Raw genomic sequence first — 228,264 nt, forward strand, 5'->3', positions numbered from 1 at the left:
ACCCGACCAAGATCCACAACACAAGATCACATCACACCACCCACCACTCCCTGACAAAGCCCTATCTGATTCCCTCAGGGGCCCCCTCACGGACTTGAAGAAACGGGCATACTGGCGTTAATAGGGCATTTTGCTGGCGCGGGTGTCCATTATGGACGGTCAGCAAGCTGAGGCCGCCCGGCTTAGGTCCCTGGCATTGCCAGTCAGTACCCGTTGGCCCGGCCTTCGCGGCGAGGACCGGTGCACGCGCTGAGCGTCCCGTCCTTCTCCCGCCACGCCGTCTGGTAGGTGCCCATGTGATAGTCGTACTCCGGCAACGGGTTCGTCAGGACGCCGAGCTTCGCCAGCCCCTCGCTCACCCCGGGCGCGAGCCGCGCTTCCACCGAGATCGTGTGGTCCGGCTGGTACGGCAGGCAGCGGGGCGCGTCGTCGGCCGAGTACGGGTCCATGCCGAAGTCGAGGATGTTCGACAGCACCTGCGGCACCGTGCAGTGCACGTTGCCCGGCGAACCCAGCGACAGCCACGGTTTCCCGTCGCGCAGCACCATCGTGTTCGACAGCGTGGACCGCATGCGGCCGCCGCCGGTGACCCAGCCTTCGAACGGCGAGTCGAGGCCGTTCATCCAGTGGCTGCCGACCATCGGGATGCCGCCGACGACCTCGCCCGGGATTCCGCCGCTCTGCAGGGTGTTCATCATCTGCACCCAGTTGCCCCGCTCGTCCACGATGGCCAGCTCGCAGCTGCCCGCGGGCTGCTTCGCCGCGCCCGACGCGGCCATCGCGGGCACGCCCCGGGTGAGCTTCACGTGTTCGGTCAGGTCGATCTTTGCCTTGGCGTTGCGGAGGATCGCCGCGAAACCCTTGATGAGTTCCTTCGCGGTGAGCGCTTCGGTCGGGTCCTCGAACACCAGCGGATCGTTGAGCAGCCCGGTTTCGTGGGCGGCGCGGCGGAGTGCGTGCGCGAGGTAGTACAGGGACTCCGCGTTGTCCGACCAGTGGCCGATCGACGGGACGTCGAGTTCCTCCAGGATGCCGAGCACGATCTGGCAGTAGATGCCCTGCCGTTCCGGCGCGGACTGCTGGACGACGGTGTTTCCCTTGTGCTCCCAGCGATGCCCGGACGACCAGCGCGGCGCGATCGCGGTCAGGTGCTCGAGTTTCACCGGCCAGCCGAGTTCGTTCCCGCGTGCCACGAAGTCCTGGGCCCATTTGCCGGCGAGGAAATAGTCCGGTCCCTCGGCGGCGAGGTTGCGCATGGTCTCGGCGAGTTCGGCGGACGCCCAGCGGTCGCCTGCCTGCGGAAGGTGCCCGCCCGGCGTGAAATGCTTCCGGCCGGACTCGGTGAACAGGAAGAAGTCGACCGTCTGCGCGATCACCAGGTGCTCGAACGACGTGACGATGTGGCCCTCCTCGGCCCACCGGACGGCGGGCGCGCACAGCTTTTCCCACGGCTGCGTGGCGAACCGTTCGTAGAGCGCCTTCATCCCGGGCATGAACCCGGGGACGACCGCCCGTGGCGAGCCGGGCACCTGCGCGTAGAAGCCTTTGCCCGCGGGGACCGGGGCGAACGGCGCGAGCCCGGGGATGATCGTGCCCATGCTGTTGAGTTCGGCGACCTGGCCGGACTCGGCGTCGTACACGAGCGCGGTCACGGTGCCGGTGTGGTTGGTCATGTCCTGCTGGACGACCGCTTGCACGAGGCAGCCGGCGATCGCCGCGTCGACCGCGTTGCCGCCGGCGCGCATCGTGTCGAGCATCGTCTCGGTGACGACGGTGTGCTGGCTCGACGCGACCGCGCGGTTGCCGGTGACCGGCGTTTTCGGGCCGACCCGGCCCAGTTCGTTCACGGTCATGATCCTCCTTGATCGGTGCGGTTCAGCAGGTGCTCGGTGAAGTAGTCCCACATGACGGTGCGGGCGTAGCGGTTCGTCCCGTTGTAGTGGTCGCCGCCGGGCCAGACTTTCAGGTCGAACGGGCGGTCCGCCTCGATCAGCGCGCGGATGAGCGCGAAGGTGTGGTCCATGGTGGCGTTGGCATCGTGGTCGGCGGTGAGCAGCAGCAGCTTGCCCCGGAGCCGGTCGGCGAGGTGCAGGTTGCCGAGGTCGCGCAGCGCGGCGGGGTCGTGCGGGCCGCTGCCGAGGAACCAGTCCCAGCTGCCCTTCGGCATTTTGAGCGCGTCGTGCACGCCGCAGGAGCTGACCGCGACCTTGAAGAAATCGGGGAAGTACAGCATCGACCGCACGGAGTTGTAGCCGCCGTAGGAATGCCCGGTGACGCCGACGCGGTCCAGGTCCAGCGGGTACTGCTCGGCGAGCTTGCGCAGCACGGTCACGTGGTCGTCGAGGCCGCGCGGTTCGGCGGGCGCGTTGTGCGTCCATTGCCGGAAGCCGCGGTCGCGGCCGGGAGTGCCGCGGCCGTCCATGACGATCGTGGCGAAGCCGAGCGCCGCGTACGCCGCGCCCACCTGCGACCAAGCGGCGTTGCCGCCTCCGCTCAGCCAGCCCGGCGGCTGCAGGACCACCTGGAAGCCCGCGTACATCAGGTCGATCACCGGGACCCGCTCGCCCGGCTGTATGTCGTCCGGAAGGGTGATGAGGCCCCAGAGGTCGGTGTCGCCGGCGGTGACCCGGAACTGGCGCGGGACGGGGTATCCGGCGTCGAGCAGGTCGCGGACGTCGGTGCGTTCCAGGGTTTCGGCCACCGCGCCGGTGCGGGCGTCGCGCAGCAGGATCTCCGGCGGGGTGTCCACAGTGGACATCCGGTCGACGAACCAGCGTCCGCTGGGGCTGATCGAGCTGGTCGCGGCGCCGCCGAAGATCGCCGCGAAGAACTGCGGGGCGGGCGCGATCAGCTCGTGGTCGGCTGGCTCGGGGGTCAGCAGGGTCTGGCCGCCGCCGTCGAGGCCGGCCCGGTAGACCTTGCGCCAGTAGGGGTTTTCGCCGTCGTCTCCGCAGCCGGCGACGAACACGATCTCGCGGCGCTGCGGGTCGACGCGCAGGATGTCCCGGATGGCGAGGTTGCCGGTCGTGATCGCGTTCAGCCGCGCGCCGGTGGCGAGGTCGTGCCGGTAGAGGTGTCCCCAGCCATCGGATTGGGAGAACCAGACGACCTCGTCCGACTCGGGCAGGACCCGGATCAGCGGCAGGCTGTAGAGGTGGGTGTTGGGTTCGTAGATCGGCTCGGCGGTTTCGGACAGCACCGCGGTTCGTTCGCCGGTCTGGACGTCGACGCGGACCAGCGACGCGGTGCGTGCCCCGGTGGTGTGCGAGAACAGGTACACCGCAGTCTCGCCGGGGGCCCAGGCGACGGTGCTGGGGCCGTTGCTGGCGAAGCTCGCGAGCAGGCCGTCGTCGGCGGCGACCACGGTGCGCGCACCGGTTTCCCGGTCGATGAACGCCAATTCCGGGCTGCCCGAAGGGGTTTCGTCCTCGTGGTGGTAGCGGAACGGCCGCAGCCGGGGCCGCGCCTGGTCAGGCGGGAGCTGGTCGACGAACGGGTGCTCCGGCATGGCGCGTTCGTCCAGCCGGACCGCCAGCACGAACCGGCCGGACGGGGAGAAGCAGGCCAGCGCGGGCGGCAGCGGCCGGTCGGCGATCGCGAGCGGCAGCATCGCGCGGGTGTAGTCAGGCATCGCGCCCCAGGCGAAGAACGGCTCGCCGTCGGTGGTGAGCGGGTGTTCCATGCCGGTGGCTATCTCGCGGGACCAGAGATTGTGGTCGCGCAGGAACAACGCCGCCTTGCCGTCCGGTCCCGGCAGCGCGGCGGGGTCCGGGCCGGGGACGGCGGTGTCGCCGGACGGGCTGAGCACCGCGGTGCGGCCGTCGATGAGTCCTATTCGGACGGTGTCTCCCTCGCGCTCATGTCTCCCTACGGGAGTGGCATCGAGATCGACTGGGCCGGGGAGGACCGCGGCCAGCCGGGCGGTGATCTCGGCCGGGTCGAAGAGCGGCTCGCGGCGCTGGCCGTCCGGGTCGACGAGGACGTACTCGTGACCGCCGCCGTCCGCGTCCCGGCGGTACCAGAACTGGTCGCCTTCGCCGGTCCACTGCGGCACGACCGCGTGGTTGCGCATCAGCCCGGGCAGCCGCTCGGGGACGAGGGCGTGCGCCTTCTGATACCGCTCGGACTGGGACGGCTGGGACGACATCGTCACCTCCGGTAGAAGGGCCTGGATCCTTTACTGTGCTGCGCCCGGGAGACGAAGACCACCGGCAATCGTCGACGGCGGGACGGCGGACGACGCGACATTCGTCGATAGGGACGAGCCGGGGCGGTCGGTGACACTCGATGGCCTGGCCGGAGTCCAAGGAGGCGTCATGAACCATCCCGCACCGGCAGTGCCAGCCGGGCGGACGAAGCACCGTTCGTCCGCCCGGTCCGTCCTGTTCGCTTCGTCCGTCGGCAATTTCGTCGAATGGTTCGACTTCACCCTCTACGGCTACGCCGCCTCGGCGATCGCCGCCACGTTCTTCCCGTCCGGCAACCAGGTCGCCGCCCTGCTGGGCGCGTTCGCCGTGTACGGCGTCGCGTTCGTGGCCCGTCCGCTCGGCGCGGTGGTGTTCGGCCGGATCGGGGACCGGCGCGGGCGGCGCACGGCGCTCGGGCTGTCGATCCTCGTGATGGGCGGCGCGACCGCGGCGATCGGGCTGCTGCCCGGCTGGTCGTCGGTCGGCGTCCTCGCGCCGGTCCTGCTGCTGGCCTGCCGTCTGGTGCAAGGGTTTTCCGCCGGCGGCGAGTACACCGGCGCGATGACGTTCAGCGTCGAGCACGCGCCGGACCACCGCCGCGCCTGGTACCTGGCGCTGGTCGGGTCGTCGACCTGGCTCGGCGCGATCGGGGCGACCGGCGTCGTGCTGCTGTTCCGTTCCCTGACCGGCGACGGGTTCCAGACCGGCGGCTGGCGCTGGCCGTTCCTGATCGGCGGCGTGATCGCGGTGGCCGGGCTGCTCCTGCGGCTGCGCGTGGACGAAACGCCGGTGTTCCAGGCGATGGCGCGGACGCAGCAGCCGGCCCGGCCGTTCCGGGAGCTGCTGCGCGGGCACTGGCGCACGCTCGGGATCCTGTTCGCCTACTTCGCCGTGCTCGGCCTCTTCACCCACACTTTCCTCGGGTACTTGCCTACTTACCTCGTCGAAGCGACCGGCTTCTCGCCGTCGACGGTGCTCTGGCTGACGACCGCGCTGAACATCCTCACCATCCCGGCCGGGCTGTGGCTGGCGATTCTCGCCGACCGGCACGGCCGCCGGGTCCAGATCCGGATCGGCGCGCTGGCCGCGGTGCTGCTCGTCGTTCCGGCGTATCTGCTGATCGGCACCGGGAATGTGGTCGCGGTGCTGGGCGCGCTGCTCGTGTTCTTGTTCGCGGTGTCGTTGCTGAGCATGGGTGCGCTGTCGGTGCTGGAGATGTACCCGACGCAGGTCCGGTTCAGCGGCATGGCGTTGCCTTACAACCTGGCGTACGCGGTTTTCGGCGGCACCGCGCCATTGGTGAGCCAATTGCTGGTGGAGGGGACCGGAAGCCTGCTCGCTCCGGCGTTTTACGCCAGCGTGGTGGCGTTGCTTGCGCTGCCGCTGTTGTTGCGGATCCCGGAGACACGGGGCGCCGATCTGCGCTCCTGATGGCGACAGATGTCGTTGCCAGCGCGGGGAAATGGTGACGGCTGCCTGCTGCCGGAGGGCGCGGGCAGCCGGAAAACTTGGGGAAACACGGGAGGAAGGCACTACATGGGCACGGAGATCGTGGTGGTCGGCGCCGGGGTGATCGGGTCGTCGATCGCGCTGGAACTGGCTAGGGGCGGGCACCGGGTGACCGTGCTGGACCGCGCCGCCGGACCTGGGCAGGGCTCGACCTCGGCGTCGAGCGCGGTGGTCCGGTACAACTTCTCGACCGCGGCCGGGGTCGCGGCGGCGTGGGAGGCGCACTACGGCTGGCTGGACTGGGCCGGGCACCTCGGACGCGACGTCGGCGAGCTGGCGCGGTTCGAGAAGAGCGGGCTGGTGATGCTGGACGTCGAAGCGGCCCCGCGCGCGTCGTGGCTGCCGCTGTTCGACGAAGCCGGGGTGCCGTACGAAGAATGGGACAGCGCGACCCTCGCGGCTCGTGTCCCGGGCATCGATACCGGCCGCTACTGGCCGCCGAAGCCGATCGCGGACAGCCGCTTCTGGGACGACGCCGAAACCACGCTCGGCGCGGTGTACACGCCGGACGCCGGCTACGTCACCGACCCCGCGCTGGCCGCAGTGAACCTCGCGACCGCCGCGGCCGCGTACGGCGCGGAGTTCCGCTTCCGCAGCCAGGTCACGTCGGTGTCGGCGAAGGGCGGACGCGTCGCCTCGGTGGGGCTGGCCGACGGCACCCGGATTGCGTGCGACGTGGTCGTGAACGCGGCCGGCCCGTGGTCCAGCGCGCTGAACCGGCTGGCGGGCGTGGGCGCGGACTTCGCGGTGAACGTGCGGCCGATGCGCCAGGAGGTCGCGCACGTGGCCGCCCCGGCGGGTTACGCGGGACCGGCGGTCGCCGACATGGACCTCGGCACCTACTTCCGCGGCGAGGTCGGCGGCGGCCTGCTGATCGGCGGCACGGAACCGGAATGCGACCCGTTCCAGTGGCTCGACGACCCGGACGACGCCGCCCCGCATCCGACGATGGCGGTGTTCGAAGCCCAGGTGACCCGCGCGGCGCGGCGGCTGCCCGACCTGGCCGTGCCGAACCGCGCCCGCGGCGTGGCCGGGGTGTACGACGTCGCCGACGACTGGACCCCGATCTACGACCGCACCGACCTGGCGGGTTTTTACGTGGCGATCGGCACGAGCGGCAACCAGTTCAAGAACGCGCCGGTGGTGGGGCGTCTGCTGACTGCGCTGATCGAGCAGGTGGAGAACGGCGCCGACCATGATGCGGATCCGGTGCGGTTTCTCGCTCCGCATACGGGGGCGAAGATCGATCTCGGGGCGTTTTCCCGGCGGCGGAGCCCGAATGTGGGCAGTTCTGGCACGGTGATGGGCTGAGGTGCGGTCCGTGAGGGCCACCCTGAGGGAATCAGAGTCCCTCAGGGCGGCCCTCACAGACTTGCCCACTCGGCCACGGCGGCGTCAATCGGGCATTTCGACAGCATTAACGTCCTTTGTGGACGGTCGGCAGGCGTTGACCCTGACTGCCGCAGGGCTCCCTTCACGGACCGGAAGGAGGCGGCCCGTCCAGGTGCTCCCGCAACCCGGCCGACAACGCGCGGAGCTTGAGGCCCAGGTGCAGGGTCAGCCGGTCGTCGCCGTTGTCCAGGGTGCGGCCGGTGACCTGCTCGATCCGCTTCAGCCGCTGGTACAGCGTGGCCCGGTGGATCTTCAGGAGCTCGGCCGTGCGGCGGATGTTGCCGCCGTGGTCGAAGAACGTTTCCAGGGTTTCCGCGAGCACGTGGTGGCTGTCCTCCCGCTCCAGCGCGGCGAGCGCGGGCACCTGGGCCGCGCCGTCGAGGTCGTCGGCGGACAGCTTCAGCAGCAGGCCGTACGGTCCCAGTTCGTTCCAGTGCGCGACCTCGCCGACACTCGGCACGAGCAGCGCCGCGCGGGCGGCCAGCGACGCGTGCCGGTAGGAGTCGGTGACCTGGTCCAGCCGCTCGACGGTCGTGCCGATGCCGAGCACCGGGGCCGGCCCAGCGGGTGCGAGGCGGGCGAACCGGGCGCGGATCCGGTCGGCGACGGCGGCGAGGGCCTGCCGCGTGGGCGGTTGGTGTTGTGCGAGAAGGATCCATGCCCGGGCGCGGCTCGCGGCCATCAGCGCGACGTCCGGCGACACCGCGCGCAGGCCTTCCTCCGCCGCCGCTTCGAGCGCGACTTCCTGCGGCGGGGGAGTGGCCCCGCCGGTGCGGCAGTGCACCGCCACCACGGTGAACCGCACGGCTGCCTCGGGAAACAGCTCCTCGGCGCGGAGGTCTTCGACGGCTTGCGCCCGGATCAACGGGTCCGGCGACACCAGTTCCCGCAGGATCGCCTCGTGCCGGGCCTGCGACCGCTGGTGCAGCAGCAACCGCCGGTACAGGATCGTGCCCGCCCGCCGCGCAGCCTCCGCCGCCGCGGCGAACTCCTCCTCGCGGAACCCGCCTTCCTTGTCGATCAGCCACAGATAGCCGAGCAGCAGCCCCTCGCAGCGCACCGGCGCGCACAGCCGCGGCAGCGCGCCCGCGGTCCCGGCGAGGTCGACGACGCCCGGCTCGGTCCAGCTCGCGATGCCCTGTGCGAAAATCGGATCGGAGATCTCCGCCGGGATCGAGCGGTTGAGCACCGAACTCACCCGCACCGGGTCCTCGTCGCCGAAGTGCCTGCTGGCGGCCAGCAGCCGGATCGCCGGATCGTCGATCGCTACCGACTGTTCCAGCCGTTCGGCGAGTTCGTCCACTATGGACTGCAGATCGTCGTCGGCCACTGCCGCTCCCTTCCGCCCGGCCTTGCCCGGGAGGTCTCCCGCCACGAAACCATCCGGACGGCGGCAAAGCCAGTCGCGGCGGGCTTTGTGAAAGACTCGTTCGCGACCCGAGGGGAGCTGACGGATGGCACGTCTTCACGTCGGCTGCGCGATGTGGACCCACAAAGCGTGGCCCGGGCGGTTCCTGCCGCAATCGCTGCCGGCGAAGGAACGCCTGCGCGCCTACGCGGGCTGGTGCAACGCGGTCGAAGGCAACACCACCTTCTACGCGACTCCCTCCCGGGCCACCGTCGAGACATGGGCGGAGCAGACCGGCCCCGGGTTCCGGTTCGTGGTCAAGGTGCCCAAGGCCGTCACGCACGAGCGCCGGTTCGTCGGCGTCGAGACCGAGATGCGCGCGTTCCTGGACGCGATCGAACCCCTCGGCGAGCGCGCGGTCCTGTGGACGCAGCTGCCCGGCTCGTTCGGGCCGTCCGACGTCGAGGTGCTCGGCCGCTTCCTGCGCCGCCTCCCGGCCGACCGGCAGCGCGCGGTCGAGGTGCGGCACCCCGAGTTCTTCACTGACGCGCGCGCGACGTCTCTGCTGGAGGGAACGCTCGCCGCCGCGGACGCGGAGTGGGTGCCCTTCGACACCACCGTCTTCTTCCAAAGCCCGCCGACCAGCGAGGCCGAGCAGGACGCCTGGGCCAAGAAACCCCGGCTGCCCCGGCGGACGCGGGCGCTGACCGGACGGCCGATCGTCCGGTACCTCGGCCGGGATTCGGTCGAGGAGACCGTGGCGGGGTGGCAGCCGTGGGTCGCGGTGGCCGCGGAGTGGGTGCGCGAGGGCCGGACGCCGACGGTCTTCCTGCACACTCCGGACAACGACGAGGCTCCCGCGCTCGCCCGGCGCTTCCACGACGAGGTGCGGGCGCTGGCGTCCGGGCTGGAACCGCTGCCCGAGCCGGAGCCGGTGGAGCCCGCGACCCTGTTCTGAGCAGGTCCGTGAGGGGAACCCTGAGGGAATCAGAGTCCGTCAGGGTTCCCCTCACGGACGACCCCACGAGCCTCGACGGCACCCGCAGCGCCGCCTTAGAACCAGATTCCCGCAAGGAGTCCTTCACGGACCGTGCACCAGGGACACGACCCGTTCTACGGCGGGGTCCCGGTGCCCGGCGCGGGTGGCCGCGACGACGGTCAGCGTCAGGTTGTCCGCGCCGTCGGCGGGGCGCCGCGGGGTTTCGAGCACCCGGAACTCCACCCCGGGCAGCGCCCCGGAAGGCACCTGTTCGGGCACCAGGCACACGCACGTCCCCGCCGCGACGTGGCTGATCAGGCCGGGCAGGCTGTCCGCGCGGGCGCCGTCGCGCGGGGCGAAACCGGCGGCGCGGCAGGCGGCGGCGACCTGTTCGGCGAGCCCGGCCAGCGCGCTCAGCGAGGGCAGCGCGAAGTTCTCGGCGGCGAGGTCGGCCAGCCGCAGGGAAGGACGCTCCGCGAGCGGATGCCCGGCGGGCAGGGCGACGGCGAGCCGTTCGTCCGCGACCGTGCGCAGGTCGAGGCCGTCCGGGTCGGCGAGCGGGCCGCGGACGAAGGCGAGGTCGAGCCTGCCGGAGCGGACCATCGAGGCCAGCTCCGCCGACGTGCTCTGGTGCAGGTGCAGGCGCAGCCCGGGAAACCGGTCGCGGGCCAGCCGGAGCACGCGCGGCAGGAACGTGTAGGAGATCCCGCTGATGAAGCCGAGGTGCAGCTCGCCCTCGGTGCCGTCGGCGATGCGCCGCGCGCGGCCCACGGCGGCCTGCTGCGCTTCGAGCAGGTGCCGGGCGTCGAGGGCGAACGCGGAGCCGGCCGCGGTCAGCCGCACGGCGCGGGTGCTGCGCTCCAGCAGCCGCACGCCGAGGGCGCGCTCGAGGCGCTGGATCGCCTGGCTCAGCGGCGGCTGGCTCATCGAGAGACGTTCGGCGGCCCGTCCGAAGTGCTCCTCCTCGGCGAGCACGACGAACTGCTCCAGCAGGCGAGTCGTCAGATCCATATGGAACAGCATATGGATACCCGGCCAAGAAGTATTGGCGGTAGATGAATGACCTCGATTTGACTGAGGGGCAGCCGAGGACAAACAGGAGGTGCGAGGTGGACGGGACACCCACTGGCCCGCTGACCGGAGTGCGGGTCGTCGAGCTGGCGACCGTGATCATGGGCCCGTACGCGGGCGCGCAGCTGGCCGACCTCGGCGCGGACGTGGTCAAGGTCGAGGCGCCGGGCGGCGACCCGACCCGGCACTTCGAACCGCGCCGGCACCCCGGGATGGCGGGCGCGGCGCTGAACTTCAACCGCAACAAGCGCAGCGTGTGCCTCGACCTCAAGGCCGCGGCCGGACGGGACGCACTGCTCGCGCTGCTGGCCACCGCCGACGCGTTCATCACCAACATCCGGCCCGGCGCGCTGCGCAGGCTCGGGCTGGGCTACGAGGACCTGGCGCCCGCCTACCCCCGGCTCGTCTACGCGAACGCGCAGGGCTTCCGCAGCGACTCCGCACTCGGCGACAACGCCGCCTACGACGACATCCTCCAGGCCGCCTCCGGGCTGGTCTGGCTGAACGAGCAGGTCACCGGCGAGGCCTACTACGTGCCGACCGTGCTGGCGGACAAGGTGTGCGGCCTGTTCATCGTCCAGTCCGTGCTGGCCGCGCTGCGCCATCGCGACCGGACCGGCGAGGGCCAGCACGTCGAGGTGCCGATGGCCGACACCATGATCGCGTTCAACCTCGTCGAGCACCTCGCCGGCGCCTCGCTGGAACCGGCGGAGGAGCCCGGCTACGGCTACCCGCGTGTCCTGAGCAAGCAGCGTCGCGCGTGTCGCACCGCCGACGGGTGGATGTGCATCCTGCCCTACAACGACCGCAACTGGCGCGATTTCTTCGCCCGTGCGGGCCGTCCCGAACTCGCCGCCGACCCGCGTTTCGCGACGATGCCCGCTCGCGTCGCGCACGCCGACGAGCTGTACGGCCAGGTCCGCGAACTCACCCCGCAGTTCACTTCCGCGCAGTGGCAGGAGTTCTGCGACCGCATCAGCATCCCCGCGCATCCGGTGTACAGCCTGCAGGAAGCGGCCGAGAGCGAGTACGCGCGGCAAGGCGGTCTCGTCCGGACGGTCCAGCATCCGACCGAGGGCGCGTGCCGGCTCGTGGCCCCGCCGGTGCGCTATTCCCGCACCCCGCCCGGGATCTACCGGCAGTTCCCGCCGGTCGGCGCGGACACCGCGGAGGTGCTGGCCGAGGCGGGCTTCGACCCGGCCCGGCTCGGCTGACCAGGCCTGCCCCAGCGACAACGTCGTCGTCCCGAGGAGAACCCATGTCCGACCATCCCGTCCCGCCGCGCCCGAGCGCCGGGCGCGCGTGGACCGTCACCGCGCTCGTGCTGCTGTTCCTGCTGATCAACTACGCGGACAAGACCGTCGTCGGGCTCGCCGCCGAGCCGATCATGAAAGACCTCGGCCTCGGCGAGGAGCAGTACGCCTTCGTCCAGTCCTGTTTCTATTTCCTGTTCAGCGTTTCCGGCATCGTCGTCGGGTTCGCCGCCGCGAAGCGCCGCACGACGCGGGTCATGGTCGTGCTCGCCCTCGTGTGGGGATTGACCGCGTTGCCCATGGCGGCCGGGCTCGGTTTCGGCGCGCTGGTCGCGTCGCGGATCGCGCTCGGCGCGGCGGAGGGACCCGCGGTGCCCGCCGCGACGCACACCGTCTACGGCTGGTTCCTCGCCCGCGACCGGGCCCTCCCGAACGCATTGGTCCACATTGGACCGACACTCGGCGTCGTGGCGAGCGCACCGCTGCTCAGCTGGATCATCGCGGATTTCGGCTACCGGACCGCATTCGGCGTCCTGTTCGCGCTTTCGGTGGTGTGGGCGGCGGCGTGGCTGCTGTTCGCGAACGACGGCCCGTACGCGAAGTCCACCGTGCCGTCTGCCCGCCGTGAGCCGGTGCCGTATCGGGCGTTTTTCCGCTCGGGAACGGTGCTTGGTGCGGTCCTCGCCGGTTTCGTCGCCTTCTGGGCGACCACCACCGCGTTGGGTTTCCTGCCCCGTTACCTGGCGTCCGGGCTCGGGATCGGGCATCAGCAGGCGGGCACTCTCTCCGCGCTGCCGTCGTTGCTCGCGACCGTCGTGATCGTGGTGATGGGTGCGGTGTCGACAAGGTGGCGGCGCAGGGGAGTGGGCAGCCGGCGCGCCTACTGCCTGCCCGGGATGGTGCTGCTCGCCGTGTCCGGCACCGCGATGATTCTCTTTCCGCACACGGGAAAGGGCGCGGCCCTTGTGCTGATCACGCTCGCGTTCGGCCTGCCGAGCGCGTTCTATCCGATGGTGTGGCTGCTCATCGGCGAGCTGGTTCCGCCGGAACGCCGCCTCGCCGTGACCGCCGCGACGACCGCCGTCGCCACCTCGGCCGGCGTGTTCGCGCCGCTGGTGATGGGCAGGTTCCTCACCGCGGAAAACGGTTATGCGGCGGGGTTCGCGGTGTGCGGCGCGCTGTTGCTGGCCGGGGCGGTCGTGGGCACCGCGCTGATCAATCCGGAACGAGACCGGCGGCGGCTGCCCGCGTTCGCCCCGGTCGCGGAGAGCGTCGCATGACCCCCGGAATCGCCGCCTTCACCCTTGATTCGCCACACAACCGCAACGCGTTGTCGGTCGGGCTGGTCAACGAACTCACCGCGCACCTGAACCGCGCTGCCGAGGATCCGGCGGTCCGGGCGGTGCTGCTCACGCACACCGGCGACACGTTCTGTTCCGGCCTCGACCTGGCCGAGGCCCGCGCGGGCACCGGCCTCACCGCCGAGCAGCTGGTCAGCCTGCTGCGCACCGTCGTCGAAACGCCGAAACCGGTGGTCGCCCGCGTGACCGGCCATGCCCGGGCGGGCGGGCTCGGGCTGCTCGGCGCGTGCGACATCGTCGTCGCGAGCCCGGCCGCGAGCTTCGCGTTCACCGAGGTGCGCATCGGACTCGCCCCGGCCGTTTTGTCGACTTCCGTGCTCCCTCGCCTCGATTCGCGGGCCGCCTCCCGCTACTACCTCACCGGGGAACGGTTCGACAGCGCCGAGGCCGCCCGCATCGGCCTGATCACCCTCGCCGCCGACGACGTCGACCAGGCCCTCGAACCGATCCTCGCCGGCCTGCGCTCCGCCGCTCCCGGTGCGCTCGCCGCCGCCAAGCACCTGACCACCACGGCCGCGCGACAGTTCTTCGGCACCCACGCGAGCGAGCTGGCCGCGCTCGCCGCGAGGCTCGGCGACAGCGCCGAAGCCAAGGAAGGGATCGCGTCCTTTCTGGACCGCCGTTTCACTAGAGAAAAGGAGTCGTGATGACCTCCGTACCCGGCCTCGACATCCGCGTCGAGGACCACATCGGCTGGCTCGTCCTGGACCGGCCAAGGCAGAAGAACGCTTTCACCGGCGAAATGCTGCGCGTCTGGGCCGAGGCGTACCGCGCTTTCCAGGACGACGACCAGGTCCGCGCCGTCGTCGTCACCGGCACCGGCGACGCCTTCTGTGCGGGCGCCGATCTGGGCGATCTCGGCGAGAAGCGGACGCCGCTGGGCAGCAGGCGGCTGATGACCGACCACGTGCACCCAGTGGCCAGAGCCGCCGAGGACCTCGCCAAGCCGCTGATCGCCGCGGTCAACGGCGCGGCGGTCGGCGCGGGCATGGACATGGCCCTGATGTGCGACTACCGGATCGCCTCCGAACGCGCGCGGTTTTCCGAAGGATACGTGCGGGTCGGCCTCGTTCCCGGCGACGGCGGCTGCCATTACCTGCCGCGGATCGTGGGCCGGTCACGCGCGCTGCGGCTGTTGTGGACGGGCGAGTTCGTGGCCGCGGACCAGGCGCTGGCCTGGGGGCTGGCGGACGAAATCTGCCCGCCGGACCAGCTCCTGGCGCGGGCCCGCGAATTCGCCGGGACCCTGGCTTCGCAGCCGCCGGTCGCGGTCGGGCTGATCAAGCGCGCGGTGCAGGCGGGCGAGTACACGGACCTGCGGACGTCGCTGGACTTGATCGCCTCGCACCAAGCCGTCGTTCAGGCGACCGCCGATTCCGCCGAAGCGCTCGCGGCGTTTGTCGGCAAGCGTCCGCCGCACTACACCGGGGAGTGAGCCAGATGACCGAAGACCTTCGCCGCCGGGTGCGGGATTTCCTCGCCGCCCACCCGTTCACCCCGCGCTGCGATTCCTGGGCGGGCTCGTACGACCTGAGCTTCAGCCGTGCACTCGCGGCGGCCGGACTGCTGGCGGTTTCCTGGCCGAAGCACCTCGGCGGCGGTGGCGGGACGGCTGTCGACCGGCTCGTCGTCACCGAGGAACTGCTGCGCGCCGGGGCGCCGCTGGCCGCGCACTGGGTGGGCGAACGGCAGATCGGCCCGACCCTGCTCCGGCACGGAACCCCTGCGCTGCAAGAGGAATTCTGCCCGCCGCTGGCCCGCGCGGAGTACACCTTCGCGCTGGGGATGAGCGAACCGGACGCCGGTTCGGACCTGGCTTCGCTGCGCACGTCGGCCGTCCGGGACGGCGACGGCTGGCGCATCACCGGCCGCAAGATCTGGACCAGCGGGGCGCACCGGGCCAGCCACCTGTACGTCCTGGCGCGCACCTCGCGCGAAGCCGACCGCCACGACGGGCTGACGGAGTTCGTCGTCGCGATGGACTCGCCGGGAATCACCGTCACGCCGATCGTGGACCTGCGCGGCGAACACCACTTCAACGAGGTTGTCCTGGACGAGGTGCCGGTCCCGGGCCGATGGGCGATCGGGCAGGTCGGCGAGGGCTGGCGGCAGGTCGTCGGCCAGCTCGCGTTCGAGCGCGGCGGCCCGGAGCGGTTCCTCTCGACCTATCCGCTGCTGTCCGCCGTGCTCGACGCGGGACTCGCGGACGGCACCGCGCGGCGCGAGCTGCGTGCGCTGGCCGCGCGGCTGCAGATCCTGCGCGCCTGGGTGCGGGAGACCGCGCAGGTGCTCGACGACGGCGGTTCCCCGGTCGTGCCCGCCGCGACGAGCAAGTACCTCGGCCACCAGTTCGAGCAGAGCGTCATCGAGTGGGCGCGGCCGCTCATGCCGCGAGCCGCTCCGGCGGTCCGCGCGCTCTACGACCAGGCGCTCGCCGCCTCGCCCGCCTCGGGCATCCGGGGCGGAGCCGCCCAAGTCATGCTGTCGATGATCGCTAGGGACAACTGATGACGAACACTCTGGAAACCGACCTGGACGCCTCGGTCAGCGAGGTGATCGGGGGCTGGGACCGGCCCGGCGACCCGCGCGAGCACTGGCGGACCGCCGCCCGGCTCGGCTGGACCACCATCCTGGACGACCTCCGTGCCGACTCGCCGGAACGGGACCTCGTGGACGCCGCCTGCGGGGCGGTCACCGCTCTCGGCCGCGGCGGGTTCGCGCTCCCGCTCCGCCAGACGCTGGTCGCCCGGGTCGCGGCCGGTCCTTTGTCCACAGTGGACGCCATAGGCGTACACGCTGCCGCGCAAGGGATCTGGGCGCCGATCGCGGACGTTCTCGTCTCCGTCGACGCGTCGGAGCAGGCTGGACGGGATTTCGCGGACCGGCCGTATTGCCTGGCACCGCCGACGGAGATCCCGCTGCGGCTCGCCGCGCTGTCCGAAGTGCTCCGGTTCCAGGAGATGCTCGGCGCGGCGCAGGGCGCGGTCGCGGAAGCCCGCCGTTATGTCGCCGAACGCGTCCAGTTCGGCAAGCCGCTGACCGCTATCCCGGCGGTGCGGACCATGCTGGGAGAGCTGAAAGTCGATGTCCGGCAGCTGGAAACGATCACCCGCGAGGCGAGGCTCCGCCTTTTCGGCGACCCCGTCCCGCTCGCCTTCGCACTGGCCACCGCCAGGGAGGTCGCCGCGGCGGTGGTCCCGCGGATCGCCCAGACCGCACACCAGCTGCACGGCGCGATGGGCGTGACGTACGAGGCTGCGCTGCACTGGCGGACCCGACTGCTGTGGGCGGACTGCGACGAGGGCGCACGGTGGGGCGACGACGGCCTGGACGCGGTCCCCGTGGACGAGGCCGCGCTCTGGTCGCTGACCGCTCCGGGGACGTGTTAATCTCGCGGCATGCTCATCGAGGTGGACCGAAGCTAGCCGCCGGGTCTTCGGCGGCGTACCGGCCGACGAATGCCCTGGCTTTCGCTTTTCTCCCACCGTATTCCCCTTTGGCGTGTCCGAAGGGGACGATGACTTCCAGGAGCATTCATGACGCAGGAACTGCCGCGTCCGCCGTTCGACCCGGAACTCGCCGAGGTGCTGCCCGCACTCAACGGCCGGGTGCCGCTCGGCATGACCGCCGACCGGCTGGAGCGGTACCGGAAGCTGCCTTTCCCGAGTATCGAAGAACAAATCGGCGACCGCCCGGTCGTCTGCACGCATCACATGATCACCGGCTACCGGGACGCGGCGATCGAGGTCTCCGTCCTTTCGCGCCGGGACCACGAGGCTCCCGGCCCCGGGATCTACCACCTCCACGGCGGCGGAATGGTCATGGGAAACCGGTTCGCCGCCGCGGGCCCGCTGATCGACTGGGTCCTGAAACACGACGCGGTCGCCGTCACCGCGGAATTCCGGCTGGCCCCGGAACACCCCGATCCCGTACCGGTCGAGGACTGCTACGCGGGCCTGCGATGGACTTCCCGCAACGCGGACCTGCTGGGATTCGACCCCGCCCGCCTGGTGCTGTTCGGCGGCAGCGGCGGGGGAGGACTGGCCGCCGGAACCGCCCTGCTGGCCCGCGACCGCGGCGGCCCGGCGCTGCTCGGGCTGCTGCTGCAATGCCCGATGATCGACGACCGCGATGAGACGGTGTCGTCCCGCCAGTACGACGGCGTCGGAGTCTGGGACCGGACCAGCAACCGCACCGCCTGGGCGGCCGTCCTCGGCGACCGCCGGGGAACAGCCGACGTCTCTCCTTATGCGGCAGCGGCCCGGGCGACGGACCTGAGCGGGCTGCCGCCGACGTTCATCGACGTCGGCGCGGCGGAGGTGTTCCGGGACGAGGACGTCGCGTTCGCCAGCCGGATCTGGGCGGCGGGCGGGGAGGCCGAACTGCATGTTTGGGGCGGGGCGTTCCATGGGTTTTACGATTTGGCCCCGGGATCGGCACTGGCCGAGGCTTGCGTGGCGGCCCGGGACGGTTGGCTTCAGCGGTTGCTGGACCGTGCGGTGAGGTAACAGCCGGGAGGGGCAAGCTGCCGCGAGCGGGGACCGTTCGGCGGATGGGCTTGCCCCTTCGGGAACGCACCACCTCCGGCCCGGCCATTAGCGGACCTGATCGCGGACAACGAAACCCCCAGCGAACCGCGACCGTTTCCGTCCGCCACTCGGCCCAAATCCCCGCCGAACCCCTTTCCTCATTCGGCATTCATGGTGAACTCGACGCCGTCGGTTTTCGCGGGAAAAGGGGATAAGCCGTGCTGATGGTCGTGCTGAGTTCGACTGTGCTCACCGCCGGGATGCTGCCGATATCCGGGGCCGCCGCGGCCCCAGTCCGATGCGACGAGGCGAGCCTCACCACCGCCGTCTCGGCTGCCAACGCGCATCCGGGCACCACGATCGACCTCGCCGAAAGCTGCACCTACCAGCTCACCACGGCGCTCCCCGCGATCACCGCCCCCACCACCGTCAACGGTCACCACGCCACACTCGCCCGCACGCAAACCACCGCGCCATTCCGAATTCTGCGTACCGAAGCCGCCGGAGTTTCGATTTCCGATCTTTCCGTCCTCGGCGGCCATTCCGCGCCAGGCGAAGACGGTGGCGGCATTCTCAATACCGGCACCCTGACCCTGACCCGCGTGACGGTCACCGGCAATTCCACCGGCGACGGTCCGCCCGGTACCGACGGCGGCTCCGGGGGCGGCGTGTTCAGCGAAGGCGGCGCACTGTCGATCACCGACAGCACCGTCAGCAGCAACGCCACCGGTAGCGGCGGTCCCTGGGCGCGGGTCGGCACGGACGGCTTCCCCGGTTCCGGCGGCAACGGCGGGGGAATCGCCGTCCGCCAAGGCACTTTGACGGTCAAGCACAGCGCGGTCACCGGGAACCGGACCGGTCGCGGCGGAGACAGCACGACCGCCCCGGGCACCGAGGGCGACAACTGGGCGCACGGCGGCCACGGCGGCGGGATCTGGAGCACCCGCAGCACCACCGTCCTCGACAGTTCCGTGTGCCGCAACAGCGCGGGCGACGGCGGCATCGGCGGGCCGGCCGGGAGTGCTCCCAGCGGAGCCGCCGGGCATGGCGGTCCGGGCGGAAACGGCGGCGGCGCGTACGTCGCGGGCGACACCACGTTTGCCGCCAGCACGGTGTGCCACAACAGTTCCGGCGGCGCGGGGGCGGGCGGCTCCGGGGCCACTCGCGGTGACGACGGAAACGCCGGCAACGGGGGCGGGATCTGGACCGGCGCGGGCGCGGCGGCCCTCGACAGCACCGAGATCGCCGACAACCGCACCGGGTCGCCGGGGGCCGTCCGGCCGGGAATCCCGGGCTCCGGCGGCGGGGTTTACGACCACACCGGGGAGCTGACCGTCACCGGCGGCCTGATCACCCGCAATGTGAGCGGGCAGGACGGCGGCGGCGTCGGGCTGCACAGCATGCGCAAGCGCCCGTCCGCGCACTTCCGGATCACCGGAGCCCGGATCGCCGGCAACCGCGCGGGCGGCAGCGGCGGCGGCCTCGCGGTGTCCAGCGTCCAGGACGTCGTGGCGCACACCCTGGCCGACAGCGCCATCACCGGGAACACCGCGGCCAGGGGCGGCGGGATGCACCTCGGCACCGGCAACACGGTGCAGCTGGATCACGACACCATCGCGGGCAACCATCCGGACGACTGCGTTCCGGCTGGCTGTCAAGGCTGAAAAACCCGGCTCCGCTCGCGCAGCGGATGGAGCAGACTGTTCCGGTGAGCGACATCGCGTTGTATCACCCGTACACCCACTTCCGCGACGAGACGTGGCTGAAGGCCGCGGCCCTGCACTGGCCGAACGTCGCGCGGCTGCTCCCGGCTTCCTCCCCGTATTTCCTCCAGCCCTCGGACACCGAACGGGCGCTTCGGGACAGCACGGACTTCATCGTCGACGTCGATCCGGGGCTGAACCCCAACGGGTCCGACCGCATCGACGACCTGATGTACCGGTTCCTCGACGCGCACCTCGACGAACTGCTGCCCCGCTACGGCCTGCGCGCGACGGGGGTCGAACTCCCGCCGGACCGGCAGGTGAGCGCCGAGCCGATCGACGCCGGCGACCTGCATCCGAAGCTGATGCGGATCGCGCCGACCAAGATGTCCGTGGAACTCACCCGCCGGCTGCGCGACGCGGGGCTGCTCGTCGCGCACGAGTACGTCTTACGCCCGCCGGGCGGCGAGGAGCGGGTCACCGTCGCGATGGGCATGCATCGCACCCTGTGGGCGGTGTACCTGGCCGTGCTCGCCGGAGACATCGCCGAGCGGAACCGGATGGCCACCGTGACCGACCGGCCGGCCGCGCAGGTGGCGGTCACCGGATGGACGATCGACGCGCTCGCGGAGGTGCTGCTGGACAACGATCCCCGGCTCCCTCGGGACGATCCCGACGTCGAACAGGCCTTCACCATCCTGGCCCTGGAGACCGTGCTCCCGGGCGGGCTGGAGCACGTGCCCGTGTCCCGCGTGATCGAGGCGCGCGAACGGCTCCTCCCGTCCCTGATCGAGTACCGGGCATTCCTCGATTCGCTGGCCGGCACGTTCGCCGAGGTGGCCGCCACGCCGGATCCGGCGGTCCGGGAGGCCCGGCTGGGCTCGCTGGTCCAGGCCGAGGTGAAGCGCCGGACCGAGACCGCCGAACGCGAGATCCGCCGGCTGGGCCTGCAGCCGGTGCGCGCGGTGCTCAGCGCGCAGACGCTCACCCCGCCCGCGCTGCTCGCGTCCCTGATGACCGCGGCGGGGCTGCCCGGCTCGATCACCGTCGCCGGCGCCGCGGCCGGATGTCTCGCCGGAGCGGCGGCCAGCGCGTTCTCCCAGCGGGCGAAGGTCGCCGATGGCCATCCGACGGGCTACCTTCTCGCGCTCAAGAAGGAGCTGACCCCGGGGGAGGCCGTGGCCGGAGCCCGCCGGGCGTTTCGCCGGGTGGCCGACCGGATCCGCTGACGGGGAGTGCTATCCGGCCGGGACGAACGCGATCAGCCGCTGGTGGGGATCGTCGACGACCTGCAGCACGACCTGGTCCACCGTCTCCTCGGTCCCGTCCGGCAGCCGGAGCCGGACGGGGAGGCGGGTGTGCGGCCGCACGACGTCGTTGCGTTCCCACAGGGCCTGGAAGTCGCGGTCGGTGCGGAGCAGTTCGTCGAGCCAGTCCCCGCCGGGCGCGCCCGGAGTGCTCGCGCGCACGATGCCGATCACGGTGCGCCGCATGGCTTCCAGGTCCAGAAAGCGGCTCTGCAGCACGGGATCGGCGAACAGCAGCTGCACGTACCGGCGCCGCTCCGGCGGGACGGTGCCGAAGTCGGTCAGCAGCCGCGCGGCGGCGGGGTTCCAAGCCAGGATCAAGGTGGCCGGCCCGACGAGGAGCGCGGGGACGTCGCCCATCCGGTCGACGAGGCGGCGCAGCGGATCGCTCGGTTCGGGGTGCTCCGGAGGGGTGCCGGGGTCGGCGAGGAGATCGAGCGCGTAGCGGGTCTGGTCGGCGCTGAGCCCGAGCACGGCGGCGACGCGGCGGATCACTTCGGCGCTCGGCGTGACCCGGCCCTGCTCGATCCTCGTGTAGTACTCGTCGCTGATGAAGGCGCGGGCGGCGACCTCGGCACGGCGGAGGCCGGGCACTTGACGGCGGCCCGGGTCCGCGTCGGCGGGCGGCGGGGCTTCGTCGCGGCGGGCGTGCAGGAACGCCCCGAGCTGTGTGCGCCGCGGGTCGCGCGCCATCAGCGCGGGCTCCGGGGGAGGGGGATCGGATCCTTCCCCTCCCGCGCCCAGCACCGGCGCGGGACGGTGGGGGCATGACCGAGCACGAACGCATCGACGTCCACACCCACCTGGTCCCTCCGTTCTGGGGCGAGGCTCTCGCACAGCACGGCGGCGACCCGTCGGGCTGGACCCTGCCGCCGTGGACGCCGGACGACCACCTGAAATTCATGGACGCCAACGGCATCGCCACGAGCGTACTGTCGCTGACCGCGCCGGGCGTGACGGGCTGGTCCGGCGCGGCGCGCCGGGAGACGGCCCGCCGGGTCAACGAATACACCGCCGACCTGGTGCGGGAACGGCCGGACCGGTTCGGGTTGTTCGCCACCGTCCCGCTGCCCGACGTCGAGGGCGCGGTGGCGGAGGTCGACCACGCGTTCGGCGCGCTGCGGGCCGACGGCGTGGTGCTGCTGTCGAACTACGACGGCGTCTACCTGGGCGACGACCGGTACGCCCCGCTGTGGCAGACGCTGGACCGCCATCGCGCGGTGGTGTTCGTCCACCCCGCGCACCCGCTCGTCCCGCTACTGCCCGACCTTCCGGGGCCGCTGGTCGACTATCCGTTCGACACCACCCGGAACGCGGTGCACATGGTGGTCCACGGGATCACCGAACGGTACCCGAACGTGCGAATCATCCTGTCGCACGCGGGCGGCTTCGTGCCCTACGCAGCCTTGCGGTTCTGCCTGGTACAGACCGCGCTGAACCCCGCTGGGCCTACCGAGGAAGAACTCCTGGCCCGGTTCCGGAGCTTCTACTGGGACACGGCGTTGTCGTCGGGGGAGTACGCCTTCGGTGCGCTCGCCCGGTTCGCGGACCCGGCGCGGATCCTGTACGGCAGCGATTTCCCTTACGCGCCAGCACAGGTGGGCGCCCGGTTCACCGAGATCCTGGACACCGAAAGCGGACTCACTCCCGAGCAAAGCCGCGCGATCGACTCCGGCAATGCCAGGGCGCTTTTCCCGCGGCTGCCCTGAATACCCTGACTATTCAGGGCAGCGGTGAGTACTCCGCGGCGTCGCCCGCCCGCGCGGTACTGCGCACTCCGTCCACGCTGACCGGCACGTCACCCGCGACGGTCACCCGGTGCAGGCGGCGCGGAAGGTCGTCGTAATCGGCGACGCCGTAATGCTGGGTGGCGCGGTTGTCCCAGATCGCGAGGTCGCCGGGAGCCCATTGCCAGCGCACGGTGTTCTCCAACCGGGTGACGCGGGACTGGAGCAGTTCGAAAACCGCCGCCGATTCGGTGGCCGACAAACCGACCAGGCGTTTGACGAAATGCCCGAGCAGCAGCACCCGTTCGCCGGTTTCCGGGTGGACCCGGACCACCGGATGTTCGGTTTCGTACACCTGCGAACGGAATTCGTCGCGATAAGCCTGTTCTTTCACGTCGACCCCGCCGACGCGGTATTCGTCGGCGCGGCCGGCGTAGTCGTGGGCGTTGGTGTGCACCGCCCAGAGCCGGTCCGCCAGCGCCTGGAGCGACGGGGGCAGCTTGGCGTACGCGGCCGCGGTGTTCGCCCACGTCGTGCTGCCGCCGTAGGCGGGGATGGTGACGGCGCGCAGCAGGCTGATCGCCGGGATCCGGTCGACGAACGTGACATCGGAATGCCAGCTGTTGGCCTTTCCGTGCTGGGCGTCGATCGGCAGGATGTTCCCCAGCCCGGTGCTGCGGACGGTCGGGTGCGGCTGGGTGAGCCCGCCGAGCAGCCGGGCGAACGCCTGCTGCCCTTCGTCGTCGAGATGATGCTGTTCGCGGAAGAAGATCACCTTGTGCGCCAGCAGGGCTTCGCGGATCTGCGCGACGGTCTCGGCGGGCAGATCCCCGTCGAGCCGGACTCCGTCGATCCGGGCGCCGATGTGGGCGCCGGTCTGGTGCACGGCGATTCGCGTGGGATGGGCGGTGAGGGTCATCGGATGCTCCCGTTCGGTGTGCTCGGCCGGTTTCCAGACTGGGCGCCCGGGAACCCGGAGGGCAAGATTGCGTTCAGGGTGAAACAAATTCGTCCCAGATTCCGGGCAGCGGGCCGGAGTCCGGGATGTGGGACGTCGTTGCCCGGCGGAATTCCCGCTGACAGCCTGATCCGCATGTCCCCGGACCCGGCCCTGACCGCCCGCCTGCACGTCGATCTCCGGCGTCAGGCCAGCGCGGTCTGTTCCGGTTCCCGCTGATCTTCCCCGGCGGGCGAATCGCGTCCGCCGTCCTCGGCATGCGCGAGACTGCCGATTTAGAAGCTCCCCTTTTCCCCGTTTCGAAAAAGGACGTGCCAGCGTGACCACGAGCCGAAGGCAATTTCTGGGATTCACCCTCGCGGGAGTCGCGGCGGCCGCGGCCGCCGCGGCACGGCGAGCGGCGGCACCACGAAAACCCTGCGCTACCAGGGCTGGGCCGGGCAGGTCACGCCGCCCGAACTCGCCGCCGACCTCGGCTATCTCAACGACGTCACGCTGCAGTGGGTGGGCGACACGATCAGCGGGCCGCAGGACATCCAGTCCGCGGCGACCGGGCAGGTGGACTTCGGCGGCGCGTTCAACGGGGCGGTCGTCAAACTCGCCGCGGCCGGGGCGCCGATCACCTCGGTGCTCGGCTACTACGGCGTGGACAAACTGGAGTTCAACGGCTTCTACGTGCTGGAGAACAGCCCGATCCGCGGCCCGCGCGACCTGGCGGGCAAGAAGATCGGCATGAACACCCTCGGCGCGCACTCCGAGGCGATGCTCGACATCTACCTCCAGCGCAGCGGTCTGTCCAAAGAGGACATCGCCAAGGCGGAACCGGTCGCGCTGCCGCCGGTCAACACCGAACAGTCGCTGCGCCAGGGGAACATCGACGTAGCCGTGCTGAGCGGCATCCTGCGCGACAAGGCGCTCGCGCGCGGCGGCATCCGCCCGCTGTTCACCGACTACCAGCTGCTCGGCGCGTTCACCGCCGGAACCTACGTGCTGCGAAAGGACTTCATCGAACGCAATCCGGACACCGTGCGCACGTTCGTCAGCGGCGTGGCCAAAGCTGTCGAGTGGACCAAGACCACGCCGCGCGAGCAGGTGGTGGAGCGGTTCACGAAGATCGTCAAGGGCCGCAACCGCAACGAGGACACCGATCCGCTGAAGTACTGGAAGTCCTGGGGCGTCGCCGACCAGGGCGGGGTGATCACCGACAAGGAACTGCAGCTCTGGATCGACTGGCTGGGCGGGCGCGGGGACATCCGCCCTGGCTCGGTCAAGGCGGGCGACCTGTATGCCAACAAGTTCAACTCGTACGCGAAAGGCCAGTGATGAGCGGGGCGCACAGCGGGATCCGGTTCGCCGGAGTCGGCAAGACCTTCCCGGTCCGGGGTTCCGGCGGCGGGCTGACCGCGCTCGCGGGGATCGACCTCGACCTCCGGGCGGGCGAGTTCGCGGTGGTCGTCGGCCCGAGCGGATGCGGGAAGTCCACCCTGCTCGACCTCCTCGGCGGGCTCGCCGAACCGGACGCGGGCCGGATCGAACTCGACGGCGTCCCGGTGCGCGGCCCCGGCCGGGACCGCGGGATCGTGTTCCAGCAGTACGCGCTGCTGCCGTGGCGCACCGCGCAGGGCAACGTCGAGTTCGGCCTGGAGGCGACCGGCGTGCGCCGGGCCGACCGCGCGCGGCGGGCCCGCGAGTACCTCGATCTCGTCGGCCTGCTGGAGTTCGCCGACCGGCATCCGCACGAACTGTCCGGCGGCATGAAACAGCGCGTCGCGATCGCCCGCAGCCTCGCCTACGACCCGGACGTGCTGCTGATGGACGAGCCGTTCGCCGCGCTGGACGCCCAGACCCGGGAATCGCTCCAGGACGAGCTGCTGCGGATTTGGCGGCGCACCGGGAAAACCGTCCTGTTCATCACCCACAGCATCGACGAGGCGGTCTATCTGGGCGAGCGCGTCGTGGTGCTGACGTCCCGGCCGGGCCGGGTGAAAAGCGTGGTGGACATCGGCCTGCCGCGGCGCGACGACGGCGCGGACGTGCGGTCGACCGGCGAGTTCGCCCGGTACCGGCACGCGATCTGGGAACTGCTGCACGACGAGGTGGCCCGGGCGCACGAACTGGAGAAGGAGGCGGTCGGAGCATGAGCGTCACCACTGCCCCGGACACCGCGAGGACCGAGCGGGCGGAACCCGTCGCGGCCCGGCCCCGCGCCGGGCGCTCCCGGGTCCGAGCGGTCTTCGTGAAGAGCATCGCGCTGATTCTTTTGCTCGCGCTGTGGGAGATCGCCCCGCTCGCGGGCCTGGTGGACCCGGTGTTCCTGCCGCCGTTCCACACCGTCCTCGGCGCGCTCGCGGACCTGGCGGGCAATGGGCAGCTCGCCGCCAACGCCGGGGCCAGCCTGACCCGTTCGCTGGCCGGGTTCGCCCTCGCGGTCGCCGCCGCGGTGCCGCTCGGCGTGCTGATCGGCTGGTACAAACCGGTTTCGGACGTGCTGACCCCGCTGGTGCAGGTTTTCCTCAACACCGCGGCGCTGGCGCTGCTGCCGGTGTTCGTGCTGATCCTCGGCATCGGCGAGACCTCGAAGATCGCCATCGTCTTCTACGCCTGCACCTGGCCGATCCTGCTCAACACCATCAGCGCGGTGCGGTCGGTCGACCCGACCCTGCTGAAGCTGGCCCGGTCGCTGGACCTGCCGCCGCTGCGGCTGTTCGCGAAGGTGGTGCTGCCCGCGTCCGTGCCCACGATCTTCACCGGGATCCGGCTGGCCGGGGCGGCGGCGATCGTCGTCGTGATCGCGGCGGAGATGGTCGGCGCGAAGGCCGGGCTCGGCTACCTGATCAACTTCTCGCAGTACAACTTCGCCATTCCGCAGATGTACGCGGGAATCGTCGCGATCTCCGTTCTGGGCGTCGCGTTCAACCAGCTGCTCGTGACCGTCGAACGGCGCTTCACGTCCTGGCGCACGGAAGGGACCGCTTGATGGAAACGCTCGATCTGACGGCCGACGTGTTCGTGGCGGGCGGCGGTCCGGCCGCGACGTGGGCGGCGCTGCACGCGGCCCGGGACGGCGCGGACGTCGTCCTCGCGGACAAGGGCTACTGCGGCACCAGCGGCGCGACGGCCGCGGCGGGCACCGGCGTCTGGTACGTGCCGCCGGACCCGGCCGCGCGGGAGGCGGCGATGGACTCCCGCGAGGAACTCGGCGGCAGGCTCGCCGACCGGCGATGGGCGGCCAGGGTGCTCGACGAGACCTACGAGCGGGTCAACGAACTCGCGGTCGCCGCCCGCTTCCCGTTCCCGGCCGGCCCGGACGGGCGCCAGCTCCGTAACGGGCTGCACGGCCCGGAGTACCTGCGCCGGATGCGGATCCTCGTCCGCCGCGCCGGCGTGCGGGTGCTCGACCACAGCCCGGTGACCGAACTGCTCGCCGATCCGTCCGGCGCGGTGGCGGGCGCGGCGGGCTACCAGCGGCAGGGCAGGCAGCCCTACCGGGTGCGCGCCGGCGCGGTCGTGCTGGCCACCGGCGGGTGCGCGTTCCTGTCGAAGGCGCTGGGCTGCGACGTCAACACCGGGGACGGCGCGCTGTTCGCCGCCGAAGCCGGTGCCGAGCTGTCCGGCATGGAGTTCTCCAACGCCTATGGCATCGCGCCCGAAGGCACCTCGGTCACCAAGACGGCGTTCTACCACTTCGCCACCTTCTTCCGGGCCGACGGCAGCGTGCTGGAGGGCGCCAGCGGGGTCCGGCGTTCGCCGATCGCGCGGGAACTGCTGCGCGGCAGGGTGTTCTGCCGCCTGGACCGGGCCGACGAACAGGCGCGCGCGGCGATGCGGCTGGCCCAGCCGAACTTCTTCCTCGCCTTCGACCGGATGGGGATCGACCCCTTCGCCGAGAAGTTCCCGATCACCCTGATCGCCGAAGGCACGGTCCGCGGGACCGGCGGCATCCGGATCGTCTCGGACGACTGCGCGACCACCGTCCCCGGCCTGTACGCGGCGGGCGACGCGGCCACCCGCGAACTGATCTGCGGCGGTTTCACCGGCGGGGGCAGCCACAACGCCGCCTGGGCGATTTCCTCGGGCACCTGGGCCGGGCGGGGCGCCGCCCGCTACGCCCGGTCGCTGGGCTCCCGCGCGGGAAGCCGCCGGACGCTCGCGCTCGGCGAGGCCGGGCTCCGGCCGGGCGGCCCCGGCGGCGGCGACCACCGCGAGGTGATCGCCGCGGTCCAGCGCGAAGTGCTGCCCTACGACAAGAACTACCTGCGGCACGGAAAGGTGCTGACCCCGGCGCTGGCCTCGCTCGACGACGTCTGGACGACGCTGCGCGCGTCGCTGGGCGGCACCGGCGAACTGTCCGTCCGCACCCGCCAGGCGGCGGCGATGGCCGCGCACGCACGGTGGATGTACCGTTCGGCGCTCGCCCGCACCGAGACCCGGGGGATGGCGAAACGGCTCGATTTCCCTTCTCCGGACCCGGCTCAGCGGCATCGGCTGCACACCGGCGGGCTGGACACAGTGTGGGTCCGTCCGGAAAGGACAGTCACCGAAGCGGAGGCGGCGTCTTGATCGAACTGGTGTCCGCGCAGCGCTGCATCGCTTGCGACAAGTGCATCGCGGTCTGCCCGACCAACGTGTTCGAACGCGGTGCCGACGGCATCCCGGTGATCAGCAGGCACGACGACTGCCAGACGTGCTTCCAGTGCGAGGCGAACTGCCCGGCCGACGCGCTGTTCGTCTCGCCCCGCACCACGCCGGAACCGGACGGGGCGGCGGCGAAGGACGCGGATCTGCTGGCGGTCGGCGGGTTGCTGGGCAGTTATCGGGAGCGGATCGGGTGGGGGAAAGGCCGGGTACCGGCGTCCAGCCGCGCGATCGGGCCGCCGCTGCGCCCCGGCGCGGACCCGATCACCAGCTGACCCGTGGCTGAATGCGGTCCGTGAGGGCCACCTTCACGGACTCTGAGTCCCTCAGGGTTCCCCTCACAGACTTCCGGATCTGGCCAGGGACCGCGCAGCTCAAGTCCCCGGCACGGACCTGAACAGGCGGGAGCGGAGCGATGACGACGAGTGTTCTCACGGCGAGCCGCACCGCCGCGGCGGCTGTCCTCCGCGCCGTCCTCGCGCACGGTCCCCTGGCCCGCGACGCGATCGCCGAACTCACCGGAATCAGCCCGGCCGGGGTGAGCCGCCAGTGCGCGAGCCTCGCCGATCTCGGCCTGCTCTCCGCCCGTCCGGCGGAAAGGCCGCTGGACCGCCGCACGGCCGGGCGGCCCCGGACCGAACTCGACATCGCCGCCGCCCGGCACGCGGTGTTCGGCGTGCACATCGCCCACGAGTTCGCGACGGTGGCCGTGCTGGACCTGCGCGGCCGTGTCCTGGCGTCGGAACGGGTGCCGCATCCGGGCGGCGGGCCGGAGCAGGTCCTGTCCGGGGCGGCGGCGCGGCTGCGGGAGTTCCGGCAGCGGCACCGGGGCCGGATCCCGGTCGGGCTCGGCGTCGCCTGCGGCGGCTGGGTCGACCCGGACACCGGCGTGATCGTCGAGCATTCCTCGCTCGGCTGGTACGACGTGCCCGCCGGGCCGGTGCTGGCGGAGCTGTCCGGGCTGCCCACCCGGGTCGATGGCCACGCCCGCGCGCTGGCCTCGGCGGAGGCGATGTTCGGCGCCGCGCGCGGGTGCGGGTCGCTGGCGCAGCTGTTCGTCGGCAACGTGGTCGATGCGGCGATAGTGTCCGGCGGCCGGTTGTACCGGGGTCCGGGGTCGGCCGCGGGCACCGTCGCGCATCTTCCGCTCGGCGCGCCGGGCACGCGGTGTGCCTGCGGCCGGTCCGGGTGCTTCGAAGCCGACGCCGCCGAGTGGGCGGTCACCGCTCGCGCCGGGCGGCAGTCCATTGTGGACGTCGTCGGCGCGGCCGGGGCCGGGGACCCGGTCGCGCTCGACGTCCTGCTCGGCCGCGCCCGCACGATCGGCCGCGCGGCGGCGTTGCTGTTCGACGTGGTCAACCCCGAGGTGCTGGTGGTCGCGGAGCCGGGGATCGCCGAGCTGCCCGCCTGCCTGGCCGCCGTGCGCGCGGAGGTCGCGGCCCGGTCGCGCGGGCGAGTCGAGGCGGCGAAGCGGGTGCTCCCGGCGAGTTTCCCCGGCCGGGACCTGCTCGGCGTCGCGGCCGGGGCGGTGCAGCTGGACGCGCTCTACGCCGACCCGCACGCGCTGGCCGGCCGGCTCGCCGGTTAGCGGACTTCGTTGAGCTTCCCGGTGGCGACGTCGAAAACGAAACCGCGGACCGAATCCCGGTGCGGAATGAACGGGCTGGTGCGGATCCGGGCGAGGGACTGGCGGACGTCGTCCTCGACGTCCGGGAACGCTTCGGAGGACCAGGCGGGCTTGACCCCGGTGTCCCGCCGGATCGAGGTCCGGAATTCGTCGTCGGTGAAGGTGAGCATGCCGCAGTCGGTGTGGTGGATCAGGATGATTTCCGTGGTGCCGAGCAGTCGCTGGCTGATGGCGAGGGAACGGATCTCGTCCTCGGTGACTACACCGCCCGCGTTGCGGATGACGTGGGCGTCGCCTTCTTCGAGGCCGAGGACGCCGTAGACGTTCAGGCGCGCGTCCATGCAGGCGAGCACGGCGACGTGCTTCGCGGGCGGCAGGGGAAGCGGGCCGGTGAAACTCGCGGCGTACTCGGCGTTGTTGGCCAGCAGCTCGTCGGTGACGGACATGGCGATCCTTCCGCGAGAGGAGTGGACCGGCCGAGTGCACCGCTCCCCGTCCCGGGAGGCAAGGGCGTCCACCACCTGGGCGCGGCAAGGCAAACGCTCCAGACCGCCGGGCGGGCGGCCTGGAGCGTTCGGCCAGGCTCAGGTGCGGGTTTCCCAGCTGGGGTTCAGTTCCGCACCGCTACGGGGTTCGCGACGGCCAGCTTCCACACCGCGTACCCGATCGCGTCGGAGTTCTTCTCCAGCGGGGTGTCGGGGATGTTCGCGGTCGTGTCGCAGGCGCGGTGGTAGCAGTTGTCGAACGCCGCGCCCGCGGTGCCGCCCCACTTCTGGGCCTGCTGGTAGCTCTTGATGTCGCCGGCCCCGGTCGCGAGGCCGCCGACCGGGATGCCCACGCGCTTGAACGACGCGTGGTCGGACCGGCCGTCGCCCTCGCTGTCGCCCTCGGTCTGGATGCCGATCGAGGCGAAGTACTCGTCGAAGACCGCCTTGACCGAAGCGACGTCGTCGTAGACGAAGTAGCCCCAGTTCTTCGAGCCGATCATGTCGAAGTTGAGGTAGGTCTTGATCTTCGCCCGCTCGGTGCTCGACAGGGTGCTCACGTAGTGGCGCGAGCCGACCAGGCCGGATTCCTCGTCGGCCCACCAGGCGAACCGGACGCGCTTGGCCATCGCCGGGTTGGTGCGGGCCAGCGTCAGCGCGACCTCCAGGATCGACCCGCTGCCGGACCCGTTGTCGTTGATGCCGGGGCCCGCGCTCACCGAGTCGAGGTGCGCGCCGAGCATGAGGACCTGGTTCGCGTCGCCCTGCGGCCATTCGGCGATCAGGTTCTGCGAACGGCCGAGGCAGCTCGTGCACGTCTGCCGCGTCGTGGTGTAGCCCGCCGCCTTGAGCAGACCCTCCACATAGGACACCGACGCCGCGTAACCGCCGCCGCGCGGCGACCGGGTGCCGCCGTTGTTGCGGGCGATGGTCTGGAACTGGTTGAGGTGGGTCTTGATGTTGGCCAGCGAGATGTCCGGCGCGGCGAGCGCCGGCGAGGGCGCGGCGGTGGCCGCGGGCCCGTTGACGGCGCTCAGGACGGCGACGAGGGCGGTGACCCCGGCGCCGAGTCTGGTCTTCCATTTCATAGCGGTGGATTCCTCTTGTTCGGGGGCGGGGAGAGGGGTGCGGCCGGGCCCCGTCGCCGGGACCCGGCCGCGCCGGTCAGCGCGTGGTGCAGGTCGGCTCACCGGAGACGGCGGGCACGGAGACCGCGTTCCACGCGGCCTTGGCGGCGTTGAATTCGGTGCAGCTGCCCGGGAAGAGCGAGATCGCCGCCTCGAGCGTCGCCTTGCGGGCCGCCCTGTGGTTCCACGACGAGGTCTTCTTCAGCAGGCCGTTGTAGAAGATCTTGGCGGCCTTCTGGATGCCGAGCCCGGTGACGCTGCTGTTGTTGCAGGTCGGGCTGGCCGGCTGGCCGTTGGTCGGGTTCGAGCCCTCGGCGAGCAGGTAGAACCAGTGGTTCTGCGGGCCGGCCGCGGCGTGCACCTCGGTGCTGGGGATCGACGACGAGTAGCAGTTCGGGTCGCCGACCTTCGACGGGTTGTACATGTAGCGGATCGGGCCCCGGCCGACGAGGTTGACGCCCTCGCCGACCTCGTAGTCCGGCTTGTCCTTCGCGTTGTTCGCGTAGAACTCGGTCATCGCGCCGAAGATGTCGCCGGTCGACTCGTTCAAGCCGCCGTTCTCGTTGCCCGAACCCGCGCCGCCCGGGGTGGTCTGGAAGATGCCGTGGCCGTATTCGTGGCCCACGACGTCCATCGAGGTGGCCTGGCGGCGGTTGTCCTGCGAATGGCCGAAGTGCGTCGAAGAGCCGTTCCAGTAGGCGTTGACGGCGTTCAGGCCGACCGACGCCGGGAAGCCGCGGCCGCTGCCGTTGATGCCGTTGCGGCCCAGCCAGTCCTTCAGCATGTTCCACTCGGTCTGCACGCTGTAGAGGGTGTCGACGCAGCCGGTTTCGAGGTCCGTGCCGCTGCCGTTGCCCCAGCTGTTGTCCGGTCCGCTGTAGACAGACCCGTTCTCGCGGCCGCAGCTGAGGCCCGGGCGGCCGGGGTCGCGCATGCTGTAGGTGGAGCCGGACTGCGTCGTGTCGATGGAGACGGTGCCGACGTAGTAGCTGTTGCCGGTGCCCGCCGCGTTCACCGCGGCCGGCTGGGCCTCGGTCTTCGCCCCGGAGCCGAACGTCTTGACGTCGTCCCGCTTGTCGAGCACCGCGCCGGTGGCGGCGTCGACGAACACGTGCAGGTTGCTCGGTGCCGTGGCGGTGCGCCCGGCGACGACGACCTCGTAGGCCAGCTTCGGATTCGCCCCGGCCAGCACCACCTTCTCCGGCGTGCTCACGCTGTCCACAGTGGACAGCTGGGCGCGCGCGGTTTCGGCGGCTTTCGCGGCGTCGAGGACGGCTTGCGTCCCGACGGCGATCGGCGAGGTCTCCGCGGCGCTCGTGCCGCGGACGTTCCCGGCTCCGTCCGCGACGACGACCGCGTCCCCGCCGACGACGCGCAGGCCCTGGTAGGTGCGTTCGTAGGCGCCGTAGTAGAGCCCGCCGCCGCCCGCGGTGAAGCCGACGCGCCGGAAGGCTTCGGCGGGGCCGCGGCCGAACGCGGCGAGCCCGGAGGCGACCGCCTGGTCGGCGGCCTTGGCGGCGGCGACGTCCGGGGAGACGGGCGGCGCGGCGGGGGTCGCTCCGGCCGGGGCCGCCGGGAGCGTGAGCGTCATGGCGAGACCGGCGGCGGCCGCCAGGCCCGTCGTGAATCCGCGAGGGGGCATCGAGGTCTTCCTTCCATGAAGGCAGAACGATGGGGAGCGGGGAGGAGAACGTGTCCGGTCGCTCACGGTGGGTAGGCGGCCGGACCCGTCCGAGTAAAGGATCAGCACTTCGGGGCGTCAATGCGCCGAACGGACTAACGGCACGTTCCGGATTCGCCGGGCAATTCGTGTAAGTCCTGCCAGCGCTGGGAATCTGTGCTGGTTCGGCGCCGGAGCGACTTTCGTAGGGAATGTCCCGGGTGCAGTCCGAATGTCGGATGGCCCGGGCGCCGGCCGCGGCCTCGGACCGTCAGCTCCCGGTGACCGCCGCGCACACCTCGGCGGGCGCGGTCCACAGTCCTAAGTGGCCGGTCCGGACCGTCCGGCGCGCCCGGGCGCGGACGGCCATCGGGGCGAAGGGGGAGCGGTCGCCGAAGAGCACGCAGCGGCTCGGCGGCCGCTCGCCGTTCCTGGCCGGGGGCAAGGGTTCCTCGTGGGTGGCCATGCAGATCGGCCGCAGCCGGGAAACCGCTTCGGGGTCGGTGAATCCGAGCGCGGCGAGCCCGAACGGCGGCACGGTCCTGCCCGCCGGATCGCGGGACGCCGCCTCGGCGAACGGCCGCCGCAGCACCGGCATCAGGTCGAACGCGGATTCGCCGGGGAAGGGCAGGAAAGCGTCGAGGTAGACCGTTTCGCGGACCTGCCCCGGGCACGCGTCCGCGACCCCGGCGACGACCATGCCCCCGTAGCTGTGGCCGGCCAGGATCGTCCCGGTTTCGATCAGCTGGCCGACTTCGTCGATGTGCTGCCTGAGGCCAGCGCCGGTGAGGGTGGGCGCGACGACCGTGTGCCCCTGCTCGGACAACCGCGCCGAGACCCGGTCCCACACCCAGCCGCCGCACCACGAACCGTGCACCAGGACGTAATGGCTCACCGCGCAGGGACTTTCGCGACGACGTCGACCTCCACCAGCACCCGCGGATCGAACAGCGCGGCGACCCCGACCAAGGTGCTCGCCGGCGGCGCGGGCACCCCTTCGCGCAGGGCGGCGAAGAGTTCGGAGATCAGCTCGGGACGGTAATCCACGACGTACACGGTTTCCTTGACGATGTCCTCGCGTCCGCATCCGGCGGCCGCGAGCGCGAGGTCGAGGTTTCGCGCGATCTGCCGTGTCTGGGTCGCGTGGTCGGTGCCGCGCAGGTTCCCGTGTTCGTCCCAAGCCACTTGCCCGGAAAGGAAAACGAGGCCGGTTTCGGGGAGGCGCACGACGGGGGTGAAGGCTCCGGGGAGGTGATGGAGACCGGCCGGGGTCAGGTAGTCGGTCATCGCCGTGCCGCCGCTCCGGCCCAGGCGGTGATCGCGGCTTCCCGGGCGGCGGCGTCCGGCGGGTCGCTTTCGCGGCGGACCCACGCGAGGTGGCCGTCCGGCCGGACGAGCGCTTCGGCGACGTCATCTGTCCAGGTGTGCTTGCTTCCGGTGGCCGCGATGATGCGGTTCGGCCAGCCTTCGGTGACCTGTGCCGTGCTGTCGCCGGTGAAGTCGACGTAGCCGAATGTGCCGCGGTGCACCAATTCCGAGACTCTCGCCGAGCCGAGCGGCAGGTCGGGCATGCGGGTGCCGAGGAGCGGGTCGCCCGGCGCCGGATAGGACGTCGACAGCGCGGACACGAGACCGGCGAGCCGGGCGTTGGCCTCGGGGATGTCCAGGAGCGAATCGAGCAGTTCGCGCAGTGCGTGCACCGGGCGCTGGTAGTCGGGCACGAGGGTGAGTTCGAGCAGCAGGGTTTGGGCCTGGGTGTTGTCGGTGACGAGTTGTCCCACCGGATGACGCTCCGCGTGGTAGGTGTCGAGCAGGCCCGGCGGCGCCCAGCCGTTGATCTCGGCGGCGAGCTTCCAGCCGAGGTTCATCGCGTCCTGCAGGCCGGTGTTGAGGCCTTGTCCCGCAGCGGGAAAGTGGATGTGTGCCGCGTCGCCCGCGAGGAAGACCCGGCCCTTCCGGTAAGACTCCGCCAGCCGGGTCGCGTTGCCGAAGCGCGACAGCCAGCGCGGTTCCGCGATTCCGAAGGACGTGCCCGCCGATTCCGTCAGCGCTTCGCGGAACTCGGCGAAGGTCACCGGTTCCGTCGCCGGGACGCGCATGCGCTTCGGATCGGTGAGCACGAACCGGGTCAGGCCGCTGGTCAGCGGGACGATCAGCGCCGAGCCCCGCTCGGCCGCGGCGAGCTCGTCCTGGTCGACGACGGCGAAGTCGCCGAGCATCGCGCTCATCGTGCCGTCCGATCCCGGGAACCCGATGCCCGCCGACTCCCGGACCTCGCTCCGGCCGCCGTCGCAGCCGGCGAGATACGCGGCGCGGAGCCGGAAATCCCCGTCGGGACCGGTGCCCTCGACGTCGACCCCGTCGCTGTCTTGGGCCAGCGCAACGACTTCGTGGCCGTAGGAGATTTCGACGCCGAGTTCCCGCGCGCGTTCTTCCAGCAGCCGCTCGGTGCGAGCCTGCTCCAGGAAAAGCGTGTAGCCGTGGCGGCTCTCCAGCGCGGAGAAGTCCAGCTGCCGGGACAGGCCGGCGAAATGCCAGCCCGGGACGGTGCGGCCGAGCGAGAGGAACCGGTCGGCGATGCCGCGCAGCTCGAGGATCTCGATGCTGCGGGGATGCAAGGTCAGCGCGCGGGACTGCTCGTGCCGCGTCTTCTGCCGTTCGAGGATCCGCACGCGCACTCCGGCGAGCGCGAGTTCGGCGCCGAGCAGCAAGCCGGTCGGGCCCGCTCCGCTGATCACCACATCGGTGTCCACAGTGTCTCCTTTATTTCCGAACAACGTTCATTTAATCCTTGAGGCCAGTGTCCGGATGAAGCGCGAAGCTGTCAAACACGCTGATAGGCTCGCCGGGACATGACCGAGCACCAGCCCCGCGCCCGAGGACGGCCGCCCGCCGCCGACCGGGCCGACGTCACCGCCGCCGCGCTCCGGCTGCTCGGCGAAACCGGCCTCGACGCGCTCACCATGCGGAAGCTGGCCACCGCGGTCGGCGTCCAGGTGGGGACGCTCTACGGCTACTTCCCGACCAAACGGGCTTTGCTGACCGCCATGGCCGAGGAGATGCTGAAAGGTTGCCGGGACGCGGCCGAAGGCGTTGCGCAGCCGCTGGAACGGGTGTGGGCGCTGGCTCGGAGTCTGCGCACCGCGCTGCTGTCCTATCGGGACGGAGCGCGGGTGTACGCGGGCACGCACTCGATCGGGCCGAACACCCTCGGATTCGCCGAGGCCCTCAACGGCGCTTTGCGGGATGCGGGGCTCGACGCCACGGCGGCGACCCGGACTGCGTTGCTGATCCTGCACTTCGCGACCGGCCATGTCCTTGAGGAACAGGCGGCGCTTCAGTCCGGCCCGGACCTGCCCGCCGACATCGAAACTCTCCGCAAGGCGATCCGCGACGGCGAGTACCCGCGGCTCGCCGAGGCCCAGGAGCAGTTGACCGGAACGGACCTCGCTGAGCTGTTCGAGCAGGGGCTGCGGCTGCTCACGGCGGAGCTTTCCTGACGGTCAGTGCGTCGGCACCGGCTCGGGTGCGTTGTGTGCGCGGCGGTAGGCGAGCGGTGACATGCCGAGGTGGGCGTGGAAGTGCTTCCGCAGCGCGACTGGGTCCCCGAAACCGCAGGCCGCGGCGATCCGCGCGACTGGCAGGCCGGTGGATTCCAGCAGCAGCCGGGCGTGCGAGAGCCGTTGCTGTGCCAGCCATTTCAGCGGACTGCTGCCCACCTCGCCGCGGAACCGCCGGGTGAACGTGCGCGCGCTCATGTGCGCGTGCCGGGCCAGGTCGTCGAGGGTGATCGGCTCGGCCAGCCGGTCCAGCGCCCACTGCCGGGTCGTCGACGTGGAACGGTCGGTGTCCCGCGGAACCGGGTGCTCGATGAACTGCGCCTGCCCGCCTTCCCGCCACGGCGCGACCACACAACGCCGCGCGGCCGCCGACGCCACCGCCGCTCCGTGGTCGAGCCGGACCAGGTGCAGGCACAGGTCCATCCCCGCCGCGCCGCCGGCGGAGGTCAGGATGCGGCCGTTGTCGACGAACAGCACGTCCGGATCGACTTCGACGCCGGGGAAGCGCCGGGCCAGCGCGTCGCACAGCGCCCAGTGCGTGGTGGCCCGCAGGCCGTCCAGCAAGCCGGCCGCCGCGAGCAGGAAGGCCGAGGTGCACAGGCTGACGATGCGGGCCTCCGGCCGGATCCGGTCCAGCGCGGCGGCGACTTCCCGGGGGAGAACACCGGTCTCCAGCAGGGTTTCGGTGGGCTCCTGGGTGGCGAGCACGACGGTGTCCGCGGTCTCCAGCGCCGACTCGTCGTGCTCGACGACGATCCGGTAGTCCTCGTGCGTGCGCACCGGGCGGCCGCCGAGCGAGCAGGTGCGGACGGAGTAGAACCGGGTGCCGTCCGGGGCGCACGCCTCGTTGAACACCCGGGCCGGGATGCCGAGGTCCAGCGGCAGGACCCCGTCGAGGGCGAGCACGACAACGCGATGCGGCATGGCTGGAATAGTACGTTAGATGTCCTTCCGGCCACTCACTCCGCCTCGCGCGCCTCCGTCACGCTGGTCTTCACGGCTGGAGAACCTGATTGAGGAGAGCATGAGCGAGCACACGATGCGGGCAGTCACCGTGCGGGAATTCGGCGGGCCGGAGGTGCTGGCCGCCGAGGAGGCCGCGCGCCCCGAGCCGCTGCCGACCGAGGTGCTGGTGCGGGTCCGCGCCGCCGGGGTCAACCCGGTGGACTGGAAAACCCGCGAGGGCCGCGGAATGGCCGGGCTGCAGACGTTCCCGCTGATCCTGGGCTGGGACGTCTCCGGGGTCGTCGAGGAGGTCGGCTTCGGCGTCACCACGCTCGCGCCCGGCGACGAGGTGTACTCGATGCCGCGGTTCCCGCATGCGGCCGGCGGTTACGCCGAGTACGTCACGGCCCCGGCCCGGCAGTGGGCCCGCAAGCCCGCCACCCTCGACCACATGCACGCGGCCGCCGTGCCGCTGGCGGCGCTGACCGCTTGGCAAGCCCTGGTCGACACCGCCCGCGTGCGGCCCGGGCAACGTGTCCTGATCACGGCGGCGGCCGGCGGGGTGGGCCACTTCGCGGTCCAGTTCGCCCGGCATCTCGGCGCCCACGTAATCGCCACCGCCAGCGCGGCGCGGCACCAGTGGCTCAAGGACCTCGGTGCCGACGAGACGATCGACTACACCGCCACCCGGTTCGAGGAGGCCGCCGCGGAGGTCGACGTCGTGCTCGACCTGGTGGGCGACGAGCACGACCAGACCAGTACCCGGTCGCTGAAAGTCCTGCGCCCCGGCGGGTTGCTGGTCGCCGTCCCGTCCGGGGTCTCCCCGGAACTGGCGCGGGCGGCCGAGGCGGCCGGCGTGCGGGCGACCGCGTTCCTGGTCGAACCGGACGGCCCCGCGCTGGCCACGATCGCGGGCTTGATCGACGGCGGGCAGGTCGCCGTCGAGGTGGCGGAAACCTTCCCGCTCGAGCACGCGGCTGCGGCCCATGCCCGGGGAGCGGCGGGGCGTACGCGCGGCAAGCTCGTCCTCACCCTGACGGACTGAGCCTGCCGTGTACTACGAGATCAGGCATTACCAGGCCCGGCCTGGGCGCCGTGCGGAGTGGGTGCGGTACATGGAGGACGTGGTCATCCCGTTCCAGGCTTCGCTGGGCATGGACGTGACCGCTTCCTTCGTCGACGCCGAACACGAGGACGGCTACGTGTGGATCCGCCGGTTCGAGGACGAGGCGCAGAGCGAGGCTCTCTACGCGGCCGTCTATCGGCATGATCGCTGGGAGAACGAGATCGGGCCGGCGGTCCGGGGCTTGCTGATCCCGGAGAAGACGGTCGTCACTCGCGTGGTGCCTACTCCGGCTTCTCCGTTGCAGTAAAGGAGAACGGCGGCCGCACCCTGGTCCAATCGGCGACCGCCAGATCGGCGGCCGAGCTGTCCGCGCCGATCGCGACGCAGAACGTCCCCGCGGCTTTCGCGGCTTCGATCCCGGCGGGGGCGTCCTCGAACACGACGGTCCGGGCAGGCTCGGCGCCCAGCCGGGTGCAGCCGAGGAGATAACCCTCCGGGTCAGGCTTGCCGCGGGAGACATCTTCGGCGGTGATGACCGTTTCGAACAAGGGCCGCACGCCGAGCGCGGTCAGTTCGGCGTTGGCGTAATCGCGGGTGCCCGAGGTGACGACTCCGATCGGCCAGCCGAGTTCGTGCAGCGCCTGCACCAGCTCGACGGCTCCGGGCATCGGTTCGGCCGCGCTGGTCGCGTACGACATCGCCTCGGCGAACAGGTCGTCCACCGTGGCGTCGCCGGGGAACAGGTGGAGGTTTTCGGCCAGGACGGTCTTGCCCGGGCGTCCGGCGAACGACGCGAGCAGCGGTCCGGCCAAGGCCACGCCGTGCTGGCTGAACAACCGGCGCCATGCGGCCTGGCTCCGGGGTTCGGTGTCGACCAGCGTTCCGTCGAGGTCGAACAAGGCTGCGGCGAACATGCTATTTCCTTTCCGTGCCGAGCGAGACGGCGGCGGCGATCAGTGCGAGCACAGTAAAACCTCCCAGCAACGCCGGGAACGATCCGGTCCCGAGGTAGGCGGTGCTCGCGCCCGCGACGCCGAGCGCCGCGCACAACTGGGCGTTGGTGTTGATGACCCCGGAGAGATCCGCGGCGCGGTCCGGACGGGCGGTCGAGGTGAGGCGGCCGATCAGCGAGTTCGCGCTGATCCCGAGACCGAACCCGCCAAGCCCGAGCAGCGGAACCAACGGCGGCCCGGGACGACCGGCGGCGAGCAGATGGACGCACAGCGCGCCGTAGGCGGCGGCCAGGAGGAGACAGCCAGCCGTCGGCGCGAATTTCCGCCAGCGGGCCGGAAAACGGGGGAGCAGCAGCCCGGCCACCCCGAAGGCAGCGACCCAGGAAACCATGGCCAGCCCGGCCTCGGCGGCGCCCGCGCCGAGGCCCTGTTGGAGGTATAGTGCGAGTACGAAGAGCAGACCGACGTACGTCGCGGTCGTGAGCCCGTGGGCGAGTAATCCCTTGCGCACCACCGGTTCTGCGAAGACATCCGGTGCGAGCAGCGGGCGCTTGCCTTGCGCGGCAGTGGCTTTTCCGAGCCGCACGAACCAGACGAACACGGCGGCGCTCGCGGCGAGGCACAGCCACATCCACGCTGGCCAGCCGTGTTCGCGTCCGAGCACCAGCGGCACGATCGCCAGCAGCACCGCGGTCGACAGCACGGCCGCGCCCCGCAAATCCAGCCCGCCCCGCTCGGCCCGGCTGTCGGCAGGCAACGCCCTGCGCGCGGCCAGCAGAAGCGCGATGCCGACCGGGACGTTGATCAGGAACACCGACCGCCAGCCGGTGCCGAACACGTCAGCCGAGATGAGGAGGCCGCCGAGCACCTGCCCAGCGACCGCGCCGCCGGACAGCGCGACCGCGTAATACCCGAGCGCGCGGCCCCGGCCGGTGCCGGTGAAGTGCGCCTGGATGCCGCTGAGGACCTGCGGCACCATCAGTGCCCCGGCCGCACCCTGCGCGAACCGCGCGACGATCAGCCAGCCGATCCCCGGAGCGACCCCGCAAGCCAGCGACGCGGCGGTGAACCCGGCCAGCCCGGCGAGGAAGATCCGGCGGTGGCCGTGCGTCGCGCCGAGGCGTGCGCCGGGGACGAGCAGCACGGCGTAGGCGATGAGATAACCCGAGACGACGAGGGTCACCGGACCTTCGCCGGTGCCGAACCCGGTCCGGATCGACGGCGCGGCGAGGTTGGCGACCGCACCGTCCACATTGGCCATGAACTGGCCGGAGAGCAGGACGGCGAGCAGCATCTCCCGCCGCGGAAGGTGTTTGTGCGGGGAGAGTTCGACAGCCACGAGCCGAGCCTGCCCGGGGCCGGGCGGCTGCGCTGGCGGATTCCGGACACGGCTGTCGATCTTTGCGGGTGGCCGGGGTTGAGGGGATCGCGGTGGCGGGCCGGGCGCGATGCCAGGGATTCAAGGCTGCGTCGCGAATTGCTCGTTTGACCACCGCCGAAGGTCCGTGAAGGGCACCCTGAGGGAATCAGAGTCTGTGAAGGTTCCCCTCACGGACGACCGCACCCCCGCACCTGCCCCCGGAGCCGCGCCGGTCTCTTCGGCCTGGGCAGACGAGCCTCAACCGCACCCGCAGCGTCGCCCCGGCTCCCTGGCATTGCGGGCCGGGCGTGTTCGGGGTGCCGGGTGCCGCTGCAGATCTCTGGGCGGGCCCTCCCACGCTCGGCGGCCGGTCAGGTCCGCTCGCGGTTCCGGGCCCGGTGGTTGGCGACGCTGACCCGGTTGCCGCACAGTTCCGGCATGCAGTAACGCCGCCGTCCCGCGCGGCTGGTGTCGACGAACACCCCGTCGCAATCCGGTGCGGCGCAAGGGCGGAACCGGTCGTGCCCGAGCGTCTGCAGCGCACCGAGCAGGCCAGTCCCGAGCACTACAGCCAGTTCGTCGGCGAGCGACGCGCCCGCCGCGGTCTCGACGTGCCAATGCCAGCGGCCGTCGCCGTCGCGGTGCAGCCGGGGCCCGGTGCCCGCCCGGGCGACCAGTTCCCCGGCGCGGCGGGCGGCTTCGTCCTCGTCCGACTCCAGGATCACCCGGATCTCGTCGCGGAGAGCGTGTACCTGAGCCAGATCATGAGCGCTTCGGGCCGCCTCGGGAAGGAGGCCGCGCTCGGTGAGAAACCGTTCCAGTGCTGCGGAATCCGGGAGCGCGTCACCGCCGCTGCGCACCCGGGGAGACGTGTTGACCAGGTCGGTCGCCGCGCCAGCCCCGGCCACGTAACCCTTAAAAGGTATCTTCACGCCTTACTCCCCTGTTAGGGTAACCCTTGCAAGGTCACTTTACCCCTTACTGAGGAGGGTTATGCGCACGCACGAGACCTGGCTGCTGACCGACCGGACCCGGGTGTCCGGCGGAGAGGTCGCGACCGGGGTCTTCGGCGAAGGCCCGCCGGTCGTCTTGACGCACGGGACCCCGGCGTCGTCCTATCTGTGGCGCGAGGTGGTCCCGATGCTGGCTCGCCGGCACACCGTGTACGTCTGGGACCTGCTCGGTTTCGGCGATTCCCGGCCCGGTCCGGGCGTCGCGCCGTCGATCGCCCGGCAGGCCGCGACGCTCGCGGAACTGGTGGCGCACTGGGGGCTGGAGGACCCGGCGCTGGTCGGCCACGACATCGGGGGCGGGATCGTGCTGCGGGCGCATCTGCTCGAGCAGGTGCCCGCCCGCCGGCTGGCGCTGGTCGACGCGGCTGTCCTCGGGCCGTGGAACACGCCGTTCACCGAGCACATGCAGCAGCACGCGGACGCCTATCGCACGATGCCGCAGCACGTTTTCGCCGACATCATCGCGCCGCGCATGCACACCGCGACTCACCGCGCCATGTCCGACGAGGCGGCCGCCGCCTACCTCGCGCCGTGGGCCGGACCCGAGGGGCAGCGGCGCTGGGTCGACCAGGTCGCCGCCGTCCATTTCGGCGACCTGCGCGAGGTGACGGACCGGCTCGGCCGGATCGTCGCGCCGACGCTGGTGCTCTGGGGCGAACGCGACGAGTGGCTCGATCTGGCCACCGGCGACCGGCTCGCGGCGGCTATTCCCGGTGCGCGGCGGGAGAATATCGCTGGTGCGGGGCATTTCGCGCCCGAGGACAATCCCGGCGACACCGCGGAGGCGCTGCTGCGGTTCTTCGGATGAGCGGTGGCGTTCCCGGCCGGTGGAGGCGTTAGTCCACTTTGGACTTGGCTCAGTCGCCGACGCCGGACGCTTCGAGGGCTTCGGCCGCGGTGCGCAGGGCGGCCTTGCTGGCCTCCGGGTCCGGGTGCGTCGGCGAGAGCGCGAGCGTGGTGACCCCGGCTTCGGCGAGGGCGCGCATCCGGTCGGCGATGCGTTCCTTCGGGCCGAGCAGCGACGTCGAGTCCAGGAATTCGGTCGGGATCGCGGACATCGCGCCCTCGTAGTCCATGGTCAGGTACCGCTCGCGGATCTCGTCGGCGGCGCTCTCGTAGCCCATCCGGGCGACGAGGTCGCGGTAGAAGTTCTTGTCCCGGCTGCCCGCCCCGCCGACGAAACCCGCGACGTACGGGCGGGCGTGGTCGGCCGCGGTCCGCCAGTCGTCGCCGACGGCGAGCGGGACGGTGGTGACCACGTCGAACCCGTCGAGGGTGGCGCCGATTTTCGCGCGGCCGGCGCGGATCCGGTCGAGCGACGCGCCGCCGTGTTCGGGGGAGAAGAACAGGCCGAGCCAGCCGTCGGCGATTTCGCCGGTGAGTTCGAGGTTTTTCGGGCCCAGCGAGGCGAGGTAAAGCGGAATGTGCTCGCGGACCGGCGGCACGGCCAGCGGCAGGGCCTTTCCGGGGCCGCCGGGCAACGGGAGCTGGAAATGCGTGCCCCGGTGACGGACTCGTTCGTAACGGAGAGCTTTGCTGACGATATCGACGTATTCCCGGGTGCGTTCCACCGGTTTCCGGAACCGGACGCCGTACCAGCCCTCGGACACCTGCGGGCCGGAAACGCCCAGCCCGAGCCGGAATCTGCCGTCGGAGAGGTTGTCCAGGGTCGCCGCGGTCATCGCGGTCATGGTGGGGCGGCGCGCCGGGATCTGGAGGATGGCGCTGCCGAGGTCGACGCGTTCGGTCCGCGCGGCGAGCCAGGCCAGAACCGTCGCGGCGTCCGATCCGTAGGCCTCGGCCACCCACACGACGGAATACCCGAGCCGGTCGGCCTCCTTGGCCAGTTCGAGGTTGGTCGAATCGTTTCCGGCGCCCCAATATCCGATGTTTAGTCCTATTTTCATGCCGCTGACGTTACTGTTGGTAATTGACCGGACACCAGTGGCCCGCGCGGCGTTGAGGGGTGCGGATAGGGGTTGCGACAGTCCACAGTGGACTGATGCCTGCCGGGCAGGATCTTGGTCCCATCGGGCGATGCCTCGCGGGGGCGGACGCAGTAGGTTCGGGAGAGGGGGTGTCCAGGGGGTGGGTGCGGTGGGGCAGGACGGGGCTGAGCCGGTGCCGTCGTTGGCGCCGTTGCCGGAGCCGGTTCATCGGGCGGCGGAAGTGTTCCGCGAATGCCTGATCGAGGTCGCGCGGCTGGCCGATGCCGTTCCGCCGGACGGTTCGGCGGACGGGGTGCTCCGGCGCGGGATCCGGCAGGCGCTCGACGGGCGGAGCCAGTTGCCGGAGGAATTGTTCGACGCGCTGCTCCGGGCGGCGGTGCACGACCCGGATCCGAGTTTCAACCGCCAGTTCGTCGAGCCCGCCGTGACCGCGTTCGGGCGGCGGCGGGTGCAGGAAGCGCTCCTGGGCTGTCTGGCCACGGGAACCGATCCGGAGCGGGCCGGGGCCGCCCGGGCCTGGTACTGGGCGGAGCCGCGCCTGGTCTGCCGCGGCGAGGCGCTGGTCGCGACGCCGGAAAGCCAGGCGGAGTACGACGCGCACGCGGATCTGGGCGCGCGATGGAATGCCGCCGCGCTCCGGGAATTCGTTGCCAACGAGGACCTCGACGTGCGCTGTTGCGTTCTTCCCGTGCTGCCGTTGCACCCGTCGGCTCATCCGGGCAGCGCACGCGGCTTGATCGCTGAGGCCGTGCGCGTCGCCCGCACTCATCCCGACGGCTATCTGCGGAGCCGGGTCGAGATCCAGGTGCGATCCGGTGCGGAATAGGCGACACAGGATGTCGTGATTCGCTGGGAGGCTGAGGGGAGCGAACTCTCAGCACTCAAGGAGCATCAGATGGGATCCCAGCTCAACCCGTGTCTCGCCTTCGCCGGGAACGCGCGGCAGGCGATGGAGTTTTACCGGGAAGTCCTCGGCGGCGAGCTGGATCTGGGCACGTACCGCGACTTCGGCTCGACCGAGGCTCCGGATGGGGACGCGGACCAGATCATGCACTCCGTTCTGTCCACGCCGGACGGCTACACGATCATGGCGTGGGACGTCCCGGAAAGGGTTCCGTTCACTCCGGGCACTAACGTCGCGCTTTTTCTCGGCGGTGACGATGCCGTGCTTCGGGACTATTTCGAGAAACTGTCCGTCGGCGGCACCGTGACCTTGCCTCTCGCGAAACAGTCGTGGGGAGACGAGGCCGGCTCCCTTGTGGACAAATTCGGGATCACCTGGATGGTGAACCTCTCCGGGCGGCGATGAGGCGGTCCGGCAGGAGCTGGGCCGCGAGCGCGCGTGCGGTGGCGGTGAGCGTGGTCTGGTCCAGTCCGGTCCGGCTCATGAACACGAGTCCCTGTTGCGCGGCAAGGAGAGCCCGCGCCACCGCGATCGGATCCGCCTCGGCGGGCAGGTCGCCCTCGCGCTGGGCGCGCGCGACGCACTCGCCGATCAGCGCGGTCGACTTCTCGTAGGCGCGATGGGCGTGCTCGAGGACCTCCGGATCGGCGTTGCCGAGTTCGCTGGTGCTGTTGGCCAGCAGGCAGCCGCGCCGCGGGTCGGCGGAGTCGATCGGGGCTTCGAGGAGCATGCGCAGCGCGTCCAGGGCTCGCGGCGGCTCGGTGAGGGCTTGCTGGAGGGCGGCATGGCTGTCGTCGGTGTAGCTGTGCAGCGCGCGGAGGAAAAGCTGATGCTTGTCGCCGAACGCCGCGTACAGGCTGCCTTTGCCGAGGCCGCTGACGCGCATCAGGTCTTCCAGCGAGGTCGCGGCGTAGCCGGCGTCCCAGAACTGGTCGCGGACGGCGTGCAGCACCTGCTTCTCGTCGAACGTACGCGGACGTGCCATGCGGACAGGATACGAGTTCTTGACCGTTCGGTCCAGCATGCTTATGGTGGACCGAGCGGTCAAGAACTCCGCAGTGCATCGAGGGAAGCGGGAAACACATGGGAAAGCTGGACGGCAAAGTGGCGATCGTGACCGGCGGGTCGCGGGGGATCGGGGCGGCGTCGGCGCTGGCGCTGGCCGACGAAGGGGCGGACGTCGCGATCAGCTACTCGTCCTCGGCGGACCAGGCCAAGGCCGTGGTCGCCGAGATCGAGGCGAAGGGGGTGCGGGCGGCGGCTTTCCGGGCGGACCAGTCGGACGCGGCGCAGGCGGCGGGCCTGATCCACCGCGTGGCCGAGGAGTTCGGGAGGCTGGACATCCTGGTCAACAACGCGGGCGTCACGGTCGGCGGGCCGATCGACAGCGAAGCGGCTGATGAGGCTGCTCTCGATCGTCAGCTCGCCGTCAATTACGCGAGTGTGGTGGCTGCGATCCGGGCGGCGGTCCCGTTGCTGCCTGACGGCGGGCGGATCATCAGCGTCAGCTCGGGGGTGGGGACGCGGGTGGGCTTTCCCGGGATGGCGGACTACGCGGGCACTAAGTCGGCGCTGGAGGGCTACAGCCGGGGCGCGGCGCGGGATCTGGCTCATCGGGGCATTACGGTCAATATCGTCCAGTCGGGGTTTGTGGACACCGAGATGAATCCTGCCGACAGCCCGGCCGCGGCGATGTTTCTGCCGACGACCGCGATGGGGCGGTATGGCAGGCCGGAGGAAATCGCTGCGGGGGTGGCGTTTCTGGCCAGTCCGCAGGCTTCCTATGTGACCGGTGCGGTGTTGCGGATTGACGGCGGGTACGGCGCGTAGTCTGTCCGGCGTATTCCTCTCCGAATTTTCTCCTATTTTTCTCCGATAGCCCCCAGCGGCACAATATCGCGCCATACTCGAAAGCGAATCCGGGGAATCAATCGAGTGCGACGCGAGTCGAGGGGGCTGTCATGTCTGAATGGATTCTGGCGTTCGACGCGGGATGCGGAACCTGTGCCGGAATTGCCGATCGGATCAGTGCCGAGGCCGGTGACCGGCTGACGGTCGCGGGGCTGGGCGAGGACCGGATCGGGGCGCTCCGGCAGCAGGCGCTGGGTGATCATCCGCCGTTCGCGCCGACGTTGCTGCTGGTCGACGGGGACCGGGTGCGCGGCTGGACCGGACCGGCCCTGTCGCTCCGGCTGGCGCGCGTGCTCGGACCGGCCCGGTCCATCGCGGTGGTGCGGGCGCTGAACCAGGCCGACCTGACCGTGCACGGCGATCGCCGCCGGTTCCTGAAGCTGGTGCCGGCCGCGGCGCTCGGGGCGTTCGTGCTCACCGGCGGCGCGGCCGGGACGGCGATGGCCGGGCCCGGCCGCCGGATGACCCAGGCGGAGGCCCGGGAACTGGTGGCCCGGCTCGATCCGGTGCCCACCGGTTACCGGGAGTTCGCCGCGCTGCCGATGGCGATGCGCCGGGTCCTCAGCTGCGACCTGCCTTCGAACGTCACGGCCGGCCTGTGGCGGGCGCATTTCCAGCAGTACCGGCGCGCCAACCCCGGCCTTTCGACGGCGCAAAACGCGGTCCTGGACCGGGCGGTGGCGGCCTTGCCGGTGCTGTTCACGACCGGCCAGCTCGCCGCCGCTGACGTCAGTGCGGTGACGGACCCGCTTTGGGACGAAGCCGTCGCGGCGTTCGGCCGTGCCGAGACGGTCGCCGTGTTCAGCACTCTCGGGCCGCCCGAACCGGCCGCCGGGGCCTACACCATGTGGTGCGACTGCCATAAGGGGCACAGCGGCTGCACCAGCTGCGGTGACGCCGTCGATTGCACCAAGAACTACTGCAACGGCTGCGGCATCCTGTGGAAGGAACTGTGCGACGGGGTCTGCGGAGGCTGACCCCGGACACCAGCGATCAGGGCCGTCCACCTTCAAGGTGGACGGTCTCACCGGTCAGGAATTCCGCCTGCAGCAGCCACAAAACCGCGTCCGTTATGTCGGCGACAGTGCCGGTGCGGCCGACCAGGGTCCGCTCTGCCGCGGTCGCGAGGAAGCCCGGTTTGGCTTCGCCCTTGGCATCCCAGACGCCGGAGTCGATGATGCCCGGCGAAAGGGCGTTGACCCGGACCGGCGCGAGTTCGGCGGCGAGGTGGCGGGCCGCGAACGCCGCCGCGCCGTTGGTCACGCCTGTCACGACGTTCCCGCGCGCCGGACGCCAGCCGACCTGGCCGGAGAACAGCAGCAGCGACCGCCGGATCGTGAAGTGCTTCGCGAGCAGCAACGGGCCGATCACCTTGGCGGTGAAGGCATCGACGGTCTGGTCCCGGTCCAGCTCCCGGATCGGTGCCGCGTGGGGCATGGCGGCGGTGTTGACGACGTGGTCGACTGGTCCGAGTTCGGCGGCCGCGGCGGCGATGGTCGACTCGTCGCGCAGGTCGATGCGGAGTCCGCCGGGCCGGTGGGACGCGACGTGCACGTGGGCGCCCTCGGCGGTCGCGGCTGCTGCGATCGCCGTGCCCAGGTGCCGTCCGCCCAGCACCAGCACTGTCTGCCCGGTCAGCCGGTCGTTCATGGTCCTTCTCCGTTCCGTAGGGTGCGGAAGCAGGCTATGGAAAAGTAACCAGGTACTTCAACGTAACTGGAACCGGAGGAATCGCCGTGGGCTACAACGTCATGTCCGCCACCTGCCCGTCCCGGGTGGTGCTGCACCGGATCGGGGCGCGGTGGACGGTCTTCGTCGTCAACGCGCTGGAGGACGGTCCGCTGCGGTTCACCGTCCTGGCGGAGAAAATCCAGGGCGTCACCCCGAAGGTCCTCACCGAGACGTTGCGCGCGATGGAGGAGGACGGCCTGCTCGCGCGCGTCGAGTACGCGGAACAGCCGCCGCGCGTCGAGTACGGGCTCACCGGCCTCGGCCGGTCGTTGCTGGTGCCGTTGCGGGCGGTGCGGGAGTGGGCGGAGACGCATGTCCCGGAGATTCTCGAAGCCCGGGAGCGGGCGCGGCGCGGCTGACCGGCGAAGACCACGCGGCTGGCCGATGAATTCGGACCGGGCGGGCGGTCAAGCTGGGGGCCGGACCGATGACCGCGACCGTTGGAGACTCTGTGAGCCGTCTGCGTTTCGGCGCCTTCCTGGCGCCCTTCCACAAGCCCGGCCAGAACCCGACGCTGGCCCTGCAGCGCGACCTCGAACTGGTGGAGCACCTCGACCGCCTGGGCTACGACGAGGCGTGGATCGGCGAGCACCATTCGGCCGGTTCGGAGATCATCGCGTCGCCGGAGATCTTCATCGCGTCGGCGGCGGAGCGGACCCGGCGGATCAGGCTGGGCACCGGCGTCACGTCGATTTCGTACCACAATCCGCTGTGGGTGGCCGACCGGATGGTGCTGCTGGACCACCTGACCCGCGGCCGCGTGATGCTCGGCTGCGGGCCGGGGTCGCTGCCCACCGATTCGGCGATGATCGGGCTGAACCCCACCGACACGCGCGAGCTGCTCGAAGAGAACCTCGACATCATCATGCGGCTGCTGCGCGGCGAGTCGGTCACGCAGCGGACCCGGACGCACAACCTGGTCGACGCCCAGTTGCAGCTGCGGCCCTACACCGATCCGCATCCCGAGGTGGCCGTCGCGGCGGTCGCGTCGCCGACCGGGCCGCGGATGGCGGGGCAGCACGGGGCCGGGCTGCTGTCCATCGGCGCGACCCTGACCAAGGACGGCTTCGACGCGCTCGCCCACCACTGGAACGTCGTCGAGGAGCGGGCCCGGCACTACGGGCGGCCGGCGCCGGACCGTGCTTCCTGGCGGCTGGTCGGGCTGATGCACGTCGCCGAGACCCGGGAACAGGCGTACCGGGACGTCGAGTACGGCATGCAGCACTGGTTCGAGTATTTCCAGAAGGTCGCGGCGTTCCCGCAGATGGCGGTCGGGGACAGCGCGGACGTGCGGGGGATGATCGACTTCGTCAACGAGGCAGGCATCGGCGCGATCGGGACGGTCGAGGATGCGCGGGCCCAGGTGCAGCGGCTGGTCGAGCAGTCCGGCGGGTTCGGCGCGTTCCTGCTGCTGGGGCACGAGTGGGCTAATCCCGAGGCGACCAAGCGGTCGTACGAACTGCTCGCGCAGCACGTGTTTCCCGAGTTCCAGGGGCAGGCCGAGAGCACGGTGGCGGCCAAGGACCGGGCGGCGCGGTCGCGGCCGGCGCACGCACAGAGTCAGCTGGACGCGGTCGACACTATGACGAAGCGTTACGAGCAGGAGCGGGACAGCTCCAGCTGAGCCGCCCTCGTCGGCATGGGCGGTGTCGTCCGTGAGGGCCACCCTGAGGGAATCAGATTCCGTCAGGGTTCCCCTCACGGACGAGCGGACCCAGACGCATAGGCATAGGGCGGTCATTTCGCCAAGGTTGGCGTCCTTTATGGACAGACGGCAGGCTTGGGCCTGCGGGGCCCTCGCGGGCCTGGAGAGGCTGAGGCGACGCGGCTTGAGCTTCTGGCCTGGGGAATCAGCGCCCCTCACGGACGGCCGGGGGAGATCCGGTACCCGGTCCCGCGCACGGTGTGGATCATCGGCGGCTGCCGGAGTTTGCGGCGCAGCTGGGCGATCTGCACCTCCAGCACGTTGGACGCCGGGTTGACCAGCTCGTCCCAGACCTGCCGGAGCAGTTCGGCGCGCTCGGCGGCGGCCGGGTGGCGTTCCATCAGCAGCCGCAGCACGGCGAACTCGCGGCGGGTCAGGGTGAGCAGCGCGCCTGCCCGGCGGGCCTCGCGGCGGCCCGGGTCCAGCTCCAGGTCGCCGCAGCGCAGCACGGCCGGCACGGCGGGGGCCGGGGTCCGGCGGCACAGGCTCAGCACCCGGCCGACCAGTTCGGCCATGTCGAACGGTTTGACCAGGTAGTCGTCGGCGATGCCGAGCCCGGCGACGACGTCCGCGGGCGTGTCGCGGGCGGTCAGGAACAGCACCGGCACCGGCCAGCCCGCGTGGCGGCGCTCGCGCACGTAGCCCAGTGCGTCACCGGTGGGCAGCATCCGGTCGAAAACCGCGCAGTCGTAGGAATTGACGGCGAGCGCCAGGTCCGCGGCGGGCAGGTCGGCGGCGGTGTCCACGGCGAGGCCCGCGCCGCGCAGCGAAGTGCTTACCGCGAGCAGGAGATCGGTGTCGTCCTCGGTGAGAAGTACCCGCACGGGCGACGAGCGTACCGGCTATCTGGTCGCGGTACGGATGTCTTCCGCGGTGAGCGTGCGCAGTTCGCTCGTTTCGGGCATCCGGCCGAGGCCGCGCAGGCGTTGCGATTGTGCCTTGCGGGCACCCTCGAACGACCGCCGGGCGTCTCGGGCGTTGCCGAAACCCGGGTCGGCGGCGATCCGGGCGAAATGGCTCAGCAGCACCGGTTCGGTGTCCGGGGCGAGCGCGTAGTCGCCGTCCTCGGCCATTCGCCGGACGATCTGCAGCAATTCCGCCGGCGTGTAGTCCTCGAATTCGACGGTTTTCGCGAATCGCGACGCCAGTCCGGGGTTCGCGGCGAGGAATCCGGCCATTTCCCCGGTGTAGCCCGCGACGATCACCGCGACCTCGTCCCGGTGGTCCTCCATCAGCTTGACCAGGGTGTCGATCGCCTCCTGGCCGAAGTCGCCGCCGCCGGCCTGGCGCGAAAGCGTGTACGCCTCGTCGATGAACAGCACCCCGCCTAGGCATTCCTCGAACACCACGGACGTTTTTTCCGCGGTGTGCCCGATGTATTGCCCGACCAGGTCCCGCCGCGACACCTCGCGGAATTGCCCGCCGGAAAGCACGCCGAGTTCCCGCAGCAGCTTGCCGTACGTCCGCGCGACCGTCGTTTTGCCGGTGCCGGGAGCGCCGGTGAAAATCAGATGATGGCTGACCGCGCCGACCGCCAGCCCGGCATTCCGCCGCCATTCGTCGACCTGGATTTCGTCGACCACCGCGCGCACTTCGGCCTTGACCCCGCGCAGGCCGACCATGCCGTCGAGTTGCGCGAGCAGCCCGTCTAGCCCCTCGGCGTCGGCGGTCGCCGGAGCGGGTTCGACCACCGTCGGGACCGCTCCTTCGGCGAGGCCGAGCGCTGGCTCCGCGGTGTTTTCCAACCGGCATGCCTCGACCAGACCGGCGCAGTCGGCGCCGAAGGAGATCCCGGCTCCGGTCACGTCGTGCACGGTGGTCCGCCGGATGGTCGGCACGCTCCGGTGCGCCACCGCGATGCCCGGCCCGGTGGCGCGGGAGATGTCGCAGCCTTCGATCACCGGGCGGGCGTACTGGTAGAGGTACACGCCGAGGTATCCGCAGCCGGCGACGGTGCAGCCGGTCACGGTCGGGTCGGCGCCGAGTCCGATCACCAGCCCGTCCCCGGTGATGTCGCGGATTTCGCAGTTTTCGATCCGTCCGGACGAGCTTTCCACCACCACGCCCTGTTCCGCGCCGCTGATCGTGCAGCGGCTGAGGTGGAACCGGCGGGCGCCGCGCACGCTGACCGCCGGGCCGCCGCTCGCGGTGATCGTGCAGCGTTCCAGGACGAGTTCGGCGGCCTCGGCCTGGACCGCGCTGCCCGCTCCGGCCACCTCGATCCCGTGCAGGGCAAGGAAACCCGTGCGCACGCGCAGTGCCGTCCAGTCCGCGCCGGCCCCGTCGAGCTTGACCGTCGCGCCGGCCGCCGCCCGGAGAGTCAGCTTCCGGCCGACGAGTTCGAACGTCTCCGCGTAGGTGCCGTCGGCGACGGAAATCGTGGCGCCGTCGGGGGCGGCGCGCACCGCGTCGCCGATCGTCGGGCAGGCCCCTTGCTGCCCGGGCGCCACCAGCAGCGTCCGGGGCGCGGCGGCGGCCATCAGCCCGCCCGCTCGCTCAGCCAGCCGCGGTCGGCGGCTTTGGCCCCGGCCTGGAACCGGCTGCGCGCGCCGAGCCGGTTCATGACGTCGGCGACCGTCCGCCGGACCGTGCGCACCGAAATGCCGAGGTTTTCCGCGGCCGCCGCGTCGGTGTAGCCCGCGGACAGCAGTTTCAGCAGTTCTCGTTCCCGCTCAGTGCTTTCTTCGCGGTCGGCGGCGGTCTGGAGCGGAACGGCGGTCGGCCACACGCGCTCGAACAGCTCCACCACCGAGGTGACGACCCCGGGCAGGTGGAACGCCGCCGCGCCGGAGCCCTCGGCGGGCAGGACGACCGCGGTGCCGTCGATGACCAGGGCGTCGAGCGGCACGTGCGGGACGGTCCGCGTCGACGCCCCGGCCAGGCTCAGCGCGGCCAGCCGGGTCGACAGCCGCGGGGCCGTCCGCGCGGCGTCCGGGGCGAGCATGCGGTAGCGCACGCCGCGCCGCAGGTTTTCCTGGTCGCCCGGGCGGACGAGGCCGATCGGGTCCGGGCCGAGGGTGGACTGCGTGCTCATCACGAGGACCTCGAACGAGGCGTGCGCGAGGAGCCGGGCGACAGCGTTGGCCGGGGTGCCCGGGAGCGGGCGGGGCCGTTCGAATGCGAGGGTCATCGCGGGAAGCCTCCGATCGGGTGCGATGCGGTCAGGACGGGAAATGGCTCGTTTTCGGGCGTCATTGCGGGAAACTTCCGATCGGCAGGGACGTGGCCAGTGCCGGGAAATGGCCGCCGTCCAGACGGGAAAGGCGGACTCCGCCCGACGCGAGGCCGCGGGCGAACCGGGCTGCGGTCGCGTCGACGGCCGCCTCGGTCAGTGCGGCGAGGCGCAGCACGGCGGACTGTCCGCCGCCGGTCCGGGCGCTGACGGTGAGCGACACCGCGACCCCGGCGACCGGGGCCAGCAGCCGGGCGATGAGCGTGGCGGCCGTCGGTCCGTCCAGCGCGGCCCAGCCCTCCAGGACGAAACACGCCTGGGAAACCGGGCCGGTGCGCCAAAACCGCCAGTCCTCGCGTAATTCGTCGCGGCCACCGTCCACATGGGCGAGTGCGGTGAGCGCGGCTTCGACGGCGTCCTCGGCGGGCGGGTCAGCCGGGATGCCCGCGCGGCCCAGTGCGCGCCGGATCCGCCGGAGTGCGTTGCGCAGCGCGAGTTCCAGTTCGGCGTCGCCGGGGCGGTCCGCGGAACGGAGTGCGCTCGCGGCGAGCCAGATCCAGGGCCGGGCTCCGGCGTGGAAAGCCACCTGTACGGCGAACTCGGGGTCCTCGCTGGACTGCGGCGGCAGCAGCGTGGCGGGGGCCGGGAACGTCCGTGGGTGCGCCGGGGCGAGCAACGCGGTCAGGCCGTGGGCGTGGCTGATCGCCGAGGTGGTGCCCTGCGCGGTTTCGAAGGGACGCACGGCCGAACCGGGCAGCAGCAAGCCCAGCAGCGCGGTCGCTTTCGCGGCTGAGGCCGGCAGATCGTGCCGCCGCTGCCGGAGAAGGAAGCGGCAGCCGAGCCCGGCCAGTTCGCCGAGCCACTTGCCGTGCACGCGGATCCCGGTCAGCGCCAGCAGGATCGCGGCTCCGGTCGCGGCCGCGGCGAGCACTGGCCACGGCCGGTCCAGCGTCGCCAGCACCGCCACCACGGACAGCTGCCAGCAGACGACCTGCGGCAGCTCGATCCGCACGGCTCGCGGGACCGGGTGGCTCCGCGCGGTCGGGGCCGGAGCGGGCGGCGGCATCGGCGGTGCCGGGCGCGGGGGAGGAGCAGGGGCCGGAGGCGGCGCTGGCACGGCGAAAGTGGGTGGCGGCGCCGGGGTCCGGGCATAGGCGGGCGCGGCGGTGGCGGCTGCGGAGACGACCAGCGTCGGGGCGCCCGTCGCGCGCGGTGCCGGGGCGGGGCGGGAGACCCGCGCCGCCGCCTGGTCACGACTGTCCACAGTGCACTCCCGGGTCGAGGATGGCCGGTTGCTGCCAGCTCGCCGCGAACGGGTGTTTCGCGGGAGCTGCCGCGCTAGGGTGACGGCGTTCCGCCGGGACCGGTCCGGAGAAAGTCACTCGGGCGCCTCCTCGTCGCCGGCGGGCGGGTCCGCCGTGACCCGAATACGACCACCCCGAACATGAGGTTTCGATGACATGACGCGGCAGCGAGTGCTTCTCGTCGAGGACGACGAGAACCTGCGGGCGGCGGTGCGGGCGGAGCTGGCCGCGGCCGGGTTCGAGGTGGCCGAAGCCGCCGACCTGGCCGGTGCCGACGCCCAGCTGGCCGCGGGCGGCTTCGGCTGCGTGGTGTTCGACCGGATGCTCCCGGACGGCGACGCGCTCGACTACGTCCGGCGCCGCCGCCTCGCGGGCTGGGACGGCCGGGTGCTGTTCCTGACCGCCCGCGACCGGGCCGCCGACCGGGTGGCCGGCTTCGCCCACGGCGGGGACGACTACGTGGTCAAGCCGTTCGCGATGGCGGAGCTGACCGCGCGGGTGCGGTCGCTGCACCGGCCGGGCGGGATCCGGCCGCCGGTGCTGCGCGTGGCGGACCTGGAAATCGACTGCGCCCGCCGCGAAACCCGGCGCGGCGGGGTGCTGCTCACGCTGTCCGGAAGGGAGTTCTCGGTGCTCGAATACCTGGCCGTGCACGCGGGGCGGGCGGTGTCGCGCACCGACCTGATCGAACACTGCTGGGACGAAAGCGCCGACCCGATGTCCAACGTGGTCGACGCGGTCGTCACCCGGCTGCGGCGCAAGCTGCGGGAGCCGAACCTGGTCCACGCGGTGCGCGGGCACGGCTACCGGCTCGGCCCGGCGTCGTGAAGCGCACCGCGGCCGGACGGCTGCGCGGCCTGCGCCGGCTGCTCACCCTCGTCTTCACCGGGATCAACGCGGCGGGCCTGATCGTGTTCGCCTGGCTGCTGGTCCACGACGACGAAGAGCGCGGCGACCGGCAGCTGGACGCGGACCTGCAGCGGACGACCGCGGTCGTCGCGCGGCTGCTGCAGTACGACTCGGCCAGCAGCACCCTGGTCACCGGGTTCGTGTCGAAGGACGAGCTGAACGACCAGTGCCCGCAGTTCTACGTGCTGCCCGGCGCGTCCGGGCAGTTCCGGCCGTATTCCAGTGCGCGCCAATGCGTTTCGGCCGACCTGGCGACGCTCGGCGGGTTCGCGGCCGACGCGGCCAGGGACGGGAAGATCGAGTACGGCCAGTTCCGCGGGACCGACGACCGGCGGCTGCGGCTGCGGGCCGAACCCGTGCGCGGCAGGTCCGGGCAGTACATCGGCGCGGTGGTCGCGGTGAACGACGCCCAGCCCGCCTACGAGGCCCATCTCCGCTACACGCTGGCGGTGTTCGGCGGCTGCCTGGTGCTGACCGGCGGGCTGGGCCTGGCCGGGCACTTCATCGCCGGCCGCGCGATCCGGCCCGCGGCGGCGGCGCTGGAACAGCAGGAGATCCTGCTCGCCGAGACCGCGCACGACCTCCGCACCCCGGTGGCCGCGTTGCGCGCGCTGGCCGAAACGTCGCTGCGGCATCCCGAGCAGACCACCGAACTGCTGCCGCGCACTGTCCAGCTGGCCTCGCGGATGGGCGGGATCATCGACAGCCTGCTCGTGCGGGCGCGGCTCGCGGCCGGGGTGGACGAGCTGGCGGTCCAGCCGGTGTGGCTGGACCAGCTGGTGACCGGGCTGGTCGAGGACACCCCGTCGGACGGCGCCAGCGTCACGGTGACCGCCGCGCCGTCGCGGGTGCTGGTCGATCCCGGGCTGGTGCAGCGGGCGATCGGGAACCTGCTGGACAACGCCCTGCGCTACGGCAGGCAGCCGGGGCAGCCGGCGATCGTGCACATCACCGTGGCGGGCGGCCGGGTAGTAGTGGCCGACCACGGGCCCGGGGTCGAGGCTTCGGTCGCGGAGGGATCGCTGGACCGGTTCGCCAGCGGCAGCGGGTCGACCGGGCTCGGGTTGTCGATCGTGCGCTGGGTGGCGCAGGCGCACGGCGGGACGCTGGCGGTGTACAACGCGGAGGAAGGCGGGGCGATTTTCGACCTGTCGCTGCCGGTGGACGGCTCTGGCGGGTGACCGGGGGCGCGGCTGGCCAGGTCGTCCGTGAAGGACTCCTTGCGGGAATCGGATTCCCATGCCAGGGGCTTAAGGCGGCGCTGTGGGTGCGGTTGCGGCTCTGGGCGGGTGCGGGGTTGGGTTGTCCGTGAAGGTGGCCCTCACGGACTCTGATTCCCTATGCCAGGGACTGAAGGCGTCGTTATGGGTGCGGCCGAGGCGTGTCCGCCCAGGCCGACACGGCTGGCGGACCGTCGGCTTGCGCCGGGGCCGACGCGGGCGGCGGGAACTGGCGTGTCGTCTGTGGGGGCCTCCCTGGGGGAATCTGATTCCCTCAGGGTTCCCCTCACGGACTCGACGAAACGGACATGATGGCGTCAGCTGGGCATTTCGACCGTTCTGGCGTCCTTTGTGGACGGTCGGCAGGCGTGGGGCCGCGCGGCTGAAGTCCCCGGCATGGGACGCGGATTCCCGCACGGAGTCCTTCACGGACGATCACCGATGGCCCGTTGCGGCCAACCCCGGGACCCCTCCCTGACCGCTCGGCTACTTTCCGGCGCTGTGAACGAAAGCAGTCGGCGCAACGGAAGATGGCGCCGCCGGGCACCAGCGGCGGTGCTCGCGGCCGTCGTGGTCGGGGCGGTGCTCGTGGCGGTCACCGGCGCGGCGCGGTCGCTGCCCGGGATGCGGGTGCTGCCCGGCGGGCACTGGGTCTACAACTCGGTGCTGCAGGCGGCTTTCCACCTCGACGGGGGCACCGCGGCGATCGACGCGCAGGCCCCGGTCCCCGGCGACCAGGGCAGCCAGGTCGTGCAGGGCGACACCAGCGGCTACGTGGTCGGCGACCAGCGCATCACCCGGTTCGGCAAGTCCGACCTGAGCGCCGGGCCGTCGGTGCGGCCGCCGTCCGGCGAGGTCCCGGCGGCGGTCGAGACCGCGGGCGGGCCGTATCTGGTGTACCGCCAGGCCGGGCAGATCGTGCGGCTCGGCGAACCGCCCGCGACGATCTCCGCGGGCGGCCCGGTCGGCACTCCGGTCGCGACGGCGGACGGCACCGTGTGGCTGTTCCGCACCGGTTCCGGGCTGCTCTGCCGGCTCGACAAGGGCGCGGACCAGGTGTCGTCCTGCCCGGTGGTGCTGCCGTCCGGGCACGGCGGCGGGCTCACCCTGGTCGGCGACCAGCCGCATTTCGTCGACGCCACGGACGGCACCGTGCACAGCGTCGCGGGCGGCCAGCTCGGCGACGCGGTGGCGATGGGCCTGCCGCCGTCGAAGGAACTGCGCGCGGCGGCGAACGACGTTTCCGGGCGCGTGCCGCTGCTCGATCCGCAGGCGAACCGGCTGTACCTGGTCGATCCGGCGCCGAAGCCGGCCAAACCGGTCACGGTGCCGTTGCCCGCCGGGCAGTACGACGGCCCGGTGGCGGGCGGTTCCGTGGTCGCGCTGGTCGATCGCGCCGCCGGGACCCTGTACACCTTCGACGCCACCGGCAAGCAGTCCGACGCCAAACCGCTCCCGCCCGGTCCGGCCCGGCTGGCCCGCGGCGAGGACGCGCGCATCTACGTCGACGGCGGCCAGGGCACACACGTGCTGGCGGTCGGCAAGGACGGCAAGGTCGCCGACGTCCCGGTGGTCCCGCCGCCGGCCGGGAAACCGGACCAGCCGGCGCCGAACCAGCCCGCCCCGAACCAATCCGTCCCGAACCAGCCGGTGCCGCCGCAGCCGAACGCCCCGCCGCAGCCGAACGCGCCGCCGGCGGAACAGCGCGGCGTGGCCGACGGACGGTCCGGGCCGCCGGATCGCAACGCGGGCAACGGTCCCCGCCACGAACCGCAGAGCCAGAAGCCGCCGCCGAAGGAGAAACCGCAGCCGCCCGCGGTTCCGGCGAGTCCGCCGGGCGCGCCGCCGAACGTGTCCGCGTCCGGCGGTGCGGGCTCGGCGACCGTTTCCTGGGGCGCCGCGGCGAGCAACCGGGCCGCCGTGTCGTCGTACGAGATCAAGTGGGCGGGCGGCTCGAAGACCGTCGGCGGCGGCACCCGGCAGGCCACGATTTCCGGTCTGCGCAACGGAACCCGCTACACCTTCACCGTCACCGCGTCGAACAAGGCGGGCACCGGACCGGGTGCGTCGGCCTCGGCGACCCCGGCTGCCGCGGCGTCCGCACCGGGGCTGACCGTGACGCGCAGCGGCGGCGACGGCGCCTCGCTGTCCTGGACGCAGCCGGACCTCGGCGGCGGATCGCTGGTGCACTACGAGGTTTCCGGCACCGGGCTGGGCTCGAAGACCGTCGGCGGCACCAGCACCGAATACGGCGGGCTGGCCGCCGGCCGGTCGTACACCTTCACGGTGCGCGCGGTGACCAGGACGCCGGACGGCGAAACCCGCACCGGAGCCGCGTCGTCGAAGACGCTGAGAATCCCGGCGCGGAGCGTCAAAATCAGCCAGGGCGGGCCCACCACCAGCGACAACTGCCACGAGAACTGCGCGAAGGTGAACGTGACGGTCTCCGGGTTCCCGCCGGGCAGCGAGGTGTCGCTCCGGCTCAGCTCGGACAGCAACCCCAATGTCCGGACCGAATCCACCCGGGCCAACGGCAACGGTTCGGTGTTCTACGACGAGCTCAACTACGACCGGCCCGGCCAGAAAATCTGGGTCACCGTGACCGCCGCGGACGGCACCAGTGTCCAGTCCAATACGATCACCTGGGAATAGGCAGATGACGCAAGCACTTTCGCCCGGCACCGTCTACCAGCGCGTCGCCGCGAGTGTCCACAGTGTACTGCGGGGCAAACCGCACGCGGTGCGGCTCGCGGTGGCCGCGCTGTTCGCCGAGGGGCACCTGCTCGTCGAGGACGTGCCGGGCGTCGGCAAGACGACGCTGGCCCGCTGTCTCGCGCGCAGCGTCGGCGGGTCGTGGAACCGCATCCAGTTCACCCCCGACCTGCTGCCCGGCGACATCACCGGGGTGCCGGTGTACCGCCAGCGCACCGAGCGGTTCGAGTTCCGCCCCGGCGGGGTGTTCGCGAACGTCGTGGTGGCCGACGAAATCAACCGCGGCACGCCGAAAACGCAGTCCGCGCTGCTGGAGGTGATGGCGGAGCGGACGGTGACGGTGGACGCGGTGCGGCACGAGGTGCCCCGGCCGTTCCTGGTCGTCGCGACGCAGAACCCGATCGAGATGGCCGGCACCTACCGGCTGCCCGAGGCGCAGCTGGACCGGTTCCTGATGCGGCTGGAGATCGGCTACCCGGATCTCGCGAGCGAGGTCATGGCGATCATGGGGGAGTGCGCCGGGGTCAGCCCGGACGAGCTGTCGCCGGTGGTCGACCTGCCCGCGCTGCAGAACACCATCGCCAAGGTCCGCTCGGCGCACGTCGACCGCGCGATCTGCGAGTACGCCGCCCGGCTCGCCGCCGCGACGCGCGGGCACAGCGCGCTGCGCTACGGGGCGAGCCCGCGCGGCAGCATCGCGCTGATCCGTGCCGCACAAGGGCTTTCGGCCACCTACGACCGCGCGTTCGTGACCCCGGACGACATCAAGGAGGTGGCGCATCCGGTTCTCGCGCACCGGCTGATCCTCACCACCGACGCGGAACTGCACGGCCGGAGCCCGGCGAGCGTCGTCGACGAGGTGCTCGAGGCGACGCCCGCGCCCGCCGCGAGCGGGGCGGGCGCCTGATGGGCAGGCTGACCGGGCGGGGCATCGGGGTCCTGGCGGCCGCGGCGGTCCTGTTCGGATTCGGCCAGTTCGCCGGCTACCCGGTGTTCCTCGCGATCGCCGGCGCCGCCGCGGGTGCGGTGGGTTCGGCGGTCGTGGTGACCGGGCGGCGGCCGCGGGTCGCGGTGGCGCGCGAGCTGTATCCGGACCGGGTGGAACGCGGCTGTCCGGCGTTCGCGCGGCTGCGCGTGCACAATCCGACCGGACGTCGGCAGGCCGCCTTTAGCGCGGTCGACCGGATCGGCTCGGCCACGCAGGTGGTGAGCGTGCGCGCGCTCGCGCCGAACGCCGAGGCGGTGCAGCACTACGAACTGCCCACCACAGTCCGCGGCAAGCACCGGGTCGGCCCGCTCACGCTCGACCGCGGCGACCCGCTCGGGCTCGGCCGTCGCACGCTCGCCACCGGGGAAACCGCGACGCTGCGGGTGTATCCGCGGGTGCACGCGATGCGGGCGCCGAAGGGCGGCCGTCCCCGGCACCACCACGAGGGCGCGGCGGTCGACGAGCGGCTGCGCGGTTCGTTCGACCTGCGCGAGGTCCGCGAGTACGTGCCCGGCGACGAGGTCCGGCACCTGCACTGGAAGGCCACCGCGCGGACCGGGCAGCTGATGGTCCGCGACTACGTCGATCCCGACCAGCCGCGCTTCACTGCGGTGCTGGACACGCGGCTGCGCGGCCCGGTTCTGGAGGAGGCGGTGGACCTCGCCGCGTCGCTGGCCGCGTCGGCGGCGGGCGACGACCAGCCGGTGCGGCTGGTGACCCCGGGCGGGCTCGACCTCGACACCGGCGGCGGCACGACCGCGTTGCGGCGGCTGCTCGACGCGCTGTGCGAGGTCGGTCCGTCCGGCGCGGACGCGCCGCTGGTGCCGGACGAGCTGATCCGGTCCGGGGTCGGCGGGCTGGCGGTGGTCACCGGTGGTGCTTCGCCGGAGGACCGGGCCGCGCTGGCCGCGTTGCGTGCCCGGTACGCGCCGGTCTTCGTGTTTGTGCTGGGTGCGTCTTGCGCTGGGATTCCCGGCGCGACAGTGCTTTCCGCGCCGGACGCGGCGGAGGCAAGCCGTCGGTGGAATGCCATGCGGGTTGGGGTCTCGTGAGTGCCTATGCCGGTTCTAACCGGCATCGCCACTCACGACTGCCCACCACGCTCCTGCTCCTCGCCACCGGCTTGGCCGGGATGGGCTGGGTGCCGGTGTTCGGTGCCGGGCCGCTGGCGCTGCCGATCGGCGTGACGCTGGTGGTGTGCTTCGCGGTCGCCGAACTGTGCGCGGCGGTGTCCGCGCTGGCGCCGTGGCGGCCGGTGCTCGCGCTCGCGGCCGGGCTGCTGGCGCTGGGAGAGCTGGAGTTCGGCCCGGACCTGCCCGGGCCGCGGATGCTGGGCGGACTGCTCGACGGCGTCGTCCAGTCCTGGCAGCTGACCCTGCAGTCGACCTGGCCCGCACGGCCGGATCCGGAGCTGCTGCTGTTCGTCCCGCTGGCGGTGCTGTTCGCGTCGGTGCTGGGCGTGGAGCTGCTGCGCCGTCCGGCGGTCGCGCTGCTGCCCGGGCTGGCGGTCCTGGGATTGAGCCAGGCGTACGTCGCGTTGTCCGGTCCGGTGGCCACGGTGTCCGGGCTGGCTTACGTCGTCGTGGCGGGCGCGCTGCTCGCGGCGACCCGGCGGCAGGGCAGCCGCGCGGTGCTGCTGGTGCCGACGGCAGTGTTGGCAGTGGCTGTTTCGGTCGGGATCACCGCGTTCGATCAAGGCGCGCAACCGCCATTGGCGCTGCAGCACGAAGCGGTTCCGCTGCCGCCGATGCGCGTCGAAGACCCGCTCGGCCAGATCGCCGAGCGGCTCACGCATCCGGCGGCACCGGTGTTCAGCTACTCAGGGGCGTCCCAAGTCGACCGCTGGCGGATCGCGGTGCTCGAAGACTTCGACGGGGTCACTTGGCGGGCCGGCGACGGCTACCGGCGGCTGGGAGCTTCGCTCGGCGAGGCCCGGCACCACGCGCGGATCACCGTGCCCGCCTCGACGGACGGCCCGTGGCTGCCGAGCCAGGCCGAACCCGCCGCGGTGACCGGGATCGCGCCGCTCGTCGACCCGGGCACCGGCGTGCTCCTGCTGCCCGGCCGCACCGGCCCGGTCAGCTACGACCTCGGCTGGCGGGAACCGGCTCCGGCCGCGCTGCTGGACGCCGGGATCGACCCGGCGGCGGTGACCGGCGGCCTCGGCCAGGTCCCGCCCGGGGTCGCCGAGCTGGCCCGGACCGCGACCGGCGGGCTGCGGCCGTCGTTCCGCTCGGCGCTGCAGCTGGAGCGGTACTTCAGCGAGCACTACCGGCTCGCGACCGGCCCGCGCCTGCCCACCGGGAGCGGCTGGGCACAGCTGCGCACGTTCCTCTTCGGCGCCAAAGCGGGCACCAGCGAACAGTTCGCCGCGGCGTACGTCGCGCTCGCCAGGGTCACCGGCATCCCGGCCCGGATCGCGGTCGGATTCCACGCCCCGGCAAGCGGTTCCGGGCCGGTGACCGTCCACAATGGAGACGTGCTGGCCTGGCCGGAGGTCGCGGTGGCCGGCGTCGGCTGGGTACCGCTCGACCCGGCGGGCGCGGCGACCAGCGGTGCCGGGCAGCAGCCCGCCGGGGCGCTGGCGCAGGTGACCGCGCGGGCGCGGGCCGAGCTGCCGCCCCCGCCGCAGCTGCACGATCCGGACACGCCGAAGGACGATCCGGCCGCCGGCGAGGCGGCCGCCGAGGGCCCCGCGTTCCCGTTCCCGCCGCAGTGGCTGCTGGCCGGGGCCGTCGGACTGTCGATGCTGCTGGTCGCCGCGATCCCGCTGTTGCGGACGCTCCGCACGGCCCGGCGGCGTCGCCGCACGGGCGCGGACGGTGTCGTCGCGGCGTGGCGGGAGGCGCGAGATTTGCTGCGGGCACGGGGGATCGCGGTCCCGCCCGGTGCGACCGTGCGCGAGATGACCGGGCTCCTTCCGTCCACAGCGGACAGATCGGCGGCGGAAGGGCTGGAATGGCTGGCGCGGCAGGTCGATACGGCGCTGTGGTCCGGGGCGGATACGGACGACCGCGCGGTCGAACAAGCCTGGACCGCGGTGCGGGCGCTGCGGAAGGGGCTAGCGGGGGAGCCGTGGCGGGTTCGGCTGCGGGCTTCGTTCGAGGTGCGCAGCCTGCTCCCGGTTCCGGCGTGACCGGTTGGTGCCAGCGGCCTCCGGTCGCCGGTCAGCCTGCGGAGACTGGACGGCATGACTGCCGAACCTGACTCCATCCGCGCGGCCTATCGGGCCTTCGCCGAAATCCAGGGCTCCGCTGAGTCGGAGGACCGTTTTGTCGCTGCGATCGTGGGCTATGACCATGATCTCCGGGAATTGTGGCTTGACCCGCGTGCGCTTCGTGATCGGGATGCGGCGTCTTTGGCCGCGCGTGTCCTGCGCACGGTGCAGGCGGCGACGGAGGACGCTGACCGTCGCGCGTTCGGGGTGGCTCAGCCGTTTTTGCCGCCGGGTACCGGGTTCGCGGATGTGGATCTGGCGTTCGATCCGGTGCTGGCGGAGGTGGAGCGGCGCGCGCGGCAGTGACATCTGTCCGGAAGGCACCGGGTCGAAGACGCGTCCTCGACCCGGTGCCCGCTATCGCACCACGTGATAGATGCTCGCCGCGGTATTAAGCGAGGAGCTGACGTTCTTCTCCTCCTCGGACGGCTTCCCGCCGAACTGCTCGGCGATCGCCGGAGCCTGCGGCAGCGCGCTGGCCGCCTGGTGCCCCGCCGTCGCGACGCCTTGGCCGAACTCCGCGCTCTTGCCGAGCTTGTCCGCCACCTGCTGCCCGGTGTACTGCCAGGCCTGGGCCGGCATCGAGCCTTCGCGGGTGGCCGCGTTCACCCCGGACTGGAACACGTCCGCCGCGCCCGGCCCGCCGAGCACGTTTGGCGCGGCCGCCGCCTCGAAGGCTCCCCTGGCACCGGCGCCGAGCACCTTGAGCGCGCCGTAGCCGCCGGCCGCGTCTCCGGCGAGCGCGACCCAGTCCCAGGCCGTCACGGACTGGTTCGGGTCCTGGCTCTTGTCGAGCATTGCCTTGCCGTGCGCGAGGAACGCCACCAGGCTCGCCGCGACCGTGATCGGCACGGCGACCGGTGCGGCCGGGGTGAGCGACAGGGCGCCGCCGATGCCGGCCAGGATCGAGGCGTAGTCGCCGACCTTCTGGTAGTCCAGGCCCTTCTCCGGCGCGGCGGCGGGCGGAGGAGGTGCGGCCTGCTGGCCGCTCGCGACCCCCGAGATCCGGGAAACGGCTTGGTCCAGCAGCTTTTTCACCTCGGCGGCGACTTGCTTGACGAGGTTCTCCGCCGCGGCCTGCCCGGCACCGCGCGGGAGATGCAGGTACGACGAGTAGACGCTGATGTTCGGCGTCACCGCGTTGGCGATGTTCGTCTTGGTCGTCTTGACCTCGTCGGCGAAGCCGGTGACCGCGGCCGCCATCTTCCGCATCGACTGCCCGGCCTCGGCCGCCGCCTTGCCGGTCTGCGCGGTCTTGCCGGCGAACGCGGTGCCCGCCGGATCGCCCCACGCCTGGCTGATGCCGCTGGTGTCCTTGCTGCCCGCCGCGGTGAATCCTTCGGCGGCTTTCGTCCAGCCGTCGGCCAGCTTCGCGACCGCGTCCTCGTCGGTCTGCGGCCACCCGGACAATGCCTTGACGCGCGGCCAGAAGCCGAATTCGGCGGAGGGTTCGGCGATCGGCATCGTGGCTCCTTACCGTCGCACGGCGGACATCGCGCCCGCCGCGTCCGCGTCCCGCCGGGCGTAGTCCGCCGCACAGCTCGCGCCGACCTCGGCGAGCTGCCGGTAGAGCGCGGGGATCCGCTCGGCGGCGGTCCGGACGGCTTGGCTGGCCGCGGTGTAAGGCCGGCGGAAGGCGTCGGCGAGGGGGCCGGTGCCGATGGCAGCTTCGCCGCTGGCGATGGTTTGCGCGCTGTTTTGACAGGCGGCCGCGACTTGCTGCCCGGTTTGGCTGAGCTGGCGGAGGTGCTGTTGCAGGGCATCGGTGTCGAGGTGCACGCCCGCCGCGGTCATGACGGGTCTCCGGGCAGCAGCCGCGTGGTCAGCTCCCCGACCCGTCCCGCCGCCGCGACCCCGGCGGCCCGGACGGCCTCGGTGATCGTGTGCGCGACCGCGTGCGAGTCGCCGAGCCGGTAGATCCTCGGGTCCAGGTCGAGGGCGAGCAGTTCGCCGCGGCCGCCGACGGTGGCGTGGACCAGCCCGTCCGGCGAACCGGCCTCCCCGCGGATGTCGGGCAGGCCGTCGCGCAGCGCGCGCAGGCCGTCGGCGATTCCTTGCCAGTACGCGTGATCGTCCATGATGTCCTCCCTTTTCCGCCCAGAGTCGCCGAGTCCGCGCCGGAACGGATCGCGGTGACCGCTTCCGGCCACCCGCCTCCGCCGGGCCCGCCGCGCGGGGACCATGGCCGCACCATGAACCGATTCCTCGCCCTGCTCGTGCCAGTCCTGCTGGTCTCGGCGGCGCCGCTCGCGGAGGCGGCGCCGCCCGCCGGGGTGTGCGCGCACGCTGATCCCGCGCATTCGCCGGTCGTCCAGGAACCGTGGGCGCAGCAGCTGCTCGGCCCGAAGCGGGTGTGGCCGTCGACCACCGGCGCGGGCGTGCTCGTCGCGGTCGTCGACTCCGGGGTCGACGCCGATCATCCGCAGCTGAGCGCACCGGGCAAAGTGCTGCCCGGCCGGGACTTCTTCTTCGCGGGCGAGCTGCCCGGCGACTTCGACTGCGCGTCGCACGGCACCGCGGTCGCCTCGATCATCGCCGCCGATCCCGCGTCCGGCATCGGGTTCTCGGGGATCGCGCCCGGCGCGCGGATCCTGCCGGTGCGGGTCACCGACCGTTCGCTCAACGACAGCGGCGAACCGCAGCCGATCGCCCCGGAGGCGGTCGGCGCGGGCCTCCGCTACGCCGCCGACCAGGGCGCGAAGGTGATCAACCTGTCGCTGTCGGGCTACGGCGACCTGCCGCCGATCCGGGACGCGGTCGCCTACGCCCAGTCGAAGGACGCGCTGATCGTCGCGGCGGCGGGGAACCGGCAGGAATCCGCGGCCGGTTCCGCCTCGTTCCCGGCGAGCTATCCCGGGGTGCTGGGCGTCGGCTCGATCGACATCGCCGGGGCGCGGGACGACAGTTCCCAGATCGGCCCCTACGTCGACCTCATGGCCCCGGGCAAAGGCGTCGTCGGCGCGACCCGTGTCGGCGGCCACGATTACTGGGAGGGCACCAGTTTCGCCGCGCCGTTCGTCGCGGGGACCGCCGCGCTGGTGCGGGCGGCCTGGCCGTCGCTGACCGCGCAGCAGGTGGCGCAACGGCTGATCGCCACCGCCGACGTCGCGCGCGGCGGTGCGGGCAGCCCGGCCTACGGCGCGGGGGTCGTCGATCCGTACCGGGCGGTCACCGAAGGGCTTTCCGGTACGCCCCAAGCGCTTCCGGCGGTGCCGCCGCAAGCCGTCGACGTCGCCGCGCAGCAGGAGCACGCGTGGTGGGCGCGGACCGGTGCGTCGGCGAAACTCGTTGCCGGAGCGCTGGTTCTGGCGATTCTGCTGGCGGTGCTCGGCGCGGCCGTCGCCGTGCGCGGACGCCGGCGGCGGTGGCGGGCCGGGCGATCGGCCGCGAAACCCCGTGCTCTCGTGCGCGAGGAGCCGCCCGAGGAGATGTTCCTGTTCCCGCCGCCCGCGGTCGAGCGGGCCGAGCCGTCGTGGAGGAAACCATGAAACGTCCGATCGCCGGAGCGGCGCTGGTGCTGGCGCTCGGCGGCTGTTCGGCGGAACCGCCGGACCAGCGGCCGGTCACGCTGCCCGCACCGACCTCGACCCCGGCTTCGACCTCGGCCGCTCCGACCACGTCGAGCAGCCCGGCCACGCCAGCCGGACCAGCGCTGGACTCGCAGCCGATGACCGCGGCGGACGGCAAGAACGTCTCCGCGTGCCGCCGCCGTTCGTGCGAGGTGCTCGTGCATGCGGGCAGCGAGCTGAGTTTCGCCACGAGCAACGGTCCCGGGGCGGCGGTGGTGGCCAGCGTCGGCCCGGAGGGGATCGTGCTGGGGGTGTCCGCGGGGATCAGCGGGCAGATCTCGTCCGGGCCCACCGCGGGCGAGTTCGCCTCGATCAACGACGTGAAGTTCGTGCTGGCGGCGGCGCGTCCGGGAAGCGGCGTGCTCCGGCTGGTCCGCGGGTAGGGGGTCGTGAGCGGCTATGCCGGTCAGAACCGGCATAGCCGGGAACCTAAGCCGCGTCGCCTCGGCGCGCTTTCGTCCACAATGGACGACAACCGCACCGAAACGCCCGATTGATTCCTGTCTGACCGTATCTTCACGTCCGTGAGGGGAACCCTGAGGGAATCTGATTCCCTCAGGGTTCCCCTCACGGACCGCAAACCCGCTCCGGCACCGTCAGCGCCGGCTTAAGCTACGCGGCATTGGGTTGGAACCGGCATAGCCGCTCATGACGTCCTAGATGGTGACGCTGCCGACCCGGGCCTTGGCCGAGGCGAGCGCCTGCTGCAGCTCGCCGTTCGCCTTGACCACGCCGCCGCGCAGTGCCTGCAGCATGTCCTGCTGTGCGGTGGAAACCTGCTGCCAGGCCTGGTTCACCTCGCTGAACTGGCCGCCTGCCTGGTCCAGCCAGTCGTTCGCGGTGGCCCCGGACGCGGTGCGCCAGGTGTCCATCTCCTGCTGCACCTTGCCGACCGTCGCCATGATCTGCGACGAAAGGTGGTCCAGCTGCCCGAAGTTGCCCTTGATCAGCATGTCATCCTCCTGCCGTGTTCAGCGCGCCGCCGAAGGGCGACATCCCGCCCGCCGCGTGCAGGCCGGACGCGCTGGCCTGGTCGGCCATGTCGTAGGTGTGCGAGGAGTACTTGGTGTTCTCGCCGAGGTGGTTGAGCGCCGCGACGAGCCGGGTGATGCCCTGTTCCCAGTTCGCGTGCGCGGCGTCGAACGCGGGCCGCGCGGTGCCCTCCCACTGGCCCTTCAGCGCCTCCACGGTCGGCCGCAACTGAGCCTGGTGGGACTGGATGTTCGTGGACACGGTGCCCGCCATCTGCGCACCGCGCTGCAGGCTCTCGGTCACGCCGTGCAGCTGATCGCCGTTCGGCATGGGCTCGCTCCTTTCCTCGTTTCCGTTGGTGGATGCCCGGGCGCGTCGCGCCCGCGAACCGACGCTAGATCCGCGCCCGCCGCCGCCGGGCCGGCGAGGCCTCTTCCTGCCACGGACGCCCTGGCGCGCCGCCGGGGCGTGATGATCGCGGCAGGAGAGAGAGAGGAGACCGTCGTGGCGACAGTCGTGGTGCGCAGGCCGATCCGCCGCCCGGCGCCGGAGATGCCGTCGGGCGAGCTGGTGCTGGACGCGCCGCCGGAGCTGCCCGCCGCGCCCGGCCGCGGCTGGGCGCAGGTGCTGATGGTGCTGCCGATGGTGGCGATGATGGCCGCGATGGTGCTGATGTTCAGCGGCACCGGGTCCAGCGGCACGATCCGGTACGTGGTGCTCGGGCTGTTCGGCGTCGCGATCGTCGGCATGCTGGTGCTGTCGTTCCTGAACGGCGGCGGCGCGTCGAAACGCGAGATGGGGCACGCGCGCCGGCTGTACCTGCGGGGGCTCGCGCAGCATCGGATGCGCGTCGCGCGCACGGCCCGCCGGCAGCGAGAAGCATTGTGGTACTTGCATCCTGAACCGGACGCGCTGTGGTCGGTGGCGGCGAGCCACCGGCTGTGGGAACGCCGCCGGACCGACCCCGACTTCGGCGCGGTCCGGATCGGCCTCGGCGAGCAGAGCCTGGCGACCGCGCTGATCGCGCCGGACACGAAGCCGCTGGAACAGCTGGAACCGTTGTCCGCGCTGGCGTTGCGCCGGTTCATCACGACGTACTCGGCGATCGGCGGGCTGCCGCTCGCGCTCGCTGTCGACGGGTTCGCCCGGATCCACTTCGACGGCGACCAGCGGCGGGCGGCCGCGCTGGTGCGGGCGATGCTCGCCCAGCTCGCCGCGCTGCAGTCACCGGACGACCTGCGCGTCGCGATCTGCGCCGGACCGGACGAGGCTCCCGGCTGGGAATGGGTGAAGTGGCTGCCGCACGCGCTGCACCCGGAGCGCACCGACGCGCTCGGCCCGCTCCGGCTGGTCGCGAACTCGATCACCACGCTCGAAGCGATGCTGGACGACGTGCTCGCCGACCGGCCCCGGTTCGACCCGCAGTCCTCGGCCCGGGTGTCCGGGCCGCATCTGGTGGTCGTGCTGGACGGCGGTTCGTTCGCCGGCTCGGACCACCTGATGACCGCAGGCGGCGTCGAGGGCGTCACCCTGCTCGACTTGACCACCGAGCCGCCGAACACGCCGGAGCCGACCGTGCTGGTGCTCGACGTCGCGGCGGACGGCACGCTGACGAACGACACCGGGGAAGCGGAAACCGTGCTGGGACAGGCGGATCAGCTGCCGGTCCCGGCGGCGGAGGCGCTGGCGCGGCAGCTGGCCCCGCTGCGGCTCACCGCGGCCGCGCGCGGCGAACAGCCGCTGAGCGCCGAACTGGGCCTGGAAAGCCTGCTGGAACTGGGCGATCCGTTCGCGTTCGACCCCGCCGACACGTGGCTGCCGAGGCCGAGCCGCGACCGGCTGCGCGTGCGGTTCGGCATCCGGCCGGACGGCACGCCGATCGAACTGGACCTCAAGGAGTCCGCGCAGGACGGGATGGGCCCGCACGGGCTGCTGATCGGGGCGACCGGGTCGGGCAAGAGCGAACTGCTGCGCACGCTGGTGCTCGCGCTGGCGATCACGCATCCGCCGAACACGCTGAACTTCGCGCTGATCGACTTCAAGGGCGGCGCGACCTTCACCCGGCTGGACAAGCTGCCGCACACCAGCGCGGTGATCACGAACCTCGCCGAGGAGCTGCCGCTGGTCGACCGGATGACCGAGGCGATCAACGGCGAGCTGATCCGGCGCCAGGAACTGCTGCGCGCGGCCGGGAACTTCTCGTCGCTGCGGGACTACGAGAAGGCCCGCACCTCCGGCGCGCCGCTGCCCGAGGTGCCGACGCTGCTGGTGGTCTGCGACGAGTTCAGCGAATTGCTGTCCGCCCGCCCGGATTTCATCGACATGTTCGTCCAAATCGGACGGGTCGGCCGCTCGCTCGGCGTGCACCTGCTGCTCGCCTCGCAGCGGCTGGAGGAGGGCAGGCTGCGCGGGCTCGACACCCATCTGTCGTACCGGATCGGGCTGCGGACGTTCTCCGAGATCGACAGCCGGGTCGTGCTGGGCGTGACCGACGCGTTCACGCTGCCCCGCGCGCCCGGGCACGGGTTCCTGAAGTTCGGCGACGAACCGATGGTCCGGTTCCGCTCGGCCTACGTGTCCGGCGTCCACGCCGCCGGGGCAGCCCCGGTCGGTTCCGGACCGGTGCAACTGCCCGGGATGCAGGTCTACTCGACAGCGTACGTCGCTCCGCCCGCCGAGGAGGCCGAAGCCGAACAACCGGGCGAGGACCCGGACGAGGCGATCGGCGAGAGCCTGATGGACATCCTGGTCGACCGGTTCGCCGGCCGCGGCTCGCCCGCCCACCAGATCTGGCTGCCGCCGCTGGCCGAACCGCCCACAATGGACAGTCTGCTCGGACCGGCCACAGTGGACGGAAAACGCGGCCTGCAGGCGGGCGACCCCGGTCTCCGCGGTTCGCTCAAGGCCGTCGCCGGGGTTGTCGACCGGCCGCTGGACCAGCGCCGGGACCCGCTGGTGCTCGACTTGTCCGCGGCCGCCGGGCACGTGGTCGTCACCGGCGCGCCACGGTCGGGCAAGAGCACCGCGCTGCGGTCGATCATCGCGTCGCTCGCTCTCACGCACACGCCCCGCGAGGTGCAGTTCTACTGCCTGGACTTCGGCGGCGGTTCGCTGGCTTCGCTGCGCGGGCTGCCGCACGTCGGCGGGGTCGCGGGACGGCAGAACGCGGGCGCGGTCCGGCGCACGGTCGCCGAAGTGTCCACTGTGCTCTCCGAGCGGGAACGCCGGTTCGCCGAGGACGAGATCGACGGGATGGCGGTCTATCGGGAACGCCGTCCGGAAGACGACCGCTACGGCGACGTCTTCCTGGTGGTGGACGGCTGGCCCACGCTGCGCAAGGATTTCGAGGACCTGGAGGACCTGATCGCCGCGATCGCCGCGCGCGGCCTCGCCTACGGGGTGCACCTGGTGGTGTCGTGCTCGCGGTCGTTCGATCTGCGGCCGAACGTGCGGGACCTGTTCGGCAGCCGGATCGAGCTGCGGCTCGGCGATCCGGTCGACACGACGGTGGACCGGATGAGCGCGCTGAACGTGCCGGAGAACTCGCCCGGCCGCGGCATCGCGAGCACCGGGCACCAGCTGCTGATGGCACTGCCCCGGCTCGACGGCCGGGACACCGCCGACGATCTCGCGGCCGGAGTGTCCGATTTGGTCAGTGCGGCCGCCGGGGCGTGGCAAGGGGAACCGGCGCCGAACGTCCGGCTGCTGCCGGCGAAACTGGCCTACGAAGCGCTGCCGCCCCGCGACGATCCGGCCAAGCACCAGCTCGCCGTCGGCATCGCGGAACAAGACCTGGCCCCGGTCCGGCTCGATTTCGCCGCCGATGCGCACCTGCTGCTGCTCGGCGACGCGGATTCCGGCAAGACCGCTTTCCTGCGCACGCTCGCACGGCGGATCACCACGTCGTACTCGCCGGACCAGGCCCGGATCCTGCTGGTGGACCATCGGCGCGGCCTGCTCGGCGAGGTCGAGGGGGACTACCTCCTCGGCTACGGCACCGACCTGGCCACCACCGCCCGGCTGATGAACGACGCGGCGCGCGCGATGGCCGAACGGCTGCCCGGCCAGGACGTGACGCCGGAGCAGTTGCGCGCCCGGAGCTGGTGGCAGGGCCCCGAACTGTTCGTGCTCGTGGACGACTACGACCTCGTCGCGTCGGTGATGGAGAACCCGTTCCTGCCGTTGATGGACTACCTCGCGCAGGGCCGCGACATCGGGCTGCACGTGGTGCTGACCCGTCGCACCGGCGGCGCCGGGCGCGCGCTGTTCGAACAGTTCCTCGCGCGGGTGCGCGACGTCGGCTCGCCCGGGCTGATGCTGTCCGGCGACCGCGAGGAGGGCCCGCTGCTCGGCGGGCTGAAACCCGAGTCCCTGCCGCCGGGGCGCGGCAGGCTGATCACCCGTCGCGAGGGCGCCCGGCTGCTCCAGCTGGCTTGGCTGCCGCCGCGCGAGTGAGGCGAAAGTGACCGGATCGGCGCAAGGAGGCGAAAAATGGCAGCAGAACTGAGCGGGGTCCCCGACGCGATGATGAAGTTCCGCCCGCAGCCCCCGGCAGGGGGCCTCGGCGGCGGGGGCGCGGCCGCGACGAGCGGCGGGATGCCCGAGGGCACGGCGTTCGCACAGGCGGAGCGGCAGTCCGCGGAGCAACTGCAGAAGTTTCTGGAGCAGGTGAAGACAGGGTTCGGGCACTACGCTTCGACCGCTCGCGTAGCGGCGGAGGAGTACCTGAAGGCGGACCAAGCGGGAAAGGAGGCACTCTCGAACAACCTGTCCCCGTTGAAGCCGGGGGTGCCGATCGGGCCGGGAGTGCTCGGGCCCTTCCTGCCGGGAGCACCGGGGGTGACCCGATGAGCGGGTATCGCGGGATGCAGATCGCGGCGCAGATCCAGATCATGAACGGCACCAAGCCGCTCCAGGCGGTCGCCGACCAGGCGGCCGAGATGTGGCGGCAAGCGAAGAACCAGCTGACCGGGGCGTCGAGGTCGCTGCAGCAGCAGCTCAAGGCGTTGGAGCCGGACTGGACCGACGCGGCGGGCACCGGGCTGCAGCGGCGCGGCGGGAAGAGCGTCGCGGACATCGATTCCTGGACCGCTGGCATCGATCAGGCGGTCTCTGAGCTGGGAACCCTGTCCGCGAAGATCGCCGAGGCAGGCAAGTGGTTCGACGACGTGACCAACCGGCTGCTGGGACTGCTGGTCTCGCCGGAGGAGATGCAGCGGCTGGCCGAGCAAGGAGCGGCGAAGCTGGAAGACCTCGCCGGGACGTTCGACCGCGCCGCCAAGGCCGTCACCGCCACCAAGGGCAACGACTGGAGCGGCCCGCTCGGCTCCGGCGGGGGCGGTTCCGGCGGTGCTGGCAGTCCTGGCGGCGGTGCGGGTTCGCCCGGCGGTGCGGGTGCGGGCGCGGGCGGACAGCAAGGGGCGAGCGGTTCGTCCGCCGGCGCCGGGCAGGGCGGCGGGGCGCAGCCGGGCGGTGCGGAAGGCGGTGACCAGCCCGGTCAGTCCGGTGACCAATCCGGCGGCCTGCCCGGTGATCAGCCGCAGCAGCCCGGCTCACCCCAGATCCCGTCCCCGGGACAGGACCCGTCGCTGTCCGGACTCGGCGGTGCTTCCGCGCCGGTCGCGCCGCCGGCCCTCCCGCCGCTGCCGCCGTTGTCGGCTCCGCCGCCGTCCTTGCCCGGCGGACTGCCGCTGCCGATGGGCGGCTTGGGCGGACTCGGCGGCCTCGGCGGTGGCTTCGGCGGTGCCGTACCCGGGGTGAAACTGGGCGGTGGCGGCCCGAAGCCGCCGCAGCCCGCGTTCCCGCTGACGCAGCAGGCCGCGACGCTCCCCAGCGGCCAGGCACCGAAGCTCCCGGAAGCCGGACCTGCGCAGCCGTCCGGCGGCAGCGGTGGCGGCGGCATGCCGATGGCCCCGATGTCCGGCCTCGGCGGCCTGTCCGGCGGTGGCGGCGGGACACCGGGTTCCGGTGCGGCGCAACGCCCGCCGTCCGGCCGCGGCCCGCGCCGGACGAACCCGCCCGGGCTGCCCGCGTCCCTGCGCGGCAAATCCGGCCGGACCGACCCGTCGGCGTTCGCCCCGCTGGCCCGCGCGTCCCGCCGGGAACGGGCGGACGACCGCATGACTGTCGAGGTCCTGGACGACGACCTGTGGCAGGTGACCGAACCGAGCGCGGCGGGCCAGACCGCGCCGGGGCGATCGGCCCGCTGACCGGGAGTGAGGCGGCACCGCCGATGCGGCGGTGCCGCCTTTTCGGGCGCGGGGCCGATCGTGGGCGGGCTGGGGTCGTGAGTGTTAATCCCGGTTCTAACCGGGATTAACACTCACGACCCCCTCGGAAGGCCGTTCTGCTCCGGCGTGGTGCGGGACCGTTTCGCACTGCCGGGCGTGTTGGCTCGCTGACGGGGCCTGGGTGGGCCGCCGAACGGCGGTGGTGCTGCGGGACAGCGGTGGTGTGGCCGAACACCGGCCGTGCCGCCCGGACAGCGGCGGTGCCTCCGGACGGCGGCGTTGCCGCCCGGACAGTGGCGGTGCTGCTGGGCGGCGGCGGTGCCTCCGGACGGCGGCGGTGTTGCCGGACAGCGGCAGCGCCGTTTTTCGGCGCAGGGCGGGCCGCCGGTGTGCATCGCTCGTACACGGCGGGCGACTGTGCGGCTGTCGGGCTGGGGGTCGTGAGTGGCTATGCCGGTTAGAACCGGCATAGCCACTCACGACCCCTCAAGCCCCGCCGCACTCACCACTGCTTCAAAGCCGCGTCCCGGTCCAGCCCCGGCCCCTGCGGCACCCTCGCCACCAGCGCAGCCGGGACGCGCACCGGGCGGATTCCGGCGTAGCCGAGGGTTTCCAGCACATCCGGCCGCCCCAGTGGGTACGCCCGCCCCAGGTCGGTCACCACCGCGTAGGTTCCGGCGGGGGCGCGGTCGCTTGCCATCGCCTCCACGACCGCCGCCGTGCCGGGGGGAACTACGACCTGGTCGGCGAGCGCGACGCCGCCCTCGGTGCGGGCCGCGGTGGTGGTCGCGGGCGGGGGCAGGACGTTGTCCACGCTGACCGAGGGCACGAACGAAGCGGGGGCGAACGACAGGCAGACCCGGCCGGAAGCGGCGGGGGCGAAGTCGGGACGGGCGTGCGGCAGGTCGCGGGCGGTCGGGGCGGGGCGGTCGGCGACTTTCGCGCCGCTCAGTTCGATCGGGCTCAGCCGCACCGGGAACGGTTCGGCTCCGCCGTACGCGGCGGTCGTCGGGCGGTAGGCGCGCTGGATTTCGTACTCCAGCGGGGTGATGGGCCGCAGCTGGCCGGGTTCGGCGAGGTAGTGCTGGTTGTCCATGGCCAGCAGTTGCCCGGCTAGCAGGTCCGCGCGTCCGGGCACCGCTTGCGAGGGTTTGCCCTTGTCCGGCAAGGGGATCGGGGCGACGGCGGTGCCTTCGGGCAGGACGTCGACGACAGCCGCGCCGACGCGGGTGACCGGGGCCGAGCCCAGGGCCAGGCCGACGGCGACGGCGTCTTCGGCGGCGATCCGGTGCCGGTAGCCGCCGGAGAGGAGGTATTCGTCGCCGCTTTCCGGGGTTCGCACCAGCAGTCCGCGAGGGCCGAGCGGGGTGCCGGGCGGTTCGTGGCCGACGAACAGGGCCGAGCGGTACGCGGTCGCGCCGGAGAGGTCGGTGCCGGGCTGGGAGCAGAGGGTCCAGCCTTGGCCTAGCACCCGGTCCGCGGTGGGCAGTGCGTCGGGGGCGTCCTGGATGCCGATCCGCGGTCCGCGCGGGACGCCGGCCAGCGATTTCGCGGACACCGACGTGGTCTGCGCGGGCGAGCCGAGGGCCAGCAGCGCTGAAGAGTAGTTCGCGACGGGATCGAGTTTGCCGTTGAGGTAGACGTACCGGGTGCCGGTTTCCTTTTCCACGATTACGGATTTCCCGTCCTGCCAGCTGCGGTCGCCGCCGGGGGAGAGCAGCCCGTACACCCCGGTCGCGCCGAGGGCGAGCACTGCCAGCACGATTCCGGCGATCGCCGACGCCGACGGCAGCCGGAACGGCGGCTGTTCCGGATCGGTCTCCCGGGTCACCAGCGCCGAAACCGTGCGCTGCAGCAGGAATTGGTGGGCTTGCAGCCGATCGCGTGCGGTGGCCATCTCAGCCGCCCAGCCCGCGCAGGTAGCCGTAGAGGCCGAGCACCGCGCACACTGTCGGGACGACCGCCAGCACCACGACGGCTTCAAGCAGTTCGGCGTAGCGGCCCCAGCGTGGGCTGGAGTCCTTGGTGCTCCGGCGAAGTCCGATGAGGACTGTCGCGGCGCAGAGTCCTAAAAGGACGGGTGCGGCGGCGCGCAATGGGCCGGCGGCTAGCAGCGGGCCTAAGGCGAGCGAACCGGCGCCGAAACCGGCGGCCAGCAGGAGCGCGAGTCGCTGGGCCAGGACCGGGTGGAGCCGGGCGCGCAAGGTGAAACCGGCGGTGAGCAGGCCGGTGACTATTAAGGCCGAGGTCTGTCCGTCGCGTACCAGGACGAAGATCGCTGGGACGACGGCGAGGACGACTCCGCAGACCATGCCGGTGAGCAGGCCGTCGGCGCGCACGACGGTCGCGTACACGGCGGGGCGCGGCGGCTGCGGTTCGTCGCGCAGGAGGTCGGCGGTTCCGCGCGGGAGGACTGGGATCGGCATCCGCGCGGCGCGGATCGACAGCGGGGCGAGCAACGGGGAGAACGCGAGCCCGGCGCCCGCGACGATCGCCGCGGCTCCGGTGGTGCCGATCGTTCCGGTCGTCGCCAGCCAGCCGCTGAGCATTCCGAGGAGACCGGCCGTCGCGCCGGCGACGAACAGCGCCGGTCGCTCGACGACGCCGAGCAGGCCGAGAACCGCGGCGAGCAGCAGGGCCGCGCCGGCCGCGATCAGGTGCGGCGCGCCGAGACCGGTCAGCGGACGGTCGCCGGCGAACAGCAGTCCGCCGCCAGCGAAGGCGAATGGCAAGGCGGCCGCGCCGAGCACTGCGCCTGCCCCGGCGTCACCGGCCGCGCGCGCCAGTGCTACCCCTGCCACGAGTAGCAATGCCGCGCCGCCGAGTGCCCAGGCCGCTGGGCCGGGCCACGGCGGTCCGGCGGTGAGGAGCGCGACCAGCGCGAGCAGTGCGGCGATCGCGCCCGCAGTGAGCCCGGCCCGCCGGGTGTGCGCGGGTTCCCAGGCGCTGCTGGCGCGTTCGGCACCGGCGGCGATCGCGGCGACCAGGTCGTCATATTCCAGTTCCGGCCATTCGGTGCGGGCGGGCACGAGGTTGAGCACCTCGCCGTCGAGGACGCGGTGCGAGGACAGCGTGCCGGAGCCGTCGAGGGCGGTGCCGTCCGAACGGCGCAGCACCCATCCGCCGTCCGGCACGCCTTGGTCGGCCAGGTGCTCGCCGGCGTGCTGCAGCAGGCCGGGCATCAGCTCGGCGATCGGGGACCGCTCCGGCAGGGTCAGGTCGACGCGGCGGGCCGGGGCCGCCACGGTCACCCGGACGAGGCCGATGGTGGGCATCGCGGATCTTCCTCTCGGAGCGGGCGGCAGCAACCTGCCGGAGCGGCCGCGCACGGCTGGGATTTCTCCTACCATGAAGACCCGGCCGCGACGGCGGAACCGGGTCGGCAGCTAGCGGACACGGAGGTCGGCGGTGCGAGGCGAGACGGCGGGCGGCGGCTGGACTCCGCTGGGCAGCGGGCCGGCCGCCGCCGTGTACTCCGGGTCCGCCGGCGGGGTTCCGGTGGCGCTGAAGGTCTTCCCGGCCCGGTTCGACCGCGCCACACTGTCCACAGTGGAGAAAGAACGCGGCAGGCTGCGCGAGGTCGCCTCGGCGCTGCCGGTGCACGCGGTCGACCAGCTGCCCGACGGACGGCACGCGCTGCGGATGGAGCTGTGCCCGCAGTCGCTGGCCGCGCTGCTGTCCAGGGTGGGCAGGCTCGGCCCGGCCGACGCGGCGGTGCTGGGCCACGCGGTCGCCGCGGCGCTGGCGGGCGCGCACGCGGCGGGCGTGGTGCACGGCGGGGTGAAGCCGTCGAACGTGCTGTTCCGCGCGTCCGGCGAACCGGTGCTCGCGGACTTCGGCGTCGCGCTGCGCCAGGCGTTCCCGCGCGATCCGATGGAGTCGCTGGAATTCCTGGCCCCGGAGACGCTGCGCACGGAAACCTTGGACGAACGCACCGATCTCTACGGATTGGGCGCCCTGCTGCACCTCGCGCTGACCGGCCGCCCTCCGCTGCCGGGCCGGCTGGGCGAACCGGCGGGGGAACGCGTCCTGCGGGTGCTGCGCACCCCGGTGCCCGCCATCCACGAACCGGGCGTGCCGGTCGAACTGTCCACAGTGGTCGGCAGGCTGCTCGCGCCGGACCCGGCGAACCGCCCGGCCGACGCGGGCTGGGTCGCGGACCGGCTGGGGGAGATGATCGCCCGGCTCGCCCCGCCGGCGCCGGTGGTTGAGCCGCCGGGTGCCGCGCCGTCCGATGCCGGGCCGTCGAGCGCCGGGCCGCCCAATGTCGCGCCGTCGAGTGCCGCGCCGCCCGATGCCGTGCCGCCCAGTGCCGCGCCGTGGAGCGCCGAACCCGCGCCGGAACCGGCTTTCGACGACTTCGGCGGGGCTCCGCCGGTGCGGCTGCCGCCGTCGGTGGTCGCCGCGCTGCCGGAAGCCCCGCCGGACCCGGACGACTTCCCGGAACCGCCGCCCACCGGCGAGCCTCCGGGGGAAACCCAGCGCGAAGCCCCGGGCGAAACCCCGCGCGGGACCGGACGGCGGATCCGGCTGGACTTCGTCGCCGGGGGACTGGTCGCGGCGGCAGTGGCGGGCGTCGGGCTGGTCATGGTGCTCACCAGCGGATCCGACGACCTCACCACGGTCGCGCGCACCCCGCCGCCCGCTCCCGCTCCGGCCGCCGCCGCGCCCGCCGTCGACGTCCGGCTGGACCAGCCCGCGGACCGCGGCACGCAGGTCACGCTCACCTGGAGCAGCAGCTCCGGCGCGGTGGACTACGCGGTGATCGTCGCGCCGGAGGGCGAGCCCAACAAGGCGGTGCTGGCACAACGCCAACACACCCTGACCGTTCAGGTCGATCCCTTGCGCCGCTACTGTTTCGAGGTGCAGGCGACCGACAGCCAGGCCGTCTACCGCAGCGAACCGCAGGCCATCCGGGGCGCGGTCTGCCACCGGTGAGCACGCTCCACGACCCGGTGAACCCGGCTGGCGCGAACGGGTTTCGCGGCGAATAGTCGAGGCTGGGCACCCGGCAGGGGAAGGAGCGGACATGGACGGCCTGGAGCTGACCCACGGCGAATGCGTCCGGCTGCTCCGGTCCCCCGAACGAGGCCGCGAGGCGATCGTCGCGTTCGACGGCCGGACGCCGGTCCCGCGCGCCTGCCTCCTCCTCGACGCGGGCGACGTGCTGATCCCGACCGGACCGGACAGCGGCCTCGTCCGGGTGGCGGCGCTGCGCCCGGTGTCGCTGGAATTCACCGACCGGGACAAGGACGGACGGCTGCGGTGGACCGTCCGCGGAATCGGCCTCGCCCGGCCGATGACCGGGCTCGACGTGCCGCATCCGCTGCCGCGCAGCACGGTGCTCGCGGCGGTGCCCGACGCGTTCCGCAACGGAGTCCGCGTCGTGGTGGCCCGCTATCGCGGCAATCGGCCGGTGATTCCCGCCCCGCGTGCTGAGGAATGAGGAAAAACGCACGAAAGGATTCGGCGGCCGCGGATTCTGCCGTGCGACTCGCGATTTTTGTGGCCGTTTTCGAGCTGTGAGGGGAACCCTGACGGAATCAGGGTCGGTGAGGGTTCCCCTCACGGACGGTCGAGGGCCAATGCCGGAGACTTAACGCGGCTTGCGGGTGCGGTCGAGGCGTATCTGCCCGGCCGATGGGGCTCGGCCCGTGGCGGTTCAAGCGCCGTTTTCGGGGCTGTGAGGGGAACCCTGAGGGAATCAGGGTCGGTGAAGGTTCCCCTCACGGACCGCAGGCGGCGCCGCGGTCACCCCGCCGCGAAAGTAGGCCGTCCGTCGTGTTCGCGGTGTTCCGGCAGGAGGTCGCTGAGCGTGGGGGACGGGGCGAGGCCGAGTTCGTCGTGCAGGACCCGGCGGCATTGCTCGTACTGCCACAGCGCCGCGCCGCGGTTTCCGGCTGCCAGGTGGGCTTTCACGAGCACCCGGTGGGCGCTTTCCCGCAGTGGTTCCGCGCGCACCGCGGCGAGTCCGGCGGCGACCGCCTCTCCGTGCCGTTCCGCCGCGGTCAGCCGTTCGGCCATCGCCTCCAGCGCGTGCAGGCGGAGCTGGTGGTACTGCTCCTGTTCGATCAGCACCCACTCGCTCTCCGACCACTCCGGCAGCAGATCCGCGGAAAGCTCGGCGCGCGTTTGCGTCGTGAGGATGTCGTCGCACGGGTGCGAGCAGTCGAGGAGCCGGTGCGCGCGCAGCACCGCACCGTGGATGTCGACGTGGATGTGCTTGGCGATCGCCACTTCCTGCGCGGACGCGTCGATCACCTGGTGCCCGGTGCGCGTCGCCCGCCACAGCGACGAGCGGAGATTGGCGTTCGCGCGCGAGACCGTCGTGTCCGGCCACAGCATTCCGGCCACGTAAGCGCGGCTGCGCGGCATGTCCTGCAGCGCGAGGAACGCGACGAGCCGTTGCGCGCTGGACGAAATCGAGATGCGGCTCGGGCCCGCGGACAACGCGAAGCCTTTGAGCAGCCGCAATGTGATGCCATGCGTGATGTCATGGGCCGTTTCCGCGATCATCGCACCCACCCCGGACGATGTTTTGGGCCTTGGCGACCGTTTTCTCCTGCTGAGGATCCCCAAGTCCATATTACGGAGCAATCCATGATCGTGTGGTCGCCGCCGGACTGCCGGGAGATCCTATGAGCGCCGGCGTCACCGGTCCGTCTCAGCGGCGTCACCTGTCCGGTTCGAGCAGCGTGTCCAGCCACGCCTGCACGGCGGCGTGCACCTCGTCGGCGGTGCTCGCGGCGAGCGGCGGGGCCGGTCGCGCGCCGGTCGTGCGGAGGATGCGCGCCCGGAACGCGCCCGGCGCGCCTTCCGCCCACACGCGGAGGATCAGCGTGCCGGAGTGCTCGAAGGGTGCCTCCACAGCGAGAAGGATGCCGTGCTCCTGTCACTCCGGCGTTGCCGTCCCGTGTCCGCCGCCGTCGTCGCGGGAGCCGGGAACGCTCCGGTGACGCCCGCGTGACAGCCGGATCGCGGCACGGCTACGCGGGCGGCGGCATCCTCTCGGAAGCGGGCCGGCAGCACGGAACCGGGGGAGGATTCGGATGGGCGACTTCGGCGTCATCGCCGACGTTTCGACCACCATCGTGGGGTCGCTGACGCGGGCGCTGCTTCCCCTCGGCGGCGAGCAGCCGCCGATCGCGGTGCTGCACGACCTGTCCGATCCGGTGAGCACGTCGCCGCCGAAGCTCACGGTTTTCCTGTACGAGATCGCGGAAGACCCGGCCTCGCGCAACCGGCCGCCGGTGCGGTCGCTGCCGCCGGATCCGCCGACCACCCGCAAACCGCCGATGGCGCTGCTGCTGCGCTACCTGATCACGCCGTGGGGCGGCGACCAGGCGACCCAGCAGCGGATGATCGGCCGCGCGCTGCAGGTGCTCTACGACGACGCGATCCTGGACGGGGCCGAGCTGTCCGGAAGCCTGGCGGGGACGGCGGATTCGCTGCACGTCACGCTGACTTCGCTGACGCTGGACCAGAAATCCTGGGTCTGGTACGCGATCCAGAAGCCGTACCGGCTGTCGCTGAACTACGAAATCCGGGTGGTGAACCTGGACGTCGCCACGGAACTGGCGGTCCGGCCGGTGCTCACCCGGGTCATCGACGGGGTGCCGGCGACATGAGCCGCTTCCTGCCCCTCGCCCGGTCGGTGCTGTCGAGCCCGGCCTGGTTCGTGCCGTTCGACGACTACAACCGGCACGTGCGCACCGCGGGCGTGTCCGTGCTGCTGGACCGCTGGCACGAGGGTGCCTGGGTGCCGCAGGACACTGCCGCCGTGCGCACGCCGAGCGCGGCCGTGGCCTATCCCGGGCTGGGCAGGCGCGGCGCGGGCGAACCGCGACGCCACCGGGCCCGCTTCGTCGCCGCCGGGTACCAGCCGCTGTATCCGGCGGACGGCCAGCCGTTTTCGGCAGACCTAGTTGGCATCGAGTTCGTCGTGCGTTCTGAAGAAGACACGGCCCAACCGAGGCTGGTGCGGCTGCTGCCCGCCGTCACGTTCCCGTATCCGCCGGGCGTCCGGACGGTGCACGGAGTCGTGCTCGACGCGCGGACCCGGGCACCCCTGGAAAACGTGCTCGTCGAAGCGCGCGGCCGGGCGAGCCGGGACCCGGTTTCCTGGCACGAGCGCACGTTGTCCGGCGCGCGGGGCGCTTTCCGGCTCGCCCTGCGCTGGGAAGGCGAGAAGGCCGGCGAGCACGCCGTCGAGGAGACCTTCCGGCTGGAAGCCGTCCAGCGGCCGGGCCGGACCGGGTCGCTGGTCGTGCGGCTGCCCCGGGACGCCGGGACCCGGCATGTCATCGAGATCCGCGAGCAGTGAGGAAGAAGTGAGGAGCCAGCCATGCCCGAGTATCTGAGCCCCGGGGTCTACGTCGAGGAGATCGACGCGGGGCCCCGGCCGATCGCGGGGGTGAGCACCAGCACGGCGGGCATGGCCGGGGTCACCGCTCGCGGCCCGTACGCCGGAAAGCCCAAGCTGGTCACGAATTTCCTGGAGTTCCAGCGCCTTTTCGGCGGTTTCGTGGCGGAGCCGTCCGCCGCCGTGCGGGACGCCTGGGCGAACAATCCGTCCGAGGGCGGCCGCTGGTGGCTGTTCCCCTTGGCGGTCAAGGGTTTCTTCGACAACGGCGGACAGCGCCTCTACGTCAAGCGAGTGGTGAGCAAACAGGCGAAGCCCGCTTCCGGCGTGCTGGGGCAGGGGCTGGCGAGCCCGGTCGACGCGGACGCGGCGAAGGGCGCGACGAGCCTGCGCCTCGGCCACCTGATCGGCTTCTCCGGGGTCGGCCAGCAGCTCTCGATCGTCCGCGGCGACGACCAGCGGCCGATCGGGCCGGCGACCGTGACCGGCTACGACGTCGCCGCCCGGCGGATCGAGATCGACCCGCCGCTGCCCGCCGAGGTCCGGGCCTCCCGCGGCGACTACGTCCAGGCGGGCCCGCGCGGCACCGAAGGCACGATCGAGTTCTCGGCGATCAGCCCGGGCGCGTGGGGCGGCGACGTCCAGGTCCGGATCCAGCCCGTCGCCGGAGCCGCACTGCCGGTGCTGGCGGACCCGCAGGAGGGCGTGCAGTTCGTGACGCGGCTGGTCGCGGACGCCGCGGCGGACAGCGCGACGGTCGAGGTCGCGGCCGTCACCGGGCTCGCCGCCGGCGAACTGTGGGTGCAGATCGGGCCGCGCCGCTTCAAGGCCGACGCGGGCGAACCCGCGGACGGCAAGGTCACGCTGACCTTCGCCGCCGGGACCGCGCACCCCGCCTGGCGGACCGGGCTCGCGGTGCGCCGCGTGCGGCGGGCGAACACCGAAGCGGGGCCGAAGCTGCGCATCGGCGGGGCGAGCAGGCTGTACCCGGGCGCCGTGGTCCAGTTCGACGACGGGGAGCACCTGAGCGTCTTGCGGGTCACCGCGATCGAGGCGGACGTCGTGACCTTCGACGGGAACACGCCGCTGCTGTTCGAGACCGACCGGATCACCCTGGTCGAGGCCCAGGTGAACACCCGGTTCGCCAGCGCGGGCGGGGTTCCGGAGACCGAGGCGTTCGGCAACCTGCGGCTCGCTGGCGACCATCCGTCGAGCGTCGCGGCGACGCTGGCGAGCCGCTCCCGGCTGGTGAGCGCCACGGCGCTGCCCGGATTGTCGCTCGACCCGGCGAAGTTCCCGTTGCCCGCTGTCGGCTCCTGGCTGAGCCTGACCGGCGGCGACGACGCGCACGGGTCGCTGAGCGTGGCCGATTTCGTCGGCGAGGACGGCGGAAGCGGGGCGCGCACCGGGATCGTCGCGCTGGAGGACATCGACGAGATCGCGGTCTGCGCGGTGCCCGGCGTGTGGTCGGGGACAGTCGAATCCGCGCTCGTCACGCACTGCGAACTGCTCAAGGACCGGTTCGCGATCCTCGACCCGCAGGACGGCCTCGACATCGAGGGCATCCAGGCGTTCCGCGAACCGTTCGACACCAAGTACGCCGCGCTCTACTACCCGTGGCTGGTCACCCGCGATCCCTCGACGAACCAGGACGTCCAGGTGCCGCCGTCCGGCCACCTGGCGGGCATCTACGCCCGCGTGGACGCCGAGCGTGGAGTGCACAAGGCGCCGGCCAACGTCGTCATCCGGGGCGTGAAACTCACCGACGGCCTCGCCCAGGACGTCACCAAACGGCAGCAGGACCTGTTGAACCCCAGGGGAATCAACGCGCTGCGGTTCTTCCCCGGGCTCGGGCAGCGGGTGTGGGGCGCGCGGACGCTGTCCTCGGACAGTTCGTGGAAGTACATCAACGTCCGGCGGCTGTTCCTCTTCTTGGAGGAGTCGATCGACGAGGGCACCCAGTGGGTCGTGTTCGAGCCGAACGACGAAGCGCTGTGGGCGCTGGTCCGGCAGACCGTCACGAACTTCCTCACCACGGTCTGGCGCAGCGGCGCGCTCGCCGGCACCACCGCCGCCGAAGCGTTCTTCGTCGCCTGTGACCGTTCCACGATGACCGAGGACGACCTCGCCAACGGCAGGCTCGTCTGCGTCATCGGCGTCGCGCCGGTGTTCCCGGCCGAGTTCGTGATCTTCCGGATCCAGCAGAAGACCCGCGAGACCCAGCTCGCCTGAACCGGCCCAGCAAACAGCCCAGTACGCAAGGAGAATCGCCATGCCGCCCGTGATCAGGGACGATCCGTACGCGTCCTACAACTTCCAGGTCATCGTGACCAACGTCAGCGACGACGGGGTGGCGGTGAGCGGGTCCTTCGCCGAGGCGAGCGGGCTGGAACTGGAGATCCCGCCGATCGAGTACCGCACCGGCAGCGAGGACATCACCGTCCGGAAGGTCCCCGGGCTGAAGAAGTTCACCAACATCACCCTCAAGCGCGGCATCACCGGCCACGTCGGGTTCTGGAACTGGGTGGTGGAGGCGCTCAACGGGAAGGTGCGGCGCACGTCGGGTTCGATCGTGCTGCTGGACGAGAACCGCCAGGAGGCGATGCGCTGGAACTTCGACCGGGGCTGGCCGACCAAGTACACCGGCCCGACGCTGAGCGCGGCGAAGAACGAGATCGCCATGGAAACGCTCGTGCTGGCCGTCGAGAAACTGGAAATCGACGCCTGACATGCCTGCCGAAGCCCTTCCGGGCGTATCACTGACGTTCGCGCCGCGCGGCCCGGGCGAGGAACCGCTGCGCACCGACGTGGCGGCGTTCCTCGGCCGGCTCCGCCGCGGGCCGGTGGGCGCGCCCGTGCGGGTCGAGAGCTGGAACGACGTCGTGGGCGCGTTCGGGCCGCCGGACGGTTCGTCGGCGACGCCGTACGCGCTGCGTGGCTTCTTCGAGAACGGCGGCCGGACAGCGTGGGTGCTGCGGGTCTCCGGCCCGGCAGAGCCCGCGAGTGCACTGTGGACAGTCGGGGACCTCGCCGGTTTCGCGCATCGGCGTTACCGCGTGGTCGCCGCCAGCCCGGGGGCGTGGGCGAACGGGACCCGCGTCGCGATCCGGTTCCAGGCCAGCACGGTCGCCGGGCTGCCGACGGTCGGCGTCCGCGTGCTGGTGCCCGGGGAGTCGGCCGAGACGTTCTCCGGCATCGCGCCCGCCGAAGTGGCCGGAAGGCTCGCGTCGTCCCGGCTGATCCGGCTGGTACCGGACGGCGGCGAGCCGGAACCTGGTCCGCCGGGCCCGATTTCGCGGTCGTGGGACCTCACCCTGACCGGCGGGACCGACGCGCCGCCGGGCCGGGCCGAGTACTCCGCCGCGGTGGCCGCACAGGCGGACCTGCCCGAACCGGCGCTGGTGGCGCTGCCGGACCTCGGCACCGACCTCGATGGGCCTGCGCACACCGACACCGTGCTGGAGCTGATGAGCAGCGCGCTGGCCTCGCTGGATCGCCTGGCAGTACTGGACATCCCGCCCGGAGCGTCCTCTGTGGACGACGTAGTGGCCTGGACGGAATCGCTGGCCGGCGACAACGCGTTGCTCAGCACGGCGGCGGTCTACCATCCGCCGCTGCGCGTGCCGGACGGGCTGACTCCGCGCACGGTCCCGGCGTCGGGGCACGTGCTCGGGGTCATCGCCCGGCTCGACGTCGAACGCGGAGCGCACCACACCCCGGCCAACGCGGTGGTGCTGGACGCGGTCGATCTCGCGGCCGAATTCCCCGAGCCGCAACAGCTCCGGCTGTTCGACGCGGGCATCGACCTGATCCGCTGCACCCGGGGCCGGGGGCTGCAGGTGTGGGGCGGGCGCACGCTCTCGGCGGACCCGCGCACGCGGTACGTCGCACACCGCAGGCTGCTGCACCTGCTCGTCCGCGCCATCCGGCGGGTGGCGAGCCCGCTGGTGTTCGACGTGGACTCCCCGGAGCTGCGGCTGACCCTGGTGCGCGCGCTGACCTCCGTGCTGCTGTCGGCGTTCCGCGCGGGCGCGCTCGCCGGATCGCGGCCGGAGCAGGCGTTCCGCGTGGTGTGCGACGACGTGACCAACCCGCCGGAGCGGGACCCGGGGCAGGTGGTCTGCGAGATCGAGGTCGCGCCCGCGGTGCCGATGGAGTTCATCCGGCTGCGCCTCGTGCTCGGCCAGGACCGCAGCCTGGAGGTGATCGAGGCATGACGTCGCCGGACCCGCTGCCCAAGTACAGCTTCGTCGTCACCCTCGACCCGGGAGACGCCTATCTGCCGCCGGCGCAGGCGCTGCTGCTGCCGCTGGTCGCGGCGGGCGCGTTCCAGGAGGTCACCGGGCTCGGCGCGCAGCTGGAAGTGACGAGCTACGCCGAGGGCGGGCGCAACGAGACCACGCACCAGCTTCCGGTGCGGCACAAGTGGAACCCGATCACGCTGAAGCGCGGGGTGGTGCGCGATCCCGGGCTGTGGGCGTGGTACCAGGCCGGGCTGGCCGATTCGCTCGGCGCCCGCCGCGACGGCGCGGCGATCCTGCTCGGCCCGGACGGGGTGCCGGCCGCGGCGTGGGCGTTCCACGGCGGGCTCGCGTCGAAGTGGACCGGGCCGGACCTGCACGCCGAGCAGAACGCGATCGCCGTGGAGGCACTGGAAATCACCCACGAAGGACTGACGAAAGTCCTTTAAGGACACTGCGGACACTGCGGCACAAGAAACGGGGAGGAGAACGGCATGCCGAACGTGGTCATCCACAACCTCGAGGTCCGGTTCCAGGTGGACGGCGACGACGGGGCCGTGTTCACCCGCCTGTTCAACAAGCACATCCAGGCGTGGTCCTGGCTGTACGAGCGGGAATGCGCGCGGGCGGGCCACACCGCGGCCGAACGCCGGATCGGCGACCGGGAGGAGCGCCCGTGACCGCGCCGGTGCCGTTCGCCGGGCAGGGCTCCGCGCTTGCCCGGCTGGAGATCGTCCGGCCGGAGATCGCCGACGAGCGGGCCCGGCGGATCCCGCTGCGCTTCAACCCGACCGACTACAAGCTGAGCAAGACCAGCACCTTCGCCGAGATCACCATCCCCGGGCTGGAAACGCCGCCGCTGCAGTACGTCCGGGGCGAGACCGAGACGCTCGCCGTGCAGGCCCTGGTGGACACCTCCGACACGCTGGAGAACGTCCGGACCGCCTACGTCGACGCGGTGCGGAACCTGCTGCGCCCGGACCGCCGGGAGCACGCGCCGCCGGTCGTCCGGTTCGTGTGGGACGAGGCGGTCTTCACCGGGGTCGTGGACAAGCTGGAGGTCGGCTACCAGCTGTTCCGGCCGGACGGGGTGCCGCTGCGCGCGATGCTCGACCTTTCGCTGAAGGAGTTCCGCCCGGCCGCCGCGCAGGTCGCGGACTCGCCGCGGTCGTCGCCGACGGTGGAGAAGACGTACGTGGTGCGCCGCGGCGACACGCTCAGCAGCATTTCCGCCGCGGTGTACCGGCGGCCCGGCGCGTGGCGGGAACTGGCGCGCGCCAACGGGATCGGCGATCCGCGCGACCTGCGGCCGGGGCGGGTGCTGACCGTGCCCCGGCTGGCGTGAGGGGAGCGCGATGAGCAGCCCGGCACCGGAGGTCGCCTCGCCCGACCGGTACGCGCCCGAGTTCGAGGTGCGGATCGAGGGCCTGGAGCTGGATCCGTCCACGAAGAACGACATCATCGACATCAAGGTGAACCGCGACCTCGAGGAGATGTCCGGCTTCGACCTGACGCTGAACAACTGGGACGACGTGCACCTGAAGTTCAAGCACAGCGACTCGCCGCGGTTCCGGCTGGGCAGCCGGGTTTCGGTCCGGCTCGGGTACGCCGAGCAGGTGCTGACCGTCGCCACCGGGACGATCAGCACGCTCAGCCCCAAATTCGCCGACTCCGCGTCGCCGACGGTCGGCGTGAGCGGCGTGGACGGGATGCTGCGGCTCAAGGACCGCAAGCCCGCCGAGAACGAGGTCAAGATCTACCGCAACCTGCCGGACTGGCGGATCGCCGAGCAGATCGCCCAGCGCAACCACCTGCGGATCGTGGCCACCCAGGAGGGGCCGGTGCACGACGTCGTGGTGCAGAAGAACCAGGACGACGCGAGTTTCCTGATGGAGCGCGCGAAACGGCTGGACTTCGACTGCTATCTGCTGCCGGACCCGGACTCCGGCGAGGACACGCTCTACTTCGTCAAGCCGACCGACGGCCGCGACAGCCGCCCGATCCGCGTGTTCCGGCTCGCCTACGCGCCGGGCCTGACCACCGGCCCGGCCGTGCTGCCCGAGGGGCTGGTGCCCAATCTGCTCGAGTTCACCCCGACGCTCACGCTGTCGAAGCAGGTCGGCAAGCTCACCGTGCGCGGCTGGGATCCCCGCACCAAACAGCCGTTCGCGTTCACCGCGACCGCGGAAAACCTTCCGGCGGGCCAGAATTCGGCGGACGGCCAGAGCGGACCGGAGACCGCGGACAGCACGCTGGGCGGGCGGCAGGACGTCGTGGTCGACGCGCCGGTCACCAGCGACCAGGAGGCGCGCGAGCTGGCGATCAGCCTGCTGCGGGAGCGGGCGTACGAGTTCATCACCGCGACCGGCCGGGTGGCCGGCCTGCCCGAACTGCGGCCCGGCGACAACCTGGAGGTCTACGGCCTCGGCAAGCGGTTCTCCGGCACCTACTTCGTCAAGCGCGTCGAGCACACGCTGAACACCAGCGGGTTCTTCACCTCGTTCACCGCCCGGCGGATCCACCAGGGGGACAAGTGACCAGCACCGCGCCCCGCGCGCGCACCACGGATCGGCGTTTCTACGGCGTCGTCGAGGCCATCGTCGAGGAGAACGACGGCGACGACGAGGGCCGGGTGAAGCTGAAGTTCCCGTGGTTCGACGGGACCACGGTCACCGACTGGTGCCGGGTCTCGCAGCTCTACGCGGGCAACGGCTACGGCTCGCTCTTCGTGCCGGAGAAGGGCGACGAGGTGCTGGTCGCGTTCGTGCACGGGGACATGCGGTTCCCGATCGTGCTGGGCGGTCTGTATAACGGCGTAGACAAGCCGCCGTCGGCGCGTACCGACGGTCGCGACCAGAAGCTCATCCGGACGAAGCACGGCCACGAGGTCCTGCTCGACGACACCGGCGGAAAGGCCGCGGTGCGGGTGAAATCGGCCGCCGGGCACGTCGTGGAACTCGACGACGAGGGCAAAGCCATCCGGATCACCGCGGCGGCCGGCGGGAGCGTGACGGTGTCCGCGGACGGGGAGGTCACGCTCAAGGCCCCGAAGGTGACCATCGATTCGTCTGCCATCGATCTCGGCGGCGGGGCCACCGAACCGCTGGTGCTCGGGAACGCGCTGCTGCAGGCCTACAACACGCACACCCATGCGACGGCGGGAGCACCACCCGCTCAGCTGCTCGATGACGGCGTACTGGCGAAGAAGGCGAAAACGCTATGACCAGTCCCGAATTCCTGGGTACCGGCTGGCGGTTCCCGATCCTGCCGGACGAAGCCGGGCGGCTCGGGTACGCCGTCGGGGAGCAGAGCGTCGAGCACTGCCTGCGCGCGCTGCTGCTCACCGCCACCGGCGAGCGGGTCATGCGGCCGGATTTCGGCACCCGCGCGCAGGAATCGGTGTTCGCGCCCGGCAGTGTGCAGAGCCTGCGCGATCTCGAACAGTCGATCGCCTCGGCGGTGCGCGCGTACGAGCCCCGGGTGGAGCTGGACGAGGTCCGCGCGGAGACGGACCCGGCGGAGGAATCCCGCGTCACCGTTTCGGTGGTGTACCGGATCCGGAGCAGCAACACCAAGGCGAACCTGGTGTTCCCGTTCTACGTCGGCCTCGCCGGGAGCACGCCGTGACCCTGCCCGCGCCGAAGCTGGACGATCTCACCTGGGCCGACATGATGGCGGCCATCCGCCGGCGCATCCCGGCGGAGTCGGACGGCACGTGGACCCTGCACGCGCCGTCGGATCCCGGTGTCACGCTGCTGGAACTGTTCGCGTATCTGCTGGAGCAGCGCCTGTACTGGCTCGACCAGGTGCCGGACGCGCTGGTGCTGGCGCTGCTGCGGCTGCTCGGGCTCGACCCGCCGCGCCCCGCCTGTCCCGCCGCCACCGTCCTGCGGCTGAGCGCCGAACGGCCGGGAACGCCGGTGCCGGTGGTGCCCGCCGGAACGGTCCTTTCCCGGGACCCGTCCGGGGCGGTCGCCTTCTCCCTCGACCACGATGTCGCGGTCTTCCCGCTGGAGCCCGGCGGTGAGGCGACCGTGTGGACCGATCGCGACCGGACGGCGGATCTCCGGGCCCGGCGCGGGGTTCCGCTGCTGGCTGGTTCCGCGGCAGAGGCCCGGTTCACCCTGCCGTTCACCGGCGCGTGGCCCGCTCCCGGCTGGCTTTCCCTGCTGGTCGAACTGGAAACGCCCGCCGCGTCGCCGCCGTCGTGGTCGCCTCGCGCGGTCCCGGAGGTGGCACCGCCCGCCGAGCTGGTCTGGTCGTGGTTCCGCCCGGGAACCGGGATCTCCGGAGCCTTCGAAGAGGTCGAGGACGGCACGGCCGGGCTCCGGCGCTCCGGCGTAGTCCGTCTCCGCCCGCCCGCTGAATGGTCCACTATGGACGCTGGACTGCTCGTGTCGACCCCGGCGGCCACCTACTCCGCGCCGCCAAGACTGCTTCAGCTGGCGGTGAACGTTTCCGCCGCGCGCCACCGCGAAGACCGGGTCGCGACCGGGGCCGAACTGGGCGGGCAGATCGCGGACTGGCTGAAGCTGCCCGGCTCTCGCCTGGTCCTGCCCGAGGCGGCAGACCGGCTGCTCGACGCGTCGCTGCGGCTGGCGGACGAGGAGTGGCTGCAGGCGCCGGACTTCACCTTCGGCGCGTCGGCGGACCGGATCTTCGTCACCGACCGCGCGGACGGTGCGCTGGTCTTCGGCGACGGCCTCACCGGACGGGTCCCGTGGCCGTCCGACGACGTCGAGGTCCGCTACAGCATCGGCGGCGGCCGTGCCGGAAACGGCGGGATGACGGCGAACTGGCTGCCCACCGGCGATTTCGACGGTGCGCTGGCGGCGGCCAACGTCGTGCGGGCCGAGGACGGCGAGGACCCGGAAACCGTCGCCGCCGCCCGCCGCCGGGCCGCCGGTGCGCTGGGAGAGGTGACCCGCGCGGTCACCGCCGAGGACTTCGTGACGCTCGCCCGGACCACGCCGGGCGTGGCGGTCGCCCGCGCGTACGCCGCGCTCGGCGATCATCCAGGCTTCCCGTGCTCGCAAGTGCCGGGGGCGGTGACTGTCCACATCGTCCCGTCGGTGCCGCGTGCCGACTTCGCGCGCGAGGACTTCGTCGCTGCGCCCGTACCGGATCCCGGCATGGTGTGCGCGGTCTCTCGTCGGCTCGCTGAGGCGCGGCTGCTGACGTCGGAGGTTTTCGTCCGCGGCCCGGTCTATCGACGGGTTTCGGTGCGTGTCGATCTCTCGGGCGAACCGGCCGACCGGGTCCGGGTGTCCACTGTGGCCAGTGCGGCGTTGCGCCGGTACCTCGACCCGCTCGTCGGCGGGGACGAGGGGAGCGGCTGGCCGTTCGGGGAACCGCTGCGGCAGTCGGCGTTGCTGCGGGCTGTGCAGGGGGCGCTGGGAGATCTCGCGGACGTCGCCGCGGTGGCGATCGGTCTCGACGGAGCGGAACCCTCGCAGGACTGTCGCGAGGTCCCGTTGCGCCCCGGTGACCTGCCGGTGCTGGGCACGGTGCGGACGCGGATCGTGCCCGCGGCGGACGTGAGGGAGGGGCTGGCATGACGGGCGCGGTGTGGTGGGAACGCGAGGCGGGAACTGAGGGCCGGATCGTCCCCGGACCCGGCCCGACCGGGGTCCAGCCCGAACTGCTCGACCCGACCCGCGAGTCGGCGCGCGCGGGCGTCCGCGGCCGGATCGCCGGCTACACCCCGGACTGGACCGGCCCGGACCGCCAGGACGCCGGGGTCGCGCTGGTGCGGCTGTTCGGCACGCTGGCCGAACCCGTGCTCGCCCGGGTGAACCGGCTGCCGGAGAAAGTCCTCGCCGAGCAGCTGGCGACAGCAGGCGTCCGGCGGCGGCCCGCTGGCGCGGCGGCCGCGTTGCTGGAGTTCACGGTCAACCCGCCGGACGGGGCGTCGGTGCTGATCCCGGCCGGCTTCCAGGCCGTCGCGACCGCGGCGGGCGGGCAGGTGATCTACGAGACCGACCAAGACCTCTATGCGACCCCGGCCGCCCTGGGGGCCATCGCGGCGCAGGACGCGGGCGGGCTGGAGCCGATCCCGCTCGGGCCCGCCGGGCCGGGCAGGCCGTTCCCGCCGTTCGGCCGCGACCCGCAGCCGGGGAACGCGCTGTGGCTCGGGCTGAGCGGCGCGGCGAGCCCGTATCCCTTGCTGTCCCTCGGTTTCGTCGTCGACGCGGCGGCTCCCGCTGACTCCGCGCCCTTGCTGCGCTGGGACATTCTCGACGGCACCCGCTTTGTGCCCGCCGAGGTGGCGCGCGACGAGACTCGCGGGCTGCGGACAAGCGGGACGGTGGAGCTGCGGATTCCCCGCACCTGGACGCCGGGCGTTCCGCCGGGTGCCCGGCCGGGCCCGCCAATGCGCTGGCTGCGGCTGCAGATCGCGCACGGCGAGTTCGACGGCCCCGCCCCGGTACTCGCCGGGAGCCGGCTGAACATGGTCGCGGCGACCGCGGCGCGCACGATCCGGGACGAGCCGCTGATGCCGATCGACGACCCGGCCGACACCGGCCGCCGCCGGATGCGGCTCAGCCAGGTGCCGATTCTCGCGGGCTCGGTCGTGATCGAGGTCGACGACGACCCCAGCGGCGACGTCTTCGGCACCACCAGGGGCGCCGGGACACGGTGGACCGAGGTGGAAAGCCTGGCGTCGGCTGGCGCGGACGACCGGGTCTTCGCGGTGGACCACGAGACCGGAGAGGTGAGCTTCGGCGACGGCGTGCACGGTGCGGCCGTCCCGCCGGGGTTCCGCAACGTCCGAGCGGTGCGGTACCGCGTGGGCGGCGGAAGCGCCGGAGCGGTGCGTGCGGGCGCGGTCAACGGCGTCGTGACGGCGTTGCCGTTCGTGAGCCGGGTCAGCAACCCGTTTCCGGCTTCGGGCGGCACGGACCCCGAGCCCGACGCCGACGCGATCCGCCGTGGCACCGCGGAACTGCGCGCCCGCGGACGGGCCGTGGCACCGGCCGACTACGGCCTGCTGGCCATCCGCGCGCCCGGCGCTTCGATCGCTCGCGCGCACGGCGTGCCGGGGCTGCACCCGAGCTTCCCCGGCGAGCCGATCCCCGGGGTGGTCGGGGTGCTCGTGGTACCGCCGCTGGACGATTCCGGCGAACCGCCGGTGCCCACGGCGGCGACTCTGCGTGCGGTGGCAAGCTTTCTCACCCGCGAGGTCGCGCCCGTCGGGGTGACCGTGGTGGCGGTGCCGGCGCGGTTCCATCGGGTGGCGGTGGAGGCGTGGGTCAGCCTCGACCCGGACCAGGAGCGGGCCGCCGTGCTCGCCCGGGCGAGTGCCGCGTTGACGACGTACCTGGACCCGGTGCGGGGCGGCGAGGACGGCGCGGGCTGGCCGTTCGGCGGCGCGCTGCGGCACACGTCGCTGGTGCGCCGCGTGCTCGCGAGCGACGGAATCCGCGCGGTGTCCCAGCTTTCGCTCGTCATCGACGGGCTGCGGCTGCCGCCGTGCACCGATCACGCGATCCCGCCGCACTCGCTCGTCTGGCCGGAGCGGCCGCTGCTGATCCCGGTGGGAGGCCGATCGTGACCTGCGGACAAGCACCCGCGACGTTCCGGCTGCTCGACGCCTACTCCGGGTGGGACGAGCTGGAAGTCGAGGACCTCACCGGATTCGCCGACCCGGCCGGGGTCCGTCTCGCGCATCCCGGCGCGGGGCCGTCGAGGAGCGAACTGCTGCCCTGGTTCCCCGACCCTCGCTTGGCGCCCGGATGCCAGCCGTGCTCGTGGTACCTGCTGGTGCCCGAACGCCGCGAGCTGCTGCACCGGGACACCTGCGGAGCCTGGACACCGGTGTGGCAGGGCTGCGATCCCGCGCTCCTGCGCAGGCCGGTATCCGTTGCGGCACGGGCGCATCGGCTCGCCGTGGTGGACGACGGCCGGGTCTTCGTGTGGCGGCGCGAGGGCGAGCAGCTGGCCGGGGTGATCGAGATTTCCCGGCCCACGCTGGCCGCGCTCGGACCCCGCGACGAGGTCCTCGTGGCCCGCGAGGACAGCACGGACCTGTGGCGGTTCGGCTCAGACGGAGCGCCGCGCGGCGTCGTCCGCACCGGGGTGCCTGGCCGGATCATCGGGCTGCGGACCGGCCCGCGCCGGACGATCTGGCTGCTCGCCGAGGACAGCGCCGGGCTCCGGATCTATCGCGGGGGAGCGCACCGTCCTTTTGAGACATCCACAATGGACGAACTGGCCGCCGCGCTCCGGCCGAGCACGCTCGTCGCGGCGGACGACGCCGGGTTCTGCCTGCGGGAGAACGGCGAGGACGGCGTCCGGACGACGTGCTGGACCTGGCAGGGCGAACTCCGGACCGAACCGCCGCCTGAACCCGTCCAGTACCGGCGGTCCGGGTCGTACGTCAGTGCCCTGATCGACAGCGGCATCTCGCGCTGCCGGTGGCACGGCGTGCGCGTCGAGGCCGAGATTCCGGTCGGCACCGCGGTTTCGCTCGATCTCGTCGTCACCGAGGACGGCCAATTCGCCGACAGCGACTGGCAGACCGCGCCGCCGGGCACCACCGACTTCCTGGTCCAGCAGCCGCCCGGCCGCTACCTCAAGCTCCGGCTGCGGCTGTCCGGGGACGGCCGGAAAACCCCGGTCGTCCGCCGCGTCCGGCTGGACTTCCCCCGTTCGACCAGCGCGGACCTTCTCCCGCCCGCGTACCGGCAGGACCCCGCCGCGGACGATTTCACCGAGCGGTTCCTGTCGCTGTTCGACGCGTCGCTGGCCGAGATCGACCGGGTGATCGAGCGTTACCCGGCACTGCTCGACCACTCCGGCGTGCCGGACCGCGTGCTGCCGTGGCTGGCCGGGCTGCTCGGCCTGTCGTTCGAGGCGGGCTGGGACGCGCGGACCCGCCGCAAGCTGATCGACGCGGCCCCGGAGCTGTACCGGCGGCGGGGAACGCCGTGGGCGCTCAAGAAAGCGGTGTGCATCGTCTTCGGGACCGAGCCGGTGCTCGACGAGCTGGCGAACGACCGCCGCTGGGCGCAGGTCCGCGCGGCGGCGGGCGGGACCGGGCCGGGGCTGGGCTCGATACGGCTGTTCGGCCGCTCGTCGAGCCGGTTCCGGATCGGAGGTTCGGCGCTGGGCGGCGCTCCGCTGCGGGCGTTCGGCGACCCGGACGCCGACCCGCTTACCGCGCACGCGCACCGGTTCCGGGTGCTCCTCCCCGCAGGAGGGGCGGACGAGGACGCGGTGCGGCGGCTGGTCGAACGGCAGGCGCCGGCCCACACGAGGGCGTCGGTCCGGATCGGCGGAAGGGGGTTCGTGGTGGGCGCGCAGTCCGCTGTCGGCGTGGACACCGCGTTCGTCCCGCTGCCGCCGCCGGTGCTGGGCCGGGGACTGCGCTTGAACCGCGACGGCGTGCTGCGGCCGGGGCGCGCGGGTCCGCGCCACGCGGTGCGGCCAGGCGTGACCGCGGCGGTCGGCGTGCACACACAGGTGTTCTGAGAGGGCATTCGAGAGGGCCGAGAAGATGACAGAGACAGAGGGATTCGACGTCGAGCCATTGCGCAGACTGCGGTACTTCCACGGCCAGCTGCTCGGCGCCCGGGATTTCCGCAACGAACAGGCGTACTTCCGCGAGAAGCTGAAGCTGCGCATGCGCTGCCTGCTCGGCTACGGCGTGGTGTGCGGGCTGTTCGCGGAACCGCTGCCGCCGGACGACGACTGTCCGCCCGAGACCGGGGCGGCCGCGGTGCGGATCACGCCCGGCCTCGCGGTGGACTGCGACGGCAACGAGGTCGTCGTCGGCGGGAGCTGCGCGGTCGACCTGCGGAAGGCGCTGCCGGAAGCCGACCGGGACAAGAAGACCGTGTGGGTCGGCGTCGAGTACTGCGAGCGCCCGGTCGAGCCCACCCGCACCGTCTACGACGACGGCTGCGGGGACGGCGACGACTGCCAGTTCGGCTACACCGAAGAGTCCTACGCCATCCGCGTGACCGGGTGCGAGCCGCCGGTGGACGAGCGCTGCGACACCTGCTGTTCCCGCTGTAGGCACAAAGTGCTGTGGCTGGCGAAGATCACCGACGTCGACTTCGGCAAGCCGCTGCGCAAGGAACAGATCTACCTGAACATCCGGCGTCCGTTCGGCAGGCACGTCCCCACGGTGATCACCGGGATCAACTGGATCCACGGGCACACCTACACCATCGACGAGGCCAAGGCGCTGCTCGGCACGCAGAACGAGGACGGCGGCCTGCGGGTCCGGTTCTCCGGCGACGTCCGGGCGGACACGCTGCAGCCGGGCGTGGTGGAGATCCAGGTGATCGAGGGCGGCTCCGGCCGCAGCGCCGCCACCTGGTATATGGGCGGGCAGTTCGCGGAACCGGCGGCGGGCGCGGAGTTCGCCCGCGAGTTCCGCTACCGGCAGACCACCCGCGAGACGCTGCAGGACGGGGACCGCGTGCTGGTCAGCGTCCGGGCCGCGTTCGTCCTCGACCGCTGCTGCCGCCCGGTCGACGGGACGAACGTCGGCGGGCGCGTCCCGACGATCGGCGCCGAGCCCGCCGGGGCGCCCGGCTGCGCGGTCCCGCCCTCGGGCATCGGCCCGTGGACGTCGGGCACCGGGGCCGGCGGGGACGTTTTCGAGAGCTGGTTCTTCGTTAAGGAGCGCTGATCATGGGAACAGACTGCGGCTGCGGCTGCGGAGGGACCACCGCCTGGCCGTCCGCGTTCGTCCGGCCCCGCTTCTTCGCCGGCCAGCTGCTCACCGAGGACGACCTCGGTCTGCTGGCCGACTACGCGACGGGCAAGGCGAGGCTGCGCAACCGGACCCTGTCCGGGCCGGGCGTCGTGTGCGGGCTGGAAGTCTCCTGCGACCCGTGCGGCGGCGGGAAGGTCGTGGTGCACCCCGGGCACGCGCTCGACTGCGCGGGCAACGACATCGTGCTGTCCTGCCGCGAACAGGTCGACGTGGCGGCGCTCGTGCGGGAGCTGCGCGTCCGCTCCCTCGGCGTGGACTGCGGCGACCCGTGCGAGGACGACGGCAACCGCCGCTACGGGCTTTTCGTGCGGTACGAGGAGCTTGCGGTCGAGCCGGTGGCCCCGTACGCCACCGAGGAGCCGTGTCCGGCGCCGGGCTGCGTGCCGTCCCGGATCCGGGAGGCGTTCCGGTTCGTCGTCAAGACCGGCGGCTTCGACGACCACCGCCACAATCCCGGCACCCGCCTGTTGCGGAGCCTCGGCAACCTGGCGGCGGCCGACCAGGCGCGGCTGCGCGACCAGCGGCTGGGCAAGTACGCCGACGCCATGTTCGTCGCGGCACTGGGTTCGGGGCGCGCGCTCCGGTTCGACGCCGCGGACGCCAAGCGGTACGCCGACAGCCTCGCCTGGCTTAAGGGAAGCGGCACCGGGGACACGCCGCCACCGCCGGTGGCTCGTGAGATGACCGAGCACGTCCGGGCGCTGGCGAGCGCCGTCGCCCGGTTCGACACCTACGACAAGGCCGGACAGGAACAGCTCAAGAAGGACTACCCCGATCTCGCCGGAGTCCAGGACGCACGCGGCGCGCTGCGGGCAGCGTGCGCCCGCCTGGCTGGGACCGGCACGGAAACGGTCTGGCCGGACCCGGTGCACCGTTCGATCGCGGTCGCGGTGGTCACCGAGACGAACCTGCGCGTCGCCCCGGAACAGCCGGATCCCGGTGCCCCGCTGGAACTTCGCCTGCTGGCCCAGGGCTTGCCGCTGAGCCACGCGCTGCGAGTCGAGTTCCGCACGGACCTCGGCGTCCTTCGCGAATGGCTGCTCGACCGGCTTGAACACGCGGGCGATCTCGCGGACTGCGCCCTGCGCGGCGCGGTGGCGAAGATCGACCTTCCGCCGCAGCTTCCTCCGCCGGCCGCGGACAGCGCGGAGAAGACGACCATCGCCGAACTGCGGCAGATCGCCGAAGCCGCTGCCGAGCTTTCGGTCGCGGTGCGCCGTTTTGTGACCGACGCGGCCTGCTCGACGCTGAACCCGCCGTGCAGCGACTGCACCGACACGGAGGTCCTGCTCGCCCGCCTTGAGCTGGACGGCTGCGACGTCGCACGAATCTGTTCCGCCACCAGGGAACAGGTGCTGCCGGGCGGCTCGGCCTACGGTGAGTGGCTGCCGAAGCTGTACCGGCTGCGCGAGCTGGCGGAACGCGTGTGCTGCCAGCCGGTTCCGCGCTATGACAAGCCGTCCCTACCCGCCGACGGGCCGATCCCGCGTCCGTACCCGGAGAAGCTGCTGGAGGACTGGCCGCGCACCGGCGACCTGGAGCTGATGCTGTCGCTGCTGCTCACCCCGGCACCGGGGGAGACCCCGCCGAAGGCGCTGCACGAGCAGGTCTACACCACCCCGAGCGAAGTCACCGACAGCCTGCAGGAGCTGGCGGTCTTGCGGACCCAGGTGACCGATCTGACCGCCGCGCTCGAAGGCGTCCGCGCGCAGCTGGCCGGCGCGGAGGCACAGCTGGGCGAACTGCCGGAGCGGCTCGGGTCCCGGCTGGCGGAACTGGAAAGCACGCCCAGCGAGGGAGACGCCACGCCCCCGGCCAAGCGCACCCGCTCGACCCGCGCCCCGAAGTCCGGTGAGACCTCGTGACGGGCCCGCTGCGTCCCGTGTTCCATGAGGGCCAGGTCCTGGCTGCCGCGGACCTGGCGGCGACGGTCGAGCACGCGCGCGGGGCGGCCGCGCGGCACGCGCGCTACCTGCACGACTGGGGAATCGCCGACGGGCTGGGGCTGACGACGCAGCCGCGGACCGACCCGGCGACCAACGCCCGGTACGTCGAGGTGCGGGTGTCGCCGGGGTTCGCAGTCGACGGAACCGGCCGGGAGCTTGTCGTCCCGGAGGCGGTCGTGCTCCGGGAAAGCGACTTCGAAGCGGTGAACGGGGCGGACCAGCCGACCACCGAGCCGTATCCGGTGTTCCTCAGCGCGGTGGACCGGACGCCCGCGCAGTCCACGCGAGTGGATTCCTGCGGGGCGACCGCCGGGCAGAGCCGGGTCGAGGAGTCGTACCAGGTCCTTTTCGGACGGCTCGGCGACGAACGGCTGGCCGCCGACCAGCAGCCGCCCGCCGCCGGTTCGGCTCCGGCCGACCCGCCGGTCCGCTGGCTCGTCCTGCTCGGCTACGTCCGGTGGACGGCCGGGCATTTCGCGGGCGTCGAGGCTAAGGCGCGCGGCGTCGCGCCCCGGTACGCCGGGGTTCGCGCCGACACGGTGACCGCGCGGTCGGGCGCGCTGACCCTGCGGACGAGCCCGGCGGCCGCCAAGGGCCAGCCCGCCGTGGTGCTGTCCGGCGAGGACCCGCCGAGCCTGGTTTTCGGCCTGTACCAGGGAAACGGCTCGGTCAGTCCGCTGATGACGGTGGCGGCCAACGGGAATCTGTCCATCCAGGGCAGTTTCTCCGGCCGGATCTCGGTGGGCAGCACGCTCGTGACGTCCGGGACGGCCACCGACGGGATGCTGCTGCCGCTGCCGTCCGGGATCACGCCGGAGCAGGTCGCCGGGGGACAGGTGGTGCTGCACGTCCAGCTGACGCCCCGGATCCCGCCGCTGCCTGCCCCGTCCGCGCTGTACAGCCCGGTCGAGGCCACTGTGGACAGTGACCGGCGGGTGCGCTGCCGCGTGCGGCTGTTCGACCCGGCGGCGACTCCGGCCGTGGTGACCGAACAGCCCGGCGCGGTCGACTTCCTGGTGCTGGCCGCGGTCGCGGCGGCGGACGGCGGGGGTGGGAAATGAGCCTTTCAGCGGTGTACGTGGCCGACACCGGGCACGTCGTGGGCGCACTGACCGTCACCGGCGCGAGCCCGCCGAACGCGGTGGCCTCGCTCGTGGGCGCGGAACTGCCGCTGCGGATCTCCCTCGACGCCGGGAAGACCGCGACCATCGCGCTGGCGGCCCGGCAGCTCGCAGTGGCGGCGGTGGACGACGAACCCGGGGTGCTCGACGGCCCGCTCGGCTTCGGCGTCGAGCTGACTCCCGACGCCAAACCGAAACCCGCGCTGTCTTCGCTGCGATCGTGGTCCGGGGGCCTCACGCTGACCGCTTCGGCGTGCACGCTCGCCCTCCCGGTCGAGACCACGCGGCTCACCCCGGTCCGCGCGCTCATCTCCGACGGCGAGCAGACCCACGTGCTCGCCGGGGAAATCCCCGCCGGCGGGAAGCAGGCCCAGCTCCCGGTCGTGCTGACCGGCACCGGGAAACACGGCGTGCTGGCACTGGTCTCCGGCTGGGCGGGCCGCCTGGAAGCGCTGGCCGTCTCATGAGCGCGCCCGCCGCGACGGTCACCGTGCACCACTGCGCGGTGACCGTGGTCCGGCGCGGCGGGTGGAGCTGGGGCCCCGATCCGCGGGGCCTGGTGAAGCGGGCGCTGGACGCGCTCCCGGACCTGCTGGCCGTGGAGTTCGCCGAACAGCTGGCGCAGGACGGCCCGGACGTCGAGATCACCGCGCCGGTGACCCTGACGGTCCGCCTCGGCCGGGGTTCGGCCGTTGCCGGGGAGCGCCCGGTCGTGCTCCTCCAGCCGGAGCCGGTCGCTGTCGTGGGCGGGGTCCCTGAACCCGAGGCGGTGTCGCTCTCAGACTCGTTCGCGCCGGACGACGAGCCTTGGCCGGAGCCGTCGTTCGCCTCGCTGCTGGCGGAACTCGCCGAGCGGGGCGAACTGGAGCCGCTGCTGGCCTTGCTGCCGGACGAGTCGCTGCGCCGCTACCTGCACACTCTGTCGCTGGTGGCTTTCGCCGAACCTGATCCGGTGCGGGGCGAGGCCGCGCGACCGTCCACTGTGGTCAGTCTGGTGGCCGCCGAACTCGCCCGCCGAGGCCGGGAATCGAGCCCCGGCGTCCGTCCGGAGACTTCCCCGCCAGCACCGGATGCCGAGCAGGCGACGTCGGTTCGTGAGTCCACTGTGGACATTCGGCGGCGGGAAACCGGAGAGGTCCGGGTATGGTCGGCGCTCCCGTTCCTGCTCGCCGGCCCGCTGGCCAGGGTCGGCTATCTCGACGCGATCGGCCCCGCGCTGAACGGCCTGGACCTAGCGGACGAAGCGCCCCTGTTCGCGGCCGCACTTGCGTACAAAGTGCTCGGCACGACGGAGCGCGGCTGGCGGCGTGCCGAACGGGACACCCTGGCCGCAGCTGCCTTCGCCGGGGTCGACGTCCCCGAGGAAGCCTTGACGGGTTTCGCGCGCCGGGTCCGTCCGGCATTGCCGGTGCTGGACGGAATACTGGCGCTCTCGCTGTGCCGCGGGCACGACCCCGCCGCAGCGCTCCTGGTTGTCGGCGCGGCCGACCGGTTGCTGCTGGTCGACGCGCAGGGCCTGTTCCCGATCGCGTGGGCTTCGACGGTCGCCGGGCTGCTGCCGCACTGGCGGGCGTCCGGCAGCCCGCCGGTGCTTGTCCGCGACAGCCCGCTGCCGCCCGGATGCCTGCGCGAACTGGCCGCGGCCGGGGTGCGGTTCGCGACCGACGTCCGGCCGGTGCGCGGCGATCCGGTGACCCGGCTGCCGCTGCGAAGTCCTTTGTGGACTTCCGGCGGCGTTGACCCCCGGCTGGCCGCGGAGCTGCCCGGCCACGCCGAACGGCTCGGCGAACTGGTGGAGTCGCTGGTCGTGGAACGCCGCGCGATCCCGCTCGCCGCGGACGGCGATCTGGAACGCAGCGTCACCCTCGCGGCGGCGCTGGGCCTCGGCACGATGGCCTGGATGCTGTGGCGCGACCGGGAAAGCCCGGACCCGGTGCTGGCCCTGCACCGGTTCGCCGACCTCGAAGCGACCGTGCGGTTCGAACGCCGCGCGGTGCGGGTGCGGGTGCCGCTGGGCCGCCGTCATGCCGATCTGGTCCTCGCGGGCCTGCTGTCCGACGTTCCCGGCGTCGGCTGGCTGGGCGGCCGGACCCTGACGTTCTCCGGCGGGTGAGCCCGCGATGACGGACTTGGCGGTGGACCACCTGCGGCTCCGGCTGGACGGGCTGCACCGGGCGCTGCGGGTCGCGGTGGAGAACCAGGCGCGGGTGGCGGCGCTGCTGACCCGGCCGGACCTCACGCCGTACTGCGTAACGGATGAGCAAGTCGGGGTCCTCCTGGACGAGGTAGGCGCGTTCGCCGACGCGATGACCGAACCCGACACCGGGCGCGAAACGGAACCGGAGGCCGAGCAGGACCTCCGCCGCCGGGCGGCCGCCGCAGGTGCGACCCTCCCGTTGGACGCGCTCGCGGCGCGATTCGGCCTGACACGAGCGGATCAGGACGCCGTGCTGCTCGTCGCGGCGCCCGAACTGGACCGCGGCTACGAACGGATCTACGCCTACATCGTGGACAACCTGAACCGGCGGCTGCCCTGCGTGGAACTGCTGTCGACGGTCGGCGCCGACACCCCGGCGGCCCGGCTGGCCCGCCGCCGCGCGCTCGCCCCGGAGGGTCCGCTGCGCCGGTACGGCCTGCTGCGCGCGCACGGCGAGTCCGCGATCGAACTCGCACAGGAACTGGTGCTGGGCCCCGGAATGTTCGAATTCCTGCTCGGCTGGGGCGGCGACGCCGGACTGCTCGGCCACGACCCCGGCGAGGTCGAATCCCGCCGTCCGCAGGTGCTGCCAGCCCAGTCCTCGGACCAGCTCGCCCGCCTGGGCCGTGCGCTCGGCGCCGGCGCGATCGACCTCGTCGGCCTGTGGGGCTGCCCGCCCGACAGCCAGCTCGACGCCGCCCAGGAACTCGCGCGCGCCGCCGGGAAACCGTTGCGGGCCTTGACTTCCTCCGCCGAAGACGCCTTGCGCACCACGGCCGCGCTGGACGCGGTGCTGTGGATCCCGGCCGACGAGCTGCACGAGGAACCGAACCAGCTCCAGGCCGACGCGGTGTCGGCGGCGCTGCTGCGCTCCCGGGTCCCGGTGTGCCTCACCGGCCTCGAACCGTGGCGCCCGCCGGGGCTGCTCGCCGCGCGCGCGTACGCCGAAGTCACCGTCCCCGCACCGGGCTTCCTCGACCGGCGCGCGATGTGGTCGGCCGCGCTGCCGGCGCTGGACGGAAACCTCCTGGAAGACCTCGCCGCCCGCTACCGGATGACCGGCGGCGAACTGCGCGCGGTCGCGTCGGTCGCGGACGCCGGCGCGCGCCTGGCCGGGAACGGCCGCCCCGAACCGGTCGCCGATCACGTCGGACCCGCGATCGCGACGGTGACCCGGGGCCGCAGCGGCGGCTCCGTCCAGTCGATCGTGCCCCGCCGGAACGCGGGCGACCTCGTGCTGCCCGAGGCGCAGCTGAACCAGATCCGGGAGATGGCCTCGGCGTTCCGGGCGTGGCCGCGCGTCGCCGAATCGTGGGGCTTCGCCCGCCGCTCGGCGCACGGCGGGGTGAAGGCGCTGTTCACCGGCGAACCGGGGACCGGGAAGACGATGTCGGCGGAGATCGTCACCGGCATGCTGGGACTGGAACTGCTGAAGGTGGACCTGGGCCAGATCGTCTCGAAATGGGTGGGCGAGACGGAGAAGAACATGGAGATCGCGTTCCGCCGGGCCGAGGAAAGCCACGCGGTCCTGCTCTTCGACGAGGCCGACGCCCTGTTCGGCAAACGCGGCGAGGTCCGGCACGGCAGCGACCGGTACGCGAACCTGGAGGTGGGCTACCTGCTGCAGCGGCTGGAGGCCAGCGACGGGCTGATCATCCTCACGAGCAACCTGAAGGAGAACATCGACCCGGCCTTCACCCGGCGGTTCCACTTCGTCGTGCACTTCCCCCGCCCCGGCACCGCCGAACGGCACCGCCTGTGGCAGCAGGCGTTCCCGCCGGAAGCGCCCCTGGCCCCGGACGTCGACCTGGCCGCCCTGTCGCGCCTGGACCTGACCGGCGCCGGGATCGCCGCCGCCGCCCGCACCGCCGCCCTGACCGCCGCCGACGGCTCCGGCGAGGCGATCGCGATGCGGCACGTGGTACGCGGGGTGGCCCGCCAGTTCCAGCGCGAAGCCCGCCTGCTCCGCCCGTCGGAGCTGGGCCCGTTCGCCCACCTGCTCGCCGACGACGCACCCCGGGGTGATCCTTGATGCAGCCGACGGATTTGCCTTTGTCCCTGGCCCGCGTAGCGGTGCCGACCACGCCGGTGATGGCACAGGAGACCCGGCGTGCGGTGGAGTCGCATGAGGGGAGGACGCCGGAGCTGGCGCCGGGGGCGGCGGGGAACGCGCATGCCCACGCCGCGCATGCCGCCCGCACGCCGCTTTCGCATCCGGCGGCGGCACAGGACCAGACGGGGAACGCGGCGGTCGCGAAGGCGGTCAAGCAGGCCCCGGCCCCGGTGCTGCTCCTGCCCGTGGCCCCGAAGTAGCGGGTCTCGGTTATCCGGCGGCTTGTACGCTGGTCGAAATGGTCCCGGATTGCCCGGCGACGGCATGGTGACGCGGTGAGGTGCAAGTGGCCGGTGATGCGCACGCGCGGATGACGACGACCTCCGCCGGAGCCCGGCAGTTCCAGGCAGTGCTGCAGTGGCGGCATCCGGACGGCCCGGCGCATTGCCTGCTGCGCGTGCACCTTCCGGGAGAAGGGCAGGCGACCGCGGTCGTTTCCCAGGTGCGCAGCAATTCCGACGACCGCGGAATAGGCATGTTTTTCCCCGACGTCGCCGGATCAGCGCTCGCCGCGCTGCCGCCGGACGCGGTCGGCGACCCGGGGACGATGGTCTGGATCGCGCATTACGGCGAGTTTTCTTCTTATGATTCCTATGCCGCGCCGGAGGTGTTCGTCCGGGTGGCTCTCGGCTGGGACGGGACCCGGTTCCACGGCGACCTCGAAGGACAGGACGTGCTGTCCCGGGAGGATGCGGACCGGCTTCTCGCCGGGGTCGTGCTGGACCCGGTGCCGGAAGTGCTGGGCGAGCTGGGCTGGCGCTACTGACCTCACATGCGGATGCGGCCCTCCGGGTCGGTCAGCCGCCACGGCGGCAGCGCGGGATCGGCCTCCTTGCGGACCAGCCGCTCCGCCAGGATCGCCATCTCGACGGGACCGATGCCGAAGGGCACCGGCGTGATCTGTTTCGGGATCGCCTTCGCGTCGGGGTGGATGTCGCTGGCGACCCCCTCCTGTTTCGGCACGAAGCCGGAGTCGATCACCAGCCGGTGGCCGGGCAGGACGAGCGCCGGGGTGAGGATGCCTTCCCGCCCGGTCACCGAGATGATCACGGCCGCGTCCCTGACCCGGTTGAGGTCGTCGCCCGCGTCCAGCTGGATGACCTCGACGCCGTGCCGGCTCACCAGCCGCACCACGCCCTGGCCGACGAAGCCCCGGGCCCCGACCACGGCGACCACCGGCTTGTCGTGGAGGAACGGCTCGGAAACCCGGCTGATCCCCTCGGACGTCGCCCCCACCGGGAAACGCGATCTGGCGCCGAGGATCGCGTCGATGTCCTTTTCCGGGGAGATCAGCGAGACGACGTCGCGGTACTGGTCCGGGACGGGGAGCTGCACGATGAGCCCGGTGACCGACGGGTCCGCGTTGTGCCGCCGGAGTATCGCGGCGAACTCCGCGGGGCGGATGGTGGGCCGGAGAACCTGGTGGACCGGTGTGAAGCCCAGCGCACTGGTGATCTTTTCCTTCTGCTCGGCCGAAATGCGGGAAGCGTCCATCCTGGCCCGCCATTCCCAGGCGTCGTCGGGATGCGCCTCGAACCGGACGACCGCGACCTTCTTGCCTTTGGGCTCGATCAGCGAACGGTATCTCGCCGCGTATTCGGTGCGGACGTCCTTGAGGATCTGGCGGCCGGAGACCTTGTTGTGCTCGTAGATGTGGATCTTCGACTCGAAGCCGTACCGGTGCCCGGGGGTGGTGTCCGACGGGTTGATCGTTCCCTTGACCCGCAGCAGCCACATGCCGCCTTGGGGCAGCACCACGAGGTCGAGGGCCGTCAGCCCGTGCCGGGCGCGGATCGACGGCAGGGCCGCCCTGATCTCGCGCGGCGCCTTGCCCGCCGCCAGGAGCTTTTCCGCCTCCCGCAGAGCCGCGTCGAGCTTCCGCTGCTTCTGGCGCGATGGGCGGGCGGGCTCGCGGGCCGGAGGCTTCTTGCCCGCTCGGCGACGATCGCGCTTCGCGGTCGCTTTCCGCCGTTCACGCTTCTTCGCGCGCGGAGTGCGATGCGGGCGTGCTGATCGGGTCGGCTTCTTCTTGGGCTTCTTCCGCCCAACCTTCGCCTTGACCTTCGCCCAGAGCTTCTTCACCAGCCCGACGATCTTGTCGATCACCCAATCAATCGCCCGCCCAACAGGTTTCGCCATCGCCTGGACGATCTGCTTCACCTTCGCCGCGACCCCGCCCAGCCCCAGCAGCGACGCGAGGAACCCGAGCAGCACCGGGATCGACCTCGCCAGCGCGCGCTCCACCAGCGACGGCACCCCGCCCGACCCGCCGCGGGCGATGGCGATCACCGCGTCCAGCACGGCGTTCACGAAGTCGATGATCTGCCGCGCTTGGGTCACGACGAACTTGACGATGTCGATGATCAGCTTCACCGCGCGCACGAACGCCGACGCCGGGTTGAGCAGCGAAATCACCCACGTGATCCCGGCGATGACGATCGTCGGCGTCACGTACTGGATGACCTTGCCGACCAAATCCCGCTTCAGATCGCCGACCCGGCCCTTCAGGTCGTTCCACATCCCGGCGACGCCGCGCTTGCGCACCTCGGCCACGATCGGCACCGCCGTCTCGGCCGCGGCGACCGCGGGTTCCGGGACGCGGCGGACGATGCGGGCGCGGATCGCCTGCCAGGTCAGGCCGAGCAGGCTCGCCAGCAGCTTCAGCACGCCTTCGGCGTCGAACTTCGCCGGCAGTTCCAGTCCGGCTTCGGTCGCCTTGCCCAGCAGCCACGCCAGGACGCCCTGCTGCAGATGCGTGCCGATGTTGCGCAGGAACTGGCGCAGCCCGGCGCCGACCGCCGTCACCAGGTTGCCCAGGAATCCGATCGGGTTGGCCAGGATCAGCGGCACCACCGACGCCGCCTTCAGCAGCACCGACAGCAGCAGCCGCCCGAGCTCCAGGATGGTCTGGACGACGCCCTTGACCGCGTCGACCGCCTTGTCGACCAGGCCCTTGTTCTTCTCCTTCTCCTCGGCGATCTCGGAGTCGACCGCTTTCAGCGCGTCGGTGTACTTCGTGGCGAGGGTGTCGACGAGTTCGGTGCCCTTGTCGTCGACGGACTGGCTGAGTTCGTCGAACTGGTCGGCGAAGCCGGCCGCGGCCTCCTTGCCGATCGCCTGGAGGTCGGCGGGCAGCTTCTTGACCTCGTTCTGCAGGTCGGTCCGGCCCTGGGCGATCCGGCGTTTCGCGCGGTTCAGCTCGGTGGCGACCGTGGTGGCGACGTCGGCGATGACCTGGCGCATCCGCTGGAGGTAGTGGTCGCGTGCTTCGTCGAAGATCTTGTTCGCCTCGTCGGGGAGTCCGGCGAAGAGGTCCTTGACCCAGCGCGCCTTGCCGAGGATGCCGGAGTACCGCCGGTCCTTGTACTCGTCCATCTTCCGCCGGTGCTCGGCGGTGAACGCGTCCCGCGCGGCCTTCTCGCCCCGGCCGAACTGGTCGTCGACGAGTTTGTCCAGGCCGTTCAGAATGCCCTCGACGTCCTGCTTCATCGTGTCGAAGACACCCTGCAGGATCGCGGTGACCTTGGCGCGCTTGTCCTCGTCGCGGCCCTTGGCTCCGGCCTTGCCCGACCCGACCTGCTGTCCGGTGCGGATCCGCTGCGCGCCCATCGCGTTCATCGCCGCGGCTCCGGTGCGTTTGGCGTCCACTGTGGACTCGTGCAGCTGGCCCGCCTCGTTCTTGCGCAGCTTGCCCGGCGTGACGTCGGAGTGGTGCTCGGCGGTCTTCTTGGCCGCGAGCGCGTTGGCGAACCTCGGTTCGTTGGACTTCTTCAGCTGCGTTTCGGTGACGTTCGCGTCCGCCATCTGCTGGTTGACGCGCGCCGGCCCCGCCGACAGGTCGGTCGCCGAGGGCGGCAGCTTGTCGGGCACCGCGTTCGCCGCGTCGGGCGCTCCCGGCGCGGCGGGCGGGCGGTCGGCGGCCATCGGGACGACCTTCTTGGGCACTGCCGCCGACGTGTCCGGCGGTGCCTCGGTGGTGGCCGCCACCTGCGCGGCGGAGTCCGTCTTGCCCTCGCCGACCTTGCCCTGGACCTCCGTCCGGATCTCGCCGGCCTTCCCGGAACCGGCGAACTTGTCGGCCTCGTCGAGGTTCTTCGGAGCCTTGTCGGCGATCGCCTTCTCGACCGCCTTGATGAACGCTTCCCGGTCGAATTCCTTCGGCTGGGCCGCGTTCATCTTCTCGGCATTGGCGGTCTTGCCCTGCGCCTCCGCGTCGTCCTTCGGCGGCAACGCCGCGCCCTGCGCCGACGCGGCTTCGGTACGCGGCGGAGGATGGGACGCGGCGACCGTGCGCTTCTTGCGCTGGACGTCCTTCTTGAGGCTGAGGAACTTCGGATCCGCGTTGGGGCCGGGGCGGTTGTGCTTTTCCTGCGCGGTTTCCGGCTTCCCGGCGGGTGCTGCCGGTTGCTGTGCTGGAGCCGGTTGATTGGCCAGCTTCACCGCGGCGACGGCGGCGTTGCCGAGGGTGTTCTGCCCGGCAGGCGGGACCGGACGCAGCGCGGGCGGCGCGTTCGGCGGCAGCGCGCCCGGACGCCGGGCCAGTTCGACGCTCGTCGCCGCGTTCGAGGGGGTTCGCGTCGAGGGGACGGGCTGGTCGCGGGTATCGGTCTGTGCCCGGTTGGGCGGCGCTGTCACTGGACGCGTGGTCGGCGTTCTGGTCCGCAGCGCGAGGGCCTTGGGCGGCGACGGCATCGGCTGCGAACCCTTTCCGCGGCGGGCGGGCGAACACCGAAGAGTGGCATCCGGGGCGTGGCCGCGGTGTCACCGCGCCGTCGCCGCCCCGTGGTCCGCGCGGCGCTCACCGTCCATAAAGGACGCCAATGCTGCCGAAATGTCCTATTTGTTGCCTCGTGCCAGTTTCCTGAGGTCCGTGAGGGGCACCTTCACGGACTCTGATTCCCTCAGGGTTCCCCTCACGGACCTCCGGATCGCGCACCAGGTCAGCCGTCGAGGCAACCGCGGTCAAGCAGGCCGCATGGTCCGCATCGTCCGCTCCACCTCCCAGAAAGCCCGCACCGCCACGATCTTCCCCTCCTCATCGACCCGGTAGACGAACACGCCCTCAGCGTCGAGCACCTGCCCGCCACTACGGCTATGCACCTTCCCCGTGAACGCGACCTCGTTCCCACAAGCGAAAGAGTCCTCGAACTGGAACTCGATCGACTCATTAGGCGCGATGGCCTTGTCCCAGAACGCCGAGATGGCGTCGAGCCCCCGATGCCCGGCCCCGTCCGGATCGAAGTGCGACGGGCCGACCGGGTCTTCGACGAGGGCGTCCGCCGCGAACAGGGCCAGCCAGGCGTCCTTGTCCCGCTCACGGACGGCGGCGTGCAAGGCCTGGCTGGCGGTGCGCGCGGGATGGGGTGCGGTGGTCATCGAACCTCCTGTGGTCGAGCGTTTCGGGCGAAGCGCCCGTCGATAGCCTGGGTCGCATGGTGTTCGACTCCAAGCGCCTTGATCTCCAGCCGTACGCCGGTTTCGAGATGGGCCGCTACGTCCGCCGGACGTACTGCAGCTGGCAGGACGCCGGCTGGCAGTCCCTGCTCGTGCAGCGGTTCGAGCACGTTCCGGTGGTCGAGGACATGGACCTGCCCGCCGCGGCGGATCTGCACCTGGTGCTGCCGGTCGCGGGACGCGCGGTGCTGGAGACGCGCCGGGGCGGCCGGTGGGCGCGTGCGCCGTGGGAGCCGGGGCGGCTCGAACTGATGACTCCGGACCAGCCCGCCCAGCGCCGTTATCGGGCGGACGGGCCGCTGGCCAGCGTGCAGGTCCACCTTCCGCGGGCCGCCGTCGAGTCGGCAGCGGCGCAGCTCGGCGGACCGGCGGTCGACTTCGAGGCGCTGGCCGCGTCGGTGAAAGCGGGCGATCCGCTGGCCGAGGAGATCATCCGGACCGTCTCCGGCGCGAGTGCGGCCGATGATCTGTACGCCGAGTCCGCGGCGGCGTTCCTGGCGATGCATCTGCTCACCCGGCACACCCGGCGGTCCGCTGCAACGGCGCCGGCGCGGGAGAACCCGCGGGTGCGTGCGGTGGTCACGGCGATGCGCGAGCGGCTCGCCGAACCGGTCACGCTGGCCGATCTCGCCGGTGAGGTGCACCTGAGCGTCTACCACCTGGTCCGGGTCTTCAAGGAGGCGACCGGGGTGACGCCGTACCGATATCTGACCCGGTTGCGGATCGACGAGGCGAAGCGGCTGTTGCGCGAAACCGACCTGACGATTTCCCAGATCGCCGGGCGATGCGGCTTCGCGGACCCCGCCGTGCTGTCGAAGGCCTTCCTGCGCCAGACCGGGGTGCGGCCTTCGGCGTACCGCGTTTCCTGACCACACGACCGTCAGGAACCGGGTCGCGCGTGCTGGAACGCGTTCCTGATCTCGGACACCAGCAGCTCCGGCTGTTCGAGGCCGGGGAAGTGGCCGCCGCGGTCCAGTTCGTTCCAGGAGCGCAGGTCGAGGTAGCGGCGTTCGGCCCAGCGGCGGGCGGTCGGCCACGGGTCGGCCGGGAAGAGCGAGCAGGCGGTCGGGGTGGTGATCGGCTGCGCGTTCTCCGCCTCCGCGCTGCGCGGCACCCAGCGCATCGCCTCCCAGTACCACCGGGACGAGGAAGCTCCGGTGCCGGTCAGCCAGTACAGCGCGAGGTGGTCGACCTGCTGCGAAAGGCGTACGCCGCCACCGGATCCGGGCCGGTTGTCGCCGTAGGCGATGAACTTCTCGCCGAGCCACGCGGCCAGCCCGGCGGGGGAGTCGAGCAGCGAATAGCCGAGGGTCTGCGGGCGGGTGCTCATCTGCATGCCGAAGCCGTAGCCGTCGGTCAGGTGCAGGTTCCGCCGGTCGAGGACGCGCTGTTCGTCCGGGGCGGGCGCGATCAGGTCCCCGGGCAGCGGGGAGGCCAGCGGCATGGTGAGGTGCAGGCCCGCGACGCGTTCGGGGGCGATGCGCGCGAGTTCGGTGCTCACGAACGCGCCCCAGTCGCCGCCGTGCGCGCCGAATCGTTCGTAGCCGAGCATGGTCATCAGGTCCGCCCACGCCCGCGCGGTGCGCCCGGGGTCCCAGCCTCGCTCGCGGGGCCGGTCGCTGAACCCGAATCCGGGCAGCGACGGGATCACCACGTGAAAGGCATCGCGCGCGGAACCGCCGTGCGCGACCGGATCGCTCAGCGGCCCGAGGACGTCCTCGAACTCGAGGATGGAGCCGGGCCAGCCGTGCGTCAGCACCAGCGGCAGCGCGTCCGGTTCGGGGGAGCGGACGTGCCAGAACGCGATGCCCAAACCGTCGAGCACCGCCCGGTAGTGGGGAATGGCGTTCCACCGCGCCTGCCGCGCGGGCCAGTCGTGCTCCCGCCACGCGGTCAGCAGCATCGACAGGTCGGCCAGCCGGATGCCCTGTGTCTCGTCCGGCACGGTCTCGGGTTCGGGAAGCCGCACGCGGTCCAGTCTGGCCCGGAGGTCGGCGAGGTCCTCGTCGGCGACGTGCGGGGCGAAGCGCTCGGGGCCGGACGGTGTTCCGTCCGCGGAAATTTCAGCCACGAGCCGAACCGTAGGGCCGGGCGGGGGCGGGCGGCCATGTCCGGGATTGCGGTCTGCGAGTCGGAAATTGCGGTCGGTCACCGGGTGGTCTAAACCATAAATGCACTATGTCCGTCGTTAACTTTCCCGGGCGCCGCCAAGCGGCCTAATGTGTAACGCCCGGCATTTTCTTCCCGATGACCGGGCGACGTTGCACCGGCGCCCTTTTGTGCTGTCGAGAAATGATCAGACGGACGAATTCCGGGGATGGGAAGCGCATGTCTGCCGAAAATGAGGTCCGCCTCGGGGAATTGTCCGCTTTTCCGCGCCGGCGGGTGCGCTGGCCGCTGCTGACCGTGACCGCCGCGGTCCTGCTGGGCGGGTTCTCGTGGTGGCTCGGCCCGGTCGCGCTCGTGGCTCCGTGGGACAACTTCATCCTGCTGGACGGCGGCTACCGGATCGCGCAGGGGCAGGTGCCCGGCGCCGACTTCTCGAACGCCATCGGCCCGCTCGTCTATGTGCTCACCTCGCTCGGCATGAAGCTGCAGGCAGTTCCGTCGCTCGCCGCGGTCACCTACGGCGGTTTGCTGTTTCTCCCGATCGCGACGGTGCTCGCCGGATATGTCGCGCATCGGCGCCTGCCCGGCGGATACGCAACAGGATTCACCATTTTCGCCGCATTGCTGGTTATTTCCGTACGGCCGCCGGGCTATTCACCGGGAACGACGACCTACGCGATGCTCTACAACAAGTTCGGCTGGGTGCTTTACTCCGCGCTGCTGCTCGCCGTGCTGATCCGGCCGCGCACCCGCCGGCCGATCGCCGACGGCGTTGTCGTCGGGTTGCTGCTCGGCCTGCTCGCCTACGACAAGGCGAACTTCTTCCTGCTGGGCGTGGTCGCCGTCGTCCTCGGACTGCTCCTGCGCACCCTCGCCGCGCGGGCGATCCCCGGCGTGCTCGCCGGGTTCGGGCTGCTCGTTGTGGTGTTCTGGCTGGGTTTCGGGATCAATCCCGCCGGTTACGCGCGGGACGTCGCGACCGCGTTCGCCGCGCAGGGAAGCGGAAAGCGGCTGGACATGCTGCTGCACAGCGTGGCCTACAACGCACCGGTCGGAGCGCTCGCTTTGCTTGTCGTAGCCGGGCTTTTCCTCCTCGCCCGGCGGCGCGGCGAGGCTACGCGGCCGTGGCAACTGCTCGTGATCACCCTGTTCGTGCTCGGCTCCAGCGTCGTGATCTCCGCCGCCAACAGTCCGGAGAAGTCCGACCTCGCCGCGCTCGTCGTCATCCCGCTCGTGCTGGTGGCGGTCCTGAAACCGGAGCTGCCGCGGTGGACCGGAGGCGACGGCGAACGCCGGATTCCGGTGCCGCTGCTCGCCGGGCTCGTCCTGCTGCTCGTCGCGACCACCGCGCCGATAGCCGGGAAGGACGCGCTGGCGCTCGGCATCAGCGCAACCCGCCGGGATCTCGTCGCGGCACCCCCGCCCGCGCAGCAGATCGCCAGCCCGCACCTGCGCGACTTCGTCGTCCCCGCGGACGCGACCTGGACGACCGCGTACCGCAACTCCGCCGCGGTCCCGGCGATGCTCGACGACGGACTCGCCTTGCTGCGCCGCCACATCCGGCCCGGCGACCGCGTGTTCAGCATCTCCCTGGCCAACCCCTTCGCCTTCGCGCTCGACCTGCCGCCGGTCGCAGGCGGCCCGCTCTGGTGGGATCTGGCGATCAGCTTCGACGAGCGCACCTATCCGTCCGCGGAAGAGGTTTTCGGGGGAGCGCAGTGGGTCATGGTGCCCAAGCTGCGGCCAGGGCAGGGCTGCTGCCAGGACACCGTCGCGGCGATGACCCGCGTCTACGGCGGCTACCTGGCGCAGCACTTCCGGCTGGCCGAGGCCACCGCGGAGTGGACGCTTTACGCCCGCGGCTGATCTTCGGGGATAGGCTCGCTCCCGTGGACACGGGTGAATACCGGGCCGCGGTGACCGGGATCCTCGGCTCCGCGTCGCACGAGACTGCCGCCAGACTGGAGAAGTTCCGGGCCGCGGCGCGCGCCGAGGGCACCGAGATCGACGGCATCGTGATCGACGTCTTCGTCGACCAGGACGGCGAGGGCCCGTTCGACGTCTGGGCCCGGTTCGACGGCCGCGACGCGTTCGTGCTCGACCGCCGGTTCGACGACGCCCGGCACCTCTTCGGCGTGGTCTGGGGCGAGGCAGCCTGGGAACCGGCGGTCCCGCCGCGCCCGCGCTCGTGGACGCGCGACGACCTCGAAGCGGCCGTCGTCGACGTGGTGACGCGATGGATCGAGCCGCTGCTCCCCGCTGGCGAGCCGGAGGAATTCTGGCGGATCGGACCTCCGGCGTGACGCGTCCCGACATCGTCACCTACGACGGTCTTCCGGGCGGCGCGCACTCGCTGCGCGTCCGGAAGCTCGCCGACCTCCTCGGCGGGCCACGGTGCCAATGCCCCGTTTCTTCAAGTCCGTGAAGGGCTCCTTGAGGGAATCAGATTCCCTCAAGGAGCCCTTCACGGACGACACGCTCAGCTCCCGAACGCTCCGGTGCGGCTCGTTGACGCCGCCGGCGAACCGTACGCCGGGGTGCCCGGGGAGGACACCGGCCAGTTCAAAGTCGACGGATACGGCCGGACGCTCGGTGCCTCCGGGGTGCGGGCGATGATCGGATCCGCTGGCTTCTCGCTGTCGCTGTGGCTCTCGTTCCTCGCCGACGAACGCCTGGACGCCGCGGCCGCGCAGGTGCGGGAACACGCCCCGGTGCGCCTGTCGGCGACGCACTGGCGACGGTGGACGCCTATTCGCGGCGGCAATGCCAGGGACTTTAAGCTGCGTGGCTCACGAAGGTCCGTGAGGGACTCCCTGGGGGAATCTGATTCCCTCAGGGAGTCCCTCACGGACTTGAAGAAGCGGGCATACTGGCATGAAAAGGGCATTTCGGGGCGCGGGTGTCCTTTATGGATGGCCGGCAGGCTGAGGCCACCCGGCTTGAGTCCCTGGCATGGGAATCAGTCCGTGAAGGTTCCCCTCACGGACGACCACACCCAAACCGGCGCCTGACGAGCCTCAACGCCGCCCGCCGCGCCGCCTTAAGCCCGCGGCACCGGCTACCGGTCGCCCCGGATTCCTTCGCCGCCTGGTCAGTGCGCATTTCCGGCTCACGCTGAGCCGCGCCTGGTTCCGGTTTGCTGCCGGTTAGGTCCCGGTTCGCTGGCTGGTCCGCGGCCGGGCCGCCGCTCATGGTGTTCGGGTGTCCGCGCCGAAAGGAGCCGAGCCGAATGCCTCCCCGCAAACGACAGCCCGACCTCCGGTGGCCGCGTTCGCTCATCCTGCGGCTGATCGCGGCCGCGCGCCCGCCGAGGACGGCCAGTGCCCGGGCGGACGCGTGGCCGAGGCCGCGGCGCTGAGCCTCGGACGGGGCTCGCCCCGGGAAGGAATCGTCGCGATGACCGTTGCCGCGCGGTGCAGCCGCTCGACCGGAGACCATGAGGTCGCGCTGCGCTCGCTGCGCACGGCCGCCCAGCACTACGCCGCACGGGGCTGGCCGGTGCTGCCCGGCCCGATGTGCGACGGGCTGACCACCTGGCATCCGGCCAGCCACGCGCCGCTCGGCCCGCGAGAACCGACCGTGTCCCGTACCGATGCCACCGTCGACCGCCGCGTCATCTCGCGATGGTGGTCCGTGCACCGCCAGTCGATCCTCGCACCGGCGGGCGGCCAGTTCGACGTCCTGCGCACCCCGACCTACCTCGGCTGGCGAACCCTGGCCGCCTTCGACGGCGGCGCCCCGCTCGGCCCGGTGGCGATCTCGCCGCGCGGCGCGCTGTTCTTCGTCGAACCCGGGACCTGCGCGAACCACGGGACGGTGCTCGGGGTGGAGTTCGTGCCGCCGGGAGCCCTGGTGGTCCTTCCGCCGAGCCGGGTTGTGGCGGGGGTGGTGTGGTGGCGGATCTCGCCGCTGGATCGCGAGGTGCTGGGCGACGGTGCGGAGATTCTGGGGAAACTCGCCGAACTGTCCGGCGAATCCGGGTAGCCCTCGCCGGGAACAGGCGCGGTCGCTTCCGCTGTTGCCAGAATCAGAAGCAGCAGCGGCGGAAGGGAGCGAACGCGCATGCGCGCGGTAATGATCAGGGACGGCGAGTTCGAGCTAAGCGACGCACCCGACCCGGTCGCGCACGGCGACCAGGCGATCGTCCGGGTCCGCGCGGCCGGGCTGAACGCGGCGGACCTGCAGCAGGCCCGGGGCACCTACCCTGCCCCGCCGGGCTGGCCGGAGGACATTCCCGGCCTGGAGATCGCCGGTGTGGTCGAGCAGGCGGACCCCGACGGTACCTGGGCGGCAGGCGACCGGGTCATGGCGGTGGTGGGCGGCGGCGGGCACGCCGAGCGGATCGCCGTCCCGGCCAGCCTTCTGCTGCCCATTCCGGACCAGGTCGACGACGTCCGGGCCGCCGGGTTCCCGGAGGCGTTCAGCACCGCCTGGGACGGCCTGGTGGACCAAGCCGGGGTGCGGCCCGGCGAGCGTGTGCTGGTGACCGGGGCGGCGGGCGGCGTCGGCACCGCGATGGTCCAGGTTGCCGGGTTCGCCGGGGCCGAAGTCGTCGCGAGCGTGCGGCGCGCGGAGTCGCATGCGGCGGTGCGCGAGCTGGTTCCGGGGGCGAAAGTCGTGACACCGGGCCAGGAAGAGGAAAACGGCCCCTACGACGTCGTCGTCGAACTGGTCGGCGGCGCGGATTGCCTGCGGCGGGTGCAGTGGCTCAAGCCGTACGGCCGGATCCTGGTCATCGGGGTCGGTGCGGGGCAGGAGTCGTCGTTGCGGCTGTTCGATCTCATGCGCGTTCGCGGGCGGGTGCTGGGTTCGACGATCCGGGCGCGCAGCACGGTCGAGAAGGCGGCGTTGGCGAGGCGGGTGCGTGCCGGGTTGCTGGGCGCGCTTGCGGCGGAGCGGCTGGCGGTTCCGGTGGACAGTGTTTTTCCGCTGGAACAGGCGGTTGAGGCCTATGCACGGCTGGGCTCGGCGGGGAAACTCGGGAAGGTCGTGCTGCGGACGGCCTGAACGGGTGTGCTCGGCGGCGCGGTCACTGTGCCGATCGCTGAGCCCAGTGGTCTTCGGCGCCGGCGAGGGCCTCGAGAATCCGTTGCTGCTCGCCGCTGCCGGTGGTAGGCAGCCGCAATAGCGGAAAGTCGTGCGCGCGCAGGATCTCGTTCTTGAGCGCGTCGCGGGCCAGCTGGACTGGTTTGTTCTCGTGGAAGGCGAATCCGTCGACCTCGATGGCCAGCAGCGGCTGGTTGGTCACTCGGTTGTACACCACGAAATCGAGTGATGCCCGCCGCTTCGCATACGCGGTCTGGTCCGGAGTGAGCCGAGCGAAATCAGGCAGGAGGTTCTTCAGGAGCACCTGGGGAACGGCTGTCAGATGCGCGTAGCGCGGCTCGGCGAAGATGTCGTGCAGGACAGTCCAGATGATGTCTTCCGACGCGTACTTGAGTTCCTTCTTGAGCCGTGCGGCCAGCGGTCGCAGCCGCTGCGCATAGGCGGAGTAGAGCAGGTCGAACACGGAGACCACCGTGCTGTCGACGACCTCGTCGCCCGGATTGTGGTAGCGGATGTAGCCGACCAGGTCCTGGATGTGCCTGCTGGTCGGCATCAGGTCGTGGTTGGTCACGAGGATGAACCGCCGGACCGCGCGCGAGACCGCGACATTGATCATCTGCGGATCGTCGACGAACGGCAGTCCGGTGCGGCCGCGCCACGTCTCGTCCAGGACGGTGGTCAGGATGACCACCTGCTTCTGGCGGCCCTGGAATCGGTGCACGGTGTCGGCCTGGATCTGGTCGAGCACGTCGCGGGTCTTGTCGGCCTGCAGCCGGTACGGGGTGGTGATCCCGATGTCCGCGTCGGCGAAGCCGCGGCAGTGGTCCCGGATCACCTCCTGGCTGATGACGTCCACCTCGCGCTGGTTCGAGCGCCCTCCGGTGTGGTGACGGCGCATGTGGTTGCCTTCGGCGGTGCGAACCACGATCATCGGCTGTTCGATCTTGCCGACGGTGTACGGGATCAGTTCTCCGTCGTAGAACTTCTTGTTGCAGAATCCGATGATGGCCGGGTCGCACCGGTAGTGCTCGCGCAGCAGGGCGCTGGGCAGTTCCGCGCCGTACTGTTCCGCCAAGGAGGACAGGAGGTTGTGCCGCCGGCAGTCGTAAGCGGGCATCGGCGGTTCGAGATCGGCCGCGGCCTCGACCGGGATGGGCGGGAGCTGCTTTTGGTCGCCGACGACGATGACGTTGCGGGCGCACGACATCGCCAGGCCCGCCAGCAGCAAGTTGACCTGAGAAGCCTCGTCGATGATCAGGTAGTCGAGCAGGTATCCCTCGGCGATGCTGGCCCGCAGCGAATGACAGGTGCTGAGCAGCGCCGGGTAGTCCTCCAGGAATGTCTCGAACGTGCGACCCCTCCGGTACGAGTCCGCGTCGTAGACGGTGCGAGACAGCTTTCGGTAGCGGTCCGCGAGTCCGGCGTGGAGGATGCGAACGGACAGGTCTTTGTGGTCTTCGGCGAGCTGCTCGAATTCGGCCCGTTGCAGTCTGCTGCCGGCCAGCTCGACCTCCTGCTCCAGCTCGGCGATCCGCTTGGTGTAGTACGCCAGCTGAAGGCGGAGCACGACATCGGTGTCCTCCGGGTCGAGCATGCGCAGCGAACCGTACTTGAAGTAGTTGCCGATCCGCCGCAGCAGCCGGGGACGGGATCCCGTCAGTTCGAGCTGGCTCTCGGCCAGGTAGTCGATGACCCGGTCCGCGGACTTCTTCAGCAGCGGGAGGTTCGCCAGCTCAGGCAGCTCTGCCTGTTCGAGATGGCGTTCGAAGTGCCGTAGTTCGAGACGGTGGGCGTCGAGCGCCTGGCGGCGGTCGGCGAGGACGCGCTCGTGCTCCTGCAGCTTTCGCAGCCGCCGGTCCAGATCTGCCAGCTGTTCCGGGTCAGGGCGTTGCGGGGCACTGGACACGAATTGTGCGACCGCCGCGTTGCGGGCCGGCTGCTGCGCGAAGAATTCCTCTCGCTTCTGTTTGCGGCCGAGGTTGCCGAGGATATGCCCGAAACCGAGTTCGCCGAGTTTGTCCCGGACGTTGTCGACCGCCGCGTTGCCGAACGAGACGATGCCGACGGTCTTGTGCTGTACGGCAGTGATGTTGGCGATCAGGTTGAGGATGGTCTCGGTCTTGCCGGTCCCCGGAGGTCCTTCGATGACCGAGATCGACCTGGTCAGGCCGTTTTCGACCGCCTTGCGCTGGCTGAGATTGCAGCGGAAGGGAAAAATCGGAGCGGCGTCCGGCGGCCGCGTCGCGATCGGCGCTCCCGTCAGATACGAAGCGAGCACGCTCTCCGGGTGGACGAAGGCGAGCCGGTCGTACGGGGGGCGCAACGGATCGTCGGAGCTGAGGCGGGACACGATCGTGCGCCAATAGCGCAACACGTCATTGACGAGCGGTATGGCGGTTCCCGATGTGACGACGCGTATCTGGGACGCGGGGAAGGTCTGGTATTTCTCTCCGCCGCCGGAACGGTAGAAGACTCGGCACCACGTGCCTTGCACGCCCGAGAACGTGGCGGTTTCGGTCGCGCTCTCCCACAAGGTTCCGTTGACTTCGACCCGGTCGTCGCCCGTCAGGACGCGTCGCACCGCGTTGCGCAGGATCTGCACGCGATCCGGGCCGTACGGAAAGGTCTTGCCCTTGCCGTTGAAGGTGAGGTGAATGCGCTGACTCGCGGGCTGGAACTCGTATCGCGCTACCTCCCGGGTCTTGTCCTCGAAGACACCGGTCTGGCGGTTGCGGATCAGCACCGCTTCGCTGCGTGGATCGATCACGTTTCCCCCTATGTTCCGGACATTACCCGCGGTCGCCGAGAGCGAGAATTCTGCCCTCTGGGCTGGGTATGGCCCGGTTGTCGGGAAGCGGTACGAGGCTGCGGTTATTGCTGTTCGTATCGAAGTCCAGTGCGTATTAGTGAGTACATCTGGCAGATTTACGGCGTTTTTCGATGATTGGCCTGACTTGGCCTTCAGCAGTCCCGTGTCCGGGGCCCAGCCGGGATAATCGCCGCATCGCCTTCAGATCGGGGGAGAGCTGTGGCTATCCGAAGAGCGCTGGTCGCCGTGTTGCTCCTGTTCGCGACAGTCGCCTGTGGCGGGACACCGAAGGAAGCGGCACCGGCCGGGGAGACGGCCGGATTTCCCGCGACCGCTGGGTCGGTCACGCTGGCCCGGGCACCGCAGCGGATCGTGGTGCTCGGGCCGAGTCTGACCGAGATGCTGTTCGCCATCGGGGCGGGGAAGCAGGTCGTCGCGGTCGACGGCAGTTCCACGTTCCCCAGCCAGGCACCGAGGACCGGGTTTTCGGCGTACCAGCCCAATGCGGAGGCGATCGCCGCCGAACGGCCCGATCTCGTGGTGCTGTCCAATGACCTCAACAACGTGGTCGCGCAGCTCGGCCAGCTGAAGATCCCGGTCTACCACGCTCCGCCGGCGGCGGCGATCGGCGATTCCTACACGCAGCTCACCGACCTCGGCAAGCTCACCGGGCATTCCCCGGGAGCGGCCGAGACGGTGCGCCGGATGAAGGACGGCCTCGCCAAGGTCCTCGCCGACGTCCCTCAACGCCGCCTGACTTATTACTACGAACTGGACCAGACCCGGTATTCGGCGACCAGCCGGACGTTCGTCGGCTCGCTGCTCAAGGAGCTGGGGCTGGACAACATCGCCGACCCGGCCGACGCCGACGGCAGCCGCGGCGGGTATCCGCAACTGTCGGAGGAGTTCGTGATCCACGCCAACCCGGATCTGGTGCTGCTGGCCGACACCAAATGCTGCGGGCAGAACGCCGAAACGGTGCGGGCCCGGCCGGGCTGGAACACCGTGACCGCGGTGCGGCGCAACCAGATCGTCGCGCTCGACGACGACATCGCCTCCCGCTGGGGGCCGCGGGTGGTCGAGCTGGTCCGGGCCGTCGCCGATGGTGCTGCCAAGGCGCGCGGGTGAGCCGTTTGCGCGCCAGGCGTTCGGTGTGGGTGCCCTGCGGGGTCCTCGCGGTGCTGCTTGCGGTGATCGCCGGGGTGGCCTTCGGACCGGTCTCCCTGCCGCCCGCCGGGGTCGCGGCGGAACTGCTCAACCTGATTCCCGGCGTGCACCTCGAAAGCGGGCTCGGCGAACGCGAAATCGCGCTGGTCACGCAGTTGCGGCTGCCCCGGGTCGTGCTTGGCCTGCTCGTCGGCAGCCTGCTGGCGCTGGCGGGCGGGTGTTATCAGGGCGCGTTCCGCAATCCGCTGGCCGATCCGTATCTGCTGGGCGTGGCGGCGGGTGCCGGGCTCGGGGTGACCGCGTTGATCACCTTGCGCGGGCAGGCCGGGGCCACCTTGATGAGCGACCTGCCGCTGGGCACCCCGCTGGCGGCGTTCGCGGGCGCGATCGTGGCGGTCGTGCTCACCTACGCGCTGGCCGTCGGCGGGCGCGACCGGTCGCCCACGGCGTTGATCCTGTCCGGGGTGGCGGTCTCGGCGTTCCTGGCCGCCGGGCAGACTTTTCTCTTGCAGCGCAACGCGGACGCGATCCGGGAGGTCTACTCCTGGCTGCTCGGCCGGCTCAGCACGGCGGGGTGGCACGACGTCGTGCTGATTCTGCCCTACGCCGTGCCGACCGCGGCGTTCCTCCTGCTGCACCGCCGCGACCTCGACGTCCTGTCGGTCGGCGACGACGAGGCCGCCAGCCTCGGCCTGCGTCCGGAGCGGCTGCGGTACCTGCTTGTCACCGCGGCTTCGCTGGCCACCGCCGCGGTCGTGTCGGTTTCCGGGCTGATCGCGTTCGTCGGCATCATCGTCCCGCACCTGGTGCGGCTGCTGCTCGGCGCCAGCTACCGCACGATCCTGCCCGCGTCGATGCTGGCGGGCGGCGCGTTTCTGGTGCTGACGGACCTGGTGGCGCGTACCGCGGCCGCGCCGGCGGAGATTCCGATCGGGGTGATCACGGCGTTCTTGGGGGCCCCGTTTTTCGCGCTGGTGTTGCGGGCGGGCCGGAGGCCGACGTGGTGAGTGCGGCGGTTGCGGTGCGGGGTTTGCGGGTGGAGTACGGCGGGGTGCGGATCGTCGGGGACGTCGACCTTGACGTCTCACCGGGGGAGTGGGTCACCGTCATCGGGCCGAACGGTGCGGGGAAATCGACCCTCCTCCGCGCGGTGGCCGGGCTTGCGCCCGCGACGGGGACCATCGCGTTGTTCGGCACCCCCGCCGCGCGGTTGCGCCGCCGGGAGCGGGCGCGGCTGGTCGCGATGGTCCCGCAGACGCCGGTGGTGCCCGCCGGAATGCGCGTCTTCGACTACACCCTCCTCGGCCGCACGCCCTACCTGCCCCGGTTCGGCCGCGAGTCCGCGGGCGACACGGCCGTGGTGCGGGACGTCCTGGCCCGGCTGGACCTCCCGGACTACGCGGGACGGATGCTGACCACGCTGTCCGGCGGCGAGCTGCAGCGGGTGTTCCTCGCCCGCGCGCTGGCCCAGGAGCCGCAGCTGCTCCTGCTCGACGAGCCGACCAGCGCGCTGGACATCGGGCACCAGCAGGAGGTCATGGACCTGGTGGACCGGCTCCGGCACGACCGCGGGCTGGCCGTGCTCAGCACGATGCACGACCTGTCGCTGGCCGGGCTCTACGCCGACCGGATCGTGCTGCTGGCCGGCGGCGAGGTGGCGGCCGCGGGCACGGCGCGCCAGGTCCTCGCCGAGGACACGCTCACCCGGTACTACCGGGCCCGGGTCCGGGTGCTGGAGACCCCGGACGGGCCGATGGTGGTGCCGGCGCGCGGGTCGTGAGTGGCGATCCCGGTTAGAACCGGGATCGCCACTCACGACCCCTACGGCGCCGGAGGCTGGAACCCGAAGGACGCCACGAACGAGAAGTCCTTGGCCCCGTTGAGCAGCCGGGTCAGGACGAAGTCGTCGTAGAGCCCGGCGGGGACGCTCGTGTCGGCCCGCACCCGGACGCTCACGAAATACTTGGTCCGCCCGGTGGGCAGCGTGACCGGCACGACCTTCCGGTCGTCGTCCGCGGTGGTGAGCCGGGCCGTCGCCAGGGTGACCTGTTCCCACACGAGCGGGTCGGCCGCGCTCGGCTGGTGCCCGAACACCTCGATCAGATGCCCCGGATAGCCCTGGAACGTGCGCACGCCCTCGGTGCGGACGACCAGCTCGGTGCTGTCGGTGGTCGCCTGCGGGCTCTTCTCCAGCGTCAGCGGCAGCTCCGCGGCGAGGCCCGCGTAGGCCGCGTCGCCGTAGATGCCCGGTTCGTCGCCGAGATGAATGCGTCCCTGCCAGACCAGCTCCGGTCTCGGACTCAGCATGTCATCGCTCCTTGATCGTCATCGAGTTCTCCGGTCGGTGTTCTTCGGCGGGCGCCGCGCGGTCGAGGTCCCGCAGCGCCCGGACGGTGAGCCCCCACAGTCCGGCGAGCGCGGTCAGCACGCCGCTCAGCAAGAGGAGGACGGCCATGCCGCTGCCCGGGCCGGTTCCGGTCAGCCAGCCGAAGGCCGAACTCAGCCAGCCGGGTTCGCGCATGCCCGGCTCGAACACGCCGTCGGCGAGCGGGCCGGCGATGAGCAGCACGGTCACCCCGGCGGATTCGGTCAGCACCCGCCGGGCGGCGAAGATCCGGCCCTGTTCGGCCAGCGGCGTCGAGGACTGCCACAACGCCTGATTGGCGGCCTCGACCAGCGGATAGAGGAACGCGCCGACGAACGAGGCCGCCATCCAGACCGCCGGGGACGCGCTGGCGCCGAGCGGGACCTGGCCGAGCAGGCCGATGAGCACGAACCCGGGCAGGATCACCTTCAGATGCCCGCGCCGCCTGCCCCACAGCGCGGTCACCGCCCCGCCGGCGATGCCCCCGGCACCGGCCGCGCCGAGCACCGCGGCGAGCGCGGCGGTTCCGTCGGTGCCTGATCTCGCCAGGACCATCGGCGAGATGAGCACACCGAACATCGTGGCGAAATAGGCCAGGAAGAACAGGGTCTGCAAAGCGCGCAGGCCGGGCCGGGAAGCGATGTAGCGGAACCCGTGCGCGACATCGTGCCGCAAGCCCCGGCGCGGGGCGGTGGGGTCTGGCGCGGGTTCGCGCACCCGCCTCGCCACGGCGGTCAGCGCGAGCGCGCAGAAGGCGTAGGTGGCCAGATCGATGGCGAAGATCGTGCTCAACCCGCCGTGGGAGAGCACGAGGGTGGCGGTCGCCGGTCCTACTACACCCGCGACGGACATCGCCAGCGACAGCAGGCCGCTCGCGCGCGCGTAATGGCGTTGCGGGACCAAAAAGGACACCGACGCCAGCAACGCCGGGTACTGGAAGGCCAGCACGATCCCGAGCGCCACCAACGTCGCGTAAACCGTTGCGGTGGAAAGGGAACTGAGCGCGGACGCCGTCGCCAGACCGGCCAGCAGCAGCGCGGCGGCGGCGTTGCTGGCCACCAGCGTCCGGAGCCTGCCCCAGCGGTCGCACAGCGCGCCGGCGAGCGGGCCGAACACGACCACTGCCCCGAAGGAGCAGAATTCGACCATCGCGACCGGCGTCGTCTGCCCGGTGCGCTGCCAGGCCCACAGCACGATGCCGAAGTTGGTCATCAGCGTGCCGAGCACCGACGCGAACTGCCCCGCCCACAGCACGGCGAACGGCACTGGATCCCAGGACCGCCCGCGCGCCGAGGGCGGTCTCACCGCAGGAGCCGTTCCAGGCTCAGATGTTTCGCCACGTGCTCGGTCCAGCGGTCGATTTCCTCGTCCAGCTCCGGGGTTTCGAGGAGCTTGCGGGTCTGCTCCGGATCGTCCGGGGTGCGCTCGAGCTGGCCGAGCCCGGCGTAATCGGGGATCGTGCCCCAGCACGGCACGCCGCTGCGGGACTCCAGGATCTGCATGCCGGAGATGAAATCGCGCGGGTCGCCCATGTACCGGTTCACCACCAGCCCGATCACCCGTGCGCGCTCGAACGGCCGCATCAGGCTCAGCGTGCCGATCATCGCGGCGAACACGCCGGTGTGGGTCACGCTGCCCACCAGCAGGCACGGCGCCTTGATGAGGTTGGTGAGCCAGAGATTGGACACGTCCCGCCTGCGCAGGTTCAGCTCGACCGGGCTGCCGCAGCCTTCGATGACGATGAACTCGTGCCGCCGCGACAGGTCCCGGTAGGAATCCATGATCGCCTCGCGCAGGACCGCGGTGCGCCGGCGCGGAGCGAGGCTGAGCACGCGGTCGTCCCGCCTGCCGTTGACCACCGTCATCACCTGGCCGGCGTGGCGCCACACCGCGACCGGGTTCATCGTCGCCTCGGGCGGCAGCTTCGCGCCGGACGCCTGGTACACCTGGTGATGGTGGATGACGCTGCCGGTTTCGGTGCGGTAGAACGAATCGCCGTCCTGCATGGACATCGCCTTGAACGGCGCGACGTCCACCCCGCGCTGGCGCAGCCACCGGCAGATCGCCACCGTGGTCAGCGTTTTGCCCACTCCGGACGCAGTCCCCAAAACAGCCACATTGCGCGCGGTCCCGCTCACGGAGCCCCCAGTTCTCAGTGCGCCCACCAGGGTTCCAGCCTGCCAGCCGCAACCTGTATAAAGCAATGTAATTGCTCCGGACAGCGCAGGGAATGCGGGCGGATCCGCCGCGGCTCGATGGATCTTCGATATCCGACGTGTGGATCGCCTTTTTCATCGAATAGCGCAGAAAACCGCGATGTTAGCGAAATTATTCGGGGAAGCGGAGGGGTTCGCGTGGGCCGGGAGCAGAGCAGTGCCGAGGCGGAGGTCGTTGCACTGGCGAGTGAATTGATCCGCATCGATTCGACGAACACCGGCGATCCGGCGACTTCGGCGGGGGAGCGGGCGGCGGCGGAGTACGTGGCCGGGAAGCTCGCCGAGGCGGGGTTCGCCACGACGTTCGTCGAGTCGGGCGGCGCCGGGCGGAGCAATGTGTTCGCGCGGCTGGCCGGAAGCGATCCGTCGCGCGGCGCGCTGCTGGTGCACGGGCATCTCGACGTGGTGCCCGCGGACGCCGCCGAATGGTCGGTGCATCCGTTGTCCGGAGCCGTGCGCGACGGTTACGTGTGGGGGCGCGGCGCGGTGGACATGAAGGGCATGCTCGCGATGATGACGGCGGTGGCCCGGCAGTTCCGCCGCGAGGGTGTGGTTCCGGCCCGGGACCTCGTGTTCGCGTTTCTCGCCGACGAGGAGGCCGGCGGCCGGTTCGGGTCGCTGTGGCTGGTGGAGCATCGGCCGGAGCTGTTCGAGGAGGTCACCGAGGCGATCGGAGAGGTCGGCGGGTTTTCCGTCACCGTCGGCGACAACACTCGGGCGTATTTGGTCGAGACCGCGCAGAAGGGCCTCCGATGGCTGACGTTGCGCGTGCGGGGAACCGCCGGGCACGGGTCGATGCTCCACCGGGACAACGCGGTCACGGAGCTGGCCGCCGCGGTCTCCCGGCTGGGCCGTCACCGGTTCCCGCTCGTGCTCACCGATCCGGTCCGGGAGTTCCTGGCCGGAGTGTCCGAACTGACCGGGACCGAGTTTCCGGAGGACGATCCCGAGGGTGCGGTCGGCAAGCTGGGCGCGCTGTCGCGGATGATCGGGGCGACCTTGCGCGACACGGCCAATCCGACGATGCTTTCCGCCGGCCGCAAGGCGGACGTCGTCCCTTCGGCGGCCGAGGCGACGGTCGACTGCCGGGTGCTGCCCGGCCGGGAGGAGGCGTTCGAGCGGGAACTTGACGAGATCCTCGGGCCGCGCGTCGAGCGCGAGTGGATCAGCTCGCCCGCGGTGGCGACGACGTTCGACGGCGCGCTGGTCGACGCCATGGCGGAGGCCATCGAGCACGAGGATCCCGGGGCGAAGCTGTTGCCCTACATGCTTTCCGGCGGTACGGACGCGAAGGCGTTCCAGCAGCTGGGGATTCGCACCTTCGGGTTCGCGCCGCTGAAGCTGCCCGCCGAGCTGGACTTCACGGCGCTGTTCCACGGCGTGGACGAGCGGGTGCCGGTCGAGGCGCTGGAGTTCGGCACCCGGGTGCTGGATCGGTTCCTGCGCCGGGCGTGACGCGTGTTCGACTGTTCAAGGTGTGCAGTCGAACGGCCGGCGAGAAGCCAGGCGGGCGAACAGATCGGCGCAATCGGCGGCGAGCTGATCCCGGGCCGGGCCCAGCCAGGCGGAGAGGTCTTCGAGGAGGGCGTCGAAGCGGTCCGGCGGTCCGGTCGATACTGCGTCGAGTTGGGCGAGGCTCTTCGCCAACGCCGCGCGGGCGTCCGAGGCGTGCGGATGGGCCATCTGGATGTCGCGGTACACCTCGGGCGTGCCGGTGACGATCCGCGCCAGGAGCGCCAGCATCGTGCGATGGGGCGGGGGAGCCGCGGCCGTCAGTTCGGCGGCGTCCTCGCCGAGGAGCCGCAAGGCGTTGCCGAAGGCGAGAACGCTCGCGTGCGTGGCGACCTGGAGGGCGGCGGTCAGCCGGTCGTGGCCCTCGACCGACACTGGCACCAGCCGTGCGCCGCTGTGTTCGATCAGCGTTTCGAGACGGCGGCACCGCTGGCCGTCGCGGATCCGGGCGAAGAGGACCGGGCGGCCGGGAAAACCCAGTCCTGGCGCGAACATCGGGTTCACGCCCGCCGCTTCGAGGTCGTGCCGTCCGGCTAGGCGCGAGAGGGCTTCGGCGATCGCGCTTTTGACGGACGACGTCTCCGCGAGCAGCGCTCCCGGCGGCAGGTGCGCCGCGATCGCTTCCACCGCCGCGATTCCGGCGCTTTCGGGCAGGGCGACGAGTACCGCGTCGGCGCGGTTGAGTTCTGCGCGCAGCGGCGCGTCCGGCTGGCAGGCGTCGGCGACGAGCAGCGACATGCCGGGCGGGGTTTCCCCGGATCGCCGGTCGACCAGCGTCACCGCGCCGTCCGCGCGCAGCAATTCCGCGAAGAGGCGGCCGGCCGCGCCGAGACCGCCGAGAACGACCGATCTCCGGAAATGCGCCGACGGCCGCGGTCCGGCGAACGTTGGTGAGTTTTCCGTCATCTGCCAGACTCTAACCGGCACCAGGCGGTGAGCGATTCCCACTTCGAAGGGGTCACGATGACCGATGCCGGAACTCCGGAACTGACGCGATTGCGCGGCGAGATCGACCGCGTCAACGACGCGATGCTCGCGCTGCTGAAAGAGCGGAACGAGCTGTGCGAAAAGGTCGCCGAGCACAAACGCGACCGCGGCATTCCGATGATGCAGCAGGGACGGCTCGACGCGCTGCAGGAGAAAGTGCGGGAGTTCGCCCGGGAGAACGGAATCGACCAGGCCTATCTGGAACAGATCTTCGAAGTCGTCACGAACGAGGCGTGCTGGCTGGAAGAGCAGATCATGGGCCCGGGCGAGGGGCGGGCCGCGCTGGCGCGCCGCGCTCGCCGCATCGACCACGTGGCGATCGCCGTCCGGAACGTCGACGAAGCTGTGGCCCGGCTCGAACGGTGTTACGGGTATTCGGTGGTGCAGCGGCAGAAAGTGGAGGGCGATTTCAGCGGGATGACGATGGTGACGATGCGGGCCGGCGGGGTCACGCTCGTGCTGTGCGAGGGGGACTCGGAGAAATCCAATGTCCGCCAGTACATCGACCATTACGGCCCCGGCGTGCAGCACGTCGCCATCGAGGTGCGCGACCAGCCCGGGATGGTCGAAGAACTGCGCGAGCGGCAGGCCGACCTGCTGACCGGGATCATCAGTTCCCCCGGGATCGACCAGACGTTCACCCGCCGCGACGAGAACACCGGAATGCAGTTCGAATTCGTGACGCGGACCGACAACACCGGGTTCAACAATGTCAAGGAACTGTTCACCGCGATGGAGCGCGAGAACGTCTACTGAGGCGGCGGTTCGTTGCCCGCCATCGTGTTCAGCACGGTGAGCGCGTCGTGCAGTGCCGCGACGTCGTGCGTGCGGATGTAGTCGACGCCCTGGCTCGCGGCGTAGATCTCGGCGGCGAGCGTCGCGGGTCCGATGTGGACGATGGGCCGCCCGGTGATCGTGCGCAGGAACGACTTGCGGGACGCGGAGATCAGCACCGGGAGGCCGAAGCGCTCCTTGAGCCGCCGGATCCGGGACAGGACGGCGATCGACGGCTCGGCGTTGCTGCCGAGGAAGAACCCCAGCCCCGGGTCGATGATCAGCCGGTCGGCCGCGATGCCCGCCGCCTGCAGCCGGCCGAGGCGCTCGGCGAAGAAGCCGTCGATCCCGGCCGTCACCTCCTCCGGGTCGGTCGGGACGACGGTGGCCCGGCCCCGGCGCTGGATCGAGTGCATGACGATGAGCTTGCAGCCGGATTCGGCCAGCCGGGGGTAGAGGTCGTCGCTGGGGAAGCCCTGGATGTCGTTGAGGTAGCCGGCCCCGTGCGCGAGCGCGTACCGCTGGGTTTCGGGGAGGAAGGAGTCGACCGAGACCGGGATGCCCTCGGCGACCAGCTGCTCCAGTACGGGGGCCAGCCGCCGCCGCTCCTCGTCGGCGGTCACCGGCTCGGACCGGGGATGGCTCGCCGCCGGGCCGAGGTCGATGACGTCGGCGCCGTGCGAGCGCAATTCCCGGGCGTGCGCGATCGCCTTTTCCGCGGTCAGGTAGAGGCCGCCGTCGGAAAAGGAGTCGACGGTCATGTTGACGATTCCGATCAGCCGCGGCCGATGCGCCGCCGCAGGGAGCTGCTCGTTTTCCGTCACCGCAGTGCCTCCCCGGGGCCGTACTCGCTGGTGGCCGCATCGTCGCACGCGCCCGAGCGGCCCAGGATAGCAACCGGGCCCGGCGGCGTTTCCGGACCGGCGGAATCGACGACGAACCCGATTTCCGCGGCGGCCGCGTCCGCGCGCAACGCGGCCTCGCCGGGGGTGTCGCCGACGGCGGTGACATAGCCGGTGACGTCCTGGATGTTCCGCGGCGAGCGCACCGGATCGCCCGGTCCCACGTAGAACTCGACCTCCACTACGCCGGGTGCGGCTTCCGCGGCGGCGCGGCCCCGTACCTCGCGGAGGACGCCGCCGCGCGGGCAGGTGAGATAGCGGACCGCGGCGGCGCGGTCGCGGTGCGCGGTCAGGTCGGGGGCGAGGCCGGCGTGCAGCCGGATCGCCTCGCGGGGGAGCCGCACGCCGTGCGCCTCGTGGATCAGCCTGGTGATCTGCGCTCCGGCCAGCCGTCCGTTGATCTCGATCAGCACCGGCCCGTTCTCGGTGACCTTCACCTCGACGTGTGCGACGCCGAAGTCGTGGCCGATCGCGCGGAGCGCCCGGACGGCGACGTCCGCGCAGGCCCGCCGCACCCGCTCCGGGAGCAGGGACGGGTAGTTCTCGCCCAGCTCCACGAAATGCGGACGCGGCCCGAAAAGCTCGTCGGTGACCCCGACGACGCGGTGCGCGCGGCCGTCGTGGAGCACTTCGACGCTCACCTGGCAGCCGGAGACGTACTGCTCCACGAGCGCGCCCGGCGGCCGGGGATTGCCCCTGCGGTCGGTGACGGCGGCGATGGTGTCGTAGTGCGCCGCCGCCTCTTCGGGGCCGGCGCACAGCCGCACGCCGATTCCCCCGGCCTCGCTGGGCGGCTTCACCACGACGGGGCCGCCGATCCGCGCCGCGGCCCGGGCGGCGGCCGCGGCCGATTCCACCCAGGCGAACCCGGGGACCGGCACTCCGGCGGCGGCGCAGAGGGCGCGGGTCCGCTGCTTGTACCGGGCGTTGAGCGCGGCCTCCGGCGAGAGGCCGGGCACCCGGAAGGCACGGGCCACTTCCGCTGCGGCCACCACGCTGTACTCGACGGTGGAGAACACTCCGAGCAGCCGCTCCGCGACGCCGGCCTCCTCGATCGCCGCGACGATGCCGCGGGCGTCGGAGATATCGGTCTCGATGACGGCGCCGACATATTTCTCCACGCTGTCCCGGGCGGCGGACTTGAGATACCCGGACAGGTCGCCGGTCGCCAATACCGGGCGAATTCCCAGTTCGCGGCAGATCCGGAATGGATCGAACGCGAAAGCCTGCAGGCGGCCGTGCTCGATCACGACCAGGGTGTCGGGCGTCGTCATCTTCGTTCCGGTGCGGGAAAAGTCTTCACCGTGCGCCCCCTCCGGCCGGTGGCTTCCGATTGACTCGCGTCAGTCCGCTGCCGCATCCTATCCCACCGGGTGGTGCCGCGACGGCAGAATTGGCGGGCTATGATTCGTTCTCTGCTCATCGACAACTACGATTCCTATACCTATAACCTTTTCCAGCTGATGGCGCGGGTGTACGGGACGGATCCGGTGGTGGTCGCGAACGACGACCCGCGCGGCCCCGGACTGGCCCGCGAACTGGACTGCGTGGTCATCTCGCCGGGGCCGGGACATCCGCGCGACCGGCACGACTTCGGCTTCTGCGCGGAGGTGATCCGGAATGCGCGCGTGCCGTTGCTGGGAGTGTGCCTCGGCCACCAGGGAGTAGGCATGGGGGCGGGTGCCGGCGTGGTGAGCGCTCCCCGCGCCCGGCACGGATTCGTGAGCAGAATACGGCATTCCGGCGACGAGCTTTTCCGTGGCATCCCGCAGGATTTTTCCGCAGTGCGTTACCATTCGCTGTGCGTGTGCGAGCCGCTGCCGCCGGAACTGGTTCCGGCCGCGCGTGCGGACGACGGAGTTCTCATGGCGCTGCGGCACCGCGAGCGTCCGCTGTGGGGAGTCCAGTTCCATCCGGAGTCCATTCTCACCGAATACGGGGCCCGGCTGCTGTGGAATTTCGGCGAGATCGTGGCGGCCCGGCGGGTGCCGCGCCCCGCCGAGCCCGAAATGCGCCGGTACACCGCGCATGCGCGGGAAATCCCGTTCGCGGCCGACAGCGCGGAACTCTATTCCGAGCTGTTCGCCGGCTCCCCGCACACGGTGTGGCTCGACAGCGCCCGGAACGGACCCGGGCTGGCCAGGTTTTCGTACCTGGCCGAGGCGTCCCCTGAGCTGGGCGAGGTGCTCACCTACCGGCTCGGGGAGAAACAGGTGCGCGTCGAGACGGTGGGCGGGGGCACCCGCGTGGTGCCCGGCTCCGTGTTTGCCTTACTGGCCAAGGAGATCGAGCGGCGCGTCATCAACGCGCCCGAGTTCGCCTTCGACTTCTCCGGCGGGTTCATCGGCTACTTCGGCTACGAGCTGAAGTCCGAATGCGGTGCCTCGGCCCGGCACCAGTCCGCGCTGCCGGACGCGGTGTGGCTCTTCGCGGACCGCTTCGCCGTCGTCGACCACGCTCGCGGCACGCTGAATCTGGTGGCGCTCAGCGACAATTCGGCCCGTTCGGAGGCGGCGGCGCGGCACTGGCTGGACTCGGCGGCGCTGATCGCCGGGGACGTCGCCGGCCGCCGCCCCGGGCCGGCGGACCGGTCCGGGAGCCCGGACCCTGACGCGACCCGGGCTGCGGTGGAGGAGTCGCTGGTCCGGGACCGCGCGCAGTACCTGGCCGACATCGCGCACTGCCGGGAGAAACTGCTCGAAGGCCAGACCTACGAGGTGTGCGTGACCAACACGGTGGTGCTGCCCCGGCAGCCCGACCCGCTGCGGTTCTACCGGCGGCTGCGCGAGCGGAACCCCGCGCCGTACGCCGCGTTCGTCTCCGCGGGCGGGGTGCGGATCGCGTGTTCCTCCCCGGAGCGGTTCCTCAAGATCGACCGGTGCCGGGTGGTCGAGAGCAAGCCGATCAAGGGCACGCTGCCCCGGGGCGCGGACGCCGAGGAAGACGAGCGGCTGCGGCGCGAGCTGGCCGCCGACCCCAAGACGCGAGCGGAGAACCTGATGATCGTGGATCTGCTCCGCAACGATCTCGGCCGGGTGTGCGAGCCGGGGAGCGTGCACGTCCCGAGCCTGATGCAGGTCGAGTCGTACGCGACGGTGCACCAGCTGGTGTCCACGGTGCGCGGGCGGCTGCGGGACGGAGTGTCGTCGGTGGAGTGCGTGCGCGCGTGTTTCCCCGGCGGCTCGATGACCGGGGCGCCCAAGCTGCGCACGATGGAGATCATCGACGAGCTGGAGACGCGGGCGAGGGGACCGTACTCCGGCACGATCGGTTTCCTGAGCTGCGACGGGACCACGGATCTGAACATCGTCATCCGGACGGCCGTGTTCACCGGCGAGGAGACGCTCATTGGCGCCGGGGGCGCGATCGTGTTGGATTCCGACCCAGCGGCCGAATACGAGGAGATGCTGCTCAAGGCGACGGCGGTGACCCGGGGGCTGGCCGCCGCCGGTCCGGCGTCCGGACGAGCGGCCGCGCAGCAGGCGCCCGGTGTCGAAGCGGGGAGGAGCCTTGCCGATGAACGTGGCGCCGGAGCTGGCGAAAGCCGGGGGCTGGCAGGACCGGATCGCGTACCTGGACGGTGATCGCGGCTATTCCCATGGCGAGGTTCACCACTTGGCGGGGCAGGCTGCGGCGGGGCTCGTGCGGGAAGGCGACCGGGTGGTGCTCGCGTTGCCGGATGGCGTCGGCGTGGTCGCGGCGTTCCTGGGCGCTGCCCGGCGCGGAAGCGGGGAGGGGCCTTGCCGATGAACGTGGTGCCGGAGGTTGCGGAGCTGGCGGAAGCCGGGGGCTGGCAGGACCGGATCGCGTACCTGGACGGTGATCGCGGCTATACCCATGGCGAGGTTCACCACCTCGCCGGGCAGGCCGCAGCGGCGCTGGCCGCGTCCGGCGTGCGGCAAGGCGACCGGGTGCTGCTCGCGCTGCCCGACGGCGTCGGCCTGGTCGCGTCTTTCCTGGGCACCGCCCGGCTCGGCGCGGTGGCCGTGGTCGTGAACCCGGCGCTGCCCGAGCGTGACCTCGCGAGATTCGTTGCTGACAGTGCGCCAACGGTGATCGTGGCCGACCGCGACCTCGGCGGGTCGCCGCTCCGCCAGACGGCGGCGGACCTGATGCGGGGTGTGCCGGGCGGTGCCGTGCCGTCAGCGGTGCCCGTGGGCGCGGACGCGCCGCTGTACGTGCAATACACCTCCGGCACCACCGGACGGCCGAAAGGCGCGGTGCACACGCACGGCCATCTGGCCGCCTATCACCGCTGCATCGGCGGTCCGGTGCTGGACATCGGCCCGGACGACGTGATCCTCTCGGTTTCGAAGATGTATTTCGCCTACGGTTTCGGCAATGCGCTGGTGTTCCCGCTGTTCACCGGTGCGCGGGCGGTCCTGTTCACGGAGCGGCCCAGCGCCGCCGAGGTCGCCGCGCGGGTGCGGGACAGCCGGGTCACGCTGCTGTTCGCGGTGCCCAGCTTTTACGCCAAACTGGTGAGCGCGTGCGCGCCGGAGGACTTCGCGACAGTGCGCGCGGCGGTCTCGGCCGGGGAGCCGCTTCCGGCGTTCCTCAACGAGCGACTGAGCCGATTGCTGCCGGCCCCGGTGCTCGAACAGATCGGGTCGACGGAGGCCGGGCACGCCTTCTGCGCCAACACCGTCCGGGCGAACGCGCCGGGGACGCTCGGCTGGCCGGTGCCCGAGTTCGACCTGCGGCTGCTGGATTCCGCCGGCGAGGCTGTGCCGGAGGGCGACGTCGGCGAGCTGTGGGTGCGCGGGCCCAGCATCATGACGGGCTACCTGTCCGAGCACGGCGACGACGGCCGGGTCCTGTCCGGCGGCTGGCTCAACACGCGCGACCGCGCCCGGCGCAACCCCGACGGCACGTACACCCACTGCGGGCGCGCCGACGACATCGAGCTGGTCGGCGGCATCAACGTCGCGGCCACGGAGGTCGAAGAGGTCATCTCCCGGCATCCGGCCGTCCGGGAAGCGGCCGTCGCGTCGGTCCTGCGGGCTGACGGGTCGAGCGCTCTCCAGGCCTTCGTGGTGGCGGAGACCGCGGACGGGACGCTGGCTGAGGAGCTGCTGGCGCTCGCCCGGTCGGAGCTGGCGGCGTTCAAGGTGCCGCGGTCGGTGCGCTTTGTCGACGAGTTGCCCCGGACCGACACCGGCAAGCTGCGCAGATTTGTCCTGCGCCGTGGCGTGGAGACGTCGTGAGCGTGCTCGTGGCCGGGGCCGGACCGGCGGGTCTCGCGGCCGCCTTGGCGCTGCGGGCCGAGGGCATCCCGGTGACGGTGCTGGAAGCCCGGCAGCGCGGGACGCAGCAGGAGGGCAGCCGGGCGCTCTACGTCCACCGCGATTCCCTGGCTCTGCTGGAGAAAGTCAGTCCCGGGCTCGGCCAGGCCATCGCGGAACACGGGCTCACCTGGCGCGTGCGCCGGACGTACTACCGCGGCCGGCTGGTCTTCGAGCGCGTCCATCCGGAGCGTCCGGGGTCGCCGCCGTTCGCCAGCCTTCGGCAGTCGGACACCGAGGGGTTTCTGCTCCGGGCCTGCGAGTCGGCGGGAGTGCGGTTCGAGTGGGATGCGCGGGTCGAGGACGTGTCGGTCTCGGCGAGGGAAGTGCGCGTCCGTACGGTGGATGGCCGCCAGTGGAGCGGTGCGTACCTGATCGGCGCGGACGGAGCGCGGTCGACGGTGCGCCGGTCGGCGGGCATCGCGGTCGCCGGACCGCCGGCTTTCGGTTTCCACGTGGTGCTCGATGTGGAGGCTGGCGACGGCGACGTCATGCTGCGGGAACGGACCTTTCACTACCACCATCCGCGGCTGGGCGGACGGCACGTGCTGCTGGTGCCGTTCACCGGCGGGTTCCAGGTGGATCTGCAGTGCCGGGCGGACGACTCCGCGGCCGAATGGGGCGACCTGGATACCGCTCGCCAGTGGGTCCGCCGCGCCGTGGACGACTTCGGGAAGAGGCGGATCCGCTGGGCGTCGACCTACCGGTTCCTGCGGGTGGTCGCGGACGATTTCGCCGATGCGGACCGGCGGGTCCTGCTGATCGGCGAGGCGGCGCACCTGTTCCCGCCGTTCGGCGCGCGCGGGATGAACAGCGGTTTCGCCGACGCGCTCGCGGCCGCCTCGGCGATCGCCGACGCGGGACGCGCGCGGAGCGAACCGGCCCGGGCGGAAGCGATCGAGGAGTTCGCGGGCGTGCGCCGCGCGGCTGCCGTGCGCAACGCGTCGGCGACCGAACGGGCCTTGGCCCACCTCACCGCAGGACCTGGCGGCCGCCTCCGGCAGCGTGCGGCCGCCGTGCTCTCGCCCGTGGCGCCCGCCTGCGGCCGGTGGCTGGAGTCGGCGCCGTACGGGGTCGCGCCCTCGGGGCGGGCGAGCGGAAAGCATTGACCGGGCTGGGTTTTCACTGGAGACACGGAAGGGGACGCACATGCTGGTACCCGCGGTCGATCGCGCGAGCCGCGAAGAGTCGCTGGAGTTCCTGCGGACGCACGAGTTCGGGCAGCTGGTCGCCGGCGGACGGGGGCGGGAGGTGCCGGTGGTGGTGCCGACGCAGTTCATCATGGCCGACGAGGAGACGATCCTGCTGCACCTGTCGGTGAAGAACCCGGTCTGGCCGGCGCTGGCGGAGAACCCGGCGGTGGTGCTGAGCGTCGCCGGCGCGTACTCGTTCATCCCCGGCCGCTGGCGGACGATCGGCGACGAGGACCCGGAGATGGGGATCGCGACCATCTACTACGCCGCCGTCCAGGCCCGGTGCGAGGTGGAGGTGCTGGACGAAACCGGGGCGAAGCTCGACATTCTGCGCGCGCAGCTGGGGCAGAAGGAGCCGTATCTCGCGACGGACCCGAGCGTGCACGCGCGGCTGGTGCCAGGTATTACGGCGGCTCGGCTTCGGATCGTGGAGCTGGTGGGGAAGTTCAAGTTCGGGGGGAACATGGATGTGCCGCACCGGCGGGCAGTCGCGGCTCGGCTGGCGGAACGGGGGGAGCCTGCGGATCTGGAGGGGCTTCGGTATGCGCTGCGGGACATTCCTTGCGAGGAGAGCCGTCCGTGAAGGACTCCTTGGGGGAATCAGATTCCTTCAAGGAGTCCTTCACGGACTTGGGACTTTCAGGCTCGTCAGCTCAGGTCGAAGGGGCTGGCGAGGGGCCAGTGCGGCTGTCATCGGGTCGGCGGGCGCTGGGTTGGTCGTCCGTGAGGGGAACCTTCACGGACTCTGATTCCCCCAGGGTTCCCCTCACGGACCTGGACCCAGGCGGGCGGGGTCAGAGCGGCGGGATGTTCTGGTTCAGGCGGAAAACATTCTCCGGGTCGTACTCTCGCTTCAGCGCAGTCAACCGCGCGAACACCTCCGCCGAATAAGCCGCCCGCGCCCGCGTGCTTCCCTCGTCGCCAAGGAAGTTCAGGTACGGATCGCCGCTGGCGTGCGCGCGCATCGCCTCCCACGTGTCGCGGACCCAGGCGAGATGCGGGTCGGGATCGCCCTCGGTCCACTGGCCGAGGATGTTCAGCACGAAGCGCGAGTTCCGGTGCGAGAAAGCACCGCCGACGCTCGGAGTGCGGCTCACCGCCCCCTCCAGATGGTGCAGGTGGATCGCGCTGAACGGGGAGAGCGCAGCCAGTTCCGCAGCCCGTTCGACAACCGTGTCGATGGCGTCGGCGGTGAGATCGGACAGATGGTGCGTCTTCCAGTACGCGTTGAGCCCGTGGGGTGCCGACCCGTCGAACATGGTCTGCAAAGCGGTGTACGGAAGGGGTCCGACGACATCCGCCACCGGCTCGGCGAATTCGCGCAGCGGTTTGAACGCGTCGGCCGCCTCCGTCGCGGTGCCGGTGTGGCAGCACGCGACGGCGACCACCTGCCGGCCCCGCATCGCGGGCGGGACGAACGGTTCGGGCGGTGCGGCCAGGAAAATCACCATGGTCGTCAGGTCGTCCGGCAGGCCGCGCGTCCATTCTTGGTAGAACCGCAGCAGTTCCGCGGCGCGTTCGACAGGATAGAAAATGACGCCGCCGTAGACGATCGGGCCGACCGGGTGCAGCCGGTACTCCAGCGAAGTCACCACGCCGAAATTCCCGCCGCCGCCGCGCAGGCCCCACAACAGTTCTTCGTCCGCGGCGACCGGACGGCCGTCGGCGAGGACGACGTCGGCGGACACGAGATTGTCGGCCGCGACGCCGTGCGCGCGCATCAGCCAGCCGATGCCGCCGCCGAGCGTGAAGCCGGCGATTCCGGTGCTGCTGACCAAACCGCCGGTAGTCGCGAGGCCGAACGCCTGGGTCTCGTGGTCCAGTTCTCCCCACAGTACGCCGCCCTGCGCGCGGACGGTGCGCGCGGCCGGGTCCACCCGGATTCCTTTGAGCGCCGAGAGATCGATGACGAGCCCGTCGTCGCAGGTGCCGAATCCGGCCACGTTGTGCCCGCCGCCGCGGACCGAGACCCGGAGGTCGTGCTGGCGCGCGAAGGCAAGCGCGGCAACGATATCGGCGGTTCCGGACACCGTGGCGACGGCCTGGGGACGGCGGTCGATCGCGCCGTTCCAGACCGTGCGGGCCGCGTCGTAGCCGGGTTCGCCGGGCGTGTGCACCGGGCCGCGCAAACCGTCGCGCAGTTCCGCGACATCCACCCGATCGGACCGCGAGACGTCTGTCATCGATGGGCCTCTCCTGCTGTTCGTCGCGACTGAATTCGCTGGCGCGGGGAAAGCGCTTCCGCATAGTGCCGCAGTCCGGATAAGGGATCAACCGCGCGACCTGTCGACGGCGGGCGGTACGCGGTAACGTGCGCCGCAGACCGCCTTCGACGCCGACAATGGGGGTTCCGCGTGGGGGTCGAAATCCGGGTGAATCGCCGTATGGAAAATCTCGACCTCGCACGGTGGGACGAAGTGCAGCCAGCGGGCGGTTTCTACTCCTCCAGCCCGTGGCTGTGCCACGCCGAGCGGACGGCGGATCCCGCGCCGTTCTACTTCACCGCCGTCGACGGAGACCGTCTTCTCGCGACGCTGCCCGCGTATCCGCTGACCCGGGACGCGCCGTTCCTCTTTTGCCGCGCGGACACCGTAATCGACCAGATCAGCCGCCTGTCGCGCGGTCGCCCGGCCGGCTGGGAGGACTGCCTGATGCCCAGTCTCGCCTGCGGCCCCCGGCATTCGTCCCACACCGGCGTGGCGGTGGCGCGTGACGTCGGCCCGGGCATGCGCCGCGAACTGACCTCCGCGTTGGCCGACCAGGCGGAGCAGATCGGGCGGGAGCAAGGGCTTGCCTCGCTGTCGTTCCTCTACACCGACGTCACCGACGAGGTGCTGCGATCGGTGCTCGCGGAGCGCGGCTATGCCGCCTTGCGCAACGCAACCACCTACACCCTGGACATCCCCGGAACGGGCGACTTCGCCGACTACCTCGCCGCGCTGAGCCGCAGCAGGCGACGACAGGTCCGACGCGATCTGCGCGTGCTGGACGAGGCCGGCGTGACCTACCGGCTGCAGCCTCTTACGGAGGAATTGGCCGTCCGGCTGGTTCCGCTGGAAATGCAGCTTTATGCCCGCAATGGAACGCAGGCAGCCGAAAGCGCGCTACTGGCGGTGCTGACGAGCCTGTCGCGCAACATTCCCGGACACACCGAGGTGGCCACCGCCGAAATGGGCGGCAAGCTCGCCGGGTTCGCGCTGATCTTCACCCACGGGAGCGAGTTGTACGCCCGGCAAGCCGGTTTCGACTACGCCGTCAAAGGCACTGTGCCGTTGTACTTCGGCCTGATTTTCTATCAGCTGATCCGGCTGGCGCAACGCCGCGGGCTCGGCCGGATCCACTACTCCATCGGAGCGGGCCGGGCCAAGGAGTCTCGCGGCAGCACGGGCGTCGAGCAGCTCGCGTACGTGAAGAGCTTCGATCCGCAAGTCCGGCGCGAGGTTTCCAGTCTCGCGGAATTGGTGCCGCCAGCCCCGTCCAGCGCCACGGCGTGAACCGCGATGGCCGGGGAGACACAGTCACGCGGGGCAGCGGCTCGCCGGTTCGGCGCGGGTGCGGCGAAGCTCATTCTCGGCGGCCGTTTCGAGCGCGCGCTGTGGCCGGTCCTGGCGACGGTCGCGATGAACTTCACCGGCTTCGGCACGCTCACGAGCTACTTCGGGCTCTGGCTGATCCAAGCGCAGCACGTCGATGTCCGGACCGTCTCGACGGCGCTGTTCTGCGCGGGCCTCGCGGGCGCGTGCGGGGCGGGGTTCGCCGGAACGCTCGTCGACCGGCTCGGCCCGAGGCGGGTCAACGTCGCCATTGCCACGCTGCACGCGGCGGCCACGATCGCGCTCGCCTTCCCGGTCGGCACCGGGACGGCGATCGGGCTGCTGGCGGTCGTCACCGGAACCCAGCCGCTGCGCGGAGTCGCCCAGCGCACGCTGATCGGCCAGCTCGGTCAGCAGACCGGGGGAGAGAAGGCGTTCGCCGACTACCGGCTCGTGCTGAACGTCGGGCTGCTCAGCGGCCCGCTCATGGGCGCGGTCGTGCTGCAGTGGGGCTGGCAGGCGCTGCGCATCGACGTGTGCGTGCTCTATTTCCTCGCGCTGCTGCCCGCTGTCGCCCTGTACCGCACCCCGGAAACGCCCGCTGCCGGACCGCGCGCCCCGGTCGTCCGGCCGGCCGCACGGCTGCTCGACCGGAAACTGATCCTGCTGGTGGCGGGGTCGAGCTGCGCATGGACCGTCATGTACGTCTACGAAGCCGTGCTGCCGATCCTGGTCGTCGGCTCGGAAACCCTTTCGGCGAGCCAGTGGGGTCTGCTCTACTCGCTAGGCCCGTTGCTCGCGCTGGTCGGCCAGCTGCGGGTGCAGCGCTGGTTCCGGGCGTTCCGGCCGTCGGCGCGGCTCGCCGGGGGAGTCCTGCTGATGGGCTTCGCCTTCGCCGTTTTCTGGGGCGGCTTCCGGGTGTGGGTCCTGCCGGTGTTCATCGTGCTTTTCGTGCTCGGCGACCTGGTGTGGGGCCCGGCCAGCGAGGACGTCGCGGTGCGGGCCGCGCCCGAGGGCCGCACTGGCGCGTACCTCGGCGCGGTCTCCTCGACGGTGTGGGTCGGCAGCGCGCTCGCCCCGGCGGTGGGCCTGCCGGCCGCGCAGCACTACGGAAACGGCGTGCTGTGGGCGGGTGCCGCTGCGCTTTCAGTGGTTTCCGCGCTGTGCTACGCGAATCTCAGCAGGCTCGCCAGATGATCTCGGGTTCCGCTATCGGATGAGGAAGTGGCCATGTCGAACGCGCGAAGCGGCAAACAGTATCTCGCTGATCTCCGGGACGGGCGGGAAGTGCTGATCAACGGCGGCCGCGTCCCGGACGTCACGCGCCACAGCGCGCTGCGCGGCAGCGCCCACTCCGTGGCGGCCCTGCTCGATCTGCACAACGACACCGAGTCCGGCTTGATGACCACCTGCGCGGAGACCGGCGAACGCATTCCCTGGTCCTACGCACTGGCCGACGAAGCGGCAGGCGTCACGGCGCGTGGAAAGTCCTTCGACACGATCGCGCGCGCGACGGCGGGTCTGATGGGCCGGACCCCGGACTTCCTGGCGACGCTGCTGGCGAGCTGGTACGCCCGCAGCGACGTGTTCGGCCCGCGGTTCGCCGAAAACGTCCGCGCCTACTGCCGGCACGCCCGCCGGTACAACCTCTGCCACACCCACGCGATCAGCGACCCGCCCGGCGACCGCTACCTCAAGGACACCGGCGAACCCTTGGCCGTGCGCAAGGTCGGGGAGACCGGCGAGGGCATCGTCGTCCGGGGCATGAAGATGCTGGCGACGCTCGCGCCGCTGGCGGACGCGCTGCTCGTGTACCCGTTCCGGCCGCTGACGGGGGACGACGCCGCGATGGCGCTCGCGTTCGTCCTGCCGGTCGACACGCCCGGGCTGCGCCTGCTCTGCCGCGATCCGTTTGCCCGCGGCCAGAAACCCTTCGACGCGCCGCTGAGCGAGCGGTTCGACGAAATGGACGCATTGTGCGTTTTCGACGACGTCGTCGTGCCGTGGGACCACGTGTTCCTCGACGGCGACGTGGATCTCGCCAACACGATGCGCGCCGAGACCGCGATGACGACCTATCAGTGGCACCAGAGTTCGGTCCGGGCCGCGGTCAAGGCCGAGCTGCTGCTGGGCGTGGCGAGCCTGCTGGCCCGCGCGAGCGGCCGGGACCGGCAGCCGGCCGCGCGGGTCATGCTCGGGGAAATGGCGGCGATGACGGAGGCGTTGCGTGCCCTCGTCACGACCGCCGAACACGCGGCGGCCCCCGGACCTTCCGGGCACTACATCCCCGGCACGGTGCCGCTGGGTTCCTCCGCGGTGCTCGGCAGCATGTTCTTCCCGCGCTTCGCCGAATTCCTGCACCTGATCGGGTCCAGCGGGCTGATCATGGCTCCGTCCGAAGAGGACTTGTCGGGACCTGCTGGCTCGCTGCTGCGCGCGTATTTCACGGGGGACGCGCTGAGCGTCGACGAGCACGCCGCCTCGCTGCGGCTGGCGTCGGAGCTGGCGGTGGGCGGGTTTGGCGGTCGGCAGTTGCTGTATGAGCGGTTTTATCTGGGGCCGCCGGATGTGTTGAAGGAGCGGCTGTTCGCGATGACGGATCGGGAGAGGGTCGAGCGGTATGCGCGGAGCTGGCTTGTGCTGCCTGGCGACGAGTGAGGGTTACCGGTTGCGTCGTCCGGCGCGGGCGAGTGTCGTGACGGTGCGGATAAGGCGTTCGATGTCGGTGTCGGTGTTGTAGCCGTGCGGGGAGACGCGGAGGCCGCCGCCGCGGGCTGAGCAGATGACGCCCGCTGCTTTCAGTTCGGCGACGGCTGCCTCCGGGTTGACGCCGGGCACGGTGAAAGTGACGATGCCCGAACGGCTTTCCGGCAAGCGGCTCGACAGCACGGTGGCACCGGCTTCGCGCAGCTGTTCCGCGGCTAGCTCGCAAAGCCGGTCAGTGTGCTGCCAAACCGCCTCCACCGACGCATCGCGCAGCAAGTCCAGGGAAGCGCCCATGCCCAGGATGCCGATGGCGTTGAGCATGCCGCCCTCCAACCGCCGTGCGCTGTCGTCGGGGTCGAAGGCCAGCGCGCTCCACTGCTCGGGCTGGCTGACGGAATGCCAGCCGGGCTCGAGCGGGCGGAGGAGGTCCTGGCGGGAGCGGCGGACGTAAAGCAGGCCGGCGCCGCCCGGGCCGAGCAGCCATTTGTGCCCGTCCGCCGCGGCGAAGTCCACGCCCCATTCCTCCAGCCGCGCCGGAATGCCGCCGAGGCCCTGGATGACGTCGGCGACCAGCAGCGCGCCCCGCGCCTGGCACAGCCGGCCGAGCGCGGCCAGGTCGGTGCGCCAGCCGTGGCCGAACTGCACCCAGCTCACCACGACGAGCCGGGGCGGCGGGCCGGCGTCGATCACGTCGGCGAACGCCTGCAGCGGCAGGGTGCGGCCGGGTCCGCGCGGCTGGACGAAGCTGACCGACACGCCGTGGTCGGCGAGCGTCGACCACGGGTACACGGTCGACGGGAATTCCAGCGCGGGCACCACGACCCGGTCGCCGGGCGTCCAGTCCAGGCCGTTCGCGACGAAGCCGAGGCCTTCGGTGGTGTTCTTGACGAACGCGACGTCGGCGGCGGGGACTCCCATCATTCCGGCCGCCGTCGCGCGCACCCGCTCGATGCGGGCGGCGTGGTCCTCGTAGGTGAGGGAACCGTCGGCCGCCAAGCCCAGCGCGGCGTCGCGCATCGCGTCGGCCGCGGGCTGCGGCAGCGGGCTGATCGCCGCGTGGTCGAGGTAAGCCCAGCGCCGGCACACCGGGAAGTGTTCGCGGTTCAGCGGGGTTTCCATGAGGCCTCCGGAACAACGGCGGAATTATTTTGTTTCCGGGCGAAGAAGCCGACCGGATTGCGTGCAAGATGAGCGGGTCATCGCGGGCGAAATAAGATCATGGGGGGTGTCGATAATCGTCTTCCGGCGGCTGCCGGAGCCGCCCGCGCAATCCCGCGAACTCCCAGGAACAGTAAGGAATCCTAGCTGCCGGAGCGGTTGCTGTCCGGGAGTTTGTCCGCCGGGTTGGGCCCTTCGGGTTCATGTCGGGCGGGCGTGTTGACGGCGCCCGGCGCACGTCAGTAGCCTCCGAATTCGGCAATTCAGGACAGCACAGTCCGCTGGTGGTGGCGCCTCTGTTCCCGAATGCCGTTCTGAACCGATCGACCGATCCTGGCCGGGCAGCACCCGCGAATAGGCGGGACAAGGGACCGTGTGAGTCGAGGGGGAAGTTTTGCCGCGCACTTTCGAACGGCGGACCGATTCTGTTCTCGTCGCGGGCCGGGAAGCGGACCCCGCGCCGCCGGCTCAGCGGACCGGCGGGGTGTCGGGAACCCACGACGGGCCGGTGCACTCGCGGGTGCCGATCAGCGCGCTGCTGCCCGCCGACTCGCCGCGGCTGCGCGGGGAGGACGGCGACCACGTCCAGGTGCTGGCCGAGGTGGACGAGGACCTGCTGCCGCCGGTGGTCGTGCACCGGGCGACGATGCGGGTCATCGACGGGATGCACCGCCTGCGCGCGATGGAACTGCGCGGCCGCGACGCGATCCGGGTGTGTTTCGTCGACAGCGCCGAGGACCCGTTCGTGCTGGCGGTGATGCACAACGTCGAGCACGGGCTGCCGCTGTCGCTGGCCGATCGCACCGCCGCCGCGGCCCGGATCCTGCGGTCGCATCCGCACTGGTCGGACCGCAAGATCGCGGCGGTCGCCGGGCTGTCGGCGAGCACCGCGGGCGCGATCCGGGCGCGTTCGACTGGCGATTCCGCACAGTCGAACGCACGGCTCGGCCGCGACGGCAGGCGGCGGCCGGTCGGGCACAGCGCCGAGGGCCGCGTGCTGGCCGGACAGCTCCTGCGGGAGAACCCGGACATGCCGGTCCGGCAGGTCGCGGCCGCGGCGGGGATCTCCCCGTCGACCGCGCTCGACGTCCGCGACCGCCTGCGCGACGGCCGCCATCCGGTGCCGGCCAAGGCCCGCGACGGCCATCGCCGGAGCCGGAAGAAGCCAGCGCCGCAGGTGCCCGCACCCCGCAGCGGCACGGATTGGGAGTCGGAGCTGAACCAGCTGCGCGTCGATCCTTCGCTGCGTTTCACCGACACCGGAAGGGTGCTGCTGCGCATGTTCGACGCCCGCTTGCTCAGCGCGGACGAACGCGCGGTGCTCGCCACCGGCATTCCGTCGCACTGCACGACGACGGTCGCGAACCTCGCCCGGGTGGTCGGCGCGGCGTGGCAGCAGTTCGCCCTCGATCTCGAGCAGCGGAACCGGAACTGGACCGAGTTCTGACCCGGAATCGATGCGACGGCGGTACGGTTTGCCCGCAAGCATCCCCGGACAGAGGGCGAGCGATGCGGGACCGATTGCGGCAGTACGACCCGGAGATCTTCGAGGCGATCCTCGGCGAGGAGCGCAGGCAGCAGACGGAACTCGAACTGATCCCGTCCGAGAACTACACGTATCCGGAAGTGCTCGCGGCGCTCGGAACGGTGTTCACGAACAAGTATTCCGAGGGCTACCCCGGCAACCGCTACTACGGCGGCCAGACCTACACCGACGTCATCGAACGGCTCGCCACCGCCCGCGCCCGCGAGCTGTTCCGCGCCGAACACGCCAACGTGCAAGCCCTTTCCGGCGCGGCGATGAACCAGGTCGTGTACTACGGGCTGCTGCAACCGGGCGATGCCATCCTCGCGATGGACCTCACCCACGGCGGCCATTTGACGCACGGTTCGCCGGTCTCGCACATGTCGCGGGTGTTCGACTTCCACCGCTACCGGACCGACGCGGACGGGCGCGTCGACTTCGACGAGGTCCGGCGGATCGCCGGGGAAGTCCGGCCGAAACTGGTGCTGTGCGGCCATTCCTCCTACCCGCGCGAGCTGGACTACGCGGGCTTCAAGCGCGTCGCGGACGAGGTCGGGGCACTGACGATGGCCGACGTGTCGCACGTCGGCGGGCTGATCGCGGGCGGTGCGCTGCCCAACCCGCTGGACGCCGGGTTCGACGTGGTCACCACGACCACGCACAAGAGCCTGCGCGGCCCGCGCGGCGGCCTGGTGCTGAGCAAGGCGGAGTTCGGCAAGCGGATCGACAAGAGCGTGTTCCCCGGCCTGCAGGGCGGTCCGCACATGCACACGATCGCCGCGATCGCCGTCGCGCTGAAGAAGGCGGCGGAGCCGGAGTTCCGCGAGTACGCGGCGCGCACCCTCGCCAACGCGCAGGCCCTCGCCGGACGCCTGATCGAGCACGGTGCCGAACTGGTCACCGGCGGCACGGACAACCACCTGATCGTGGTCAACACGGTCGCGTCGTTCGGGCTGCAGGGCCGGGAGGCGCAGCAAGCGCTCGAAGAAGCCGGGCTGGCTACGAACAAGCAGCTCATCCCGGACGACCCGCTGTCCGCGCAGCGCACGAGCGGGGTGCGGCTCGGTACTCCGGCACCGACGACCCGTGGCATGGGTGAGGCGGAGATGGTCGCGGTGGCCGATCTGTTCGTCCGGGCGGTGCGAGGCAAGGATGACGCGGACGAGGTGAAGGCGGTTCGGGCTGAGGTGCAGCAGCTGTGCGCGCGGTTCCCCGCGCCGGGGCCGATTTCCGCCGCCAAAAGCTAGCCCCGCCCGCTTGCCCCGGGTGGTTGTCCGTGAAGGACTCATTGAAGGAATCAGATTCCCTCAAGGAGTCCTTCACGGACCTGGGGCCCATGCCGGTGCGGCTCCGGGCGGGTCGGGAGGGTGCGGGGCTGGGAGAGTCCGTGAGGGGAACCCTCACGGACTCTGATTCCCTCAGGGTTCCCTTCACGGACCTTCGAATGTGGTGTGGGGCCACGCAGCTTAAATTCCGGGCGAAAACGGGCTCGGCCATTCCCGAACATTGAGCGCGGCGGAGCGCCCCGGTAACGTCGATGGTGCCGGGGCAGCGCTCTTTCCCGGCCGATTCTTTCGTCGCCCGCCCGCGAAACGCCGACCGGGAAGTGCCGATGTCGACTCGATTGACGCTGTTCGACGAAGTCTGCCGGATGCTGGTCACGATGCTCGGCGAAGACGCCGAGGCCCGCCGGGCCGCACTGGCGCCGGACACCCGGCTGCAGTCGCTCGGCATGGATTCGATGAAGTACATCAATCTGCTGCTGAGCCTGGAAGACCTCATCGGCAAGGAACTCGACGAGGTCGCCGAGCACATCGACCTCGCCGAAATCGCGACCGTCGGCGATCTCGTCGCGCTGGTGGAACGGTTGCGGGCGCTGTGAGGGGGCGGGCGTGAACGAATCCGACGCGATGCCGTCGGCGCAGGACATCGCCGATTACCGGGAGAACGGCTACTACGTTTCGAAAAAAATCCTCAGCGACGACCTGATCGCCGACGCGATCGAGGGCAGTGAACGGCTCTACCGCGGCGAATACGACGAGCGTTTTCCGTGGAGCGACAACCCGGACGTCGACCGCAGCTTCGGGGTCCCGTTCACCGACCGCACCCGCAGCCGGGCCGAGGGCTACGCCAGTTTCCACAGTTTCGGGCTCCGCGCGCTGGCCCGGCAGCCGATCATCTCGGCGATCGCGGCCGCGCTGACCGGAGCGACCGAGATCCGGTACTGGAAGGACCAGCTCATCTACAAGGCGCCAGCCGCCAGCCCGGCGGAACGCGAGGGGGTCACCGGATTCCACCAGGACAAGCGGTACTGGCCGACGTGCCGCTCGGACCGGATGATCACGGCGTGGATCCCGCTGCACGACTGCTCCACGCGCAACGGCTGCCTCGTGGTGATCAAGGGCAGCCACCGCTGGCGCAACAACCACGCGCTGGTGACCTTCGACGAGACGAACCAGGACTACATCAAGTCGAAGCTGATCAACAGCGAGGGCGAGGACCTGGTCGAGGTCCCGCTGCAGTTGCGCCGCGGCCAGGTCAGTTTCCACGACTGCTACACCATCCACGGCAGCTATCCCAACGTCTCCGACGCGCCAAGGCGAGCCCTGTCGGTGCACCTGCAGGACGGGGAGAACCGGTATCGGGACCTGAACTTCCTGAGCAAGGCGAAGCCGGTCTACAAGCATTCGCACGACCTCATCTGCCGCAAGGCGGACAACGGTTTCCCGGACTACAGCGACCCCGAGATCTTCCCGACGCTCTACCGCGCCGGGGACGCGCTCGCATGATCGACATCCACGTGCACCTCGCCGACGCGCGCTGCCTGTCGCCGGGTTTCGTCGCGGGCATCGCGGAATCGATCCTCCACGACGGACGGCCCGGCGGCGGCCGAGTCGAACGTGCCCTGCGGTTCTACCTGCTCGACCGCGACGCCAACCGACTGCTGTCGCAAATGGACGCACACGGCATCACGAAGTCGATCCTGCTCATCGCCGACTTCGGTCCCGCGCTCGGCGAGCCGGTTCTGTCCATCGAGAAGGTGCACGAGCACCACGCCTCGGTCGTGCAAGCCTCCGGCGGACGGCTGGCGTTCTTCGCCGGCTTCGACCCCTCGCGCGAGGCTGCCGCACTCGACGTCGTCAAGTACTGGACGGCTCGGCCGGAGTGCGAGGGAGTGAAGCTCTATCCGCCGTGCGGCTTCGAACTGGACGACGAACGGCTGGATCCGCTCTGGCGGCACTGCAGCGACAACGGCATTCCGGTGCTGACCCACTCCGGGCCCTCGCTGCCGAGCCTCCATCGCGCGCAGCGGTATCCGCACAGCCTGGAAACCGTACTGCGGCGGTTCCCGAACCTGCGGATCACGTTGGCGCACGGGATGATCTGGGATCTCGACGGCACCGTCCGGCTTCTCCAGCGGCATCCCGGGAACCTCTACGCGGACATCTCGTCGTTCCACCAGCTCTCCGCCGATGGTCTGGAGCTGATGCTCGCGGGCTGCGCGAAGGTGCCCGACCAGGTCCTGTTCGGATCCGACGCCCCGCTGTTCGACTTTTCCGGGAACCTGGGGGAGAAGATCGACCAGCTGCGCGCACGCCTGACCCCGGCGCAGCAGTCCGGCTTGTTCGAGCTGAACGCGCGCCGATTCCTCTACGGCGCGCCGACGTGACCCCGGACTCGATCTACTTTTCCCCCGAAGCGACGGCCTTCCGCGAGCGGACGCGCCAGTTCCTGCGCTCGAACATCGCCCCTCGGCTGGACACCTGGGAGGCCGAACGCCGGATCCCGCGCGAGACCTGGAAACTGCTCGCGGGGGAGGGCCTGCTGGGACTGCACTACCCGATCGCCTACGGGGGCCGCGAACTCCCGTTCTTCCATTCGGTGGCCTACCTGGAGGAACTGGGTCGGCTCGGCAACGGCGGCTTCCGCGGCGCGATGTCCGTCCACAGCTACATGGCGACCGCGTATCTGCACCTCGCGGGCGACCACTCGCAGAAGACGGCGTACCTGAAGCCCGCCGTCGAGGGGGACATGATCGCCGCGCTGGCGATCACCGAACCCCAGGCCGGATCCGACGTGTCGAGCCTCGCCTGCACGGCCCGCGCGGTCGGCGACGGGTACGTCATCCGGGGCACGAAGGCGTTCGTGACCAACGGGATGCAGGCGGACTTCATGGTCACCGCGGTCCGGATGGCCGACGGTCCGGCGAGCGGTTCGGGCAATCTCTCCCTGTTCGTGCTCGACCCCCGGTCGCCCGGCGTGACGAGGACCCCCGTCGAGAAGCTGGGCTGGCACTGCTCCGACACCGCGACCGTGCGTTTGGACGACGTCTTGGTGGACCGGACCAGCTTGCTCGGCCGGAAGAACTCCGGATTCCTGTGGATCATGAAGGCGTTCCAGCTGGAACGGATCGCGGCGGCTGTGCTGGCGATCGGGGAGATCGACCGCGCGCTGGAACTGGCCCGGCGGCATACCGGGGAGCGTCAGGTGTTCGGCCGGGCGCTGGCGGACCACCAGGTCGTGCGGCACCGCCTGGCCGAGCTGATGAGCCACACGGAGGCCGCGCGGCAGTTGGCCTACCACGCGGCGTGGCTGTACAGCCGGGGGACGCTGGCGATGTCGGAGTGCGCGATGGCGAAACTGCGCGCGACGGAACTGGCGGTGGAGGTGGCGGGCCAGTGCCTGCAGTTGTTCGGCGGGCACGGGTATCTGGCGGATTCTCCGGTGGCCGGTCTCTTCCGGGACACGCGGCTGGCCACGATCGCGGGTGGGGCTAGCGAGATTATGCGTGAGGTCATCGCTGACACTGACCTGTGAAACCCGTTGCCCTCAACACTTCCGCAGCACAAAACACCCCCACCGGAAATACCCCACCGTCAGACAGGCGAACGCCGCCCCCGGAGCGACCGCCGTCCGCTCCGCGTAATCGGTGAGGTTGATCAGCACGTCGCACGAGAACACGTGCCCCAGCCGCGCCAGGTTGTCGAGCCAGAACTTCTCCGGACCGGTGCCCAGTTCCTTCATAAGGGCACGCTGGATCAGCATGTTGTAGTTGCCGCAGAACACCTTCTCCATTTTCTCCCCCGGCAGCTCCGCCGGGATCGCGCGCCACAGCCTGCCCAGGTTCTTGACCGAGTTGTCCACGAAGGCCAGCACCCCGAAGTCCCGGGTCAGATGGGACAGGTCGCTGCTGGTCGCCAGATGCGCCAGCTCCCAGTCGCCCCCGTTCTTGGACAGCACGAACGAAAGCGCCCCGTCGCTGAGGATCGACTCGGCGGAATCCATGAACCGGTCGCGATCGCGCGCGCATTTGTCGCCGACGATGATCAGCACTTCGGAATAGTCGTTGGCGCGCAGCAGACTCGCCCCGAGTTCCAGGGCGGCCGAGAGATTTGAGCATTTGGACAGGGTGACGCCGTACAGCTTGGCCTCGGACAGCCCGTGATCGCCGAGGATCTGGGCCACCTCGGGGTAATCCAGCCCCACGGCGTGGATGGAATTGACCGTCGGCGCGATCAGCACCGCGCCGACGTCCGCCGGGACGGCCCCGCTGGTCCGCATGGTTTCGGCGGCCGAACGGCGGCACAGTTCGGAAAGGCCCAGCGGGCTCTTGCGGTAATCCCGCAGTCCGAGCTTGGTGAAGATCTGGACCTGTTCCGGATCGCCGTCCTCGATGTCCGCGAGCGGCACGGCGTCCCCCACGGAGTAGGCGAGACCGCGAAGGTAGAGCGGCTGGTGTGGCATTCTCGGCCTTCCCTGGCGTGAGGCGGGAGAAAACGCGGAAATCGCCGTCGCCGCGGCGCATTCGGCGGAACGCAGGGGCCGGCGCCCGTTCCGGTACAGTCACGGATCCATGAAGCCGCAATTCCCGTCGCCGCGAGCCGTGGCGCCTCCCTCGGCCGTCGTTTCCGCCGTGATCGCGGTGGTGGTCGGAACCGGAAGTTCCGCGGCGATCGTGTTCACCGCCGCGAAGGCCGCCGGCGCGTCGTCGGCCGAACTGGCCTCGTGGATGCTCGCGTTGTTCACCGGCATGGCGGTGACGGGCATCGGACTGTCTTTACGGTATCGCATGCCGATCGTCATGGCGTGGTCCACGCCGGGCGCCGCGTTGCTCGCGGTCGGGCTGGTCGGCGCCAGCATGCCGCAGGCGATCGGGGCCTTCGTGGTGTCCGCGGCGCTGATCCTGATCAGCGGGCTCACCGGCTGGTTCGCCCGGATCATGGACCGCATCCCGGTGGCGCTCGCGGCCGGTCTGCTGGCCGGGATCCTCCTCGAATTCGGCACCGGGCTCTTCAGCGCGATGCACGGCAGTTTCGCCGTGGTGTTCCCGATGTTCGCGGTGTACCTGGTGTTCCGCCGGTGGCTGGCGCGGTACGCGGTGCTCGCGGCGCTCGGCGTGGGCGTCGTCGCGGCCCTGCTGACCGATTCGATCGACCTGGGGACCGTGGATCTCGCGGTCGCCGCCCCGGTGTTCACCATGCCGGATTTCTCCTGGCAGGTGATCATCGGCGCCGGGCTGCCGCTGTTCGTGGTGACCATGGCGTCGCAGAACCTGGCCGGCGTCGCGGTGCTGCGCAACGACGGATACGACGTGCCGGTCTCCCCGGTGCTCAGCTGGACCGGCGGCGTGAACCTGCTGCTCGCGCCATTCGGCTGCTTCGGGCTCAACCTCGCGGCCATCACCGCGGCGATCTGCACCGGCAGCCACGCGCACGAGGACCGCGACCGGCGCTTCATCGCCGCTGTCTGGGTCGGCATCTTCAACCTGTGCCTCGGCGTGTTCGGCGCGACCCTCGGGTCCCTGCTGACCGCCTTGCCCAAGGCCCTGATCGCCGGGATCGCGGGCCTCGGGCTGCTCAACACCATCAGCTCCTCCCTGTCGTCGGCGCTCGCGGACCCGGAGTGGCGGGAACCGGCCGTGGTCACCTTCCTGGCGACCGCGTCCGGCGTGACCCTGCTGGGGATCGGTTCGGCGTTCTGGGGCCTGCTGGCCGGGGTGCTGACCGCGCTGGTCACCCGCCGCGTGCGGAAAACCCGCCAGGCCAAGACCCCCGCCGCCAAAGCCTAGCTCCGCCCGCCGGGTGGCTTGTCCGTGAAGGACTCCTTGAGGGAATCAGATTCCCCCGAGGAGTCCTTCACGGACCTTCGTGGGGCCGCGCAGCCTAAGTCCCTGGCATCGGCATCAGATTCCCCCGAGGAGCCCTTCCCGGACCGCGGCGGCCGGGGCCGTGCCGACCCAGCGCTGGTAGGCGGGCATGTCGACGTTGCTGCCGCACACGATCGTCGCCAGCCGCTTCCCGGCGAACCGGTCGCGGTCCTCCAGCACGGCCGCGATGCCCAGCGCCGCGGACGGTTCGACGACCAGGCCGGCGTGCTCCAGCAGCAGCCGCATCCCTTCGACGATCGAGGATTCCTCCACCAGCACGGCGTCGTCGGCCACCACGAGGAGATCGGCGAGCGCGTCCGGGTTCGGCACGCGGCCGGCGACGCCGTCGGCGATGGTGTCGGTCGTCTCGGTGGTGATGACCCTCCGCTCGTGCCAGGACCGCGTCATGGCCGGCGCGCCCTGCGGCTGCACGCAGACCACCTCGACCTCGGGCGCCAGCGATTTCACCGCGAACCCGACGCCGCTGGCCAGCGCGCCGGTGCCGAGCGCGACCAGCACGGTGTCGAACTGCTCCGCGGCGGCGGCCAATTCGACGCCGATTGTCGCCGCGCCGTCGCACGTTTCGACGTCCACGCTGTCCTCGATGCGCCGGATCCCGCGCTCGTGCGAGATGGCCGCCGCGCGCTCGCAGGCCAGGTCGTAGTCGCCGTCGACCAGCACGAGGTCGGCGCCCAGCGCGCGGATGCGGTCGAGTTTGATGGCGGGGGCGGCTTTCGAAGCGACCACGGTGACGTCGATTCCCCGGCCGCGCCCGGACCACGCGAGGGCCTGGCCGAGGTTGCCCGCGCTGGCGCACACGACGGCGTCCTGGCCGTTCGCGACGAGCTGTCCGGCGATGATCTCGGTGCCGCGCGCTTTGAAACTGCGCACCGGATTCACGGTCTCCAGCTTCAGGCTCACCGTACAGCCAAGTTCGGTGCCCAGCCCGACGCACGGGTAGAGCGGAGAATCGAGGAAAACCGGGTCGATCGCTTGACGGGCGGCCCGCACGCGGGCCAAGTCGAGGCGTGTTTTCTGCATGGTCGAACAGTGTAGGTCAACGCCGTGCGCTCCCTTGAGGATCGGCATAGCCGCCGGTAGCATCGGATCCTGACCACGAAGCATGGGGTAGTGGGAAAAATGGGGCCATGCGCACTCAAAAAACGATTTCCGTCGGCATCAAACTGAGCCATGACGGCGGCTTCGCGCTTTTCGAAGACAATCGGCTCGTGTGCTGCCACGAAATGGAGAAGATCGACAACAGCCCCCGTTACTCGGAATTCCGGCTGACCAAGGCGGAACTGTCCGATCGGCTGCACGCCGCGGGCTACGACTGGGGCGAGGTCGACGGGCTGGTCGTCGACGGCTGGCACACCACGCCGTTCGCGGTGACGCTGGGCGGCGACCCGGTGCCTTTCGAGGTCGCCGAATACGGCCACCTTTACGGCACCCGGGCGACGCCGCTGGCGAACACGGTCGCGTTCAGTTCCTATTTCGGGCGCGAGTACACGAGCCATCACCACATCGCCGGGCACATCTTCTCGTCCTATTGCAGCAGCCCGATGGCTCGGCGCGGCGAACCGTCGTACGTGCTCTCGTGGGACGGCATGTCGTTCCCGCAGCTGTTCCATTACGACCGGGGCGGCGCGCTCGAGGTCCTCGGTTACCTGTTCCCGATGAGCGGCTTCATCTACACCTACTTCGCGGTGAATTTCGAGCCGTACCGCAGTTACCGGCCGAACGACCTCTCGCTGGCCGGGAAATACATGGCCTACATCGCGAAAGGCCGCAAACAGCAGGTGCTGCTGGACGGCTTCCACGCGCTGTTCGAAAAACAGGTCGCCAAGACCGGGCGCGTCACGACCCACGAGCAGATGCTCGAGTTCGAACGGGCGCTGCTGCTGAAGCTGGTCTTCCGCGCCAAAGCCAGCGGGTTCGGCGACGAGGACATTCTCACCACCTTCCACTGTTTCCTGGAGGAGACGCTGGTCCGCACGCTGTCCGCGCGGCTGGACCAGCTGGACCGGGGCCCGCGGAACCTCTGCTACGCCGGCGGCTGCGCGTTGAACATCAAGTGGAACAGCGCGATCCGGCGGTCCTGCGGGCTCGCCGAGCTGTGGATCCCGCCGTTCCCCAACGACGCGGGCAGCGCCGTCGGCGCGGTGTGCAGCGAGCTGGTGGCCAAGCACGGGTACGAGTCGATCGACTGGGACGTCTACAGTGGACCGTCGATCCGCGGGGCCGCGTGGGACGCGTCCGGCTGGTCCCGGCGCGACTGCCCGTTGCCGGACCTGGCCCGGCTCCTTCACGAGTCGCAGCAACCGGTAGTCGTGCTGAACGGCAAAGCCGAACTCGGCCCGCGCGCGCTCGGGAACCGCAGCATCATGGCCGCGCCCACTTCGCGGGAGATGAAGACCCTGCTCAACCGGATCAAGCGGCGCGAGTCCTACCGGCCGGTCGCGCCGATCTGCACCGAGGAGGACGCGCCGCGGTTCTTCGACCCGGGCAGCCCCGACCCGTACATGCTGTACGACCACCGGGTGCGGCCGGACGCGGTCGGGCGGATCCCCGCGGTGTGCCACCTCGACGGCACCGCGCGCCTGCAGACGGTCAGCGCGCGGGAGAACGCGCAGATCCACGCGTTGCTCCGGCATTACGAACAGCTCAGCGGGCTGCCGATCCTGTGCAACACCAGCGCGAACGACCTCGGCAGCGGATTCTTCCCCGACGTGCGCAGCGTCGCCGAATGGGGGCAGGTGCGCCACATCTGGAGCGACGGGACGCTCCACACGCGAACGACCGGCATCGGGCGATCAGTGATTCTCGGCGGCGAAGAGGAAGCAGATGGCAACCAGCGCGAACGCGGCACCCGGGTTCCGGGGCGGGCTTCATGAGGTCTTCCGCGCTCAGGCGAGGGCGCTGCCCTCGCGGACCGCGGTCGAGTGCGGCGAGGAAAGCCTGACGTACCAAGAGCTTGACGCACGATCCGACCGGCTGGCGGGCAGCCTGATCGCCGCGGGCGCGACGCCCGGCGAGATCGTCGGCCTGTCGTTCCCGAGGGGGACCGACCTGGTCGTCGCCGTCCTCGGGGTGCTGAAGGCGGGCGCGGCCTACCTCCCGATCGACGCGGACCACCCGGCGCCCCGGATCGAGTACCTCGTCGAGCACAGCCAGGTGCGCCGGGTCGTCGCCGCCCCGGAACTCGCGAAGGTCTTCGACCGCCCTGGAATCACCGTCCTGCCTTACGAACGCGGTGCGGGCGACCCCGGGCCCATCCAGGTGGCGGTGCGGGTCGATTCGCCCGCGTACGTCATCTACACCTCGGGGACCACCGGCCGTCCGCACGGCGTCGTCGTCCAGCACGGCAACGTCGACCGGCTGTTCCGCGAAACGCGGCCCTGGTTCGGCTTCGGCGAGGACGACGTCTGGGCGATGAGCCACTCGATCGCCTTCGACTTCTCGGTGTGGGAACTGTGGGGCGCGCTGCTGCACGGCGGCAAGGTCGTTGTGGTGCCCGCGGCGACCACCCGCGCGCCCGAGCGCTTCTACGAACTGGTCGCGGCCAAGCGGGTGACCGTCCTGAGCCAGACGCCGACGGCGTTCCGGGCCTTCGACGCGGCGGACGCCCGGCTCGGCGCGGACCTCGCGCTGCGCCACGTCGTCCTGGGCGGGGAGGCGCTGGACGAGGACGTCGCGGCGGCCTGGCTGTCCCGGCGCGGCGAGTCCAAGCCCCGGCTGGCGAACATGTACGGGATCACCGAGACGACCGTGCACGTCACCTACCGGCCGCTCACGCTGGACCTGCTCGGCGTGGCGGACCATTCGCCCATCGGCGTGCCGATCCCGGACCTGGCGATCCGGCTGCTCGACGAGCGCGGGCAGCCGGTCGGGCGCGGCGAGATCGGCGAAATCCACGTGAGCGGCCCGGGCGTCGCGGCCGGGTACCTGCACGACCCGGACCGCACCGCCGCCCGCTTCAGCCGGTCGGGCGCGGGCGAGCCGACCTACCGCACCGGCGACCTCGGCGTCACCTACGACGGCACCGAGTACTTCTTCGTCGGCCGCGCGGACAACCAGATCAAACTGCACGGCTACCGGATCGACCCGGGGGAGGCGGAGGCAGTCGCCGACGAGCACCCGGGACTGTCCAATTCGGTGGTGCTCAAGGTCTCGCCGCCCGGCGGCGAACCGCATCTGGTGCTGTTCGCCCTGTGCCGCAACGGTTCCACGCCGGAGCTGGGGGAGGCGGTGCTGGCCCGGATCCGCGCCGCGCTGCCCGCGTACCTGTGCCCGGCGCAGTGCGTCCTGCTCGCCGAATACCCGAGCAACCACAACGGAAAGGTCGACCGCGAGGCGCTGCGGAAGGCCTATCTGGCGCGGGACGCGAGCGTGCCGGAGTCCGCCGAGGACCCCGCCGAAGCGGTGCGGGCGATCTGGGAGCAGGTCCTCGGCCGTCCGGCCGGGTCGCCGGACGCGGACTTCTTCGAGGACGGCGGCACGTCGCTCGATCTCGTCCGGATCATGCAGGAGACCAAGAAACACCTCTCGGTGGACGTCGACCTCGGCGCCTTCGCCGACGGTCTGTCGCTCGACCGCTACGTCGCCCACGTAGGCGAACAGTTCGCGGCCAGGAAAGGGATTTGACGCCATGAGCCAGTTCAGCCTCACGCCCGCCGAACTCGCCGACTTCCAGCGCAACGGCTACGCGGGCCCGTTCACGCTCTACGAACCCGGCGAGATGGCCGACCGCTGGCGGCGCGCGCGGCTCAAGCTGCTCGACCGCAGCAACGCCGTCTACCAGGACGCCGAAGCGATCTCGCAGGGCACCAACATCTCCAACTACGACCGGCACCTCGACAACGACTTCCTGGCCGAGCACATCGCGCGGCCGGAGATCGTGCACCGGGTGGCGAGCATCCTCGGCGAGGACGTCATCTGCTGGCGGTCGGAGTTCTTCCCGAAGTACCCGGGCGACGAGGGCACCGACTGGCACCAGGCGGACACCTTCGCCAACGCGGGCGGCGAACCGCAGATCGTCTGGGAGGAGGACCGGGAGTACGGCGGCACGATCACGGTGTGGACCGCGTTCACCGAGGCGAGCACCGAAACCGCGTGCCTGCAGTTCATCCCGGGCACGCACCGGCAGATGTTCTACGACGAGACGCTCGGCATGCACTACGACCCCGAGGCCAACACCGGCAAGGACAAGAACGGCGTCGCGCGGGGCTTTTTCGGCTACGACTACCGGCAGCTGCAGATCGACCCGGACTGGTCGCCGGACGAGAGCAAGGCGGTGTCGATGGAGATGCGGCCGGGGCAGTTCATCGTCTTCTGGTCGACGCTGATGCACGCTTCGCACGGGCACGCGGGCAAGACGCAGGACATGCGGCTGGGCTTCGCGGGCCGGTACGTCCCCGCGTCGGTGCGGGTGTACCCGGGGCTGAGCGAGATCCGCGAGTACGGCGGCCGGATCTCGCTGGAGCGCTTCGGCTGCGTCCTGGTGTCGGGGGAGGACAAGCACGGCCGCAACCGGCTGCTGACCCACACGACGACCGGCGTCCCGTTCGGCAAGGCCTGACCGTGGGCGGAGCCGCCGAGTGGGCCGATACCGCCGTCGAGGTCTTCCGCGAGGTCAGGCCGATCGCCGACCGGCTGCCGCAGGACCGCTTCGAGGTGATCGCCGACCGCCACGAGCGGCGCGGCGACGCGGCCCAGCGGGTGCTCGGGGCCGTGGCCCGCGAAACCGGCCTGCGGCAACAGATCGACGTGCGCACCGCGCCGGGGCAGACCGCCACTTCGCTCGGGCTGGCGGTGGAGCGCCGCATCCGCGACCTGCTGCGGTCCGAGGACTGGGCCGGAGACGCGCAGATCGCCGAAGCCGCGGCCAGAGCACGCGACCTGGCCCCTCGGCCGGTCCTGGTGAAGACCCGCGACGGCCTGGTGCTCCAGGCGTTCACCGCGGGCGAGCGCACCCGGCCCGCGGTGGTGCTCGTCCCGCCGTGCGGCATGCCGGTCGAGCTGTCCCACCGGTGGCTGCGCGCGCTCGGTACCGACCATTTCGTCGTGACCTGGCAGACCCGCGGACTGTTCGATCCCGGCGGCCCGGCCGAGGGCATGCCGAGTGGTGTTTCCGACCAGGTCGACGACCTGCTGGCGGTCCTGGACGCGCTCGACCTGCCGACCTGCCACGTGATGGGCCTGTGCGGCGGCGCGGTGCTGGCCCTCGCCGCGGCCTGTCGCCGCCCGGAGCGGTTCGGGTCGATGAGCCTGTGGCACGGGGACTACGACTTCGGAGCGGGCTCCATCAAGACCGACCACCAGCGCGACGTCCAGGCGATGATGGAGATGGGCGCGGAGAGCCCGGAGCGCGCGGCCGCGTACCAGAAGCTCATGCTCCGCCCGGCCGCGCTGGCCGGTCTCCCCGAGCGGGCGGCCCCGCTGGTGCTCTATCCCTACGCGACGCCGCAGCTGTTTCACCACTACTGCCGGCTGAACTCCGCGATCATGTCCTTCGACGCGAGCGGGCTGCTCGGCGGCATCACCCAGCCGACGCTGGTGGTGACCAGCCGGACCGACACGACCGCGCATCCGGCCGGTTCGCGCCGCGTGGCCGCTTCGCTGGCCCGGGCGCGGCTGGTGGAGGAACCGAGCGGGGACCATCTTTCCGTTTTCGACACGTCGAGCCGGTTGATCGGGTTGGCGGCGGGTTTCGTGGCGGAGCAGCATTCGAGTGCACCGGGGTGCCGATGACCGACACAGTTGACCACCTCGGCCAGGTCGGCGACTTGGCCGAGGATTGCGTTGTGGTGCGGAACCGGCAGGTCTTCGCCGTGCCCGGGCCAGCCGCCCCCACCGTCCGGCGGGCCTGCGCGCTCCGGGACGAGACCGAACTCTCGCTGTTCGAGCCGGACGACGACCTGATGCTCTTCCACCGCAACCGGCGGGAGGCCGACTTCATCTTCCGCGAGGTGTTCCGGGACAACGAGTACCTGCGCAACGGGATCACGCTGCCCGAACGCCCGACGATCGTCGACGTCGGCGCCAACGTCGGCGGCGCCTCGGTGCTGTTCGGGCTGGTGCGTCCCGAAGCCAGGATCATCGCGGTCGAACCGGTTCCGAGCCTGTGCCGGGCCGTCGAGCGCAACGCCGCGCTGCACGGCCTCGACCTGACCGTCGTCCCCAGCGCGGTGGGCGCCGCGCGCGGGAAAGCACGGTTCACCTACTACCCGAAGAACACCGCGATGTCCGGCCTCCTCGCCGATCAGGAGGACCGGGACGTCCTCAAGACCTATCTCGCGGGTGAGGACGCGCCGGACGGGCTGGACGCATTGGTCGCCGAGCTGCTCGCGGGCGAGACCATCGAATGCGACGTGTTGCCGCTCGGCGAGGCGCTGCTCGGCCACCGCATCGAGCGCGTCGACCTGCTGAAGATCGACGTCGAGAAGGCGGAATGGCAGGTCCTGCAAGGTATCGGCGACGACCTGTGGCGGCGCGTCGACCAGGTGGCGATGGAGGTCCACGACGTGGACGGCCGGGTCGCCGCGTGCGTGCGCTTGTTGTCGGACAAGGGTTTTCACGTGCTGGTGGACCGCAACCAGGAGCTGCTGAACACCAACATGCACAGCGTCTACGCCCGCCGGGGGCCGGTGGCGCCGGAGATCCCCGAGATGCCGTGGCGCAAGCCGCTGTCGACGAGCCGGGCGCTGGCCGCGGCCCTCCGCGCCGAGCTGGGTGACGAGCTGCCCGTCGAGCGGTTCCGGTTCCTGGCCGCCTTGCCCAAGGACGGCCGGGGACAGCTCGACGTGGCCGCGCTGCTGGCCGAGATCCCGGACGACAGCCCCGCCGAAGCCGGCGCGCCCGAGATCGAGGAGAAGCTCGCCGCGATCTGGCGGCGGGTGCTGAAGGTGCCGGAGATCGCCGCCTCCGACGACTTCTTCGACCTCGGCGGCACCTCGCTGCGGTCGGTGCGGATGGTGCTGGAGGTGGACGAGGCCTTCGGCCCGGACGTGCTGCCGCCGGACCAGCTGTTCGAGGGCAGCCGCTTCGACCAGGTCGTGGCGATCATCCGCGGGAACCTGAAATGAAGCGGCAGCTGTTCGCGGCGCTGGAAAAGCTGGCGGGCAACGAGCACAACGAGATCGTCTGCCGCGACGGCGGCCGGGTCCGCAAGAGCTGGGCCGAGCTGGCCCGTGACATCGACCGCGCGGTGACCCGGCTGGCCGCGCTGCGCCCGGACGGCCGCGAGTTCAACGTGGGGCTGATCGGGCCGACGTCGTACGAGTGGATGGTGCTCGACCTCGCCTGCCTCAAAGGCGGCTTCCGGTCGATCGCGGTCCCGGAATTCCTGACCGGCCGCGAGATCGCCGAACTGTTCCAGGAGGCGGGCGCCGACGTCGTGCTCGCGGACCGGGCGCTCGCCGATCGGCTTGAAGAGGTCGAAGTGCCGGTGTGGTACTTCCGCTCCGGCACCACCGCCCCGGCCCCGGACGACCTCGACGGCATCGAAGGCGTGCCGTGGACCTGCACGGTCGAGCGGGTGCTGGACCGCTACTCGGTCGGCTACTCGTCCGGGACCTCCGGCAAGGCGAAGCGGATCGACCTGATGTTCCCGCCCGAGCCGCCGCCGATGACGTGGCGGCGCGCCGCCGGCCTGGCCGTGCAGTACTGGCGGTACCGGACCAGCTTCTGGAGCCGCAAGGACAACCGGCTGCTGGTCTTCATGCCGTTCTCGCATCCGCAGCAACGGGCTTTCGTGCGGCTGGCGCTGATCCGCGGGATCGACATCGTGCTGTCCGACCCGCTGCGCTGCGTCCAGGACCTGGTGGTCGAGAAGCCCAACATCATGGTCAGCGTCCCGGTGGTCTACCAGGCGCTGGCGGCGCGGATCGAGCAGAAGCTCGGCCAGTTCGACGAGCGGAGGCGGGCCGTCTTCCGGCTCTACCTCCGGCTGGGGGCGAACCGGCTCGGCAACCGCAATCCGGTGAAACACGTCTTCGGCCGCTACCTCTTCGGCAAGGTGCGCAAGGTCTACGGCGGCCGCGCGGACTACTTCGTCACCGGCAGCGCCCCGATCGACCGGCGGACCCTGACCACCTTCTACCGCGTCGGAGTGAAGATCTACGAGGGCTATGGGCAGAGCGAGCTGCCGCGGATCATCTCGATGAGTTCCGAAAAGGACTTCCGCATCGGCAGCGTCGGCAAGCCCCGCGTGCCGGTGCGGATCGGCGCGGACGGCGAAATCCTGGTCAAAATCGACCCCGCCGAACTGGCCGACCCGTCGATCGTCGCCTTCGCCGAGGACGGCTACCTCCGCACCGGCGACCTCGGCCGCCTGGACGAGGACGGTTTCCTGTTCCTCGACGGCCGCAAGGACGACGTCATCGTCCTCGACAACGGCGAGAAGGTCTTCCCGACGCGCGTGGAAGCGGTGTTCCCCGAGCTGACGGTCGAAGACTCGATCTGCGTGACTTCCTTCGACGGCAAGCGGATCGCCGCCGTCGTGCACTGGCCGGCCGAGCGGGGCGGCGGCGAGGCGCTGCGCGGCTACCTCGCCGACGGCAACGCCAAGCTGGCCGAACACGAGAAAGTGCAGCTGCTGGTGCCCGCCGACGAGCCGTTCACCGTGGAGAACGGCCTGCTGACCGGCACCCGGAAGCTGCGGCGGCAGCGGATCAAAACGGCTTTCTGCCAAGCGGTGCCGGAGCGCGTCGATGACTAACTTCGGCGCCGTCCTGCTGCGCCGAGCGGCCGAGACCCCGGCGAAACCGGCGTACACCTTCCTGCGCGACGGCATCGACGAAGCGCACACCGTGACCTACGGAGAACTCCGCGATTCCGTGTGCGCCTTGGCCATCCGCCTGGCCGGGTTCCCCCAGCCCGCCCGCGCGCTGCTGCTCTACCCGCACGGACTGGAGTTCATCCGCGCGTTCTGGGCCTGCCTGCTCGCCGGCGTCGTCCCCGTTCCCTGCTACCCGCCCCGCGACGCCCGCTCGGTCGACCGCCTCCTGGCCATCGCCCGCGACGCACAGGCTGGCGCGATCCTGACCGACCAGACGATCCTGGACCGCGCCGGCCAGCGGCTCGGGGCAGTCGCGCCCTGCTTGGCGACCGAGGACATCGGCGGCGCGGGCACCTTCGCGGCGAGGACCGTCCAACCCGGTGATGTGGCGTTCCTGCAATACACTTCCGGCTCGACCGGTGCGCCCAAGGGCGTCGTCGTCTCGCACGAAAACCTGCACCGGAACCAGGACCTGATCCGCGCCGCCTTCGGCCAGGACAGCGATGCGACAATCGTGTCCTGGCTGCCCTTCTACCACGACATGGGCCTGATCGGGAACGTCCTGCACGCAGTCCACGTCGGCGCGCACGCGGTGTTCCTGTCGCCGGTCGAACTCCTGCGCAGGCCGCTGTCCTGGCTGGAGGCCGTCAGCCGCTACCGCGCGACCGGCAGCGGCGGCCCCAACTTCGGCTTCCAGCACTGCGTCGACCGCATCACCGACGCGCAGATCGCCCAGCTCGACCTGAGCCACTGGCGAGTCGCGTACTGCGGGGCCGAACCGATCCGGGCGGAGACGCTGGAATCGTTCGCCCGCCGGTTCGCGCCGGCCGGGTTCCGCGCCGAGGCGTTCCGGCCCTGCTACGGCATGGCCGAAGCGACGTTGCTGGTGTCGGCGGCGGATGGGTGCGTCACGCGCGAAGGAGCGGTGTCCTGCGGCGTCCCGCACGGCTTCGAGTGCGTGATCGCGGACGGCGACGGTGCCGAATGCGCCGACGGCGTGGTGGGGGAGGTGTGGCTGAGCGGAGCGAGCATCGCGGGCGGCTACTGGAACAACGCCGAAGCTTCCGCAGATTTCCGCGCCTTCACCGACACTGGCAAGGGCCCGTTCTACCGCACCGGCGACCTGGGTTTCCTGCGCTCGGGGGAGCTGCACGTCACGGGCCGGATCAAAGAGCTGGTCATCATCCGCGGCCGCAACCACTATCCCTACGACCTCGAATGGTCGATCGCCGCCGGTGCGCCGGGCGTGGCCAGCGACGGCTGCGTGGTGTTCACCGTGGACCGTGGGAACGCGGAAGAGCTGATCGTGCAGTGCGAGTACGACCGCGGCAGCGGGCTGCCCCACGCCGAGGTCATCCGGTCGGTCCGCACCGTGCTGCTGGCGGAGTACGGCGTCGCCCCGGCCGAGGTGTTCCTCGTCGCGGCCCGCCGCCTGCCTCGCACCAGCAGCGGCAAGCTCCAGCGGACCCTGTGCCGCTCGGCCTTTCTCGAAGGGCGCGCCAGCGGGATCGCGCACTGGAGTTCGGCTGACGTGCCAGTCCACGCGGCTCCGTTCCCGGCGGAGTCGGAGGCTGAACGGCTGGTGGCGCGAGCGGTCGAACGGCTCAAGGGCCAAGCTCCGATCGCCCGCGAGGACACCTTTTTCAGCCTTGGCTTCGATTCGCTCGGCATCGCCGAACTCGCCGCCGCGGTGTCGGAGGAGTCGGGCAAGGCGGTCGCCGCCGAGCTGCTGTTCGAGCATCCGACGATCCCGGAGCTGGCCAAGCTCCTGGACACCTTGCCGCTGGCGGAGTCCGCCCCGGCCGAGCCCGAAGGCCCGGACGGCCTGCTGCCGATGAGTTCGGTCCAGGAGGCGATCTGGGCCGACCACCAGTCGCGGCCGCCGGACAGCCGCTACCACCTCGCGATCCGGATCGGCTTCCCGCCCGGCGTCCGGGGCGAGGACATCGAGGAGGCGCTCGCCGCCGAACTCGCCCGGGCGGAACTGCTGCACTGCCGGATTCTCCGCCAGGACGGGCGGCTGGGCCTGCTCCCCGTCGCGGGCGTCGAACACCGGGCCGACGTGCTCGACCTGGACGCGGCGGAGCTGGACGAATGCGCGGCCGCGCTTGCCAGGGAGCCGTTCGACCTCGACGAGTTCCCGTTGTTCCGCACCGTGCTGGCCAGGCTGCCGGACGGTTCTCACACGCTGGTTTTCGTGGCCCACCACGTGGTCTGCGACGGATTCTCGCTCAACGCGTTGGCGCAGCGGCTACTGAGCGGTACCAAGGCCGCGGACACTCCGTACCGGGCTTATGTGCGGCGCCAACGCGAACTGCTGGCCCGGGAAGGTAGCGAGGCCAGCGAATACTGGCGCGGCCAGCTGGCCGGTGCCCGCGAGCTGCGCCTGCCCCGGGACTACCGGACCACCGACGGCGCCCGGGGCCCGATCGCCAGCGAGTGGCTGCACCTGACCGAGGAGCAGTCGAGGTCCCTGGCCCGGCTCGCCCGGCAGTCCGGCACGACTCCGTTCGCGGTGGCGCTGACCGCTTTCGCGACCGTAATCGGGCGGATCACCCGGAGTTCGGATGTCGTCATCGGCGTCCCGCTGCTCGACCGCGACTTGCCCGCGATGGCCGACACCTTCGGCCCCTGTGTCAACGTCGTGCTGTTGCGCTGCCGCCTGACCGGCGACGACCGGATCGCCCGGATCGGCCGGCAGCTGTCCGAGGCGCTCAGCCGCCGGGCCCTGCCGGTGCGCGAGCAACACGCCGTCTCGGTGTACTTCAACGGCCTCACCTTCGCCGCTCCCGAGCAAGTCGTCGAGGGATTCTGCACCGGCCAAGGCCTTACCGCCCGGCTCGACCTGGACGTCTACGCGATCCTGGACGGCGACGGCCGCGGTTCGCTCCGCTGGGACTACGACTCGGCGCTCTTCGACCCGGACACGGTGCGCCTGTGGACGGCCGGTTTCGAAACCTGCCTCCGCGTCCTCGACCAGCCGGGCCCGGCACTGGACACGCAGCCCCTTCTCCCGCCGCCGCGCCTCGCCGAGTCGCAAGTGGACCCGCCAGCCGACGTCTCCATCACGGCCGCCTTGGCCCGCCGCCCAGACCGGGTGGCGGTGGCGACCCCGGACGGCGAAGCCACCTGCCGGGAACTGCTGGAAGCGAGCCGCCGCGTCAGCGCCCACCTGCGCGGCGACGCTCCGCCCGGCCCGGTCGGCCTGTACTTCCGCGCCGCGGACGCCGCGATCTCCGCGATGGTCGGCGCGCTGGACGCCGGTCGCCGCTACGTCATCCTGGAACCCCGGGACCCCGCGCCGAGGCTCCGGCAGATCGTCGCCGACGCGGGCATCGGCGTGGTACTGGGCGACCGCGACTTCCCGGGGACCGGCGACCGGCCGCACGTCGTCGACCAGCGCCCCGGCTACCTGCTCTACACCTCCGGCACCTCGGGCGCGCCGAAAGGCGTGCTCCAGACCGCCGACAACATCCAGTACTTCGCCGACCAGTACCGGCGCCGTCTGTCGATCACTGACCAGGACCGGCTCAGTCTGGTGTCGTCGCTCGGCTTCGACGCCGCCGTGCTGGACGTCTACACCGCACTGAGCACCGGTGCCCAGCTGCGAGTGCTGGCCCTGCGCGACAACTCAGCCCAGAGCGACCTCTGGCAGTGGGTGGCCGACGAGGCGATCACCGTGCTGCACGCGACCCCATCGCTGTACCGGACGATCATGACCACCCGGGGACCGCACCCCAGCCGCCTGCGCGCGGTCGTCCTGGGCGGCGAACCGACGCTGCCCGCCGATGTGACCCGCCACTTCGAGCTGCTCCCGCACGTCGCCCTGTACAACCTCTACGGCCAGGCTGAGAGCACCCTGAACTCCTTGCAGCGCCTCGAGCCCGGGCACGCGGTCACTCTCGGCCAGCCGGTCGACGGCACCAGGCTGACCCTGCACGGTGTGTCGGAGGTGTACGAGGTCGGCGAGATCGTGGTCGAGTCCGCGCACGTCGCACAGGGCTACCACGGCCTGCCGGGCCTCACCGCGGAGAAGTTCGCCGGAACCCGTTACCGCACCGGCGATCTCGGCCGGTTCCTGCCCAACGGGGAGATCGAACTGGTCGGCCGCGCGGACCGGCAGGTCAAGGTGAACGGCTACCGCGTGGAACCGGCCGAGGCGGAGACCGTCCTTTTAGGACACCCCTCGGTCACCCGGGCCCGCGTCCGCAAGCACAACGACTCCCTCGCCGCCTACGTCGAGATCCCCGACGAACGGCAGCGCGCCGCGGTGAAACCAGCCGACCTGCGCGCCCTGCTGGCCAAGACCCTGCCCCACTACCTCGTCCCGGCGACCGTGCGGGTGCTCGACGCCTTTCCGCTCACGCCCAACAACAAACTCGACGAGGCCCGGCTTCCGGCACCGGTGGCAGCGGATCGAAGGCCCGCGCGGCCGATGAACGAGCTTGAACGCGCCGTGGCCGAGTGCGTGCGGGAGGTCCTGGGAGTCGCGCCAGCCGGTCCCGAGTCGTCGTTCTTCGAGCTGGGCGGCACCTCGCTCAAGGTCGTGGAACTGCTGCGCCGGCTGGACCGCGCCACCGGCCGGACGTTGTCCTTCAAGGACGTCTTCGAGGCCCCAGCCATCGCCGCCATGGCCGAGCGCCTGGTCCCCGCTGCGTGGCCCGCGCTGTCGCGAAGCCCGAGTGCCGAGTACCCCGCGACGTCCAGCCAGACCCGGATCTGGGTGCAGGACCACCGGACTTCGTACAACGTCCTCGCGTCGATCGACGTCCCCGGCGGCCTCGACATCGGCCGCCTCGAACGCGCCATCGACGCCGTCGTCGGCCGGTACGAGATCCTGCGCACCCGTTTCGCCGTCCGCGACGACGAGCTGGTGCAGCGCGTCGACCGCGCGGGAACGCCCAGCGAAGTACTGGTCGAAGAGGCGCTGGACGGCATCGAACAGCGGGAGCTGCACCGGCGCTTCGACCTGACCAGCGGCCCGCTGTTCCAGGTGACCTACGTGAGCCCGCACAACGTGCTGATGCTGTCCATGCACCACATCGTCTGCGACGCGATCTCCGTCGCGCTGTTCACCGAGGAGGTGCTGAAGGCGTACGCGCTGCGGCTCCGGTCGCTGCCGGAACCGGTGTTGCAGTACGGCGACTACGCCCGCTGGCTGCGCGACCTCGGCGAACGCGGCCTGCTGGACCCGAGCCGGGCCTACTGGGAGGACAAGCTGAAGGACGGCGTCCCCGCCCTAGCCCTCCGGACGGACCGCCCGCGCGGGCCGGTGAAGTCCTTTGCCGGTGCGGTGTTCCACGGTGTCCTCGACGAAGCCCTGACCGCCCGCGCGCGGGAACTGGCGCAGACCGAGGGCGTCACGCTGTTCACCGTCCTGCACGCCGCCCTCATGCTCACGCTGCACAACCGCACCGGCCAGACCGACATCTGCCTCGGCACGCTGTCGACCGGCCGCGAGTTCTCCCCGCACCTGGACGCGCAGATCGGCTTCCTGGCCAACACCCTCGCCCTGCGGACGACGTTCTCCGCGGAACTGCCCTTCCGCGACCTGCTGGCGCTGGCCAGGACGGAATTCCTGGAGTCCCACGCGCATCAGCTGTATCCGCTGGAGCAGCTGGCCGACGCGGTCCCGCGTCCGGAGCCCGGCCGCGGCTTCCTGTTCGACGTCCTGCTGGTGCTGCACGACTGGGGCGGGCTCGAAGAACGGGTCCGCGCGGCGACCGGCGTCGAGATCGCGCTGCGCGAGCGCCGCGCCTGCGTCGCCAAATTCGACCTGACCTTCAACTTCGCGTCCAGGGACGGACGGCTCGCCGCGATGGTCGAGTTCGATTCCGGCCTGTACGACGAGGAATCGGTCGCCCTGCTCTGGCGGCGGTTCGCGGCGCTGCTGGCCGAGGCGGCGGACGCGCCGGGGCGCCCGCTGCGCGAGTACGGCGGGCAGCTGCCGGAGGAACGGGCCGCCCAGGCCCCCGAGATCGAGTTCGACTTCCAGGACGAGACATGACCGACGAGACGCTGGACCCGCGCATCGCCCTCGACTTCTGGGTGCGCAAGCTCGGCAGCCGCGAGCGGGCGGACCTGCCGATGGCGCTGACCCCGGCCGAAGGCCGGAAACGCCTGGCGCACCCAGTGTCCGAAGAGGACTTGAGCTTCCTGCGCAAGGCGTCCCGGGGCGACGCCTCGGCGGCCATGGTGCTGTATAACGCCCTATACCGCTTCCTGCTGGCGTTCTATTTCGGCGGCGAGTCCAGCGACATCGCCAGCGTTGTCCCCAGCACGGAGGCGATCCTCTTCTACACCGCCCGGTTCGACGAGGACGCGACGCTGCGGGACGCGATCGGCGTCGTCCGGGCCGAGACCCTGGAGTGCGCGCCGTACCGCGACTACCCGTGGGAAGGCCTGCGGGACTGGATCGACCGCCAGGACGACGCGGCCCGCTTCGGCCTGGTCTCCACGTCCGGGAACCCGTGGCTGGCCAGCAGAGCGGAGTTCCTGCTTCAGGTGCCTCTCGCCGAGCAGGAGCGGGAGGTCAGCCTGTCCTGCGCTCCCGGCAACGAGCAGCTGGCCGCCCAATTCCTACGGCACTACGCCGAACTCGTGCGCGGCCTGCGCGACAACCTCGACCGGCCGCTGCGGCAGATCCCCGTCGGCAGCCCTGGCCGGCTCGTCGGCCCGGAGCCCGCCCCGGACCTGCCGCCGAGCCTGCTCGTGGACTTCCGCCGCCAAGCCGCCGCCACCCCGAACGCCGTCGCGGTGGTGGACAGCAGCGGCACGCTCAGCTACCGCGAACTGGACGAGAAAGCCAACCGGCTAGCGCACTTCCTCCGGGACGAACGCGGCGTCGGGCGCGGTGACTTCGTCGCGATCGCCCTGCCCGACTCCCGGGATCTGGTCGTCGCGGTACTGGCGGTGCTGAAGGCGGGCGCGGCGTACGTGCCGATCGATCTGCGGTACCCGGCCGACCGCCAAGCGCTGCTGCTCGAACAGAGCCGCGCCGCCGCCGTGCTCGTGCGGGAACCCGCGGATCTCACCGCGCCGGACCCGGTCGCCCTGGCACCGCTCGCGGACCGGATCGCCGGCTACCCCAGCAGCGACCCGATGGTCGACGTGCGCGCCGACGACAGTGTCTACGTGATCTTCACGTCCGGGTCGACCGGCACGCCGAAAGGGGTCGCGGTCGAGCACGGCGCGTTCCGCAACCTCCTGGCCTGGTACACGCGCGAGGTGCGCGGGCCGAGCTTCCTGCTCATCGCCCCGGTCAGCTTCGACCTGGCCCAGAAAAACCTGTTCGCGCCCTTGCTGTGCGGGGGAGCGCTGCACCTGCTCGGCGCCGCGCTGGACGACTACTCCGCCATGGCCGCGTACATCGGCGCGCACGGCATCCACGTGCTCAACTGCGCGCCGAGCGCCTTCTACCCGCTGCTGGAATTCGGCGCCGCCAACGGGTTCCGCGCCCTGCGCTCGCTGCGCCACGTGGTGCTGGGCGGCGAACCGATCGACGCCGCGAAGCTCGCCGCCTGGGCCGGTTCGCCCCATTTCCACGCAGAGATCATGAACTCCTACGGCCCCACCGAATTCACCGACGTCGTGACCTGGCACCGGCTCGACGCCGAGGATCTGCGACCGGACGGCACGCCGATCCCGATCGGCCGCCCGGTCGACGGCATCCGCCTGTTCGTCCTGACTCCGGAGCAGCGGCTGTGCGCACCGCACATGGTCGGCGAGCTGTACCTCGGCGGTGCGGGCCGGTCCAAGGGCTACCTCAACGCCCCCGAAGAACAGGCGCGCCGCTTCGTACGCCTGGAGTCGGCCGAGATCGGCTTCGACGGCGTGCTGTACCGGACCGGGGACCTCGTCCGCCGCGACGCCGAGGACCGGCTGGAATACCTCGGCCGCGCCGACGACCAGGTGAAGGTCAACGGCTTCCGGATCGAGCCGGGCGAGGTCGAGCGAGTGCTCCGCGCCCTGGACGGCGTGACCGATGTCGTCGTCTGTGCCAAGCCAGTGCGAGGCGAGAAGGTCCTGGTCGCGTACTACCTCGCCGATACACCGCTGGACCCGGGAACCCTCCGGGAGCAGGCCGCGCGAAGCCTGCCCGCCTTCGCCTTGCCGACCTACTTCGAACGGCGCGCGTCCTTCCCGCGCACGCCAAGCGGAAAGCTCGACAAACGCGCGCTGCCCGCACCTTCCGGGCGCGAGGCGACCAGCGCGTTCGAGCCGCCCGCCACCCCGGCCGAAGAGAGGCTGGCCCGGCTGTGGGCGATGCTGCTCGACCGGGAGCGGGTCGGCCGCCACGACAACTTCTTCTCCCTGGGTGGGCACAGCCTCATCGCGATCCGCTTGCTGTCGCACGTCTCGAAGGAGTTCGGCGTAGAGCTGAGCCTGGACACCGTGTTCCGGCATGCCCGCCTTGCCGAGCTGGCCGAGGTCCTCAGCGCGGCCGACCCCGGCCGGTTCGCGGAGATCCCCCGGCTCGCCCCGGCCGAAGACTACGAACTGTCGAACGCGCAACGGCGGCTGTGGCTGGTCTCGCAGTTCGAGTCCGCGGCTTACAACCTCCACTCGGTCTACGAGGTGTGCGGCGAGGTCGTGCCGGAGCAGCTGGAGCGTGCGCTGCGGCAGGTCGTCGACAAGCACGAAAGCCTGCGCACGGTGTTCCGCGCGGGCCCGGACGGCGAGCTGCGGCAGGTGATCCGCCCGGCCGGAGAAGGTTTCCGCCTCGAACACCTCCCATCCTCCACAGTGGACACATTGGCCGAATTCGTAGGCCGTCCCTTCGACTTGGCCGACGGTCCGCTGCTGCGGGTCGCCCTCGCCGGAACCTGCGTGGCCTTCGTCATCCACCACAGCGTCTGCGACGCGTGGTCGCTCGGCGTGTTCGTGAGCGACCTGCTCAAGTGCTACACCAACGCGCCGGTCGCCGAACTCTCCGTCCAGTACAAGGATTACGCCGCCTGGCAGCGCGCCCGCCTGGCGTCTGGCCACCACGACGTCGACCGCCGCTTCTGGCGCGACACTTTGTCCGGAATCGACGACGCCGCCCCGGTCGACCTCCCCGGCTGCCAGCCCCGCCCCGTCGTCAAGACTCACCACGGCGCGGTGGTCGAGCACGCCTTCCCGCCGGTCTTCCTTGCCCGGCTTGAAGAGCTGGCCGCCCAGCACGGGTGCACCCTGTTCATGGTCCTGGTCGCAGGCATCAAGGCGACGCTGTTCCGCCAAAGCGGGCAGCGGGACCTCACGCTCGGCACTCCGGTCGCGGGCCGGGACCACGTCGACCTGGAAGACCAGATCGGGTTCTACGTCAACACCCTCCCGCTGCGCACCCGGTTCAGCGCCGACGAGACGTTCGCCGAGTTCCTCGCGACGGTCAAAACAGTCGCCACCGCCGCACTGGAGCACCGGGCTTACCCGTTCGACGCCATCGTCGAGGACCTCGGGCTTCGCCGCGACCCGAGCCGGGGCGCGGTCTTCGACCTGCTCGTGGTCCTGCAGAACGCGACCGAGAACGAGGCCTTCGACCACGTCGAGGGCCCGGACTTCCAGCTGCGCCGCCGCTCCGCCCCGCAGCGCTTCAGCAAATTCGACGCAACCTTCAACTTCGCCGACCGGGGCGCCGAGGCCGGGCTCGCCATCGAGGTCGAGTACAACACCGACCTCTACGACGACGGCGCCATCCGCCGCTTCCTCGGCGCGCTGGAAACCCTCCTGGCCGAAGCCTGCGACAACCCGGCGCGCCCGCTCAGGCAGCTGCAGTGCGTCCCGGCGGCCGAACGACGGCTCGTGCTGGACTTCGGCCGCGGCCGCGTCGACCCGGACAGCACCCCGCTGCTCGCCCGATTCGCCGACCGGTGCGCGGCTTCGCCCGAGGTCCCGGCGCTTCTGTTCGAGCAAACCGCGGTCTCCTACGCGGAGCTGGCCGCCCGGTCCGACCAGTTCGCCGGCTTCCTGGCCGGGGAGCTGGGCGTGGTGGCGGGCGACCGCGTCGCGATCCTCCTCGACCGCGACGACTGGCTGGTCGTCTGCCTGCTCGGCGTGCTGAAAGCGGGCGCGACCTTCGTGCCGCTCGACCCCGCGTACCCGCGCCACCGCATCGAATTCATCCTCGGCGACTGCAACTGCGAGGGCCTGGTGGACGCGCCGCTGCTGCGCCGGTTCCGGGCGGGCCTCGGCTCCTGGCCCGCGGCCCCGGCCGTGCCGTACTCGGCCGACGCGCTCGCGTACCTCATCTACACCTCAGGGTCGACCGGCGACCCGAAGGGCGTCCAGATCACCCACGACAACCTCGCCGCCTTCCTGCAGTGGTGCCACCGGGAGTTCGCCGACACGGACGTCGAGGTCGTCTTCGCCGCCACGTCCCTCTGCTTCGACCTGTCGATCTTCGAGCTGTTCTTCTCCCTGACTGCGGGCAAGACCGTCCGGATCGTCGAGTCCCCCGCGCACCTCGGCGAATGGCTGGGACAGCACCGGCGCATCCTCCTCAACACCGTGCCCTCGGTGATCACGGAACTCGCCCGCTCCGGCCACGACCTGTCGAACGTCACCGCGGTGAACGTCGCGGGCGAACCGGCCCCGCCCGCGCTGCGCGAACTGCTGGACCTCACCCGCACCGAGGTCAGAAACCTGTACGGCCCTTCGGAAGACACGACCTACAGCACGGTCTACCGCTTCGACGACCGCACCGCGACGGTCCCCATCGGCAGGCCGATCGACAACACCCGGGTCTACGTCCTCGACGCCGAGGGACAGCCGGCCGGCCTCGGCGTGCCCGGCGAGATCTGCCTTTCCGGCCGGGGCCTGTGCCGGGGCTACGTCAACCGGCCCCAGCTCAACGCGGAGGCGTTCGGCGAACTCCCCGGCCTCCCCGGCGAACGGCTTTACCGCACCGGCGACTACGCGCGCTGGCGGCCGGACGGCAACCTGGAGTTCCTGGGCCGCCGCGACGCGCAGGTGAAAATCCGGGGCCGCCGCATCGAACCGGGGGAGGTCGAGGTCGCCGTGCAGCGGCTGCCCGGCGTCCGCGAGGCGGCGGTCGTGGTCCGGGGCGAGGGGAGCGCAGCCGAACTCGCGGCCTACTACGTCGCCGACGGTGCCTCGGCCGAGCCCGACGACCTCCGCCGCGCGCTCGCCGCGACCCTGCCCGGCTACCTGGTCCCGGCCGGGATAGTCCGCCTGCCGGAGCTTCCGCGCACCCCGAACGGCAAAGTCGACCGCCGGGCGCTGCTCGCGGACCACGCACCCGCGCGCGTCGATCCAGGCACCGCGCCGGAAACCGAGGTGCAGCGCCGGGTCCTGGCCGTCTGGCAGTCCATTGTGGACGCCCCGGAGGCCGGGATCGACCACTCGTACTTCGACCTCGGCGGCGACAGCCTCCGCGCCATGACGATCATCGCCCAGCTGAACCAGGAATTCGGCACCGAGCTGCGGATCAGCGATCTCTACTACCACCGGACCGTGCGTACGCTGGCCTCGAAAATCGAGGAGAGCGACCGCGCGCCGCGGACGGCAACCCACGCCGTAGGCACCGACACCGCCACCGAGTACCCGATCACCGCGGCCCAGGCCGGGATCTACTACCTGCAACGGCTCGAACCGCGCAGCACCGCGTACAACATCCCGCTGTCCTTCGCCGTGCTCGGCCCGCTCGACGAAGCCCGTCTGGTCAAGGCCGTCGACGCGCTGGTCCGGCGGCACGACGCCTTCCGCACTGGATTCGCGATCCGCGACCGGAAGGTGGTTGGCGTGGTCGAACCCGCCGGCGAGGTGCAGATCGTCCGGCAGGAGATCGAACCGGGGGAGGAGACCGACGTCCTGCACGGCTTCGTGCGGCCGTTCGACCTGACCGACCCGCCGCTGCTGCGGATCAAGCTCGCTCGCCGGTCGGACGTCGAGCACTACATCGTGCTCGACGTCCACCACCTGATCTTCGACGGAGCGTCAGTGGCGTTGCTGCTCAACGACTTGGTGCGGCTGTACATCGACGGCAACGCTCCCGAAGAGCCAGGCCTGCGCTACGCCGACTACGCGCTGCTCGCCGACCGCGAGGACCCGGCCGAACGCGCCCGGCAGCGCGCTTACTGGCTCGACCAGCTCGGCGGGGAACGGCCGCCGCTAGCCCTGCCCTTCGATTTCCCCAAGGGCACCGTGCAGCGGTTCAGCGGCGACTACGTCGAGCTGCGGGTCGGGGCGCGGCGGCGCCGGCAGCTGGAGTCGCTGGCCGCGTCCGCCGGGACCACTGTGTTCTCCGCGCTGTTCTCGCTGTTCGCGGGCGTGCTGTCGCACATCAGCGGCCAGGACGAGATCGTCCTGGGCATCCCGGTGGAGTGCCGCCGCGACCCGCGGATCCGGTCCACCATCGGGATGTTCGTGAACACCCTCGCCGTCCGGGTGGCCGTCGACCGCTCGCGCCCGGTGCGGGACCTGCTGGCCGCGCACGCTCCCGAGCTGTTCGCCGCGCTGGACCACCAGGAGTACCCGTTCGAGACGCTGGTCCGCGACCTCGGGGTGGAGGACGACCCGCTGTTCGAGGTGATGTTCGCCTACTACCCGCGGCTGCCGGTCGAGGGCCTGTTCCCCGGCGAGGAGCTGGCCGTCCGGCACTACCAGGCCGACCGGCCGCGGATCAGCAAGTTCCCGCTGACCTTCCTGGTCGACGAGACCGGCGACGGCCTGCGGGTGAGCCTCAACTACGACAGCTCCCTGTTCACACGGGAAACGGCGGAGGCGATGGGGGAGGTGGTCCGTGCCGCCTTCGACCTGATCGCGGCCCCGGACTCGCTGCTGTCCGCGCTCCCGCGCCTCTGGTCCGACCGCGAAGGGCAGTGACATGCAGACCAAGGACGAGATCCGCGCCGCGATCCGCGAGCTGTGGTCGCAGGTCCTCGACAACGACCAGCTCGACGGCGACACCGACTTCTTCGCCGCGGGCGGCAGTTCGCTCAAGTCGCTCGTCCTGCTGACCGAGCTGAACGAAGCGTTCGAGACGGAGTTCGAGATCGCCGAACTGGTCGGCTGCCGGACCATCGACACCCAGTCCGCAGCGGTGTGGAACCGGCTCACCGGCGGGACTTCCGCGACTCCCGGGCGGCAGAGCGTCCTCGTGCCGATCGCCAAGGCGTCCGACCCGCAGGACGTCACGATCATCGCCGTCCACGACGTCGGCGGCGACGTCTACGGCTACACCAGCCTCGCCGCGGAGCTGTCCGGCAAGGCCGACCTCCACGGACTCAAGCTGGCGCACGAACGCTTCGAAGCACCCCGTGCGTTGTCGGTTGCCGAGCTGGCGCGGGACCACGTGGCCGCGCTCGAAGCGGAGTTCGGCGAGACCCGCCGGTTCGTGCTGGTGGGCTGGAGCATGGGCGGGCTAGTCGGGTACGAGATGGCGAAGCTGCTGGACGAACGCTCTCGCCCGGTCGAGCGCCTGGTCCTCGTGGACTCGCCCTACGCCCTCGACCCGCCCGGCGCTGACTTCACGCTGGAACAGGAACAAGCACTCCTGGCCGAGTTCGGCCTCGCCCCGGAGGGAGCGTCCACGGCGGACCTGTGGCGAGCGGTCCGGGCCGACCTGGACGGCCTGGCCAAACAGCGCCTGGCCGACGCACTGCGACAGCGTTTCCCGTTGCTGGCGCGGGTGATTCCCCACCTGTCCAGCCTGAACGACACCGAATTCGTCTGCTACGTCAACCGGTTCCGCTCGGTGCTCAACGCGGGCCGGGACTACCGCCCTTCGGGAACCACCACCGCCCCCATCGACCTCTTGACCGCGACCCAGTCCCGGAACTTCGACCCCCGCTGGGAAACGCACACCTCGGCGACCTTCCGACGGCTTTCCCTGGACGGCGACCATTTCTCCGTCCTCGACCGTCGCTCAGCTCCGGCCACTGCCCGCGCGATCCTCGCCCGGTAGCGGGTCCTCGACGCAGCGCGGCCTGGCGGCGATCCAGCCGAGAACAGCCTGCGCAAGCACGACCCCCACGAGGAACACCATCGGCAGCCGCCACCCGCCGGTCAGGCTGTGCAGGAAGCCGAAGGCGAGCAACCCAAGCGCGGCGACCAGATAGCCGACCCCCTGCACGAAACCCGACAACGCGGCCGCCCCGGCTGTTGTCCGCGCCCGCATCGCGATCAAAGACAGCATCAGCGGGAAGAACCCAGTGCCGACGCCGACGAGCACCACCGCGACCCAGGAATACCCGTGCCCCGCCAGCCCCAGCAGCAGATAACCGCCGAGATAACAGGCAGCCAGCACCACCATCGCGCCCCGCTGGACGGACGGCCGCACCGCCAGCGCCGGCAGCACCAGACCGACCGGCAACCCCAGCAGCAACGCGACCGACAGCATCGTCCCGGCCGTGCCCGCCGCATATCCGTTGGCTTCGCACCAGGACGGCAGCCAGCCGTTGAGTACGTAGAAGTTGATGCCCTGCGCACCGAAACACAGCATCAGCGCCCAGCCGACCCCGGTGCGCGCGGGCCGCACTGGCGCGTCCGCGACGGCCGGCGCCATGGTCTGGCCGCCCGTCCGCCACGCGACCGGCAGCCAGGGCAGCAGCGCCAGCAAGGCAGGCAGCGCCCACACCCCGAGCCCTAGCCGCCACCCGAACGCCGTGTCCGCCAGCGGGACGGCCACCGCCGCGGCCAAGGCGCTGACCGCGCTCAACGCGGTGTTGTACAGCCCGGTGACGAGCCCGATCCGGTGCGGGAAGTGCTCCCGCACGAGCACCGGCAGCAGCACGTTCTGGGCGGCGACCCCGGCCAGCGCGACGAAACTGGTGACCAGGAAGACCAGCGCCGACCCGGAGAGCGCACGCAGCGTCAGCCCGATCGTCAGCACGAGCCCCACCGCCACGAGCAGCCGGTAGGTGCCCAGCCAGCGGGTGAGCCGATGCGTCGCGAGGCCCATCAGCGCGAAGCAGAACAGCGGCCCGCTGATCACCAGGTTCGTGACCAGGTCGGACAACCGCAACTCGCCGCGCACCACCGGCAGCGCGGCGCCCGCACTGCTGATCCCGGTGCGCAGGCTCGCGGCGACGAGCACGATGCCGAGCCCGGCCGCCACCGGGGACAGCAGCCGGGAATTCACCCCACCTCGACCGGCAGATGCTTCGGGCGGGCGAAGAAACCGCCGTCCCCGCGCGGAATGGCGTGCGGATCGGTCGCCACCCGCAGGTCCGGGAAGCGGGTGAACAACGCTTCGTACGCGGTCGCGAGCACCACCGGCGCGAACGCGGCGCCCAGGCAGAAATGGGCGCCCGCGCCGAAGAAAATGGTGCCCTTGTCGCCGCGGTGGACGTCGAAGCGATCCGGGTCGGCGAACCGCTCGGGGTCGTGCGAGGCGGCCAGGTTGGACGTGATCACCCCTTCTCCCTTGGCGATCGCCACGCCGGCGAGTTCGGTGTCGGCCAGCGCGACGCGCGGGAAGTTGGTGATCCCGTTGTTGTGATAGCGCAGGATCTCGGCGACCGCCTCCGGCCAGAGCGCCCGGTCCGCCAGGCACGCGGCGAGCTGCTCCGGGTGGGCCAGCAGCGTGAGCGGCCCGGTGGTGAGCGGCGGGATGAGCGGATCGGTGACGTTCATCAGCAGCAGGCTCGTGGTGGCCACGGCCTCCCGCATCGAGATCTCCCCGCGGTCCGCGGCGCCGACGAGCGCCGCGACCGGGTTGGACAGCCCGCGGCTGCGCTCCGCGAGCCGTCCGGAGAACGCCACGATCTCGTCACTGGCGGCGGCGATCTCCTCCGGCGTGCCTTCGAGGTTCAGCTGGCGGCGGATCGAACCCTGGACCCATTCGTACTCGTCCGCGTCGATCCCCAGCAGCTCGCCGGCCAGCCGGGCGACCAGCGGCTCGCAGAACTCGGACACCAGCTCGGCGCTGCCCTCGACCTGGTCCAGCAGCTCGTTCGCGTGCAGCCGGACGCGATCGCCCCACGCGGCGATGGCGGCCCGGTTGAAATACCTGGCCAACGGCTTGCGGACGCGATCGTGGTCGGCGTTCTCGAGGTTGAACAGCGACCCGGGGACGGACGTCAGGTCCTCGCCCGCCATCCGCGGCGCGCCCGGAAAGGTCAGCTCGCGGGAGAACACCGGATCGACCATCACCTCGCGCACGTCCGCGTACCGGGTGACCAGCCAGAGCCGGTTGCCGCTCGGCATGACGACCGGGCAGACCGGCCGCTCGGCCCGCAGCCGCGCGAGAAACGGCGGCGCGGTGAACAGCGGACCCGGCGGAAAATCGTCGGGGAGCACCGCGAGTTCGGCGGTCCCGAGGTCGTGAATTCCCATCTGGCACTCCGGTCAGGCGTTCCGCTGCTCGAGGTGCCGCACCGCGTCCAGCGGCCCGTCGGCCAGCACGAAAGAATCGCCGCTCGGCGCGAACCCGCGTTTGACGAGATGCTTGAGCAGATCGACGAAAGGATTCCAGAAACTGCCCGGATTGACCAGCACGATCGGCTGGGCGCACACGCCGAGCGCCCGCATGGAGACGACTTCGAGCAGTTCGTCGAGCGTCCCGAAGCCGCCGGGAAGCACGATGAACCCGTCCGCCATGCCGATCATCCGCTGTTTGCGCTCGAAGAGATCCTTGGTGAGCACCATCTCCTGCGCCGGCGCCTCCACGCTCATTTCCCGCTCGCGCAGAAAAGACGGAATGACCCCGGTGATCGGAGCCCCGTGCTCGGCCGCACCCCGGGCGACCGCGCCCATCACCCCGGTCCCGCCGGCCCCGTAGACCAGCCGGTGCCGCCTGCGCCCGAGCATTTCGCCGACCTGGTAGGCGATTTCCAGATAGACCGGATCGTCGCCCGGCGAAGCCCCGCAGAAAACGCACACGGACAGCGGCCGAACTGCTTTCGTCTCCTCCACGGAAGTCGATGCTGGCACGCTTTCCGCACGCTGTCGATGCGGGAAAAGGGTGCCTGGCGGAGATCCGGGAAAGCACTCGAACGGCGTATCCGGTGCTATTCTGCGGGACTGCCGGGAACTATTCTCGTGCCGGGTTCCCTCCTGCGCTGCGGATTTCGTAGCACTGGGTGGCTGATCGATGCTCAGGGCGCTTCCACGAGCGGCCGTCTCAGTCTTCGGTGACCCGGATGATCGTCTTCCCCGGCACCCGCTTCCCCGGCAAAAACGCCCCCGCCGCCTCCTCCAGCGGAAGGACCTCCCCGACGGTAACCTCCAGCCGCCCGTCACGAACCCGGGCAGCGAGGTCGCTCAACCGGCCCCGGTCCGGCTCCACCACGAAAAAGACCGCACGTCCGTCCCGAGGCCGGACGGTCGGCGGCTGCGCGATGGTCACCAACGTCCCGCCCGCACGGACCAACGCGGCAGACCGTTCGAGGATGGAGCCGCCGAGCACGTCGAAGACCAGGTCGGCTTCGCCAGCATCCTCAAGGCGTTCCGATTCCAGGTCCAGGAACTCCTGCGCGCCAAGGGAAAGCACTCGGGACCGATCCCGGGCCCGCCCAGTCCCGATCACATACGCACCAGCCTCGCGAGCGAGCTGCACCGCCAGCGAACCGACCCCTCCGGCCGCCCCGTGGATCAGCACGGTCTGCCCCGTCGCGAGGCGGCCGTGGTCGAACAGGGCCTGCCAGGCGGTCAGGCCGGAGATCGGCAGCGCGGCGGCCACCGGGTAGTCGAGGTCGGCGGGCAGCGGGGCGAGGTTGCGGGCCTCGACCGCGACGTATTCGGCCAGCGTTCCGTCGCGGGTCCAGTCGGCGAGGCCGAAGACGCGCTGGCCGACGGTCAGCCCGGTGGTGCCGTAGCCGAGGTCCGTCACGACGCCGGCCAGTTCGTGGCCGGGCACGCTCGGGGTCCGGTCGCGGCCGGCGCGGTCGGTCCAGGTGCCGGGCCAGTCCAGTTCGCCGGGGGTGAAGCCGGCCGCGCGGACCCGGACCACGACGTCGTTTTCGGCGGCGTGCGGGTGCGGGCGGTCGGTCAGGGCCAGTCCTTCGGCGCCGGACTCGCGGTCGGGGGCGACTATCGCGCGCATCAGTTCCTCGTTCGTTCGTCGGGAGTTGCGTCAGGGAGACGAGACAGCCGGTGCGGGTGTGACCGTCAGACGCGGGCCAATTTTTCCGGGTTCATCATGCGCCGGTAGGCGACGATCCGGCTCCCGGAGAACTCGAAGGTGTCGACGGAGAACACCGCCCCGCCGCGCCGGTGGACGAGAGCCGGTTCGCCGCCGACCTCGGCCAGGTCGATCCGGTCCGGCCGCCATTGCCCGCTGACGCGCACCATCACCTCGGCGACCCGCGCACCGCCGTGGATGGGCTTGCGGGCGGCGAAGGCCTTGCCGCCGCCGTCGGTGACGTAGGTGGCGTCGGGGTGCAGCAGCTGGACCAGGGTTTCCAGGTCACCGGCTTCGTACGCCGCCCGGAACAGGGTCAGCAGCCGCTCGCGTTCGGCACGGGACGCGGGCGGCGGCCGGTCCGCCCGCGCGACCCGGCGGCGGGCGCGCGAGGCGAGCTGACGCGCGGCCGCCGCGGTCGTGTCCAGGATTTCGGCGATCCTCGGGAACGGGATCTCGAAGACGTCGTGCAGCACGAAGGCGACCCGCTCCGGCGGGCTGAGTTCCTCCATCACCAGGAGCATCGCCGAGCTGACCGAATCGTCGACGAGCACCGGCGCGGCCGCGTCCGGCCCGGTCAGCAGCGGCTCGGGCAGCCACGGGCCGACGTAGCTTTCGCGGCGCACCCGCGCGCTCTTGAGGAGGTCGTAGGCGCGCCGGGCGGAGACCGTGACCAGCCAGGCCCGCAGGTCGGCCACCTCGGACAGATCCGCCGCGGCGGCGCGGAGCCAGACGTCCTGGGCGACGTCCTCGGCGTCGGCGACGCTGCCCAGCAGCCGGTAGGCGACGCCGAACACCGCGGGCCGGTGGGTTTCCCAGCCGAGCAGGTCCGGTCCGGATGCGTCGCCCACCGCGGTTCTCCTCTCGCCGATGATCAAGAGTAAGCCGGGGCAGACCCGGGCGATGAACTTGACCTCGATCCGCTGCTCCGGGAACGCGAGCCGCGGCGTCGCGAGCATCGTGCTGGCGACTCGCGGGTCCTCCCGGCCGTAGGCCGCTTTGCGCACCGGGCCCGCCGCGGCGAAGGCGGCGTCGAGCACGTAGAGGACTTCTTCGACGACGTCGTCCAGCGTCGCTCTGTAGCGCTTCAGCAGCTCGGCCGCGCTGGGCACCGTCATGGGACAGCTGGCCCGACAGGCGATGCGAGGGACTTAAGGCGGCGTTATGAGTGCGGCTGGCGGACCGGGTTGGCTTGCTTCGGGGCCTGCGCGGGCGGCGGGAGCTGGGTGTGTCGTCCGTGAGGGGAACCCTGAGGGAATCAGATTCCCGCAGGGTTCCCCTCACGGACTTGAAGAAGCGGGGATTTTGTTGTTAAGCGGTTATTTCGCTGGCTCAGGCGTCCTTTGTGGATGGTTGGCAGCCTGAAACTGCCCGGCTTGAGTCCCTGGCATGGGACCCAGGTTCCGTGAAGGCTCCCCTCGTGGCCTTGGATTCCCATGCCAGGGACTTGGGCGGCGTCGCCGCGGGTCACTGACCGTTCATCGAGGACTTCAGTGCTGCCGAAATGCCTGATTGACACCCGTTTGACCGTTCCTGTGACGCACCCAATGCCACATTGGGGCGATAATCCTCCCCGGCGAGCCGGTCGGACACGCGCTGCTGGGTGATGGAGCGCCTCGGCGACCCGATCACGGTGCAGCACATGGCAGATCAGACCAATCTCTCGCGCCGCACGTTCATCCGGCGCTTCGAACGCGAAACCGGCATGCCGCCGATGCGCTGGGTCGTGAACCACCGCGTCCTCAGCGCGCGCCGGCTTCTGGAGACGTCAGACTGGGCCGTCGAGCGCATCGCCGCCGCCACCGGATTCGGCACGGCGGCGAACTTCCGCACGGTCTTCCGCCGTGAGGTCGGCAAGACGCCGACGGAGTATCGGCACGCTTACCGGACTGACCGGCCGGCGGCCAGCCCGGCGAGCGGCGGTTAGCGTTTCCGGGCGGACGGCAGGGTTTCCGGCGTGAAGACCGCCGCGATCAGGCTGACCAGTGCCCCGAATGCCAGGTACCCGGCCGGCGCGTAGGTGCTGTGGGTCGCTTCGACGATCGCGGTCGCGACCAGCGGGCCGGCGCCGCCGAAGAGGACCACGCCGAGGTTGTAGCCGATGCCGAGCCCGCTGTAGCGGCGTTCGGTCGGGAACAGTTCGGCGAAGACCGCCGGCTGCGGGGCCAGCATCAGCGCTTCGCCGATCACCACGATGCCGAGGCCCGCGATCAGGAACCCGAACGACGTCTGGTGCAGCAGCAAAAACCCGAGCGGCGCGGTGACCAGCACCCAGATCGCCCCGGCGACGAGGAACGGCTTGCGGCCGACGCGGTCGCACCACCTGGCGAACACAACGGTCACCACCATCAGCACCGCCATCGCGGCGAACCCGGCCAGTTTCGCCTGTGCCGGCGGTACTTCGAGGTCGGTGACGAGGAACGTGGGGCCGTACACCAGCAGGACGTAGGTGCACATCGTCGGCGAGCACACCAGCCCGGCGACGCGGAGGATCGAACGCCAGTCGTGCCGCAGGGTCGCGCGCAGCGGGGTGCGCTCGTGCGCGTCGGCGGCGGCGATGCGGGCGAACTCGGGCGTCTCGTCCAGTTTCAGCCGCAGGTACAGCCCGACCAGGCCGATCGGCAGCGCGATCAGGAACGGGACCCGCCAGCCCCAGGACAGCAGCGCGGCGGGGGAGAGCACCTCGGTGAACAGCAGCGCGGACAGGCTCGCGGCCATCATGCCGAGCACGATCGTGATCGTCTGCCAGCTGCCGTAGTACGCCCGCCGCCCGGCCGGGGCGGTCTCGATCACGTAGGCGACGGCGCCGGTCCACTCGCCGCCCGCGGACAGGCCCTGCACCAGCCGCAGCACGAGGATGAGGATCGGTGCCGCCACGCCGATCGAGGCGTAGGGCGGGACGACGGCCATCAGCGCGGTGCCGACGGAGATCATCAGGATGATCGCGGCCAGCGCGCCCCGCCTGCCGTGGCGGTCGCCGATGTAGCCGAAGACGACCCCGCCGAGCGGGCGCACCACGAAGCTCACCCCGAACAGCGCGAAGGTCAGCAGCAGCGCGGCTGTCGCGTCGCCGGCGGGGAAGAACAGCTTCGCGATCGTGGACGCGAAGTAGCCGTATAGGACGAACTCGTACCACTCGATGAAGTTGCCGACGCACGCGGCCACAATGGACTTGCGTTGCGCGGGGCTGATGAGCGAGCCGGTGTCGGCTCGCGCCGGGGTCGTGGCGGTCATGGCGGTGTCACCTTCCTGTCGGGGCGGCGCTGCCCCAGCCGGGTGTCCCCATCACGGGGACGCGGTCGACCTGGTCGAGATACGTGCCGAAGCCGATGTCGAGCCGGATTCCGCCGTAGCGGGCGGAAACCACCTCCCGGCACGGCAGCAGGTGGATCGGGTCCGCGGCGGACGGCCGAAGGGTCACCTCGGCCGTGCCGTCCCAGCCGCCGGTCGGCTGCGACGTGCGGAACGGGATGCGGACGAGCCGGCTGACGTCGTAGCCGGTCCCTTCCGCGCTCGGGATCAGTTTCAGCGCGAAATGCCGCCCGAACCAGCCGGGGATCGGATCGAGCGCGGACTCCGGCCCGCGGGCCTCGGCGCGCACGGTGACGATCTCGATGTCGTTGGCGGTCACGATGCGGCCGGTCACGGTTTGCCCGTCGTCGTCGAGGCTGACCCGGCGGGCCTGCTTTTTGGGCAGCCCGAAGATCTCCCTGCCGAGGGTCCCGTGGTTGAGGCCCTCGATGAAGAACGTGAGCGGGTACGCGCCCGCCTCGCCGTGCCGCTGGCAGCGCACGCTGACGCCCGCCTGGAGATAGGGCGGCCGCTGTTCGACGCTGCCGTCGGGCAGGTGGAACTCCGCTCCGAGGAATTCGGCGACCCAGATCCCGACGAGCGGATCGGCCGTCGGGGCCAGCGGGGCGGGCAGCAGGCTGGCGAGCACTTCGGGGTCGGTGCGGTATTCGACGGTGAGCCAGCGCAGCCGTACGGATTCGGTGCCGACGCCGAACAGCGGCGCAAACGGGGGCATGGCGACGAGGTCGGGCATGGGTGCTCCTACGAGTCAGCGGGCCTGTGGTCCGTGAAGGACTCCCTGAGGGAATCTGATTCCCCCAAGGAGTCCTTCACGGACCACCACTCCAAGGTCGGGGACGGTGCGGCTTTGGCGGGTCGGCGGGTGCGCGCGGGGTTTGGCTGTCCGTGAGGGGAACCTTCACGGACTCTGATTCCCTCAGGGTTCCCTTCACGGACGTTCGGGGCTCCTAGGCGCGCGCGGTCTTGGTGATCGCGTCGGCGATCACGTCGCTCGACGGAATGACAGCCGCGGCGAGCCCAGGTGCGGCCGGGATCCGGGTGGCGGGCGTGCCGACCCGGACCGGCGGGCAGCGCAGCGTGACTCCCGCTTCCGCGACCGCCGCGAGCACCTCGCCGCCGACCCCGCCGACGGTGTGCGCCTCGTGCGCGACCACGAGCCTCCCGGTGCGGCGCACGCTCGCCAGGACAGCGTCCAGGTCGAGCGGACGGACCCAGCGCGCGTCGAGAACCTCGGCCTCGATGCCGTCCCCGGCGAGCCGGTCCGCGGCCTCCAGCACCCGGTGCTGCAGCGCGCCCCAGGTCAGCACGGTGACGTCGCGGCCGGGCCGCCGGACTGCCGCGCCGCCGACCGGCTGGATCTCGCCGCCGAGGCTGACTTCCTGCTTGCCCGCGTGGTACAGCGTGCGGTTCTCGATCACGATCACCGGGTCGTCGCACCAGATGGCGGACAGCAGGAGGTCGTAGGCGTCCTGGTGGGTGGCGGGCAGGCACACCCGCAGCCCCGGGACGTGGGCGAAGAACGCTTCCAGCGACTGCGAATGCTGTGCGCACGCGCCTGGCGCGTTGCCCTGCTGCGTGCGCACGGTCAACGGCGCGGACATCGCGCCGCGCGAGATGTAGCGGACGTTGGCGGCCTGGTTGACCAGCTGGTCCAGGGCCACCAGGGAGAAATCCGCCCACATGATCTCGGCGATCGGGCGGCGGCCGAACATCGCGGCCCCGACTGCCCCGCCGAGGATGGCGGATTCCGAAATGGGGGTGTCGAAGACCCGTTCGCCGAACTGTTTGCGCAGGCCCTTCGTCACACCGAATACGCCGCCGGGGGTGCCGACGTCTTCGCCGAACAGCAGAGTCTCCGGCCGTTCGTCGAGCGCGCGGCGCAGGGCGGCGTTGACTGACTCGGCGTACGTGAGTTTCTTCGTTTCAGGCATACAGGTGCTCCAGGACGGTCGTGGGGTCGGCGAGCGGGTCGGTCAGCGCGCGGGCGGAGGCTTCGGCGATCTCGCCCGCCGTCCGGTCCCGCACCGTGTCCAATGTGGACTCTTCGACGCCGAGTTCGCGCAGGTGCGCGGCCAGCCTGCCGATCGGCTCGGCGGCGAGTGCGGCGTCGAGGTCTCCGGTGGGCCGGTAGTGCTGCGCGTCGCCGATGTAGTGGCCGACGATCCGCTGCGTCATCGCTTCCAGCACCACCGGTCCCTCGCCGGCCCGGGCGCGGCGGGCCGCCTCCGAGACGGCTTTGCGCATTGCCTCGGGATCGTTGCCGTCGACGCGGGCGCCGGGGATCCCGTAGGCGGAGGCGCGTTTGAACAGCCGGTCGACGCGGACCATGTCGGCGATCGGGGTGAGTTCGGAGTAGTGGTTGTTCTCCACCAGGAAGATCACCGGCAGCGAGCGCACCGCGGCGAAGTTCATCGCCTCGTGCACGGCGCCCTGGTTCAGCGCCCCGTCGCCGAAAGCGGCCAGCGCGACCCGGCCGGAGCCGTCGAAGGTGGCCGCCAGTGCGGCTCCGGCGGCGATCGGCGCGCCCGCGCCTACGATGGAGTTCTCGCCGTACATGCCGTGCTCCGGCGCGGTGAGGTAGGCCGAACCGCCGCGTCCGCCGTTGATTCCGGTGGCGCGGCCGAGCAGTTCGGCGAACAGTGCGTGCGGGGACGCACCGCAGGCGAGGGTCCAGCCGTGCCCGCGATAGGTGGGGAACACCGCGTCCCGGGCGAGGTCGAGCGCCGCGCACGCGCCGACGTAGATCGCCTCCTGGCCGTTGCACAGGTGCACGGAGCCGACGACGTCGCCGGTGGAACGCAGCCGCGTCACCTCCTCCTCGAAGAGGCGGATGCGCCACATCGACTCCAGATGGCGCAGCAGCGTGGCTGTTTCGGGCATGGGGGTACCCACTCTCCTTATCCGATGGTTCGTTTCCTGGTGGTTCAGGAACGGAGCAGTCCGCCGTCCACGGTGACGACCTGCCCGGTGACGTGCCGGGAATGGGGCCCGGCAAGGAATTCGACGACCGTGGCGACGTCGTCGGGCTCGCCGGCCCGGCCCAGTGCCGAGCCGGGCGCGGTGATCTCCTCGCCGGCTTCGGCGTAGCGGGCCCGCAGCCTGCCGGTGGAGATCGGGCCCGGCGCGACGGCGTTGACCTGGATCCCGTGCGGGCCGAGATCCCTTGCCAGATAACGGGTGTACGTCGCCACCGCGGCCTTGGCGACGCCGTAGTGCGCGTAGCCGCCGTCCTCAGTGGACTCCAGGCCGTTGATCGACCCCATGGTGACGATGCTGCCGCTGCCTTGCGCCCGCATCGGCTTCGCGACCGCCCGGCAGAAGTGGACGGTGCCGAACAGGTTCAGCCGCAACGCGCTTTCCAGCGCGGCAAGGTCCACTTCGGACGCTTTGTTCCCGTGGATCGGCCCGGTCCCGCCGCCCGCGTTGCAGACCAGGACGTCCACCCCGCCCCACGCGGCCAGCACGGCGTCCACGGTCGCGTCCACCGCGGCCGGATCGGTCACGTCGCACTGCAGGCCGAGTGCGTCGACGTCGTGCGCGGCGAGCTGCTGCAGCACCGATTCCGCGGGCTCGCCGGGAAACCCGGCGTGGAAGTCCCGGTCGACAGCCGCGACCGCGGCACCGGCGGCCGCGAAACGCAGGGCGATCGCGCGCCCGATGCCCCGGCCCGCCCCGGTGACCAGGACCCGGGCCCCCGCCAGCGTCCTCATGAGACCTCCAGAGAGGGCACGGAGAGCCGTCCGGTGCGCAGCAGCCCGGTCGCCATCGCCGCCGCTTCCCGCACCTCGGTGCTCAGCCACGTCTGCCGTTCGGTGAACCGCGACAGCGGCACGGACACGGTGAACGCGCCCGCGGGCAGTCCGCCTTCGCCGAAGAACGGTGCCGAAACGCAGCAGACGCCGTCGCTGAACTCTTCGAGGTCGAGCGCGTAGCCGCGGCGGCGGATGGCGGCGAGGTCCACGGTCAGCGCGTCGAAATCGGTGATCGTGTGGGCGGTGACCGCTTCCAGCGGGACCCCGGCGAACATCGTGGCGACCTGCTCTTCGGGCAGGAAAGCTAGCACCGCCTTGCAAGAGGCGCGTGCGTGCATCTGGCCGGTGTAGCCGACGTCGAGATTGCCGACGGACAGCGTGTGCAGGCCCGAAAGGTAGTGCTGCAGGATCAGCGTGCCGTGGTGCCAGCCCGAGATATAGGACGTCTCGTGCGTCTTGTTGTGCAGCCGGGTGAGGATCACCGCCAGCTCGGGGGAAGGCCCGGACCGCCGTTGCAGGTGCCTGCTCAGCGACGCCGCCTTCGGCCCGACGTCGTAGCGGCCGCCGGGCAGCCGCACGACGTGCCCGCTGGCGACCAAGGTGCGCAGCAGGTGATAGCAGGTGCCGATCTTGATCCCGAGCTGGCGGCCGAGCACCTTCGCGGTGGCGGTGCCGTCCGCGGCCGCCACGGCTTCCAGCACCTGCAGGCCGCGCTCCAGGGTGTGCAGCAGGGTGGAGCGTTGCTCATTCATCGCGGAGCACCAGCCTGCTCAGCGTCAGCGCGAGCACCTTCGCGGCCTGCACGACGTCGGCCTCGGCGACCGACTCGTCCGGCGCGTGCGCACGCGGTACCTCGCCGGGGCCGAAGATCGCGGTGGGGACGCCTTGCGCGCCGAAGAACGCGGCGTCGGAGCCCGCGGTGAAGCCCGTGAGGACCTCCGAGCCGGTGCAGCTCCGCTGTGCCGAGCGCAGCGCGGCGAGCAGTTCGTGGTCGGCCGGGGTTTCCCAGCCGGGGAGGCCTTCGTGGTCCCAGCGCACGGCCGGCGGGTGCTCGCGCAGCCAGTCGTCGGTCGCGCTGAGCCCGGCGAGGGCTTTCTCGATCGCGCGGCGCAGGTCGTCCGGGTCCTCGCCGGGCATCAGGCCGATTCGGCCGGACATCGTCGCGTGGTCCGGGACAGCGGCGCGCCAGCTGCCCGCGCGGGCGGTGCCGATCGCGAACGGGATCGCGGTGGGCACGTCGGCGAACAGGGGATGCCGGTACGCCGCACCCCGTTCGCGGGCCAGCTCGGCCAGCGTCTCGCGCACCCGGATCAGCCGCTCGAACGCGTCCACGCCGCGCCACGGCGCCGAGGTGTGCGCGGCGACCCCGGTCACGTCGACGGTGAAGAACAGCAGCCCGGTGCTGATCGGCACGATCGCGCCGCCGGTCGGCTCCAGCACCAGCGCGGCCGCCGGGTCCGGCACCTCCAGCGCCGCCGCGCGCGTGCCGACCCCGGTGGTCTCCTCGGCGACGACGAGCTGGACCGCCACGTCGAACGGCAGTTCGGCCCCGCAGTCCTGCAGCGCGGCCAGCGCGTACAGCCCGGCCGCGATGCCGCCCTTCATGTCGACCGAACCCCGCCCGTGCACCCGGCCCTCCTCGCGGGCGCCCGAGTACGGCGGGCGGGACCAGGACTCCTCGTCCCCGGCGGGCACCACGTCGATGTGCCCGTTGAGCACCAGGCAGGGCTTGCCGCGACGGCCGGGGTACCAGGCGATCAGGTTCTCCCGCTCCGCCGCGCGCGGCTCGTCGCCGGCCAGCCCCGACGACGCGATCGGCTGGCGCGTCACCGGCCAGCCGCGCGCGGCGAACCAGTCGGCGTAGCGGACGGCGACCCGGTCCTCCCAGCCGCTCTCGCTCGGCTCGCGGACGGTGTCGGCCAGCAGCGTCAGCATCTCCTCGGCGAGGGTGTCGACCTGGGCCAGCACCTGCCCGTCGCTCGGTCCCGGCATGGACGCCTCCTGCTCTTCGTCGGCTCGGTCGGACGTATCGGACGCATACTGTGCGACTTCGGCCGTCCTCATTGCATCAGAGTGAACCCGTTTTTCGACTATCTGAAATTTGCCCGCCGCGCGGCTGGGCGATCCGCGGCGCCCCGCCTAGCGTGCGGCAGGCATCCCCGAGCCCCGAAGGAGAAGCCCGTGTCCCATGCCGAGCTGGCGCAGCGGCACCGGCGGGTCATGCCCGCCTGGCTGGACCTCTACTACGACGAGCCGATCGAACTGGTGCGCGGCGCGGGCCGCCGGGTGACCGACGGCGAGGGCCGGGAATACCTCGACTTCTTCGGCGGCCTGCTCGCCACCATGGTCGGCCACGACGTCGCGGAGGTCACCGAGGCGATCCAGGCGCAGGCGGGCCGGCTGCTGCACTCCTCGACGCTGTACCTGATCCGCAGCCAGGTCGAACTCGCCGAGCGGATCGCCCGGCTGTCCGGCATCGAGAACGCGAAGGTCTTCTTCGCCAACTCCGGCACCGAGGCGGTGGAGACCGCGCTGCTGCTGGCCACCCAGCGCCGGCGGTCCCACCAGGTGCTGGCCCTGCGCGGCAGCTACCACGGCCGGTCGTTCGGCACCGTCGCCGCGACCGGCATCCGGGGCTGGTCGGCCACCGCGCTCAGCCCGCTCGCCGTCACCTACGTCCACAGCGGCTACCGCTACCGCAGCCCGTTCGGGAACCTCGACGACGCCGGTTTCATCGCCGCTTGCGCGGAGGAACTGCGCACCATCATCGAGACCTCGACCGCGGGCGACGTCGCGTGCCTGCTCGCCGAACCCGTGCAGGGCGCGGGCGGATTCGCCGTGCCGCCGGACGGGTTCTTCCCGGCGATGAAGGAGGTGCTCGACGACTACGGGATCCTGCTCGTCTCGGACGAGGTCCAGTCCGGCTGGGGCCGCACCGGCCGGTCGTTCTTCGCGATGAACGGGACCGGCGCGACCCCGGACGCGATCACCTTCGCCAAGGGGCTCGGCAACGGCGTCGCGATCGGCGGCGTGGTCGCTCCGGCGGAGCTGATGGACTGCCTCGGCGCGCATTCGATCTCCACCGCAGGCGGCAATCCGCTGGCGACGACGGCCGGGGTGGCGACGCTGGACTACCTGCTCTCGCACGACCTGCAGGCCAACGCCGACCTCGTCGGCAAGCGTCTCTTCGCGGGCCTCCGGGACATCGCGGACGGCTGCCCGCTGGTCGGCGAGGTGCGCGGGATGGGCTTGATGATCGGCGTGGAACTCGTCGTGCCCGGCACCCGCGACCCGGCCGTCACCGCGACTTCGCGGGTGCTGGAAGCCGCGCGCGAACACGGGCTGCTTATCGGCCGCGGCGGCCTGCTCGGCAACGTCCTGCGGGTCACGCCGCCGATGACCGTGACCGCGGCCGAAGCGGACGAAGCACTGGCCGTGCTGCGCGCGGTGTTGACTGAAGTGTCCATTGTGGAGCAAAAGGAGAACGCATGATCCGCCGCTGGAACCCGGAAACCCTGGCCGCCCCCATCGGGACCTACAGCCATCTGGCGCACGTACCGGCGGAGTACGAACTGGTGCTGGTCTCCGGACAGGTCGGCGTGCTGCCCGACGGCAGTCTCGCGGGCGACGACGCGGAGTCGCAGACCCGGGCCGTGTTCGCCAACATCGAGCGGCTGCTGGAAGCCGTCGGTGCGGGGCCGGACCAGCTGGTGCGGGTGTTCAGCATGGTGGCGGGCACCGAGCACCTCGGCGGCTACCGCACCGCCCTGCGGGAGACCTTCGAGCGCTGGTACCCCGGCGGCGACTGGCCCGCCCAGTCGCTGATCGTGGCGGCCGCGCTGGCGAAGCCGGAAATCCTGGCGGAGGTCGAGGCGACGATCGCGGTGCCGCGGTGACGCCAGCCGAGTTCCGGGCGTTGTTCCCGGCTTTGCGCGAGCTGACCTGGCTCGACACTCCGGGCGCGCCGCCGGGAGCCGCGCCGGTGATCGAGGCGATGCGGGAGACGATCGACGCGTGGTCGTCGGGCCGTTTCGAGTGGCACGCGTGGGACGACGCCGCGGAACAGGCCCGGGAACTGTTCGCCGACCTCCTCGGGGTGCCCGCCGCGACGGTCGCCACGGTGTCGTCGCTTTCCGAGGCTGCCGCGACGGTCGCCGCGTCTCTGCCGAGGGGCCGGGTCGTGGTGGCGGAACCGGAGTTTCGCAGCAACCGGTTCCCCTGGCTGGCCCGGCACGACGTGGTCAGCGTCCCCGCGCGCCGGACCGAGGACCTGATCGCCGCGCTCGACGACGACGTGGCGCTGCTCGCGGTGAGCGAGGTGACCAGCCGGGACGGCCACCGGCTCGACCTCGCCGCGCTGCGGGCGGCGACCGACCGGGTGGGCGCGCGGCTGTTCGTGAACCTCACCCAGTCGCTCGGCGTGCTGCGGTTCGACCCGGCCGCCGTGCGACCGGACTATTTCGCGGTCCACGGCTACAAATGGCTGCTGTGCCCGCGCGGAGCGGCATGGCTGGTCGCCCGCCCGGACCGGGTGGACGAACTGCGGCCGCTGGCACCCGGCTGGAAGTCCACGGCCGCTCCGCACGGCTACTTTGGCGGCGCCCTCGACCTCGCCCCCGACGCCGGACGATGCGACGCGTCCCCGGCCTGGTTCTCCTGGATCGGCGCCTGCGCGGCGCTACGGATGCTCGCCGCGCTGGATGCCGACGCGGTGGAGCGGCACGTGCTCGGCTTGGCCGCGCGCCTGACCAGCGAAGCCGCAGCGCTCGGACTGCGTCCGGTGGACGACGGGCCGCGGTCCCACATCGTCGTGCTGGCCACCGAGTACGCGGATCGGATCGCTGGTTCCCTTGCCGCACATGGCATCCGCGCCACGGCGCTGGGCGACCGGGTCCGCTTCGGCTTCCACTACTTCAACGACGAGAACGACATCGCGGCCGTGACCCGGGCACTGGCCGCCGGAGGGGAGCTGACATGAACGTGCCTGTCGCCGTGGTGACCGGCGGTGCCAGCGGGATCGGCCAGGCCACCGCCGAACTGCTGGCCGGAACCGGTTATCGAGTGGCCGTACTGGATTTGGTGCCCGCCGATATCGACGGTGTCCGGTCTATCGAATGCGACGTCACCGCGCGGGCTTCCGTGCGGCAGGCAGTGGACGAGGTCGTCGGCACGCTCGGGGTGCCGGAGCTGGTCGTGACTTCCGCCGGGATCTACCGGCCCGCGGAAGCGCTGGACATCACCGACGAGGACTACGACCTGTCGTTCGCAGTCAACGTCCGCGGCACTTTCCTCGTCTCCCAACTGTTCGCGGCGGCCATGACCGAAACCGGCGGAGCGATCGTCACCGTCTCGTCGGTCGCCGCGAGGCAGTCGACGCCGGAGAACGTCCTCTACTCCGCGACCAAGGGGGCGGTCGAGGCGCTGACCCGCGGTCTCGCGGTTTCCCTTGCCCCGTACGGAATCCGCGCGAACGGCGTCGCGCCGGGCCCGGTCGCCACCGCGATGGGGCACGCCGCCGCGGCCGACCCGGAGTACGAGAAGCGCATGCTCGCCCGCGTGCTCAGCCGCTCGTTCGCGACGCCCGCCGAGATCGCCTCGGCCATCGCGTACCTCGGCAGCCGCGCCGCGTCCCAGGTCACCGGCCAGATCCTGCCGGTCGACGGCGGGGTGCTCGTGTGCCGCTGACGGGCGACCTCACCGCAATGGCGGGTAGTCCAGCCACGGGTCCTGGAGGAACTCGCGCCACCGGGGGTCGTGGCCGGCGCGCTTGACCCGGAAGTAGGCGGCCCGCCGGGTCCGGCCGGAGGTGTTGCCGCCGATGTTGTGGCCCAGCAGGTAGTGCGCCAGCAGCAGGTCCCCGGCCCGGCCCCGGATCTGCTCGGGTTCGGGCAGGGGGATCGGCGGGTAGCCACCGGCGGCGAAGAAGGCGTCCGGCCCGTGTTCGCGGAAGTGCGCCGCATGCGTCAGGTGGGTGCCCGGCCAGACCCACAGATTGCCGGCGTCCTGGTCGAGCTGGTCGGACAGCAGCACTCCGGCCAGCAGCGTGAACGTCCCCGGACGGCCGTCCGGCTCCGGCGGGAAACCGTCGATGTGGTGCCCGCCCGGCCGATGCGAAAACGGCGGAATGTTGAGCGCCACCTGCACCTGCCGCGGCACCTCCAGCGCCCCTTCGCCGACAAGCGATTCCGCGCACGACCACGCCGGGCTCCGGGTGAACAATTCCAGCAGAGACGGCACTTCCGTCGCCGCCGGAAAATAGAAATGCGGTCCGCGCACGGCGTCGGGCGGCGGTTCGCGCGTGGTCAGTTCGTCGATAGTCTCCGCCGCGCTGGCCACCAGATGTTCAGGCACGGCTTGGGGAATCACGACGAAACCGCGTTCGGCGAACTCCCGCATCTGCGTCCGGTCGAGCACGAAAGCCACGGTAAGCCACCGGCGACTGTCGCGGCGACTGATTTTCCGTCGCGTGCGCCCTCGCCAGCCCGATAACATGGCCGCTCAACCCTTCTCAGCTGGAGAGGCACAATGTCACGCCGCTACATCACGACCGCCATTCCGTACGTGAACTCCAAGCCGCACCTTGGCTTCGCGATGGAACTGGTGCAGACGGACGTGATGGCGCGGCATTGGCGGCACCGGGGCCACGAGGTCCGCTTCCTCACCGGGACCGACGACAACTCGCTGAAGAACGCGATCGCCGCCGAAGCGGAAGGCTTGCCCACGAAGGATTTCGTAGACCGCAACGCCGCCGCGTTCGAGGCTCTGCGCGAGCCGCTGCAGATCAGCTTCGACGACTTCATCCGCACCAGCGCGGACCCGCGGCACCGGGCGGGCGTCGACCGGCTCTGGCAGGCCGCCGACGCGCGAGGCGACTTGTACCGCAAGGATTTCCAGGGCCTGTACTGCGTCGGCTGCGAGCAGTTCTACGCCGAGGCCGAGCTGGCCGACGGAAACTGCCCGGAGCATTTCACGCCGCCCGTGCTGGTGAGCGAGGAGAACTGGTTCTTCAAGCTGTCGCGGTACGAGGACGAACTGCGCGAGCTGATCGAGTCGGGCACGCTGCGGATCGAGCCGGAAAGCCGCCGCAACGAGGTGCTCGGCTTCCTCAAGACCGGCCTGCAGGACTTCTCGATCTCCCGCTCGACCGAACGCGCGCGCGGCTGGGGCATCGAGGTGCCCGGCGACCCCGGACAGGTCGTCTACGTGTGGTGGGACGCGCTCGGCAACTACGTCACCGCGCTCGACTACGGCACGGACGGCGAGAACTACCGGCACTGGTGGGCCGAATCCGCCGAACGCACGCACGTGATCGGCAAGGGCATCATCCGGTTCCACGCCGTGTACTGGCCGGCGATGCTGCTCAGCGCCGGGCAGCCGCTGCCGACGACGATCTTCGTGCACGACTACCTGACGGTCGAGGGCCGCAAACTGGGCAAGAGCCTCGGCAACGCGATCGACCCGGTCGCGATCGCGGACGAATTCGGCGCCGACGCGCTGCGCTGGTGGCTGGTCCGCGACGTGCCGAGGGTCGGCGACGCGGACTACACGACCGAGCGGCTGATCGGGCGCTACCACGAGGATCTGGCGAACGGCCTGGGCAATCTGGTCAACCGGACGGTCAGCATGGTCCACAAGTACCGCGGCGGCACAGTTCCGCCGCTGCCGCCGTTGCCGGAACTCCCGCTGACCGACGCGATCGCGGCCGCCCCGGAGGCCGTGGACGAGGCGATGGCCCGCTTCGACTTCCGCACCGCTACGGCGGCGGTGTGGAAGATCGTCGAGGAGGCCAACCGGTACGTCGTCGAGGTGGAGCCGTGGACGCTCGCGAAGGCGGAGAAGTCCGGAGACACCGAGGCCGGGCAACGGCTCAGCGACGCACTGGCCTTGCTGATCCACGCGGCGCGCGTGGTCGCCGACGAGCTGACGCCGTTCCTGCCTGGTGCGGCGGCTCGGGTCTTGGCGCAGCTGGGTGCCGGTGAGGACCGGCTGGGTGCGCCGCGGCCGTTGTTTCCGCGGATTGAGGTGAGCGGCTAGCGGAACGGCACGCGGCGGACGCCGACGAGGCGGGCCATTCCCGGCAACAGACAGTGCACCGTGCACAGTCGCCCGCCCGCCGTTTCGTCGCCCCGCCCGAAGCGGCCGCCCCCCTGCGGTTCCTAACGTCGGCCACAACGTTGTGACCCGGCCCGTACGACAGGAGCCCGCCGATGACCCACCCCTCTCGCAGCAGGCTGGGAGTGCTGCTCGGCAGCACCACGCCGCCCGAACAGATCGGCAAGCAGGCGGCGGCCGCGGAGGCCGCCGGGTTCGGGGAGTTGTGGCTGCCGGAGGACTATTTCTTCCTCGGCGGCATCGCGGGCGCCGCGCTCGCGCTCGGGGCCACGTCGCGGGTTCCGGTCGGCCTCGGGGTCGTCTCGTCGGTCGTGCGGCATCCGGCGTTGCTGGCGATGGAGATCGGTGCCCTCGCGCGGGCGTATCCGGGCCGGCTCATGCCCGGCATCGGACACGGCGTTCCCGCCTGGACCGCGCAAATGGGCCTGACCCAGCGGTCTCCGATGAGCGCTTTGCGGGAGACGCTCACCTCCGTCCGGGCGTTGCTCGGCGGGGAGACGGTCAACGACGAGGGCCAGTTCGCGGTTTTCCGCGACGTCACGCTCACTCACCCGGTTCCGGAGCCTGTGCCGCTGTTCACCGGGGTGCTCGGCGACAAGGGGCTTGAGCTGACCGGGCGCTTGGCCGACGGGTTGCTCGTCAGTGCGCTCGCGCCGGTCGAATACGTGCGGAGTGCGCGGCGCAAGCTGGACGAAGCCGCGCGCGCCGCCGGGCGGGATGAGCGGGTGACGATCACTGTTCTCGCCGCGGCCAATGTCACGCGCGATGCGGGGCAGGTGGCGGCGACGCGGGAGGCGCTGAAGGGTGTCCTCGCGTTTTATCTCGCGGCGACCGGGCCGGGGCCGTTGTTCGGTGCGGTCGGGGCGAACGAGCAGCTCGCGGACATGCTGTCGCGCGGCGGCCCCGAGGTGGTCGCGGCCGAGATGCCGGACGCCTGGCTCGACGTCTTCAGCGTCGCGGGCGGCCAGGACGCCGCACGGGCACGCCTCAAGGACTACCTCGACGCCGGCGCGGACAACGTCGCCATTGCCACCGTCGTCGCCGAGGGCGCGGAAGAAACCCTTGCCGCGGTCGGAGAACTGACCGGCGAATTCACTCACTGAAAGGGCACCACCATGAGCACTGACCTCGAGCGGATCCTCGAAGTGCACGAAGGCTGGTACGAGGCGAACCTCGGCCTCGTCGCCGACCGGATGCTGCAGTACTTCCCCAAGGGCGACGGCTACCACCAGTTCAACCTCAACGGCCACACCTACCACGGTGTGCTGGACAAGCACCGGCTGTGGGTCAACGCCGCGAAGATCGGGCTGAGCATCACCGCGATCAAGGACACCGTCGGCCCGGACGTCCAGGTCTTCGGCGACGTCGCGCTGCTCACCGCCGAAGGGACCGCGGACGTGCTGTCTCCCGGCCAGGAGAACGCGGTGACGACTCCGTTCCGCACCACCGAGTTCTTCCGCCGCGACGACGGCGAAGGCGGGCAGGACTGGCGGATCTGGCACATGCACGTGAGCGTCCAGGACCCGCAGATGCCCAAGCACGGAACGGAATGAGGACGGGTTTGAACCGCGTCGCCGTCGAGGGGCGGACCGGGAAGCTGTCGGTGCTGCGCACCGCGGACGACCGGTCCGGGACCCCGCTCGTGCTCCTTCATCCGATCAACTCCGCGGCGGTCGTCTGGGCGGACGTCGCCGCGCGGCTCGACCGGCCGGTGGTGGCACCGGACCTGCGCGGGCACGGGAAGTCCGGGCAGACCGGCCCGTTCACCGTCGAGGAGGGCTACGTGCCCGACGTCCTCGCGGTCCTCGACGCGCTCGGGCTGGACGAGGTGCATCTGGCCGGCGGGTCGCTCGGCGGCACGATCAGCGTCGCGCTGGCCGCACTGCATCCTCGGCGGGTGCGCAGCGTCGCGACGTTCGGTTCGACGCTGGGCACCGGGGTGCCGGACGAGGCGATCGCCGCGATGGTGCGCGAACTCGAAGCCGCCGGGACTGCCGGGTATTTCGCCGGGCAGGTACCGGAAATCGTGGGACGGGCGCACCGGGACTCCGCGCGGATCAAGGAGGTCATGGCGGAGGCGGTCGGCACCCGGCCGACCGCGGTGGTCGCCGAGATCCTGTACGGGGCCTTCGGCGCGGACATCCGGCATCTGGCCGGAATGGTTGCTACGTCGGGGATTCCGGTGCTGGCGGTGGCCGGGACCGAGGACCCGACGTGCCCGCCCGCGATGTCGCGCGAACTGGCCGAAGCCACCGGCGGCACCGCGAAGCTGCTGGACGGGACAGGGCACCTGCCGATGCTGGAGGAAACCGACCTGGTGGCCGACCTCCTCCGGCAGCACCTCGCGGGCGCGGAGGAAGGAAAGCGGTGACGTACTCGATCGTCGCGCGCGATCCGGAAACCGGTTGGCTCGGTGTCGGTGCGCAGACCCATTTCTTCGGGGTCGGCACGCTGCTGCCCTGGGCCGAGGCGGGGGTGGGAGCGGTGGCCACCCAGGCGTTCGTCAACGTGGACTACGGGCCGCGCGGCCTGGAGTTGTTGCGCGCTGGCGTACCCGCACCGTCTACTGTGGACCTTCTGGTCGCCGAGGACCCGGAGGCCGCTTACCGCCAGCTGGGAGTTGTCGACGCGCGGGGCTCGGTGGGGATGTACACCGGCGGGTCCTGCGCGCCGCACACCGGCTTCGCGCGCGGGCATCAGGTGGCGGTGCAAGGGAACATGCTCGCCGGTCCCGACGTCTGCCAGGCCGCGCTGGCCGCTTTCGAGACCGCGGAAGGGGACCTCGCCGATCGAATCGTCGCCGGGCTCCAGGCCGCGGACGGTGCCGGGGGAGACGTGCGCGGCTCGCAATCGGCGGCGTTGCGGGTGGTGTCGGGCCGTCGTGGGCCTGCGCCGTGGAACGAGGTGGTCGTCGACCTGCGCGTCGACGACCACCCGGATCCGCTCGCCGAGCTGGCGCGGCTGCTGCCGCGTTCGCGGGCGTTCGGCGCGGTCGGCGGGGTGATGTTCACGCGCGGCCTCACGCTCGGGCCGTTCGAGGGAGTCGACCCAGGCGAGCTGGACGAACGGCTGGCTGCCCTCGCGTCGGCGGCGGAGGTCATCGGGCCGGACAACCGCGAGGCGGACTTCTGGCGCGCGGTCCTGCTCGCCCGCGCCGGACGGCACCGGGAGGCGGCTGACCTGTTCGCCGAGGTCGTAGCGTTCCGGCCCGCCTTGCTGGAGTTCGCGAAAGGCCTTGCCCCGCTGGGCTTTCTCGACGACGAAGCGCTCGCCGCGATCACCGCGCACCTTGAGGAGCCAGCATGAGCGCCGACGCCGCGGTCCGAACGGACCGGGTGACCGAACTGGCCGCGAGCTTGATCCAGTGCGACACGCAGAATCCGCCCGGCGGCGAGCAGCCCGTGGTCGAACCGCTGTTCGCGACCCTGCGCGAGCTGGGTGCGGAGGTCGAGATCTTCGAACCCGAACCGGGCCGCCCGTCGGTGCTGGCCCGCGTTGGGAACGGCGAGGGGCCCACGTTGCTGGTCAACGGGCACATCGACGTCGTCCCGGTGTCCGAAGCGGACTGGTCGGTGCCGCCGTTCGGCGGGCTGGTCCGGGACGGGCTGCTCTACGGCCGCGGTGCCTGCGACATGAAAGGCGGGATCGCGGCAGCCCTCGAAGGGCTGCATGCCTGCCGTGACGCCGGAATCACGCCGCCCGCGGACCTCGTCTTCCACTTCGTGGCCGACGAGGAGACCGGCGGCCGGGCCGGGACCGAAGCGCTGGTCGCCGCCGGGCTGGTGCACGCCGACGCGGCCGTCGTCCCCGAACCGAGCGAGCTGCTGGTCGGGGTGGCCGAACGAGGTTCGCTGATGGCCGAGATCGCGGTGCGGGGCCGGGCGGGCCACGGCAGCGACCCGGCGGCCGGGCACTCCGCGATCGCGGACGCGGCGCGCATCGTTTCCGCGCTCCACCTGGCCGATTTCGGCGACGGCGAGCATCCGCTCCTCGGCACGCCCACCGCCAACGTCGGGACCATCGCGGGCGGCACCGCCGCCAACATCGTGGCGGCCGAATGCCGGCTGCGCGTCGACCGGCGCGTGCTGCCCGACCAGACCCGGGACGAGGCGCTGGCCGCGGTGACCGGCCTGATCGACGCCGCGGGCGAGTTCGACTACACCGCCGAGGTGGTCGCGTTCGCCGAGGGGTCCGAGCTGGACGCCGGGCACGCGTTCGTGACGGAGGTCCGGCGGGCGGCGGGCGATGCGTCGGTGCGGGGGTTGAAGCTCGGCACGGACGCGCGGTTTCTCCGTAACTCGCTGGGCATCCCGACGGTGGTGTACGGGCCGGGGTCGATGACCGTCGCGCACACTGCGGACGAGTATGTGCCGGTCGCCGACCTGGTCACCGCTGCCCGGACGTTCGCCCGTCTGTACGCCTCCTTCGACGGTGTGAGCAGCCACGACGCCGGTTAAGGTCGTGCCATGGAGCAGGTCGCCGAAGCCTCGATCGACGACGTCGTGCGCGGTGCCGTGCACTTCGGCAGCGGGGGAGGCGGCGACCCGTACCTCGGCCAGCAGCTCCTGCTCGCGGCGGTCCGGCGGCACGGGCCGGTCCCGCTCGTCAAGGCGGACGAACTGGCCCCGGACGCGCTGGTGCTCCCGGTGGTGTCCGGCGGGACCCCGCACACCCTCGTCGAGAAGGCGCACGGCAACGCCGAGGCCGAGACGCTCCGGGCGGCCGTGGAAGCCCGCGCCGGGCGGAGGTGCGCGGCGGTCCTGCCGATCCAGCTCGGCAGCGTCAACGTGGCCGTTCCGCTGGTCGTCGCGAGCGAACTCGGGCTGCCGTGCCTCGACCTCGACCTGATGCGCCGCACGCTGCCGTCGATCGACCTGACCCTGCTGCGGCTGGCCGGATTTTCCGTCTCGCCGATCACCGTGGTCGGCGGCGCCGGGGTCGTCGCCGAGTTCAGCCAGGGCGCGGACGCGGTGCTCGGCGAGCTGGTGCGGGCCGTGCTGCCGCCGCTGGGGCTCGTGGCGCTGATCAGTGCGTACCGCGTGACGGCGGGGGACTGCGCGCGGCTCGGCGACGTCGGGTCGATCAGCGAGTGCGCCAGGATCGGTGCGGCGCTCGCCGAGGTCTCGCCGCATGGTTACGACCCGTATCTGCGAGCCTGCGGCGGACGTCTGGTGTGCGCCGGAACAGTCGCCGAAGTCCTCCAGCATTCCTCCGACGGCTGGCCGCGCGGCGTGGTTTCCCTTGAGACGCCAGAAGGTTTCGTGCGGATCGACTTCCAGAACGAGAACCTCGTCGTCAGCCGGGAAGGCACGGTGCTGGCCACAGTCCCGGACCTGATCGGCGTCGCGGACGCGGACACCGGAACCTTGACGCAGACGGTCGAGCTTTCAGCGGGCCAGGAAGTGCACGTGATCGCCAGCCCGGTCGACGATCGGTGGCATACGCCGGAGGGGTATGCGGCGGCCGGGCCGCGCGCGTTCGGCTACGCCGTGGACCCCGTGCGGTTCGACGGTTCGACGCCCTTGGCCGGTGTCCGATGACCCGGTCGCGAGCAGGTATCGACGCCATCGCGGGCCGTGCCGTGGCGCTGGACGAGGAGAACCGGATCGTGGCGTCCCACCGGGGGCTTCCCGGGACGGAGCCGTCGCGCCTGCTCGACGCGCTGATCACCGAAGGAGACGCCGGGACGGTCGACCGGGTGGTGGCGATCCTGCCGGAGCCCGTGCCCGCCGAGGTGCGGCGCGTCGGGGTCCTGCGCATCGGTGGCGCGACCGCGCTGCCGCCGCTCGCGGGGTGGCCCGAGCGGATGTCCGGCACCGGACCCGTCGCGATGGTGCGCGGCGGACACGAGTACGACGGCACGGAATCAGCGCCGCTGGACCTCGACGCAGTAGCCGAGTTTGCCCGCCAGTGCGCCGGAACCGTCCGCGCGGTCGCGGTGTCCGGCGTCCACGGGCTGGAGAACCCGGACCACGAACAGCGAGCCGCGGCCGTGCTCGCCGACGTGCTCGGGCCGGACATGCCGGTGCTCACCGGTGGCGAGACCGAGGCGATCGGTCTGCTGGAGCGGGAAAACACCGCCGTGCTCGACGCGGCTCTCGCCGAGTCCGCCCGTGCCCGGATCGACGAGCTGGGCGCGGCGGTCCGGAAGCACTACCCGGACGCGGAGCTGTACCTGGTCCGCGGCGACGGAGCAGTGCTGTCCGAACTGGACGCCCAGCGCCACGCCACGGCTTGCCTCGGCGCGGGCCGCGCGGCGCTGCTGCACGGGGCCGCCCGGCTGGCTGGAGTGCCCGCGGCCGTGGTGGCGGACGCGAACGACGGCCGGACAGTTGTCGGCACGACCTACGGCGGACTGCTCCCCGAATCAGGCGCGCACCGGGAGTTCGGCGGCGTCCGGATCGGCTCGCGGCTCCCGAGGCTGACCGTCGTGGACCGCGAGCGGTCTTTCGCCGCTGCGGTAGCCCGCGCGCGGTACGGGTACGACGAACTCCCGGTCGTGCTCGTCGGCACTCAGTCCGCGGATCTGCCGGGTGGCTCGGTGATCCGGCTGCCGGACGGCGATCTCGCGGCCGCCGTCGGGGCCGCCGCCGCGGAGGCCGCAGGCTCGGTGGACCGGATTTTCTGGCAGGGTGCCGGAGGCGGGGAGGACTCGGTGGCCCGCGCCCGGCAGCTGGCCAGGGACGCCGCGGTCCGCGCCGGCGCCGATCCCCGCACCCTGCGGGAAACCCCGGTGAAGGAGGCTCTGATGACCTACGTTCCGGTGCCGGCCGCGCGCCTGCGGGCGATCGCGGTGGGGCCGCTGCTGGAACCGGTGGCACCGTGACGGTGACCCTGGCCCAGCTGCTGGACCTCGGCCTGCTCGAACGCGCCGAGGTCCTCGCGGGCGAGGCCGGGCTGCGCAGGCCGGTCGGGACGGTCGTCGCGGGCTCCACGGTGCGCGAGATCCCCGAACTCGCCCCGCGCAGCGTCGTGGTGTTCGGCCGCGAGCAGCTCGCCCTCGACGATCTCGCCGCGGACCTGGCGATCCGGCTGGCCGGCGGCGCGGGCCTGTCCGGGATCATCGCCGCCCGCACGCCCCGGCCGGTTCCCCTCGCGGCCCGCCGCCTCGCCGACCGGCTGGCGCTGCCGCTCATCGGCGTCGAGGACATCGTCCCCGCGCGGGTGATCACCGCGTTCGATCCGTACGTCCGCGCGCCCGAGATCGCGGGCCTGCGCGTGCTCGGCGACGCGTCCCGCCGTTTCCAGCGCCCGCCCGCCGACGCGGACGCGCTCGCCGCGCAGCTCGCGGAGACGCTCGGCGCCCCGGTCGCGCTCGTCGACGCGGAATCCCGTTTCGTAGCCGGTGATCCCGCGGTGCACGCGCGGCTGGCGGCCTGCGCCGACCCGGCGAGACTGGCCGACGCACGACCCGCCGCGCTCACCATCGGACCCGACGGCGACCTGATGCTGCAACCGGTCCAGGTCGGCGCGACCGGGCCCGCGGTGTACTGGATCGTCGTGCGGCGGCCCCGCTTCGCGGCGGGAGCGCTGCTCGAACCGGTCCGGCGGGCGATCGCGATCGCGGCGCTGTCGTTCGCGGTGCACGTGGCGGGCGAAGCCATCCTCGCCGAACGAGAGCACCGGCGCCGTTCGCTGCTGCTGAACGAGATTCTCGAACAGCCGGACGACCCGGGCCGCCGCACCGTCGAACGGGCCACCGCGCTCGGCTGGCGGCTCGCCGGACGGCACACCGCGGTCCAGGTGCAGGTGTCGGCCGCGCCAGCCGCGCTCCGGACGTCCGCGCTGGGCACGGAACTGGAAGCGCAACTGGCCGAACACGGCGTGCCCGCGAGGCTCGTCGAACGCGGGGAAGGATGGCTCTTCTGGTCGACCGCCGACGCGCCGGGCGACGCGGTGGACCCAGGCCCGCTGATCGAACGGCTCACCAGCACGCTCGCCGCCGTCGAAGCGGAACATCCGGGGCTCCGGCTCTGCGCGGGAGTGGGCCGCGCGCACGAGGGCACGGCGGGCATCGGCCACTCCGCCGAACAGGCACGCCGCGCGGCCATGCTCGCGTACACCGCGCACCGCCGGGCGGTGGTCGAACACATCGATGCCGGCAGCACTCGACGGCTGATCGCGGGCTGGTACGAGTCCGCTCCCTTGCGCGGCGCGGCAGCCGACCTGCTCGCTCCGCTCACCGAGGCCGACCCGTCGGGCGTCCTGGTGCGCACCCTGCGGTGCTACCTGGACTCGCAGTCCTCGGCGAAGGCGGCCGGTGCCGTCCTCGGAGTCCACCGCAACACCGTCATGCAGCGCATGGAACGGATCGCCGAGCTGCTACCCGCCGACCTGAGCGACCCGGACGACCGCCTGGCCGTGCACCTGGCCACGCGCGCCGCCGGCGTCGAGTGGGACGAACCCGGCTGACAGCGCGCACAGTGCGGCGGGCCCGCGTTCGGCCACCGTGCACGATGACCCGGCCCCGCGCGGCGGGTTGAGTGTCCGGAATGGACAACGCGGGAATCACCATCGGTTACAAGGCATCGGCGGAGCAGTTCGGGCCGCGGCACCTGGTCGACCTGGCCGTCCTCGCCGAAGAGCGGGGCTTCGACTCGGTGGTGGTCAGCGACCACTACCAGCCCTGGCGGCACCGCGACGGGCACGCGCCGTTCTCGATGGCCTGGCTCGCCGCGGCGGGGGAGCGGACCGGACGGGTCCGGCTCGGCACCAGCGTGCTGACCGCGACCTTCCGCTACCACCCGGCCGTGGTCGCGCAGGCCTTCGGCACGCTCGGCGCGCTGTATCCCGGACGGATCGTGCTCGGCCTCGGCACCGGCGAAGCGCTCAACGAGGTCGCGGTTTCGCGGATGGAATGGCCCGGGTTCAAGGAACGGTTCGCCCGCCTGCGGGAGGCGATCGACCTCATCCGTCGCTTGTGGACGGAGGAACGGGTGTGTTTCGACGGCGAGTACTACCAAACGGAGAACGCGACCGTCTACGACCGGCCGTCGCGCCCAGTGCCCGTCTACGTCGCGGCAGGCGGCCCGGTGGTGGCGAAATACGCCGGCCGGGCGGCGGACGGCTTCATCTGCACCAGCGGCAAGGGCATGGACCTCTACACGGAGAAGCTGCAGCCCGCGGTCGACGCCGGAGCCGAGCAGACCGGCCGCGCGCCCGCGGAGGTCGTGCGCTCGATCGAGATCAAGCTGTCCTACGACACCGATGCCGAGGCCGCCGTCGCGAACACCCGGTTCTGGGCGCCGCTGTCGCTGGCCCCCGAACAGAAACACGGCATCTCCGATCCGGTCGCCATGGAGCGCGTCGCCGACGAGCTGCCGCTGGCCCAGGTCGCTTCCCGGTGGATCGTCGCGGCCGATCCCGACGAGGTCGTCGAGCGGATCCGCCCGTACGTCGACGCCGGGTTCACCGACCTGGTGCTGCACGCGCCCGGGCCCGATCAAGCCCGCTTCCTCGAACTGGCCGGGAAAGACCTCCTGCCCCGGCTGCGGGCTCTCTAGCCGGAGGTCCGTGAAGGGAACCCTGACGGAATCAGAGGCCGTGACCAGGGACTTAAGCCAGATGACAGTCTACAAAGGACGCCCAGGTCGGTAAAATGCCCGATCGATGCCGGAATGCGCGCTTCTTCAAGTCTGTGAGGGCCACCTTGAGGGAATCTGATTCCCTCCGGGTGCCCCTCACAGACGACACGCCCAGCTCCCGCCGTCCGCGTCGGCCCCGGCGCAAGCCGGTCCGTCAGCCGCTTCGGCCTGGGCGGACGCACCTCAGCCGCATCCATAACGCCGCCTTAAGCCCCTGGCATGGGACTCAGAGTCTGTGAGGGCCACCTTGAGGGAATCTGAGTCCCTCAGGGTTCCCCTCACGGACGGCCAAACCCAAACCCGCGCCCGACGAGCCTCAACGGCACTCACCGCGCCGCCCTAGGCAGCGGGCGCTGGGCTGAGCGCCCTGCCCGGCGAAGATCACGGTGCGCTGCGCCCACTGACGGCGGTCCAGGCGCTGCTTAGCCTTCCCCTACGCATCGTGGCGTGGACGGAAGGAGCGGTCCGGTGACAGCAGTCGACGAGCGGCCGGGAGGGCCGGCCGCAGCCGATTTCCCGCCGTCCGGACTCCGGCTGCCGCTTCTCGTGAGCGCGCGCCGCGGCTGGTTCAGCGTGGTTGCCCCGGCCTCCGGCCTCGATCGGCCGCTGGCCGGAGCCGCGCCGTGGGACCCCTCGCGCTTGCCCGGCCGGAACGAGCTGGTGCTCGTGACGACACCGCGTCCGACCAGCGACGAACTCGCGCAAGCCTTGACCGCCGCCGGTCGCGCACAAGCGTCCGCGCTCGTCGTGCGCGGTCTGCCGCCGGAATTCGACCGCACGGCCGGGGTGCCGGTGCTCGTGGCGGATCGGCAGGTCAGCTGGGCGGAGATCGAAACGCTGGTGCAGTCCCTGCTGTCCGGTGCCCGTTTCGGCGCTCGGGGCGGTACGCCGACCGCGGGCGGTCTCTACGAACTCGCCGAAAGCGCCGCACTCGCGCTGGACGGTGCCGTGGTCATCACCGACGCGGCCTTCCGCGTGCTCGCTTTCGGTTGCGCGGGAACGGTAGACGCGCTCACCAGCGAAACGATCCTCGCCCGGCGGGTCCCGAAGGCAATGCGGGAACGCCTCGGCCGGATGCCTCGGGCCATGCTGGTCGAGCTGCCCGGTGCGGACTCCCGGTGGGCGGCTCCGATCCGCGTCGGTGCCACGATCGGCGGCTGCGTGCTCTGCGCACCCGGCCACGGCGCACCCGAGTCCGTGCCGAGAATGCTGAACGAGGTGTCGGCGGCGGCCGCGGCCTGGTTCATCGACGAACCCGCCGGACGCGACGACGAAGACGCGATCCGCGCCGAGCTGCTGCGCGGCCTGCTAGGCGGTTCGGGCTCCCTGGAGGCTCTGACCGAGCGGCTCGGCCCCTCGCAGCGGTGGCGGCTCGCCGCGCTGGCCCCGCACGCCGATGCTCCCGCGATCACCTCCGAGCACGAGACAGCCATGGCCCGCTGCGCGCGAATGCTCGACCCAGGCGCGGCCACGGCTGTACTGGGCTCGACCCTGTTCGCGGTGTTCCCCTCCTCGCCCGGCTCCGGCCCCGCCGACTTCGCCGAACGCCTCCGCCAACGGGTATCGGCGGCTACGGGCGGCCCGATGGTGGCCTGCCTCGGCCATCCCTGCGGCACCGGCGGTGAGATCCGCGCCGAACTCGCCCCGCTCCGGCACGCGACGGCCGTGCTGGCGGCGCGCACCACTCCGGCCACCGTCCACCTGTCGGACCTGCGCCCGCACGTCCTGATCTCCGAACTGGCGGGCCTCGCCGACGAACACCCCGGCCTGCTCGACGGCGCACTGGACGTGCTCCGCCACGACGACTCGCCGCGCGGCGCGGAGTACCTGAACACGCTCCGCTGCTGGTTCGACGCCGGCGGCGACGCCACCCGGGCCGCGGCGGCGCTGCGGATCCATCGCAACACTTTTCGCTACCGGTTGCAGCGGATCGAGGCGCTGTGCGCGGTCGATCTGGACGATCCGGTGCAGCGTTTCACGGTCGAGCTGCAGGTTCGTCTTCTTGTTCCTCCACTGAGGACGAACGCTCAGATGACGTAGCGCCAGCCGGTGAGGGAGTAGGCACTGAACCAGCATCCAATGAGGACAAAGGCCACCGTCGCAGCCACGGCAGTCCCGGGGCGGCGGGCGGCGAGACCTCGCGCGATCGGGAACAGCAGGATGAACCCGGGGATCAGGAACCGCGGTTTGGCCGTCGGAAGGCCAGCCGTGCCGACGACCAGCACCACCATCCCAGCACCGTAGGCGGCGAGCGGCCACCACTGCGACAACGGGCGCAACGTCTTCACCAGCAGGACAGCGAGCACAGCCGCGCCCAGCAAGAGGAAAACAGTCAGCGTTTCCATCACCGAAGCACCGGAAACCAGCTTCTGCCAAGAGAACTCCACCGCCTCGCGGCCGCCGTCGAAGCGAGTTCGCCAGTTGTCCCATTCGAGGTCGAACCAGCCGGTCGGGCTGCCCGTCCAGACGGCGACGAAGACCCACCAGCCGAGCAGTCCGAGCGGGCACAGCACCGCGCAGATCATGGTCGTCCAGCGGTCGCGGGTGCGGACGAAGGCGAGCACCGCGGCGACGCCGACGACGGCGATGAGCACTGCCGCGGTCGACCGGGTGAGGCCCGCGCCGAAACAGCACGCGGCCGCCAGCAGCCAGCGGCGTTCGGTCACCCCGACCAGCGTCCAGGCGGCGAAGGCGGTGAACAGCGCTTCGGTGAAGACCATGGACTGCGTGATGGCGACCGGCGCCCCGGCCCAGAGCGCCACCAGCAGGTACCCGGTCCGCGCCCGGCCGTCGATCCGCTGGGCCAGCCGGAAGATCGCGGCCGCGGCCACGCACCCGGCGACCGTGCTCACCAGCAGCCCGGACAGGACGGTGCTCCCCAGTGTGACCGGCGCGAGGATCCGGAGCAAGGTCGGGTACATCGGGAAGAACGCGAGCGGCGTGTCCGGCGCGTAGTTCCCGGCCGCGTCGTACAGGCCGCGTGTGGTGCCGAAGTAGCCGTAGTCGGCGATGTCCAGGTAGAACTGGCCGTCCCAGGCGGTGAGGCGGCCGATGAGCGGCTGGCCGGTCTTCGCGGCGAACAGCGCGAGCACCGCGACGCTGAACACGCGGATGAACAGGTACCCGCCGATCGCCCGGACGTACGGGCGCTGGTGCCAGCGGAGCACCGGCGGGGCGGGGGCGGCGAGTGTGGTCAAGACGGTTCTTTCTCGTGCTGCGGGGGAACGGTCAGCGACGGCCGGTGGTGGCGGCGGTCGTAGTGCGGTTCGGGGTGGTTCCGGCGGAGGTCCCGGAGGTCCCGGGCGTTCGGGTGTCGGACGTCGGATCGCCGGTGGGGACCGGGAGGCGGCTGGGGGTCGGCGCGACGGCGGGCTGGACGGTCCCCGGCGCGGTCGCCGGACCGGTCTGGCTCGCCGCCGCGGTCACGGTCAGGACCACGACCAGCGCCGTCGTCAAGGCGCTCCCGCCGACCACAGCGAGATTCCGCCGACGGCGTTGCTTGCGGCCTTTCGCCAGCAGCCGCACCGGATCCACGCCGGGCGGCGGCTCGTCCACCGGTCCGGCGAGCAGGAGCACCGCGCGTGCTTCGTCGTCGTTCATGCCCGCCCCTCCTGGCATGCGAGGCCGGGGAAGTGCCCGAGCAGACTGGGATCGACCAGTTTGCGCAGGGTCGCCAGCCCGCGCGCGGACTGGCTTTTGACGGTCCCGGCCGTACAGCCGAGCGCGGCCGCGGTCTCTTCGACGCTGAGGTCGTCCCAGAACCGCAGCACGAGGACCGCGCGTTGCTTCGGGGGAACGCCGTCGAGCGCCGCCCGGACGGCGAGCCGCTGGGCATGGTCGGGTTCCGGTGCGGTGCGGACATCCGGCAGCTCGCCGGAAAGGTGCTCGCGCGAACGCCACTTCCGCCGGTTTTCGTTCAGGAACGCGCGCACGACCATCCGCCGCACGTAGGCGTCCAGTTCGCCGCGCCGGACCAGCCGCGGCCACACCCGGTAGAGCTTGAGAAAGGTGGTCTGGACCAGGTCGTCGGCCCGGTGCCAGTCCCCGCACAGCACGAACGCGGTGGCGCGCAAGGATTTCGAGGCCGCCGCGACGTACGCGACGAACTCGCCCTCCCACCACGGCCCGCTTTGCTCCACACCGGATACAGGCCCCGGGGCGGCCGGCAGGTTGCACGAGCACGACGTGACCCAGGTCATAGGAGACGGTCCCTGGCCGGAGACCCGCGGCCAGGGACCGTTCCGTACCGCCGGCTCAGGCCTCGCGGACCAGAGTCGCCCCGGTCAGGAAGTCCTCGAGGACCGCGGTGACCGACCGGTGGCGCACCGCGCACGAGTAACCGGGCGGCTGCGGCCCTTTCACCTTGAGCGGCAGCTTGGCGGTCCCGGTGACAGTGCCGTCCTCGACCGGGTATTCCGTCGCCGCCAAGGCAGTCGCGGAGCGGTGGATGTCGAGCGTCGATTGGCCCTTCGTGCAGACGACGTCCACGTCGGCGGTCACCTTGACGGAAATGGTCGTCGCGGTGCCTTCGACCACCACATCCACCTCCTGGAACGAGACCGTGGCGACCGTGCCGTCCCAGCTGACTTCGGTGGCTTCGGGGACGAAGCGCGCCTCGTCCGCGTGCGCGGTGGCGGAGCCGGAGGCCAGGAACGCCATGGTCGCCGCGGCGGTGCGCAGTGTCTTCTCGAAAAGCATGGGGACCCCTTTCGCCGCTGCGAGCCCAATGCCAGGGACTTAAGCTGCGTGGCCGCACGCCGTTGATGCCCGCATGGACCATCTCCGGAGGTCCGTGAGGGGAACCCTGAGGGAATCAGAGTCCCTCAGGGTTCCCCTCACGGACGACCGAACCCGGGGCGAGCCCGGCCTGCCGGGAGCGGTACCCATAGCGCCGCCTCAAGTCTCTGGCATTGCGCCGCGAACTCCCGGTCAGACCGGCTCGAAGTCCACGGGGACGTCGTTGTTGTCCTGGTCCTTGCCGCCGCCGGAGGCCCCGTTGACGACCGTGAAGTCCTTGGTCGTCCCGTTGAGGGCCAGCCGCAGCGTCTCGAAGCCGATCCGCAGGGTGGACACGCCGCGCAGATTCGCGGCCGACACCTTGAACTTGATGTCGACGTCGACGTCGATCAGCTGCTCGCTGCGGAAGGTCTCCTTCAGCACGCTCTGGCTCTTGTCGCGCTTGAAGCTCAGCGACCACACCTTCCACCCGGACGACGACGGAAGGTTGTAGACCTGGTAAATGGCGCGGAAATCGTAGGTGCGGAGCTTGCCCTGGATCCGGCCCTCGAGGTCGAACCCCTGCGACTGGATCACCAGGGTCCGGAACGTGCTGAAGCCGTGGAACGCGGTGACCTGGTCGTCGGCCGCGACGGCGCGGCCCGCGCCGAGGAGGTCGAACCGGCCGTGGGTCACGGCGATCGCCGGCGAGCGCGACGCGCTGACGGCGCCGGACGGGGCGGCGGAAGCGGCCGTTGCCACCGTGGCCATGGTCAGGAAACTGACCGCGACCGCCAGCGCCGCTCTGGTGCATGCCTTCCAGGCACGATTGTTCATGTGCGTCTCTTTCCGTGCGGAAAATGGTTCGGGAACGGGCATTCGACGACTCGCGCCGACTCCGAACACCTCACCAGCGGGCACTGGACGGGCGCTGGACGGCGATTGGACTCCGGCGTCCGTCCACAGCGGACCGGCGGCCGGGTTCCGGCGGACGGCCCCGGCGGCCTTAGCCCGGGCGGAGCCACTTCCTTGTGCACCGGCCGCCGGGCCCACTACGTTGGACAGCCGATAACTGGGGGCCAGGGTGGCAACGAGGTCGGTACGCATCCAGGTACTGGGGTCGCTGCGGGCTTGGCACGACGGGGCCGAACTGGATCTCGGCCCGCCCGGCAGGCGCGCGGTCCTCGGGCTGCTCGCGCTCGCCGGCGGGGACGCGGTGACCCGGCGGGACCTGGTCGACGCGCTGTGGGGCGACCGGCCGCCGCCGAGCGCGGTGAACGTCGTCCAGACGCACGTCAAGCATTTGCGGCGGCTGCTGGAACCCGGCCGGGCGCCGCGGGCGGACAGCGGGGTGCTGCCGCACGTCGGCGGGGGCTACGCGGTGCGCCACGACGCCGTCGACGTCGACCTGTGGCGGTTCCGCGAACTCATCGCCGAGGCGAACGACGCGCACCGGGACGCCGACGCCGCCCGCGTCGTGACGTCGCTCGGCGAAGCGCTCCGGCTGTGGCACGGCAGGCCGCTGGCCGACCTGCCGCCGCTCGCCAGCCACCCGAAGGTCGTTTCGCTGATCGCCGAGCGCCGGGAAGCGTTCTGCCGGTACGCCGGGGCGATGATCGACACCGGCGCCGCCGCGGAGGTGCTGCCCGGCATCGCCGAGGCCGCCGCGGAACGGCCGCTCGACGAAGCGGCGCAAGCACTCCTGATCCGCGCCCACCACGCCCTCGGGCAGCGGGACGAGGCGTTCCGGCTCTACGGGCGGGCGCGCACGCGGCTCGCGGACGAACTCGGCATCGACCCGGGGCCCGAACTGCAAGCCGCGCACGCGGCCGTGCTGCGCGACCCCGGCGCCGCGGTTCCCGCCGAAACCCAGCCGTCGCACCGGGTCCCGAAACAGCTGCCCGCGCCGCCGCGCGGGTTCGCCGGACGGGCGGCGGAACTGTCGCTTTTGGACAGTCTGGCGGCCGGCGGAATCGCCGTGGTCTCCGGTACGGCGGGCGTCGGCAAGACGGCGCTGGCCGTGCACTGGGCGCACCGTGTCCGGGCGCGCTTTCCGGGCGGCCAGCTGTATGCGAACCTGCGCGGCCACGCGCCGGAGGCCCCGGCCACGCCGGCCGAAATCCTCGCGCAATTCCTGGCCGCACTGGGGATTCCGCCGCAGCGGGTGCCTCCCGACGCGGAGACCGCGGCGGCGCTGTACCGGACCCTGACGACCGACCGGCGGATCCTGGTCGTGCTGGACAACGCCGTCAACCCGGATCAGGTCCGGCCGCTGCTGCCGTCCGGGCCCGGCTGCCTGACGGTGGTGACCGGACGCGGCAGCCTGACCGGTCTCGTCGCCGTGAACGGCGCGCGCCAGTTCACGATCGACGTGCTCAGCCCCGACGAAGCCGTCGAACTGCTCGCGGAGGTGCTCGGCAGTGGGCGCGTCCGTGCCGAGCCGGAGGCTGCCGCCGAGTTCGCCAAGCTGTGCGTCCATCTCCCGCTCGCGCTGCGGATCGCCGCGGCCAACCTCGCCGGCCGTCCCGGCTCCGGCATCGGGGACTACGTCGCGGAACTGCGCGAGGGCAACCTGCTCGCCGCGCTCGCGGTGCCGGGCGACCAGCAGGCGGCGGTGCGGGTCGCCTTCGACCTGTCCCACGCGGCCCGGTCCGCCGACGCCCAGCGGCTGTTCCGGTTGCTGAGCCTGGTTCCCGGCGCGGACTTCGGTGCCGAGACCGTGGCCGCGCTGGCCGGCGTCGAGGCGACGCGGGCGGTCGCGCTGCTGGACGGGCTCGCCGCCGCGCATCTGGTCGAACACCACGCGCCGGGCCGATACCGCTTCCACGACCTGCTTCGCCAGTACGCCGCCGAGCAAGCCGGACGGCTGGAGTCCGCCGAGGAGCGCGAGCGCGCGCTACACCGGCTGTACGACTGGTACCTGGCGGGAACGGACGGCGCCGCCCGCCTGCTCTATCCGCACATGCTGCGGCTGCCGGTGTCCGGCGTCCCGGCCGCGTTCGCCGGGCTGGGAGAAGCGTTGGCATGGCTGGACATCGAGCGCGGCAACCTCGTCGCCGCCGTGCGGTTCGCCGCCGACCACGGTCCGCGCCCCATGGCGTGGCGGCTCGCCGACGCGTTGCGCGGGTATTTCTGGATGTGCATGCGCCGGGTCGAGTGGCTCGCGGTCGCCGAAGCCGGCCTGAGCGCCGCCGATGGTCCCCGCGAACAGGCCGCCGCCCGGCTCAGCCTCGCCGACCTGCACTTCCGCCAGGGCCGGTACCAGCAGGCGATCCGGCAGTACACGGCGTCGTCGCTGCTCGTGCGGCAGGCGGGCTGGACCGAGGCGCAGGCCGCGGTGCTCGGCAACCTGGGGTGCGTGTACTGGCAGTCCGGACGGCTGCCCGCCGCCGCGTTCCGGTTCGGCCGCGGGCTGGCGCTCAGCAGGCGGATCGGCCAGCCGGCGGGGGAGGCGGTCGCCTTCGGCAACCTCGGGCTCGTCCACTGGGAAATGGGCCGGCTTGCCGAAGCCGCCGAGCACTACACCCAGGCGCTGCGCCGGTACCGCCGGATCGGGTCCCGGTACGGCGAAGCGATCAACCTCGCCAACCTCGGACAGGTCCAGCACGCGCGCGGGCGGACGGCCGAGGCGGTGGAACTGCTGTGCCGGTCCCTCGACCTGCAGTGCGAGGCGGGAAACCGGGCGGGCGAAGCGGAAACCCGGAGCCGGCTGGCACTGGCGCACAGCGATCGCGGTCACCGGGCGATGGCGCTGGAGTGTGCCAGCGCGGGGCTCGCGCTCGCCCGGGAGGCGGGGGACCCGAGGACCGAGGCGGAGGCGCTCGCCGCGCTGGCAGCCGTGCTAGCCCGCTTCGGCGACCGGCCGGAGGCGATCCGCCGGTACGAACAGGCCCTCGACCTCATCCGCGAAACCGGCGACCGCTACCCGGAAGCCGACGCCCTGATCGGCCTCACGACGGTCACCGCCGACCCGGGGCCCGCCCGGCAGGCACTGGTGCTCGCCGAGCGGGCCGGCTACCGGGCGTTGCGAGGTCAGGCCCTGACGGCGCTGGCAGGAGCCCTGCTCGCGCGCGGCGAGCCCGGTGCCGCCGTTGGGCATGCCCGGAGTGCGCTGGCCGTGCATCGGGAGACTGGGCACGGGCCGGGTGAGGCGCGGACGCTTGGCCTCCTTTCTCGGCTGCGTGGTGCGGAGCGGCTGTGATGCGCGCCCGGCGTGCGGCGGGGGCGGGCGCGGGCTGGGTGAGGCGCGGACGCTTGGCCTCCTTTCTCGGCTGCGTGGTGCGGAGCGGCTGTGATGCGCGCCCGGAGTGCGCTCGGCGTGCGGCGGGGAATCGGGCACGGGCTGGGTGAGGCCCGGACCCTCGTTCTCCTTTCCCGGCTGCGCCGTGCGGAGCGGCCGTGATTCGCGCGCGGCGAGCCCGGTGCCGCCGCCGGGCACGCCCGGAGTGCGCTCGCCGTGCGGCGGGAGCCGGGGCACGGGCCGGGTGAGGCCCGGACCCTCGCTCTCCTTTCCCAGCCGCGCCGCGCGGCGCAGCCGTGATTCACCCGCGGATGCCGCTCATGTCCACGGTGTAGGTGCCGTTGGGCTGGACCGTGGCGACCACCCACGGGTTCACGCCGTCGGAGCCGGCCGTGCCCGAGCATTCGAACGCGCTCCGGTCGTAGACCGTCCGCCCGTCGCCGTGCTTCGCGGGCGTGTCCGACTTCTCGACCCGGCCCAGCCACCGGCAGGACTGGTCGAGCACCTGGTGCGTGACCGCCATTTCGACCGAGGTGACCTTCGTTCCTCGCGCACACCACGAGATCCGGTTGAAGTACTTCCACGCTCCTTCATTGGCCAGCTCGATCGGGGCGGCGGACCAGCACCCGTTACCTCCTTCCGCCGCGCCGGTGACGATCGGGACCGTGGCCAGCAGTCCCGCCGCGATGGCCGTCAGTGCGCCGGCTCTTCGCATGGCAACCCCCTCGTTTCCGTGTGCTCCCAATGTGTTGGCTCGCGGCGGTGGGTGCAAGGGGCCGGAGCGGGCGGTCCAGCGGATGTTCAACGGATGTCCAGTGGGTCCGGAATGCGCCGGTCCGCCCCAGGCAACGGGAGCACCCGATGAGAATTCACGCGGTTTTCGCCGTTGTCGCTCCGTTTTCCGCGTCTCCTTCGCGTCGGCGGGTTTCGGTTATTCGCGGGGGAGAATCGCTTTGCCGGGCGTAAAAAGTGCTTTGCGGGCGGGGTTGCCGATCCACTCGATCGGCGGTAGCCGGGCGGAGATCTTCGGCGCGAGACTGAATGGGAAGACGTCTTTCCCGCATTGTTTCCGGGCAGGAAAAGGGGGAGGTGGGCACCTTATGCTGTACGACCACTGAATGCGGAAAATACCGCAGCACTAGCGTGATGCGGCCGTGCTCCACCGGCACGGCCGCACCGCGCTTTCCGCACGTCGTAACGCACTGAGGGGGCGCGTTGGCACCGCACGACCCGTATTACGAACCGCTGGCTTCGCGCGTCATCGCCGATCCGCATCCGTTCTACCGCCGGCTGCGCGAGGCGAATCCCGTGTACTGGCACGGGATGCTGAATTCGTGGGTGGTCACCGAACACGCCGTCGGCGGCCAAGTCCTCGCCGACCCCGCGCGCTACGCCTCGGATTTCCGCCGGGCCGGGGTCGAGGTGCCCAACAAATCGCTGAGCCTGCAACGCCTCGACCCGCCGGAGCACACCGGGATCCGCCACCTGCTGGTGACCGCGCTGCACGAACTGCCGTTGCGGACGATGGCCGGCCACCTGCGCGCGGAGATGGCCGCACGGCTGGCGGCGCTCGCCGGGGCCGGCCCGGCCGACCTGGTCACGGGCTTCGCCCGCCCGGTCGCGCTCACCGCGATCTGCCGTTACCTCGGCGTGGCCCCGCCGGACGGCGAGGAGTTCGAACGGCACTCCAACGCCATCGTGCGCAGCATGGACGCCGGGCTCGACCCGTCGCGCGCCGCGGCCGGGATCCGGGCCAGGGCGGAGCTGAGCGGCCTGGTCGCCGGGTGGCTCGCCGACGAGGACCGGTCCGGATTTCTCGCGGCGGCCGTCCAGGCGCAGCGCGCGCGGCCCGGCATCAGCGCGGATCTCCTGGCGAATTCCCTGCGCGCGGTCCTGCACGCCGGGTACGAGTCCGCCAGCCGGCTGCTCGGCGCGGCCCTGCTCCGGCTGGCGCGGCAACCGGATCTGCTCGCTCTGCTGTCCGTCGAAGGCGGCGCGGAGAGACTGGCCGACGAACTGGTCCGGCTCGACGGTTCGGTGCAGGCCGACGGCCGGGTGTGCGTCGCGGACGGCGAACTGGGCGGACAGCGGATCCGGCGCGGCGACGTGGTGATCGTGCTGCTGGCCGCCGCGAACCGCGATCCCGCCGTCTTCCCGGATCCGGACGCCGTGGACCCGCGGCGCCGTCGCGGACTGCACCTGGGATTCGGCCGCGGCGCGCACGCCTGCCTAGGTGCCGTACTAGTCGGGCTGCAACTCCGTATCCTGTTCGAAGCCTTGCGGGACAACGGAATCGTCCTCGAACAGGTTGGCGACCCGGTCTGGGAGGACACCGCGACTTTGCGCGGGCTGACCTCGCTGCCGGTCCGGGTCTCGGCCCGCCGTCCCGACTGGGTCCGGGGATAAGCCGTGCGCGGATTTCGATGGGCGCTCGGCGCAGTACTGCTGGCCGCGCTGCTGCTCCCGGGCAGTGCGAGCGCGGCTTCGCCCGGGCTGGCCGGGTGGCTGGCTTCCCGGGTCACCGGCGACGCGGTGTACGCGCATCTCGTTGGCCTGCAGCGCATTGCCGACGCCAACGGCGGCACCCGCGGGTACGACCAGCCCGGTTTCGCCGAGTCCGTGCGATATGTGTCCGCACGCCTGCGTTCGGCCGGCTATCAGGTCGGTTACCAGACCGTGCCGTACACCGATTTCGTGGTGGACAACGAAACCCTGCAGGCTGGCGGTCTCGGCCCGATCCGCGCGCTGATGACCCGCTTCACGCCGTCCACCCCGCCCGGCGGCCTCGACGCCCGGCTGGTGCCGCTGCCCGCCGGGCGCACCGGCTGCGCGGCCGCCGACTACGAGGGTCTCGGCGTGCCCGGGAGCGTCGTGCTGCTGGCCCGCTCCAGCTGTACTTTGCAGGTGCAGCAACACCTCGCGACCGCGGCGGGCGCGAGCGCGGTGCTGACCTACCGGCGCACGCCCTCGCCGGAGAACATCTACCGTTTCATCGCGTTCGACCCGCCGGACTTCACCGTCCCGACGGCGTCAGTGTCCGAAGAGGACGGTGTGCGGCTGACGCAGCTCGCGACCGGCGCCAAGGTGCACCTCGACCTTCAGGCGCGGAACGTGCCGAGCACCACGGTGAACGTGATCGCCGAGACGGCCGGCGGTGACCCGGGCCACGTCGTGCTGACCGGCGGTCACCTAGACAGCGTCACCGAAGGCCCCGGGATCAACGACAACGCTTCGGCCGCGGGCACGGTGCTGCAGACCGCGCTCAGCCTCGCCGCGCGGCAACGGGACGTGATGAACAAGGTGCGTTTTGTCTTCTGGGGCGCGGAAGAACTGGGCGACATCGGGTCCGGCTACTACGCCGCCGCCCTGTCGCCGGAAGAACGAGGCAGGTTCACGGCCGTGCTGAACGCCGAACTGATCGCCTCGCCCAACGCAGTCCGCTTCGTCTGGGACACCGGCAGCGGAAAAGGACACGCCATCACGGAGCTGTTCACCCGCTGGTTCACTCAGCACGGCCTGCCCTACGCCACCGAGCCGTTCGACGCGGTGGGCTCGGATCATCTCCCGTTCCACGACCTCGGAATCCCGGTCGGCGGCTTGGACAGCGGCGTGCTCGGGGTGAAGACCCCGGCGCAGGCGGCCGAATACGGGGGCCAGGCCGGGCAGTTGTTCGACCGCTGCTACCACCAGCCCTGCGACCGCGCGGAGGGGATCAACCGGACCGCACTCGCGGAGAACGCACCGGCGATGGCGTGGGTGCTGGGCTCGCTCGCTTCGGACGCCTCGCTGGGCCGGGCCTGAGGACGTCCGTGAAGGACTCCTTGCGGGAAACAGATTCCCGTGCCGGGACTTACGGCGGCTCAGCGGAGGGGCCAGCGCCCCAATGCCACATTGGGTGCGTCACGGGCACGGTCAGACGGGCGCCAATCGGGCATTCCGGCGGCATCAACGTCCTTTATGGACGGTCAGTAGCCCGCGGCGACGCAGCTGGCGGATCGGGCTGACCCGCGTCGGCACCGACGGGAGCTGGGTTTGTCGTCCGTGAGGGGAACCCTGAGGGAATCTGATTCCCCCAGGGTTCCCCTCACGGACCTGCGCGCTACTTGGGAATGCTGCAGGCGTTGGACTGCACCGTGACGCTGGTGAACTGCTGCCAGCCGCCCTTGCCGATGGTGGTGGGGCCGTCTGCCCAGGTGTCGGTGTAGGACGAGTAGCGGTACCAGCGCAGGTCGCCGCCGGCGGTCACGCCGTAGAGGACGTCGCCGCCCGCGGAGGACAGGCTCTGGTAGATGCCCCAGCCGCCGTTGCCGACCAGTTTCTTGTGCTGCGCCCAGCGTCCCGCGGCGTGGTCGTAGGCGTAGCGGTAGAGCTGGCCGTCGCGGGTGCGGGCGTAGAGGACGCCGTCTCCCGCCGCGGTGATCAGGTCGTAGGAGTCCCAGCCGGTGTCGGCCTTGACGGTGGTCCAGGTCTTGGTCGACTCGGTGTAGGTCATCCTCCAGAGGATGCCGTCGGAGCCGGTGGAGTAGAAGTCGCCCCGCGCGTCGACGGTCAGCTTCGGCCGGGTGGCCGGGTCGTTCCAGCCCCACCAGCCGGTGGCCACGATCTGCCGGGAGTCGTCGCTCCAGCCGGAGCCGGTCCACTGGTAGCGGTAGACGTCGCCGTTGGGGCGGATGGCGTAGAGCAGGCCGTTGGGGCCGGCCAGCACGCGGGCGAAGCCGGACCAGCCGCCGTTGCCGATGACCTTCTGGTTGGGCGACATGCTGCCGCCGGAGACGGGGTCCGGGTGGTTGTAGAGGACCACGTCGTCCTTGACCGCGAAGATCGACACGTTGCCGGCGCACGCGATGGACAGCGCGGGGATCTGGCCCTTGATCCAGTCGGCGATGTTGTCCGTGCGCGTCTGCGTGGCACCCGGTGCAGTCTGCGCCTCAGTCAGGCAGCCGTTCTGGGTGGAGGTGCTGGTGAGGCCGACGAGTTCGGTGCGTCCGTCGCGTTCGCGGACGACGGGGCCGCCCGCGTCGCCCTTGCACGGGCCGATCGCGCCGGTGATTTCCGTCGTGGTTTCGGTGATTTCGCTCGCGGTGAAGGACGCGGTGTGTGCCTTGGTGGGCACCCAGGTGTCGGCGGTGCGGCCGTAGCCGGTGACCTTCAGCGTCTCGCCGACGCTCGGGGCGGTGGCGCTCAGTGCGACCGGAGTGACGCCGTTGACCGGGGCGGACAGCTTGGCCAGCACCAGATCGCGGTCGGTGCGGGGAACGAGAGTGGTGACGTCCACGACGGCGCCGCGGTCAGTCTGGCTGAGATCGGGACGGCCGACGACAGCGGTGGTCTTGAGCTTGGGCGGGCCGGCCGGGACGGCGAAGCCCTGGCTCGGATCGTCGGCGAAGCACCGGGCGGCGGTGGCTACCCACTGCGGCGCAACCAGGACGCCGCTGCAGCCCCGTCCGTTGACGCCGGGCTGGCCGACGGTGATCTTGGCCGTGTACGGCGCGGCGTCGACCGGGCCGGGGGCGGGCGCCGGGCCGCTGGTCTTGATTTCCACCAGGGTGGCCGGGCCGTTGTCGGGATCGGCGGATTCGCCCAGCTTGGTCCAGGTGTCCTTGCCGACCGGGACGGTCTGGGATGTGCCCTTGTTGGTCAGGGTCATTTCGACGGTGCTGCCGTCGCCCTTGGCCAGGAATGTGGCGGGGACCTCCAGCGAGAGGTAGCCCTTCGGACCGTCGGATTCAAAACAGAACGTTTCCCGCACGCTGTTGCGGTTGGTCACGATTCGGATAACGTCCGTGCGGTCGCCGCATGCGGCCAAACGGATGTTCCCGTCGCCGCCTTTCAGGCGAATCCCTTGCTCCGCCGGGATTTTGTCCGCGCCGGGATAGGAGTAGTCCTCGACCGCCGGGCCCTGGTCTGCGGTCGCCGCGGTCGCGAGACCGGGGATGCCGCACAGGACCATGCCTGCTGCCGCGCCGAGGGCCGGCAGCTGATAACGCATGCGCAACGGCCAATTCCTCTCTGGTTGTGCTCGTTCGGGTCGGCTGACCTTGGGAGGGCGAGCGGTATCGCGGCACATCGGCGTCGCGTGGCTGTCCCCCCTGGTTGCCAGCTCACGGGCAGACGTCGCGCGGGATCGGCGAATGTTACCGATTTCGGCTTTTTGCCGCCGTAGGTCACATTCCTCGTAGTTTCGCCCGAAACCTGGTATCTATTCGGTTTGTTCGCTGCGGGCGTGTGGGGCCGCCTGTCATTGCGGGGACTAGAGGGGAACTGCGAAGTGAAGCTGGCGCCGAGTGGTGTCGTAAGAACGCGTATCGGTCTGGTAATGGCCACGGTGGCGGTGCTGGCGGCGGGGGTGTGCAGCGCGCCGGGCGTGGCTGTGGCTGCTGCTGATGTGCCGCCTGCTGGGATGCCTGCGGGGTATGAGTCGCCGTTGCCGGCGGCGGACCGGGCGGGTGTGGTGCGGTTGATGACCGAGGGCGGTCCGGCGACGCGGCGGGCGGCGGAGGCGGCGTTGACTGGTTCGGACCAGGATCTGCGGGTGTTCCTGGACAGCGGTCAGGGTCCGGCGCTGGATGTGGACGTGACGTTCAACGTGGCGCGGATGATCGGTCTCGGGGGCCGGAAGCTCGGCGAGGCGGTGCAGAAGGCTCTGGACGGTTCGGTCGCGGAGCAGCGGCAGTTCTTGAAGTCGGGTTGGCAGGAGCCGTATACGGCTGATCAGCAGGTGAAGATCGGCACGATGCTGGGCGGGGACGGTCGCAGTCTGGAGAGTTCGGCGCAGAAGGCGTTGGACGCCAACACGTCCGCGGCGTTCCGGGATTTCCTCGCGAACGGGCAGTTCACCGCGCGGGAGGCTGATGACTGGATGCGGGTTTCGCGGATGCTCGGGGGCGGGGGCGCGAATCTGGAGCGGGCGGCGCAGGACGCGCTCGACGACGGGACGTGGCCGGTGATCCAGGACTTCCTGAACACCGGGCAGCAGGTGGCGCGGGCGCGGGACAAGGAAGCGGCCGACATCGCGGAGTTGACCGGGCAGGCGCAGCAGGCGGGCACGTGGGCGCAGGCGGAGACGAAGGCGGCGAACGAGGCCGCTGATTGGGCTGTCGCGGCGTCGCTGCGGGCGAAGCAGGCGGCGGAGACGGCTGCCCGGGAGACCGAGGCCGCTGGTCGTAACGCGGTGCAGGCGGGTTTGGCGGCCGGGCGGGCGGCGGATGCGGCGAGTGGTGCGGCTGCGGCGGCGCAGGCGGCGACGTCGGCGGCGAATGATGCGCATCAGGCGTCGCGGGTGGCGGCGTTGGCTGCGGCGTGGGCGGCGTCGGCGTCGGCTGCGGCGGGGACGGCGGCGTCGCGGGCGCATACGGCGGCTGCGGCGGCGGCGCGGGACGGCGGCAACGCCGCTGCGGCGCGCAAGGCCGCGGACACGGCGCGGGACGCGGCGCAGCGGGCGCAGTGGGCGGGCGAGGCGGCGGGTCATGCGGCGGAGGCGTCGGGGCAGGCGAAGAACGCCGCGCAGTCGGCGAAGTCGGCCGGTGTGAACGCGTCCGCCGCTGCGGGCGAGGCGGAGAAGGCGGGCCGGTTCGCCTCGGCGGCGGGTGCGGACGCGGGTGTCGCGAACAGGGCGGCGGGGCAGGCGCGCAGCGCGGCCGCGACCGCGTCGCGGGCTGCGGACAGTGCGGAGAATCTGGCGGGTCAGGCTGCGGTCGCGGCCGGTGAGGCGCGGCAGGCTGCTGATGCGGCGAAGGCGAATGCCGAGGCTGCTGCGCGTGCGGCGGACGAGGCCGCGGCGAGCGCGGGGCAGTCGCATGAGGCGGCGCGGTTGGCGCGGGCGCACGCGGACAACGCGATGCGGGCGGCGGAGGCGTCGACGGCGGCGGCGGAGCAGGCCAGCCGGGTGGAGGAGACCGCGCGCAAGGCCGAGGCCGACGAGCTGGCGGCCCGCACCCTTCGTGACCGTGAGGCCGCGAAGGCGCTGGCGGCGAAGGAGAAGGAGCAGCAGGCCCAGGCGACCTGGAACGCCGCGGAGCAGGATCGGCTCGACGCCGCGACCCGCCAGTTGCTGGACGAAGCGGCCGCGCCCGGCGCGCCGCAGGCTGAGGCGGTGGGGAAGGCCCGCAAGGCGATGGTCCGGCTGATTAGCACCGGCGGCCCGTGGACCCGTGATGCCGCCACGGCCGCGCTCGCCGGGAGCGAAGCCGACGTCGTCGAATACATTCGCGCGGGGCGCGCGACCGCGGCGGAGGCGGACGACCGGGCCCGTGTCGCGCACCTGTCCGCGACCGCCGCGAAACCGGCGATGAAGCAGGCCGCGGACGCCGCGCTGGCCGGGGACTGGGAGACGGTGAAACGGTTCCTGCGCGAGCAGGACTACTCCAGCCGCGACGCCGACAACAGCCTGCGGATCGCGCAGATGCTGGACAAGACCCGGCCCGCGTCCTACCGCGCCGCCCAAGCCGCCCTCGACGGCAGTGCCGCCGACCGGCAGGCGTTCCTGGAGACCGGCCAGTACACGGCTGCGGTCTCCGACGACGTCTTCCAGACCAGCCAAACGCTGGGTTCGGGCGGGGCGGAGTTGGAGGCGGCGGCGCAGACCGCGCTGGAGGGCCCGACCTGGCTCGCCCGCTCGTTCCTTGAGGTCGGGCAGCACCAGGCGCGGCAGCGCGACCAGTACACCGCCGCGCACGTCAACGCCATGCACGCGATGCTGGAACAGGCCCATCAGGCCGCCGCGCAGGCGCGTGCGGACGCGGCGAAGGCGGGCGAGTCGGCGGCGCGTGCCCTGGGTGCGGCGCAGGACGCCGACGCGTATGCCGCGTGGGCGGGGCAGTCCGCGGCCAAGGCCGGCGAATGGGCGAAGCAAGCCGAGGGGTCCGCGGACGCGGCCCAGCAGTCGTGCAACCAGGCCGCGCAGTCGGCGAAAACCGCCCGTGCGGCCTCCGCGTCGGCGAACCGGGACGCGAGCAAAGCCGCCGGATCCGCTAGGCAGGCCAACGCCTCCGCCGCCCGCGCCTCGGCCTCGGCCGGTAGTGCCAGCGCGGCCGCGGCCCAGGCCCGCAACAGCGCGCTCGCGGCGGGCAAGGACGCTGCTGCGGCGGCACAGGCCGCGACCGACGCCTACCGCGCCGCCGCCAGCAAACCGCAGCAGCCTGCTCCCGGGACCGCGCAGGACAACACCGGCTGGCGCGGCCACGACCCCCAAACGCTGGGCGGCGGCGCCACCAACGACGCCCTCAACAAGAACGGCGGATTCGGCAACCGCGGCGGCGGGGCCAGCGGCGGAGGCGACGACGCGCCGAACGGCTGCTCGAGTTCCCCCGACCGGTATTTCTGGGTCGGCGCCAACTTCAAGACGGCATGCGACGCCCACGACATGTGCTACAGCAAGGGCAGCCGCACCGACCGGAAAACCTGTGACGAGGCCCTGCTGGCGGACCTCCACAACGCCTGCAACGACGCATACATTTGGTTGAATCCGCACCGCTACATCTGCGGCGGTCCCATGGCCCTCACGTACTACGGATTCGTCCGCCAATTCGGGGACAGCCACTATGCGGGGAGCGGGAGTCGTGAATGAGGTCGCCGCGCCGCGGCGCGCAGACGTGAGAAGCGAGAAGCAGCCATGAGAACCACTGGCAAGGGGTTGACCGTCGCCGCGGTCTGGCTGATCGCCGTGGGCGCCGTACTGCTGGGCACGGGATTCGTTTTCGAACTCACGACCCCGCCCAACACCGGTGCCAACATCGGTGCCGCCGGCTGCTTTCTGCTCGGTCTGTTCGCCACCGGCGCGGGGCTGCTGCTCGGCATGGCGGCAGTGGTGGCCTGGCTGCTGGAGAGAAGGCGCGTTCAAAGCCCCGCTGTCGAACTCCTGGCCGGGGAGAAGCGCCGCAAGCGGTTGGCCTGGGCGTCGGCCTGGCTGATCACCGCCGCCGCCATCGTGCTGGGCTGGGGAACTCTCGTCTTCCACAGTCAACGTGCGCCCGTCGGCGTGGAGTCCGCGATCATCGGCGAGGAAAAGGCCTTTCCGATTTTCCTGACCGGCTTCTGCTTCGCCGGTGCCAGTTTGCTGGCCGCACTTCCGAGGTACTGGCGGTGGATACGGAGGAGCGATGTCTGACACTGGACAGGTCCGCTTGCCCGGCATCGCGGTCAGGGTGATCGTCGCCGGGGACGTGCTGCTCGGTACGGGAGCCCTCATGGCGATCGCCGAGCCGTCCGGGCCTGGCGTCAATTTCGGCGCGGGCGCGTTCTTTCTCCTCGGTCTGGGCGTGGCCGGGGCAGGCCTGCTGCTCGGCATCGCGGCAGCAGTGGTCTGGCTGCGAGGGAAGAAAGGCGACCGGCAGCCACCAGCCCCGCTCCTGCCCTGGCAAGAGCGGCTCAGGCGCTTGACCACCACCGCGATCGGCCTCTGCACCATCGGGGCGGTCGTGCTGGGCGCGGGCCCGCTCTTCTTCCGCGGGGCGCCCGGCACCGGCTTCGAAAGGGACATCCCGGTGTTCCTGGTCGGCATCGGCATTTCCGGTGCGGGCTTGCTGGCCGGAGTTCCGCCCGCGTTGTACTGGTGGTCGAAGCGGCGGGCCGGAGTCGGCCGATGACGTCCGTCCGCAGGAAGGACTCATGAGCACGGTCCGGCTCTTGACCACCATCGCGATCTGGCTCGTCGGCGTCGGCAACGTGCTGCTGGGCGCGGGGCTTCGTTGTTCGGACTGGGCTCCGGTATCGGGGGTCTGCTGATCGGCGGGGCGGCGGTGGTGGCGTGGCTGCGGGCCCGGAAGCGCGAGCCGCGCCCCGCCGTTTCCCCGCTGGCTTGGGAAAAACGCCTCAGGGGGTTGACCGTGGCCGCAGTAGGCCTGCTCGCCGCCGGGGCCGTCGTGGAAAGCTGGGGAGCCCTCATCTACGCCGCCGGACACATGGGCGGCGCCACCGAGAGTGCTCACGGGGTATTTCGCGTCGGCCTCGGCATCGCGGTCGCCGGTTTGCTGGCCGGAATCCCGCCCGCGTTGTACTGGTGGTCGCGCCGCCCCCTGAACGACCGCTAGGGGTGGAGCCCGAACCGTACTGCTCGGTATGTTTTGCCGGGTTTCGGGCGCGACGGCGGGGAGAGTTCGATGAAGGTCCTGTTCACCACGTTCGCGGCGAACGCGCACTTCTACAACCTGGTGCCGATGGCGTGGGCGCTGCGCGCGGCCGGGCATGACGTCCGCGTCGCCGCCCAGCCGGATCTCGCGGATTCGATCGTCCGGGCCGGACTGCCCGCGGTCGAGGTCGGCCCGGTGCTGGACCTGGGCGGGCGGAGCGGCAAGGTCCAGGAACGGCCGACCGGCAAGACGGTCTTCGACTACGAATTCGACATCACCGAGACCCGCGCGGAACGGCTGACCCCGGACTACGTCCGCGGCGTGTTCTCGACGTGGTGCTCGATCGCGCTGGACGAACTCTCCCAGGATGCGGCGCTCGACGACCTCGTCGGGTTCGCCCGGTCCTGGAAGCCGGATCTGGTCGTGTGGGACGCGTTGACGTACATGGGTCCGATCGCCGCGCGGGCCTGCGGTGCGGCGCATGTGCGGATGCTGTTCGGGCTTGACCACTGGGCCCGTATGCGCGGTCTGTTCACCGAGTTGTGCGGTGCCGGGGGTGCGGATCCGATGGCGGAGTGGTTGTCGGGCAAGCTGGAGCGGTACGGCTGCGTGTTTGATGAGGAGTTGGTTCTGGGGCAGCGGACGCTCGATCCGTTGCCGCCGTGGACTCGGTTCCCGGTCGGTGTGGACTATCTTCCGGTGCGGCATGTGCCGTACAACGGTCCGTCGACGGTGCCGTCGTGGCTGTCCGAGCCTCCTGCCCGGCGGCGGGTCTGCGTCACTCTGGGTATGTCGCGGCGCGATCTGTGGGGCGACGACCAGTTCTCGGCCGAGGACCTCTTCGCCGCGGTCGCTGACCTGGACATCGAGGTGATCGCGACCTTGACGGCCCGGCAGGCGGAGTCGGCTTCGGCGGTGCCGGAGAACGTGCGGCTGTTCGATTTCGTCCCGCTGGACGCGCTGCTGCCGACGTGTGCGGCGGTGATCCATCACGGCGGTGCGGGTACGCTCGGGAACGCGGTGGTGCACGGGGTGCCGCAGCTGGTGATCCCGGGAAATCTGTGGGACAAGGCCGGATTGGCGGACCTGCTGGCCGGGCAGGGAGCGGGTCTGGTGCTGGAACACGACCAGGTCACTGCCGAGCAATTGCGCACGCAGTTGCTGCGGTTGCTGGATGAGCCGTCGTTCGCCACGTCTGCGGAGAAGGCGCGGGCGCAGGTGCTGGAAGCCCCGGCACCGGCGGGGATCGTGCCGGAACTGGAACGGCTGGTGAGCGGGCAACCGTTCACGCCGGGGGCGGGAGCACGCTGATCTCGCGGCGCATCCAGTCGCGGAGAAACAATCGCACTGGAGCGGGCATATCGGCGCGTCGCACCGCGGTCATCGCCTCTGTGCTGCTTGCACTCCCGTCGCGGCGTCCCTCGATCAGCGTGCGGCACATTTCGTCGACAGCCGGAACCAAATCGGGCGTACCGTGGTCGGTTGTCATTTCCAGATACGGCAGCATGAGCAGCCAGCGCAGCGCCGATCCTTCGGCCTCCGTGCGTAGCCCGAAGTCGCGAAGCCACAGGTACGGCTGGTCGTCCTCGGCATGGTCTCGCCACCAGGAGGCGGAAGAGAACCAGGGCAGCGATGCGGCGACGATGTGCTCGCAGATCATTTCGGTGTCTTTGCGATCGACGTCCCAGCTTTTGATCCGGACGAGACGGGATTGCATGAAACTGAATACCGACCCGGTGAGAAAGTAGTCTCTGAGGTAGAGGACCTGTGGTCCGTGCAAGGCGATTGCGTCTTGGATCGTCTTGGCTCGGCCGTCGATGTACCAGCCGCACCGGTTCCGCCAGGATTGCAGTGCTTCCGCATGCGGTTCGGTCAGCTCGCGGTAGACGTCTGCCCACGTGTCGACCCGGTGTTTGTCCGCGTTCGTGAAATGCCTGGAGATGTTGCAGGCGATGAAGAACGCAATTGCGTCGCCCCGGTCGATGGCCGCGCCGAGTGTTTCCACGATGGTTCGCCGAATGACGGGGAGGTTGGCGGGCAGGCTGTCGTACATGACCGCGAGCAGGGCGTTGTCCACCGTCCGAAGGCCGTCATAGATGGCCGGGTGCATTCCGTAACGCAGGCGATCGGCCATGGTGGTGTTCAGGCAGGCGGCCAGGGCTTCCTTCGTGATGGCGCGCACCGTGTGGTGGCCGGGCTGGCAGAAGCCCAGCGTCCGGGCGAGGAAACTGCGGACGTGGGAGCCGTGTTCGGGGTGATCCGGCATTTTCGACAACGCGAACGCGACGAATGTGTCGGCGCCGTCCTCGGCGTTGCGGTCGAACAGCTGGATCGCGATCTGTCCGACCACCTCCCAGTCGCCCATCGAAATCCTCGGCAGCAGTTCGGCCCAGAGCCCGCTGATGTCGGCATGCTGGCGCACCAGGTGTTCGGCGGCGAAGTATTCGAGGAACGTGCGATGCGTGAATCCGTACCTCGGCTCGGTTTCGGTCGCGCCGACGTCGGTGAGGACCCAGGCGCGGCCGGTGCAGAACTGGATGAACTCCTCGGCCGTCTGCGCCGCGTCGTCCTCGTCGAAGTGCTTCGTCACCAGATAGTCGGAGAGAATGCGGACGATGCGCCGCCGGGTCAGGGCCCCGTCCGCCGGTGCGCTGACGAATTGCTTCCAGGCCAGGTGCTGGATGGCTCCCCGCAGCCTGCCCTGGAACTGGGTGGGTACCCCGATGCCGCGCATGGAGTCCCAGCGCTCGAAAAGCATGGTCGCGCATCGTTCGTAAACCTGCGCGAGATTGCGG

192 protein-coding genes (1 of these 192 only partly in view) are annotated in these 228,264 nt (G+C 71.4%); 125 read left to right on the forward strand and 67 right to left on the reverse strand.

Going from position 1 to position 228,264, the window contains the following annotated elements; translation table 11 throughout:
- Positions 1-203: 203 nt before the first annotated feature.
- Together ACFSVL_RS09295 and ACFSVL_RS09300 are read right to left on the reverse strand one after the other, a co-directional pair.
- Positions 204-1,853, reverse strand: coding sequence for a gamma-glutamyltransferase (locus tag ACFSVL_RS09295; RefSeq protein ID WP_378302447.1), 1,650 nt, complete (start codon positions 1,851-1,853; stop codon positions 204-206).
- The gene (locus tag ACFSVL_RS09300) at positions 1,850-4,147 is read right to left on the reverse strand and encodes a S9 family peptidase (protein ID WP_378302449.1); all 2,298 of its coding nucleotides are present in this window, start codon (positions 4,145-4,147) and stop codon (positions 1,850-1,852) included. The genes ACFSVL_RS09295 and ACFSVL_RS09300 overlap by 4 nt, the downstream gene beginning before the upstream one ends.
- 169 nt (positions 4,148-4,316) lie before the next feature.
- Between ACFSVL_RS09300 and ACFSVL_RS09305 the strand changes: the two genes are divergently transcribed.
- A complete protein-coding gene (locus ACFSVL_RS09305) occupies positions 4,317-5,618 on the forward strand; it encodes an MFS transporter (protein WP_378302450.1) in 1,302 nt (433 codons plus the stop codon).
- A 105-nt stretch (positions 5,619-5,723) separates the two neighbouring features.
- Positions 5,724-7,007, forward strand: coding sequence for an NAD(P)/FAD-dependent oxidoreductase (locus ACFSVL_RS09310; protein WP_378302452.1), 1,284 nt, complete (start codon positions 5,724-5,726; stop codon positions 7,005-7,007).
- Between the two features lie 163 nt (positions 7,008-7,170).
- Here the strand turns inward: ACFSVL_RS09310 and ACFSVL_RS09315 are convergent, their stop codons facing one another.
- On the reverse strand, positions 7,171-8,418 hold the full coding sequence (locus ACFSVL_RS09315) for a PucR family transcriptional regulator (RefSeq protein WP_378302454.1): 1,248 nt from the start codon (positions 8,416-8,418) through the stop codon (positions 7,171-7,173).
- A gap of 151 nt (positions 8,419-8,569) precedes the next feature.
- Here ACFSVL_RS09315 and ACFSVL_RS09320 point away from each other — a divergent pair, with 151 nt between their 5' ends.
- Positions 8,570-9,394, forward strand: a complete 825-nt coding sequence (locus tag ACFSVL_RS09320) for a DUF72 domain-containing protein (protein WP_378303157.1) — start codon at positions 8,570-8,572, stop codon at positions 9,392-9,394.
- A 123-nt stretch (positions 9,395-9,517) separates the two neighbouring features.
- Here ACFSVL_RS09320 and ACFSVL_RS09325 read toward each other — a convergent pair whose 3' ends face one another.
- On the reverse strand, positions 9,518-10,426 hold the full coding sequence (locus ACFSVL_RS09325; RefSeq protein ID WP_378302456.1) for a LysR family transcriptional regulator: 909 nt from the start codon (positions 10,424-10,426) through the stop codon (positions 9,518-9,520).
- Positions 10,427-10,524: 98 nt separating this feature from the next.
- Here ACFSVL_RS09325 and ACFSVL_RS09330 point away from each other — a divergent pair, with 98 nt between their 5' ends.
- The 9 genes from ACFSVL_RS09330 to ACFSVL_RS09370 all read left to right on the forward strand — a co-directional run bounded on the left by ACFSVL_RS09330 (position 10,525) and on the right by ACFSVL_RS09370 (position 20,561).
- On the forward strand, positions 10,525-11,700 hold the full coding sequence (locus ACFSVL_RS09330) for a CaiB/BaiF CoA transferase family protein (RefSeq protein ID WP_378302458.1): 1,176 nt from the start codon (positions 10,525-10,527) through the stop codon (positions 11,698-11,700).
- A 44-nt stretch (positions 11,701-11,744) separates the two neighbouring features.
- The gene (locus tag ACFSVL_RS09335) at positions 11,745-13,019 is read left to right on the forward strand and encodes an MFS transporter (RefSeq protein WP_378302460.1); all 1,275 of its coding nucleotides are present in this window, start codon (positions 11,745-11,747) and stop codon (positions 13,017-13,019) included.
- Positions 13,016-13,747: an enoyl-CoA hydratase family protein gene (locus ACFSVL_RS09340; protein ID WP_378302462.1), complete on the forward strand. Its 732-nt coding sequence runs from the start codon at positions 13,016-13,018 to the stop codon at positions 13,745-13,747. Before ACFSVL_RS09335 ends, ACFSVL_RS09340 begins: the two co-directional genes overlap by 4 nt.
- Complete coding sequence (locus ACFSVL_RS09345; protein WP_378302464.1) at positions 13,747-14,535, forward strand: enoyl-CoA hydratase/isomerase family protein; 789 nt, start codon at positions 13,747-13,749, stop codon at positions 14,533-14,535. Before ACFSVL_RS09340 ends, ACFSVL_RS09345 begins: the two co-directional genes overlap by 1 nt.
- Before the next feature lie 5 nt (positions 14,536-14,540).
- Positions 14,541-15,608 (forward strand): acyl-CoA dehydrogenase family protein, encoded by a 1,068-nt coding sequence (locus tag ACFSVL_RS09350; RefSeq protein WP_378302466.1) that lies wholly within the window; start codon positions 14,541-14,543, stop codon positions 15,606-15,608.
- Positions 15,608-16,489 (forward strand): acyl-CoA dehydrogenase family protein, encoded by an 882-nt coding sequence (locus tag ACFSVL_RS09355; protein ID WP_378302468.1) that lies wholly within the window; start codon positions 15,608-15,610, stop codon positions 16,487-16,489. The genes ACFSVL_RS09350 and ACFSVL_RS09355 overlap by 1 nt, the downstream gene beginning before the upstream one ends.
- Before the next feature lie 147 nt (positions 16,490-16,636).
- On the forward strand, positions 16,637-17,608 hold the full coding sequence (locus ACFSVL_RS09360) for an alpha/beta hydrolase (RefSeq protein ID WP_378302470.1): 972 nt from the start codon (positions 16,637-16,639) through the stop codon (positions 17,606-17,608).
- A 239-nt stretch (positions 17,609-17,847) separates the two neighbouring features.
- On the forward strand, positions 17,848-19,293 hold the full coding sequence (locus tag ACFSVL_RS09365) for a hypothetical protein (protein ID WP_378302472.1): 1,446 nt from the start codon (positions 17,848-17,850) through the stop codon (positions 19,291-19,293).
- 44 nt (positions 19,294-19,337) lie between these two features.
- Positions 19,338-20,561, forward strand: coding sequence for a DUF6236 family protein (locus ACFSVL_RS09370; protein WP_378302474.1), 1,224 nt, complete (start codon positions 19,338-19,340; stop codon positions 20,559-20,561).
- Between the two features lie 9 nt (positions 20,562-20,570).
- Here the strand turns inward: ACFSVL_RS09370 and ACFSVL_RS09375 are convergent, their stop codons facing one another.
- The gene (locus ACFSVL_RS09375) at positions 20,571-21,332 is read right to left on the reverse strand and encodes a helix-turn-helix domain-containing protein (RefSeq protein WP_378302476.1); all 762 of its coding nucleotides are present in this window, start codon (positions 21,330-21,332) and stop codon (positions 20,571-20,573) included.
- A gap of 74 nt (positions 21,333-21,406) precedes the next feature.
- Between ACFSVL_RS09375 and ACFSVL_RS09380 the strand changes: the two genes are divergently transcribed.
- Complete coding sequence (locus tag ACFSVL_RS09380) at positions 21,407-22,348, forward strand: amidohydrolase family protein (RefSeq protein WP_378302478.1); 942 nt, start codon at positions 21,407-21,409, stop codon at positions 22,346-22,348.
- 13 nt (positions 22,349-22,361) lie between these two features.
- Here the strand turns inward: ACFSVL_RS09380 and ACFSVL_RS09385 are convergent, their stop codons facing one another.
- Positions 22,362-23,285 (reverse strand): TauD/TfdA dioxygenase family protein, encoded by a 924-nt coding sequence (locus ACFSVL_RS09385; RefSeq protein ID WP_378302480.1) that lies wholly within the window; start codon positions 23,283-23,285, stop codon positions 22,362-22,364.
- A 174-nt stretch (positions 23,286-23,459) separates the two neighbouring features.
- Between ACFSVL_RS09385 and ACFSVL_RS09390 the strand changes: the two genes are divergently transcribed.
- The 7 genes from ACFSVL_RS09390 to ACFSVL_RS09420 all read left to right on the forward strand — a co-directional run bounded on the left by ACFSVL_RS09390 (position 23,460) and on the right by ACFSVL_RS09420 (position 29,547).
- Positions 23,460-23,543 (forward strand): putative leader peptide, encoded by an 84-nt coding sequence (locus ACFSVL_RS09390; protein WP_378303159.1) that lies wholly within the window; start codon positions 23,460-23,462, stop codon positions 23,541-23,543.
- Between the two features lie 285 nt (positions 23,544-23,828).
- Complete coding sequence (locus tag ACFSVL_RS09395; RefSeq protein ID WP_378302481.1) at positions 23,829-24,647, forward strand: ABC transporter substrate-binding protein; 819 nt, start codon at positions 23,829-23,831, stop codon at positions 24,645-24,647.
- Positions 24,647-25,465 carry an ABC transporter ATP-binding protein gene (locus ACFSVL_RS09400; RefSeq protein WP_378302483.1) on the forward strand — a complete coding sequence of 273 codons (819 nt, stop codon included), beginning with the start codon at positions 24,647-24,649 and terminating at the stop codon, positions 25,463-25,465. Before ACFSVL_RS09395 ends, ACFSVL_RS09400 begins: the two co-directional genes overlap by 1 nt.
- Positions 25,462-26,301, forward strand: coding sequence for an ABC transporter permease (locus tag ACFSVL_RS09405; protein ID WP_378302485.1), 840 nt, complete (start codon positions 25,462-25,464; stop codon positions 26,299-26,301). The genes ACFSVL_RS09400 and ACFSVL_RS09405 overlap by 4 nt, the downstream gene beginning before the upstream one ends.
- On the forward strand, positions 26,301-27,884 hold the full coding sequence (locus ACFSVL_RS09410; RefSeq protein ID WP_378302487.1) for an FAD-dependent oxidoreductase: 1,584 nt from the start codon (positions 26,301-26,303) through the stop codon (positions 27,882-27,884). The genes ACFSVL_RS09405 and ACFSVL_RS09410 overlap by 1 nt, the downstream gene beginning before the upstream one ends.
- The gene (locus tag ACFSVL_RS09415) at positions 27,881-28,234 is read left to right on the forward strand and encodes a 4Fe-4S dicluster domain-containing protein (protein WP_378302489.1); all 354 of its coding nucleotides are present in this window, start codon (positions 27,881-27,883) and stop codon (positions 28,232-28,234) included. The genes ACFSVL_RS09410 and ACFSVL_RS09415 overlap by 4 nt, the downstream gene beginning before the upstream one ends.
- A 140-nt stretch (positions 28,235-28,374) precedes the next feature.
- Complete coding sequence (locus ACFSVL_RS09420; RefSeq protein ID WP_378302491.1) at positions 28,375-29,547, forward strand: ROK family transcriptional regulator; 1,173 nt, start codon at positions 28,375-28,377, stop codon at positions 29,545-29,547.
- Here ACFSVL_RS09420 and ACFSVL_RS09425 read toward each other — a convergent pair.
- From ACFSVL_RS09425 to ACFSVL_RS09450, 6 genes are all read right to left on the reverse strand, one after another.
- Complete coding sequence (locus ACFSVL_RS09425; protein WP_378302493.1) at positions 29,544-30,032, reverse strand: beta-class carbonic anhydrase; 489 nt, start codon at positions 30,030-30,032, stop codon at positions 29,544-29,546. The two genes, ACFSVL_RS09420 and ACFSVL_RS09425, sit on opposite strands and share 4 nt — an antisense overlap.
- Positions 30,033-30,196: 164 nt before the next feature.
- The gene (locus ACFSVL_RS09430) at positions 30,197-31,159 is read right to left on the reverse strand and encodes a M28 family metallopeptidase (protein WP_378302494.1); all 963 of its coding nucleotides are present in this window, start codon (positions 31,157-31,159) and stop codon (positions 30,197-30,199) included.
- Positions 31,160-31,235: 76 nt separating this feature from the next.
- Positions 31,236-32,840, reverse strand: a complete 1,605-nt coding sequence (locus tag ACFSVL_RS09435) for a M4 family metallopeptidase (RefSeq protein ID WP_449224368.1) — start codon at positions 32,838-32,840, stop codon at positions 31,236-31,238.
- Positions 32,841-33,129: 289 nt separating this feature from the next.
- Positions 33,130-33,753 carry an alpha/beta fold hydrolase gene (locus ACFSVL_RS09440; protein WP_378302496.1) on the reverse strand — a complete coding sequence of 208 codons (624 nt, stop codon included), beginning with the start codon at positions 33,751-33,753 and terminating at the stop codon, positions 33,130-33,132.
- Positions 33,750-34,145: a RidA family protein gene (locus ACFSVL_RS09445; protein ID WP_378302498.1), complete on the reverse strand. Its 396-nt coding sequence runs from the start codon at positions 34,143-34,145 to the stop codon at positions 33,750-33,752. Before ACFSVL_RS09445 ends, ACFSVL_RS09440 begins: the two co-directional genes overlap by 4 nt.
- Positions 34,142-35,611 (reverse strand): FAD-dependent monooxygenase, encoded by a 1,470-nt coding sequence (locus tag ACFSVL_RS09450; protein ID WP_378302500.1) that lies wholly within the window; start codon positions 35,609-35,611, stop codon positions 34,142-34,144. The genes ACFSVL_RS09445 and ACFSVL_RS09450 overlap by 4 nt, the downstream gene beginning before the upstream one ends.
- Before the next feature lie 99 nt (positions 35,612-35,710).
- Between ACFSVL_RS09450 and ACFSVL_RS09455 the strand changes: the two genes are divergently transcribed.
- Complete coding sequence (locus tag ACFSVL_RS09455; RefSeq protein ID WP_378302502.1) at positions 35,711-36,358, forward strand: TetR/AcrR family transcriptional regulator; 648 nt, start codon at positions 35,711-35,713, stop codon at positions 36,356-36,358.
- A 3-nt stretch (positions 36,359-36,361) separates the two neighbouring features.
- On the opposite strand, the gene ACFSVL_RS09460 is transcribed toward ACFSVL_RS09455, so the two are convergent.
- Complete coding sequence (locus tag ACFSVL_RS09460) at positions 36,362-37,342, reverse strand: GlxA family transcriptional regulator (protein WP_378302504.1); 981 nt, start codon at positions 37,340-37,342, stop codon at positions 36,362-36,364.
- A 115-nt stretch (positions 37,343-37,457) separates the two neighbouring features.
- Between ACFSVL_RS09460 and ACFSVL_RS09465 the strand changes: the two genes are divergently transcribed.
- Positions 37,458-38,408: an NADP-dependent oxidoreductase gene (locus ACFSVL_RS09465; RefSeq protein ID WP_378303161.1), complete on the forward strand. Its 951-nt coding sequence runs from the start codon at positions 37,458-37,460 to the stop codon at positions 38,406-38,408.
- Between the two features lie 7 nt (positions 38,409-38,415).
- Positions 38,416-38,736, forward strand: coding sequence for an NIPSNAP family protein (locus tag ACFSVL_RS09470; protein ID WP_378302506.1), 321 nt, complete (start codon positions 38,416-38,418; stop codon positions 38,734-38,736).
- Here the strand turns inward: ACFSVL_RS09470 and ACFSVL_RS09475 are convergent.
- The 3 genes from ACFSVL_RS09475 to ACFSVL_RS09485 all read right to left on the reverse strand — a co-directional run bounded on the left by ACFSVL_RS09475 (position 38,711) and on the right by ACFSVL_RS09485 (position 41,674).
- Positions 38,711-39,343: an HAD family hydrolase gene (locus tag ACFSVL_RS09475; RefSeq protein ID WP_378302508.1), complete on the reverse strand. Its 633-nt coding sequence runs from the start codon at positions 39,341-39,343 to the stop codon at positions 38,711-38,713. The genes ACFSVL_RS09470 and ACFSVL_RS09475 overlap by 26 nt on opposite strands.
- Position 39,344: 1 nt before the next feature.
- A complete protein-coding gene (locus tag ACFSVL_RS09480) occupies positions 39,345-40,721 on the reverse strand; it encodes an MFS transporter (RefSeq protein ID WP_378302510.1) in 1,377 nt (458 codons plus the stop codon).
- 392 nt (positions 40,722-41,113) lie between these two features.
- Positions 41,114-41,674 carry a CGNR zinc finger domain-containing protein gene (locus ACFSVL_RS09485; RefSeq protein ID WP_378302512.1) on the reverse strand — a complete coding sequence of 187 codons (561 nt, stop codon included), beginning with the start codon at positions 41,672-41,674 and terminating at the stop codon, positions 41,114-41,116.
- Positions 41,675-41,735: 61 nt separating this feature from the next.
- Between ACFSVL_RS09485 and ACFSVL_RS09490 the strand changes: the two genes are divergently transcribed.
- A complete protein-coding gene (locus tag ACFSVL_RS09490) occupies positions 41,736-42,563 on the forward strand; it encodes an alpha/beta fold hydrolase (RefSeq protein ID WP_378302514.1) in 828 nt (275 codons plus the stop codon).
- Positions 42,564-42,612: 49 nt separating this feature from the next.
- Here the strand turns inward: ACFSVL_RS09490 and ACFSVL_RS09495 are convergent, their stop codons facing one another.
- A complete protein-coding gene (locus ACFSVL_RS09495; RefSeq protein WP_378302516.1) occupies positions 42,613-43,662 on the reverse strand; it encodes an LLM class F420-dependent oxidoreductase in 1,050 nt (349 codons plus the stop codon).
- A gap of 190 nt (positions 43,663-43,852) precedes the next feature.
- Between ACFSVL_RS09495 and ACFSVL_RS09500 the strand changes: the two genes are divergently transcribed.
- Both ACFSVL_RS09500 and ACFSVL_RS09505 read left to right on the forward strand, forming a co-directional pair.
- Positions 43,853-44,530: a hypothetical protein gene (locus ACFSVL_RS09500; RefSeq protein WP_378302518.1), complete on the forward strand. Its 678-nt coding sequence runs from the start codon at positions 43,853-43,855 to the stop codon at positions 44,528-44,530.
- A 69-nt stretch (positions 44,531-44,599) separates the two neighbouring features.
- Complete coding sequence (locus ACFSVL_RS09505; RefSeq protein WP_378302520.1) at positions 44,600-45,013, forward strand: VOC family protein; 414 nt, start codon at positions 44,600-44,602, stop codon at positions 45,011-45,013.
- Here ACFSVL_RS09505 and ACFSVL_RS09510 read toward each other — a convergent pair.
- Positions 44,979-45,593 carry a TetR/AcrR family transcriptional regulator gene (locus ACFSVL_RS09510; protein ID WP_378302522.1) on the reverse strand — a complete coding sequence of 205 codons (615 nt, stop codon included), beginning with the start codon at positions 45,591-45,593 and terminating at the stop codon, positions 44,979-44,981. The two genes, ACFSVL_RS09505 and ACFSVL_RS09510, sit on opposite strands and share 35 nt — an antisense overlap.
- 98 nt (positions 45,594-45,691) lie before the next feature.
- Between ACFSVL_RS09510 and ACFSVL_RS09515 the strand changes: the two genes are divergently transcribed.
- Positions 45,692-46,438 carry an SDR family NAD(P)-dependent oxidoreductase gene (locus tag ACFSVL_RS09515; protein WP_378302524.1) on the forward strand — a complete coding sequence of 249 codons (747 nt, stop codon included), beginning with the start codon at positions 45,692-45,694 and terminating at the stop codon, positions 46,436-46,438.
- A 131-nt stretch (positions 46,439-46,569) separates the two neighbouring features.
- Positions 46,570-47,496 (forward strand): bacteriocin fulvocin C-related protein, encoded by a 927-nt coding sequence (locus tag ACFSVL_RS09520; RefSeq protein ID WP_378302526.1) that lies wholly within the window; start codon positions 46,570-46,572, stop codon positions 47,494-47,496.
- Between the two features lie 16 nt (positions 47,497-47,512).
- Here ACFSVL_RS09520 and ACFSVL_RS09525 read toward each other — a convergent pair whose 3' ends face one another.
- Positions 47,513-48,169, reverse strand: coding sequence for an SDR family oxidoreductase (locus ACFSVL_RS09525; RefSeq protein WP_378302528.1), 657 nt, complete (start codon positions 48,167-48,169; stop codon positions 47,513-47,515).
- A gap of 86 nt (positions 48,170-48,255) precedes the next feature.
- Here ACFSVL_RS09525 and ACFSVL_RS09530 point away from each other — a divergent pair, with 86 nt between their 5' ends.
- Positions 48,256-48,609, forward strand: a complete 354-nt coding sequence (locus tag ACFSVL_RS09530) for a winged helix-turn-helix transcriptional regulator (RefSeq protein ID WP_378302530.1) — start codon at positions 48,256-48,258, stop codon at positions 48,607-48,609.
- Between the two features lie 92 nt (positions 48,610-48,701).
- Positions 48,702-49,874, forward strand: coding sequence for an LLM class flavin-dependent oxidoreductase (locus tag ACFSVL_RS09535; protein WP_378302532.1), 1,173 nt, complete (start codon positions 48,702-48,704; stop codon positions 49,872-49,874).
- A gap of 236 nt (positions 49,875-50,110) precedes the next feature.
- On the opposite strand, the gene ACFSVL_RS09540 is transcribed toward ACFSVL_RS09535, so the two are convergent.
- The 4 genes from ACFSVL_RS09540 to ACFSVL_RS09555 form a co-directional block, all read right to left on the reverse strand.
- Positions 50,111-50,779 carry a response regulator transcription factor gene (locus ACFSVL_RS09540; protein ID WP_378302533.1) on the reverse strand — a complete coding sequence of 223 codons (669 nt, stop codon included), beginning with the start codon at positions 50,777-50,779 and terminating at the stop codon, positions 50,111-50,113.
- 18 nt (positions 50,780-50,797) lie between these two features.
- Positions 50,798-52,435, reverse strand: a complete 1,638-nt coding sequence (locus tag ACFSVL_RS09545) for a right-handed parallel beta-helix repeat-containing protein (RefSeq protein WP_378302535.1) — start codon at positions 52,433-52,435, stop codon at positions 50,798-50,800.
- On the reverse strand, positions 52,435-53,085 hold the full coding sequence (locus ACFSVL_RS09550) for a helix-turn-helix transcriptional regulator (RefSeq protein WP_378302537.1): 651 nt from the start codon (positions 53,083-53,085) through the stop codon (positions 52,435-52,437). The genes ACFSVL_RS09545 and ACFSVL_RS09550 overlap by 1 nt, the downstream gene beginning before the upstream one ends.
- 61 nt (positions 53,086-53,146) lie before the next feature.
- Positions 53,147-54,391, reverse strand: coding sequence for a type VII secretion protein EccE (locus tag ACFSVL_RS09555; RefSeq protein WP_378302539.1), 1,245 nt, complete (start codon positions 54,389-54,391; stop codon positions 53,147-53,149).
- A gap of 196 nt (positions 54,392-54,587) precedes the next feature.
- Between ACFSVL_RS09555 and ACFSVL_RS09560 the strand changes: the two genes are divergently transcribed.
- The 7 genes from ACFSVL_RS09560 to ACFSVL_RS09590 all read left to right on the forward strand — a co-directional run bounded on the left by ACFSVL_RS09560 (position 54,588) and on the right by ACFSVL_RS09590 (position 63,783).
- Positions 54,588-55,259 carry a response regulator transcription factor gene (locus tag ACFSVL_RS09560; protein WP_378302541.1) on the forward strand — a complete coding sequence of 224 codons (672 nt, stop codon included), beginning with the start codon at positions 54,588-54,590 and terminating at the stop codon, positions 55,257-55,259.
- Positions 55,256-56,521 (forward strand): sensor histidine kinase, encoded by a 1,266-nt coding sequence (locus ACFSVL_RS09565; protein ID WP_378302543.1) that lies wholly within the window; start codon positions 55,256-55,258, stop codon positions 56,519-56,521. Before ACFSVL_RS09560 ends, ACFSVL_RS09565 begins: the two co-directional genes overlap by 4 nt.
- 540 nt (positions 56,522-57,061) lie before the next feature.
- The gene (locus tag ACFSVL_RS09570; RefSeq protein ID WP_378302545.1) at positions 57,062-59,212 is read left to right on the forward strand and encodes a fibronectin type III domain-containing protein; all 2,151 of its coding nucleotides are present in this window, start codon (positions 57,062-57,064) and stop codon (positions 59,210-59,212) included.
- A 4-nt stretch (positions 59,213-59,216) separates the two neighbouring features.
- Positions 59,217-60,179 (forward strand): AAA family ATPase, encoded by a 963-nt coding sequence (locus tag ACFSVL_RS09575; RefSeq protein ID WP_378302547.1) that lies wholly within the window; start codon positions 59,217-59,219, stop codon positions 60,177-60,179.
- On the forward strand, positions 60,179-61,312 hold the full coding sequence (locus tag ACFSVL_RS09580) for a DUF58 domain-containing protein (RefSeq protein ID WP_378302549.1): 1,134 nt from the start codon (positions 60,179-60,181) through the stop codon (positions 61,310-61,312). Before ACFSVL_RS09575 ends, ACFSVL_RS09580 begins: the two co-directional genes overlap by 1 nt.
- Positions 61,309-63,396 carry a transglutaminase family protein gene (locus ACFSVL_RS09585; protein ID WP_378302551.1) on the forward strand — a complete coding sequence of 696 codons (2,088 nt, stop codon included), beginning with the start codon at positions 61,309-61,311 and terminating at the stop codon, positions 63,394-63,396. The genes ACFSVL_RS09580 and ACFSVL_RS09585 overlap by 4 nt, the downstream gene beginning before the upstream one ends.
- A 54-nt stretch (positions 63,397-63,450) precedes the next feature.
- Positions 63,451-63,783, forward strand: coding sequence for a YbaB/EbfC family nucleoid-associated protein (locus ACFSVL_RS09590; protein WP_378302553.1), 333 nt, complete (start codon positions 63,451-63,453; stop codon positions 63,781-63,783).
- Between the two features lie 51 nt (positions 63,784-63,834).
- Here ACFSVL_RS09590 and ACFSVL_RS09595 read toward each other — a convergent pair whose 3' ends face one another.
- Genes ACFSVL_RS09595 through ACFSVL_RS09605 form a run of 3 tightly spaced genes read right to left on the reverse strand, consistent with a single transcriptional unit; the run spans position 63,835 to position 65,555 of the window.
- On the reverse strand, positions 63,835-64,941 hold the full coding sequence (locus ACFSVL_RS09595) for a WXG100-like domain-containing protein (RefSeq protein WP_378302555.1): 1,107 nt from the start codon (positions 64,939-64,941) through the stop codon (positions 63,835-63,837).
- 9 nt (positions 64,942-64,950) lie between these two features.
- Positions 64,951-65,271 (reverse strand): type VII secretion target, encoded by a 321-nt coding sequence (locus ACFSVL_RS09600; RefSeq protein ID WP_378302557.1) that lies wholly within the window; start codon positions 65,269-65,271, stop codon positions 64,951-64,953.
- Entirely contained in the window at positions 65,268-65,555 is a 288-nt protein-coding gene (locus ACFSVL_RS09605; protein WP_378302559.1) for a YbaB/EbfC family nucleoid-associated protein, read from the reverse strand. Before ACFSVL_RS09605 ends, ACFSVL_RS09600 begins: the two co-directional genes overlap by 4 nt.
- A gap of 114 nt (positions 65,556-65,669) precedes the next feature.
- Between ACFSVL_RS09605 and mycP the strand changes: the two genes are divergently transcribed.
- Positions 65,670-66,965, forward strand: a complete 1,296-nt coding sequence (gene mycP / locus ACFSVL_RS09610; RefSeq protein ID WP_378302561.1) for a type VII secretion-associated serine protease mycosin — start codon at positions 65,670-65,672, stop codon at positions 66,963-66,965.
- Entirely contained in the window at positions 66,962-67,429 is a 468-nt protein-coding gene (locus ACFSVL_RS09615; protein WP_378302563.1) for a hypothetical protein, read from the forward strand. The genes mycP and ACFSVL_RS09615 overlap by 4 nt, the downstream gene beginning before the upstream one ends.
- Positions 67,430-67,702: 273 nt before the next feature.
- On the opposite strand, the gene ACFSVL_RS09620 is transcribed toward ACFSVL_RS09615, so the two are convergent.
- Positions 67,703-67,999: a WXG100 family type VII secretion target gene (locus ACFSVL_RS09620; protein ID WP_378302565.1), complete on the reverse strand. Its 297-nt coding sequence runs from the start codon at positions 67,997-67,999 to the stop codon at positions 67,703-67,705.
- A gap of 1 nt (position 68,000) precedes the next feature.
- The gene (locus ACFSVL_RS09625) at positions 68,001-68,348 is read right to left on the reverse strand and encodes a WXG100 family type VII secretion target (protein ID WP_378302567.1); all 348 of its coding nucleotides are present in this window, start codon (positions 68,346-68,348) and stop codon (positions 68,001-68,003) included.
- A 174-nt stretch (positions 68,349-68,522) separates the two neighbouring features.
- Here ACFSVL_RS09625 and eccCa point away from each other — a divergent pair, with 174 nt between their 5' ends.
- From eccCa to ACFSVL_RS09640, 3 genes are read left to right on the forward strand one after another with little or no spacing between them, the layout of a single operon-like run.
- Positions 68,523-72,473 carry a type VII secretion protein EccCa gene (eccCa, locus tag ACFSVL_RS09630; protein WP_378302569.1) on the forward strand — a complete coding sequence of 1,317 codons (3,951 nt, stop codon included), beginning with the start codon at positions 68,523-68,525 and terminating at the stop codon, positions 72,471-72,473.
- 36 nt (positions 72,474-72,509) lie between these two features.
- Positions 72,510-72,869, forward strand: a complete 360-nt coding sequence (locus ACFSVL_RS09635) for a hypothetical protein (protein WP_378302571.1) — start codon at positions 72,510-72,512, stop codon at positions 72,867-72,869.
- Positions 72,866-74,227, forward strand: coding sequence for a hypothetical protein (locus ACFSVL_RS09640; RefSeq protein ID WP_378302573.1), 1,362 nt, complete (start codon positions 72,866-72,868; stop codon positions 74,225-74,227). Before ACFSVL_RS09635 ends, ACFSVL_RS09640 begins: the two co-directional genes overlap by 4 nt.
- A gap of 523 nt (positions 74,228-74,750) precedes the next feature.
- Here the strand turns inward: ACFSVL_RS09640 and eccB are convergent.
- Both eccB and eccD read right to left on the reverse strand, forming a co-directional pair.
- Positions 74,751-76,145 (reverse strand): type VII secretion protein EccB, encoded by a 1,395-nt coding sequence (gene eccB / locus ACFSVL_RS09645; protein WP_378302575.1) that lies wholly within the window; start codon positions 76,143-76,145, stop codon positions 74,751-74,753.
- A 1-nt stretch (position 76,146) separates the two neighbouring features.
- On the reverse strand, positions 76,147-77,523 hold the full coding sequence (gene eccD / locus ACFSVL_RS09650) for a type VII secretion integral membrane protein EccD (RefSeq protein ID WP_378302577.1): 1,377 nt from the start codon (positions 77,521-77,523) through the stop codon (positions 76,147-76,149).
- 133 nt (positions 77,524-77,656) lie between these two features.
- On the opposite strand from eccD, the gene ACFSVL_RS09655 reads away from it, so the two are divergent.
- Positions 77,657-79,186 (forward strand): serine/threonine protein kinase, encoded by a 1,530-nt coding sequence (locus ACFSVL_RS09655; protein WP_378302579.1) that lies wholly within the window; start codon positions 77,657-77,659, stop codon positions 79,184-79,186.
- A gap of 91 nt (positions 79,187-79,277) precedes the next feature.
- On the forward strand, positions 79,278-79,694 hold the full coding sequence (locus ACFSVL_RS09660; protein WP_378302581.1) for a hypothetical protein: 417 nt from the start codon (positions 79,278-79,280) through the stop codon (positions 79,692-79,694).
- A gap of 305 nt (positions 79,695-79,999) precedes the next feature.
- On the opposite strand, the gene ACFSVL_RS09665 is transcribed toward ACFSVL_RS09660, so the two are convergent.
- Both ACFSVL_RS09665 and ACFSVL_RS09670 read right to left on the reverse strand, forming a co-directional pair.
- Positions 80,000-80,764 carry an AfsR/SARP family transcriptional regulator gene (locus tag ACFSVL_RS09665; protein WP_378302583.1) on the reverse strand — a complete coding sequence of 255 codons (765 nt, stop codon included), beginning with the start codon at positions 80,762-80,764 and terminating at the stop codon, positions 80,000-80,002.
- Positions 80,765-80,921: 157 nt separating this feature from the next.
- Positions 80,922-81,116, reverse strand: a complete 195-nt coding sequence (locus ACFSVL_RS09670) for a hypothetical protein (protein ID WP_378302585.1) — start codon at positions 81,114-81,116, stop codon at positions 80,922-80,924.
- A 181-nt stretch (positions 81,117-81,297) separates the two neighbouring features.
- Between ACFSVL_RS09670 and ACFSVL_RS09675 the strand changes: the two genes are divergently transcribed.
- The 22 genes from ACFSVL_RS09675 to ACFSVL_RS09780 all read left to right on the forward strand — a co-directional run bounded on the left by ACFSVL_RS09675 (position 81,298) and on the right by ACFSVL_RS09780 (position 105,723).
- Positions 81,298-81,876 carry a DUF4255 domain-containing protein gene (locus tag ACFSVL_RS09675; RefSeq protein ID WP_378302587.1) on the forward strand — a complete coding sequence of 193 codons (579 nt, stop codon included), beginning with the start codon at positions 81,298-81,300 and terminating at the stop codon, positions 81,874-81,876.
- Positions 81,873-82,571, forward strand: coding sequence for a carboxypeptidase regulatory-like domain-containing protein (locus tag ACFSVL_RS09680; RefSeq protein ID WP_378302589.1), 699 nt, complete (start codon positions 81,873-81,875; stop codon positions 82,569-82,571). The genes ACFSVL_RS09675 and ACFSVL_RS09680 overlap by 4 nt, the downstream gene beginning before the upstream one ends.
- Positions 82,572-82,592: 21 nt before the next feature.
- Positions 82,593-84,842 carry a phage tail sheath family protein gene (locus tag ACFSVL_RS09685; RefSeq protein WP_378302591.1) on the forward strand — a complete coding sequence of 750 codons (2,250 nt, stop codon included), beginning with the start codon at positions 82,593-82,595 and terminating at the stop codon, positions 84,840-84,842.
- Positions 84,843-84,882: 40 nt separating this feature from the next.
- Positions 84,883-85,338 carry a phage tail protein gene (locus tag ACFSVL_RS09690; protein WP_378302593.1) on the forward strand — a complete coding sequence of 152 codons (456 nt, stop codon included), beginning with the start codon at positions 84,883-84,885 and terminating at the stop codon, positions 85,336-85,338.
- Position 85,339: 1 nt separating this feature from the next.
- A complete protein-coding gene (locus ACFSVL_RS09695) occupies positions 85,340-86,827 on the forward strand; it encodes a phage tail sheath family protein (protein WP_378302595.1) in 1,488 nt (495 codons plus the stop codon).
- Positions 86,824-87,300 carry a phage tail protein gene (locus ACFSVL_RS09700; RefSeq protein WP_378302597.1) on the forward strand — a complete coding sequence of 159 codons (477 nt, stop codon included), beginning with the start codon at positions 86,824-86,826 and terminating at the stop codon, positions 87,298-87,300. The genes ACFSVL_RS09695 and ACFSVL_RS09700 overlap by 4 nt, the downstream gene beginning before the upstream one ends.
- A gap of 45 nt (positions 87,301-87,345) precedes the next feature.
- Complete coding sequence (locus ACFSVL_RS09705; protein ID WP_378302599.1) at positions 87,346-87,531, forward strand: putative phage tail protein; 186 nt, start codon at positions 87,346-87,348, stop codon at positions 87,529-87,531.
- Entirely contained in the window at positions 87,528-88,196 is a 669-nt protein-coding gene (locus tag ACFSVL_RS09710) for a CIS tube protein (protein ID WP_378302601.1), read from the forward strand. The genes ACFSVL_RS09705 and ACFSVL_RS09710 overlap by 4 nt, the downstream gene beginning before the upstream one ends.
- Positions 88,197-88,206: 10 nt before the next feature.
- Positions 88,207-89,388: a phage late control D family protein gene (locus ACFSVL_RS09715; protein WP_378302603.1), complete on the forward strand. Its 1,182-nt coding sequence runs from the start codon at positions 88,207-88,209 to the stop codon at positions 89,386-89,388.
- Positions 89,385-90,074 carry a phage baseplate assembly protein V gene (locus ACFSVL_RS09720; protein WP_378302605.1) on the forward strand — a complete coding sequence of 230 codons (690 nt, stop codon included), beginning with the start codon at positions 89,385-89,387 and terminating at the stop codon, positions 90,072-90,074. Before ACFSVL_RS09715 ends, ACFSVL_RS09720 begins: the two co-directional genes overlap by 4 nt.
- Entirely contained in the window at positions 90,071-90,478 is a 408-nt protein-coding gene (locus tag ACFSVL_RS09725; RefSeq protein ID WP_378302607.1) for a GPW/gp25 family protein, read from the forward strand. The genes ACFSVL_RS09720 and ACFSVL_RS09725 overlap by 4 nt, the downstream gene beginning before the upstream one ends.
- Positions 90,475-92,409 carry a putative baseplate assembly protein gene (locus ACFSVL_RS09730; RefSeq protein ID WP_378302609.1) on the forward strand — a complete coding sequence of 645 codons (1,935 nt, stop codon included), beginning with the start codon at positions 90,475-90,477 and terminating at the stop codon, positions 92,407-92,409. The genes ACFSVL_RS09725 and ACFSVL_RS09730 overlap by 4 nt, the downstream gene beginning before the upstream one ends.
- Positions 92,406-94,406: a putative baseplate assembly protein gene (locus tag ACFSVL_RS09735; RefSeq protein WP_378302610.1), complete on the forward strand. Its 2,001-nt coding sequence runs from the start codon at positions 92,406-92,408 to the stop codon at positions 94,404-94,406. The genes ACFSVL_RS09730 and ACFSVL_RS09735 overlap by 4 nt, the downstream gene beginning before the upstream one ends.
- Complete coding sequence (locus ACFSVL_RS09740; protein ID WP_378302612.1) at positions 94,403-96,325, forward strand: phage tail protein; 1,923 nt, start codon at positions 94,403-94,405, stop codon at positions 96,323-96,325. Before ACFSVL_RS09735 ends, ACFSVL_RS09740 begins: the two co-directional genes overlap by 4 nt.
- A 25-nt stretch (positions 96,326-96,350) precedes the next feature.
- On the forward strand, positions 96,351-97,493 hold the full coding sequence (locus ACFSVL_RS09745) for a hypothetical protein (RefSeq protein WP_378302614.1): 1,143 nt from the start codon (positions 96,351-96,353) through the stop codon (positions 97,491-97,493).
- Between the two features lie 2 nt (positions 97,494-97,495).
- Positions 97,496-99,445, forward strand: coding sequence for a hypothetical protein (locus ACFSVL_RS09750; RefSeq protein WP_378302616.1), 1,950 nt, complete (start codon positions 97,496-97,498; stop codon positions 99,443-99,445).
- Complete coding sequence (locus tag ACFSVL_RS09755) at positions 99,442-100,587, forward strand: hypothetical protein (RefSeq protein WP_378302618.1); 1,146 nt, start codon at positions 99,442-99,444, stop codon at positions 100,585-100,587. Before ACFSVL_RS09750 ends, ACFSVL_RS09755 begins: the two co-directional genes overlap by 4 nt.
- Complete coding sequence (locus tag ACFSVL_RS09760; protein ID WP_378302619.1) at positions 100,584-101,114, forward strand: hypothetical protein; 531 nt, start codon at positions 100,584-100,586, stop codon at positions 101,112-101,114. The genes ACFSVL_RS09755 and ACFSVL_RS09760 overlap by 4 nt, the downstream gene beginning before the upstream one ends.
- A complete protein-coding gene (locus ACFSVL_RS09765) occupies positions 101,111-102,760 on the forward strand; it encodes a hypothetical protein (protein WP_378302621.1) in 1,650 nt (549 codons plus the stop codon). The genes ACFSVL_RS09760 and ACFSVL_RS09765 overlap by 4 nt, the downstream gene beginning before the upstream one ends.
- A gap of 7 nt (positions 102,761-102,767) precedes the next feature.
- Positions 102,768-104,876 carry an ATP-binding protein gene (locus tag ACFSVL_RS09770; RefSeq protein ID WP_378302623.1) on the forward strand — a complete coding sequence of 703 codons (2,109 nt, stop codon included), beginning with the start codon at positions 102,768-102,770 and terminating at the stop codon, positions 104,874-104,876.
- The gene (locus ACFSVL_RS09775; RefSeq protein ID WP_378302625.1) at positions 104,876-105,157 is read left to right on the forward strand and encodes a hypothetical protein; all 282 of its coding nucleotides are present in this window, start codon (positions 104,876-104,878) and stop codon (positions 105,155-105,157) included. The genes ACFSVL_RS09770 and ACFSVL_RS09775 overlap by 1 nt, the downstream gene beginning before the upstream one ends.
- A 110-nt stretch (positions 105,158-105,267) precedes the next feature.
- Positions 105,268-105,723 (forward strand): hypothetical protein, encoded by a 456-nt coding sequence (locus ACFSVL_RS09780; protein ID WP_378302627.1) that lies wholly within the window; start codon positions 105,268-105,270, stop codon positions 105,721-105,723.
- Positions 105,724-105,725: 2 nt separating this feature from the next.
- Here the strand turns inward: ACFSVL_RS09780 and ACFSVL_RS09785 are convergent, their stop codons facing one another.
- Both ACFSVL_RS09785 and ACFSVL_RS09790 read right to left on the reverse strand, forming a co-directional pair.
- Entirely contained in the window at positions 105,726-109,649 is a 3,924-nt protein-coding gene (locus tag ACFSVL_RS09785) for a tetrahydrofolate dehydrogenase/cyclohydrolase catalytic domain-containing protein (RefSeq protein ID WP_378302629.1), read from the reverse strand.
- Positions 109,650-109,919: 270 nt separating this feature from the next.
- Positions 109,920-110,333: a nuclear transport factor 2 family protein gene (locus ACFSVL_RS09790; RefSeq protein WP_378302631.1), complete on the reverse strand. Its 414-nt coding sequence runs from the start codon at positions 110,331-110,333 to the stop codon at positions 109,920-109,922.
- A gap of 56 nt (positions 110,334-110,389) precedes the next feature.
- On the opposite strand from ACFSVL_RS09790, the gene ACFSVL_RS09795 reads away from it, so the two are divergent.
- Positions 110,390-111,280: a helix-turn-helix domain-containing protein gene (locus ACFSVL_RS09795; RefSeq protein ID WP_378302633.1), complete on the forward strand. Its 891-nt coding sequence runs from the start codon at positions 110,390-110,392 to the stop codon at positions 111,278-111,280.
- A gap of 11 nt (positions 111,281-111,291) precedes the next feature.
- Here ACFSVL_RS09795 and ACFSVL_RS09800 read toward each other — a convergent pair whose 3' ends face one another.
- Complete coding sequence (locus ACFSVL_RS09800) at positions 111,292-112,473, reverse strand: epoxide hydrolase family protein (protein ID WP_378303163.1); 1,182 nt, start codon at positions 112,471-112,473, stop codon at positions 111,292-111,294.
- 266 nt (positions 112,474-112,739) lie between these two features.
- Here ACFSVL_RS09800 and ACFSVL_RS09805 point away from each other — a divergent pair, with 266 nt between their 5' ends.
- The 5 genes from ACFSVL_RS09805 to ACFSVL_RS09825 all read left to right on the forward strand — a co-directional run bounded on the left by ACFSVL_RS09805 (position 112,740) and on the right by ACFSVL_RS09825 (position 117,527).
- Positions 112,740-114,386 carry a hypothetical protein gene (locus ACFSVL_RS09805; protein WP_378302635.1) on the forward strand — a complete coding sequence of 549 codons (1,647 nt, stop codon included), beginning with the start codon at positions 112,740-112,742 and terminating at the stop codon, positions 114,384-114,386.
- 23 nt (positions 114,387-114,409) lie between these two features.
- Positions 114,410-114,823 (forward strand): DUF6389 family protein, encoded by a 414-nt coding sequence (locus ACFSVL_RS09810; RefSeq protein WP_378302637.1) that lies wholly within the window; start codon positions 114,410-114,412, stop codon positions 114,821-114,823.
- Between the two features lie 195 nt (positions 114,824-115,018).
- Positions 115,019-115,531 carry a hypothetical protein gene (locus tag ACFSVL_RS09815; RefSeq protein ID WP_378302639.1) on the forward strand — a complete coding sequence of 171 codons (513 nt, stop codon included), beginning with the start codon at positions 115,019-115,021 and terminating at the stop codon, positions 115,529-115,531.
- Positions 115,532-115,781: 250 nt separating this feature from the next.
- Complete coding sequence (locus ACFSVL_RS09820) at positions 115,782-116,504, forward strand: bifunctional DNA primase/polymerase (RefSeq protein ID WP_378302641.1); 723 nt, start codon at positions 115,782-115,784, stop codon at positions 116,502-116,504.
- Positions 116,505-116,582: 78 nt separating this feature from the next.
- Positions 116,583-117,527: a zinc-binding dehydrogenase gene (locus tag ACFSVL_RS09825; RefSeq protein ID WP_378302643.1), complete on the forward strand. Its 945-nt coding sequence runs from the start codon at positions 116,583-116,585 to the stop codon at positions 117,525-117,527.
- Positions 117,528-117,549: 22 nt separating this feature from the next.
- Here the strand turns inward: ACFSVL_RS09825 and ACFSVL_RS09830 are convergent, their stop codons facing one another.
- Positions 117,550-120,333 carry an AAA domain-containing protein gene (locus tag ACFSVL_RS09830; RefSeq protein WP_378302645.1) on the reverse strand — a complete coding sequence of 928 codons (2,784 nt, stop codon included), beginning with the start codon at positions 120,331-120,333 and terminating at the stop codon, positions 117,550-117,552.
- 261 nt (positions 120,334-120,594) lie between these two features.
- Here ACFSVL_RS09830 and ACFSVL_RS09835 point away from each other — a divergent pair, with 261 nt between their 5' ends.
- Genes ACFSVL_RS09835 through ACFSVL_RS09845 form a run of 3 tightly spaced genes read left to right on the forward strand, consistent with a single transcriptional unit; the run spans position 120,595 to position 123,322 of the window.
- Positions 120,595-121,503 carry an ABC transporter substrate-binding protein gene (locus ACFSVL_RS09835; protein WP_378302647.1) on the forward strand — a complete coding sequence of 303 codons (909 nt, stop codon included), beginning with the start codon at positions 120,595-120,597 and terminating at the stop codon, positions 121,501-121,503.
- Entirely contained in the window at positions 121,500-122,549 is a 1,050-nt protein-coding gene (locus ACFSVL_RS09840; RefSeq protein WP_378302649.1) for a FecCD family ABC transporter permease, read from the forward strand. Before ACFSVL_RS09835 ends, ACFSVL_RS09840 begins: the two co-directional genes overlap by 4 nt.
- Complete coding sequence (locus ACFSVL_RS09845; protein WP_378302651.1) at positions 122,546-123,322, forward strand: ABC transporter ATP-binding protein; 777 nt, start codon at positions 122,546-122,548, stop codon at positions 123,320-123,322. The genes ACFSVL_RS09840 and ACFSVL_RS09845 overlap by 4 nt, the downstream gene beginning before the upstream one ends.
- 41 nt (positions 123,323-123,363) lie before the next feature.
- Here the strand turns inward: ACFSVL_RS09845 and ACFSVL_RS09850 are convergent, their stop codons facing one another.
- The 3 genes from ACFSVL_RS09850 to ACFSVL_RS09860 are packed head-to-tail and all read right to left on the reverse strand — an operon-like array spanning position 123,364 to position 126,072.
- The gene (locus ACFSVL_RS09850) at positions 123,364-123,849 is read right to left on the reverse strand and encodes a hypothetical protein (RefSeq protein WP_378302652.1); all 486 of its coding nucleotides are present in this window, start codon (positions 123,847-123,849) and stop codon (positions 123,364-123,366) included.
- 1 nt (position 123,850) lies between these two features.
- Positions 123,851-125,212 (reverse strand): MFS transporter, encoded by a 1,362-nt coding sequence (locus ACFSVL_RS09855; RefSeq protein WP_378302654.1) that lies wholly within the window; start codon positions 125,210-125,212, stop codon positions 123,851-123,853.
- Positions 125,209-126,072: a nucleotide-binding protein gene (locus ACFSVL_RS09860; RefSeq protein ID WP_378302656.1), complete on the reverse strand. Its 864-nt coding sequence runs from the start codon at positions 126,070-126,072 to the stop codon at positions 125,209-125,211. The genes ACFSVL_RS09855 and ACFSVL_RS09860 overlap by 4 nt, the downstream gene beginning before the upstream one ends.
- Before the next feature lie 189 nt (positions 126,073-126,261).
- Here ACFSVL_RS09860 and ACFSVL_RS09865 point away from each other — a divergent pair, with 189 nt between their 5' ends.
- Positions 126,262-127,578, forward strand: a complete 1,317-nt coding sequence (locus ACFSVL_RS09865) for a M20/M25/M40 family metallo-hydrolase (protein WP_378302658.1) — start codon at positions 126,262-126,264, stop codon at positions 127,576-127,578.
- Positions 127,579-127,593: 15 nt separating this feature from the next.
- On the opposite strand, the gene ACFSVL_RS09870 is transcribed toward ACFSVL_RS09865, so the two are convergent.
- Complete coding sequence (locus tag ACFSVL_RS09870) at positions 127,594-128,541, reverse strand: prephenate dehydrogenase/arogenate dehydrogenase family protein (RefSeq protein ID WP_378302660.1); 948 nt, start codon at positions 128,539-128,541, stop codon at positions 127,594-127,596.
- 57 nt (positions 128,542-128,598) lie between these two features.
- Here ACFSVL_RS09870 and ACFSVL_RS09875 point away from each other — a divergent pair, with 57 nt between their 5' ends.
- Positions 128,599-129,378, forward strand: coding sequence for a chorismate mutase (locus ACFSVL_RS09875; protein WP_378302662.1), 780 nt, complete (start codon positions 128,599-128,601; stop codon positions 129,376-129,378).
- Here ACFSVL_RS09875 and folP read toward each other — a convergent pair.
- Positions 129,372-130,220 carry a dihydropteroate synthase gene (gene folP / locus ACFSVL_RS09880; protein ID WP_449224369.1) on the reverse strand — a complete coding sequence of 283 codons (849 nt, stop codon included), beginning with the start codon at positions 130,218-130,220 and terminating at the stop codon, positions 129,372-129,374. The two genes, ACFSVL_RS09875 and folP, sit on opposite strands and share 7 nt — an antisense overlap.
- A complete protein-coding gene (locus ACFSVL_RS09885; RefSeq protein WP_378302664.1) occupies positions 130,217-131,572 on the reverse strand; it encodes an ATP-grasp domain-containing protein in 1,356 nt (451 codons plus the stop codon). Before ACFSVL_RS09885 ends, folP begins: the two co-directional genes overlap by 4 nt.
- 129 nt (positions 131,573-131,701) lie before the next feature.
- Here ACFSVL_RS09885 and pabB point away from each other — a divergent pair, with 129 nt between their 5' ends.
- Genes pabB through ACFSVL_RS09910 form a run of 5 tightly spaced genes read left to right on the forward strand, consistent with a single transcriptional unit; the run spans position 131,702 to position 137,359 of the window.
- Entirely contained in the window at positions 131,702-133,882 is a 2,181-nt protein-coding gene (gene pabB, locus ACFSVL_RS09890) for an aminodeoxychorismate synthase component I (RefSeq protein ID WP_378302666.1), read from the forward strand.
- Complete coding sequence (locus tag ACFSVL_RS09895) at positions 133,815-134,048, forward strand: AMP-binding protein (protein ID WP_378302668.1); 234 nt, start codon at positions 133,815-133,817, stop codon at positions 134,046-134,048. Before pabB ends, ACFSVL_RS09895 begins: the two co-directional genes overlap by 68 nt.
- Entirely contained in the window at positions 134,045-135,505 is a 1,461-nt protein-coding gene (locus ACFSVL_RS09900; RefSeq protein ID WP_378302671.1) for an AMP-binding protein, read from the forward strand. The genes ACFSVL_RS09895 and ACFSVL_RS09900 overlap by 4 nt, the downstream gene beginning before the upstream one ends.
- Positions 135,502-136,692, forward strand: a complete 1,191-nt coding sequence (locus tag ACFSVL_RS09905; RefSeq protein ID WP_378302673.1) for an FAD-dependent oxidoreductase — start codon at positions 135,502-135,504, stop codon at positions 136,690-136,692. The genes ACFSVL_RS09900 and ACFSVL_RS09905 overlap by 4 nt, the downstream gene beginning before the upstream one ends.
- A gap of 40 nt (positions 136,693-136,732) precedes the next feature.
- Positions 136,733-137,359, forward strand: a complete 627-nt coding sequence (locus ACFSVL_RS09910; protein WP_378302675.1) for an FMN-binding negative transcriptional regulator — start codon at positions 136,733-136,735, stop codon at positions 137,357-137,359.
- Positions 137,360-137,570: 211 nt separating this feature from the next.
- Here ACFSVL_RS09910 and ACFSVL_RS09915 read toward each other — a convergent pair whose 3' ends face one another.
- The gene (locus ACFSVL_RS09915) at positions 137,571-138,959 is read right to left on the reverse strand and encodes an FAD-binding oxidoreductase (RefSeq protein ID WP_378302677.1); all 1,389 of its coding nucleotides are present in this window, start codon (positions 138,957-138,959) and stop codon (positions 137,571-137,573) included.
- 201 nt (positions 138,960-139,160) lie between these two features.
- Between ACFSVL_RS09915 and ACFSVL_RS09920 the strand changes: the two genes are divergently transcribed.
- From ACFSVL_RS09920 to ACFSVL_RS09930, 3 genes are read left to right on the forward strand one after another with little or no spacing between them, the layout of a single operon-like run.
- Positions 139,161-140,270, forward strand: coding sequence for a GNAT family N-acetyltransferase (locus ACFSVL_RS09920; protein ID WP_378302679.1), 1,110 nt, complete (start codon positions 139,161-139,163; stop codon positions 140,268-140,270).
- A gap of 6 nt (positions 140,271-140,276) precedes the next feature.
- Positions 140,277-141,506, forward strand: coding sequence for an MFS transporter (locus tag ACFSVL_RS09925; RefSeq protein WP_378302681.1), 1,230 nt, complete (start codon positions 140,277-140,279; stop codon positions 141,504-141,506).
- Between the two features lie 33 nt (positions 141,507-141,539).
- Complete coding sequence (locus ACFSVL_RS09930; protein WP_378302683.1) at positions 141,540-142,967, forward strand: 4-hydroxyphenylacetate 3-hydroxylase family protein; 1,428 nt, start codon at positions 141,540-141,542, stop codon at positions 142,965-142,967.
- 3 nt (positions 142,968-142,970) lie between these two features.
- Here ACFSVL_RS09930 and ACFSVL_RS09935 read toward each other — a convergent pair whose 3' ends face one another.
- On the reverse strand, positions 142,971-144,134 hold the full coding sequence (locus tag ACFSVL_RS09935; RefSeq protein WP_378302685.1) for an aminotransferase class V-fold PLP-dependent enzyme: 1,164 nt from the start codon (positions 144,132-144,134) through the stop codon (positions 142,971-142,973).
- A 433-nt stretch (positions 144,135-144,567) separates the two neighbouring features.
- Between ACFSVL_RS09935 and ACFSVL_RS09940 the strand changes: the two genes are divergently transcribed.
- From ACFSVL_RS09940 to ACFSVL_RS09965, 6 genes are all read left to right on the forward strand, one after another.
- Entirely contained in the window at positions 144,568-145,620 is a 1,053-nt protein-coding gene (locus ACFSVL_RS09940) for a streptomycin biosynthesis protein (protein WP_378302687.1), read from the forward strand.
- A 62-nt stretch (positions 145,621-145,682) separates the two neighbouring features.
- Complete coding sequence (locus tag ACFSVL_RS09945; RefSeq protein ID WP_378302689.1) at positions 145,683-146,945, forward strand: serine hydroxymethyltransferase; 1,263 nt, start codon at positions 145,683-145,685, stop codon at positions 146,943-146,945.
- Positions 146,946-147,310: 365 nt separating this feature from the next.
- Positions 147,311-147,580 (forward strand): acyl carrier protein, encoded by a 270-nt coding sequence (locus ACFSVL_RS09950; RefSeq protein WP_378302691.1) that lies wholly within the window; start codon positions 147,311-147,313, stop codon positions 147,578-147,580.
- A 10-nt stretch (positions 147,581-147,590) separates the two neighbouring features.
- Positions 147,591-148,487, forward strand: coding sequence for a phytanoyl-CoA dioxygenase family protein (locus ACFSVL_RS09955; protein WP_378302693.1), 897 nt, complete (start codon positions 147,591-147,593; stop codon positions 148,485-148,487).
- Entirely contained in the window at positions 148,484-149,368 is an 885-nt protein-coding gene (locus tag ACFSVL_RS09960) for an amidohydrolase family protein (protein ID WP_378302694.1), read from the forward strand. The genes ACFSVL_RS09955 and ACFSVL_RS09960 overlap by 4 nt, the downstream gene beginning before the upstream one ends.
- Complete coding sequence (locus tag ACFSVL_RS09965) at positions 149,365-150,516, forward strand: acyl-CoA dehydrogenase family protein (RefSeq protein ID WP_378302696.1); 1,152 nt, start codon at positions 149,365-149,367, stop codon at positions 150,514-150,516. The genes ACFSVL_RS09960 and ACFSVL_RS09965 overlap by 4 nt, the downstream gene beginning before the upstream one ends.
- 12 nt (positions 150,517-150,528) lie before the next feature.
- Here ACFSVL_RS09965 and ACFSVL_RS09970 read toward each other — a convergent pair whose 3' ends face one another.
- On the reverse strand, positions 150,529-151,443 hold the full coding sequence (locus ACFSVL_RS09970) for a 3-oxoacyl-[acyl-carrier-protein] synthase III C-terminal domain-containing protein (protein ID WP_378302698.1): 915 nt from the start codon (positions 151,441-151,443) through the stop codon (positions 150,529-150,531).
- 109 nt (positions 151,444-151,552) lie between these two features.
- Between ACFSVL_RS09970 and ACFSVL_RS09975 the strand changes: the two genes are divergently transcribed.
- On the forward strand, positions 151,553-152,767 hold the full coding sequence (locus ACFSVL_RS09975) for a benzoate/H(+) symporter BenE family transporter (RefSeq protein WP_378302699.1): 1,215 nt from the start codon (positions 151,553-151,555) through the stop codon (positions 152,765-152,767).
- 114 nt (positions 152,768-152,881) lie between these two features.
- On the opposite strand, the gene ACFSVL_RS09980 is transcribed toward ACFSVL_RS09975, so the two are convergent.
- Positions 152,882-153,886, reverse strand: a complete 1,005-nt coding sequence (locus ACFSVL_RS09980; RefSeq protein ID WP_378302701.1) for a threonine ammonia-lyase — start codon at positions 153,884-153,886, stop codon at positions 152,882-152,884.
- 107 nt (positions 153,887-153,993) lie between these two features.
- Here ACFSVL_RS09980 and ACFSVL_RS09985 point away from each other — a divergent pair, with 107 nt between their 5' ends.
- The 9 genes from ACFSVL_RS09985 to ACFSVL_RS10025 are packed head-to-tail and all read left to right on the forward strand — an operon-like array spanning position 153,994 to position 176,529.
- Positions 153,994-155,739 carry a carbamoyltransferase N-terminal domain-containing protein gene (locus ACFSVL_RS09985; protein ID WP_378302703.1) on the forward strand — a complete coding sequence of 582 codons (1,746 nt, stop codon included), beginning with the start codon at positions 153,994-153,996 and terminating at the stop codon, positions 155,737-155,739.
- On the forward strand, positions 155,690-157,489 hold the full coding sequence (locus ACFSVL_RS09990; protein ID WP_378302705.1) for a non-ribosomal peptide synthetase: 1,800 nt from the start codon (positions 155,690-155,692) through the stop codon (positions 157,487-157,489). The genes ACFSVL_RS09985 and ACFSVL_RS09990 overlap by 50 nt, the downstream gene beginning before the upstream one ends.
- A 4-nt stretch (positions 157,490-157,493) precedes the next feature.
- On the forward strand, positions 157,494-158,423 hold the full coding sequence (locus ACFSVL_RS09995) for a chlorinating enzyme (RefSeq protein WP_378302707.1): 930 nt from the start codon (positions 157,494-157,496) through the stop codon (positions 158,421-158,423).
- Positions 158,424-158,425: 2 nt separating this feature from the next.
- On the forward strand, positions 158,426-159,595 hold the full coding sequence (locus tag ACFSVL_RS10000; protein ID WP_378302709.1) for an alpha/beta fold hydrolase: 1,170 nt from the start codon (positions 158,426-158,428) through the stop codon (positions 159,593-159,595).
- Positions 159,592-160,929, forward strand: coding sequence for an FkbM family methyltransferase (locus ACFSVL_RS10005; RefSeq protein WP_378302711.1), 1,338 nt, complete (start codon positions 159,592-159,594; stop codon positions 160,927-160,929). The genes ACFSVL_RS10000 and ACFSVL_RS10005 overlap by 4 nt, the downstream gene beginning before the upstream one ends.
- Positions 160,926-162,563 (forward strand): AMP-binding protein, encoded by a 1,638-nt coding sequence (locus ACFSVL_RS10010; RefSeq protein ID WP_378302713.1) that lies wholly within the window; start codon positions 160,926-160,928, stop codon positions 162,561-162,563. The genes ACFSVL_RS10005 and ACFSVL_RS10010 overlap by 4 nt, the downstream gene beginning before the upstream one ends.
- Positions 162,556-168,630, forward strand: coding sequence for an AMP-binding protein (locus ACFSVL_RS10015; RefSeq protein WP_378302715.1), 6,075 nt, complete (start codon positions 162,556-162,558; stop codon positions 168,628-168,630). Before ACFSVL_RS10010 ends, ACFSVL_RS10015 begins: the two co-directional genes overlap by 8 nt.
- The gene (locus tag ACFSVL_RS10020) at positions 168,627-175,448 is read left to right on the forward strand and encodes an amino acid adenylation domain-containing protein (protein ID WP_378302717.1); all 6,822 of its coding nucleotides are present in this window, start codon (positions 168,627-168,629) and stop codon (positions 175,446-175,448) included. Before ACFSVL_RS10015 ends, ACFSVL_RS10020 begins: the two co-directional genes overlap by 4 nt.
- Position 175,449: 1 nt before the next feature.
- The gene (locus ACFSVL_RS10025) at positions 175,450-176,529 is read left to right on the forward strand and encodes a thioesterase domain-containing protein (RefSeq protein ID WP_378302719.1); all 1,080 of its coding nucleotides are present in this window, start codon (positions 175,450-175,452) and stop codon (positions 176,527-176,529) included.
- On the opposite strand, the gene ACFSVL_RS10030 is transcribed toward ACFSVL_RS10025, so the two are convergent.
- The 5 genes from ACFSVL_RS10030 to sigJ form a co-directional block, all read right to left on the reverse strand.
- Positions 176,491-177,705: an MFS transporter gene (locus ACFSVL_RS10030; protein WP_378302721.1), complete on the reverse strand. Its 1,215-nt coding sequence runs from the start codon at positions 177,703-177,705 to the stop codon at positions 176,491-176,493. The genes ACFSVL_RS10025 and ACFSVL_RS10030 overlap by 39 nt on opposite strands.
- Positions 177,702-178,901: a cytochrome P450 gene (locus ACFSVL_RS10035; protein WP_378302723.1), complete on the reverse strand. Its 1,200-nt coding sequence runs from the start codon at positions 178,899-178,901 to the stop codon at positions 177,702-177,704. Before ACFSVL_RS10035 ends, ACFSVL_RS10030 begins: the two co-directional genes overlap by 4 nt.
- Positions 178,902-178,913: 12 nt before the next feature.
- On the reverse strand, positions 178,914-179,480 hold the full coding sequence (locus ACFSVL_RS10040; protein WP_378302725.1) for an LOG family protein: 567 nt from the start codon (positions 179,478-179,480) through the stop codon (positions 178,914-178,916).
- 208 nt (positions 179,481-179,688) lie between these two features.
- Positions 179,689-180,609, reverse strand: coding sequence for an NADP-dependent oxidoreductase (locus ACFSVL_RS10045; protein WP_378302727.1), 921 nt, complete (start codon positions 180,607-180,609; stop codon positions 179,689-179,691).
- A 65-nt stretch (positions 180,610-180,674) separates the two neighbouring features.
- Positions 180,675-181,805: an RNA polymerase sigma factor SigJ gene (sigJ, locus tag ACFSVL_RS10050; RefSeq protein WP_378302729.1), complete on the reverse strand. Its 1,131-nt coding sequence runs from the start codon at positions 181,803-181,805 to the stop codon at positions 180,675-180,677.
- A 524-nt stretch (positions 181,806-182,329) separates the two neighbouring features.
- On the opposite strand from sigJ, the gene ACFSVL_RS10055 reads away from it, so the two are divergent.
- Entirely contained in the window at positions 182,330-182,614 is a 285-nt protein-coding gene (locus tag ACFSVL_RS10055) for a helix-turn-helix domain-containing protein (protein WP_378302731.1), read from the forward strand.
- On the opposite strand, the gene ACFSVL_RS10060 is transcribed toward ACFSVL_RS10055, so the two are convergent.
- The 7 genes from ACFSVL_RS10060 to ACFSVL_RS10090 form a co-directional block, all read right to left on the reverse strand.
- The gene (locus tag ACFSVL_RS10060) at positions 182,611-183,921 is read right to left on the reverse strand and encodes an MFS transporter (protein WP_378302733.1); all 1,311 of its coding nucleotides are present in this window, start codon (positions 183,919-183,921) and stop codon (positions 182,611-182,613) included. The two genes, ACFSVL_RS10055 and ACFSVL_RS10060, sit on opposite strands and share 4 nt — an antisense overlap.
- A gap of 7 nt (positions 183,922-183,928) precedes the next feature.
- Positions 183,929-184,732, reverse strand: a complete 804-nt coding sequence (locus ACFSVL_RS10065) for an acetoacetate decarboxylase family protein (protein ID WP_378302735.1) — start codon at positions 184,730-184,732, stop codon at positions 183,929-183,931.
- Positions 184,733-184,946: 214 nt separating this feature from the next.
- Positions 184,947-185,930 carry an alpha-ketoacid dehydrogenase subunit beta gene (locus tag ACFSVL_RS10070; protein WP_378302737.1) on the reverse strand — a complete coding sequence of 328 codons (984 nt, stop codon included), beginning with the start codon at positions 185,928-185,930 and terminating at the stop codon, positions 184,947-184,949.
- Entirely contained in the window at positions 185,923-186,879 is a 957-nt protein-coding gene (locus ACFSVL_RS10075) for a thiamine pyrophosphate-dependent dehydrogenase E1 component subunit alpha (protein ID WP_378302739.1), read from the reverse strand. Before ACFSVL_RS10075 ends, ACFSVL_RS10070 begins: the two co-directional genes overlap by 8 nt.
- A 44-nt stretch (positions 186,880-186,923) precedes the next feature.
- Positions 186,924-187,709 (reverse strand): SDR family NAD(P)-dependent oxidoreductase, encoded by a 786-nt coding sequence (locus tag ACFSVL_RS10080; RefSeq protein WP_378302741.1) that lies wholly within the window; start codon positions 187,707-187,709, stop codon positions 186,924-186,926.
- Entirely contained in the window at positions 187,706-188,503 is a 798-nt protein-coding gene (locus tag ACFSVL_RS10085) for an IclR family transcriptional regulator (protein WP_378302743.1), read from the reverse strand. The genes ACFSVL_RS10080 and ACFSVL_RS10085 overlap by 4 nt, the downstream gene beginning before the upstream one ends.
- Complete coding sequence (locus ACFSVL_RS10090; RefSeq protein WP_378302745.1) at positions 188,496-189,743, reverse strand: M20 family metallopeptidase; 1,248 nt, start codon at positions 189,741-189,743, stop codon at positions 188,496-188,498. Before ACFSVL_RS10090 ends, ACFSVL_RS10085 begins: the two co-directional genes overlap by 8 nt.
- A 189-nt stretch (positions 189,744-189,932) precedes the next feature.
- Here ACFSVL_RS10090 and ACFSVL_RS10095 point away from each other — a divergent pair, with 189 nt between their 5' ends.
- From ACFSVL_RS10095 to ACFSVL_RS10110, 4 genes are read left to right on the forward strand one after another with little or no spacing between them, the layout of a single operon-like run.
- On the forward strand, positions 189,933-191,243 hold the full coding sequence (locus tag ACFSVL_RS10095; protein ID WP_378302747.1) for an aspartate aminotransferase family protein: 1,311 nt from the start codon (positions 189,933-189,935) through the stop codon (positions 191,241-191,243).
- Positions 191,240-191,647 (forward strand): RidA family protein, encoded by a 408-nt coding sequence (locus tag ACFSVL_RS10100; RefSeq protein ID WP_378302749.1) that lies wholly within the window; start codon positions 191,240-191,242, stop codon positions 191,645-191,647. Before ACFSVL_RS10095 ends, ACFSVL_RS10100 begins: the two co-directional genes overlap by 4 nt.
- Entirely contained in the window at positions 191,644-192,729 is a 1,086-nt protein-coding gene (locus ACFSVL_RS10105) for an aminotransferase class V-fold PLP-dependent enzyme (protein ID WP_378302750.1), read from the forward strand. Before ACFSVL_RS10100 ends, ACFSVL_RS10105 begins: the two co-directional genes overlap by 4 nt.
- Entirely contained in the window at positions 192,726-193,436 is a 711-nt protein-coding gene (locus ACFSVL_RS10110) for an SDR family NAD(P)-dependent oxidoreductase (protein WP_378302752.1), read from the forward strand. Before ACFSVL_RS10105 ends, ACFSVL_RS10110 begins: the two co-directional genes overlap by 4 nt.
- A gap of 9 nt (positions 193,437-193,445) precedes the next feature.
- On the opposite strand, the gene ACFSVL_RS10115 is transcribed toward ACFSVL_RS10110, so the two are convergent.
- Positions 193,446-194,165: a phytanoyl-CoA dioxygenase family protein gene (locus tag ACFSVL_RS10115; RefSeq protein WP_378302754.1), complete on the reverse strand. Its 720-nt coding sequence runs from the start codon at positions 194,163-194,165 to the stop codon at positions 193,446-193,448.
- 111 nt (positions 194,166-194,276) lie between these two features.
- Here ACFSVL_RS10115 and ACFSVL_RS10120 point away from each other — a divergent pair, with 111 nt between their 5' ends.
- The 11 genes from ACFSVL_RS10120 to ACFSVL_RS10170 all read left to right on the forward strand — a co-directional run bounded on the left by ACFSVL_RS10120 (position 194,277) and on the right by ACFSVL_RS10170 (position 207,487).
- Positions 194,277-195,785 carry a methionine--tRNA ligase gene (locus tag ACFSVL_RS10120; RefSeq protein ID WP_378302756.1) on the forward strand — a complete coding sequence of 503 codons (1,509 nt, stop codon included), beginning with the start codon at positions 194,277-194,279 and terminating at the stop codon, positions 195,783-195,785.
- A gap of 173 nt (positions 195,786-195,958) precedes the next feature.
- Positions 195,959-196,966: an LLM class flavin-dependent oxidoreductase gene (locus tag ACFSVL_RS10125; protein WP_378302758.1), complete on the forward strand. Its 1,008-nt coding sequence runs from the start codon at positions 195,959-195,961 to the stop codon at positions 196,964-196,966.
- Positions 196,967-196,978: 12 nt separating this feature from the next.
- Positions 196,979-197,416, forward strand: a complete 438-nt coding sequence (locus ACFSVL_RS10130) for a nuclear transport factor 2 family protein (RefSeq protein ID WP_378302760.1) — start codon at positions 196,979-196,981, stop codon at positions 197,414-197,416.
- Positions 197,413-198,234 (forward strand): alpha/beta fold hydrolase, encoded by an 822-nt coding sequence (locus ACFSVL_RS10135; protein WP_378302762.1) that lies wholly within the window; start codon positions 197,413-197,415, stop codon positions 198,232-198,234. The genes ACFSVL_RS10130 and ACFSVL_RS10135 overlap by 4 nt, the downstream gene beginning before the upstream one ends.
- Positions 198,231-199,169: a DUF1028 domain-containing protein gene (locus ACFSVL_RS10140; RefSeq protein ID WP_378302764.1), complete on the forward strand. Its 939-nt coding sequence runs from the start codon at positions 198,231-198,233 to the stop codon at positions 199,167-199,169. Before ACFSVL_RS10135 ends, ACFSVL_RS10140 begins: the two co-directional genes overlap by 4 nt.
- The gene (locus ACFSVL_RS10145) at positions 199,166-200,320 is read left to right on the forward strand and encodes a M20 family metallopeptidase (protein WP_378302766.1); all 1,155 of its coding nucleotides are present in this window, start codon (positions 199,166-199,168) and stop codon (positions 200,318-200,320) included. Before ACFSVL_RS10140 ends, ACFSVL_RS10145 begins: the two co-directional genes overlap by 4 nt.
- 9 nt (positions 200,321-200,329) lie before the next feature.
- Positions 200,330-201,403, forward strand: a complete 1,074-nt coding sequence (locus ACFSVL_RS10150; protein WP_378302768.1) for a DUF917 domain-containing protein — start codon at positions 200,330-200,332, stop codon at positions 201,401-201,403.
- Complete coding sequence (locus tag ACFSVL_RS10155) at positions 201,400-202,689, forward strand: hydantoinase/oxoprolinase N-terminal domain-containing protein (RefSeq protein ID WP_378302770.1); 1,290 nt, start codon at positions 201,400-201,402, stop codon at positions 202,687-202,689. Before ACFSVL_RS10150 ends, ACFSVL_RS10155 begins: the two co-directional genes overlap by 4 nt.
- Positions 202,686-204,275, forward strand: coding sequence for a PucR family transcriptional regulator (locus ACFSVL_RS10160; RefSeq protein ID WP_378302772.1), 1,590 nt, complete (start codon positions 202,686-202,688; stop codon positions 204,273-204,275). Before ACFSVL_RS10155 ends, ACFSVL_RS10160 begins: the two co-directional genes overlap by 4 nt.
- Positions 204,276-204,355: 80 nt before the next feature.
- Positions 204,356-205,366 (forward strand): glucose-6-phosphate dehydrogenase (coenzyme-F420), encoded by a 1,011-nt coding sequence (fgd, locus tag ACFSVL_RS10165; protein WP_378302774.1) that lies wholly within the window; start codon positions 204,356-204,358, stop codon positions 205,364-205,366.
- Between the two features lie 549 nt (positions 205,367-205,915).
- Positions 205,916-207,487 (forward strand): helix-turn-helix domain-containing protein, encoded by a 1,572-nt coding sequence (locus tag ACFSVL_RS10170; RefSeq protein WP_378302776.1) that lies wholly within the window; start codon positions 205,916-205,918, stop codon positions 207,485-207,487.
- Here ACFSVL_RS10170 and ACFSVL_RS10175 read toward each other — a convergent pair.
- The 5 genes from ACFSVL_RS10175 to ACFSVL_RS10195 all read right to left on the reverse strand — a co-directional run bounded on the left by ACFSVL_RS10175 (position 207,475) and on the right by ACFSVL_RS10195 (position 211,000).
- Complete coding sequence (locus ACFSVL_RS10175; RefSeq protein WP_378302778.1) at positions 207,475-208,644, reverse strand: hypothetical protein; 1,170 nt, start codon at positions 208,642-208,644, stop codon at positions 207,475-207,477. The genes ACFSVL_RS10170 and ACFSVL_RS10175 overlap by 13 nt on opposite strands.
- A 31-nt stretch (positions 208,645-208,675) precedes the next feature.
- The gene (locus ACFSVL_RS10180) at positions 208,676-209,047 is read right to left on the reverse strand and encodes a hypothetical protein (protein WP_378302779.1); all 372 of its coding nucleotides are present in this window, start codon (positions 209,045-209,047) and stop codon (positions 208,676-208,678) included.
- Positions 209,044-209,586 carry a SigE family RNA polymerase sigma factor gene (locus tag ACFSVL_RS10185; protein ID WP_378302781.1) on the reverse strand — a complete coding sequence of 181 codons (543 nt, stop codon included), beginning with the start codon at positions 209,584-209,586 and terminating at the stop codon, positions 209,044-209,046. The genes ACFSVL_RS10180 and ACFSVL_RS10185 overlap by 4 nt, the downstream gene beginning before the upstream one ends.
- 115 nt (positions 209,587-209,701) lie before the next feature.
- Positions 209,702-210,145 carry a hypothetical protein gene (locus ACFSVL_RS10190; RefSeq protein ID WP_378302783.1) on the reverse strand — a complete coding sequence of 148 codons (444 nt, stop codon included), beginning with the start codon at positions 210,143-210,145 and terminating at the stop codon, positions 209,702-209,704.
- A 231-nt stretch (positions 210,146-210,376) separates the two neighbouring features.
- Positions 210,377-211,000 (reverse strand): hypothetical protein, encoded by a 624-nt coding sequence (locus tag ACFSVL_RS10195; protein WP_378302785.1) that lies wholly within the window; start codon positions 210,998-211,000, stop codon positions 210,377-210,379.
- Between the two features lie 247 nt (positions 211,001-211,247).
- Between ACFSVL_RS10195 and ACFSVL_RS10200 the strand changes: the two genes are divergently transcribed.
- Entirely contained in the window at positions 211,248-214,364 is a 3,117-nt protein-coding gene (locus tag ACFSVL_RS10200; RefSeq protein ID WP_378302786.1) for an AfsR/SARP family transcriptional regulator, read from the forward strand.
- 340 nt (positions 214,365-214,704) lie between these two features.
- Here the strand turns inward: ACFSVL_RS10200 and ACFSVL_RS10205 are convergent, their stop codons facing one another.
- The gene (locus ACFSVL_RS10205) at positions 214,705-215,118 is read right to left on the reverse strand and encodes a hypothetical protein (protein ID WP_378302788.1); all 414 of its coding nucleotides are present in this window, start codon (positions 215,116-215,118) and stop codon (positions 214,705-214,707) included.
- A 500-nt stretch (positions 215,119-215,618) separates the two neighbouring features.
- Here ACFSVL_RS10205 and ACFSVL_RS10210 point away from each other — a divergent pair, with 500 nt between their 5' ends.
- Positions 215,619-216,809 (forward strand): cytochrome P450, encoded by a 1,191-nt coding sequence (locus ACFSVL_RS10210; RefSeq protein WP_378302790.1) that lies wholly within the window; start codon positions 215,619-215,621, stop codon positions 216,807-216,809.
- A gap of 3 nt (positions 216,810-216,812) precedes the next feature.
- The gene (locus ACFSVL_RS10215) at positions 216,813-218,204 is read left to right on the forward strand and encodes a M28 family peptidase (RefSeq protein ID WP_378302791.1); all 1,392 of its coding nucleotides are present in this window, start codon (positions 216,813-216,815) and stop codon (positions 218,202-218,204) included.
- A 298-nt stretch (positions 218,205-218,502) separates the two neighbouring features.
- On the opposite strand, the gene ACFSVL_RS10220 is transcribed toward ACFSVL_RS10215, so the two are convergent.
- Positions 218,503-220,392 (reverse strand): tachylectin-related carbohydrate-binding protein, encoded by a 1,890-nt coding sequence (locus tag ACFSVL_RS10220; RefSeq protein WP_378302793.1) that lies wholly within the window; start codon positions 220,390-220,392, stop codon positions 218,503-218,505.
- A gap of 327 nt (positions 220,393-220,719) precedes the next feature.
- Between ACFSVL_RS10220 and ACFSVL_RS10225 the strand changes: the two genes are divergently transcribed.
- The 5 genes from ACFSVL_RS10225 (at position 220,720) to ACFSVL_RS10245 (ending at position 226,780) form a co-directional block, all read left to right on the forward strand.
- Entirely contained in the window at positions 220,720-223,968 is a 3,249-nt protein-coding gene (locus ACFSVL_RS10225) for a chemotaxis protein (protein WP_378302795.1), read from the forward strand.
- A gap of 66 nt (positions 223,969-224,034) precedes the next feature.
- A complete protein-coding gene (locus ACFSVL_RS10230) occupies positions 224,035-224,508 on the forward strand; it encodes a hypothetical protein (RefSeq protein WP_378302797.1) in 474 nt (157 codons plus the stop codon).
- Positions 224,501-224,986: a hypothetical protein gene (locus ACFSVL_RS10235; protein ID WP_378302799.1), complete on the forward strand. Its 486-nt coding sequence runs from the start codon at positions 224,501-224,503 to the stop codon at positions 224,984-224,986. The genes ACFSVL_RS10230 and ACFSVL_RS10235 overlap by 8 nt, the downstream gene beginning before the upstream one ends.
- Before the next feature lie 240 nt (positions 224,987-225,226).
- Positions 225,227-225,430 carry a hypothetical protein gene (locus ACFSVL_RS10240; RefSeq protein ID WP_378302801.1) on the forward strand — a complete coding sequence of 68 codons (204 nt, stop codon included), beginning with the start codon at positions 225,227-225,229 and terminating at the stop codon, positions 225,428-225,430.
- Between the two features lie 69 nt (positions 225,431-225,499).
- The gene (locus tag ACFSVL_RS10245) at positions 225,500-226,780 is read left to right on the forward strand and encodes an activator-dependent family glycosyltransferase (protein ID WP_378302803.1); all 1,281 of its coding nucleotides are present in this window, start codon (positions 225,500-225,502) and stop codon (positions 226,778-226,780) included.
- Here ACFSVL_RS10245 and ACFSVL_RS10250 read toward each other — a convergent pair.
- A protein-coding gene (locus tag ACFSVL_RS10250; RefSeq protein WP_378302805.1) for an NACHT domain-containing protein crosses the window boundary here: on the reverse strand, positions 226,755-228,264 show its 3' portion. It continues 1,316 nt past the right edge of the window; only the last 1,510 of its 2,826 coding nucleotides appear in the window; its start codon lies off the right edge, out of view; it ends in the stop codon at positions 226,755-226,757. The genes ACFSVL_RS10245 and ACFSVL_RS10250 overlap by 26 nt on opposite strands.

Source organism: Amycolatopsis silviterrae, assembly GCF_042684085.1.
Taxonomy (GTDB): Bacteria; Actinomycetota; Actinomycetes; order Mycobacteriales; family Pseudonocardiaceae; genus Amycolatopsis; species Amycolatopsis silviterrae.

Excerpts from the sequence above, each read along its gene's own strand:
- ACFSVL_RS10120 (WP_378302756.1), top strand. The coding sequence starts at position 194,277 with ATGTCACGCCGCTACATCACGACCGCCATTCCGTACGTGAACTCCAAG.
- ACFSVL_RS09910 (WP_378302675.1), top strand. The coding sequence starts at position 136,733 with ATGCTGGTACCCGCGGTCGATCGCGCGAGCCGCGAAGAGTCGCTGGAG.
- ACFSVL_RS09920 (WP_378302679.1), top strand. The coding sequence starts at position 139,161 with ATGGAAAATCTCGACCTCGCACGGTGGGACGAAGTGCAGCCAGCGGGC.
- ACFSVL_RS10220 (WP_378302793.1), bottom strand. The coding sequence starts at position 220,392 with ATGCGTTATCAGCTGCCGGCCCTCGGCGCGGCAGCAGGCATGGTCCTG.
- ACFSVL_RS09475 (WP_378302508.1), bottom strand. The coding sequence starts at position 39,343 with ATGTTCGCCGCAGCCTTGTTCGACCTCGACGGAACGCTGGTCGACACC.
- ACFSVL_RS10025 (WP_378302719.1), top strand. The coding sequence starts at position 175,450 with ATGCAGACCAAGGACGAGATCCGCGCCGCGATCCGCGAGCTGTGGTCG.
- pabB (WP_378302666.1), top strand. The coding sequence starts at position 131,702 with ATGATTCGTTCTCTGCTCATCGACAACTACGATTCCTATACCTATAAC.
- ACFSVL_RS09850 (WP_378302652.1), bottom strand. The coding sequence starts at position 123,849 with ATGCTGAGTCCGAGACCGGAGCTGGTCTGGCAGGGACGCATTCATCTC.
- ACFSVL_RS09805 (WP_378302635.1), top strand. The coding sequence starts at position 112,740 with ATGTCTGCCGAAAATGAGGTCCGCCTCGGGGAATTGTCCGCTTTTCCG.
- ACFSVL_RS09825 (WP_378302643.1), top strand. The coding sequence starts at position 116,583 with ATGCGCGCGGTAATGATCAGGGACGGCGAGTTCGAGCTAAGCGACGCA.
- ACFSVL_RS09945 (WP_378302689.1), top strand. The coding sequence starts at position 145,683 with ATGCGGGACCGATTGCGGCAGTACGACCCGGAGATCTTCGAGGCGATC.
- ACFSVL_RS09770 (WP_378302623.1), top strand. The coding sequence starts at position 102,768 with ATGACGGACTTGGCGGTGGACCACCTGCGGCTCCGGCTGGACGGGCTG.
- ACFSVL_RS09520 (WP_378302526.1), top strand. The coding sequence starts at position 46,570 with ATGTCTGAATGGATTCTGGCGTTCGACGCGGGATGCGGAACCTGTGCC.
- ACFSVL_RS09745 (WP_378302614.1), top strand. The coding sequence starts at position 96,351 with ATGACAGAGACAGAGGGATTCGACGTCGAGCCATTGCGCAGACTGCGG.
- ACFSVL_RS09320 (WP_378303157.1), top strand. The coding sequence starts at position 8,570 with ATGTGGACCCACAAAGCGTGGCCCGGGCGGTTCCTGCCGCAATCGCTG.
- ACFSVL_RS09675 (WP_378302587.1), top strand. The coding sequence starts at position 81,298 with ATGGGCGACTTCGGCGTCATCGCCGACGTTTCGACCACCATCGTGGGG.
- ACFSVL_RS09750 (WP_378302616.1), top strand. The coding sequence starts at position 97,496 with ATGGGAACAGACTGCGGCTGCGGCTGCGGAGGGACCACCGCCTGGCCG.
- ACFSVL_RS09700 (WP_378302597.1), top strand. The coding sequence starts at position 86,824 with ATGACGTCGCCGGACCCGCTGCCCAAGTACAGCTTCGTCGTCACCCTC.
- ACFSVL_RS10010 (WP_378302713.1), top strand. The coding sequence starts at position 160,926 with ATGAAGCGGCAGCTGTTCGCGGCGCTGGAAAAGCTGGCGGGCAACGAG.
- ACFSVL_RS09575 (WP_378302547.1), top strand. The coding sequence starts at position 59,217 with ATGACGCAAGCACTTTCGCCCGGCACCGTCTACCAGCGCGTCGCCGCG.
- ACFSVL_RS10235 (WP_378302799.1), top strand. The coding sequence starts at position 224,501 with ATGTCTGACACTGGACAGGTCCGCTTGCCCGGCATCGCGGTCAGGGTG.
- ACFSVL_RS09705 (WP_378302599.1), top strand. The coding sequence starts at position 87,346 with ATGCCGAACGTGGTCATCCACAACCTCGAGGTCCGGTTCCAGGTGGAC.
- ACFSVL_RS10060 (WP_378302733.1), bottom strand. The coding sequence starts at position 183,921 with ATGACCGCCACGACCCCGGCGCGAGCCGACACCGGCTCGCTCATCAGC.
- ACFSVL_RS09715 (WP_378302603.1), top strand. The coding sequence starts at position 88,207 with ATGAGCAGCCCGGCACCGGAGGTCGCCTCGCCCGACCGGTACGCGCCC.
- ACFSVL_RS09490 (WP_378302514.1), top strand. The coding sequence starts at position 41,736 with ATGCGCACGCACGAGACCTGGCTGCTGACCGACCGGACCCGGGTGTCC.
- ACFSVL_RS10035 (WP_378302723.1), bottom strand. The coding sequence starts at position 178,901 with ATGGGAATTCACGACCTCGGGACCGCCGAACTCGCGGTGCTCCCCGAC.
- ACFSVL_RS09915 (WP_378302677.1), bottom strand. The coding sequence starts at position 138,959 with ATGACAGACGTCTCGCGGTCCGATCGGGTGGATGTCGCGGAACTGCGC.
- ACFSVL_RS09295 (WP_378302447.1), bottom strand. The coding sequence starts at position 1,853 with ATGACCGTGAACGAACTGGGCCGGGTCGGCCCGAAAACGCCGGTCACC.
- ACFSVL_RS10005 (WP_378302711.1), top strand. The coding sequence starts at position 159,592 with ATGACCGACACAGTTGACCACCTCGGCCAGGTCGGCGACTTGGCCGAG.
- ACFSVL_RS10015 (WP_378302715.1), top strand. The coding sequence starts at position 162,556 with ATGACTAACTTCGGCGCCGTCCTGCTGCGCCGAGCGGCCGAGACCCCG.
- ACFSVL_RS10045 (WP_378302727.1), bottom strand. The coding sequence starts at position 180,609 with ATGCGCGCGATAGTCGCCCCCGACCGCGAGTCCGGCGCCGAAGGACTG.
- ACFSVL_RS09970 (WP_378302698.1), bottom strand. The coding sequence starts at position 151,443 with ATGCCACACCAGCCGCTCTACCTTCGCGGTCTCGCCTACTCCGTGGGG.
- ACFSVL_RS09695 (WP_378302595.1), top strand. The coding sequence starts at position 85,340 with ATGCCTGCCGAAGCCCTTCCGGGCGTATCACTGACGTTCGCGCCGCGC.
- eccD (WP_378302577.1), bottom strand. The coding sequence starts at position 77,523 with ATGCCCACCATCGGCCTCGTCCGGGTGACCGTGGCGGCCCCGGCCCGC.
- ACFSVL_RS09360 (WP_378302470.1), top strand. The coding sequence starts at position 16,637 with ATGACGCAGGAACTGCCGCGTCCGCCGTTCGACCCGGAACTCGCCGAG.
- ACFSVL_RS10065 (WP_378302735.1), bottom strand. The coding sequence starts at position 184,732 with ATGCCCGACCTCGTCGCCATGCCCCCGTTTGCGCCGCTGTTCGGCGTC.
- ACFSVL_RS09305 (WP_378302450.1), top strand. The coding sequence starts at position 4,317 with ATGAACCATCCCGCACCGGCAGTGCCAGCCGGGCGGACGAAGCACCGT.
- ACFSVL_RS09355 (WP_378302468.1), top strand. The coding sequence starts at position 15,608 with ATGACGAACACTCTGGAAACCGACCTGGACGCCTCGGTCAGCGAGGTG.
- ACFSVL_RS09375 (WP_378302476.1), bottom strand. The coding sequence starts at position 21,332 with ATGGCGCGCGACCCGCGGCGCACACAGCTCGGGGCGTTCCTGCACGCC.
- ACFSVL_RS10190 (WP_378302783.1), bottom strand. The coding sequence starts at position 210,145 with ATGCTTTTCGAGAAGACACTGCGCACCGCCGCGGCGACCATGGCGTTC.
- ACFSVL_RS09635 (WP_378302571.1), top strand. The coding sequence starts at position 72,510 with ATGGCAGCAGAACTGAGCGGGGTCCCCGACGCGATGATGAAGTTCCGC.
- ACFSVL_RS09780 (WP_378302627.1), top strand. The coding sequence starts at position 105,268 with ATGACGACGACCTCCGCCGGAGCCCGGCAGTTCCAGGCAGTGCTGCAG.
- ACFSVL_RS09760 (WP_378302619.1), top strand. The coding sequence starts at position 100,584 with ATGAGCCTTTCAGCGGTGTACGTGGCCGACACCGGGCACGTCGTGGGC.
- ACFSVL_RS09390 (WP_378303159.1), top strand. The coding sequence starts at position 23,460 with ATGTCCCCGGACCCGGCCCTGACCGCCCGCCTGCACGTCGATCTCCGG.
- ACFSVL_RS09620 (WP_378302565.1), bottom strand. The coding sequence starts at position 67,999 with ATGCTGATCAAGGGCAACTTCGGGCAGCTGGACCACCTTTCGTCGCAG.
- ACFSVL_RS09310 (WP_378302452.1), top strand. The coding sequence starts at position 5,724 with ATGGGCACGGAGATCGTGGTGGTCGGCGCCGGGGTGATCGGGTCGTCG.
- ACFSVL_RS10130 (WP_378302760.1), top strand. The coding sequence starts at position 196,979 with ATGAGCACTGACCTCGAGCGGATCCTCGAAGTGCACGAAGGCTGGTAC.
- ACFSVL_RS10090 (WP_378302745.1), bottom strand. The coding sequence starts at position 189,743 with ATGCCGGGACCGAGCGACGGGCAGGTGCTGGCCCAGGTCGACACCCTC.
- ACFSVL_RS09465 (WP_378303161.1), top strand. The coding sequence starts at position 37,458 with ATGCGGGCAGTCACCGTGCGGGAATTCGGCGGGCCGGAGGTGCTGGCC.
- ACFSVL_RS09510 (WP_378302522.1), bottom strand. The coding sequence starts at position 45,593 with ATGGCACGTCCGCGTACGTTCGACGAGAAGCAGGTGCTGCACGCCGTC.
- ACFSVL_RS09595 (WP_378302555.1), bottom strand. The coding sequence starts at position 64,941 with ATGCCGATCGCCGAACCCTCCGCCGAATTCGGCTTCTGGCCGCGCGTC.
- ACFSVL_RS10055 (WP_378302731.1), top strand. The coding sequence starts at position 182,330 with ATGGCAGATCAGACCAATCTCTCGCGCCGCACGTTCATCCGGCGCTTC.
- ACFSVL_RS09665 (WP_378302583.1), bottom strand. The coding sequence starts at position 80,764 with ATGATCGCGGAAACGGCCCATGACATCACGCATGGCATCACATTGCGG.
- ACFSVL_RS09560 (WP_378302541.1), top strand. The coding sequence starts at position 54,588 with ATGACGCGGCAGCGAGTGCTTCTCGTCGAGGACGACGAGAACCTGCGG.
- sigJ (WP_378302729.1), bottom strand. The coding sequence starts at position 181,805 with ATGACGGTGCCCAGCGCGGCCGAGCTGCTGAAGCGCTACAGAGCGACG.
- ACFSVL_RS09515 (WP_378302524.1), top strand. The coding sequence starts at position 45,692 with ATGGGAAAGCTGGACGGCAAAGTGGCGATCGTGACCGGCGGGTCGCGG.
- ACFSVL_RS09455 (WP_378302502.1), top strand. The coding sequence starts at position 35,711 with ATGACCGAGCACCAGCCCCGCGCCCGAGGACGGCCGCCCGCCGCCGAC.
- ACFSVL_RS10020 (WP_378302717.1), top strand. The coding sequence starts at position 168,627 with ATGACCGACGAGACGCTGGACCCGCGCATCGCCCTCGACTTCTGGGTG.
- ACFSVL_RS09590 (WP_378302553.1), top strand. The coding sequence starts at position 63,451 with ATGACTGCCGAACCTGACTCCATCCGCGCGGCCTATCGGGCCTTCGCC.
- ACFSVL_RS10110 (WP_378302752.1), top strand. The coding sequence starts at position 192,726 with ATGAACGTGCCTGTCGCCGTGGTGACCGGCGGTGCCAGCGGGATCGGC.
- ACFSVL_RS09410 (WP_378302487.1), top strand. The coding sequence starts at position 26,301 with ATGGAAACGCTCGATCTGACGGCCGACGTGTTCGTGGCGGGCGGCGGT.
- ACFSVL_RS09505 (WP_378302520.1), top strand. The coding sequence starts at position 44,600 with ATGGGATCCCAGCTCAACCCGTGTCTCGCCTTCGCCGGGAACGCGCGG.
- ACFSVL_RS10155 (WP_378302770.1), top strand. The coding sequence starts at position 201,400 with ATGACCCGGTCGCGAGCAGGTATCGACGCCATCGCGGGCCGTGCCGTG.
- ACFSVL_RS09335 (WP_378302460.1), top strand. The coding sequence starts at position 11,745 with ATGTCCGACCATCCCGTCCCGCCGCGCCCGAGCGCCGGGCGCGCGTGG.
- ACFSVL_RS09935 (WP_378302685.1), bottom strand. The coding sequence starts at position 144,134 with ATGGAAACCCCGCTGAACCGCGAACACTTCCCGGTGTGCCGGCGCTGG.
- ACFSVL_RS10085 (WP_378302743.1), bottom strand. The coding sequence starts at position 188,503 with ATGAATGAGCAACGCTCCACCCTGCTGCACACCCTGGAGCGCGGCCTG.
- ACFSVL_RS09960 (WP_378302694.1), top strand. The coding sequence starts at position 148,484 with ATGATCGACATCCACGTGCACCTCGCCGACGCGCGCTGCCTGTCGCCG.
- ACFSVL_RS09445 (WP_378302498.1), bottom strand. The coding sequence starts at position 34,145 with ATGACCGACTACCTGACCCCGGCCGGTCTCCATCACCTCCCCGGAGCC.
- ACFSVL_RS09680 (WP_378302589.1), top strand. The coding sequence starts at position 81,873 with ATGAGCCGCTTCCTGCCCCTCGCCCGGTCGGTGCTGTCGAGCCCGGCC.
- ACFSVL_RS09300 (WP_378302449.1), bottom strand. The coding sequence starts at position 4,147 with ATGTCGTCCCAGCCGTCCCAGTCCGAGCGGTATCAGAAGGCGCACGCC.
- ACFSVL_RS09460 (WP_378302504.1), bottom strand. The coding sequence starts at position 37,342 with ATGCCGCATCGCGTTGTCGTGCTCGCCCTCGACGGGGTCCTGCCGCTG.
- ACFSVL_RS09795 (WP_378302633.1), top strand. The coding sequence starts at position 110,390 with ATGGTGTTCGACTCCAAGCGCCTTGATCTCCAGCCGTACGCCGGTTTC.
- ACFSVL_RS09605 (WP_378302559.1), bottom strand. The coding sequence starts at position 65,555 with ATGGACGATCACGCGTACTGGCAAGGAATCGCCGACGGCCTGCGCGCG.
- ACFSVL_RS09625 (WP_378302567.1), bottom strand. The coding sequence starts at position 68,348 with ATGCCGAACGGCGATCAGCTGCACGGCGTGACCGAGAGCCTGCAGCGC.
- ACFSVL_RS09580 (WP_378302549.1), top strand. The coding sequence starts at position 60,179 with ATGGGCAGGCTGACCGGGCGGGGCATCGGGGTCCTGGCGGCCGCGGCG.
- ACFSVL_RS09615 (WP_378302563.1), top strand. The coding sequence starts at position 66,962 with ATGAAACGTCCGATCGCCGGAGCGGCGCTGGTGCTGGCGCTCGGCGGC.
- ACFSVL_RS09660 (WP_378302581.1), top strand. The coding sequence starts at position 79,278 with ATGGACGGCCTGGAGCTGACCCACGGCGAATGCGTCCGGCTGCTCCGG.
- ACFSVL_RS09380 (WP_378302478.1), top strand. The coding sequence starts at position 21,407 with ATGACCGAGCACGAACGCATCGACGTCCACACCCACCTGGTCCCTCCG.
- ACFSVL_RS09765 (WP_378302621.1), top strand. The coding sequence starts at position 101,111 with ATGAGCGCGCCCGCCGCGACGGTCACCGTGCACCACTGCGCGGTGACC.
- ACFSVL_RS09990 (WP_378302705.1), top strand. The coding sequence starts at position 155,690 with ATGGCAACCAGCGCGAACGCGGCACCCGGGTTCCGGGGCGGGCTTCAT.
- ACFSVL_RS09725 (WP_378302607.1), top strand. The coding sequence starts at position 90,071 with ATGACCAGTCCCGAATTCCTGGGTACCGGCTGGCGGTTCCCGATCCTG.
- ACFSVL_RS09325 (WP_378302456.1), bottom strand. The coding sequence starts at position 10,426 with ATGGATCTGACGACTCGCCTGCTGGAGCAGTTCGTCGTGCTCGCCGAG.
- ACFSVL_RS09350 (WP_378302466.1), top strand. The coding sequence starts at position 14,541 with ATGACCGAAGACCTTCGCCGCCGGGTGCGGGATTTCCTCGCCGCCCAC.
- ACFSVL_RS09525 (WP_378302528.1), bottom strand. The coding sequence starts at position 48,169 with ATGAACGACCGGCTGACCGGGCAGACAGTGCTGGTGCTGGGCGGACGG.
- mycP (WP_378302561.1), top strand. The coding sequence starts at position 65,670 with ATGAACCGATTCCTCGCCCTGCTCGTGCCAGTCCTGCTGGTCTCGGCG.
- ACFSVL_RS10100 (WP_378302749.1), top strand. The coding sequence starts at position 191,240 with ATGATCCGCCGCTGGAACCCGGAAACCCTGGCCGCCCCCATCGGGACC.
- ACFSVL_RS09420 (WP_378302491.1), top strand. The coding sequence starts at position 28,375 with ATGACGACGAGTGTTCTCACGGCGAGCCGCACCGCCGCGGCGGCTGTC.
- ACFSVL_RS09600 (WP_378302557.1), bottom strand. The coding sequence starts at position 65,271 with ATGACCGCGGCGGGCGTGCACCTCGACACCGATGCCCTGCAACAGCAC.
- ACFSVL_RS09980 (WP_378302701.1), bottom strand. The coding sequence starts at position 153,886 with ATGCAGAAAACACGCCTCGACTTGGCCCGCGTGCGGGCCGCCCGTCAA.
- ACFSVL_RS09925 (WP_378302681.1), top strand. The coding sequence starts at position 140,277 with ATGGCCGGGGAGACACAGTCACGCGGGGCAGCGGCTCGCCGGTTCGGC.
- ACFSVL_RS10225 (WP_378302795.1), top strand. The coding sequence starts at position 220,720 with ATGGCCACGGTGGCGGTGCTGGCGGCGGGGGTGTGCAGCGCGCCGGGC.
- ACFSVL_RS09385 (WP_378302480.1), bottom strand. The coding sequence starts at position 23,285 with ATGACCCTCACCGCCCATCCCACGCGAATCGCCGTGCACCAGACCGGC.
- ACFSVL_RS09775 (WP_378302625.1), top strand. The coding sequence starts at position 104,876 with ATGCAGCCGACGGATTTGCCTTTGTCCCTGGCCCGCGTAGCGGTGCCG.
- ACFSVL_RS10245 (WP_378302803.1), top strand. The coding sequence starts at position 225,500 with ATGAAGGTCCTGTTCACCACGTTCGCGGCGAACGCGCACTTCTACAAC.
- ACFSVL_RS10135 (WP_378302762.1), top strand. The coding sequence starts at position 197,413 with ATGAGGACGGGTTTGAACCGCGTCGCCGTCGAGGGGCGGACCGGGAAG.
- ACFSVL_RS09985 (WP_378302703.1), top strand. The coding sequence starts at position 153,994 with ATGCGCACTCAAAAAACGATTTCCGTCGGCATCAAACTGAGCCATGAC.
- ACFSVL_RS09875 (WP_378302662.1), top strand. The coding sequence starts at position 128,599 with ATGACCGATGCCGGAACTCCGGAACTGACGCGATTGCGCGGCGAGATC.
- ACFSVL_RS09685 (WP_378302591.1), top strand. The coding sequence starts at position 82,593 with ATGCCCGAGTATCTGAGCCCCGGGGTCTACGTCGAGGAGATCGACGCG.
- ACFSVL_RS09785 (WP_378302629.1), bottom strand. The coding sequence starts at position 109,649 with ATGCCGTCGCCGCCCAAGGCCCTCGCGCTGCGGACCAGAACGCCGACC.
- ACFSVL_RS10075 (WP_378302739.1), bottom strand. The coding sequence starts at position 186,879 with ATGCCCGAAACAGCCACGCTGCTGCGCCATCTGGAGTCGATGTGGCGC.
- ACFSVL_RS09495 (WP_378302516.1), bottom strand. The coding sequence starts at position 43,662 with ATGAAAATAGGACTAAACATCGGATATTGGGGCGCCGGAAACGATTCG.
- ACFSVL_RS09425 (WP_378302493.1), bottom strand. The coding sequence starts at position 30,032 with ATGTCCGTCACCGACGAGCTGCTGGCCAACAACGCCGAGTACGCCGCG.
- ACFSVL_RS09550 (WP_378302537.1), bottom strand. The coding sequence starts at position 53,085 with ATGACCCTCGCATTCGAACGGCCCCGCCCGCTCCCGGGCACCCCGGCC.
- ACFSVL_RS09405 (WP_378302485.1), top strand. The coding sequence starts at position 25,462 with ATGAGCGTCACCACTGCCCCGGACACCGCGAGGACCGAGCGGGCGGAA.
- ACFSVL_RS09975 (WP_378302699.1), top strand. The coding sequence starts at position 151,553 with ATGAAGCCGCAATTCCCGTCGCCGCGAGCCGTGGCGCCTCCCTCGGCC.
- ACFSVL_RS09930 (WP_378302683.1), top strand. The coding sequence starts at position 141,540 with ATGTCGAACGCGCGAAGCGGCAAACAGTATCTCGCTGATCTCCGGGAC.
- ACFSVL_RS09885 (WP_378302664.1), bottom strand. The coding sequence starts at position 131,572 with ATGACGACGCCCGACACCCTGGTCGTGATCGAGCACGGCCGCCTGCAG.
- ACFSVL_RS09870 (WP_378302660.1), bottom strand. The coding sequence starts at position 128,541 with ATGACGGAAAACTCACCAACGTTCGCCGGACCGCGGCCGTCGGCGCAT.
- ACFSVL_RS09950 (WP_378302691.1), top strand. The coding sequence starts at position 147,311 with ATGTCGACTCGATTGACGCTGTTCGACGAAGTCTGCCGGATGCTGGTC.
- fgd (WP_378302774.1), top strand. The coding sequence starts at position 204,356 with ATGGACAACGCGGGAATCACCATCGGTTACAAGGCATCGGCGGAGCAG.
- ACFSVL_RS10180 (WP_378302779.1), bottom strand. The coding sequence starts at position 209,047 with ATGAACGACGACGAAGCACGCGCGGTGCTCCTGCTCGCCGGACCGGTG.
- ACFSVL_RS09345 (WP_378302464.1), top strand. The coding sequence starts at position 13,747 with ATGACCTCCGTACCCGGCCTCGACATCCGCGTCGAGGACCACATCGGC.
- ACFSVL_RS10125 (WP_378302758.1), top strand. The coding sequence starts at position 195,959 with ATGACCCACCCCTCTCGCAGCAGGCTGGGAGTGCTGCTCGGCAGCACC.
- ACFSVL_RS09340 (WP_378302462.1), top strand. The coding sequence starts at position 13,016 with ATGACCCCCGGAATCGCCGCCTTCACCCTTGATTCGCCACACAACCGC.
- ACFSVL_RS10150 (WP_378302768.1), top strand. The coding sequence starts at position 200,330 with ATGGAGCAGGTCGCCGAAGCCTCGATCGACGACGTCGTGCGCGGTGCC.
- ACFSVL_RS09900 (WP_378302671.1), top strand. The coding sequence starts at position 134,045 with ATGAACGTGGTGCCGGAGGTTGCGGAGCTGGCGGAAGCCGGGGGCTGG.
- ACFSVL_RS09400 (WP_378302483.1), top strand. The coding sequence starts at position 24,647 with ATGAGCGGGGCGCACAGCGGGATCCGGTTCGCCGGAGTCGGCAAGACC.
- ACFSVL_RS10080 (WP_378302741.1), bottom strand. The coding sequence starts at position 187,709 with ATGAGGACGCTGGCGGGGGCCCGGGTCCTGGTCACCGGGGCGGGCCGG.
- eccB (WP_378302575.1), bottom strand. The coding sequence starts at position 76,145 with ATGGCCACCGCACGCGATCGGCTGCAAGCCCACCAATTCCTGCTGCAG.
- ACFSVL_RS09735 (WP_378302610.1), top strand. The coding sequence starts at position 92,406 with ATGACGGGCGCGGTGTGGTGGGAACGCGAGGCGGGAACTGAGGGCCGG.
- ACFSVL_RS09690 (WP_378302593.1), top strand. The coding sequence starts at position 84,883 with ATGCCGCCCGTGATCAGGGACGATCCGTACGCGTCCTACAACTTCCAG.
- ACFSVL_RS09640 (WP_378302573.1), top strand. The coding sequence starts at position 72,866 with ATGAGCGGGTATCGCGGGATGCAGATCGCGGCGCAGATCCAGATCATG.
- ACFSVL_RS09430 (WP_378302494.1), bottom strand. The coding sequence starts at position 31,159 with ATGAAATGGAAGACCAGACTCGGCGCCGGGGTCACCGCCCTCGTCGCC.
- ACFSVL_RS09895 (WP_378302668.1), top strand. The coding sequence starts at position 133,815 with ATGAACGTGGCGCCGGAGCTGGCGAAAGCCGGGGGCTGGCAGGACCGG.
- ACFSVL_RS10205 (WP_378302788.1), bottom strand. The coding sequence starts at position 215,118 with ATGCGAAGAGCCGGCGCACTGACGGCCATCGCGGCGGGACTGCTGGCC.
- ACFSVL_RS09435 (WP_449224368.1), bottom strand. The coding sequence starts at position 32,840 with ATGCCCCCTCGCGGATTCACGACGGGCCTGGCGGCCGCCGCCGGTCTC.
- ACFSVL_RS09790 (WP_378302631.1), bottom strand. The coding sequence starts at position 110,333 with ATGACCACCGCACCCCATCCCGCGCGCACCGCCAGCCAGGCCTTGCAC.
- ACFSVL_RS10070 (WP_378302737.1), bottom strand. The coding sequence starts at position 185,930 with ATGCCTGAAACGAAGAAACTCACGTACGCCGAGTCAGTCAACGCCGCC.
- ACFSVL_RS09545 (WP_378302535.1), bottom strand. The coding sequence starts at position 52,435 with ATGGCCGCCGCCGCGCCCCGGACGCTGCTGGTGGCGCCCGGGCAGCAA.
- ACFSVL_RS10195 (WP_378302785.1), bottom strand. The coding sequence starts at position 211,000 with ATGAACAATCGTGCCTGGAAGGCATGCACCAGAGCGGCGCTGGCGGTC.
- ACFSVL_RS09995 (WP_378302707.1), top strand. The coding sequence starts at position 157,494 with ATGAGCCAGTTCAGCCTCACGCCCGCCGAACTCGCCGACTTCCAGCGC.
- ACFSVL_RS10145 (WP_378302766.1), top strand. The coding sequence starts at position 199,166 with ATGAGCGCCGACGCCGCGGTCCGAACGGACCGGGTGACCGAACTGGCC.